General features: G+C 73.8%; 167 protein-coding genes and 3 pseudogenes (1 of these 170 running past the window's edge). 96 read left to right on the top strand and 74 right to left on the bottom strand.

Annotation, left to right across the window (positions count from 1 at the left end):
* The first annotated feature begins 176 nt into the window (after positions 1-176).
* Genes AB0D01_RS14040 through AB0D01_RS14025 form a run of 4 tightly spaced genes read left to right on the top strand, consistent with a single transcriptional unit; the run spans position 177 to position 6,406 of the window.
* Positions 177-1,562: a nitrate/nitrite transporter gene (locus AB0D01_RS14040; protein ID WP_363055387.1), complete on the top strand. Its 1,386-nt coding sequence runs from the start codon at positions 177-179 to the stop codon at positions 1,560-1,562.
* On the top strand, positions 1,552-3,693 hold the full coding sequence (locus AB0D01_RS14035) for a molybdopterin oxidoreductase family protein (protein WP_363055386.1): 2,142 nt from the start codon (positions 1,552-1,554) through the stop codon (positions 3,691-3,693). The genes AB0D01_RS14040 and AB0D01_RS14035 overlap by 11 nt, the downstream gene beginning before the upstream one ends.
* Positions 3,690-5,204, top strand: a complete 1,515-nt coding sequence (locus tag AB0D01_RS14030; protein ID WP_363055385.1) for an FAD-dependent oxidoreductase — start codon at positions 3,690-3,692, stop codon at positions 5,202-5,204. The genes AB0D01_RS14035 and AB0D01_RS14030 overlap by 4 nt, the downstream gene beginning before the upstream one ends.
* Positions 5,201-6,406 carry an FAD-dependent oxidoreductase gene (locus AB0D01_RS14025; RefSeq protein WP_363055384.1) on the top strand — a complete coding sequence of 402 codons (1,206 nt, stop codon included), beginning with the start codon at positions 5,201-5,203 and terminating at the stop codon, positions 6,404-6,406. The genes AB0D01_RS14030 and AB0D01_RS14025 overlap by 4 nt, the downstream gene beginning before the upstream one ends.
* 114 nt (positions 6,407-6,520) lie before the next feature.
* Here AB0D01_RS14025 and AB0D01_RS14020 read toward each other — a convergent pair whose 3' ends face one another.
* The 3 genes from AB0D01_RS14020 to AB0D01_RS14010 form a co-directional block, all read right to left on the bottom strand.
* Positions 6,521-7,279 carry a class I SAM-dependent methyltransferase gene (locus tag AB0D01_RS14020; RefSeq protein ID WP_363055383.1) on the bottom strand — a complete coding sequence of 253 codons (759 nt, stop codon included), beginning with the start codon at positions 7,277-7,279 and terminating at the stop codon, positions 6,521-6,523.
* Positions 7,280-7,453: 174 nt separating this feature from the next.
* Positions 7,454-8,689: an MFS transporter gene (locus tag AB0D01_RS14015; RefSeq protein WP_363055382.1), complete on the bottom strand. Its 1,236-nt coding sequence runs from the start codon at positions 8,687-8,689 to the stop codon at positions 7,454-7,456.
* Between the two features lie 271 nt (positions 8,690-8,960).
* Positions 8,961-9,386, bottom strand: coding sequence for a carboxymuconolactone decarboxylase family protein (locus AB0D01_RS14010; protein ID WP_363055381.1), 426 nt, complete (start codon positions 9,384-9,386; stop codon positions 8,961-8,963).
* A gap of 73 nt (positions 9,387-9,459) precedes the next feature.
* On the opposite strand from AB0D01_RS14010, the gene AB0D01_RS14005 reads away from it, so the two are divergent.
* A complete protein-coding gene (locus AB0D01_RS14005; RefSeq protein ID WP_363055380.1) occupies positions 9,460-11,013 on the top strand; it encodes a PLP-dependent aminotransferase family protein in 1,554 nt (517 codons plus the stop codon).
* Positions 11,014-11,302: 289 nt separating this feature from the next.
* Here AB0D01_RS14005 and AB0D01_RS14000 read toward each other — a convergent pair whose 3' ends face one another.
* From AB0D01_RS14000 to AB0D01_RS13955, 10 genes are all read right to left on the bottom strand, one after another.
* Positions 11,303-12,865, bottom strand: a complete 1,563-nt coding sequence (locus AB0D01_RS14000; RefSeq protein ID WP_363055379.1) for an FAD-dependent monooxygenase — start codon at positions 12,863-12,865, stop codon at positions 11,303-11,305.
* A complete protein-coding gene (locus tag AB0D01_RS13995; RefSeq protein ID WP_363055378.1) occupies positions 12,862-14,430 on the bottom strand; it encodes a class I adenylate-forming enzyme family protein in 1,569 nt (522 codons plus the stop codon). The genes AB0D01_RS14000 and AB0D01_RS13995 overlap by 4 nt, the downstream gene beginning before the upstream one ends.
* A gap of 70 nt (positions 14,431-14,500) precedes the next feature.
* Positions 14,501-16,381, bottom strand: coding sequence for an anthranilate synthase family protein (locus AB0D01_RS13990; RefSeq protein ID WP_363055377.1), 1,881 nt, complete (start codon positions 16,379-16,381; stop codon positions 14,501-14,503).
* Positions 16,378-17,001, bottom strand: coding sequence for an isochorismatase family protein (locus AB0D01_RS13985; RefSeq protein ID WP_363055376.1), 624 nt, complete (start codon positions 16,999-17,001; stop codon positions 16,378-16,380). The genes AB0D01_RS13990 and AB0D01_RS13985 overlap by 4 nt, the downstream gene beginning before the upstream one ends.
* A gap of 48 nt (positions 17,002-17,049) precedes the next feature.
* A complete protein-coding gene (locus tag AB0D01_RS13980; RefSeq protein ID WP_363055403.1) occupies positions 17,050-17,820 on the bottom strand; it encodes a 2,3-dihydro-2,3-dihydroxybenzoate dehydrogenase in 771 nt (256 codons plus the stop codon).
* A gap of 8 nt (positions 17,821-17,828) precedes the next feature.
* On the bottom strand, positions 17,829-19,001 hold the full coding sequence (locus AB0D01_RS13975) for a 3-deoxy-7-phosphoheptulonate synthase (protein ID WP_363055375.1): 1,173 nt from the start codon (positions 18,999-19,001) through the stop codon (positions 17,829-17,831).
* A 354-nt stretch (positions 19,002-19,355) separates the two neighbouring features.
* The gene (locus tag AB0D01_RS13970; RefSeq protein ID WP_363055374.1) at positions 19,356-19,985 is read right to left on the bottom strand and encodes an NAD(P)H-dependent oxidoreductase; all 630 of its coding nucleotides are present in this window, start codon (positions 19,983-19,985) and stop codon (positions 19,356-19,358) included.
* 96 nt (positions 19,986-20,081) lie between these two features.
* Positions 20,082-21,578, bottom strand: a complete 1,497-nt coding sequence (locus tag AB0D01_RS13965) for a transposase (protein WP_363055373.1) — start codon at positions 21,576-21,578, stop codon at positions 20,082-20,084.
* 147 nt (positions 21,579-21,725) lie between these two features.
* Complete coding sequence (locus AB0D01_RS13960) at positions 21,726-23,927, bottom strand: AfsR/SARP family transcriptional regulator (protein WP_363055372.1); 2,202 nt, start codon at positions 23,925-23,927, stop codon at positions 21,726-21,728.
* Between the two features lie 153 nt (positions 23,928-24,080).
* Positions 24,081-24,674, bottom strand: coding sequence for a histidine phosphatase family protein (locus tag AB0D01_RS13955; RefSeq protein ID WP_363055371.1), 594 nt, complete (start codon positions 24,672-24,674; stop codon positions 24,081-24,083).
* 82 nt (positions 24,675-24,756) lie between these two features.
* Between AB0D01_RS13955 and AB0D01_RS13950 the strand changes: the two genes are divergently transcribed.
* Together AB0D01_RS13950 and AB0D01_RS13945 are read left to right on the top strand one after the other, a co-directional pair.
* Positions 24,757-25,488, top strand: a complete 732-nt coding sequence (locus tag AB0D01_RS13950; protein WP_363055370.1) for a YoaK family protein — start codon at positions 24,757-24,759, stop codon at positions 25,486-25,488.
* A gap of 99 nt (positions 25,489-25,587) precedes the next feature.
* A complete protein-coding gene (locus AB0D01_RS13945; protein WP_363055369.1) occupies positions 25,588-26,238 on the top strand; it encodes a sigma-70 family RNA polymerase sigma factor in 651 nt (216 codons plus the stop codon).
* On the opposite strand, the gene AB0D01_RS13940 is transcribed toward AB0D01_RS13945, so the two are convergent.
* From AB0D01_RS13940 to AB0D01_RS13930, 3 genes are all read right to left on the bottom strand, one after another.
* Positions 26,126-27,130: a MerR family transcriptional regulator gene (locus tag AB0D01_RS13940; RefSeq protein WP_363055402.1), complete on the bottom strand. Its 1,005-nt coding sequence runs from the start codon at positions 27,128-27,130 to the stop codon at positions 26,126-26,128. The genes AB0D01_RS13945 and AB0D01_RS13940 overlap by 113 nt on opposite strands.
* A 124-nt stretch (positions 27,131-27,254) precedes the next feature.
* A complete protein-coding gene (locus tag AB0D01_RS13935; protein WP_363055368.1) occupies positions 27,255-28,640 on the bottom strand; it encodes a deoxyribodipyrimidine photo-lyase in 1,386 nt (461 codons plus the stop codon).
* 16 nt (positions 28,641-28,656) lie between these two features.
* On the bottom strand, positions 28,657-30,348 hold the full coding sequence (locus tag AB0D01_RS13930; RefSeq protein ID WP_363055367.1) for an SDR family oxidoreductase: 1,692 nt from the start codon (positions 30,346-30,348) through the stop codon (positions 28,657-28,659).
* Positions 30,349-30,661: 313 nt separating this feature from the next.
* Between AB0D01_RS13930 and AB0D01_RS13925 the strand changes: the two genes are divergently transcribed.
* The 3 genes from AB0D01_RS13925 (at position 30,662) to AB0D01_RS13915 (ending at position 33,043) form a co-directional block, all read left to right on the top strand.
* Positions 30,662-31,141, top strand: coding sequence for an Lrp/AsnC family transcriptional regulator (locus tag AB0D01_RS13925; protein ID WP_363055366.1), 480 nt, complete (start codon positions 30,662-30,664; stop codon positions 31,139-31,141).
* A 46-nt stretch (positions 31,142-31,187) separates the two neighbouring features.
* Entirely contained in the window at positions 31,188-31,865 is a 678-nt protein-coding gene (locus AB0D01_RS13920; RefSeq protein ID WP_363055365.1) for an HAD family phosphatase, read from the top strand.
* A 65-nt stretch (positions 31,866-31,930) separates the two neighbouring features.
* A complete protein-coding gene (locus AB0D01_RS13915; RefSeq protein ID WP_363055401.1) occupies positions 31,931-33,043 on the top strand; it encodes an FAD-dependent oxidoreductase in 1,113 nt (370 codons plus the stop codon).
* A gap of 103 nt (positions 33,044-33,146) precedes the next feature.
* On the opposite strand, the gene mltG is transcribed toward AB0D01_RS13915, so the two are convergent.
* Together mltG and AB0D01_RS13905 are read right to left on the bottom strand one after the other, a co-directional pair.
* Complete coding sequence (mltG, locus tag AB0D01_RS13910; protein WP_363055364.1) at positions 33,147-34,031, bottom strand: endolytic transglycosylase MltG; 885 nt, start codon at positions 34,029-34,031, stop codon at positions 33,147-33,149.
* Between the two features lie 63 nt (positions 34,032-34,094).
* Positions 34,095-35,987 (bottom strand): ABC transporter ATP-binding protein, encoded by a 1,893-nt coding sequence (locus tag AB0D01_RS13905; protein ID WP_363055363.1) that lies wholly within the window; start codon positions 35,985-35,987, stop codon positions 34,095-34,097.
* A gap of 85 nt (positions 35,988-36,072) precedes the next feature.
* On the opposite strand from AB0D01_RS13905, the gene AB0D01_RS13900 reads away from it, so the two are divergent.
* From AB0D01_RS13900 to AB0D01_RS13885, 4 genes are all read left to right on the top strand, one after another.
* Positions 36,073-36,558, top strand: coding sequence for a MarR family transcriptional regulator (locus AB0D01_RS13900; RefSeq protein WP_363055362.1), 486 nt, complete (start codon positions 36,073-36,075; stop codon positions 36,556-36,558).
* A gap of 81 nt (positions 36,559-36,639) precedes the next feature.
* On the top strand, positions 36,640-39,576 hold the full coding sequence (locus AB0D01_RS13895; RefSeq protein ID WP_363055361.1) for an FAD-binding and (Fe-S)-binding domain-containing protein: 2,937 nt from the start codon (positions 36,640-36,642) through the stop codon (positions 39,574-39,576).
* Between the two features lie 168 nt (positions 39,577-39,744).
* Positions 39,745-41,610 (top strand): ABC transporter ATP-binding protein, encoded by a 1,866-nt coding sequence (locus tag AB0D01_RS13890; protein WP_363055360.1) that lies wholly within the window; start codon positions 39,745-39,747, stop codon positions 41,608-41,610.
* Positions 41,607-43,388: an ABC transporter ATP-binding protein gene (locus AB0D01_RS13885; protein WP_363055359.1), complete on the top strand. Its 1,782-nt coding sequence runs from the start codon at positions 41,607-41,609 to the stop codon at positions 43,386-43,388. Before AB0D01_RS13890 ends, AB0D01_RS13885 begins: the two co-directional genes overlap by 4 nt.
* 107 nt (positions 43,389-43,495) lie before the next feature.
* On the opposite strand, the gene AB0D01_RS13880 is transcribed toward AB0D01_RS13885, so the two are convergent.
* Complete coding sequence (locus tag AB0D01_RS13880; RefSeq protein WP_363055358.1) at positions 43,496-44,287, bottom strand: metal-dependent hydrolase; 792 nt, start codon at positions 44,285-44,287, stop codon at positions 43,496-43,498.
* 145 nt (positions 44,288-44,432) lie between these two features.
* Here AB0D01_RS13880 and AB0D01_RS13875 point away from each other — a divergent pair, with 145 nt between their 5' ends.
* The 3 genes from AB0D01_RS13875 (at position 44,433) to AB0D01_RS13865 (ending at position 48,452) form a co-directional block, all read left to right on the top strand.
* Positions 44,433-46,955 (top strand): DUF3516 domain-containing protein, encoded by a 2,523-nt coding sequence (locus AB0D01_RS13875; RefSeq protein WP_363055357.1) that lies wholly within the window; start codon positions 44,433-44,435, stop codon positions 46,953-46,955.
* Positions 46,956-47,079: 124 nt separating this feature from the next.
* On the top strand, positions 47,080-47,979 hold the full coding sequence (locus AB0D01_RS13870) for an acyl-CoA thioesterase II (RefSeq protein ID WP_363055356.1): 900 nt from the start codon (positions 47,080-47,082) through the stop codon (positions 47,977-47,979).
* 71 nt (positions 47,980-48,050) lie between these two features.
* Positions 48,051-48,452 (top strand): YchJ family metal-binding protein, encoded by a 402-nt coding sequence (locus tag AB0D01_RS13865; protein ID WP_363055355.1) that lies wholly within the window; start codon positions 48,051-48,053, stop codon positions 48,450-48,452.
* Here AB0D01_RS13865 and AB0D01_RS13860 read toward each other — a convergent pair.
* On the bottom strand, positions 48,416-49,330 hold the full coding sequence (locus tag AB0D01_RS13860) for a DUF6397 family protein (protein ID WP_363055354.1): 915 nt from the start codon (positions 49,328-49,330) through the stop codon (positions 48,416-48,418). The genes AB0D01_RS13865 and AB0D01_RS13860 overlap by 37 nt on opposite strands.
* A 194-nt stretch (positions 49,331-49,524) precedes the next feature.
* On the bottom strand, positions 49,525-49,923 hold the full coding sequence (locus AB0D01_RS13855; protein WP_042800536.1) for a roadblock/LC7 domain-containing protein: 399 nt from the start codon (positions 49,921-49,923) through the stop codon (positions 49,525-49,527).
* Positions 49,924-50,029: 106 nt separating this feature from the next.
* Between AB0D01_RS13855 and AB0D01_RS13850 the strand changes: the two genes are divergently transcribed.
* A complete protein-coding gene (locus AB0D01_RS13850; RefSeq protein WP_363055353.1) occupies positions 50,030-50,467 on the top strand; it encodes a PPOX class F420-dependent oxidoreductase in 438 nt (145 codons plus the stop codon).
* A 27-nt stretch (positions 50,468-50,494) separates the two neighbouring features.
* On the opposite strand, the gene AB0D01_RS13845 is transcribed toward AB0D01_RS13850, so the two are convergent.
* From AB0D01_RS13845 to AB0D01_RS13825, 5 genes are all read right to left on the bottom strand, one after another.
* Positions 50,495-51,142, bottom strand: coding sequence for an ATP/GTP-binding protein (locus AB0D01_RS13845; protein WP_363055352.1), 648 nt, complete (start codon positions 51,140-51,142; stop codon positions 50,495-50,497).
* Positions 51,142-51,543, bottom strand: coding sequence for a DUF742 domain-containing protein (locus AB0D01_RS13840; RefSeq protein WP_363055351.1), 402 nt, complete (start codon positions 51,541-51,543; stop codon positions 51,142-51,144). Before AB0D01_RS13840 ends, AB0D01_RS13845 begins: the two co-directional genes overlap by 1 nt.
* Positions 51,540-51,983 carry a roadblock/LC7 domain-containing protein gene (locus AB0D01_RS13835; RefSeq protein WP_363055350.1) on the bottom strand — a complete coding sequence of 148 codons (444 nt, stop codon included), beginning with the start codon at positions 51,981-51,983 and terminating at the stop codon, positions 51,540-51,542. Before AB0D01_RS13835 ends, AB0D01_RS13840 begins: the two co-directional genes overlap by 4 nt.
* Positions 51,983-54,658 (bottom strand): nitrate- and nitrite sensing domain-containing protein, encoded by a 2,676-nt coding sequence (locus AB0D01_RS13830; RefSeq protein WP_363055349.1) that lies wholly within the window; start codon positions 54,656-54,658, stop codon positions 51,983-51,985. Before AB0D01_RS13830 ends, AB0D01_RS13835 begins: the two co-directional genes overlap by 1 nt.
* A gap of 140 nt (positions 54,659-54,798) precedes the next feature.
* Positions 54,799-55,587, bottom strand: a complete 789-nt coding sequence (locus AB0D01_RS13825; protein ID WP_363055348.1) for an MHYT domain-containing protein — start codon at positions 55,585-55,587, stop codon at positions 54,799-54,801.
* A 167-nt stretch (positions 55,588-55,754) separates the two neighbouring features.
* Here AB0D01_RS13825 and AB0D01_RS13820 point away from each other — a divergent pair, with 167 nt between their 5' ends.
* On the top strand, positions 55,755-56,372 hold the full coding sequence (locus tag AB0D01_RS13820; RefSeq protein ID WP_363055347.1) for a methyltransferase domain-containing protein: 618 nt from the start codon (positions 55,755-55,757) through the stop codon (positions 56,370-56,372).
* Positions 56,373-56,424: 52 nt separating this feature from the next.
* Here the strand turns inward: AB0D01_RS13820 and AB0D01_RS13815 are convergent, their stop codons facing one another.
* Complete coding sequence (locus AB0D01_RS13815; protein ID WP_363055346.1) at positions 56,425-57,339, bottom strand: oxygenase MpaB family protein; 915 nt, start codon at positions 57,337-57,339, stop codon at positions 56,425-56,427.
* Positions 57,340-57,509: 170 nt separating this feature from the next.
* Between AB0D01_RS13815 and AB0D01_RS13810 the strand changes: the two genes are divergently transcribed.
* Positions 57,510-58,319 carry a hypothetical protein gene (locus AB0D01_RS13810; protein ID WP_363055345.1) on the top strand — a complete coding sequence of 270 codons (810 nt, stop codon included), beginning with the start codon at positions 57,510-57,512 and terminating at the stop codon, positions 58,317-58,319.
* A gap of 60 nt (positions 58,320-58,379) precedes the next feature.
* On the opposite strand, the gene AB0D01_RS13805 is transcribed toward AB0D01_RS13810, so the two are convergent.
* Both AB0D01_RS13805 and AB0D01_RS13800 read right to left on the bottom strand, forming a co-directional pair.
* Entirely contained in the window at positions 58,380-58,931 is a 552-nt protein-coding gene (locus AB0D01_RS13805) for an MOSC domain-containing protein (protein ID WP_363055344.1), read from the bottom strand.
* 23 nt (positions 58,932-58,954) lie between these two features.
* Positions 58,955-59,137: a hypothetical protein gene (locus AB0D01_RS13800; protein ID WP_363055343.1), complete on the bottom strand. Its 183-nt coding sequence runs from the start codon at positions 59,135-59,137 to the stop codon at positions 58,955-58,957.
* 250 nt (positions 59,138-59,387) lie between these two features.
* Between AB0D01_RS13800 and AB0D01_RS13795 the strand changes: the two genes are divergently transcribed.
* Both AB0D01_RS13795 and AB0D01_RS13790 read left to right on the top strand, forming a co-directional pair.
* On the top strand, positions 59,388-60,752 hold the full coding sequence (locus AB0D01_RS13795) for a GAF domain-containing protein (RefSeq protein WP_363055342.1): 1,365 nt from the start codon (positions 59,388-59,390) through the stop codon (positions 60,750-60,752).
* A 54-nt stretch (positions 60,753-60,806) separates the two neighbouring features.
* On the top strand, positions 60,807-62,330 hold the full coding sequence (locus AB0D01_RS13790; RefSeq protein WP_363055341.1) for an aldehyde dehydrogenase family protein: 1,524 nt from the start codon (positions 60,807-60,809) through the stop codon (positions 62,328-62,330).
* Here AB0D01_RS13790 and AB0D01_RS13785 read toward each other — a convergent pair.
* A complete protein-coding gene (locus AB0D01_RS13785) occupies positions 62,327-63,460 on the bottom strand; it encodes a helix-turn-helix domain-containing protein (protein WP_363055340.1) in 1,134 nt (377 codons plus the stop codon). The two genes, AB0D01_RS13790 and AB0D01_RS13785, sit on opposite strands and share 4 nt — an antisense overlap.
* Positions 63,461-63,546: 86 nt before the next feature.
* Here AB0D01_RS13785 and AB0D01_RS13780 point away from each other — a divergent pair, with 86 nt between their 5' ends.
* The 6 genes and pseudogenes from AB0D01_RS13780 (at position 63,547) to AB0D01_RS13755 (ending at position 74,798) form a co-directional block, all read left to right on the top strand.
* Complete coding sequence (locus AB0D01_RS13780; RefSeq protein ID WP_363055339.1) at positions 63,547-64,605, top strand: ferredoxin reductase; 1,059 nt, start codon at positions 63,547-63,549, stop codon at positions 64,603-64,605.
* Positions 64,606-64,612: 7 nt separating this feature from the next.
* Positions 64,613-65,713: pseudogene (locus tag AB0D01_RS13775) on the top strand (acyl-CoA desaturase); the annotation flags it as partial.
* Between the two features lie 119 nt (positions 65,714-65,832).
* Entirely contained in the window at positions 65,833-66,777 is a 945-nt protein-coding gene (locus tag AB0D01_RS13770) for a 5'-nucleotidase (protein WP_363055338.1), read from the top strand.
* A gap of 147 nt (positions 66,778-66,924) precedes the next feature.
* Positions 66,925-67,302 carry an FKBP-type peptidyl-prolyl cis-trans isomerase gene (locus tag AB0D01_RS13765; RefSeq protein WP_363055337.1) on the top strand — a complete coding sequence of 126 codons (378 nt, stop codon included), beginning with the start codon at positions 66,925-66,927 and terminating at the stop codon, positions 67,300-67,302.
* Between the two features lie 66 nt (positions 67,303-67,368).
* Positions 67,369-73,263: a hypothetical protein gene (locus AB0D01_RS13760; RefSeq protein ID WP_363055336.1), complete on the top strand. Its 5,895-nt coding sequence runs from the start codon at positions 67,369-67,371 to the stop codon at positions 73,261-73,263.
* Complete coding sequence (locus AB0D01_RS13755) at positions 73,260-74,798, top strand: hypothetical protein (protein WP_363055335.1); 1,539 nt, start codon at positions 73,260-73,262, stop codon at positions 74,796-74,798. The genes AB0D01_RS13760 and AB0D01_RS13755 overlap by 4 nt, the downstream gene beginning before the upstream one ends.
* Before the next feature lie 28 nt (positions 74,799-74,826).
* Here the strand turns inward: AB0D01_RS13755 and AB0D01_RS13750 are convergent, their stop codons facing one another.
* Positions 74,827-76,011, bottom strand: coding sequence for a PP2C family protein-serine/threonine phosphatase (locus AB0D01_RS13750; RefSeq protein WP_363055334.1), 1,185 nt, complete (start codon positions 76,009-76,011; stop codon positions 74,827-74,829).
* A 147-nt stretch (positions 76,012-76,158) separates the two neighbouring features.
* Between AB0D01_RS13750 and AB0D01_RS13745 the strand changes: the two genes are divergently transcribed.
* From AB0D01_RS13745 to AB0D01_RS13720, 6 genes are all read left to right on the top strand, one after another.
* Complete coding sequence (locus AB0D01_RS13745) at positions 76,159-77,100, top strand: cyclase family protein (RefSeq protein WP_363055333.1); 942 nt, start codon at positions 76,159-76,161, stop codon at positions 77,098-77,100.
* Between the two features lie 146 nt (positions 77,101-77,246).
* Positions 77,247-80,093 (top strand): SpoIIE family protein phosphatase, encoded by a 2,847-nt coding sequence (locus AB0D01_RS13740; RefSeq protein ID WP_363055400.1) that lies wholly within the window; start codon positions 77,247-77,249, stop codon positions 80,091-80,093.
* A 167-nt stretch (positions 80,094-80,260) separates the two neighbouring features.
* Entirely contained in the window at positions 80,261-81,808 is a 1,548-nt protein-coding gene (locus AB0D01_RS13735) for a sugar ABC transporter ATP-binding protein (RefSeq protein ID WP_363055399.1), read from the top strand.
* Positions 81,805-82,869 (top strand): ABC transporter permease, encoded by a 1,065-nt coding sequence (locus AB0D01_RS13730; protein ID WP_363055332.1) that lies wholly within the window; start codon positions 81,805-81,807, stop codon positions 82,867-82,869. Before AB0D01_RS13735 ends, AB0D01_RS13730 begins: the two co-directional genes overlap by 4 nt.
* A 51-nt stretch (positions 82,870-82,920) precedes the next feature.
* The gene (locus AB0D01_RS13725; RefSeq protein ID WP_363055331.1) at positions 82,921-84,078 is read left to right on the top strand and encodes a substrate-binding domain-containing protein; all 1,158 of its coding nucleotides are present in this window, start codon (positions 82,921-82,923) and stop codon (positions 84,076-84,078) included.
* Positions 84,079-84,170: 92 nt separating this feature from the next.
* A complete protein-coding gene (locus AB0D01_RS13720) occupies positions 84,171-84,983 on the top strand; it encodes a VOC family protein (protein WP_363055330.1) in 813 nt (270 codons plus the stop codon).
* Between the two features lie 190 nt (positions 84,984-85,173).
* Here AB0D01_RS13720 and AB0D01_RS13715 read toward each other — a convergent pair whose 3' ends face one another.
* Positions 85,174-85,959: an AfsR/SARP family transcriptional regulator gene (locus AB0D01_RS13715; protein WP_363055329.1), complete on the bottom strand. Its 786-nt coding sequence runs from the start codon at positions 85,957-85,959 to the stop codon at positions 85,174-85,176.
* Positions 85,960-86,137: 178 nt separating this feature from the next.
* On the opposite strand from AB0D01_RS13715, the gene AB0D01_RS13710 reads away from it, so the two are divergent.
* The 6 genes from AB0D01_RS13710 (at position 86,138) to AB0D01_RS13685 (ending at position 92,713) form a co-directional block, all read left to right on the top strand.
* Positions 86,138-88,306: an MMPL family transporter gene (locus AB0D01_RS13710; RefSeq protein ID WP_363055328.1), complete on the top strand. Its 2,169-nt coding sequence runs from the start codon at positions 86,138-86,140 to the stop codon at positions 88,304-88,306.
* Positions 88,307-88,554: 248 nt separating this feature from the next.
* Positions 88,555-89,649 carry a DUF6235 family protein gene (locus AB0D01_RS13705; protein ID WP_363055327.1) on the top strand — a complete coding sequence of 365 codons (1,095 nt, stop codon included), beginning with the start codon at positions 88,555-88,557 and terminating at the stop codon, positions 89,647-89,649.
* 222 nt (positions 89,650-89,871) lie between these two features.
* On the top strand, positions 89,872-90,357 hold the full coding sequence (locus tag AB0D01_RS13700; protein WP_363055326.1) for a DUF6423 family protein: 486 nt from the start codon (positions 89,872-89,874) through the stop codon (positions 90,355-90,357).
* On the top strand, positions 90,354-91,694 hold the full coding sequence (locus AB0D01_RS13695; RefSeq protein ID WP_363055325.1) for an FAD-dependent oxidoreductase: 1,341 nt from the start codon (positions 90,354-90,356) through the stop codon (positions 91,692-91,694). The genes AB0D01_RS13700 and AB0D01_RS13695 overlap by 4 nt, the downstream gene beginning before the upstream one ends.
* Entirely contained in the window at positions 91,687-92,160 is a 474-nt protein-coding gene (locus AB0D01_RS13690; protein ID WP_363055324.1) for a DUF6187 family protein, read from the top strand. Before AB0D01_RS13695 ends, AB0D01_RS13690 begins: the two co-directional genes overlap by 8 nt.
* Positions 92,161-92,167: 7 nt before the next feature.
* On the top strand, positions 92,168-92,713 hold the full coding sequence (locus AB0D01_RS13685; protein ID WP_363055323.1) for a carboxymuconolactone decarboxylase family protein: 546 nt from the start codon (positions 92,168-92,170) through the stop codon (positions 92,711-92,713).
* A gap of 118 nt (positions 92,714-92,831) precedes the next feature.
* On the opposite strand, the gene AB0D01_RS13680 is transcribed toward AB0D01_RS13685, so the two are convergent.
* Positions 92,832-94,001 (bottom strand): agmatine deiminase family protein, encoded by a 1,170-nt coding sequence (locus AB0D01_RS13680; protein WP_363055322.1) that lies wholly within the window; start codon positions 93,999-94,001, stop codon positions 92,832-92,834.
* A gap of 156 nt (positions 94,002-94,157) precedes the next feature.
* On the opposite strand from AB0D01_RS13680, the gene AB0D01_RS13675 reads away from it, so the two are divergent.
* Positions 94,158-94,733, top strand: coding sequence for a TetR/AcrR family transcriptional regulator (locus AB0D01_RS13675; RefSeq protein ID WP_363055321.1), 576 nt, complete (start codon positions 94,158-94,160; stop codon positions 94,731-94,733).
* A gap of 17 nt (positions 94,734-94,750) precedes the next feature.
* On the opposite strand, the gene AB0D01_RS13670 is transcribed toward AB0D01_RS13675, so the two are convergent.
* The 9 genes from AB0D01_RS13670 to AB0D01_RS13630 form a co-directional block, all read right to left on the bottom strand.
* Positions 94,751-95,548, bottom strand: a complete 798-nt coding sequence (locus AB0D01_RS13670) for an ABC transporter ATP-binding protein (protein ID WP_363055320.1) — start codon at positions 95,546-95,548, stop codon at positions 94,751-94,753.
* Positions 95,538-96,518 carry an ABC transporter ATP-binding protein gene (locus AB0D01_RS13665; protein WP_363055319.1) on the bottom strand — a complete coding sequence of 327 codons (981 nt, stop codon included), beginning with the start codon at positions 96,516-96,518 and terminating at the stop codon, positions 95,538-95,540. Before AB0D01_RS13665 ends, AB0D01_RS13670 begins: the two co-directional genes overlap by 11 nt.
* Positions 96,515-97,369: an ABC transporter permease gene (locus AB0D01_RS13660; RefSeq protein ID WP_363055318.1), complete on the bottom strand. Its 855-nt coding sequence runs from the start codon at positions 97,367-97,369 to the stop codon at positions 96,515-96,517. Before AB0D01_RS13660 ends, AB0D01_RS13665 begins: the two co-directional genes overlap by 4 nt.
* Positions 97,366-98,328, bottom strand: coding sequence for an ABC transporter permease (locus AB0D01_RS13655; protein ID WP_363055317.1), 963 nt, complete (start codon positions 98,326-98,328; stop codon positions 97,366-97,368). Before AB0D01_RS13655 ends, AB0D01_RS13660 begins: the two co-directional genes overlap by 4 nt.
* Positions 98,325-99,998, bottom strand: coding sequence for an ABC transporter substrate-binding protein (locus AB0D01_RS13650; RefSeq protein WP_363055316.1), 1,674 nt, complete (start codon positions 99,996-99,998; stop codon positions 98,325-98,327). Before AB0D01_RS13650 ends, AB0D01_RS13655 begins: the two co-directional genes overlap by 4 nt.
* A gap of 208 nt (positions 99,999-100,206) precedes the next feature.
* Complete coding sequence (locus AB0D01_RS13645; protein ID WP_363055315.1) at positions 100,207-101,238, bottom strand: agmatine deiminase family protein; 1,032 nt, start codon at positions 101,236-101,238, stop codon at positions 100,207-100,209.
* A gap of 297 nt (positions 101,239-101,535) precedes the next feature.
* Positions 101,536-102,117, bottom strand: a complete 582-nt coding sequence (locus AB0D01_RS13640; protein WP_363055314.1) for a TetR/AcrR family transcriptional regulator — start codon at positions 102,115-102,117, stop codon at positions 101,536-101,538.
* A gap of 182 nt (positions 102,118-102,299) precedes the next feature.
* Complete coding sequence (locus AB0D01_RS13635) at positions 102,300-103,469, bottom strand: agmatine deiminase family protein (RefSeq protein ID WP_363055313.1); 1,170 nt, start codon at positions 103,467-103,469, stop codon at positions 102,300-102,302.
* A 116-nt stretch (positions 103,470-103,585) separates the two neighbouring features.
* A complete protein-coding gene (locus AB0D01_RS13630) occupies positions 103,586-105,412 on the bottom strand; it encodes a serine/threonine-protein kinase (RefSeq protein WP_363055312.1) in 1,827 nt (608 codons plus the stop codon).
* Between the two features lie 134 nt (positions 105,413-105,546).
* Between AB0D01_RS13630 and AB0D01_RS13625 the strand changes: the two genes are divergently transcribed.
* From AB0D01_RS13625 to AB0D01_RS13590, 8 genes are all read left to right on the top strand, one after another.
* On the top strand, positions 105,547-106,164 hold the full coding sequence (locus AB0D01_RS13625; RefSeq protein WP_363055311.1) for a helix-turn-helix domain-containing protein: 618 nt from the start codon (positions 105,547-105,549) through the stop codon (positions 106,162-106,164).
* 178 nt (positions 106,165-106,342) lie between these two features.
* Positions 106,343-107,506: an agmatine deiminase family protein gene (locus AB0D01_RS13620; protein ID WP_363055310.1), complete on the top strand. Its 1,164-nt coding sequence runs from the start codon at positions 106,343-106,345 to the stop codon at positions 107,504-107,506.
* Between the two features lie 38 nt (positions 107,507-107,544).
* Positions 107,545-108,483: a DUF4436 domain-containing protein gene (locus AB0D01_RS13615; protein WP_363055309.1), complete on the top strand. Its 939-nt coding sequence runs from the start codon at positions 107,545-107,547 to the stop codon at positions 108,481-108,483.
* Positions 108,484-108,541: 58 nt separating this feature from the next.
* Positions 108,542-108,955 carry a hypothetical protein gene (locus AB0D01_RS13610; protein WP_363055308.1) on the top strand — a complete coding sequence of 138 codons (414 nt, stop codon included), beginning with the start codon at positions 108,542-108,544 and terminating at the stop codon, positions 108,953-108,955.
* A 143-nt stretch (positions 108,956-109,098) separates the two neighbouring features.
* Entirely contained in the window at positions 109,099-109,827 is a 729-nt protein-coding gene (locus AB0D01_RS13605; protein WP_363055307.1) for a WHG domain-containing protein, read from the top strand.
* Between the two features lie 65 nt (positions 109,828-109,892).
* Entirely contained in the window at positions 109,893-111,047 is a 1,155-nt protein-coding gene (locus AB0D01_RS13600; protein ID WP_363055306.1) for an MAB_1171c family putative transporter, read from the top strand.
* Between the two features lie 415 nt (positions 111,048-111,462).
* Positions 111,463-111,969 (top strand): helix-turn-helix domain-containing protein, encoded by a 507-nt coding sequence (locus tag AB0D01_RS13595; protein ID WP_363055305.1) that lies wholly within the window; start codon positions 111,463-111,465, stop codon positions 111,967-111,969.
* Entirely contained in the window at positions 111,966-112,547 is a 582-nt protein-coding gene (locus tag AB0D01_RS13590) for a toxin (protein WP_363055304.1), read from the top strand. Before AB0D01_RS13595 ends, AB0D01_RS13590 begins: the two co-directional genes overlap by 4 nt.
* An 84-nt stretch (positions 112,548-112,631) precedes the next feature.
* On the opposite strand, the gene AB0D01_RS13585 is transcribed toward AB0D01_RS13590, so the two are convergent.
* The gene (locus AB0D01_RS13585) at positions 112,632-116,246 is read right to left on the bottom strand and encodes an aminotransferase class I/II-fold pyridoxal phosphate-dependent enzyme (RefSeq protein WP_363055398.1); all 3,615 of its coding nucleotides are present in this window, start codon (positions 116,244-116,246) and stop codon (positions 112,632-112,634) included.
* A 20-nt stretch (positions 116,247-116,266) separates the two neighbouring features.
* Complete coding sequence (locus AB0D01_RS13580) at positions 116,267-117,208, bottom strand: NAD-dependent epimerase/dehydratase family protein (protein ID WP_363055303.1); 942 nt, start codon at positions 117,206-117,208, stop codon at positions 116,267-116,269.
* 539 nt (positions 117,209-117,747) lie between these two features.
* Between AB0D01_RS13580 and AB0D01_RS13575 the strand changes: the two genes are divergently transcribed.
* Positions 117,748-118,701 (top strand): alpha/beta hydrolase, encoded by a 954-nt coding sequence (locus AB0D01_RS13575; protein WP_363055302.1) that lies wholly within the window; start codon positions 117,748-117,750, stop codon positions 118,699-118,701.
* Between the two features lie 445 nt (positions 118,702-119,146).
* Here AB0D01_RS13575 and AB0D01_RS13570 read toward each other — a convergent pair whose 3' ends face one another.
* Positions 119,147-120,154 carry a LacI family DNA-binding transcriptional regulator gene (locus AB0D01_RS13570; protein ID WP_363055301.1) on the bottom strand — a complete coding sequence of 336 codons (1,008 nt, stop codon included), beginning with the start codon at positions 120,152-120,154 and terminating at the stop codon, positions 119,147-119,149.
* 595 nt (positions 120,155-120,749) lie between these two features.
* Between AB0D01_RS13570 and AB0D01_RS13565 the strand changes: the two genes are divergently transcribed.
* The 3 genes from AB0D01_RS13565 to AB0D01_RS13555 all read left to right on the top strand — a co-directional run bounded on the left by AB0D01_RS13565 (position 120,750) and on the right by AB0D01_RS13555 (position 122,978).
* Entirely contained in the window at positions 120,750-122,231 is a 1,482-nt protein-coding gene (locus AB0D01_RS13565; protein WP_363055300.1) for an amino acid permease, read from the top strand.
* A gap of 206 nt (positions 122,232-122,437) precedes the next feature.
* Positions 122,438-122,689, top strand: coding sequence for an EF-hand domain-containing protein (locus AB0D01_RS13560; RefSeq protein ID WP_363055299.1), 252 nt, complete (start codon positions 122,438-122,440; stop codon positions 122,687-122,689).
* Between the two features lie 115 nt (positions 122,690-122,804).
* Entirely contained in the window at positions 122,805-122,978 is a 174-nt protein-coding gene (locus AB0D01_RS13555) for a CsbD family protein (RefSeq protein ID WP_363055397.1), read from the top strand.
* A 159-nt stretch (positions 122,979-123,137) separates the two neighbouring features.
* Here AB0D01_RS13555 and AB0D01_RS13550 read toward each other — a convergent pair whose 3' ends face one another.
* Positions 123,138-123,656 carry a DUF6328 family protein gene (locus AB0D01_RS13550; protein ID WP_363055298.1) on the bottom strand — a complete coding sequence of 173 codons (519 nt, stop codon included), beginning with the start codon at positions 123,654-123,656 and terminating at the stop codon, positions 123,138-123,140.
* Positions 123,657-123,923: 267 nt separating this feature from the next.
* Between AB0D01_RS13550 and AB0D01_RS13545 the strand changes: the two genes are divergently transcribed.
* Positions 123,924-124,322: an STAS domain-containing protein gene (locus AB0D01_RS13545; protein WP_363055297.1), complete on the top strand. Its 399-nt coding sequence runs from the start codon at positions 123,924-123,926 to the stop codon at positions 124,320-124,322.
* A gap of 58 nt (positions 124,323-124,380) precedes the next feature.
* Positions 124,381-124,839, top strand: coding sequence for an ATP-binding protein (locus tag AB0D01_RS13540; protein ID WP_363055296.1), 459 nt, complete (start codon positions 124,381-124,383; stop codon positions 124,837-124,839).
* Between the two features lie 72 nt (positions 124,840-124,911).
* Here AB0D01_RS13540 and AB0D01_RS13535 read toward each other — a convergent pair whose 3' ends face one another.
* From AB0D01_RS13535 to AB0D01_RS13500, 8 genes are all read right to left on the bottom strand, one after another.
* On the bottom strand, positions 124,912-125,781 hold the full coding sequence (locus AB0D01_RS13535) for a SigB/SigF/SigG family RNA polymerase sigma factor (RefSeq protein WP_363055295.1): 870 nt from the start codon (positions 125,779-125,781) through the stop codon (positions 124,912-124,914).
* Positions 125,782-126,267: 486 nt separating this feature from the next.
* On the bottom strand, positions 126,268-128,064 hold the full coding sequence (locus AB0D01_RS13530; protein WP_363055294.1) for a thiopeptide-type bacteriocin biosynthesis protein: 1,797 nt from the start codon (positions 128,062-128,064) through the stop codon (positions 126,268-126,270).
* Positions 128,065-128,108: 44 nt separating this feature from the next.
* On the bottom strand, positions 128,109-130,214 hold the full coding sequence (locus AB0D01_RS13525) for a TOMM precursor leader peptide-binding protein (RefSeq protein ID WP_363055293.1): 2,106 nt from the start codon (positions 130,212-130,214) through the stop codon (positions 128,109-128,111).
* On the bottom strand, positions 130,211-132,019 hold the full coding sequence (locus AB0D01_RS13520; RefSeq protein ID WP_363055292.1) for a hypothetical protein: 1,809 nt from the start codon (positions 132,017-132,019) through the stop codon (positions 130,211-130,213). The genes AB0D01_RS13525 and AB0D01_RS13520 overlap by 4 nt, the downstream gene beginning before the upstream one ends.
* On the bottom strand, positions 132,016-133,242 hold the full coding sequence (locus tag AB0D01_RS13515; RefSeq protein WP_363055291.1) for a lantibiotic dehydratase C-terminal domain-containing protein: 1,227 nt from the start codon (positions 133,240-133,242) through the stop codon (positions 132,016-132,018). Before AB0D01_RS13515 ends, AB0D01_RS13520 begins: the two co-directional genes overlap by 4 nt.
* A gap of 74 nt (positions 133,243-133,316) precedes the next feature.
* Complete coding sequence (locus tag AB0D01_RS13510; RefSeq protein WP_363055290.1) at positions 133,317-136,079, bottom strand: lantibiotic dehydratase; 2,763 nt, start codon at positions 136,077-136,079, stop codon at positions 133,317-133,319.
* A 91-nt stretch (positions 136,080-136,170) separates the two neighbouring features.
* Positions 136,171-136,356: a thiazolylpeptide-type bacteriocin gene (locus tag AB0D01_RS13505; RefSeq protein ID WP_363055289.1), complete on the bottom strand. Its 186-nt coding sequence runs from the start codon at positions 136,354-136,356 to the stop codon at positions 136,171-136,173.
* 71 nt (positions 136,357-136,427) lie between these two features.
* Entirely contained in the window at positions 136,428-136,613 is a 186-nt protein-coding gene (locus AB0D01_RS13500; protein ID WP_363055288.1) for a thiazolylpeptide-type bacteriocin, read from the bottom strand.
* A 637-nt stretch (positions 136,614-137,250) separates the two neighbouring features.
* Here AB0D01_RS13500 and AB0D01_RS13495 point away from each other — a divergent pair.
* From AB0D01_RS13495 to AB0D01_RS13410, 18 genes and pseudogenes are all read left to right on the top strand, one after another.
* On the top strand, positions 137,251-139,077 hold the full coding sequence (locus AB0D01_RS13495; protein ID WP_363055287.1) for a hydrogenase maturation protein: 1,827 nt from the start codon (positions 137,251-137,253) through the stop codon (positions 139,075-139,077).
* Between the two features lie 82 nt (positions 139,078-139,159).
* Positions 139,160-140,215: a hydrogenase expression protein HypE gene (locus AB0D01_RS13490; protein ID WP_363055286.1), complete on the top strand. Its 1,056-nt coding sequence runs from the start codon at positions 139,160-139,162 to the stop codon at positions 140,213-140,215.
* 152 nt (positions 140,216-140,367) lie between these two features.
* On the top strand, positions 140,368-142,152 hold the full coding sequence (locus tag AB0D01_RS13485; RefSeq protein WP_363055285.1) for a nickel-dependent hydrogenase large subunit: 1,785 nt from the start codon (positions 140,368-140,370) through the stop codon (positions 142,150-142,152).
* Positions 142,149-142,679: a hypothetical protein gene (locus tag AB0D01_RS13480; RefSeq protein WP_363055284.1), complete on the top strand. Its 531-nt coding sequence runs from the start codon at positions 142,149-142,151 to the stop codon at positions 142,677-142,679. The genes AB0D01_RS13485 and AB0D01_RS13480 overlap by 4 nt, the downstream gene beginning before the upstream one ends.
* A 224-nt stretch (positions 142,680-142,903) precedes the next feature.
* Positions 142,904-143,518, top strand: a complete 615-nt coding sequence (locus AB0D01_RS13475; RefSeq protein WP_363055396.1) for a DUF5947 family protein — start codon at positions 142,904-142,906, stop codon at positions 143,516-143,518.
* Positions 143,515-144,228 carry a DUF6084 family protein gene (locus AB0D01_RS13470; protein ID WP_363055283.1) on the top strand — a complete coding sequence of 238 codons (714 nt, stop codon included), beginning with the start codon at positions 143,515-143,517 and terminating at the stop codon, positions 144,226-144,228. The genes AB0D01_RS13475 and AB0D01_RS13470 overlap by 4 nt, the downstream gene beginning before the upstream one ends.
* On the top strand, positions 144,225-145,829 hold the full coding sequence (locus AB0D01_RS13465) for a hypothetical protein (protein ID WP_363055282.1): 1,605 nt from the start codon (positions 144,225-144,227) through the stop codon (positions 145,827-145,829). The genes AB0D01_RS13470 and AB0D01_RS13465 overlap by 4 nt, the downstream gene beginning before the upstream one ends.
* Entirely contained in the window at positions 145,826-146,479 is a 654-nt protein-coding gene (locus AB0D01_RS13460; RefSeq protein WP_363055281.1) for a hydrogenase maturation protease, read from the top strand. Before AB0D01_RS13465 ends, AB0D01_RS13460 begins: the two co-directional genes overlap by 4 nt.
* A gap of 147 nt (positions 146,480-146,626) precedes the next feature.
* Complete coding sequence (locus AB0D01_RS13455) at positions 146,627-146,764, top strand: hypothetical protein (protein WP_363055280.1); 138 nt, start codon at positions 146,627-146,629, stop codon at positions 146,762-146,764.
* 24 nt (positions 146,765-146,788) lie between these two features.
* Positions 146,789-147,187, top strand: a complete 399-nt coding sequence (locus AB0D01_RS13450; protein ID WP_363055279.1) for a hydrogenase maturation nickel metallochaperone HypA — start codon at positions 146,789-146,791, stop codon at positions 147,185-147,187.
* A gap of 3 nt (positions 147,188-147,190) precedes the next feature.
* Positions 147,191-148,018, top strand: a complete 828-nt coding sequence (gene hypB, locus AB0D01_RS13445; protein ID WP_363055278.1) for a hydrogenase nickel incorporation protein HypB — start codon at positions 147,191-147,193, stop codon at positions 148,016-148,018.
* A complete protein-coding gene (locus tag AB0D01_RS13440; protein WP_363055277.1) occupies positions 148,018-150,477 on the top strand; it encodes a carbamoyltransferase HypF in 2,460 nt (819 codons plus the stop codon). Before hypB ends, AB0D01_RS13440 begins: the two co-directional genes overlap by 1 nt.
* A pseudogene (locus AB0D01_RS13435) lies at positions 150,446-150,706 on the top strand (HypC/HybG/HupF family hydrogenase formation chaperone); the annotation flags it as partial. The gene AB0D01_RS13440 and the pseudogene AB0D01_RS13435, both read left to right, overlap by 32 nt.
* A 209-nt stretch (positions 150,707-150,915) precedes the next feature.
* Positions 150,916-152,052: a hydrogenase formation protein HypD gene (gene hypD, locus AB0D01_RS13430; RefSeq protein WP_363055276.1), complete on the top strand. Its 1,137-nt coding sequence runs from the start codon at positions 150,916-150,918 to the stop codon at positions 152,050-152,052.
* A 16-nt stretch (positions 152,053-152,068) separates the two neighbouring features.
* Positions 152,069-153,136 (top strand): hydrogenase expression/formation protein HypE, encoded by a 1,068-nt coding sequence (gene hypE / locus AB0D01_RS13425; RefSeq protein ID WP_363055395.1) that lies wholly within the window; start codon positions 152,069-152,071, stop codon positions 153,134-153,136.
* A 505-nt stretch (positions 153,137-153,641) separates the two neighbouring features.
* Positions 153,642-154,097, top strand: coding sequence for a GNAT family N-acetyltransferase (locus AB0D01_RS13420; protein ID WP_363055275.1), 456 nt, complete (start codon positions 153,642-153,644; stop codon positions 154,095-154,097).
* A 408-nt stretch (positions 154,098-154,505) separates the two neighbouring features.
* Positions 154,506-156,662, top strand: coding sequence for a discoidin domain-containing protein (locus AB0D01_RS13415; RefSeq protein WP_363055274.1), 2,157 nt, complete (start codon positions 154,506-154,508; stop codon positions 156,660-156,662).
* A gap of 156 nt (positions 156,663-156,818) precedes the next feature.
* Positions 156,819-157,403 (top strand): annotated as a pseudogene (locus AB0D01_RS13410) (TetR/AcrR family transcriptional regulator); the annotation flags it as partial.
* Between the two features lie 103 nt (positions 157,404-157,506).
* On the opposite strand, the gene AB0D01_RS13405 reads toward AB0D01_RS13410, so the two are convergent.
* Both AB0D01_RS13405 and AB0D01_RS13400 read right to left on the bottom strand, forming a co-directional pair.
* Positions 157,507-158,907, bottom strand: a complete 1,401-nt coding sequence (locus AB0D01_RS13405) for an NADP-dependent succinic semialdehyde dehydrogenase (protein WP_363055273.1) — start codon at positions 158,905-158,907, stop codon at positions 157,507-157,509.
* A 100-nt stretch (positions 158,908-159,007) separates the two neighbouring features.
* On the bottom strand, positions 159,008-159,847 hold the full coding sequence (locus AB0D01_RS13400; protein WP_363055272.1) for a LysR family substrate-binding domain-containing protein: 840 nt from the start codon (positions 159,845-159,847) through the stop codon (positions 159,008-159,010).
* A gap of 58 nt (positions 159,848-159,905) precedes the next feature.
* On the opposite strand from AB0D01_RS13400, the gene AB0D01_RS13395 reads away from it, so the two are divergent.
* The 3 genes from AB0D01_RS13395 (at position 159,906) to AB0D01_RS13385 (ending at position 162,294) form a co-directional block, all read left to right on the top strand.
* Positions 159,906-160,316 (top strand): DUF5997 family protein, encoded by a 411-nt coding sequence (locus tag AB0D01_RS13395; RefSeq protein WP_363055271.1) that lies wholly within the window; start codon positions 159,906-159,908, stop codon positions 160,314-160,316.
* Between the two features lie 333 nt (positions 160,317-160,649).
* Positions 160,650-161,102 carry a DoxX family protein gene (locus AB0D01_RS13390; RefSeq protein ID WP_363055270.1) on the top strand — a complete coding sequence of 151 codons (453 nt, stop codon included), beginning with the start codon at positions 160,650-160,652 and terminating at the stop codon, positions 161,100-161,102.
* Positions 161,103-161,355: 253 nt separating this feature from the next.
* A complete protein-coding gene (locus AB0D01_RS13385) occupies positions 161,356-162,294 on the top strand; it encodes an ion transporter (RefSeq protein ID WP_363055269.1) in 939 nt (312 codons plus the stop codon).
* Between the two features lie 128 nt (positions 162,295-162,422).
* On the opposite strand, the gene AB0D01_RS13380 is transcribed toward AB0D01_RS13385, so the two are convergent.
* From AB0D01_RS13380 to AB0D01_RS13355, 6 genes are all read right to left on the bottom strand, one after another.
* A complete protein-coding gene (locus AB0D01_RS13380; RefSeq protein ID WP_363055268.1) occupies positions 162,423-163,982 on the bottom strand; it encodes a hypothetical protein in 1,560 nt (519 codons plus the stop codon).
* A gap of 284 nt (positions 163,983-164,266) precedes the next feature.
* Positions 164,267-164,926: an ATP-binding cassette domain-containing protein gene (locus AB0D01_RS13375; RefSeq protein WP_363055267.1), complete on the bottom strand. Its 660-nt coding sequence runs from the start codon at positions 164,924-164,926 to the stop codon at positions 164,267-164,269.
* The gene (locus AB0D01_RS13370; RefSeq protein WP_363055394.1) at positions 164,919-165,809 is read right to left on the bottom strand and encodes an ABC transporter ATP-binding protein; all 891 of its coding nucleotides are present in this window, start codon (positions 165,807-165,809) and stop codon (positions 164,919-164,921) included. Before AB0D01_RS13370 ends, AB0D01_RS13375 begins: the two co-directional genes overlap by 8 nt.
* A 104-nt stretch (positions 165,810-165,913) precedes the next feature.
* Entirely contained in the window at positions 165,914-166,897 is a 984-nt protein-coding gene (locus tag AB0D01_RS13365) for an ABC transporter permease (protein ID WP_363055266.1), read from the bottom strand.
* Positions 166,890-167,855, bottom strand: a complete 966-nt coding sequence (locus AB0D01_RS13360) for an ABC transporter permease (protein ID WP_363055265.1) — start codon at positions 167,853-167,855, stop codon at positions 166,890-166,892. Before AB0D01_RS13360 ends, AB0D01_RS13365 begins: the two co-directional genes overlap by 8 nt.
* 23 nt (positions 167,856-167,878) lie before the next feature.
* Positions 167,879-169,471 (bottom strand): ABC transporter substrate-binding protein, encoded by a 1,593-nt coding sequence (locus AB0D01_RS13355; RefSeq protein WP_363055264.1) that lies wholly within the window; start codon positions 169,469-169,471, stop codon positions 167,879-167,881.
* A gap of 239 nt (positions 169,472-169,710) precedes the next feature.
* Between AB0D01_RS13355 and AB0D01_RS13350 the strand changes: the two genes are divergently transcribed.
* Together AB0D01_RS13350 and AB0D01_RS13345 are read left to right on the top strand one after the other, a co-directional pair.
* Positions 169,711-170,685, top strand: a complete 975-nt coding sequence (locus AB0D01_RS13350) for a fibronectin type III domain-containing protein (RefSeq protein WP_363055263.1) — start codon at positions 169,711-169,713, stop codon at positions 170,683-170,685.
* A gap of 185 nt (positions 170,686-170,870) precedes the next feature.
* Positions 170,871-172,892 (top strand): NB-ARC domain-containing protein, encoded by a 2,022-nt coding sequence (locus AB0D01_RS13345; protein WP_363055262.1) that lies wholly within the window; start codon positions 170,871-170,873, stop codon positions 172,890-172,892.
* Between the two features lie 143 nt (positions 172,893-173,035).
* Here AB0D01_RS13345 and AB0D01_RS13340 read toward each other — a convergent pair whose 3' ends face one another.
* Entirely contained in the window at positions 173,036-173,221 is a 186-nt protein-coding gene (locus AB0D01_RS13340) for a DUF5999 family protein (RefSeq protein WP_363055261.1), read from the bottom strand.
* A gap of 320 nt (positions 173,222-173,541) precedes the next feature.
* On the opposite strand from AB0D01_RS13340, the gene AB0D01_RS13335 reads away from it, so the two are divergent.
* Positions 173,542-173,799 (top strand): hypothetical protein, encoded by a 258-nt coding sequence (locus tag AB0D01_RS13335; protein ID WP_363055260.1) that lies wholly within the window; start codon positions 173,542-173,544, stop codon positions 173,797-173,799.
* A gap of 43 nt (positions 173,800-173,842) precedes the next feature.
* Here AB0D01_RS13335 and AB0D01_RS13330 read toward each other — a convergent pair whose 3' ends face one another.
* A complete protein-coding gene (locus tag AB0D01_RS13330) occupies positions 173,843-175,072 on the bottom strand; it encodes an acyl-CoA dehydrogenase family protein (protein ID WP_363055259.1) in 1,230 nt (409 codons plus the stop codon).
* Between the two features lie 179 nt (positions 175,073-175,251).
* Here AB0D01_RS13330 and AB0D01_RS13325 point away from each other — a divergent pair, with 179 nt between their 5' ends.
* Positions 175,252-175,896 carry a TetR family transcriptional regulator gene (locus AB0D01_RS13325; RefSeq protein ID WP_363055258.1) on the top strand — a complete coding sequence of 215 codons (645 nt, stop codon included), beginning with the start codon at positions 175,252-175,254 and terminating at the stop codon, positions 175,894-175,896.
* A 102-nt stretch (positions 175,897-175,998) separates the two neighbouring features.
* On the opposite strand, the gene def is transcribed toward AB0D01_RS13325, so the two are convergent.
* A complete protein-coding gene (gene def / locus AB0D01_RS13320) occupies positions 175,999-176,553 on the bottom strand; it encodes a peptide deformylase (RefSeq protein WP_363055257.1) in 555 nt (184 codons plus the stop codon).
* Positions 176,554-176,676: 123 nt separating this feature from the next.
* On the opposite strand from def, the gene AB0D01_RS13315 reads away from it, so the two are divergent.
* From AB0D01_RS13315 to AB0D01_RS13290, 6 genes are all read left to right on the top strand, one after another.
* Positions 176,677-177,915 (top strand): MurT ligase domain-containing protein, encoded by a 1,239-nt coding sequence (locus AB0D01_RS13315; RefSeq protein WP_363055256.1) that lies wholly within the window; start codon positions 176,677-176,679, stop codon positions 177,913-177,915.
* A gap of 30 nt (positions 177,916-177,945) precedes the next feature.
* Positions 177,946-178,674, top strand: coding sequence for a glutamine amidotransferase (locus AB0D01_RS13310; RefSeq protein ID WP_363055255.1), 729 nt, complete (start codon positions 177,946-177,948; stop codon positions 178,672-178,674).
* 245 nt (positions 178,675-178,919) lie between these two features.
* The gene (locus AB0D01_RS13305; RefSeq protein ID WP_363055254.1) at positions 178,920-179,945 is read left to right on the top strand and encodes a 6-phosphofructokinase; all 1,026 of its coding nucleotides are present in this window, start codon (positions 178,920-178,922) and stop codon (positions 179,943-179,945) included.
* A gap of 97 nt (positions 179,946-180,042) precedes the next feature.
* Positions 180,043-180,999 carry a cytochrome c oxidase assembly protein gene (locus AB0D01_RS13300; protein ID WP_363055253.1) on the top strand — a complete coding sequence of 319 codons (957 nt, stop codon included), beginning with the start codon at positions 180,043-180,045 and terminating at the stop codon, positions 180,997-180,999.
* A gap of 32 nt (positions 181,000-181,031) precedes the next feature.
* Positions 181,032-181,190 carry a hypothetical protein gene (locus AB0D01_RS13295; protein WP_363055252.1) on the top strand — a complete coding sequence of 53 codons (159 nt, stop codon included), beginning with the start codon at positions 181,032-181,034 and terminating at the stop codon, positions 181,188-181,190.
* A gap of 188 nt (positions 181,191-181,378) precedes the next feature.
* A complete protein-coding gene (locus AB0D01_RS13290; RefSeq protein ID WP_363055251.1) occupies positions 181,379-182,092 on the top strand; it encodes a lysophospholipid acyltransferase family protein in 714 nt (237 codons plus the stop codon).
* 32 nt (positions 182,093-182,124) lie between these two features.
* On the opposite strand, the gene AB0D01_RS13285 is transcribed toward AB0D01_RS13290, so the two are convergent.
* The 8 genes from AB0D01_RS13285 to AB0D01_RS13250 form a co-directional block, all read right to left on the bottom strand.
* Entirely contained in the window at positions 182,125-183,789 is a 1,665-nt protein-coding gene (locus tag AB0D01_RS13285; protein ID WP_363055250.1) for an alpha/beta hydrolase, read from the bottom strand.
* A gap of 252 nt (positions 183,790-184,041) precedes the next feature.
* Complete coding sequence (locus tag AB0D01_RS13280; protein ID WP_363055249.1) at positions 184,042-184,830, bottom strand: urease accessory protein UreD; 789 nt, start codon at positions 184,828-184,830, stop codon at positions 184,042-184,044.
* Positions 184,827-185,516, bottom strand: coding sequence for an urease accessory protein UreG (ureG, locus tag AB0D01_RS13275; RefSeq protein WP_363055248.1), 690 nt, complete (start codon positions 185,514-185,516; stop codon positions 184,827-184,829). The genes AB0D01_RS13280 and ureG overlap by 4 nt, the downstream gene beginning before the upstream one ends.
* A gap of 39 nt (positions 185,517-185,555) precedes the next feature.
* Positions 185,556-186,230: an urease accessory UreF family protein gene (locus AB0D01_RS13270; protein WP_363055247.1), complete on the bottom strand. Its 675-nt coding sequence runs from the start codon at positions 186,228-186,230 to the stop codon at positions 185,556-185,558.
* Between the two features lie 55 nt (positions 186,231-186,285).
* A complete protein-coding gene (locus AB0D01_RS13265) occupies positions 186,286-188,007 on the bottom strand; it encodes an urease subunit alpha (RefSeq protein ID WP_363055246.1) in 1,722 nt (573 codons plus the stop codon).
* A complete protein-coding gene (locus AB0D01_RS13260) occupies positions 188,000-188,311 on the bottom strand; it encodes an urease subunit beta (RefSeq protein WP_363055245.1) in 312 nt (103 codons plus the stop codon). The genes AB0D01_RS13265 and AB0D01_RS13260 overlap by 8 nt, the downstream gene beginning before the upstream one ends.
* 14 nt (positions 188,312-188,325) lie before the next feature.
* A complete protein-coding gene (locus AB0D01_RS13255) occupies positions 188,326-188,628 on the bottom strand; it encodes an urease subunit gamma (protein WP_042802987.1) in 303 nt (100 codons plus the stop codon).
* A 369-nt stretch (positions 188,629-188,997) separates the two neighbouring features.
* The gene (locus AB0D01_RS13250; protein ID WP_363055244.1) at positions 188,998-189,453 is read right to left on the bottom strand and encodes an ATP-binding protein; all 456 of its coding nucleotides are present in this window, start codon (positions 189,451-189,453) and stop codon (positions 188,998-189,000) included.
* Between the two features lie 197 nt (positions 189,454-189,650).
* Between AB0D01_RS13250 and AB0D01_RS13245 the strand changes: the two genes are divergently transcribed.
* Both AB0D01_RS13245 and AB0D01_RS13240 read left to right on the top strand, forming a co-directional pair.
* Positions 189,651-190,535, top strand: a complete 885-nt coding sequence (locus AB0D01_RS13245) for a helix-turn-helix transcriptional regulator (protein ID WP_363055243.1) — start codon at positions 189,651-189,653, stop codon at positions 190,533-190,535.
* A gap of 13 nt (positions 190,536-190,548) precedes the next feature.
* Positions 190,549-190,770, top strand: coding sequence for a DUF397 domain-containing protein (locus AB0D01_RS13240; protein ID WP_363055242.1), 222 nt, complete (start codon positions 190,549-190,551; stop codon positions 190,768-190,770).
* A gap of 41 nt (positions 190,771-190,811) precedes the next feature.
* Here AB0D01_RS13240 and AB0D01_RS13235 read toward each other — a convergent pair whose 3' ends face one another.
* The gene (locus AB0D01_RS13235) at positions 190,812-191,999 is read right to left on the bottom strand and encodes an 8-amino-7-oxononanoate synthase (protein ID WP_363055241.1); all 1,188 of its coding nucleotides are present in this window, start codon (positions 191,997-191,999) and stop codon (positions 190,812-190,814) included.
* A gap of 155 nt (positions 192,000-192,154) precedes the next feature.
* Between AB0D01_RS13235 and bioB the strand changes: the two genes are divergently transcribed.
* The 8 genes from bioB to purB all read left to right on the top strand — a co-directional run.
* On the top strand, positions 192,155-193,438 hold the full coding sequence (bioB, locus tag AB0D01_RS13230) for a biotin synthase BioB (protein ID WP_363055240.1): 1,284 nt from the start codon (positions 192,155-192,157) through the stop codon (positions 193,436-193,438).
* Positions 193,431-194,765, top strand: a complete 1,335-nt coding sequence (locus AB0D01_RS13225) for an adenosylmethionine--8-amino-7-oxononanoate transaminase (RefSeq protein WP_363055239.1) — start codon at positions 193,431-193,433, stop codon at positions 194,763-194,765. The genes bioB and AB0D01_RS13225 overlap by 8 nt, the downstream gene beginning before the upstream one ends.
* 1 nt (position 194,766) lies before the next feature.
* Positions 194,767-195,486 (top strand): dethiobiotin synthase, encoded by a 720-nt coding sequence (bioD, locus tag AB0D01_RS13220; protein WP_363055238.1) that lies wholly within the window; start codon positions 194,767-194,769, stop codon positions 195,484-195,486.
* A gap of 297 nt (positions 195,487-195,783) precedes the next feature.
* Positions 195,784-196,443: a methyltransferase domain-containing protein gene (locus AB0D01_RS13215; protein WP_363055237.1), complete on the top strand. Its 660-nt coding sequence runs from the start codon at positions 195,784-195,786 to the stop codon at positions 196,441-196,443.
* Positions 196,444-196,730: 287 nt separating this feature from the next.
* Complete coding sequence (locus AB0D01_RS13210; protein ID WP_363055236.1) at positions 196,731-198,080, top strand: hemolysin family protein; 1,350 nt, start codon at positions 196,731-196,733, stop codon at positions 198,078-198,080.
* Entirely contained in the window at positions 198,077-199,096 is a 1,020-nt protein-coding gene (locus AB0D01_RS13205) for a hemolysin family protein (protein WP_363055235.1), read from the top strand. Before AB0D01_RS13210 ends, AB0D01_RS13205 begins: the two co-directional genes overlap by 4 nt.
* 116 nt (positions 199,097-199,212) lie before the next feature.
* A complete protein-coding gene (locus AB0D01_RS13200) occupies positions 199,213-199,995 on the top strand; it encodes an SGNH/GDSL hydrolase family protein (protein WP_363055234.1) in 783 nt (260 codons plus the stop codon).
* 71 nt (positions 199,996-200,066) lie between these two features.
* Positions 200,067-200,262 carry the beginning of an adenylosuccinate lyase gene (gene purB, locus AB0D01_RS13195; protein ID WP_363055233.1) on the top strand. The gene runs 1,238 nt beyond the window's last position, so 196 of the gene's 1,434 nt are visible here — the first part of the coding sequence; it begins with the start codon at positions 200,067-200,069; the stop codon falls past the right edge of the window.

Genomic DNA, 200,262 nt, shown 5'->3' with positions numbered 1-200,262 from the left:
GGACCGGGCGCTCGGGGCGCTCCGGTCGTACGGGCCGTGCCGGTCGGTCCGGTCGGGGCGGGTCCACGGCACGCCCGTGCCGTCCCCCCTTTCGCCGCGCCCTTCGCCATCCCCCCTTTTGCCATCACCCCTTTTGCCATCACCCCTTTGAGCGAGCCGAGGAGACCGAGGAGACCATGAAGACCCGACGACCCGCTTCCGGGCGGTGGATCGAAGGCTGGGACCCGGAGAACGAGGAGCAGTGGGAACGCTCCGGTCGCCGGATCGCCCGCCGCAACCTGGTGCTGTCGGTGCTCTCCGAGCACATCGGTTTCTCGGTGTGGAGCATGTGGTCGGTCCTGGTGCTGTTCATGTCACCGGAGATCGGCCTCGGGTTCACCCCCGGGGAGAAGTTCCTCCTGGTGGTCGTGCCCACCCTGGTGGGGGCGGTGCTGCGGCTGCCCTACAGCTACGCGGTGACCCGCTTCGGGGGCCGCAACTGGACGGTGTTCGCCTCGACCGTCCTGCTCGTGCCGGCCGTCCTCGCCTTCGTGTTCGTCCAGCGCCCCGGCACCCCGCTGTGGGTGTTCCTGCTGATCGGCGCCACGGCCGGGGCGGGCGGGGCCAACTTCGCCTCCTCGATGACGAACATCACCACCTTCTTCCCGCAGCGCCGGCAGGGTTGGGCCCTCGGCGTCAACGCGGGCGGCGGGAACCTCGGGGTCGCGGTGGTGCAACTGCTGGGCCTGCTGGTCATCTCCACCGTCGGCGACACCCACCCCGCCTACGTGGCGGCCGTCTACCTCCCGCTGATCGCGATCTCGGCGCTGCTGTCGGCCCTGCTGATGGACAACGTCGACGCGGTCCGCGCCGAGCCCGGCGCCCTGCGGGAGGCCGCCGCCAACCGGCACACCTGGTGGATCTCCTTCCTCTACATCGGCACCTTCGGCTCCTTCATCGGCTACGGCTTCGCCTTCGGCCTGGTGCTCCGCTACGAGTTCGGCTCGACCCCGCTGGAAGCGGCCTCGTACACCTTCATCGGCCCCCTCCTCGGCTCGGTCTCCCGCCCGCTGGGCGGCAAACTGGCCGACCGGTGGGGCGGCGCCCGCGTCACCCTGTGGTCCTTCGTCGCCCTGGCCCTCGGCACCGCCGGACTGCTGCTGGCCTCGTGGGCGCAGTCCTTCGGGGCGTTCGTCGCCGCGTTCACGGTGCTGTTCGTGCTCAGCGGCCTCGGCAACGGCTCGACGTACAAGCTGATCCCGGCCGCGGCGGCCGCCGAGGCCGAGGCCACCATCACCTCGGGCGGCGAGGCCACGGCGGCGTTCGCCCGCGCCCGCCGGATCTCCGGCGCCACCATCGGCATCGCCGGAGCGGTCGGCGCCCTCGGCGGCGTCGCCATCAACCTGGCCTTCCGTTCCGCCTACGAGGGCGAGGGCGGCAGCGGCACGGTCGCCTTCGCCTGCTTCCTCGGCTACTACGCCCTGTGCATGGCCGTCACCTGGTACGTGTACCTGCGCCCCGCGCGGCGCACGCCCGGCGTCCCGGCGCCGGCGCGGGAACCGAGGCCGGCCCATGTCCGTTGACCTGACAGCCTCCGTCCCCGTCCCCGCTCCCGCCGCCGGTACCACCGTCGGGCCCGACACCGCCGGCACCGCGACGCACTGCGCGTACTGCGCGCTCCAGTGCGCGACCGTCCTCGCCCGCGAGGGCGACGGGGTCACCGTGCGGCCCGCCGACCCCGCCGAGGGCGGCCTGTGCCGCAAGGGCTGGACGGCCCCCGAGGTGCTGCGCGCCCCGGACCGCCTGCGCACCCCGCTGCTGCGCGGCCCCGACGGGGAACTGGCCCCCACCGACTGGGACACCGCGCTGGACTTCGTCGCGGACCGGCTGCGCGCGCTGCGCGCCGGGCACGGCGCCGACGCCGTGGCCGTGTTCGGCAGCGGCGGCCTGACCAACGAGAAGGCGTACCAGCTGGGCAAGTTCGCCCGGGTCGCCCTGGGCACCAGCCGGATCGACTACAACGGACGCTTCTGCATGTCCTCGGCCGCGGCGGCCGGGAACGCCGCCTTCGGGCTCGACCGGGGCCTGCCGTTCCCCACCGCCGACCTCGGCCGGGCCGACGTGATCATGTTGGCGGGCGCCAACCCCGCCGAGACGATGCCGCCGTTGATGCGGCACCTGACGCGCGCCGACCTCATCGTCATCGACCCGCGCCGCACCCGTACCGCCGAACTGGCCGCACTGCACCTCCAGCCGGTGCCCGGCACCGACCTGGCCCTGGCCCTGGGCCTGTTCCACCTCGCCGTCACCGAGGGCCTGCTCGACCGGGCCTACCTCGACGAGCGCACCTCCGGCTTCGACGCGGCCTGGCAACGCGCCCTGCCCTGGTGGCCCGAACGCGTCGAGGCCGTCACCGGGGTCCCCGTCGCCGACATGCGGCGGGCCGTCACCATGCTGGCCGGGGCCGGACGCCGCTACGTGCTCACCGGGCGCGGCGCCGAACAGCACAGCCGGGGCACCGACACCGTCGCCGCCTTCGTCAACCTGTCGCTGGCCCTGGGCCTGCCCGGCCGCGAGGGCAGCGGCTACGGCTGCCTGACCGGCCAGGGCAACGGGCAGGGCGGCCGCGAGCACGGGCAGAAGGCCGACCAGCTGCCCGGCTACCGGATGATCACCGACCCCGCCGCGCGGGCCCACGTCGCCGGCGTGTGGGGCGTGGACCCCGATTCGCTGCCCGGACCGGGACTCGACGCCTACCGGCTCCTCGACTCCCTCGGCACCCCCGGCGGACCGAGGGCCCTCCTGGTCTTCGGCTCCAACCCCGCCGTGTCCGCCCCCCGCGCCGGCCACGTCGGCGAGCGGCTGGCCGCCCTGGACCTGCTCGTCGTCGCCGACTTCGTCCCCTCCGAGACGGCCCTCCTGGCCGACGTGGTCCTCCCCGTGACCCAGTGGGCCGAGGAGGAGGGCACCCTGACCAACATGGAGGGCCGGGTCCTGCGCCGCCGCCCCGTCCTGCCCCCGCCGCCGGGGGTGCGCACCGACCTGGAGGTGCTGCGCGCACTGGCGGTGCGCCTCGGGCAGGATCCCGCGCGCTTCCCCGCCGCCCCGCGCCTCGTCTTCGAGGAGCTGCGCCGGGCGTCGGCCGGGGGCCGCGCCGACTACGCGGGCGTCAGCTGGGAACGGCTGGACGCGGGCGAGGAGTTGCACTGGCCCTGCCCCGCCCCCGACGCCTCCGGCACCCCGCACCCGGGCACGCCCCGGATGTTCCTGGACCGCTTCGCGCACCCCGACGGACGGGCCCGCTTCGCGCCCGTCGAGTACCGGGGGTCCGCCGAGGAACCCAACGCCGAGCTGCCGCTGTACGCGACGACGGGCCGCGTGCTCGCCCACTACCAGTCCGGGGCCCAGACCCGCCGGGTGCCCGAACTGGCCGCCGCCGCACCGGAGGCCTTCGTCGAGGTGCACCCCGACACGGCCGGCCGCCACGGGCTCGCCGAGGGCGCCCTCGCCCGGGTCGTCTCGGCGCACGGGGCCGTCGTCGCCCGCGTCCGGCACGCCCCCGACCTGCGCACCGACACCGTCTTCGTGCCGTTCCACTTCCCCGGCGAGGGTCGGGCCAACCTGGTGACCGGGGCCGCGCTGGACCCCGTGAGCGCCATGCCCGAGTTCAAGCTCGCCGCCGTGCGCGTCGAACCGCTGCGGGGGGCGTCGTGAGCACCGCCGCCGCCGTGCCGACGGCCGGAGCGGGGACCGGGGTCGGGGCCGGGGCCGTGGTGGTCGTCGGCAACGGGCCCGCCGCGCACCGGTTCGTGGAGGCCCTGCGCCGCCGCGGCCACCGGGGGCCGGTGACCGTGCTCGGGGCCGAGCCCACCCCCGCCTACCACCGGCCCCTGCTGCTCTCGGTCCTCGACGGCACGCTGTCGGCGGGGGCCCTGGCCCTCGCGCCGCCCCCGAGCGGCGTGAGCGTGCGCACCTCGACCGCCGTGACCGGCGTCGACCGGCGCCGCCGCCTGGTGCGCACCGCCGACGGCGCCGACCACCCCTACGACACGCTGGTGTTGGCCACCGGCTCCCGGCCCCGGTCGCCCGGCTTCGAGGGCCCCGACGTGCGCGTCGCGCGCACCCTCGACGGGGCCGCGCCGCCCGCCGAGGGCCCCGTGGTGATCGCCGGCGGCGGCCTGCGCGGCATCGCGACCGCCGCCGCCCTGCGGCGCGCCGGGCACGAGGTCACCCTCGTCCACCCCGACCCGCGCCTCGCCCACCGCGACCTGGACGCGACCGCCTCCGCCGTCGTCGCCGCGGCCCTGGAACGGGCCGGGGTGGTGCTCGAAACGGGGCGGCGGGTCGTCGGCCGGGAGGAGGGCAAGGCCCTCCTGGACGACGGCCGGCTGTCCGCCGCGTCGACCCTGCTGGTGTGCGCCGGCGAGGTCCCCGAGACGGGGCCCGCCCGGGCCGCGGGCCTGCCGGTGCGCCGGGGCGTCCTGGTGGACGAACGGCTGCGCACCGCGGACCCGTACGTCCGCGCCATCGGCGACTGCGCCGAGCCCGCCGGACCGTACCCGGACGCGGCCGACGGGCCCTCCCTGGCTTCCGCGTGGGAGCAGGCCGAGGCCCTCGCGACGCTCCTCACCGGCGGCGACGCCGCCCACCGGCCGGCCCGCCGCGTGCTGCGCCCGGACATCGCGGGCCTGGACCTGACGGTGGTCGGGCCGCGCGGCGCCCTGCTCGCCGAACCGGAGCCGGGCGAGGAGAGCGTGACCCTGTCCGACCCGGCCCGCGGCCGCTACGCCCGCCTGCTGCTGCGCGGGGAGCGGATCCACGCCGGGATCGTCGTCGGCCTCCCGCGCGCCGGCGCCGCCGTGGGGCGGCTGTACGCCGAGGACCGCCCCGTACAGAGCGACCGACTGGCGCTGCTCCTCGGCACCGCCGGGGGCTACGCCGCGTCCGGGGAGCTTCCGGACACGGCCGTGGTCTGCCAGTGCAACGGCGTGACCGTGGGCACCCTGAAGCTCGCCTGGCGCGAGGGCGCGCGCGAGCCGGCCGACCTGGCCGCGGCCACCCGCGCCACCACCGGCTGCGGCACCTGCGGCCCGGCGGTGGGCCGGCTGTGCGAGCGACTCGCCCGCACCCCCGCCGAAGCCGGGGCCGCCGAAGCCGAGGCCGGCGACGCCCCCGACGCCGGCGCGGACCCCGCACACCCCACGGAAGGACGCGCGAGCGCATGAAACGCACCCTGGTCGTCGTCGGGTACGGGATGACGGCGCACCGGCTCGTCGAACACCTGCGGGCCGGTGACCGCTCCGCCCGGTGGCGGGTCGTCGTGGCCGCCGAGGAATCGCGGCCCGCGTACGACCGCGTGGCGCTGTCCTCGTACCTGGACGGCAAGAGCGCCGAGGACCTCACCCTGGCCGGCCCGGACGTGGGCCTCGACCCGCGGATCGACGTCCGGCTGTCCTCCCCCGTCGTCTCCGTGGACCGGGGGGCCCGTACGGTGACCTTCGCCGACGGCTCCCTCGTCCGCTACGACGCCCTCGTCCTGGCCACCGGATCGCGGCCCTTCGTCCCGCCGGTGCCGGGCCACGACCTGCCCGGCACGTTCACGTACCGCACCTTCGACGACCTCGACGCCCTGCGGGAGGCCTCCGCGCCCGGTGAGGCCGGGGTGGTCATCGGCGGCGGACTCCTCGGGCTGGAGGCGGCCCAGGCGCTGCGCTCCCTGGGCATGCGCCCGCATGTGGTGGAGCTGTCCCCGCACCTGATGCCCCTCCAGATCGACGAGGGCGGCGGCGCGGTGCTGGCCCGGCTCGTCGGGGAGCTGGGCATGCGGGTGCACTGCGGGGTGAGCGTCGCCTCCGTGGACGCCGGCGCGGACGGCCGGGTGCGCGGGGTGACCCTTTCCGACGGCAGGGTCCTGGAGGCCCGGGCCGTGGTGTTCTCGGCGGGGGTGCGCCCCCGCGACGAACTCGCGGAGCCGGCCGCTCTGGAGCGCGGCGAGCGCGGGGGCTTCCTGGTGGACGCCTTCTGCCGCACCGCCGACGCCCGCGTCTGGGCGATCGGCGAGTGCGCGGCCGTCCTGGGGCGCTGCCACGGGCTGGTGGCCCCCGGCTACCTGATGGCCGAGAGCGTGGCCCGTCAGCTCCTGGCGGGGCCGCCCGCGGCGCCGTTCCCGGGCGCGGACACCTCGGCGAAGCTGAAGGTGTTCGGGGTGGAGGTGGCCGGTTTCGGCGACGTCCACGGCCGTACGGAGGGCGCGTTGTCCTTCGTACGGGAGGACCGGGCGGCGGCCACGTACGCCAAGCTGGTCCTCTCCCCCGACGGCCGTACCCTGCTCGGCGGCGTCCTGGCCGGTGACGCGCACGCCTACGGCGAGCTGCGCGCGATGCTGGGCCACGAGCTCACCGGCCCGCCGGAACTGTTGCTGGCCTGACCCGACCGCCCCGAAGCGGCGCCCCCCTTGTGCGACGGGGGCGCCGCTTCGGCATGTCCGGACCCGTTCCGCGGGCGGCGAACCGCCCGCCGGGGAAGGCCCGGGAAGGCCTCACTACGCGCCGGCGACCACCAGGCGGTAGCCGTAGTCGACGGCCTCGCGGTCGAGGAGCCCGGCGTGCCGACGGTGCCACAGACCCGAATCGAGGTCCGCGCGCAGCCGGTCCATCGCCGGTTCCACGACGGACGGCGGCAGTTGGGCGAAGGTGGAGCTCGCCAGGCGGATCGCGGGGTCGAGGTAGGACTCGGGCCGGCGCCAGTGGGCGGTCTGGAAGGCGTCGGTGAAGTCGTGCGGGATCGGGAAGGGCAGCACGGTGTGCGCGTCGAGCGCGTCGACGATCTCGGCCAGGGGCGTACAGCGGGCCTCGTCGAGCGCGCCGATCTCCGGTAGGTACTCCTCCAGCCACAGCCGCGGCCGGTGGGCGGGGTCCCAGGTGAAGACGACCTGTTTGCGGGCCACCCGCCGCAACTCGGCGAGCCCGCGGTGCGGATCGGTCCAGTGGTGGACGGTCAGGACGGCCATGGCCGCGTCGAAGGCACCGTCGGTGAAGGGCAGTCGTTCCGCCCGCGCCTTGATCCTCGCCGGCCCGGGGTGCTGGTCGAGCATGACCTCGGAGGGGTCGACGGCAGTGACGTCGATGCCCTCGGGTTCGTAGGAACCGGCGCCCGCGCCGACGTTCAGGATGCGGCGGGCCCCCTCCAACGCCCCACCTATCAGGGCGTGCAGGCGGGGGTCGGGGCGCCGGACCCGGCTGTAGCCGGTCCCGATGCGGTCGTAGACGGCCCGCGTCGGGCCGGGTGTGGTGGTGTCCATGGGGCAAGCCCATCACGGCGGCCCCGCCGGGCGGCGGGCCTGTGACGCGAACCTCACGACCCGCGGCGCGACCGGGGCCCGGACACGCGAAAGGGCCGGACGCGACTTCGGTGTCGAAGTCGCGTCCGGCTGTCCGCCCCGCCCGCGGGGGACGGTGGTGTACGGGGCGGACGATCAGTGGGCGGCCGCGGTCTCGCGCTCCGCGGCCTGGTCGGTGGCGGCGGGGGTTCCGCCGCGGCGACCGACGAACAGGAGGGTGACGAGGGCCAGACCGGCGCCGATGTACAGGACGCTCACGGTGGCCAGGTTGTCCACCGCGAAGCCGCCGAAGAGGGCGCCGAGGGCGATGGAGAGGTTGAAGGTGGAGACGTAGAGGGAGGACGCGGCCTCGGTCGCCTCGGGGGCGGCGTCGAGGATCCAGGTCTGGAAGGTCACCGGCACGGCGCCGTAGCCCAGGCCCCACAGGACCAGGATGATCGCGGCCGTCAGGGTGGTGTTGCCGACGAAGGCGAGGAGCAGCATGGCCACGGTGAGGACCACCGCGATGCCGACGACCGTCTGGCGCAGCCGCTTGGCGATCAGGGCGCCGGCGATGAAGTTGCCCGTGATGCCGGCGATGCCGAAGACCAGGAGCAGGACGCCGATCATGCTGTCGCTGACGCCGTCGTCCTGGAGGAGCGGACGGACGAAGGTGTAGGCAAGGAAGTGGCCGGTGATGACGAGGAAGGTGATGGCGATGCCGATGCGGACACCGGCGTTGGACTTCCAGACCTTGGGCAGGTCGCCGAAGGTGATGGTGCGCTCGGCGGGGACCTTCGGCATCAGGAACAGCATGGCGACGAGGGCGACCAGGCCCAGTCCGCCGACGGCGGCGAAGGCGGTGCGCCAGCCGGAGAGGTCGCCGAGGAAGGTGCCGGTGGGCACGCCGAGGACGGACGCGGTCTCGACGCCGCCGAAGATGACGGCGGTGGCGCGGGCCACGTGTCGTTCGGGCACGAGGCGCAGGGCGATGCCGCCGGCGATGGACCAGAAGCCACCGACGCTGATGCCGATGAGGAAGCGGGCGACGAGGACGACGGCGAAGCTGGTCGCGAAGGCGGAGGCGAGGTTCGCCAGGCCCACGATGGCGATCAGGATGACCAGGACGAGCCTTCGGTCGAACTTGCCGGTGGCGACGGTCACCAGGGGGGCCGAGATCGCGGCGACCAGACCGGGGATGGTCACCATGAGGGCCGCGGTGCCCTCGGAGACGTCGAGGGCGGAGCCGACCGGCGTGAGCAGGCCCACGGGCAGCAGCTCGGAGGTCATCAGGGAGAAGATGCCGAGGGTCACCGCCAGGACGGCGAGCCAGCCGCGGAGCGCGGACGGCTCCTTCTGGGGGGTGTTCGGTACGGATTCGAGCGTGGTCACGGTGTCATTCCTTCGTCGGCGGTCCCCCTCAGGTGCCGGGAGACGGAATTCGGGGTGGTGCGCGGGGACGGGTGGTGCGGGGGTGCGTGGAGCGGGGGTGGGTCGTACGGGGGTGGGTCGCGCGGAGGCGTTCCGTTCGGCGGTCCGCGGTGGGTGGTCGCGTCCCGCGGGGGTGTGCGGGCATGACGGGGGCGGTGGCCTGGCCGATCAGGCGGAGGCCACCGCCCTGGTGCGTCGTTATGGGGTCTGGAAGGGTCGTGGACCGGGTGGCCTACTCGGTTCCGGGGGTCTTGCGGGTGGTGGCGTTCATCCGGTTCCACACGTTGGTGGTGAAGATGAGGGCGATGATGTGGGCCAGCTCCTCCTCGCCGAAGTGGCGGGCGGCCTCGTCGTAGACGGAGTCCGGGACACCGTGGGGCAGGAGGGTGACGGCCTCGGTCAGGGCGAGGGCCGCGCGCTCCTTGACGGTGAAGAGGCTCGACTCCTCCCACGCGCTGAGCTGGTAGATCCGCTCCTCGGACTCGCCGCCCTTGCGGGCGTCGCCCGTGTGGTAGTCGATGCAGTACGCACAGCGGTTGATCTGCGAGGCGCGGATCTGGATGAGCTCCAGGAGGACCGGGTCGATGCCCTGGCGGGAGGCCCCGTCGAGGGCCAGGACGGCCTTGAAGATCTTGGGGGCGACGGCGGAGAAGTTCATTCGCTCAGGAACCTGAAAAGTTGTCATGTGAAGAATCTAAGGGCCCAATCGGCCCCGAGTAGGGTTCATTCCCATGCAGAGATCATGGGTCAATTCCCCTTCCGACGAACCCTCCGAACAGCCCGCCGAGGACCCCGCAGAAACGGCCTCCGCCCCGCTGACCCGGGCCGCCGCGCAGGCCCTTCCGGAGCCCCCCGGCACCGGCAGTGACCTGCACCTGGAGCTGACCGGCGAGGGCAGTCTGCGCAACCGGCTGATGCACGCGTTACGCGAGGCCATCCACTCGGGCCGGCTGGCCCCCGGCACCCGGTTGCCGCCCTACCGGGCCCTGGCCGTCGACCTCGGGATCGCCCGCAACACCGTCGCCGACGCCTACGCCGAGCTGGTCGAGGAGGGCTGGCTGTCCGCCCGCCAGGGCTCCGGGACCCGGGTCGCCAAGCGGGCGACGCCGCTGCGGGGCGACACCGCGCGCGGCCCGGCCCGGCCCACCCACCGGCGTACCGTCCACGACCTGATGCCCAGCTCGCCCGACGCCTCCGCCTTCCCCCGCACCGCGTGGATCGGGGCCGCCCGCAGGGCCCTGGCCGCCGCCCCGCACGACGCCTTCGGGGTCGGCGACCCGCGCGGCCGGATCGAGCTGCGCCGCACGCTGACGGAGTACCTCGCGCGGGTCAGGGGCGTACGGACCTCCGCGGACCGGATCGTGCTGTGCGCCGGGTTCGCGCACGGACTGGGGCTGCTCGGGCGGGTGTTGGAAGGGCCGATCGCCGTGGAGTCGTACGGGCTGGGCTTCCACCGGGAGGTGCTGGAGGGGGTCGGGCTGGAGACCGTGCCCCTGACCGTGGACGGCAGCGGGGCGTGCGTCGAGGAACTCCCGGGGACGAAGGCCCGCGCGGTGCTCCTGACCCCGGCCCACCAGTTCCCCACCGGCGGGCCGCTGCACCCCGAGCGCAGGGCGGCGGTGGTGGACTGGGCGCGGGCGAGCGGTGGAGTGGTGGTCGAGGACGACTACGACGGCGAGTTCCGCTACGACCGCCAGCCGGTCGGCGCCGTCCAGGGCCTGGACCCGGACCGGATCGTGTACATCGGCTCCGTCAGCAAGAGCCTGTCGCCGGCGCTGCGGCTGGGCTGGATGGTGCTGCCGGGGTGGCTCGTGGACGACGTGCTGGCCGTCAAGGGCTCTCGCGAGATGTGGTCCGGGGTGACGGACCAGCTCACCCTCGCGGAGTTCATCTCCTCGGGCGGCTACGACCGCCACCTGCGCCGGATGCGGCAGATCTACCGGCGCCGGCGCGACCTGCTGGCGGCCCGGCTCGCGGCGGAGGCGCCGCACGTCAACGTGAGCGGGGTCGCGGCCGGGCTGCACGCCGTGCTGGAGCTTCCGCCGGACACCGAGGAGGCCGCCCTGCGCGCGGCCCGCAGGCAGGGCCTGGCCCTGGACGGGCTGAAGCCCTACCTGCACCCGGACAGCTCGATGACCCCGCGCGACGGGTTGGTCATCGGCTACGGCACCCCGCCCGACCACGCCTTCGCCGCGGCCCTGGACGCGCTGTGCCTGGCCCTGCCCGATCCGCCGCAGGGGCCGGAGGAGCCCGACGAGCCGGTGCCGGTGCGCCGGCGGGGCTGAGGGACCGTACGCGGGTGGCCCGGCGGGGAGCCCGCCCCCGGGGCCGCCGGAAGGCCGTCAGGAGGCGCCGGGAGGCTGCCGGAGGGCGCCGCTGGGCGCCCAGAGGCTCGCCGAGAGGCCCGGGGCCGCCGCGAGGCGCCCAGAGGCTTGCCGCGAGGCGCAGCGAGCCGCCGGAGCGCGTTCGAGGGGCCCCTGAACGCGCGAGCGCCGCCTCCCGGTGTTCGGGGAGGCGGCGCTCGGGGCGGTGCGGTCGTGCGGCGGTACGGCGGAGCGGCGGTGCGCGCGGGGCTCAGGCCTTCAGGAGTGCCTGGCCCAGTTCCGCGTCGAGGCGGTCGAGGTCCTCGGTGTGCCCGTGGGCCGCGATGTGGCCGTCGGGGCGGATCAGGAGGTAGCCCGGGTGGTCGCACAGGGCTCCCGCGCCGGGCAGGGCCGGGGTGGCCCGCAGGATCCGCAGGCCCGGCCAGGGCGCCGCGGCCGCCTCCGCGGTGGCCGCCCAGGCGGTGTCACGGGCGGGCGGGCGCAGCAACAGCGTCCAGCCGGCGGGTTCCGTGCCCGGCCCGGCGAGGCCCAGGGCGAGGGCGGCCGGGCGGGGGAAGACGGAGCCCGCTCCGAGCCCGCCGGGCAGGCGGTCGCGTACCCGACAGGCACCGGTCGAGGGCCCCTGTGTGGGGCGGACCGGGGTGTAGGCCAGCCGCCGCCCGGCCATGACCGGGGCGTAGAGGCGGGCCGCGGCCCCCGAGTGGTCGAGCAGCCGCATGGCTGCGTCGCGCAGGACGACGCGGCGGCGGGTGCGGGCGGTGAGGGCCCGCGTGTGCAGGTCGGTGTCGCGGACGATGCGGCCGGTGGCCTCGATCCGCTCCCGGCCGTAGCTCTCCAGGAGGCTCGCGGGGGCTTCCCCGGCGAGGACGGCGGCGAGCTTCCAGGCCAGGTTGTGCGCGTCCTGGAGGCCGTTGTTCATGCCCTGCCCGCCGGCCGGGCTGTGCACGTGGGCGGAGTCCCCGGCCAGGAAGACCCGGCCGCGCTGGAACTCGGTGGCCCGCCTGGCGTGCACCCGGAAGACGGTCTCCCACACCGGTTCGGTGATCCGTACCCCGTGCGGGCCCCGGGTGTCGATCAGGGCCTGCATGTCGGCGCGGGTCAGGCGGGTGCCCTCGGGCATGACGGACAGGAACCGGAAGACGCCGTCGGGCTGCGGGACGACGACCAGGGTGCCGGAGGTGCTCTGGTAGTAGGAGATCTCGTCCGGCGGCAGGTACCCGTCGATGCGGGTGTCCAGCAGCGCGAAGGCCATCTCGTACGTGGACCCCTCGAAGCCGATGCCCAACTGCCGGCGGACGTCGCTGCCGGCGCCGTCGGCGCCGATGACGAACGGGGCGGCGAACCGTTCGACGAGGCCGTCGCCGTGTTCCAGGACGGCCGTCACGGTGCCCCCGGGCTCGATCCGCCCGGAGTAGTCGACGTCCTCCAGGCACAGCAGGCGCACGCCGCGTTCGATCTTCCCGCCGAGGGAGTGCAGCCGCTCGGTGAGGATGCGCTCGGTCTCGGGCTGCGGGAGTTGGCGGGCGGCCAGCGCGTCGGTGAAGGTCAGCGAGGCGACGGGCTGCCGGTCGGAGAAGTAGCGGAACGCCCGGACGGGGACGGAGGCCGCCTCGACGGCCTCACCGACGCCGAGGTCGGTGAGGATGTCGCGGACCCGGGGCCACAGGGACAGGGCCTTGGGGACGGAGGCCGCCTCCGCGGCCCGGTCGACGATGCGGACCCGTACGCCGCGCCGCAGCAGTTCGCAGGCGGCCAGCAGACCGGTGGGGCCGGCTCCGACGACCAGGACGTCCACGTCGGCGGGGGTGCTCACCGGGCGACCTGTCGCTTGAGGCGCGCGCTCAGCTCGATGCGCTGGACCTTCATGGTGGCGGTGCGGGGCAGCTCGGAGAGCTTCATCTGGACGGGGGCGGCGAGCTGGGGCCATTCGGCGACGGCGGTGCGCCAGCGGTCCAGGTCGAGCGGCAGGTCGTCGCGGGTGCTGACGACGGGGACGCCGATCTCCCCCGGGCCGGGGACGACGACGAGTTCGGTGATCTCGTCGAGGCGGCCGATGACGGTGTCCTCGATCTCCAGGGTGGAGGCGATGCCGGGGATGGAGTCGACCTCGCGGTCCAGCAGGTGCAGGCAGCCCTCGTCGGTGCGGTAGCCGAGGTCCATGCCGCGCCACCAACCGCCGTGCACCTGGGTGTCGTAGCGCTCGCGCTCGCCGAAGTAGCCGAGGGCCCGGCCGGCGGCCTGGACGTCGATGTAGCCGGGGTTCTCGCGGGTGACGGGCTGTCCGTTGCGGCTGACGAGACGGAACTTGGTGTCGGAGGGGAAGGAGTGGCCCTGGCAGCGGCCGTCGGCGCCGAGGGCGGTGGCGCGGGTGAAGCCGCGGCCGACGAGCGGGCCCGTCTCGCTCTGCCCGTAGATCTGGTAGAAGAGCGGCGAGCTGCGGTCGGTGGCGTGCAGCAGCTTGTGCATGGTGCTGGGGTGGATGGCGTCGAAGGTGGTGCTGAAGTACTTGACGTTGGCCAGGGGGCGCAGCGGGTGGTCGGTGAGGACCTCCCACTCCATGAAGGAGTTGGGGTGCGACTCGATGAAGCCGGGGCGGGTCTCGGCCCACAGCTTCGCGGCGTGCTCGGGCTCGGCGTCGTTCATGATGACCATCGGGTTGCCGCGGGGCAGCAGCACGGCGAGGGCCAGCGGCATGCGGGAGTGGACGTAGCTGACGTGCAGCGCGACCGTCTCGTGCTCGCGGATCATGTCGAAGAGCTTGGCCTGGGGGCGGTAGCGGCCGTGCAGGGTGCGGGCGGAGTGGACGACGAGCTTGGGCAGGCCGGTGGTGCCCGAGGTGTGCGTCATCAGCGCCGGCAGGTCGAGGTGCGGGACGACGGGGGCCTGGCGCGGGGAGCCCGCGAGGTCGGCGAGGGAGACGGTGCCGGGGCGCGAGCCCGCGACGATGATCACCTGGGCGGTGATCTCGGCCAGGGGGGCGTCGGCGAAGGAGCCGTCCAGCTTGTCGGTGTCGGTGACCAGGAAGGGGGCGCCGAGGCGGCGCAGCAGGGCGAGCACGCTGTCGGCGTCGAGGTAGGGCGAGAGCTGGACCGGCACCGCGCCGAGGCGGGCCACGGCGGAGGAGACGATGTTGATGTCGAAGCCGTTGGACTTGTGGATGGCGACGTGCTCGCCGCGGCGCACGCCCGCCGCGTACAGCCGGGCGGCGGTGTCGTCGATGTGCTCGGCGAGTTCGGCGAAGGTCATGCGGCGGCCGGCGTCGGGGAGCAGGTCCAGGTCGTGGTCGAGGATGATCAGCTGGTCGCCGTGGTCCTCGGCGGCGCGCTCGGCCACGAGTCCCATGTAGAGGCCCTTGTCACTGCCGTTGACGGGAAGCATTGCGGAGCTCCTTCTGTGCGGGGTGCGCGGTGGAATGGGTGGGGTGCACGGGGTGCACGGGGTGTACGGGTCAGACGAGGTCGTTGAGCAGGGACTCGACGATGCGGACGCCGTCCCGCGTGAGTACGGACTCGGGGTGGAACTGGACGGAGGCGAAGTGCGGTCCGCGCAGGGCGTGGACCTCGTCGGTGGCGGGGTCGCGGCTGACCTCGACGACGCCGACGCCCTCGCACTCGACCTTCTCCTCGGCGCTGCGGGCGGCGAAGGTGTTGTAGAAGCCGACGTGCTCGGTGTGGCCGAACAGCTTGATCTGTCGCTGGACGCCCTGGTTGGGGGTGTCGCGGCGGGCGAGTTCGAGGCCCAGTCGGCGGGAGAGGACCTGGTGGCTGAGGCAGACGGCGAGGAAGGGCCGCTGTGCGGCGAGGAGCCGGTGGATGTCGCCGGTCAGCCGGTCGATCTTGGGGTGGGCGGTGTCGCGGGGGTCGCCGGGGCCGGGGCCCATGACGACGAGGTCGTGCGCCTCCAGCTCGTAGGGCTCGTCGAACCGGCTGACCGTCACCTTCAGCCCCATGGAGCGCAGTTGGTGGGCGATCATCGAGGTGAAGGTGTCCTCGGCGTCCACGACGAGCACGGACCGGCCGGCCAGTCGGGCCCGGGGCAGGGCCCGGTCGGCCTCCCCGGCGAGCCAGTAGCCGGCGATGGAGTCGTTGCGGCGGGCGAGGGCGGCCCGTACGTCGGGGTGGGCGGAGAACCCGCCGACGCGGTCGGCCTCCAGGGCGGCGAGCAGGCCGGCCGCCTTGGCCTTGGTCTCGGCGACCTCGGACTCGGGGTCGGAGTGGCGCACGAGGGTGGCGCCGACGCCGATCCGGACCCGGCCGGAGTCGTCGATGTCGGCGGTGCGGATGAGGATGGCCGAGTCGAGCGCGGGCTCGCCGTCGTCGTCGCGGCCGATGAGGGCGGCGACGCCGCTGTAGTAGCCGCGGCCCTGGGGCTCGTAGCGGCTGATGACCCGGGAGGCGCTCTCCAGGGGGCTGCCGGTGACGGTGGGGGCGAACATGGTCTCGCGGAGGATCTCGCGCGGGTCCCGGGTGGTGTGGCCCTCGATCAGGTACTCGGTGTGCGCGAGGCGGGCCATCTCCTTGAGGTAGGGGCCGACGACGCGGCCGCCCCCCTCGCAGATGCGGGCCATCATCTTCAGTTCCTCGTCGACGACCATGTACAGCTCGTCGGTCTCCTTGCGGTCCGCGAGGAAGTCCATGACCTGCGGCAGCGTGGGGCCGGTGGCGGGGTAGCGGTAGGTGCCGCTGATGGGGTTCATGACGGCGGTGCCGGCGTGGACGCTGATGTGCCGTTCGGGGGTGGCACCGACGAAGGTGCGGCCCCCGGTGTGGGCGACGAAGGTCCAGTAGCCGCCGGATTCCCGTTCGAGCAGCCGGCGGAAGAGGGTGAGCGCGTCGTGCGGGGTGTAGCCGTCGATCTCGGTGGTGAAGGAGCGCTTGATGACGAAGTTGGCGCCCTCGCCGGTGCCGATCTCGTCCGCGATGACGCGGCGCACGATGTCGGCGTACTCGGCGTCGTCGATGTCGAAGCCGCCTCCGGAGAGCCGGATGGGCCGGTCCTCGATGCGGGCGATGGCCTCGGCGAGCGGGAGGCGTTCCTGGGCGGTGACGGTCAGGGCGATCAGCGGGGAGCCGTCGTCGGGGGCCTCGAAGCCGCGTTCGGTGATCTGTCGGAACGGTACGAGGACCAGTGCCTCGTGCCGGCCGCCGGAACCGGGGGCGGGCGGGGTCTCGTCCAGCGGGACGGCGGCCAGGGTCTCGGGGTGGGACACCTCGCCCACCAGGATCTCCAGGACCCCGGGCCCGGTGGTCTCGGGGCGGTGCAGCAGGGCGAACGGAGGTGGCTCGGGGGCCAGGATCCGGGCGAGGAGGTCCTGCCGGTCGGCGCTCACGCGAGGACCTCCTTGGCGGTGGTGACCACGGCGCAGCGCTGGGCGGCGTAGGTGAGGGTCCGGTGGTGGTCCTCCTCGGTGAAGTCGGCGAGGGCGTCGGCGACGAGGAAGGTCTCGATGTCGTGGCTGAAGGATTCGACGGCGGTGGCCAGCACCCCGACGTGGGCGTACACCCCGCACACCACCAGCTGGTCGCGGCCCGAGTCGCGCATGCGGGCCAGCAGGTCGGTGTGGTGGAAGGCGCTGTAGCGCCACTTGGTGAGCATCCAGTCGTCGGGGCGGGGGGCGAGGGGGTCGACGATCTCGCGGTCGGACCGCGAGGTGCGCATCCCCGGTCCCCAGAAGTCCTTGAGCAGTCCGCGCTGTCGGTCGGTCATCCCGCCCGGCTGGGCGGTGTAGGCGACGGGGACGCCGAGTGCGGCGCAACGCTCGCGCAGCAGGGTGGCGTTGTCGACGAGCTCGGTGCGCAGGGGCTCGGGCAGGGGGGCCAGGAAGTAGCGCTGCATGTCGTGGACCAGCAACACGGCGCGGTCCGGGTCCACGGACCAGGTGGCGGTGTTGAGGGGCAGGTCCCCCGATGTCGGCATCGGGTAGGCCTCGATGGTCGGGATGCCGGCCATGGCCGTCCTCTCGTTGTCTCGTGAAGAACGCGGAAGGGAAGGGGGCGGTCAGGCGCCGAGGGTGGCGCCGCCGTCGACGGTGAGCGTGTGCAGGGTGATGTGCGAGGCCTCGTCGGACAGCAGGAAGACGACGGCGTCGGCGATGTGCCAGGGCTGGGCGAGGCGGCCGAGCGGGATGCCCACGCGGAACGTCTCGCCGTTGCCCTGGATGGAGGCCGTGGGTCCGGACTCGTCGTGCCACATCGAGCGGAGCATCGGGGTGTCGGTGGAGCCGGGGGCGACCACGTTGCAGCGGATGCCGTGGCGGGCGACCTCCAGGCCGAGGCTCTTGGTGAACATGGTGGCCGCGGCCTTGGAGGCGGCGTAGGCGGACATGTCGCTGCGCGGGGTGCCGGCCGCGTTGGAGGCCACGGTGACGAGGGAGCCCCCGCCGCGTTCGGCCATGCGGTTGACGACGGCGCGCGAGACGTGGAAGACGCCGGTCGCGTTGACGGCGAAGGTGGCGTTCCAGTCCTCGTCGGTGAACTCGCGCGCCTGGCCGAGGCGCAGGACGCCGGCGGCGTTGACGAGGTGGCCGATGGGGCCGAGTTCGCGTTCGACGGTCTCGACGGTGCGCTCGACGTCGGCGCTGTCGGTGACGTCGGTGGGGTAGGCGGTGGCCTTGACGCCCTGGGCGTTCAGTTCCTCGACGGCCCGGGCGAGCTGCTCGGGGTCGCGGTCGACGGCGGCGACGAGGACCCCGCGCCGGCCGAGTGCCTGGGCCACGGCGCTGCCGATGCCGCCGGCGGCCCCGGTGACCAGGGCGATGGTGCCGTCCATGCCGTCCATCAGTAGCTCCAGCTGGACACGACCGAGATGGCCTGTCCGGGGTTGAGGCGCGGGTCGCAGTGACTGGTGTAGAACTCGCCGACGCGGTCGATGGCGCTGGGGTCGGAGACGCATTCGGTGACGGCGTCCGGCGTGGTCTCCAGGTGGAAGCCGCCGGCGACGCCGCCGGCCTCGGTGACCGCGAAGTGGAAGGCGACCGCCTCGCGTTCGACGGTGGCGACGTAGCGGGTCTTGTAGCCGTCGGGGGTGCTGACGGTGTTGCCGTGCATCGGGTCGGTCAGCCAGATCACCGGGTGGCCGGCCTCGCGGACGGCGGTGACCAGGGGCGGCAGGGCGTCGGGGAGCGCGTCGGCGCCCATGCGGGAGATGAGGGTGAGGCGGCCGGGCTCGCGGTGGGGGTCGAGGCGTTCGCACAGGGCGAGCAGCTCGGCCGGGGTCATGTTGGGGCCGACCTTGCAGGCGACCGGGTTGCTGACGCGGGAGAGCAGTTCGACGTGCGCGCCGTCGACCTGACGGGTGCGTTCGCCGATCCAGGGCCAGTGGGTGGAGGCCAGCATGGTGCCACCCGCGTCGTCGGGGCGCAGCATGGAGACCTCGTAGTCGAGGAGCAGGGCCTCGTGACTGGTCCACACCCTGGCGTCGATGCCGGCGCCCGCGGCGCCGGCGCGCCAGCCGAGGTTGCGGATGACGTCGTCGGCGGCCATGTAGCCGGTGAGCAGGCGCAGCGGGTCGGGGCGGCGGCTGTCGGGGTCGGCCTCGGGTCCGTTGACCATGTGGCCGCGGAAGACGGGCAGTTCGACGCCGTCGACGTCCTCGGTGGGCTTGGAGCGGGGCTTGGCGTACTGGCCGGCGATCCGGCCGACGCGCAGGACGGGCTTGCCGGTGATCAGGCGCAGGGAGCCGGCGAGGAGGTCGAGGACGGCGGCCTTGCGGGAGACGTGGTCCGGGGTGCATTCGGCGGGGTCCTCCGCGCAGTCGCCGACCTGGACCACGTGGGCCTGGCCCGCGGCGACGCGTGCGAGGAGGCCGCGCAGGGTGCGGACGTCCTCGCCGTCGACGAGGGGGGGCCGGACCAGGAGTTCCTCTCGCACCCGGCGCAGTTGTGCGGGGTCGTCCCAGTCCGGCTGCTGTAGCGCGGGTTTCAGCCGGATGCCGATGTCGGCGTTGTCCACGGAGTTCCTCCGAGTAGATGGGCGGGGCGGCGCTCGCGCGGACGGTGCGCGCGGCGGCGGAGTGAAGGAGAGGGGGAGCGCGAGGAGCGGAGCGGTACGGAGCCGTGCGGAGCGCGAGGGGGCTCCGGGACCCGGCGGCGCGAAGGGGCCGGGTGCCTCGTGGTGCGAAGGGGGCGCCTGCCGGGGCGGCCGGGTGGGGGCCGTGCGGCGGCGCCGGCGCCTGCCGTGGGGGAACGGCGGCGGGGCGGGGCGACGGGCGCCGGGAGGGAGGTTCCCGGCGCCCCGTGGTGCGGGGCGGGGCCGAGCCGGCGGGGACGGCGCCGGCGTGGACGTCGGCGTCCCGGCCCCGCCGGGTCAGGAGGCCGCGAGGCCCGCGCGGAGCGCGGTGGTGATCTCGACGGTGCGACGCGCCTGGTACTCGATGGCGGCCAGGTTGTCCTCGGTGACGTTGCCCGCCTCGTTGCGCGAGACGCTGCTGACGCCGTACGGGTTCCCGTTGGTCGGCGCGAGCTGGATCGGGTCGGCGACGCCGGGCGGGACGATGATGGCGCCCCAGTGGTAGAAGGCGTTGTTCAGCGCGAGCAGGGTGCTCTCCTGGCCGCCGTGGAGGGTGGCGGTGGAGGTGAACGAGGACATCACCTTGTTCAGCAGCCCGCGCTTGGAGTGCAGCGGGAGGGTCTGGTCGATGAACTGCTTGAGGGAGGCGGCGGGCAGGCCGTAGCGGCCCGGGGTGCCCCACAGCACGGCGTCGGCCCATTCGAGGTCGTCGAGCGTGGCCTCGGGGATGTCGGCGACGGCGTCCAGGTGCTGGGCCCAGTTCGCGTTCCAGGTGTCGTTGCCCGGGACGACCGTCTCGGTGGTGAGTTCGGCGGTGCGGCGCAGCCGCACCTCCGCGCCCGCCTTCTCGGCCGCGGCCGCGGCGGCCACGGCGAGCTGGTGGACGTTCCCCTGCGAGGAGTAGTAGATGACGGCGACCTTGGTCATATCCGGGGTTCCCTCGGTTTCGTTCGGCTGGAATGCACCGATCCTGTGCGAGGAGGCGGGCGCGGCCAACGGCCCGCCGGACTTTCCGTCAACTGCTCAGCTCGCTAGGTCAGGTCGGTCACCGAGGTCCGTCAGGTACCCGTGGCCGAGCCCCTCGTGCCGGCCCGAATCGGTCAGGTCCACGATGTCGCCGTCGGCTCCGCGACGGGCCTGCGGTCGGCCGCTGAGCAGGGCGATGGCGTGCGCGGCGGAGGCCAGGGTGGCGTGCCGGTGCCAGCCGTTGAAGGAGCGTCCGGAGAAGTCGCGGATGCCGACCTGGTCGGCGACCTCGGTCAGGTCGCGGTCGACGCGGTGGGTGAGGCGGATCAACTGGGTCAGCTCGGCCGGGCGCAGTGCCGTCAGGTCGGTGAGCCACAGCTCGGCCGGCCACTGTCCGGTGTCGGTGACGCCGAGCAGCAGGAGTTCCTCGGGACGGCCGCCGGGGCGGCCCACGGGGGTGCGGGTGTCGGCGGTGAGGGTGGCGGAGACGGAGACCAGGGAGCCGGGCCGGCGGACGGCCCGCAGGTGCGGCGCCTGGCCCGGCGGCCCGGCCTGGCCGGCCGTGCCGGCGCCCTGCCGGCGGGGATCGGGGCGGCGCATGTGCCAGGCGGTGGACATGATCTGCTGGGCGGTCATGCTGGCGCCGCGTCTGGGGAACGTCGGCTCCAGTACGGTCAGGCGCACGGAGGGGTCGACGCGCAGCAGCCAGGGCGTGCCGGCGGCCCGGAGCCGGTGGACGGTGGTGAGGACGTCGGCGTTGCGGGCGTCCATCACCAGGGGGCGGATGGGCAGGCCCGATCCGCGGATCATCCCGAGGTAGGCCTCGACCGAGCACTGGGCGAGGCTTTCCTGCACGGTGGTCTCGGGAATGGAGGCCTGGCTGCGCCGGTTGTGGTCCTCCAGCCAGCGGGACGTCAGGTGCAGCCGCCAGTGCAGGGGCGAGCTCCAGTCCTCGGCGGCGGCCCAGACGCCCACCGCCTGCTGCGCGTTGATGACCTGACCCAGTTCCGGCACGAAGCGGCGTTCGACGCCCACGGAGGTCTCCCCCGCCTTCGGGATGATCATCGGCCGTACGACGTAGGCCTGGGGCGGCGCCATGCGTTCGATGTGCTGGGCCAGGGCCCGGCGGACCGGCGTCCAGTCCCAGGTGGAGCTGGAGATGAAGTGGTGCAGGCTCTGTTCGGCGGCGTCGCCGCCGAGCAGGGTCGCGATGTTGCGGATGGACTTGCGGCCCTCGGCGCCGAGCAGGCCCCGGACGTAGTGGATGGCCTTCACGCGCTGGTCGGTGCGCGGCATGGACGCGAAGAGGCCCGAGCACAGCTCGAACACCACCGCGTCCTGACCGTCGGCGCGTCGGGTGGTGCGCGGTCCGGCGCACTCGACGGCCCCGTGGTCGTCGCCGTCGTGCTCCGCCGGCCGGATCTCGCCGCCGGTGACGGCCCCGCCGGTGGTGCGGTCGGGCGTCCTCGTGCCGGCCCCGGCGACGCTGCCGGCTGCCCCGTTGACGCCGGTCGAACCGGTCGTGTCGTCGTGCCGCAGGATCGTGCTCCTCATGGAAGTCTCCCCTCCGGCCGGGGGTCCGCCCCGGCCAGCCCGCCTGCCTGTGTCTGCTGGGCGACTGCCGTGTCGGGGCACGACGGTCGCAAGGACGCAGCCTCATGCCAGGCGACCAAGCGGAGGCAAAGGAACGGAAAATCCGGACTACGTGAGGGGGCGCCCGGCGTACGCCGCCTCCCGTCCCGGCACCGGCAGGGGTGCCTGCTCCCGACCCGTCTGCTCCGCGCCGCCCATGAGCGCGAGCCGGATCAGTTCCGGGATCCGGAAGGTCGGTACGGCCGCTTCCGGGGAGGCGGTGTAGGTCAACGGCCCCAGTTCCACCGCGTGGTGGTCGAGCAGGATGCCCAGCACCTGCTCGGCGGCGTCGGAGGGGACGCCCAGCAGTTGCGCCGCGTCACGGACGCCGAACGTGCCGACGACCGCGCGGCTGAGCACGGTCAGCGCCTCGCGCGCGCGGCCGGGGAGCCGGGCGCAGGACTGTTCCACCCGGGCGAGGACGTCCCAGGTGCCTGCGCGCAGTTCTACCCGCCTTTGGCTCTCGTTCGCCAGTCGTTCGGCGAAATCGGTCGCCGACCACATGGGGCGGGCGTCGAGGGTCTCGCCCATCGCCCGGATGCCGAGCGGGACGTGACCCATGAGGCGCACGATGCTCCGCACGGCGGCGGGGTGGCCCGAGGCCCGCTCGGGGCCGATCACCGAGGAGAACAGGGCGGCCCCGTCGTCGGTGCTCATCGGCCCCACCGTCAGGTGCGCGGCGCCGGGCAGTCCGGGCAGCCGCACCCGTGAGGTGGCGATGACCGTGCTGCGGTCGCCGCCGGGCAGCAGTGGCAGGATCTGCCGGGCGGACGCGGCGTCCTCCAGGAGCAGCAGCAGGGCCCGGCCCGCCGTGTGGTCGCGGAACCGGCGGGCGAGTTCGTCCTCGGCCCAGCCGCCGGGGTCCCCGTCCGAGGTCGGTACGGAGTCCAGGTGCAGGTCGCGCAGGAACGAGCGCAGGATCAGCGTCGGGTTGAGCGGGGTCTCCCGGTCGCTGTGCAGGCGCGCGTAGAGCTGCCCGTCGGGGAACCGGCCGCTGAGCAGGTGCGCGGCCCGTACCGCGAGGACGCTCTTGCCGGCGCCGATGCCGCCGAGGACGGTCACGATGCGCGGGGCGGTGCGCCGCTGCGCGTCCTCCCCGGGGGCGGCGAGCGCCAGCAGCCGGTCGAGCTCCTGGCGGCGGCCGGTGAAGTCGGGCGTGTCGGAGGGGAGCTGGGACAGTCGGGGCAGGGCGGCGGCCGGCCGCGCGGACACGGTGAGGGGCGCGGGCGCCCCCGGCGACGCCTGCGCGAGGGGGACCGCGAGCGGCGGCGCGAGCGGGTCGGGGACCGCCTGAGCCTGCGGCGCCGCCATGGCGGGGGGAGCCGCCGGCGCCGTACCGGCCGGCGGCGCGCCCCCGGCCGCGAGCGCCCCCGTGAGCGCGCCCGGGTCCGTCGGGAGGGGCTGCCCCGGCCGGGCGCCGGGGTCGCCCGCGCGCACGAGGTGGGCGGGGGTGGCCACGCCGAGCGAGGGCGCGGCGCTGAGCACCTCCTGCTGGAGCTTGCGCACCCAGTCGGAGGGCTCGATGCCGAGCTCCCGCACGAGGTTGCGGCGCAGCCGGGTGAAGGCGTCGAGGGCCGTGGCGCGCTGTCCGGAGCGGTGCGCGGCGAGCACCAGGTCGGCGGCGAGCCGCTCGTTGAGCGGGTGTTCGGCGGTGAGCTGACGCAGTTCGTCGAGGAGCGCGCCGTGCCGGCCGAGCTGGAGGTCGGCCTGGATCCGCATCTCCAGGGCACTGATCCTCGTCGCCTCGATCCGGGTGATCCGGGCGGCCAGTTCGGGCCCCGCGGGGACGTCGGCGAAGGCGTCTCCGCGCCACAGGGCGAGGGCGCCGCGCAAGGTGGCGGCCGCCTCGTCCGCGCGACCCGCGTCAAGGGCGGTTCGGGCCGTTCCCACCCGGCGTTCGAAGTCCCAGAGGTCGACCTCCTCCGGGCGCAGTCGCAGCAGGTAGCCGTTGCTGCGGGTCTCCAGGCGTTCCGGATCCTGCCGGCCGAGGGGTCGGTCGAGGGCCCGGCGCAGTTGGTAGACGTACGTCTGGACGGTCTTGCGGGCCAGCCGCGGCGGGTCCGCCTCCCAGAGTTCCTCGATCAGCGCGGTGAGCGGGACCGGTCGGCCGGCGCGCAGCAGGAGGACCGCGAGGACCCGCCTGACCTGCGGGGCCGTGGGGGTGCGGGACGCTCCGTCCAGGCTCACTTCGAGGGGTCCCAGCACACCGATGCGCAGCGCCGGCTCCCCGGGTGCGGCGGGTTCCCGCGAGACCAGCGCGATGGACTCCATGGACGGCTCCTCTCTGCACGGTGCGCCCTACCGGCCCGCCGCTTCGAAAACATACGCGAGCGGCGGTATACGGCCGGTCACTCCTCGCTATGGTCCGGCTCGCGTTCCTCGAAGCGCCCCGGCGGGCCCGGTCGCAGGGGCGGATCGGCGGTTTCAGGGGCGCGTGTTCCAGCCGGCCACCACCGGAAGTCCGTGCTCCGTGGACAGCACGCCGACCGTGCCGGTGCGCAGCAGGAACAGCCCTCCGCCCGTGGGGGGCAGGCCGAGGTAGCGGGCCGTCAGCACGCGCAGGAAGTGGCCGTGGGCGACGAGCACGACCTCGCCCCCGTCGGCGGCCAGGACCGGGGCGACCCGGGCCAGGACCCGGTCCGCCCGGGCGCCGACCTGCTCGGCGCTCTCGCCCGGGTGGTCGGCGTCGCCCGGGGGCACCCCGTCGCTCCACAGGGACCAGTCGGGGTGGGTGCGTCGGATCTCGGCGGTGGTGACGCCCTCGTAGCCGCCGTAGTCCCATTCGTGGAGGTCGGGGTCGGGGACGCTGCCGCTCAGCCCGGCGAGTTGCGCCGTGGCCACGGCCCGGCTGAGGGGGCTGGTGAGCACCAGGGCGGGGTGGCGGTCGCGGAAGTACGGGGCCAGGGAGAGGGCCTCGTCGACCCCGCGCGCGGTCAGCGGGACGTCCGTCAACCCGGTGTGGCGTCCCGTGGCGCTCCAGTCCGTCTCACCGTGTCGTACCAGCAGCAGATCACTCATGGTGGGGACCCTAGGTCGTGACGGGGTCGGGTCCGGCATGTCGGCGGGGGCGGGGCTGGTGGGCGTGTCACGCTCGGGCGTCATGAACGGTGCGCAATCCCCGGCGCCCTGCGACCCGCGCCCGTCCCCGGTGCGGCTGACGTGGCCGCTGCTGGCGCTGACCTGGGTGACGGGGGTCGTCGAGGCCGTCAGCCTGCTCGCGCTGGGGCCGGTCTTCACCGCGATGCAGACCGGGAGCGTGCTCTTCCTGGCCTTCGGCGCGGCCCACGTGGGCGACCTCCCCGCCCTGGCGCCGGCCCTGTCGCTGCTCGCGTTCGCCGTGGGCGCCGTGTGCGCCGCGCGCCTGGAGGCGGCGGCGGAGTCCCGGGGCGCGCACTGGTTCGTGAGGGGGCCGGCCGTCGAGGGGACGCTGCTCCTGGGCGCGGCGGCCGTCGCCTGGGGACTCGAACCGCGCTACGGGGCGCCGGCCGCCCGGCACCTGGCGGCGGCGGCCCTCCTCGCGCCGGCCATGGGGTTCCGCAACGTCACGAGCATGCGGGTGAACCTGCCCGGGGTGCCGACCACGCTGGTCACCCGCTCGATGACCGCCTTCCTGGGCGGCTCGGCCCTCGGCCGCGACAGCGCCTTCGGCTACGGCACGGGCGCGTGGGGGCGACGGGCCCGGTCGATCGCGGCGATGTTCACGGGCGGGCTCACCGGTGGCCTGCTGATCCGCGCGGGCCGGACGGTGAACCGGCTGCTGCTCGCCGCCGTCCTGGTCCTGGGCGTGGCGCTGACCCACCGGCGCGGGCCCGCCCTGCGCAGCGCGCGCTGATCCCCGCTCCCCCGCGCGCGGGCCGGGCGCGGCGCTCGGGATTCGCTGCGAAAACGATGCGAGTTGGGTGGGGGCGCCCCTCCTCGCGACGCTCGTGTCATGGACGACGATCCCTCCGAGGACCGGGGCACCGCCCTCGCCGACACCGTCCTCGCCACCGGCTTCGCGGCGGGGGACGAGGAGTGCGTGGCGGCCGCCTACCGGCGCTGGCGGCCCCTGGTGCTCTCCCTGGCCCGGCGCGCGCTCGGCGACGAGGGCGAGGCCGAGGACGTGACCCAGCAGGTGTTCCTGGCGGCCTGGCGCGGCCGGGGCGGCTACCGTCCCTCGCCGGGCGGGCTCGGGGCCTGGCTCACCGGCATCACCCGGCACAAGATCGCCGACGCCCTGGAGGCGCGGACCCGTCGGGCCCGCGCGGCGGCGGCCGCGGCGGCCACGCACGGGGTGCCCGCGCTCCGGGACGGCCCCGCCGCCGTCACCGACCGGTCCCGCGACCCGGAACGGGCGCTGGACCGGGTCCTGGTCCTCGGGGAGTTGGCCCGGCTGCCGTCGGCGCAGCGGCGCGTCCTGTGCCTGGCCTTCTACGCCGACCTGACCCAGAGCCAGATCGCCGACCGGACCGGGATCCCGCTGGGCACCGTCAAGAGCCACATGCGGCGGGCTCTGGGGGTCCTGCGCCTGTCCCTGGGGCCGGTCCCGGAACCGGCGGGGGCGCTGTCGGGTCCGCCGGCGGCGACACCAGTGCCGAGATGACCTCCAGCCCCGAGCGCAGCCCGAACAGCCGTTCCGTGCGCGGCGCCCGCGTCCGAGGGTCCCAGCCCGGCCCCGCCAGCAGCAGCGCCGAGTGGCCGCGCGCCCCGCGCAGCCCCCATTCGATGCCGGCCACCGACCGGGCGAGGGCCCCGTCGGCGGTGGTCCGCGACTGCGACCAGAGCACGGCGGCCCGCGGCCCCGTACGCCGCACCGCGTCGCGCAGCGCCTCGGCGGGCAGCGCGGCGCCGAACATCCGTACCGGCAGGCCCCGTTCGCCGAGGGCCGCGGCCAACGCCTCGATGGGCAGGCTGTGCAGCTCCCCGGGCACGCACGCGAGGAGCACCGGCGCCACGTCGGGCCGTCGCGGGGCGGGCCTGATCCGGTGCAGGGCGGCCGAGACGTGCCAGGACAGCAGGTGTTCCACCTCGACGTAACGCTCCCCCGCCGAGGCCCACTTGCGGCCCACCGCGTGCAGGGTCGGGGTGATGACCTCCTCCCACGTGGTGACCAGCCCGAACTCGGCCAGGGCGGCTTCGAGAAGGTCGGCCACGGCCTGCGCGTCCAGGCGTACGGCGGCCCGTGCGAGCCCCCGCGCCTCCGGCCGGACCTCCCCGAGCGGGAGGGTGCCGGGCCCGCCCGGGGTCACCCTCGCGCCGGGGGTCGCGGGGAGGGGGGCGGGGGCGGCGCCGAGCGCGGCCCGGGCCGCCTCGGACGGGGGGACGCCGCGCGCGGTGAGGCGGCACATCTCCTCCAGCCGGGCGATGTCGGCCGGGGTCCACCGCCGGTGGCGGCCGTCCTCGCGCAGGGCGGGGCCGATGGCGTAGCGGCGTTCCCAGGAACGCAGCGTGGTCGGGGACACCCCCAGGCGGCGGGCGACGGCCCCGGTGCTCAGCGCGGCCCCGCCGGGCCCGTGCGCGGCGGCCTCGGCCTCGGCGGCGCCGGCGAGGGCCGGTTCGACGGAGGGCGGTCCGGCGAGGGGCGGTCGGGTGGAGGGCGGCGGTGCGGGGTCCACCCGGTCACGATACGTCGCCGGAGCGCCCCCGGCGGAACCGGTCGAGGCCGTCGGCGAGGTCGACCAACGGCGGCGGGTAGTCGTAGGCCGCCCGCTCGGCCTCGGGCAGCCGCCACGGCTCGTGCACGCCCGGGGCCGCGAGTCCCGCCAACTCCGGTACCCAGCGGTGCACGTAGCGGCCCTCGGGGTCGTAGCGCAGGCCCTGGCGGACGGGGTTGAGGACCCGGTTGGGGCGGGTGTCGGTGCCGGTGCCGGCCACCCACTGCCAGTTGAGCTGGTTGTTGGCCACGTCGCCGTCCACGAGGAGGTCCAGGAAGTGGCGGGCCCCGACGCGCCAGTCCACGTAGAGGGTCTTGGTCAGGAAGCTCGCGGCCAGCAGGCGGGCCCGGTTGTGCATCCAGCCCTCGTGGCGCAGTTGACGCATGGCGGCGTCGACCACCGGGTAGCCGGTGCGGCCCTCCTTCCAGGCCCGGATCTCCTCCTCGGCGGCCGGTCCGGTGCGCCAGGCGTCCCGGCGCGGCCGGTAGTCCAGGCGGGCCGCGCCGGGACGGGCGGCGAGCACCTGGTGGTGGAAGTCGCGCCAGCACAGTTGACGGACGAAGGCGTCGGCCCCGGGGCCCGGTGCGCCGGCGCAGCGGTGGACGACCTCGGTGGGCGAGAGGGTGCCGAAGTGCAGGTGCGGGGAGAAGCGGGAGGTGGCGTCGGCGGCGAGGTCGTCGTGGATCTCCTCGTAGGAACGGACCCCGGAGCGCAGCCAGTTGGTCAGCAGCCGGCGGGCGAGCGTCTCGCCTCCCCGCGCGAGGCCCGGGGAGGTTCCGCTCACGTCCGAGCGCCGGGGCACCTCCTCGGAGCGGACGTCCTCGGGGACGCGGACGAGGCGCGGGGCGGCGGCCACGGCCCGCGGCGGCAGTTCCGTCCAGCGGCGCAGGTAGGGCGTGAACACGGCGAAGTGGTCGGCCCCGGAGCTGCTGGGGAGCACCGCCCCGGGCGCGACGGCCGTGACGACCGTGTCGTGGACGTACAGCCGCCGGCCGCGCGCCTCCAGGGCGGTGCGCATGCGTTCCTCCCGGGCGTGGGCGTAGGCGCTGACGCCGGCGGCCATGTGGACCTCGTCGGCGTCGGCCTCCTCCACGAGGGCCGTGACCTCGTCGACCACGTCCCCGGAGCGGATGACGAGGCGGCCGCCGCGTTCGCGCAGGCCCGCGTCGAGGTCGGCGAGGCAGTCGGCGAGGAAGGCGAGCCGGTTGGGCGCGGCGAACCCGGCGGCGTCGACGGCCCGGTCGCGGACGAAGAGGGGGACGACGCGGTCGCTGGAGGACTGTGCGGCGCGCAGCGGCGGGTGGTCGTGCAGGCGCAGGTCCGAGGTGTACAGGACCACGGCGGTGTTCATGGGGCTCGGCTCCGGGTCAGGGGCGGGGGCGGCTGTCGCCCGGTACTTCCCGGGCGGGGGCGCCGGCGGATGCGCCGGCGGCGGACGCGTCACGGTCGGACGCGTCGCCTTCGGCGGCCTCCCTCGCGGCCCGTTCCGCGCGCTCGGCGGCGCCCGCGATGTTGCGGGCCATTCCGCCGAAGACGACGGCGTGGAAGGGCGACACGCTCCACCAGTACAGGTGCCCGAGGAGTCCGTGGGGGTGGAACAGGGCCCGCTGCCGGTAACGCGAGCCCGCGCCCGGTCCGCCGACGGCCCCCGCGCCGGCCTTGCCCCCGGCGCCGCCGTCGCCACCTCCGTTCCCGCCGCCGTCGCCGTCGGACCCGTCGCCCTCGTCGCCGGTCTCGTCCGCCGCGTACAGCTCCAGCCAGGCCAGACCGGGCAGCCGCATTTCGGCGCGCAGCCGCAGCAGGCGGCCCGGCTCGATCTCCTCCACCCGCCAGAAGTCGAGCGAGTCGCCGACCCGCAGCCGGGCGGCGTCACGCCGTCCGCGCCGGATGCCGACGCCGCCGAAGAGGCGGTCCAGCCAGCCCCGTACGGCCCAGGCGAGCGGGAAGGAGTACCAGCCGTTCTCCCCGCCGATGCCCTCGACGACCTGCCACAGGGCGGCCCGCGAGGCCTCGACGTCCCGCTCCCGCTCGTCCTCGTAGAGGCTGCCGCCCGCCCAGTCGGGGTCGGTGGGCAGCGGGTCGCTGGGCGCGCCGGGCAGCGAGGCGGAGGACCAGCGGGTGGTGACGCGCGCCTCCCGCACCCGTTGGAGGGCGAGGTCGAGGGCCAGGTCGAAGCCGATCGGGGTGCCGGGCGGGTCGGGGACCCACCGGGCGATGTCGTGCTCGTCGCAGACCACCTCGTGGCGCAGCGATTCGGCGAGGGGGCGGGCGAGCCCCCTCGGGACGGGGGTGACCAGGCCGATCCAGTGGCTGGACAGGCGCGGGGTGAGCATGGGGACGCGCAGGATGAGCCGCTTGGGCAGCCCCGCGACGACGGCGTAGCGGCGCATCATCTCCTCGTACGTGACCACGTCCGGGCCGCCGATGTCGAAGGCCCGGCTGACCTCCGGCGGCATGGTGGCGCTGCCGACGAGGTAGCGCAGCACGTCGCGGACGGCGATGGGCTGGATCCGGGTCCCGACCCAGCTGGGGGTGACCATGACGGGCAGCCGTTCGGTGAGGTAGCGCAGCATCTCGAAGGAGGCGGAGCCCGAGCCGATGATGACGGCGGCGCGCAGGGCGGTGGTGGGGACGCCGGAGCCGAGGAGGATGTCGGCGACCTCGGCGCGCGAGCGCAGGTGCGGGGAGAGGTCCCGGGCGGGCACGTCCGAGGGGGTGAGGCCGCCGAGGTAGACGATGCGGCGGACCCCGGCGGCGCGGGCCTGCTCGGCGAAGATCCGGGCGGCGGCCCGGTCGCGCTCCTCGAAGCGGGGGCCGGTGCCGAGGGAGTGCACGAGGTAGTAGGCGACGTCGATGCCCTCCAGGGCCGCCGCGACGGATGCCGCGTCGGTGACGTCGCCCCGGACCACCTCGGCGCGCCCCGCCCAGGGGTGGTCGCGCAGCTTCTCCGGGGTGCGGGCCAGGCACCTCACGCGGTGTCCGACGTCGAGGAGTTCGGGCACCAGACGGCCGCCGATGTAGCCGGTGGCCCCGGTGACCAGGCAGTGCAGGCCGGTCATGGACGTCTCCGCTCCTCGTGGGCCGCCGGCCCGTCCGCCGCCGGCCCCGCCGATGCCGTTCCCTCCCCGGGACATTTCCGTTCGCGGGTCGTGGTCGGATGCGCCGTACGCGCGGAAGGCCGCGTCCGCCCCCCCCCCAGGAGCGGCGCCGGATGTTGGCCGACGGCGCACGACGACCGTAACCGGCGCGGGCCGCCCCGGCCCCTCGGGCCGCCGGGCCCTCGCGCAGCCGCCCCCCGACCCCCCGACCCCCGCCCACCGGCCGGCCGGCTCCTGGACGGCCCCGCGAGGGGGCCATTGGTACAGTCCAGGCATGGCGGTGGACGAGCTCGACACCCGAATCCTGCGCCTGCTGATCGAGCAGCCGCGCACCAGCGTCCGCGAGTACGCCCGGATCCTCGGCGTGGCGCGCGGCACCCTCCAGGCCCGACTGGACCGGCTGGAACGCACCGGGGTGATCACCGGCACCGGCCCCGTCCTCTCCCCCGCCGCGCTGGGCCACCCGGTGCTGGCCTTCGTGCACATCGAGGTCACCCAGGGCCGGCTGGACGAGGTGGGCGACGCGCTGGCCTCCGTACCCGAGATCATCGAGGCGTTCTCGATCACCGGCGGCGGGGACCTCCTCACCCGGGTGGCGGCCCGCGACAACGCCCACCTGGAGGACGTGATCCAGCGCCTGATCCGACTGCCCGGCGTGGTCCGCACCCGAACCGAGGTCGCCCTGCGCGAACGGGTGGCGCACCGGCTGCTGCCGCTGGTCGAATCCGTGGGACGGGCCGCCCGCAAACCCTGACAGGATGGTCGGGACAGGCATACGACCGGCAGGACGGGCACAACGGATGATTTCCGTCATATTCGATCTCGACGGCACCCTCGTGGACAGCGAGCCCAACTACTACGCGTCGGGCCGCCTCACCCTGGAGCGGCACGGGGTCCCCGATTTCACCTGGGAGCAGCACTCCCGGTTCATCGGCATCGGCACCCTGGAGACGCTGGAGATCCTCAAGGAGCGCTACGGCCTGTCGGCCCCGGTGGAACAGCTGCTGGCGGAACAGAACGCCGCCTACCTGGAACTGGCCCGCACCGCCACGCCGGCCTTCCCCCGGATGCGCGCCTTCGTGGAGCGGCTGCACGCCGAGGGGATCCCCATGGCGGTGGCGTCCGGGTCCTCGCGCGAGGCGATCGACGCCGTCCTGGCGGGCACCGGCCTGGACGCACTGCTGACCACGGTGGTCTCCGCCGAGGAGGTCGAACACGGCAAGCCGGCCCCGGACGTGTTCCTGGAGGCGGCCCGCCGGCTGGGCGCGGCGCCCGCGGACTGCGTGGTCGTCGAGGACGCGGCGCCCGGCGCCCTGGCCGCCCGGGCCGCGGGGATGGCCTGCGTGGCGGTCCCCTACGTGGCGGAGACCGCGGGGGACCCGGCCTTCGCCGGCGCCGGGCTGCTGTTCGCGGGCGGTCAGGCGGAGTTCAGCGCGGACGCGGCGTACGACTGGCTGAGCGCGCGGGCCGTCGGCTGATCCGCCCGGTCCGCCCGACCGGGAAGATCCGGACGCTCCCGCCAGTTGGTAGAACCGTGAACGATATGGCGCGGGGCGCGACGGACGCGGAAGCGACGGATGTCGACGTGGTGGTCATCGGCGCCGGGCAGGCGGGCCTGTCCGGGGCCTACCACCTGGCACGGGCGGGGATCGAGCACGTGGTCCTGGACCACGCGCCGCGCCCCGGCGGGGCCTGGCAGTTCCGCTGGCCCTCGCTGACCTACGGCAAGGTGCACGGCATGCACGCGCTGCCGGGCATGGAACTCGTCGGAGCCGACCCGCTGCGGCCCTCCTCCGAGGTCATCGGCGCGTACTTCGCGGCCTACGAGGAGCGCTTCGACCTTCGCGTACGCCGCCCCGTGGACGTGAGCGCGGTGCGCGACGCGGGGGGCCGGCTGCTGGTGGAGTCCTCGGGCGGCCTCTGGTCGGCGCGGGCCCTGATCAACGCCACCGGCACCTGGGACAGGCCGTTCTGGCCCCGCTACCCGGGGCAGGAGCTCTTCCGGGGGCGGCAGCTGCACACGGCGAACTATCCGGGTCCCGAGGAGTTCGCGGGCGCCCGGGTCCTGGTCGTGGGCGGTGGCACCTCGGCCGTGCAGCACCTGCTGGAGATCTCCGAGGGGGCGGCGCGGACGACCTGGGTGACCCGCAGGCCGCCGGTGTTCCGCGAGGGGCCGTTCGGCGAGGCCGACGGACGCGCGGCGGTCGCCCTGGTGGAGGAGCGGGTGCGGCGGGGCCTGCCGCCGCGCAGCGTGGTCAGCGTGACCGGACTCGCCCTGACCGAGGCCGTGCGCGCCGGGCGGGAATCGGGCGTGCTGGACCGGCTCCCGGTGTTCGACCGCATCACCCCGACCGGGGTGGCCTGGGCGGACGGGCGGAGCCTGGACGTCGACGTCATCCTGTGGGCCACCGGGTTCCGGGCAGCCGTCGACCACCTGGCGCCGCTGCGGCTGCGCGAGAGCGGGGGCGGCATCCGCGTCGAGGGCACCCGGGCGGTCCGCGACGAGCGGGTCCACCTGGTCGGTTACGGCCCCTCGGCCTCCACCATCGGCGCCAACCGCGCGGGCGGCGCCGCCGTCCGCGAGATCCGCCGCCTCCTGGCGGCACCGGCCGGGGCCCCGGCTCCGGGGGGTGCGCAGGCGCCGGCGGCGGTCTGAGCCGTCCGAGCCGGCGGCGCCTCGACCGCCGGCGGGAGCGGGACCCGGAGCGGGTCGGCGGCCACGGCCGCCGATGGCGGGGCCGGGCCTGGGCGCCGCCGGATCACCGCCCGGGGGCGGCGCCGGCGGCGGGCGGACCCGCCGGGGCGCGTGGCGGCGTACCGGCCGCGGCCCGGAGCCGGTTGAACTCCGCGACGTGCTTCCTGTGCTCGTCGTACGTGGCGGAGAACCGGGTGTCGCCGGGCTTGACGGTGACGAAGAACAGCCAGTCGCCGGGGGTCGGGGCGACCGCCGCCGCCATCGCCCGCAGCCCGGGGCTGTCGATGGGGGTGGGGGGCAGGCCCTGGCGTGCGTAGGTGTTGAAGGGGTGGTCGATGCGGGTGTCGGCGATCGTGGTGTCCACGGTGCTGCGCCCCAGGGCGTAGTTGAGCGTGGAGTCCATCTGGAGCGGCATCGACCTGGCCAGCCGGTTGTGCACCACCCGCGCGACCTTGCCCATGTCGGCCGGGGAATCGACCTCCGCCTCGATGACGCTGGCGAGGGTGGCCGTCTGGTACGGGGTCATGCCGTGCGCCTTGCCGCCGTCCGCGACGGCCCGGGTGGCGAGGTTCCGGTTGGCGGTCCGCACCATGTCGGCGAGCAGCGAGGCCGGGGTGGACTTCGAGGTCACCGGGTACGTCGCCGGGAAGAGGTAGCCCTCCGGGTTGCCCTTCGCCTCGGCGGGCAGGGCCAGTGCGGCCGTGGTCGCGGCGGCCTTGGTGGACCCGGCGGGGAGCTTCAGCTCGCGGTCGACGGCGGCGTACACCTGTGGGGCGCGCCAGCCCTCGGGGATCACCATCCGGCGCGGCTTCTCCGGCGCCTCCTCGTGGTGCAGGAGCGGGACCAGGGTGATGACCCCGAGCCCGAGCAGCGTACCGAGGAAGAGCGCCAGGCGGCCTCGGCGGGTCAGCCGGGAGCGGCTCTGTGGCGGCAGGTGCTCATGAGGCATACGGGCAAGCTAACCCCCGTATCGCCACATTCGGGTCAGAACACCCTCCAACCTGTCATACGATCACACGTTCACCGGAGTGGGTACGGGCCCCTGCGCCTCGTCCCGCCCGGACGGCCGACCCTCCGACCCGGCGGAGGTCCGCGCGGCGTCCCGGTCCCGGCGCACGAGGGCGGCGTACCGGCCGCCGGCACCGATCAGCTCCTCGTGCGTACCGCGCTCGGCGATCCGGCCCGCGTCGAGGACCACGATCTGATCGGCGTCGCGGATCGTGGAGAGGCGGTGCGCGATCGTGATGGTGGTCCGCCCCTGCGAGAGGTTGTCGATGGCGCGCTGCACGGCGTGCTCGGTGCGGGTGTCGAGGGCGCTGGTGGCCTCGTCGAGGATGAGCACCGGCGGGTCGCGCAGGATGGTGCGGGCGATCGCGAGGCGCTGCTTCTCGCCGCCGGAGAAGCGGTAGCCGCGCTCGCCGACGAGGGTGTCGTAGCCGTCCGGCAGCGAGGCGATGTGGTCGTGGATCTGGGCCGCGCGGGCCGCCTCGACGATCTCCTCGTCGGTGGCGTCGGGCTTGGCGAAGCGCAGGTTGTCGCCGACCGAGGCGTGGAAGAGGTAGGTCTCCTGGGAGACCACGCCGATGGAGCGGGCCAGGGAGTCGAAGTCGAGGTCGCGCACGTCCACCCCGTCGAGGGCGACCCGGCCGCCGGTCACGTCGTAGAGGCGCGGCACGAGGTAGCTGAGGGTGCTCTTGCCTGATCCGGTCGGGCCGACCACGGCCAGGGAGCCGCCGGCGGGGACGGTGATGTCGATGCCGCTGAGGGTGGGACCGCCCTTGGCCTCGTAGGCGAAGTGCACGTCCTCCAGGCGGACCTCCCCCTTGGCCCGGTCCAGGCGCACCGGCTCGGCGCGCTCGGTGATGTCCACGGGCAGGTCGAGGTACTCGAAGATGCGGGCGAACAGGGCGAGCGAGGTCTGGATCTGCACGCCGGTCGACAGCAGGCTGACGGTGGGGCGGAAGAGGCCCTGCTGGAGGGTGACGAAGGCGACGAGGGTGCCGACGGAGAGCGAGGGCGCGCCCGTCTGGAGGGCCAGGCCGGCGGCCCAGTAGATCAGCGCGGGCATGGCGGCCATGACGATGCCGATGGTGGACATCCGCCACCGGCCGGCCATGCTGGAGCGCACCTCCAGCCCGACGAGCTTCTCGGACTCCTCGGCGAAGGCGTCGGTCAGGGACGCGGAGCGGCCCATGGTGCGGCCGAGCAGGATGCCGCTGACCGAGAGGGACTCGGTGACGGTGGCGGCCATCGCCGCCATCTGGCGCTGGCGCTGCATGGTGATCCGCTTGCGCTCGCGGCCGACCCGGCGGCTGATCCACACGAACAGCGGCAGCAGGAGCAGCGAGACGACGGTCAGGCGCCAGTCGAGCGCGAGCATCGCGACGACGGAGGCGATGACGGCGGTCAGGTTCGAGACGAGGGAGGTCGCGGTCGAGGTGACCGTGGCCTGCATGCCCCCGATGTCGTTGGCGATGCGGGACTGCACCTCACCGGTACGGGTGCGGGTGAAGAAGGCCAGCGGCATGCGCTGGAGCTGCGCGTACACGGCGGTCCGCAGGTCGTGCATGACGCGCTGACCGACCGTGGTGGAGATCAGGGTCTGGAGCACGCCGAAGACGCTGGTGACGACGGCGGTCAGGATCATGCCGAGCGCGAGCAGGCTGAGCAGGCCCGTGCGCCCCTGGGGTATCGCGACGTCCAGGATCTCCTTGAGCAGGAACGGCGACGCCACGCCGACCAGCGAGGAGGCGGCCACGAGGGCGCCGACGAGCGCCAGCCGGCCGCGGTAGGGGCGGAACAGGGCGACGATGCGGCGCAGTTCGCGCGGGCGGTCCGACGGAGCCGGACGGGAGGGGTCGAGGGCTTCGTTCGATGGTGTCCAAGTCGGTTCTTCGGGGCGCATGGGCCTCCTTCTGACGAGACTCCGATGAGCTTAGCTCATTGTTACCTATGCTCACAATGAATCCGGTCCTGGTACTGTTCCCAGTATGAGCACCGGTTCCCAGACCGACACCCGCGAGAGCGACACCCGCGACACCACCGACGGGGTCCTCGCGGAGCAGCTGCTGCGCCTCACGCGCAGGCTCCACCGCATCCAGAAGCGGTACATGGAACCCCTCGGGATCACCCCGGCCCAGGGCAGGCTGTTGCGCCTCGTCTCGCACCACGGCGGCGACCGGCCGCCCCGGATGGCCGATCTGGCCGCCCGCCTGGAGGTCGTGCCGCGCGCCGTGACCACGCTGGTCGACGGCCTGGAGGCGGCCGACTGCGTGCGCCGCGTGCCCGACCCGGCGAACCGCCGCGTCATCCGGATCGAGCTCACCGAGACCGGCCGCGCCACGCTACGCCGTCTGCGCAACGCGCGGACCGACGCGGCAGAGGAGATCCTGGCTCCATTGACCGCCGAACAGCGCGAGGTGCTCGGCGGCCTGCTGAACGCGCTGACGGACGCCCCGGCGGAACGTCACTGCTGAGCGGGCCGTCCCCGCCCCCGCGCCGACGGACCGCGCCGGCGCCCGGTCGCGCCGTGCGCGCCGTACGAGGGGATGCCGCCCATGCCGCTCCTGGAACCGAAGCCGGGCGCGCTGCGCCCGCGCACCCCCCGCGGCCCCGCTCCCGACCGCGTCCCCGACCGGCTGGCGGCCGGCACCCCCGAGACCCTGCGCACCGAGCTGGCCGAGCTGCTGGGGCCGGAGAAGGTGCTGTGGAAGGTCTCCGACCTGGTCCGCTACGCCACCGACGCCTCCCCGTACCGCTTCGTGCCCCAGGTCGTGGTGGTCGCCGAGGACATCGACGACGTCTCCGCGGTGCTGTCGTACGCCCACGGCAGGCAGCGCGAGGTCGTCTTCCGGGCCGCCGGGACCTCCCTGAACGGGCAGTCCCAGGGCGAGGACATCCTGGTCGACGTACGCCGCCACTGGGTCGGCGTCGAGGTCCTCGACGAGGGCCGGCGCGCCCGGATCCGCCCCGGCACGACCGTGGCGCGGGCCAACGTCGCGCTCGCCCGGCACGGCCGGGTCCTGGGGCCCGACCCGGCCAGCGCCCTCGCCTGCACCCTCGGCGGCGTCGTCGCGAACAACGCCTCGGGCATGACGGCGGGCACCACCCGGAACTCGTACCGCACCCTGTCCTCGCTGACCCTCGTCCTGCCGACCGGCACCGTCGTCGACACCGCCGACCCGCTGGCCGACGAGGAGCTGGCCCGCGCGGAACCCGCGCTGTGCCGCGGACTGCTGGAGATCAAACGGGAGATCGAGGCCGATGCCGCGCTGACGGCCCGGATCCGCGCCAAGTACGAGATCAAGAACACCACCGGCTACCGGCTGGACGCCTACCTCGACGGCACGACGCCGGTGGAGATCCTGCGGGGCCTCATGGTCGGCTCCGAAGGCACCCTCGGCTTCATCTCCGAGGTCGTCTTCGACACCCTGCCCCTGGACCGCGAGACCACGAGCGGCCTGCTGTTCTTCCCCTCCCTGCCGGCGGCGGCCGCGGCCGTGCCGCTGTTCAACGAGGCGGGCGCGCTCGCCGTCGAGCTGATGGACGGGAACACCCTGCGCGCCTGCGTCGGCGTCCCGGGGGTGCCCGCCGACTGGGCGGAGCTGCCCCGGGACACCACGGCGCTGCTGGTCGAGTTCCGGGCCGCGGACCGGGCGGGCCGCGAGGCCCACGAGCGGCGGGCGGCGCGGGTGCTGGAGCGGCTCGCCCCCGTGGCGCCGGTCGCCTCGATCACCAACGCCTTCACCCACGACCCCGCCGTCGTCTCCGGCTACTGGAAGGCCCGCAAGGCCTTCGTGACCGCCGTCGGCGGCGCCCGCCCCCCGGGCACCACCCTGATCACGGAGGACTTCGCCGTCCCCCCGTCCCGGCTCGCCGAGGCCTGCGAGGCCCTCCTCGCGCTCCAGGAACGGCACGGGTTCGACGCGGCCGTCGCCGGCCACGCCGCCCACGGCAACCTGCACTTCCTGCTCGCCTTCGACGCCTCCGACCCGGCCGACGTGGCCCGCTACGGGGCCTTCATGGAGGACTTCTGCCGGACGACGGTCGAGCGGTTCGACGGCTCGCTGAAGGCCGAGCACTCCACCGGCCGCAACATGGCCCCCTTCCTGGAACTGGAGTGGGGTCCGCTCGCCACCGGGCTGATGTGGCGCACCAAGCGGCTCGTCGACCCGGAGTGCGTCCTCGCCCCGCGCGTCCTGCTCGACCGCGACCCCCGCGCCCACCTGCGGGGCCTGAAGACGATCCCGCGGGTGGAGGCCGTCGTCGATCCCTGCATCGAGTGCGGGTTCTGCGAACCGACCTGCCCCAGCGAGGACCTGACCACCACTCCCCGCCAACGGATCGCGCTGCGCCGCGAGATGATGCGCCAGACCTCGGGCTCGCCCGTCCTCGACGGGCTGCTGGACGCCTACGGCTACGACGCCGTCGACACCTGCGCGGGCGATTCCACCTGCCGGCTCGCCTGCCCGGTCGGGATCGACACCGGCGCGCTGATGAAGGACTTCCGTCACCGGCGCCACTCCGCCCGCGAGGAGCGGGTCGCCGCCCTGGCCGCCCGGCGCTTCGGGGCCGTGGAGGCCGCCGCGCGCCTCGCCGTCGGCGCCGCCGCCACGATCACCGCCCGGGTCGGGGACCGGCCCCTGACCGCCGTGACCGACGCCGCGCGCAGGATCGTACGCCCCGACCTGGTCCCCCGGTGGCTGCCGCAGGTGCCCGGCGCCGCCGCCGGCGCGCTGCCGCCGACCCGGCGCGCGGGCGCGTCCGCCGTCTACTACCCGGCCTGCGTGAACCGCATTTTCGGCGGCCCCGAGGGCGATCCGGGCCCCTCCCTGCCCGAGGCGGTGGTCGCCGTGTCGGAGCGGGCCGGCAGACCGGTGTGGATCCCGGACGACGTGGGCGGGACCTGCTGCGCGACGATCTGGCACTCCAAGGGCTACGAGGAGGGCGCCCGCCTGATGGCCAACCGGATCGTGGACGCCGCCTGGGGTTGGACGGCCGGGGGTCGGCTGCCGCTCGTGGTCGACGCCTCCTCCTGCACGCTGGGCATCGCCCACGAGGTGCTCCCGTACCTGACCGAGGAGAACCTCGCCCTCCACCGCGAGCTGCGGATCGTGGACTCGGTGGTGTGGGCGGCGGAGGAGCTGCTGCCGCGCCTGGAGGTCCTGCGCACGGTCGGGTCGGCCGTCCTGCACCCCACCTGCTCCATGCACCACCTGGGCGACGAGGCGCAGCTGCGCGCGGTCGCCGCGGCCTGCTCCGAGGAGGTGGTGGTCCCGGACGACGCCGGCTGCTGCGCCTTCGCCGGGGACCGGGGGATGCTGCACCCGGAGCTGACGGCCTCGGCGACGGCCCGCGAGGCGGCGGAGGTGACGGCCCGGACCTACGACGCCCACCTGTCCGCGAACCGGATGTGCGAGGTCGGGATGGAGGGGGCGACCGGGCACGCGTACCGGTCGGTGCTCCTCGAACTGGAGCGCGCCACGCGCCCCTGATCCCGGACGCGCCCCCGCGTACGCCCTCCCCGACCTGCCCGGCCGGGGAGCGGGCGTACCGCGAACCCCGTCGCGCGAGGCCCTGGCCAACGCAAAATCGATTGCCCGACGCCCGCCCGGAAGGCGAACCTTGCTCGGTTTGGACCACTCGACCAGTCATGGGGCGTCATGCAGATCAGCGATCTTCCGTATCCGGATCCCGGGGTACCCGACGCCCGCTCCGGCCCCCGCCTGTTGCTGTGGCTCGGCCGGGGACAGCTCGGCGGACAGGCCAAGAGCCTGGCGTGGGGAGTGCTGCACTTCTGCGGGGTCACGGCCCTGCCCTACGCGGTGGGCCTGGGCGTCGAGGCGGTCGTACGGCGCGACGGGCGGGGGTTGTTGCTCGTCGGCGCCCTGATGGTCGCCCTCGGGATCGCGATCTCCGTCGGCGACGCCATGCTGCACCGCACGGCCGTCACGAACTGGATCACCGCCGCCGCGCGGGTGCAGCAGTTGCTCGCCCGCAAGACCGCCGAGCTGGGCTCCGCCCTGACCCGACGCGTCGCGGCCGGCGAGGTGGTCGCGGTGTCCACGGCCGACGTCGAGAAGATCGGCTGGTTCGTCGAGGCGGTCTCCCGCTTCCTCGCCGCCGTGGTCGCCGTCGTCGCCATCTGCGTCGGCCTGCTCTTCTACGCGCCCGCCATCGGCGTGGTCGTCGCCGTCGGGGTTCCGGTGCTGGCCCTGTCCGTCCTGCCGCTGCTGCCGCGCGCCACGCGACGCGCCGACGTGCAGCGCGAGAAGGCCGGCAAGGCCACCGAGCTGGCCTCCGACACCGTGGCGGGCCTGCGGGTGCTGCGGGGCATCGGCGGCGAGGAGCTGTTCCTGGGCCGCTACCGCGAGGCCTCGCAGCAGGTCCGCGAGGCCGCCGTGCGCAGTGCCCGGATGTGGGCCCTGATCGCGGCGATCCAGGTGATGCTGCCGGGCGTCCTGCTGATCGTGGTCGTCTGGTACGGCGCGGGGCTCGTCCTGGACGGGCGGCTGGAGGTGGGCGAACTCGTCGCCGCCTTCAGCGCGGTGGCCACCCTGCTGTACCCGCTGCGGCACTTCCAGGAGATCGCCATGGCGTACTCCTTCTCTCGGCCGTCCGCCGCGCGCGCGGCCCGCGTCCTGGCGCTGACGCGCACCGAGACCGACGCCGGGACCGACGCCGGGGCCGCTTCCGGGACCGCTGCCGGCGCCGGGGACACCGCGCCCCCGGCGCCGGGCGGGGACCTGTACGACCCCGTGACGGGGCTGGTGGCCCCGGCCGGACGGTTCACCGCCGTGGTGTGCGGGGACCCGGACCTGGCTGGCCGACTCGCCGAGCGCCTGGGCGGGCACCCGCTGGAGGGGCCGGCGGGGCCCGCGGGCGCCGTCGCCGCCGAGGAGCCCTCGGTGCTGCTCGGCGGGGTCGCGCTGGACGCCCTCGCGCTGGACACGGCGCGCGGGCTGGTCCTCGTACAGGACAAGGAGCCGGTGCTGCTGTCCGGGACCCTGCGCGAGCTGCTCGACGTACCGGCCTCGGGGGCGGTGGAGCCCGGGCGGGCCCTGACGGCGGCGCAGTGCGGCGACGTCCTGGACGCCCTGCTGCAGTCCGCGCCCGACGGGGTGGACGACCCGATGGACGCCCGGATCACCGAACGCGGCCGGTCCCTGTCCGGCGGGCAGCGCCAACGCCTCGCCCTGGCCCGGTCCCTGGTCACCGACCCGGAGGTGCTGGTGCTGGACGAGCCGACCTCCGCGGTCGACTCCCACACCGAGGCCCGGATCGCCGACGGGATCGGCTCCCTGCGCGCCGGACGCACCACCGTGGTCCTGGCCTCGTCCCCGCTGCTGCTGGACCGCGCCGATCGGGTCGTCCTCGTCCACGAGGGCCGGGCCGCGGCCACCGGCACGCACCGCGAACTGCTGCGCACCGAGCCGCGCTACCGGGCCGTCGTCACCCGCAAGACCGACGAGGAACAGCGGCTGGCGGAGATGGAAGAAGCACTCACAGAGATCGAGGAATCCGCATGATCGGCGTGGCACCGCCGCAATACGATCCGGCGGCCCCCGAGACCGCCGCCACCCTGCCCGTGGGCACGTCGGCGACGGTACGGGGCTACGTGCGCGGCCTGTTCCTGCGCCACCGGCGGGCCTTCGTGGCGCTGGTGACCGTCAACGCGGTCGCCGTGGTCGCCTCCATGGTCGGCCCGTACCTGCTGGGACGGGTCGTGGACGAGCTCGCGCGCGGCGCGCGGGACCTCCACCTCGGGTGGGTGGCGCTCGCGTTCACCGCGGCCCTGACCGTGCAGACCGTGTTCACCCGCATGGTGCGGCTGCGCGGGGCGATGCTCGGCGAGGAGATGCTCGCCGATCTGCGCGAGGACTTCCTGGTGCGTTCCGTGGGCCTGCCGCCGGGGGTGCTGGAGCGCGCCGGCACCGGCGACCTGCTGTCGCGGATCACGACCGACATCGACCGGCTGGCCAACGCGATGCGCGAGGCCGTGCCGCAGCTGGCCATCGGCGTGGTCTGGGCGGGGCTGCTCTTCGGGGCGCTCGCGCTGACCGCCCCGCCCCTGGCCCTGGCCGCGCTGCTGTCGCTGCCGGTCCTGGTGATCGGCTGCCGGTGGTACTTCCGGCGGGCGCCCTCCGCGTACCGTTCGGAGGCGGCCGGGTACGCGGCCGTCGCCGCGGCGCTCACCGAGACGGTGGACGCGGGCCGCACGGTGGAGGCGCACCGCCTGGGCGGGCGCCGGATCGAGCTGTCGGAGCGGCGGATCAAGGAGTGGACGGCCTGGGAGCGGTACACGCTGTTCCTGCGCACGGTCCTCTTCCCGGTCGTCAACGTCACCTACGTGACCATCCTCGGCGCGGTGCTGCTGATCGGCGGCTACTGCGTGCTGCGGGGCTGGATGTCGGTGGGGCAGCTGACGACGGGGGCGCTGCTGGCGCAGATGATGGTCGACCCGATCGGGCTGATCCTGCGCTGGTACGACGAACTGCAGATCGCGCAGGTCTCGCTGGGCCGGCTCGTGGGGGTCCACGAGATCGAACCGGACGCCGGTGACGAGACCGTCGCCCCGCAGGGGCGCGGGGTGCGCGCGGACGAGGTGCGCTTCGGGTACCGCGAGGGCGTGGACGTCCTGCACCGGGTGTCGATGTCCGTGCCGCCGGGCACCCGGATGGCGCTGGTCGGGCCCTCCGGGGCGGGCAAGTCCACCCTCGGCCGGCTGTTGGCAGGCATCTACGCGCCGCGGACCGGCGAGGTCACCCTCGGTGGCGCGCGGCTGTCGCGGATGCCGGCGGAACGGGTCCGTGAGCACGTGGCCCTGGTCAACCAGGAGCACCACGTCTTCGTCGGCTCCCTGCGCGACAACCTGCGCCTGGCGCGGGCCGGCGCGGCGGACACCGAGCTGTGGGCGGCGCTGACCGCGGTGGACGCGGACGGCTGGGCGCGCGCCCTGGAGGCCGGTCTGGACACCGAGGTCGGTTCCGGCGGGAGCGCGCTGACGCCGGCGCAGGCGCAGCAGGTGGCCCTGGCCCGGCTGGTCCTGGCGGATCCGCACACGCTGGTGCTGGACGAGGCGACGTCGCTGCTGGATCCGAGGGCGGCCCGGCACCTGGAGCGTTCCCTGGCCCGGGTGCTGGACGGCCGGACGGTCATCGCCATCGCCCACCGCCTGCACACCGCGCACGACGCGGACGTGATCGCGGTCGTGGAGGAGGGCCGCATCAGCGAGCTGGGCTCCCACGACGAGCTGGTGGCCGCCGACGGCGCCTACGCGGCGCTGTGGCGCTCCTGGCACGGCTGAGCCCGTCACGGCCGAGGCCGTCCCCCAACGGATCCCGCCCGACCGGCGGGGTCCGGTGGGGGCGGCAGTCCGGGGGCGCCGGTCCGGGGAGCACGCCCGGGGACGGCTCAGATGAACCCGAGGGCCGAGGCGCCGCCCACACCGCCGAGCAGCATGAACGCCGGCATGAGGACCTTCAGCTCCACCCAGCTGCCCGCCCGGAACCGCATCCCCTTCGGGGGGCCCACCGGGTACCAGCGCTTGCCGGCGATCGGCAGGGGCCACAGGATCGGGCAGCCGGAGACCGTCAGCGCGTCGCCGATGTCGTGGACGAGGGCCCCGAGCAGGATCGGCAGGCCGAGCCAGAGGTACTCCTGGCCGGGGGCGGTGAACAGCCAACCGGCGCCGTTGCCCGGCTCGTCCAGGACCCCCGCGAGGATCCAGGCGCTGGTCGCGCCGAGGAGCCAGACGAGGATGTCGCTGGACATGCGGGCGGCCCGCCACAGCAGCCCCTCCACGGCCAGGACGAGGTGGACGAAGAGCAGGAGGAGCACGCCCCACCGGTCGATGCTCACCGCGAGGGCGGAGGAGCCGGCGCCGATCAGCACCGCCCAGAGCCAGGTGTGGGTCAGGGTGCGGTGGCCGCCGGTGCGGCGGGCGTCGCGCGGGGCGCGGGTGGCCTTGTAGACGGCGTAGGAGAGCTTGTCGACCACCTCGCACAGGCCCCGCGAGAGGGGGCCGAAGGCGCGGGAGATCGTCGCCGACTTGTGGTCGAGGTCGGGTGCGAGGGCGGCGCCCGCGCAGATCAGCGCGCCGACGACGAGGACGGGCCAGGGCATCGGGTGTCCCGCGGCGGCGGTCGCCGCGCCCACCCCCAGCCAGGCGGCCGCCCCGGACAGTGAGTGCGCCGGACCCATCATGCTCGTTTCCCGCCCCGGTCCCGTCGTGGTGGGGCCCCGTCGATGGTTTCGTTCGGGCCGCCTCGACGGCACAGAGTACCTGCGATGATCTTCGTTGCGTCCGCCGGTTCCCTCTTCCGGTGAGAAGCCAGGCAAGATGGGGGGCGTGACCCTCATTGATCAGCTCCCGCCGAACGCCGACCCCGACGCCCTCTTCGAGGCTTTCTCCTCGTGGGCGGAGGACCAGGGCATCACCCTGTACCCGGCGCAGGAGGAGGCGCTGATCGAGGTCGTCTCCGGGGCGAACGTGATCCTTTCCACCCCGACGGGCTCCGGCAAGAGCCTCGTCGCCGCCGGCGCGCACTTCACCGCGCTGGCCCAGGACAAGGTGACCTTCTACACGGCGCCGATCAAGGCCCTGGTGTCGGAGAAGTTCTTCGACCTGTGCAAGCTGTTCGGCACCGAGAACGTCGGCATGCTGACCGGCGACGCCTCCGTGAACGCCGACGCCCCCGTCATCTGCTGCACCGCCGAGGTGCTGGCCTCCATCGCGCTGCGGGACGGCAAGTACGCCGACATCGGCCAGGTCGTGATGGACGAGTTCCACTTCTACGCCGAGGCGGACCGCGGCTGGGCGTGGCAGATCCCGCTGCTGGAGCTGCCGCAGGCGCAGTTCGTCCTGATGTCGGCGACCCTCGGCGACGTGAAGCGGTTCGAGGAGGACCTGACCCGCCGCACGGGCCGGCCGACCTCGGTGGTCCGCTCCGCGACCCGGCCCGTTCCGCTGTCGTACGAGTACGTCACCACGCCGATCACCGACACCATCACCGAGCTGCTGGAGACCCGGCAGTCCCCGGTGTACATCGTGCACTTCACCCAGGCCCAGGCGGTCGAGCGGGCGCAGTCGTTGATGAGCATCAACATGTGCACCCGTGAGGAGAAGGACAAGATCGCCGACCTGATCGGCAACTTCCGCTTCACCACGAAGTTCGGCCAGAACCTGTCCCGGTACGTGCGGCACGGCATCGGCGTCCACCACGCGGGCATGCTGCCCAAGTACCGGCGGCTCGTGGAGAAGCTGGCGCAGGCCGGTCTGCTGAAGGTGATCTGCGGTACCGACACCCTGGGCGTGGGCGTCAACGTCCCCATCCGCACGGTGCTGTTCACGGCCCTCACCAAGTACGACGGCAACCGGGTCCGCACGCTGCGGGCCCGCGAGTTCCACCAGATCGCCGGCCGCGCCGGCCGCGCCGGTTTCGACACGGCGGGCTTCGTGGTGGCGCAGGCCCCCGAGCACGTCATCGAGAACGAGAAGGCCCTCGCCAAGGCGGGCGACGACCCGAAGAAGCGCCGCAAGGTGGTCCGCAAGAAGGCGCCCGAGGGGTTCGTGGCCTGGTCGGACACCACCTTCGAGAAGCTGATCGCGGCCGACCCGGAGCCGCTGACCTCGCGTTTCAAGGTCACGAACATCATGCTGCTGTCGGTCATCGCGCGGCCGGGCGACGCCTTCAAGGCGATGCGCCACCTGTTGGAGGACAACCACGAGCCCCGCAAGGCCCAGCTGCGGCACATCCGTCGGGCCATCGCGATCTACCGGTCCCTGCTGGACGGCGGCGTCGTGGAGAAGCTCGACACCCCGGACGCCGAGGGCCGCACGATCCGGCTCACCGTCGACCTCCAGCAGGACTTCGCGCTGAACCAGCCGCTGTCCACGTTCGCGCTGGCCTCCTTCGACCTGCTGGACCCCGAGTCCCCGTCCTACGCGCTGGACATGGTCTCCGTGGTCGAGTCCACCCTCGACGACCCGCGGCAGATCCTGGCCGCGCAGCAGAACAAGGAGCGCGGCATCGCCGTCGGGGCGATGAAGGCGGACGGGATCGAGTACGAGGAGCGCATGGAGCGCCTCCAGGAGGTCACCTACCCCAAGCCGCTCGAAGAGCTGCTGCTCCACGCGTACGACGTGTACAGCAAGAGCCACCCGTGGGTCCGCGACCACCCCGTCTCCCCGAAGTCGATCATCCGCGACATGTACGAGCGCGCGATGACCTTCAGCGAGTTCACCTCCTTCTACGAGCTGGCCCGCACCGAGGGCATCGTGCTGCGCTACCTGGCGAGCGCGTACAAGGCGCTCGACCACACCATCCCCGACGACCTGAAGTCCGAGGACCTCCAGGACCTCATCGCCTGGCTGGGCGAGCTGGTCCGCCAGGTCGACTCCAGCCTGCTCGACGAGTGGGAACAGCTGGCGAACCCGGAGGTGGAGACGGCGGAGCAGGCCCAGGAGAAGGCCGACCAGGTCAAGCCGGTCACGGCGAACGCCCGCGCCTTCCGCGTGCTGGTCCGCAACGCCATGTTCCGCCGGGTGGAGCTGGCCGCCCTGGACCACGTCGACCAGTTGGGCGAGCTGGACGCCGAGTCCGGCTGGGACGCCGACGCCTGGGGCGAGGCCATGGACGGCTACTGGGACGAGTACGACGACCTGGGCACCGGCCCCGACGCGCGCGGCCCGAAGCTCCTGCAGATCGAGGAGGACCCGGCGCACGGCCTGTGGCGCGTCCGCCAGACCTTCGCCGACCCGAACGGCGACCATGGCTGGGGCATCAGCGCCGAGGTCGACCTCACGGCCTCCGACGAGGAGGGCCGGGCCGTCCTGCGGGTCACCTCGGTGGGCGAGCTCGGCGCCCTCTGACCGCGACGGCCCCGCGGCCGGCCCTACGGGGCCGGCCCGGTCCGCCCGACCCGTCACCCCCACCCCTTCCCCGGCACGCGCGACACCCGCCGGACCCGACAGCGGAGAACGTGGAGAACCCGTGATGACGAACCCTGCCGAGAGACTGGTCGATCTGCTCGACCTGGAGCAGATCGAGGTCAACATCTTCCGGGGCGCCAGTCCCCAGGAGTCCCTCCAGCGCGTGTTCGGCGGACAGGTGGCCGGCCAGGCCCTGGTGGCCGCCGGCCGCACCACCGAGAGCGACCGCCCGGTCCATTCGCTGCACGCGTACTTCCTGCGCCCCGGCATTCCCGGGGTGCCGATCGTGTACCAGGTGGAACGGGTGCGCGACGGGCGTTCCTTCACCACGCGCCGCGTCACCGCGGTCCAGCAGGGCAAGACCATCTTCAACCTGACCGCCTCCTTCCATCACCCGGAGGAGGGCAGCATCGAGCACCAGCTGCCTCCCCGCCTCGACTTCCCGCACCCGGACACGCTCCCGAAGGTCGCCGACGAGATCCGCGAGCACCTCGGCGCCCTGCCCGAGGCCCTGGAGCGGATGGCCCGCCGGCAGCCCTTCGACATCCGGTACGTGGACCGGCTCCGCTGGACCCCGCAGGAGCTCAAGGACGCCGATCCGCGCAGCGCGGTGTGGATGCGGGCGGTCGGCCCCCTGGGCGACGACCCGCTCGTGCACACCTGCGCCCTCACCTACGCCAGTGACATGACCCTCCTCGACGCCGTGCGCATCCCCGTGGAACCGCTGTGGGGCATGCGCGGATTCGACATGGCCTCGCTGGACCACGCCATGTGGTTCCACCGGCCCTTCCGGGCGGACGAGTGGTTCCTCTACGACCAGGAGTCACCCATCGCGCACGGCGGGCGGGGCCTGGCCCGGGGCCGCATCTACGACCTGGAGGGCAGGCTGTTGGTCTCCGTGGTCCAGGAGGGACTCTTCCGCCCCTACTCCCCCAGGACGCACCCGGCCGGCCCGACCGTCTGAGTCCGCGGGCCCGCCCCGAGGCCGGCCCGCCCCCACCGTCACCGCCTTCCCTCCCGGAGAACCGAACCGCCATGTCCACCCCCGACCGTCCCTGCCCCTGCGGGCTGCCCGCCACCTACGCGGCGTGCTGCGGCCGTTTCCACTCGGGCGCCCAGGCGGCCCCCACGGCGGAGCTGCTGATGCGCTCGCGCTTCAGCGCCTTCGCCGTCGGCGACACCGCCTACCTGCTCCGCTCCTGGCACTCCACGACCCGGCCGCCCCGGCTGGAACTGGACCCCGGACAGCATTGGGAGCGGCTGGAGATCCTCGCCACCGAGCGCGGCGGGATGTTCGAGACCCGGGGGGCGGTGGAGTTCCGCGCCCACTACCGCGAGGGGCGGCACACGGGCTCCCTGCGCGAGCACAGCGACTTCTCCCGCGAGGACGGCGCCTGGGTCTACGTCGGCCCCCTCTCGCCCGTCGAGTTCGACTGAGCGCGCGCTCCCCGCAGCGCGAAGTCGAGGCTGGTGCGGTACCAGTCGACCTCCTCCGGGAGGTCGGCCGTCAACAGCGCCCGGGCCACCGCCTCGGCCGCCGGGACCCGCGGGTGGCCGTACGGCGGGGGCGGTGCGAGGGCGGCGAGCACGATGCGCTCGGCCGGATCGGGCACGGCCGCCCGTACCGCCTCCTCGGGCAGGACGCACGCGAGCACCGCGGCACGCTCCCAGGGGTCGGCGGTCGCTCTGAGCGACAGCCCCACGTGCCGGGCCCGCCACCGGCGCGGGCGCAGGTCCGCACGGGCCTCGACGAGCTCCCGGTCCCTCGGGGAGGCGACCCCCCGCAGCATCCCCGGCTCCCGGGCCGCGAACTCCCGCAACTCCGCGACCGGGTACGACCAGACGACGACCCGGTAGCGGTTGATCCGGTAGCCGAGCGGTGTGAGGTGCCCGCAGCGCGCGAGCCGGGTGAAGCGGCTCGGCCCGATCCCCAACACCTCCGCGCCCGCGTCGGCGCCGGCCACGGTCTCCAACCGGGCGCGCAGCGCCTGCGGGAACCCCTCCCGGGCCCGGACCCGCTCCACCTCGGCGCGCAGGAACCTCGCCGGTCCCGCCGGGGCGCGCGGGACGGGCCGTACCAACCCCAACTGCACGGCCCGGACGAACTCGCCCCGTCCCAGACCCAGTTCCCGGGCCGCCCGGACCCCACCGAGCAGCGGCTGCGGCCGCGGTCCTGCGGCTCCGCGCGGTCCCGGCCCCGCCCCCGGAGGCGTCCGGTCCTGTTCGGGGCACCGCTCGGCGACGCCCCGCACGCCTTCCCGATCGCCGTCCGCTCCCCCGCCCACGGACGTACACACCGGCGCTTCCACGTTCATCACGGTCCTCCCCCACGCGTGCCGATCACCCTGATGGCGATCACTCTGTGTGAAGACCGTAACTCCCCGCGACCGAACCGCGCGAGGCCTGTGGATAACCCTCACCCCGCCCCGCAACGCCCCGCCCCGCGACGCCCCGAATCCGGCTCGGATCCCGGCTCCTGCTCGGGGCCCGGCTCCGGCTCGGAGCCCGCTCAACCCCCGGTGATCCGCCGCTCCGCGACCCCCAGGTGCTCCCCGACCCGGTTGACCAGCAACGTCATCTCGTAGGCCACCTGCACGATGTCGGCCTCGGCGGCGCTGAGCGCGCACAGGCAACTGCCCGATCCGGCCGCCACGACGAAGAGGAAGCCCTCGTCGTACTCGACCATCGTCTGGCGCACCTCACCCGCCCGGAAGTGTCGTCCCGACCCCTTGGCCAGGCTCTGCAACCCGGCGGCGACGGCCGCCAGGTGCTCGGCGTCCTCCCGCGCGAGGCCCGCGCTCGCGGCCGTCACCAGCCCGTCGTTCGACAACACCACCGCGTGCCGGACCTGTTGGACCCTGCGCGTCAGATCGTCCAGAAGCCAGTCGAGCTGCTTGTCCAGTGCCATTTCCAGCCCCTCCCCGTCGACGCGGCCGACGTGGCCGCGCCCCACCCCGCGTAGTCGTGCCGCAAGCCTTCCCCACCAGCGGCTTTCCGGCAAGGAGGATGGACCCATGGCACAGAAGATGACTCAAGAGGAATGGCGGGCGTTCGTCTCGCACTCGACCCGCACCGGGAAGCTCTCCACGGTCCGCGCGGACGGGAGCCCGCACATCGCTCCCATCTGGTTCGTCCTCGACGGCGACTCCTTCGTGTTCAACACCGGTGCGGACACCGTCAAGGGGCGGAATCTGGCCCGGGACGGCCGGGTCGCCCTCTGCGTGGACGACGACCGCCCACCCTTCTCCTACGTCGTCCTCCAGGGCCGGGCCGAGATCAGCGGCCACGAGGACGACCCCGAGGGGCTGCTCCACTGGGCGACCCGGATCGGTGCCCGGTACATGGGCGAGGAGCGCGGCGAGGCCTTCGGTCGCCGCAACGGCGTCCCCGGCGAACTCCTCGTCCGGGTGCCGATCGACAAGGTGATCGCCATGGCCGGCATCGCCGACTGAGCGCTCGCCGAGCCGACCGGTTCCGCCTCACGCGGAACCGGCCCGGGGCGCCACCGAGTCGAGCAGCCGGGCGGTGTGCACCCGCCCGGCGTACTCGACCAGCCTGATCAGCACCTCCTTCCCCGAGTCCTTGTCCCGCGCGTCGCACAGCACCACCGGTGTCCCCTGTTCCAGGTCCAGTGCCCGCGCCACCTCGGTCGCCCCATAACGCCGCGCCTCGGAGAAGCAGTTGACGGCCACCACGAACGGGATCCGTCGGTGCTCGAAGTAGTCGACGGCCGGGAAGCAGTCCTCCAGCCGCCGGGTGTCGGCCAGCACCACCGCCCCGAGCGCGCCCTGCGAGAGTTCGTCCCACAGGAACCAGAACCGGTCCTGGCCGGGCGTCCCGAACAGGTACAGCGACAGGCCGGAGCGGATGGTGATCCGCCCGAAGTCCATCGCGACCGTGGTCGTGGTCTTCCGGTCGACGCCGGCCGTGTCGTCGATCAGTTCGCCCGCCTCGCTCAGCGCCTCCTCCGTGCGCAGCGGCCGGATCTCGCTGACCGCGCCGACGAGCGTGGTCTTGCCTACGCCGAACCCCCCGGCCACCAGGATCTTCAGCGCGAGCGCGGACGTCTCCTCCTCGTCCGCCTCCGAACCCGCCCGCCCCGCCGGTCCGTTGTCCCGCAGTCCCATCACAGTGCTCGCAATCCCTCGATGACTTCCCGCAGAATCCGCTCGTCGGGCAGCCGCGCGGGCGGCACCGGGCGGCTGACCTTGACGTGCCCCGCCTCCAGCAGGTCCCCCAGCAGGACCCGTACGACACCCACCGGAAGGTCCGCGTCCGCCGCGAGTTCGGCCACCGACTGGGTCTCGGCGCGGCAGAGCCCGAGCAGCGCGAGGTGTTCGGGGCCCAACAGCGACTCGTCCGCCCCGCCCGCCGCCGCCGGGTCCACCAAGACCAGCGCGATCAGGTCGAAGCGGACCCCGTGCGGTCCGGGCTTCGTCCGTCCGCCGGTCAGGGCGTACGGACGCACGAGCGGGCCCGCCTCGGCGTCGTACCACTGGTCCTCCACGACCCGGACCGCCGTGCTCACCCGGCGGCCGGCGGGCGGACCGCGAAGCGGGGCGGGGCGTAGAGGTGCTCGCCGACCCGCTTGACCAGGCGGGCCATCTCGTAGGCGATCAGGCCGATGTCGGCCCCGGCCGCGCTGAGGACGGCCAGGCAGGAACCGTCTCCGGCGGCGGCGACGAAGAGGAACCCCTCGTCCATCTCCACCATCGTCTGGCGCACGCCCCCGGCGTGGAAGTGGCGTCCCGCGCCCTTGGCGAGGCTGTGGAATCCCGAGGCCACCGCCGCCAGGTGCTCGGCGTCCTCCCGGCTCAGGGCGCTGGAGGAGCCGACCGCGAGGCCGTCGTTGGACAGGACGACCGCGTGCCGGACCTCGCGGACCCGCATCACCATGTCGTCCAGGAGCCAGTCCAGTTCGCCGGTGCGGCGCAACCCGTCGAGGTCGACCCTGTGGTGTTCGATCATCACACTTCTCCTTCGCTGCCTGCGTGGGGGGAGTTCTCCCGGGAGCCGCGCGCCCACCCGTCGCGGTAGGCGGCCATCCGGTCGCGGGCCTCTTCGGGGCTACGGGCCTTCGACGCCCCGGTGTGGCCCCCGCCGTCCGCGCCCCCGGCCCCGTGGGCCTCGCGCAGTTGCGGGACGAGGCTGGCCTGGCGCACCCGGCGCGGCAGTTCGGTCACCGAGGCCGCCCCGGCCGAGGCCCCACCCGAGGCCCCGGCCCGCGAGGCGGACTGCGCCGCGAAGGGCGCGGACGGGGACGCAGGCGTGGGCGTGGGCGCGGCCGTGGACGGGGACGGCGTACGGGGCTGCGTACGCGGCGGTGTGCCGCCGGGGCCGCGCGGGCGCAGCGCCGCCACCGGTGCGGGGCGCGGCTCCTCGACCTCGGGGTCCGGCCGGGGATCCGCGCCCGCCGGCCGGGGGCGCGGGCCCGCCGGGGGCTGCCGCGGGGGCGTCGGCCGTCCGGCCGGTTCGGCGTGCCGCTCCGGTCGTGCGGCGCCCGCGGGCGGGGGCTCGATGGCCGCCTGGAGCAGCACGCCGGGCAGCAGCACCACGGCGGTGGTGCCGCCGTAGGGTGAGGTCCGCAGGTGGACCCGTACCCCGTGGCGGGCCGCGAGGCGGCTCACCACGAAGAGGCCGAGTCGGTCGCTGTCGAAGAGGTCCAGGTCCTCGGACTGCTCGATGCGGCGGTTGGCGTCGGCCAGGGCCTCGCGGCCCATGCCGAGCCCCCGGTCCTCCACTTCCAGGACGTACCCGGCGCCGACGGTCTCCCCGCTGACGCGGACCTTGGTGTGCGGCGGGGAGAACTGCGCCGCGTTCTCGATCAGTTCCGCGAGGAGGTGGGTGAGGTCCGCGACGGCCGAGCCGACGACGGCGGCCTCGGCGAGACCGCGCACGTCGACGCGCGGGTAGTCCTCGATCTCGGAGACGGCCGCGCGGACCACGTTGGTCAGCGGCACCGGAGTCCGCCAGGCGCGGCCGGGGGCGGCTCCCGAGAGGATGATCAGGCTCTCCGCGTGGCGGCGCATCCGGGTGGTGAGGTGGTCGAGGCGGAAGAGGTCGCCGAGTTCGGCCGGATCGTCGGCGCGCCGTTCCATCGAGTCGAGCAGGTTGAGCTGCCGGTGGACGAGGACCTGACTGCGGCGGGCGAGGTTGACGAAGACGCCGCTGATCCCGTCGGCCAGTTCGGCGCGTTCGACGGCGGCGCTGAGGGCGGCCCGGTGGACGGTGTTCAGGGCCGCGCCGACCTGCGTGATCTCGTCGTCGGCGACCGCGCCGGTCGGCGCCTCGGCCGCCACGTCGATGTCCTGCCCGGAGCGCAACCGGTCCATGGCGTGCGGCAGCTTGCGGTGGGCGATCTCCAGGGCCGTGTTGCGCAGGGAGACCAGCTCGACGACCAACGCGCGGCCGATGCGGACGGAGATGACGAGCGAGGCGGCGACGGCGACGAGTCCCAGCAGCACGGCGGCGCCCGCCGGCCCCGTCGCGCCCTCGGTGAAGGGGTCGGCGTCCCCGACGAGGCGGGCGTGCGCGGCGCCGGCGATCTCGCGCATGGAGGAGCCGACGCTCGCGTGGGCGGCGTCCCAGCCGGCGGGGGTGCCGCGTACCTCCTCGGCCTTCTTCGGGTCCCGCGCGTCCTTCGGGTCCTTCGCGCCGTTGCCGGCCGCGCCCGGGCCCGAGCCCGCGGGCGTCGGGGCGTAAGCCGCCAGGGCCTTGTCCTCGGCGGTCGTGAGCTCCCCGTACGCCGCGCTCCTCACCACCGTCTCCCAGGCGGCGCGCGGGCCGGCGGGCAGGTCCCGGGCGGCGGCCCCGGACAGGGCGCGCCGGGTCTCGACGGCTCCGGCCAGGAGGCGGAGCGTTTCGGCGGAGCGCGGCGCGGCGGGGACGGCGAGGAGCGCGTCCTCCCGCGACAGCATCTCCCCGGCCCGGGCGAACTCCAGCAGGACGCGGGCCCCGGGGCCCAGCGCGGGGTGTTCGCCGCCGGAGAGGGCGCCTTCGGCGGCGAGGGCGGCCTCGGTGACGCGGGTGTACGTCTCGTACGCGGCGTCGGGGCCCATGCGGCGGGCGGCGATGTCCGTCCGGGCGCCGGCGAGCGCTTCGGCGGCGGTGACGAAGGCACCGAGTCGGGCGACGACCTCGGTGGGGTGGTCGCCGGTGTCGGCGACGGTGTGCCGGTCGCCGAGGCGCAGCCGCTTCACGGCGGCGTCGGTGCGGCGGGCCTGCTGCTCCAGGGCGGGTCCCTGGTCGGAGGCGGGGTCGGCCAGGAAGCGGACGGCGGCCCGGCGTTCGGCCTGGAGCTCGGTGAGGGCGGCCGCGAGGGGGGTGCGCAGGGTGGCGTCGACCTGGCGGACGTCGCCGAGCCTCGCGATCTCGCGGGCGGTGCTGACGGTGGCGAAGCCCCAGAGGGCGAGGAGGGAGACCACGGGGAGCATGAGCAGCGAGATGATCTTCGCGCGGACCGTCGCGGGCCGCAGCCGGACCCGTCGGCGGGCGGGCGCCGCCTCCGCGACCGGGTGGGTCGTACGGAGGGGATCCGGTGCGGCGGCCTCGTCGGCCGGCGGACCGGCGTGTGCCCGGCGGCCGCGCGGCGCGGGCTGTCGTGGTGGCGCGGCCGCCTCGGGTCTGGTGCGGGGTGTGCGCATGGACTCCTCGTTCCGGGCGGTGCACGGATGCGGTGGCGGGCTTCGGGGTCGACGGATCGCGGCGGGGGGGGGACCGGGCGACGCGGGTGGGGCGGTGTGGTCGGGGCGGATTCGGCGGGGGCGGCGGCGACTGCCCGGGGTCAGTGGGCGGGCGCGGTGCCGGCGCCGGGACCGCGCACGGTCGCGGCGGAGGCCGTGGCGGCCCGCTCGTCGGCCGTCGGGGAGAGCGCCACGAAGGCGGCGGTCAGGAAGAGGTAGGAGCCCAGTCCGACCGCGAGCGGGAAGATGAACTGCATGGCGGTGGCTCCGGGCAGGGCTTGGTCGGAGGGGGTGACGCGGACGGTGACGGCCAGCATCCCGGTGTAGTGCATGCTGCTGACGGCCAGCCCCATGACGAGCGAGGCGGCGGCGACGGCCACCGGGGCCTTGATGTTGAGCGCGGCCCACAGGGCGGCGGTGGCCGCGACGACGGCGATGGCGATCGAGAGCCCGACGGCGAGGGGATCGTAGGAGATCCGGCCGTGCAGTCGCAGGGCGGCCATGCCCAGGTAGTGCATGCTGGCGACGCCGAGCCCGGTGGTGAGCCCGCCGAGCACGAGCGCCCGGCCGCGGTTCCTGCCGTAGCCGACGGCGAACACCCCCGCGCCGACGACGAGCATGGCGACGAACAGGCTCAGGAGCGTGAGCGGCACGTCGTAGTGGATCTCGGTGCCGGTGACGTGGAAGCCGAGCACGGCGACGAAGTGCATCGTCCAGATGCCGGTGCCGATGGCGGAGGCCGCGGTGAGGAGCCAGTTGCGGCGGGTGGCTCCGGTGGCCGCGAGCGCGCGAACGGTGCAGCGCAGGCCGAGGGCGGCGCCGATCGACGCCATCACGTATGACAGCACGGGCGTAAGCCACCCGTAGGCTGCGTGGTCCAGGTGTCCCATGGCCACGGGACGCTAGTCCGGGTGAGGGCACGAACAAGGGGAGCATTCCGAAAGCCGCTGCAACTGCTGGAATATGACAGAGATACGTTCGTCTTCGATCACACGGCGCGCCACCTTGCGCACGGTCCGCAGCCGACCCCGGGAGGGGAGTGCGGGATCATGACCGCATGAGCCGTAATGACCGAAAGAGCGAGGACCCCGCACGCGTGCAGGAGTTCTTCGGGATGCGCGCCGACGACTGGGACCGCAAGTTCCCCGACGACGGGCCCGCCTTCACGACCGCCGTCACCGAGTTCGGCCTCGCCCCGGGCGACCGGGTGCTGGACGCGGGGTGCGGCACCGGCCGGGCGCTGCCCGCGCTGCGCGCCGCGGTCGGACCCGGGGGAACCGTGCTCGGCGTCGACATCACCGCTCCGATGCTGGCCGCCGCCGCGCGGGCCGGCCGGGCCGGGGCCGGCGCCCTGCTGCGTGCGGACGTGGCCCGGCTCCCGCTGCGCGACGGCGCCCTCGACGCGGTGTTCGCCGCCGGACTGATCGCGCACCTGCCCGACCCCGGGGCGAACCTCGGTGAACTCGCCCGCGTGGTGCGCCCCGGAGGCCGGCTCGCGCTGTTCCACCCGATCGGGCGGGCGGCGCTCGCGGCGCGCCACGGCCGCGCACTCACCCCGGACGACCTGCGCGCCGAGCCCAACCTCCGCCCCCTGCTGTCCGCCTCGGGCTGGGAGCTGACCTCGTACGCCGACGAGGACTCCCGCTTCCTGGTCCAGGCGACCCGCCGGGACTGACGCCGCAGGGACTGACGCCGCCGGCGCCGGGACCGGTACGTACCGATCGCGGCTACGCGGGCGGCTGCGCCTCGGCTCCGGCGGGGCGGCGCGGAGGGGGCACGGGGCAGCCGCCCGCGCCGGGGACGGGGAAGGTGCCGAGCCCGCCCACGTCGTAGCCGTCGCGGTAGCCCTTGATCTCCGGGTTCTGGCGGGCGTAGTGCGGGGCGCGGCGCGGGGGCATCAGGCGCACCGCCCGACCGCGCAGCCGCAGGGCTCCCCGGACCAGCCGACGGACGCGGGGGTGCGGGGCCTCGTAGCGGAAGGCGTCGATCAGGGAGTCGTCGAGCAGGGCGAGGCCGCCGCCGCGCACCGCCGGGGCGAGCGGGCTCGGGTACCAGGAGGCCATCAGGTCGAGGGTGGCGTCGGCGACCTCGCGGCCGCCCTCGGAGGGGCCGAAGTGGGCCTTCTCGTAGGCGTCGAGGGTCTCCTCGAACTCCTCGTAGGAGCCGGGGACCTCCTTGACGCCCAGGTGACGGCCGAGGGTGGCGCAGTAGTTGGCGCAGGCCCGGCGTTCGTGGTGGGTGAGGGGGCGCCAGCCGTAGGCGTCGATCCAGCGGGCGGGGATCACCACGAAGGTGCACAGGACGTAGCGCATGTCGTCGTCGGAGATGTCGTAGCCGCGGTGCATCCGGTTGACGCGCCGGATCGCGGTGCGGGCCGTGTCGCTGTCGAAGCCGTGCTCGACGACCGCGTCGAGGAGCAGGGCCGTGTCGTCGTAGCGCTTCTGCGTGCGTTCGGTGAACTCGGCGGTCTCCGCGAGCAGGCCCCCGATGGCGGGGACGGCGTAGGTCCGGAAGAGGGCCAGTTCGAGGGCCCGGGTGAAGTCCCAGGGGAACTCGTAGGTGGCGGTGAGCCGGTAGATGGTCAGGAAGTCCTTGTCGGGGTCGAGACGGAGGATCTCCCTCAGCCGATCGTAACGACGCACCGGTCTCCCTTTCTGTCGCGGGGCACCGACTCTACGTGCGGGTGGTGATCGTGGGCGTGCGGGCCTGACCGGCACGGATGGACGCGGATCGGCGTGCGGAAACCCTCGACGGCTCCGCCGGTCGCTGGTTAAGGTGCGCCGACGAGACGGCGTCGGAATCGGGAGGGCACGTGTCCGACGAGGAGGACGGGGGCTCGCTGTACGTGCTGACCGCCGTACTGCTGACCCCCACGCGGTTCCCGACGATGCTCGGTGACGACTTCCCGGAGGCCTGCGCGCTGCTGGGGATCCCGCCGGCCCCCGACGGGTACGGGCTGGTGCTCGGGCAGGACCAGGAGGGGGCCCGCTGGACGGTCGTCGTGGACGACGTGGCGCTGGTGGCCTCCGCCGTCGCCGCCTGGGACTGCGGGATCGACCACGAGCTGTCGCCCGACGAGCGGAGCATCGTGGTGTCGCTGGCGGGTTGGCCGCTGGACCTGACCGTGGCGGCGCCCGGGATACCGGAACCGCACGACCCGGAACAGGGCGCGGACGGTACCGGTCGGGTGCCGTTGGCGCCGCCCTCGGCGGACGCGTGGGGCCCGGTGCAGCGGCGTCTCGGCGCGGACCAGATCGCCCGGGAGTGGGCGGACTGGGGCGGGCGGGAGGCGGAGGACGGCGGGGCGGCCTCGGCGGCGCACCCCGGTCTGGCGCGGGCGCTGCGCGAGGCCGTGGCCTACGCACGGGAGGCACCGCCCCCGGGCCGGGTGCGGTCCTCCTTCGCCGGCGAGGGCACGCGGACGCTGCGCGCGGACGGGCCCGGCTGGTCGCTGGTGGCCCGGACCGACGGCGCGGCCTTCGTCCTGCTGGACGAGCTGCCGGGCGAGGTGTTGAGCGTCCCGCGTACGGGCGCGCCGGCGCTGCGCGAGGGCCCCGCCGACCTGCCCGCGCTGGCGGACCTGCTGACGGCACTGGACCGGGTCGCCCTCCGGCCGGCGTGAGCCCGGCCGCCCGGCGACGGGAGCGCGGGTGTCCCCGGGCGCCCACCGGGGCCGGACGCGTCAGACCCGTTCGAGCGGGACGTGCGGGAGCGGCGGGAGGGTGACCGTGATGGCGTCCCCCGGGCGGATCGTGCCGCCCCGGCGGACGACGCCCATGATCCCGGCCCTGCGGACGAGACGACCCTCCTCGTCCCGTCCGACGACCTGCTTGAGCAGTCCGCCGCGGAAGTCGTCGATCTGCCGGCAGGGGTTGCGCAGGCCGGTCACCTCCACCACGGCTTCCCCGCCGAGGCCCAGCAGCGCGCCGGTCGGCAGGGAGAGCAGGTCCAGGCCCTGCGTGGTCACGTTCTCCCCGAGGCCGCCCGGTCCGACGTCGAAGCCGGCCGCGGCCACCTCGTCGAACAGCTCGCGGTGGATCAGGTGTACCTGGCGCAGGTTCGGCAGGGTCGGGTCCTGGGCCACGCGCGAGCGGTGCCGGACGGTGACCCCGGCGTGCACGTCCCCCTCCACGCCCAGTCCGGTGAGCAGGGTGATGCTCTCCCGGACGGGCTTGGTGAAGGAGTACACGCCGTTGCTGCTGACCGCCGCCACCCGTGCGGTGTCGGTGTCCATCGAAGATTCCCCCCTGGTCGGCCTCAGCGGCCGAGTTGCCTTCTGGAACCGCCCCGCAGTCGACGCCGCTGGGAGGGGTCCAGCAGGAGGTAGGCGACGGCCGGAACCCCGATGAGGACCACCAGTCCCGCCCAGAATCCGACCAACCAGAACAGCACGACGGCCGCCGCGACTCCGGCGACCGCGACCTTCCCGTTCCTCGACACCCTCGAACACCTCCTCCGGACCCTTCCCGCCCGCTCGGGCGGCTGTCCGGTGAACGCCCGGGCCCTCCCGTACGTTCCCGCCCGACGACGCCCACGGACGGGGACGGAACACCGCCGGGCCCCGTCCGAGCCCGGCCGGGTTTCGGCGCGGACTGGCCGACGCGGCGCTTGTCGGGCTCGCGGGGCGGCACGACGATGAGGGCGCCCACGCCCGCCCACCGCCCGCCCACCACCGTCCCCGGGAGGACGCATGGCCGATCCGTCGTTGGCACTGCCGGGCGGGGCCGATCCCGCCGAACGCGGTCGCGTCCTGCGGCGGGCCCACACCGCCTTCACCCGGGACGGGCGCGTCGAGCCGCCGGTGCGGTCGGTGATCGCCACGTCCTGGCGGCGGTGCGCGCGGGCGCGCGTCAGTCCCGAGTGCGCTCCCCGGCTGGAACTGGCGGAGCCGGACCTGCGGGCCTACCGGGACGAGCATCCGCTGGCCCGGGTGATGCCCCTGTTCCGCGACCTCGTCGGGGCGTTCGCCGCGCACGGCGCGCACCTGCTGGCGGTGTGCGACGCGCGGGGCGGGCTGCTGTGGGTGGAGGGCGAACCGGCCACCCTGCGCAGGGCCGAGCGCCTGGGCTTCGTTCCGGGCTCGCGCTGGGCGGAGGCGACGATGGGCACCAACGCGCCCGGTACGGCGGTCGCCGTCGGCCGGCCCGTGCAGGTCTTCGGGGCGGAGCACTTCAGCCGCCGCGTCCACCCCTGGACCTGCGCCGCGGCGCCGGTGCGGGACCCGGCGACCGGTCTGGTGCTGGGCGCGGTGGACATCACGGGCGGCGACGGGCTGGCCCACCCCCATTCGCTGGCCTTCGTCCAGGCGGTGGCGCGGGCCGCCGAGGGGCAGTTGGCGCTGCTCGCCCCGCCGCCGACCGGCGACCGCGACACCCTGGCCGCGCTCGGGCGGGACGAGGCGCTGCTGGTGCTCGGCGGCCGGCGGATCCCGCTGGGGCGGCGGCACAGCGAGATCCTGACGCTGCTCGCGCACCATCCGGAGGGCCTGTCCGGGGAGGAACTGGCCCACGCCCTGTACGAGGAGGAGGAGTCGGTGTCCGCGGTGACGGTGCGCGCGGAGCTGTCACGGTTGCGGGCCCTGCTCGGCGCCGGCGCGCTGTCGAGCCGCCCGTACCGGACCACGGTGCCGCTGGAGGCCGACTTCACGGCCGTGACCCGGCACCTGGCGGCGGGCGCCGTCTCGGCGGCCCTCACCCGCTACCCGGGACCGCTGCTGCCCGCCTCCCGCGCGCCCGGCGTCGTACGGCTGCGGCGGCGCATCGAGGACCAGGCGAGGGCGGCGGTGATCGCGCGGGCGGACGCGGGGCTGCTGGCCGACTGGGTGTGCCGGCCGTGGGGCGCGGAGGACCGCGACGTGTGGCGGGCGCTGGCGGACGCCGCGCCCGCAGCCGGTCGGCCCGCGGCCCTGGCCCGCGTACGGGCGCTCGACGCGGAGCTGGGCGCGGAACCGGGCGCGGACCCGCTCCGGCCGGCGCCGCGGCAGCCGGCGCCGGTTTCGCTGCCCGCCCGCCCCTCCACCGGGCGTGCAACGTCCCCGCAACCCCGGCGCCCCTAGCCTGCCCGCGAGCGGCGCCCGACGGCGGGCGGCGCCCGGCCAGGGGAGGACACCATGACCCGCTACGCCGCGCCCGGTACCGAGGGCGCCCTGATGTCGTACGCGTCCCGCTACGACCACTACATCGGCGGCGCGTACGTGGAACCCGCGCGCGGCCGCTACTTCGAGAACCGCTCCCCCGTCACCGGGCTGCCCTTCACCGAGGTCGCGCGCGGTACGGCCGAGGACGTGGAGCGCGCCCTGGACGCGGCGCACGCGGCGGCTCCCGCCTGGGGGCGCACCTCGGCGACCGAGCGCTCGGCGATCCTGCTGCGCGTCGCGGACCGCATGGAGCGGAACCTGGAGGCGCTGGCCGTCGCGGAGAGCTGGGAGAACGGCAAGCCGATCCGCGAGACCCTGGCCGCCGACATGCCGCTGGCCATCGACCAGTTCCGGTACTTCGCGGGCGCGCTGCGCGCCCAGGAGGGCGCGCTCAGCCAGCTCGACGAGGACACCGTCGCCTACCACTTCCACGAGCCGTTGGGCGTGGTCGGGCAGATCATCCCGTGGAACTTCCCGATCCTGATGGCGGTGTGGAAGCTCGCCCCGGCGTTGGCGGCCGGCAACACGGTCGTCCTCAAGCCGGCCGAGCAGACCCCGGTCTCGGTGCACTACTGGCTCGGTCTGGTGGCGGACCTGCTGCCGCCGGGCGTGGTGAACATCGTCAACGGCTTCGGCGAGGAGGCCGGCAAGCCGCTGGCGTCGAGTCCGCGCGTGGCGAAGGTGGCCTTCACCGGGGAGACCTCCACCGGCCGGCTGATCATGCGGTACGCGGCCGAGCACCTGGTCCCGGTCACCCTGGAACTCGGCGGCAAGAGCCCGAACCTCTTCTTCGACGACATCTGGACCACCGACGACGACCTGCGCGACAAGGCCCTGGAGGGCTTCACGATGTTCGCGCTGAACCAGGGCGAGGTCTGTACGAGCCCGTCGCGCGCGCTGATCGAACGGGGCCGGTACGCCGACTTCCTGGACGCGGCCGTGGCGCGCACCGAGCTGATCGTGCCGGGGCACCCGCTGGACACGGACACCATGATCGGCGCGCAGGCCTCCGAGGAGCAGCTGAGGAAGGTCCTCTCGTACGTGGAGATCGGGCAGCGGGAGGGCGCGAAGATCCTCACGGGCGGCGAGCGGATCGAGCACGGCGGCGAGTTGGCGGGGGGCTTCTACGTCCGGCCGACCATCTTCGAGGGCGACAACCGGATGCGGATCTTCCAGGAGGAGATCTTCGGCCCGGTGGTGTCGGTGACCTCCTTCCAGGACTTCGACGACGCGATCCGCATCGCGAACGACACCTCGTACGGCCTGGGCGCGGGAGTGTGGACCCGCGACGTCAACACGGCCTACCGCGCGGGCCGCTCGATCCAGGCCGGCCGCGTCTGGACGAACTGCTACCACGCCTACCCGGCGCACGCCGCCTTCGGCGGCTACAAGCAGTCGGGCATCGGCCGCGAGACCCACAAGATGATGCTGGAGCACTACCAGCAGACCAAGAACCTGCTGGTCAGCTACTCCCCCAAGAAGATCGGGTTCTTCTAGGGGAGGCCGACCGCCAGGGTGAGTTCGAGGACCCGGTGGGGCGAGGCGAGGTCCGGGAACAGGTCCCGCAGCTGGGCCATCCGGTAGCGGACCGTCTGGGGGTGGACGAACAGCGCCGCCGCCACCTCGTCCCGCCTGCCCTGGTGCAGCAGCCACGCCCGCAGCGTCTCCTCCAGCCGCCGCGCGGTCGCGACGGGCAGGGTCCGCAGCGGGGCGAGGGCCCGGGCGCGCAGGTCCGCGAACGCGTCCGCGTCGGCGCTCAGCACCAGCTCGGGCAGGTGTTCCTCGGTGTCGCGGATGGCGGAGGACAGGGAGCGCGCGCGTGCGGCTCGTGCGTACGAGGCGGACGCGCGGGTCCACGGCCGGGCCGGGCCGACCACGGCGGTGCGGTCGGTCAGCTGCCGCAGGAGGTGGGGCCGGTCGGCGTCGGGGACGAGCAGCACGCCGAAGGCGTCCGGCAGGTCGTCCAGGACGAGGGTGCTCGGGTCGAGCGTGCGGTAGGCGGGCCGGGCCTGGGCGGCGGGCAGCAGGACGGCGGTCAACGAGACCGGGGCCTGCCACCCGGCCCGCTGGACGGAGGCCAGCAGGACGTCCGGGCTCGCGCCGGCGAGGAGGTCGCGGGCCAGGTGTTCCAGGTGGCGCTCGTGCTCCCGGCCCCGGGCGGCCAGCTCGTCGGCGTGGCCGGCGGCGCTCGCGGCGGAGAGCTCGTCGATGTAGGCGAAGGTCAGCTCGGCGAACCTGGCGACCTCGGCGGCGGGCAGACCCGCCGGTACGGCGCCCGCCGCCAGGCACCGCCAGGCCACGCGGGCGCCGACGCGGTAGGCGCTGAGCAGGGCGTCCATCGAGCGCCCGTCGCGCACCTCGCCGCGGCCGAGCTCGTAGGCCGCGTCACCGGCGTCGCCGCCCGTGGCGTTCCCGCTCGCGAGGTCCAGGTAGTGCCCCAGGGCGGTGCGGACGGCGCGGCGGATGGTGACGCCCATGCGGCCCGACAGGGCGTTCGCGTAGGGAGGGACCTCGTCGATGATCGCCTGGACGACCTCGTCCGCCGTGGTCCTCAGCGCGGCCCGAAGTGCGGTGACGGTTGTCCGATCCAGGGCCGGTTCGGTGACCATCCGGATGGGGTGACTCATGTTTTATTCCCTGCGAACAATTCAGCCGACGAAATTTACGTCTTGTGGTCAGGACTTTACGCCTCGCGGCGCATCAAGCTGGAGTCATGACGAGTACAACCCTCCGCAGCAGGGCGTGGAAGCTGCTGGAGATGATCACGACGCCGCTGCTGCCGTCGGACTACCTCGACCTGGTCAGCCCCCTGCGGGCGGGCGGCGACCTGCGCGGGCGCATCGAGGCCGTGCACCCCGAGACGGGTGACGCCGCGACCGTCGTGATCAGGCCGGGCAAGGGCTGGCGCGGCCACACGGCCGGCCAGTACGTGCGGATCGGGGTCGACGTCGACGGCAGGCGCCTGTGGCGCGCCTACTCCCTCACCTCGCCGACGAACCGCCGCGACGGCCGCGTCACGATCACCGTGAAGGCGATCCCGGACGGCAAGGTGAGCAACCACCTGGTCCGCAGGGCGAAACCGGGCACGCTGATCCAGCTCGACCAGCCGACCGGTGACTTCGTCCTGCCGGAGGCCAAGCCCGCCAAGGTGCTCTACCTGACGGCCGGCAGCGGCATCACGCCCGTAATGGGCATGCTGCGCGACACCGGGTTCGACGACGTCGTCATGGTCCACTGCGCGCCGCGGCCGCAGGACGTGATCTTCCGCGGCGAGCTGCACGACCTGGTCGCGGAGGGCAGGCTGCGGCTCACCGAGGTGCACACCGACACGGAGGGCGTGCTCGACATCGCCCGTCTCGACGCACTGGTACCCGACTGGGCCGAGCGCGAGACCTGGGCCTGCGGGCCCGCGGGCCTGCTCGACGCCGCCGAGGGGTTGTGGCGCGAGCGCGGCGTCGAGGAGCGCCTGCACACCGAACGCTTCCGCGCCGGCGTCGGCGTCGTCGCCGGTGACGGCGGCGAGGTCACGTTCAGCGCCACCGGCAGGACCGTCGACGCGGACGGCGCCACGCCGTTGTTGGACGTCGGCGAGGAGGCCGGCGTGCTCATGCCGTCCGGATGCCGCATGGGCATCTGCTTCGGCTGCGTCACGCCGCTCAAGGCGGGCGCCGTCCGCGACCTGCGCACCGGCGAGATCACCGAGGCCGAACCGGGCGTCCTCATCCAGACCTGCGTGTCCGCCGCGGCGGGCCCCTGCGACATCGAACGGTAGGAGCACCTTGACCGCCATCGACCCCACCGCCCACCTCACCGCGGAGCAGATCGAGGAGCTCGGCCGCGAGCTGGACGCGATCCGCGACGCGGTGATCGCCGACCGCGGCGAGAAGGACGCCGCCTACATCCGGAAGGTCATCTCGGCGCAGCGCAAGCTGGAGCTGGTCAGCAGGGGCGTGCTGCTGTTCTCGTTCTTCCCGCCCGCCTGGCTGGTCGGCACCGCCGGGCTCTCCGTGGCGAAGATCATGGACAACATGGAGATCGGCCACAACGTCCTGCACGGCCAGTGGGACTGGATGCGGGACCCGAAGATCCATTCCACCACCTGGGAGTGGGACCACGTCTCGCCGTCCGATCAGTGGCGGCACTCGCACAACGAGCTGCACCACACGTACACCAACGTGATCGGCAAGGACAACGACCTCGGCTACGGCATCATGCGCGTCGACGAGGACCAGAAGTGGCACCCGTTCCACCTCGGCCAGCCGCTGTGGAACTTCATCAACGCCTGCTTCTTCGAGTACGGCATCGCGGCCTACGACCTGGAGCTCGGCAAGAACCTGCACAAGCGCCGCCGCAAGAACCCGGAGTTCCGCGCGCGGGCCCGGGCCGTCGGCCGCAAGATCCGCAAGCAGGTGCTCAAGGACTACGTGATCCACCCGCTGCTGTCGGGCCCGTCCTTCCTCACCACGCTCGCCGCCACCTTCACCGCGAACCTGGTCCGCAACCTCTGGTCCCACTCGGTGATCATGTGCGGGCACTTCCCCGAGGGCGTGCAGGTCTTCGAGCGCCGGTCGATCAAGGGCGAGACGCGCGGCCAGTGGTACCTGCGCCAGATGATGGGCTCGGCGAACATCAGCGGCAGCAAGGCCATGCACTTCATGACGGGCAACCTGTCGCACCAGATCGAGCACCACCTCTTCCCGGACCTGCCGAGCAACCGGTACGCCGAGGTCGCGGTCGAGGTGCGCGCGCTGTTCGAGAAGTACGAGCTGGAGTACGTCACCGGGCCGCTGCCCAAGCAGGTGTTCTCCGCGTGGCGCAAGGTCTTCCGGCTCTCCCTGCCGAACAGGAAGCCCAAGGTCGACGCCCCGGACCGCGAAGAAGGAGCTCGTCGCCGCCTGATGTCCGACATCGGTACCGAGCGGGGTGCGCACATGTTTTCGGCATACCCGAACGGGCGATAACCGTCTCGATGGTGCCCGTGTGTCGGCAGGGGGGTGAGATGAAGTACGACCTGTCCCACCGCGTCGTCATCGGGATCGCCTCCAGCGCCCTGTTCGACCTCGCCGAGTGCGACGCGGTGTTCCGGCAGCAGGGCGAGGACGCGTACCGGAGGTACCAGGAGACCCACGTGGACGACGTCCTGGACAAGGGGGTGGCCTTCCCCTTCGTCCGGCGTCTGCTGTCGCTGAACGACCTCGCGGATCCCCTCGATCCGCTGGTCGAGGTCATCATCCTGTCGCGCAACGACCCGGACACGGGCCTGCGCGTCATGCGTTCCATCGCCGCGCACGGGCTGCACATCAGTCGGGCCGTGTTCCGGCCGGGCCGGTCGTCGCACCGCTTCATACCCGCCCTGAACATGTCCCTGTTCCTGTCGGCCAACGGCTCCGACGTTCGGGAGGCGGTGGCCGACGGCCTGCCGGCGGGGCACGTGCTCCAAACCGAGCGGGTCGACGACGACACCGACCGGGAACTGCGCATCGCCTTCGACTTCGACGGCGTGCTGGCGGGCGACTCCTCGGAGCGGATCTACCGCACCGCCGGCATCGACGGGTTCCGCGCGCACGAGGTCCGCAACGCGGCCACCCCTCACGACCCGGGCCCCCTGAAGGACTTCCTCGCGGGCATCAACCGCATCCAGCTCCGCGAGGAGGAGGAACGCCGCGCGGACCCGGCCTATCGGCCCCGCCTGCGCGTGTCCCTGGTCACCGCCCGGGACGCCCCCGCGCACGAACGTGCCCTGCACAGCCTCAAGCAGTGGGGGCTGCGCGTCGACGACGCCTTCTTCCTCGGCGGCATCGACAAGGCCGCCGTGATGCGCGCCCTCGACCCGCACATCTTCTTCGACGACCAGGTCGCCCACCTCGCCGGCACCGCGCCCGCCACCCCGAGCGTCCACGTACCGTTCGGGGTCGTCAACGCACCCCTTCCGGGGCCTGAATGAGTGGCGTGCCCGCGGCCGCGCCATGTGCGCCGACGCACCGCACCGGAGGTCGATCGGCCCACTCGGTAGCGTGATCGTCCACCGCGTGGAGCGACCACGCGACCGGCCGGTCCCCGCGAGGGGGCCGGCGGAGAGGAGCGAGCCGCGATGAGCGAACCGACCAAGCCGGAGATCGAACTCCCCGAGGGCGAGGCACCCGAGGAGTTGACCGTCCGCGACCTCGTCGTCGGGGACGGGCCGGAGGCGAAGCCGGGCCGGGTGGTCCGGGTCCACTACGTCGGGGTCACCTTCGCCACGGGCAGGGAATTCGACTCCTCCTGGGAGCGGGACCAGCCGTTCAAGTTCGCCGTGGGCGGCGGCCGGGTCATCAAGGGCTGGGACCGGGGCATCAGGGGGATGAAGGTCGGCGGCCGGCGCGAGATCATCGTTCCGCCGCGCCTCGGCTACGGCAGGCAGTCCCCCTCCCCGCTGATCCCGGCGGGCTCCACGCTCGTCTTCGTGGTGGACCTGCTCTCGGTGGTCTGAGGACGTGAGCGGTGGGATCCGCCGAAAGCCGCGTGCGGGCGCACGTGCTTCTGGCACGATCCGTCCATGCACACCAAGGGGGAGGGGCTCCGCGCCTGGGTGACCGGGCTGGACGACCGCGCGCTGCGGGAACTCCTCACGATTCCGGGCATGTTGGCGCAGATACCGGGGATCGCCGGCACCGGGAACGGGCCGGCGCCGCGCCTGCGGCGCCGTGAGGTCCTCGCCGCCCGTACGTGGCTCAGCCGTACGAGCGCGGCCGGCCTCACGGCGATCGCGCACTACGCGTCCGGTTGGACGATGTACCGCCTGGAGCGGTGCTACGGACATCCGCCCGCGCGGTTGGCGAAGCCGGAGGCGGAACAGCTGCGGCGGATGCTCCGGGAGATCGATCCGGTGCTCGCGCAGATCACCCTGTACGGCCTCGCCGACGACCGGCTCGCCGAGGGCGGATCGGTCGAGGAGCGGTGGGAGGACCTGTGGGAGGCCGCCACGGCCCCCGGGACCCCGTGCGGGTGCGAACCGGGCGGCGGACCCTGCCGCCCGGCCGGCGCGAGCGCCGAGGACGGATCGGACGCCGACGAGGAAGCCGTCGGGACGGACGACGTACAGGAGGAGGGCGGCCCGTTGGCCGTGGAGATCAGCGAGGACCGACTGCGCGCGTCGCGGCGGATGCTGGGCGAGCGATCGGCAGAGCTCGACCGCGTGTTGGAGGAGACGCTCGGGCGGGTGCGGGCCGGACGGGCCGTGCCGGACCTCCTGGCCGTCCGGTTGGAGGAATGGCGGCGCGAACGCGCCCTGATCGTGGAGCTGCTGGCCGCCGACGGCCGTACGTGGCCCGGGGAGGCGGGTTTCGCCGAACTCGACGCGCTCGCGCGGGAGCTCCGGGACGCGGCCGCGCGGCGCGCCGAGGAGCTGCTCCGGCTGGACGAGGACCGCGCGGACATCCTCGTCCTCCTGGACAAGACGGCGCCCGACGCCCCGCACCACGTCCTGTTGCAGCAGTCGCTGACCGCGCTGGAGACCCGCATCGGCGAGCTCCTGGCGGCCGGAGCACCCGTCGCGCTCCCGGACGGCGCCCCGACTCCGTCGGCGTCCGTGCCCGCACAGGGTCGGGCGCCCGACGCGGCGGCGCCGCCGTCCGGGCCGACCACGGAAACGGAAGCACAGCCGGAGGCAGAACCGGAGCCGCTGCCGGAACCCGAGCCCGGGCCGGAGGCGGACCCCTCGGCGGAACGGAGCGGCACGTCCGCCGTGACGCCCGAACCGGTGGCCGGGACGGCCCCGACCGAGGCGCCGAACGAGGTGCCGAACGAGGCGCCGACCGCGCCCTCGGAGCCGGAACCGCTGTCGGAGCCGGAGCCCGAACCGCTTCCGGAACCGCTGTCGGAGCCGGAAGCGGAACTCCGGACGGCCCGGGACGCTCAGGTGCCCGCCCCGCCCCCGGAAGCGGTCGCGGAGCCCGTCTCCGCACCGGAGCCGCAGCCCGCCCCCGCCCCCGCCCCGGCCCCCGAGGCGGCGCCGGCGGCCGAACGCTCCGGCGCGGACGCGTCCGGCGCCCCGCGGGACACGGCGGCCCCGAACACCGGCCCCAGGGCCCCGGAGCAGTCGCGCTTCACGCCCTGGACGCCGCCGGAGGCACCCGACGGCGCGGAGGCCGCGGTGGCCCGGCTGATCGCCCAGGGCCGGTTCCAGGAGGCCTACTGGACGACGGTCGGCTCGGCGGAGCCCCCGCACCGCGCCGAGACCCTCGCCTTCGCCGAGGCCGCCTTCGCCTGCGGCGACGAGGGAGAGGCCGCGGCGGTGATGACCGGCTTCGCCCTGGAGATCGAGGCGCTCCAGGCCGACCGCCCCGCCCTGGTGCTCGCCGCCGTGTCCTCGCTGCGGGCCGGCCTGTTGGTGGGGTGGCCCAACGACCTCCTGATCCAGGCCGAACTCTCCTCCAGCGTGCCCGGGAACTGGGGCAAGCTCCTCGAACGGGCCGTCGACGCGCTGCGCCGCTACCACCGGCTCGACCTCAGCGCGACCCGCCTGGCCACCGACACCGTGGTCGGGCTCACGCCGGAGCAGCTCTCCTCCGAGGCCGACGAACTGCGCGACGCCCTGCGGCGCCAGCGCATCGGCTACACCCGCGCGACCCAGGTCAGGACCCGTCTGATCGACTCGGACCAGCCCCTGGGGAAGGCGCTGGAAGCGGTCGGCCACTGGGCCGCCGGCACGGCCGGGCCGGCCGAGCTAGACCGGGCGTGGGAGCTCTTCCGCAAGCGGGGCTCCGCCGAGCGCATGATCGAGGAGGCCGACGCCGAGATCCGTACGCCGAAACAGGCGAAGGAGCACATCGAGGCCGCCGCCAAACGGGCCCTGCTGCGCAGCATCGAGCAGGTCTGCGACCTGCTGTCGCGCGCCCGGGCGCTGGCCGCGCCCGTCGTCGACGAGCGCGCGGACGGTGCCGCCACCACCCTGCGCCACGCCCTCGAACAGGTACGCGACGAGACGCCCCCGCCGGGCGTCGAGGGGGCCGCCCTGCTGCGGCTGCGCACGTGGCTCCTCGAAGGCGACCGTTCGCCCGGCACCGCCGTCCCGGCGCAGGACCCCGACGCCGTACGGGTGATGGACCAGCCCCGGACCGAGGCCCTCCTCGCCGCACCGGGACTCCCCCGGTCGCCCGAGGGGGCGCCGCTGCCCGCCGAGGCGGGGTTCGAGGAGGCGGTCCTCACGCTGCTGGACCCCGTCGACGCCCGTGCGGTGCTCCGGCACTACTTCGAGCAGGGCGACCTGCACCTCGCCGACGCCCTGGTCGCGGCGCTGGAACAGGACCTCGTTCCGGCGCTCCCCGCGGGGCCCGACGCCGTGCCCCGCGACTGGCGGCAACTGCGCGACCCCGAGTGGACGCGCTGGAGCGCCGTCCACCGCAAGGCCCACGCCGCCGCGAGCGGTCTCCTCGCCGAACTGCGCACCCAGCAGCTCGACATGCAGACGGAACGCGAAGTCGTCGGCCGGCTCGAAGAGCTGCGCCGGCCCGCCCCCGAGGGCGCGTTCGGTCGGGCCTGCGCCGGCATCACCGCCCTGGAGGGCGAGATGCGGGCGGCGGTCCGGGCCTACGTGGAGCGCCTCCACGAGAGCGTGACGGCGCTGAACCCGTCGGACGAGGAGCTGCGTCGGCTCACCTCGCTGCTGGACCTCGGGGACACGGTCACCGCCGAGGAGTGTCTGGCGCTGCTGCGCGAGGGCAAGCCCCTGCCCGACTGGAGCACCACGGACTCGGGCGCGGAGCTGGAGCGCTTCACCGCCGGGATCGAGCTGGCCGGGGTGCGCAGGACATCCGGCGCCCAGGGCTACTCCGCCCGCCCGTGGGCCGAGTCCTATCTGGACGGCAACCCCCTGACCGAGGGGGCCCGCAGCGGGCTGGACTCGTGGGACGCGCTGTGCCGGCCCTCGACCCGGGGCTCGGAGTGGCAGCGGCACATCCCCTCGGTCCTGCGCGTGCTGGGGCTGGAGTGCCCGCACACACCGGTCCGCGACCAGCAGGGCCAGGTGCGCGGGGTGCTGCGGCTGACCGCCCGGGCGCGGGCGAGCGAGACGGCTCCCGGGTACGTGGCCGCCCTGGGGTCGGCCGCGTCCTCGTACACCATCCTCGTGGTCTCCGACGAGCAGCGCGGTCGCAGCCCGCTGGAGCTGCTGGACAGCAGCGACTCCGGGGCCTGCCTGATCCTCTACCTGTACCCGCTCGGGCTCGGCGGGCGGCGGGAGATGGCGGGGCGGGCGCGTACCGCCGCCTCCCAGCAGGCGCTGGTGGTGGACCCCGCCGTGTTCGGCTGGGTGGCCGCGCGCTCCCCGCGGTCCTTCCGGGCCACCCAGCGGGTCACCCTTCCCTGGACGGCGTACAACCCGTACACGCCCTTCGTGGCCGGGCTCGTGCCCCCGGAGGTGTTCTACGGGCGGCAGGAGGAGATCGCCGCCGTGACGGACCCGCTCGGCGCGCTGTTCCTCTACGGCGGGCGCCAGTTGGGCAAGTCCGCCCTGCTGCGCAAGGTCCAGGCGTCCTTCCCCGGCACGCCCGGCCACAAGGCCATCTACGTCGACCTCAAGGCGCGCGGGGTGGGTGAGGCCGAGCCGGCCGAACGCGTCTGGGCCGTGCTGGAGGACGAGCTGCGGCGCGTGGGCGTGCTGGACGCGTCGGCGCGCTCGGACGACACGCCGGACGCCATGCTCGCCCGGGTGGAGCGGTGGTTGGAGGAGGGGCACGACCGGCGGGTGCTGGTGCTGGCGGACGAGGCCGACGCCTTCCTGACGGCGGATTCCAAGGCGGTGCGCGGGCGGGGCGGGGAGGCCACCTTCGCCAACGTGCTGCGGCTCAAGGGTCTGATGGACCGCACCGACCGCCGGTTCAAGATCGTTTTCGCGGGTCTGCACCAGGTGCAGCGCTTCGGCCACCTGTCCAACGTGCCCCTGACGCACGGCGGTCCGGACGTGTTGATCAGTACGCTGAAGCCGGCCGAGGCGCAGCGTCTGGTCGTCGAGCCGATGGCGGCCTTCGGATACCGCTTCGAGCGGCCCGAGCTGGTCTGGCGGGTGCTCGCCGCGACGAACTACCAGGCGTGTCTGGTCCAGATCTTCTGCGAGCGGCTCGTGGCGACCCTGCGGACCAAGTCGGTGGCGTCGGCGAACTGGCCGATCACGGTGACGGACGAGGACGTCCGGTCCGTGACCGGGTCCGCCCAGGTCCACCGGCACATCGCGGAGCGGCACCGCATCACGATCAACCTGGAGGACCGCTACCGGGTGCTCGCCCTGGTGATCGCGTTGCGCAGCCAGGAGGACCTCTACCGGTACGGCTACGACGCCGACGAGCTGTTGAGGGCGGCCAAGGAGCGCTGGCGGGAGGGGTTCGGTTCGCTCACCGCGACCGACGTACGGATCTACCTGGACGAGATGGTCGGCCTGGGCCTGCTCATCCAGCTGGCGGACGGGCGCAGCTACGCCGTGCGCAGCCCCAACGTCGTCAGCATGCTCGGCACCCGCGAGGACCTCGAACTCGAACTGCGTCAGACGGAGTTCGGGCTTCCGTACGACTACAACCCGCGCTTCTCGCGGCGGTTCGTCGGCACGGACCGCGCGAACATCGCCCGCTACAGTCCGCTGACGGAGCACCAGCTCCACACGGTGACGGCCCCGGGCGTGGCCGCGGTGTGCCTGACCGAGGCCCACGGACCGGCGCTCGTGAAGGCCGCGGTGAAGTCGTACTCCACCGCGCGCGGGCTGGAGTTCCGGGAGGCGCCCGCCGACGCCCCGCCGCGGGCCGCGGGACGGGACGCGGACGACCGACCGCTTCTGATCCTGGCCGACGTCCGGGGCCGGGGCCCCGCCGAGGTCGCGGACTGGACGAAGGCACTGCACGCCCGCACCTCCCCGTCCGAGGGCGGGATGCCCCACCGGACGGCCGTCCTTCTGGTGGGTCCGTCCGAGTGGGGCCGCAAGGACGAGGTCATCACCGGTGTCGTGCGTCCCGAGCGGTGGACGACGGACAGCCTCCGCGCCTGGCCGGAGTGTCCGTTCGACACCCCGGACAAGCGGCGCAGGGTCATCGAACTCACCGGCGGCTGGCCGCACCTGCTGGAGCGGACGGTGCACCGCATCACCCGTGAGGGCTCCCCGCTCGAAGCGGCCCTGGAGGACGCCGGGGACTTCGCGGGCCGGGTGGACTTCGCCCGTTCGCACCTGGAGCGGGTCGGGCTCGACAGCGGGCTGACGGCGGTGCTGACCGACTGGATCCAGTACGTGGAGCCGGGCGAGGCGTGCGCGTACGCCGACATCGCGGCGGTCACCGGGCTGCGGATCGAGGAGGTCGGACCGCTCGTGGGCCGGCTGCTCGACCACGGCGTACTGGACGACGGACCGGACGGCTGCTCGCTCGACCGGATCACCTTCCGGGCGCTCCAGGTCCTGTCGGAACCGACGTGACCCCCGAGCCGCCCGGGGCCGCCGAGCCGCCCGCGCCCCACGGGCCGCCCGTGACCCCCGAGCCGCCCGCGCCCCACGGGCCGCCCGTGACCCCCGAGCCGCCCGGGGCCCTCGGGACCCCGTTGGCCACGCTGCCCGGGGCTCGGTTGTGGACGCGCCGACTGCTGGAGGACCTGCGGTCGGGCCGGAGCTGCGTGTGCCTGTTCCCCCAGGGCCGGTCGTCCGGGGTGCCGACCGTCGCCGGCGCCCTGCTGGACGAGCTGCTCCACGAGCTGGCGGACTTCGTCCTCGTCCCCGCGCCCGGCGACGGCGCACGGGCCGAAGTCCGCGCCCCCGCCCCGTCGGTGCGGGTGGCGGCGACCGCCTGGGGAGACGGCGACCCGGTCCTGGACTACGACGACGGACTGTCCGCCTTCTCGACCGCGCGGACGCCGACCGCGGCGCTCCCCGCACCCCGCGCGCCCTCGGTACCGGCCGTCCGCCACGAGGAGCCGGGCTACGGCTCCCTGGCCGACCGGATCGTGAAGGAACTGGGCGATCCGGCCTTCGACCGGGGCGGGCACACCGGGATAGAGGGGCTCCTCGCCCTCCTCACCGACGCCACGGAGCGCCCCGGGGAGAACCGGGTGATCGTGGTGCGGGGTTGGCTGGAGGCGGCGCCGGTCGCCGCGACCGACCTGCTGCGGCGGCTGGCCGCCACGGTCAAGGCGGCCGGCATGCCCCCGGAGCGGCGGCCGCGGCTGCTGGTGCTGGCCACGGCGACGGAACTGCCCGTGGAGCTGCCGGAGGAGATCGCGCGCGAGGACGTCGGCGTGCACTGGTGGTGGGGCGCCCTCGGCCGGCTGGACACCGCGACGGTGGTGGCCATGTCCCGGCCCCGCCCGCCCGGTCCGGCCGCCCGCCACCAGCTCCTCGAAGCGGTGGCCCAGGCCACCGTCGTCGAGGTGTGCGGGCCCTTCCTCGATCTGGCGGAGCGGCTGGCGGTCGAGTGGGACGGGCTCCCGGACGGCCTCCCGGAGCGGTTGCGCCGGCTCGTGGCGCCGGCCGCTCCGGTGTCCGGGACGGCCTCCGTGCCCGGCCCGCGCGAGGCGGAGCCCGCCGCCGCCCTCCATCCGAACGCCGCCCTGCGCCCCGCGTGGAACCTGGGCGCGCTCGACCGGTGGGACGGGCGCCTGCGCCGCCGCCCGGACGCCCCGGACGGGCACGAGGACGGTGCGGACGGTGTGCGCACCGGCATCTGGCTGGCCCAGAACCACGCCCTGTTGCCCCTGCTCGACACCGCCCGCGAGCGGTTCACCCACGTGATCGTGGTCCGGTCGCGCCTTCGCGGGGCCGAACTCGTCGCGCTCTACGGCCGGTCCGCCGACATGGAGCTCGGCGCGATGTGGGGCGCACACCTCCAGGGCCACGTACGGCTCACCCGACCCGAGGCGGACCGGCTGCGCACCCTGTGGAGTTCCCGCAACAAGCTCGCCCACCGGACCCCGCTGGACAACCGGGCGCTGGCGGCCCTGGTGGACGTCCTGTGCTCCTGAGGCTGCTCCTGAGGCGGCGCGGGCGCCGTCACGCGTACGGGCCCGGGAGGTCGGCGGGGGCCGCGGGCGGGTGGGGGTGGTCGTCCTCGACTCGGTCGACGAGGATGACCGCCACGTCGTCCGCCAGCCGGCCCCGGGTGTGCCGCGTCAGGGCCTGCCGCAGGCCCTCCAGGAAGGCCTTGCGGCTGTGGCCGCGCATCGCCTCCATTTCCCGCGGCAGGTCGAAGAAGGCGTCGTCCTCGTCGCGGGCCTCGATGACCCCGTCGGTGTGCAGCAGCAGCCGGTCCCCCACCCCGAACGGGTAGCGGTCGGTCCGTCCGGCGGGGCCGGTCATGAACTCCTCCAGACCGAGCGGTGGCAGGGGGGCGGCCGGCTCCAGGGGCCGGACCGTCCCGTCGCGCAGCAGGAGCGGCGGCGGGTGGCCCCGGTTGACGACCTCGACGTCGGGGGTGCGCGGGATCTGGGCCACGAGCACGGTGACGAACCCCTCCAGGAGGACGTCCCCGTCGGCCAGGCCCGCGCCGGGGACGGCGGCGTCCCGCCTCAGGGCCGCTCCGCAGTGGTTGACGACCTCCACCAGGTCGTCCTCGTAGTGCACGGCCTCGCGGAACGCGCCGAGGACGACCGCCGCGGCCCGTACGGCGGGCAGCCCCTTGCCGCGGACGTCACCGATGATCATCCGTACCCCGTAGCGGGTCTGGACGGCCTCGTAGAGGTCCCCGCCGATCTGGGCGCCCGTCTCGGCCGCCAGGTACATGCTGGCCGCCCGTACGGGACCCAGTCGGGCGGCGACGGGGCGCAGGAGGACGTCCTGGGCGGCGGCGGCGATCCGGCGGACCTGGTTGAGCTCGTTGTCGTGGCGCGTGCGTACGGCGCGGCTGGTCATGAAGCTCGCCACCGACACCAGGGTCAGCGCGAAGAGGTTCGTGTAGACCTGCTGGCCGCCCCAGGCCCGGTTGTGGGTGGCGGTGACCACGCTGACGGCCACGGCGAGGGCCGTCGCCGCGAGGGTGCCCCGGGGGCCCATCGTGACGGCCGCGAGCGCGGGGGTGGCCACGAGGAGGGGGCCCGTGTAGACGAAGTGCGCCGGGGTGAGTTCCACGAGGAGCACCAGCAGGGCGAGCGCGAAGGGCAGGCACTCCGCGAGCGCGTAGAGGGCCTGGTGGTGGTGGCCTGCTCCCGGTCCCGGGGGCGAGCGCGGGGGCGCTCTCATGACTACAGCCTGCCCCTGACGGGCGTACGGCCGCCACTCATGGGTCCATCGGCGGGTACGGGCGGCCGGCCCGGGCCGCGGGCGGGTAGGGATGCGCGGTGCGGGGCGCCGGCCCCGCCCCGCCACCCCTTCGAGTCGGGAGCCCCCATGTCGACGAGCAGCGGTCCCGCGGAGGTCCCCGAGGTCTCGCGGCGGGAGTTCGACGCCCTCTTCGCCGCGGTCCGTACGTGGGGCCGCTGGGTCCCCGCCGATCGGGGCGCCTGGAACCGGGTCACCGCGGAGCACGTCCGGCGGGCCGCGGCCCTGGTCCGCGACGGTAGGACGGTGCCCCTGGGATTGCCCTGGAACACCCGTCCCGGCCCCGACAACGCCCGGCCCGCGCTGCACCACATGTCCGACCTGGGCGACGTGGAGCCCCCGGAGCCGACCGCGCACAAGGACTTCCTGGCCGTCGACTACCACGGCAAGGCCGTCAGCCACCTGGACGCGCTGTCCCACATCGCCTACCGGGGGCGGCTCTACGAGGGGTACCCGGCCCGCGAGGCGATCGGTTCGGACGGCGCCCGTTTCGGCGCGGTGGCGGCGCTCGGCCCCCTCGTCGCCAAGGGCGTGCTGCTGGACCTGCCCGCGGTCCTCGGCGTGGACTGGCTGGAGCCCGGGCACGCGGTGCGGGCCCGTGACGTGGTCGCCGCCGAGCGGGCCCTCGGGATCCGGATCGACGACGGGTGCGCGGTGCTGCTGCGCACCGGCCGGTTCCGGCGGCGCCGCGAGCGGGGCCCCTGGGACGTCGACGCGGCGAGCGCGGGCCTCCACGTGGACGCGGTGCCCCTGCTGGCCGAGCGGGGGATCTGCCTGCTCGGCGCCGACGGGGACAGCGACGTACGCCCCTCCCCGGTCGAGGGGCTGCACTCCCCGGTGCACGCCCTGGCGATCGCCGCCATGGGGGTGCCCCTGCTGGACAACCTGGACCTGGAGGCGCTGTCGGCCGCCTGCGCCGGGGCGGGACGCCACGAGTTCATGATCGTGGTGAGCCCGCTCGACGTTCCCGGCGGGACGGGCTCTCCGGTCAATCCCGTCGCCGTCCTGTGAAGGGAGAAATGACCGGGAATATACTCAAAAAGCACTGTTCGCCTTCACCTCACGGAGTACGCGCACCACGCGGCACGGACCACAGCGAACGAACGTCCCGCCACGGCCGAGGGCCGGGGGCAGCCGGGCAAGGGGAAGTGATGCAGATGGGGGTCACGGGAGACGAAATCGGCCCCGCGCGCTCCCGTGAGCGCTTCCTGGTGGGCGAAACCGTCGAGGCCGGGGAGCGCGGCGTGCGCGGTCCGATCCTGAACTCGTGGCTGCGCTGCCGGCTGCTGGGCCTGTCCCCGGACCAGACCGAGCTGCCGTACCGGGACGACTTCGAACCGGACAGCCGGCTCGTGCGCGCGGCCTCGCCCGTGCTCGACCGGCTGCGGACCCGCTTCTCGGGCGGCCTGGTCAACATCTCGCTCGCCGACGCCGACGGCACGGTGGTGCAACGGCGCTTCGGCGAACCCTCCATGGTCCGGAGCCTGCCCCCCATCCAGAGCCTGCCCGGCTTCGTCTTCGCCGAGCGGGTCGCGGGGACCAACGGCATCGGTCTCGCGTTGGCCGAGCGGCACCTGATCCAGGTCTACGGCGCCGAGCACTTCGCCGAACGCTCCCAGGCGAGCGCCTGCTCCGCCGTGCCCATCCGCGACCAGCTCAGCGGGCACATCGTGGGCGTGCTCTGCCTCGGGTACCCGCACGCCTACCAGGACCCCTCCCTGGCCGTCCTGGTCTCCCGGGCCGCCGAGTCGATCGAGCGGCGGCTGATGGAGCAGAGCTCGGCGCGCGAGCGCGGGCTGTTGCGCGCCTACCTCGACGCCGAGCGGCGGGCCGGTGCGGGCGCCGGCAACGGGCGCCCCGTCGAACCCGCCCGGCTCGTCCAGCTGACCTGGCCGCCCGGGCCCGCCAGAGCCGAGCGCGATGACGGCGACCCGGTCGGCCTCGAACCCGTCGACGCCGGACTCGTCGAGAACGTCGAGCTGGACCCGCAGGACCGGACGATCCTCAAGGAGAGGGCCACCGAGCTGATCTCCTCCTCCCGCCGGGCCGCCGTCGAGGTGGCCCTCACCCACGGCAGGGGGGCCACCCTGCTGAGCCGGCCGGTCACGAGCGCCTCCGGGGTGGAGGGCATGGTCGTCGAGGCCGTTCTCGGCGGCGACTCCCCACCGGTCCACCACCTCTCCGTCGCCCCCCGCGCGGGACCGCACCCCGCCGGACCACACCCCGTCGGGCCGGCCCCCGGTCCCGCGGGGCACGGCCGCGGCCCGGTCCGCGGCCTGGTGCTGGTGGGCGAGCCCGAGGTCGGCAAGTACGCCATCGCGGCGAGGCGCCGCCTGGAGCTGCTGGCCGAGGCCAGCACCCGCATCGGCACCACCCTGGACGTGGAACGCACCGCCCGGGAGCTCGCCGAGACGGCCGTCCCGAGCCTGGCGGACTACGTCACCATCGACCTGCCCGAGGCGGTGCTGCGCGGCGACGAGTCCACCGACCCCGGCACCGACCTGCACCGCGTCGTGGTGCACGGCATCCGCGACGACTGCCCCTTCTACCCGGCCGGCGGGCGCGTGGAGCTGCTGCCCGGGACCCCCCACATGCGGTGCCTGGCCAACGGGCACCCGATCCTGGAACCCGAACTGGGCGCCGCGGCCGGCTTCGTCGCCCAGAACCCCGAGCGCGCCCGCCGGCTGCTGGAGTACGGGGTGCACTCCCTGATCGTCGTCCCCCTCCTGGCCCGCGGGGTCCTGCTGGGCATCGCGGCCTTCTACCGCTCGCGGGACCCGGCCCCCTTCGGCGACGACGACCTGCGCCTGGCCCAGGAACTCGCCGCCCGCGCCGCCCTGTGCGTCGACAACGCCCGCCGCTACACCCGCGAACACACCCTCGCGCTGGCCCTGCAACGCAGCCTGCTGCCGCGCGGGCTGCCCGAACAGGGCGCCGTCGAGGTCGCCCACCGCTACCTGCCCGCCGAATCCGGCGTGGGCGGCGACTGGTTCGACGTCATCCCCCTGTCCGGCACCCGCGTCGCCCTCCTCGTCGGCGACGTCGTCGGCCACGGCCTGCACGCCGCCGCCACCATGGGCCGACTGCGCACCGCCGCCCGCAACTTCGCCGAGCTGGAAATGGCCCCCGACGAGCTCCTCACCCACCTCGACAACCTCCTGGTGCGCCTGGACCGCGAGGAGGGCGACGGCAGCGCCACGGGCAGCACCGGGATCGTCGGCGCCACCTGCCTGTACGTCGTCTACGACCCCACCTCGCGCCGCGCCGCCATGGCCCGGGCCGGCCACCTCCCCCCGGCCCTGGTGCGCCCCGACGGCAGCGTGACCTTCCCCGACCTGCCCGCCGGGCCACCGCTCGGCCTGGGCGGCCTGCCCTTCGAGACGGCCGAGATCGAGCTGCCCGAGGACAGCACGCTGGTCCTCTACACCGACGGCCTCGTCGCGGACCGCCACCGCCCCGTCGACATCGACGTCGCCCTCGACCGGCTGAGTCGGGCCCTGGCCCACCGCGACCGCAGCCCCGAGGACACCTGTCAGGCCGTCATGGAGGCCATGGCGCCCGAACACCCCGGCGACGACATCGCCCTGCTCGTCGCCCGCACGCACACCCTGCCGGCGGACCGGATCGCGACCTGGGACCTGCCCGCCGATCCCGCTCGGGTCTCCGACGTCCGCAACGCCGCCACCCGACGGCTGGTCGACTGGGGACTGGAGGAGCTCTCCTTCGCGGTGGAACTGCTGCTGAGCGAACTGGTCACCAACGCGCTGCGCTACGGCAGCGAGCCGATCCAGGTCCGCCTGATCCACGACCGCTCCCACGACCACGCGCTGATCTGCGAGGTCTCCGACGGCAGCAGCACCGCCCCGCACCTGAGGCGGGCCGCCAACACGGACGAGGGCGGGCGCGGCCTGTTCCTCGTCGCGCAACTCGCCCAGGCGTGGGGCACCCGCTACACCCCACGGGGAAAGGTCATCTGGGCCGAATGCGCCGTGAACGCGGCGTAACCGGCCGCATGCCGCGAAATGCCGCATACCTGCACGTAGCATCCTCCTGACCCACCTCCCGTGGGCCAGACCCGAGGCCGGCCCCGGAGACGTCCGTGCACGATCCCCATGGCACCCCCGACACCCCGACGGACCGCCCGCCCCGGCCCCTCGCGGGGGAGCCCCTCGTGCGGATACGGGGTCTGGGCAAACGGTTCGGCGGCACCGTGGCGCTGGACTCCGTCAGCCTCGACCTGCACCGCGGCAGCGTCCTCGCCCTCCTGGGACCCAACGGCGCGGGGAAGTCCACGATCGTCAGGGTGCTCGCCGGGGTGCTGCGGCCCGACGAGGGCGAGGTGACGGTGGCCGGGCACCCGATCGGGTCGCAGGCCGCGTCCGCGCGGACGGCCTTCATCCACCAGGACCTCGGACTCGTCGAGTGGATGACGGTGGCCGAGAACATCGCGCTGGTGACCGGCTACCCGCGGCGCCACGGCCTGATCTCCTGGAGGCGCACCCGCGCGCGCTGCGCCGAGGCCCTCGACACCCTCGCCGGGCACCTGGACGCCGACGCCCGGATCGCGGACCTCGCGCCCGCCGAGCGGTCCCTGGTCGCCATCGCCCGGGCCCTGGCCCGACGGGCCGAGCTCCTCGTCCTCGACGAGCCGACGGCCACGCTCCCCGCAGCCGACTGCGCCCGCCTCTTCGACGTCCTGCACGCGCTGCGCGACCGGGGCCACGGCATCCTCTACGTCAGCCACCGCCTCGACGAGGTCTACCGGGTGGCCGACGCCTTCGCCGTCCTGCGCGACGGCCGCCTGGTCAGCCGGGGGCCGCTCGCCGGATACGGTCCCGACCACCTGATCCGCGACATCACCGGCGGCGCGCCGGTGCGCCGCGCGCCCGCGACCACCACCGCCACCGCGACCACCACCGCCACCGCGGCCTCCGCCGGAGCCGCCGGCGTCCGGGCCGACGACCGGCCGACCGTCCTGCGCCTGGAATCCGTGACCACCGAGCGCACCGGGCCCGTGAGCCTGGAACTGCGCGCCGGGGAGATCCTCGGCATGGTGGGGCTGACCGGCGCCGGCCACATGCACCTGGGCCGCGCCCTGGCCGGCGCGCTGCCCCTGCTCGGCGGACGGGCGCTGCTCGACGGCCGCCCGTACCGCCCGCGCACCGTGGCCGCCGCCCTCGGCCGGGGGGTCGGCTTCGTCGCCGCCAACCGGCAGGAGGAGGGCTGCGCCCCCGATCTGACGGTCCGGGAGAACTTCCTGGCCAACCCCCGGGCGGCCGGGGTGCCGGCCTGGCGGCCGCTGCTGCCGCGGCGCGAGCGGCGCGAGGCCGCGGGCCTCGTCGAACGGTTCTCGGTGCGCCCGCCCGACAGCGAGGTGCCCATCGCCACCCTCTCCGGCGGCAACCAGCAGAAGGTGGTCCTCGGCCGGTGGCTGCGCGGCCGGCTGCGGGTGCTGGTCCTGGAGGAGCCCACGGCGAGCGTGGACGTCGGCGCGAAGGCGGCGATCCACCGGCTGCTGGACGAGGCGGCCGCGGAGGGCCTGGCGGTCCTGCTCGTGTCGACCGACTTCGAGGAGGTCGCCGACCTGTGCGGGCGGGCCCTGGTCTTCGTGCGCGGAGCGGTGACCGCCGAACCGGCGGGGGCCGACCTGACGCCCGCCGAGCTCACCCGCGCCGCCTCCGCCATGCCCGCCGTCACCGGAAGCGCGACGGCCCCGTGACCCGCCGGCCCTCGCGCGGGCACCTCATCGGGAGCTACGGCCTGCCGGCCCTGGCCGTCCTGCTCTTCCTCGTCTTCTCCCTCGCCCTTCCGGACACCTTCCCGACCCGGGACAACGTCACCTCGATCCTCTCCAACCAGTCGATCCCCGCCCTCCTCGCGCTCGGCGCGACCCTCCCGATCGCCACCGGCAAGTTCGACCTGTCGATCGGCTACGGACTGGGGCTCGCCCACGTCGTGGTGATGCACCTGATCGTCGAGGAGGGCACGCCCTGGCCACTGGCCTGCCTCGCGGTCGTCCTCGGGGGGACGCTGGTCGGGGCCCTGAACGGCGTCATCGTCGAGTTCGCCCGGATCGACTCCCTCATCGCCACCCTCGGCACGGGCAGCATCATGTACGCCGTCACCGGATGGCTCACCGACGGCGGCCGGATCGTGCCCGGCCCCGACGGCCTGCCCGCCGCCTTCACCGGCCTCTACGACGCCCGCTTCCTCGGGCTTCCGCTGCCCGCCTGGTACGTCCTGGCCGTCGCCGCCGCCCTGTGGGTCGTGTTGGAGCGGCTGCCGCTCGGACGGTACCTGTACGTCATCGGCTCCAACCCCCGTACCGCCGCCGTGATCGGCATCCCCACCCACCGCTACTCGGTCTACGCCTTCGCCGGCTCGGGCACGGTCGTGGGCCTCGCCGGGGTCCTGCTCGCCGCGCAGCAGCAGATCGGCAATCCGAGCGTCGGCCTCGACTACCTGCTGCCCGCGTTCGTCGGCGCGCTGCTCGGCTCGACGACGATCAGGCCCGGCCGCGCCAACGCGGTGGGGACCCTGGTGGCCGTCGGCGTGCTCGCCATCGGGCTCGCCGGGATCGGCCAGCTCGGCGCCCAGTTCTGGGCCACTCCCCTGTTCAACGGCGGCACGCTGCTGCTGGCGGTCGGCCTGGCCGGCTGGGCCGCCCGCCGGCGCCTGCGGACACGGGCCGCCGCGCAGGGGCACCACCCGCCCGCGGACCGCCCGCCGCCGGACCGCCCGCCGCCCGAACCGGCGCGGACGGACGGGGGCGCCCCCTGACCGTCCCGCTCGCCGTCGCCGTCCCCGTAGCCGCCCCCGGTCAGGAGCACCGTGTACCCGTACCGCCCGAACCTCCTCGCGGTCGCGGCCCTCGCGGCCGCCGCCGCCCTCGTCGCGGGTTGCGCCGGCGGCCCGTCGCGGTCCCCGGCGGCGGAGGGGCGCTCACCGGAGGCCTCGGCCGACGGGTGCCCGGCCGTGGTGGCGAGGGCGAGGGAGGCGGTCGGGCGGGCCGAGCGCACCGACACGGCCTGGAGCGGTCCCACGACCGGCCCGCGCGCCGTTCCCGGCAAGAACCTCGTCTACGTCGCGCAGACCATGACCAACCCCGGTGTCGCCGCCGTGGCCAAGGGCGTCCAGGAGGCCGCGGCGGCCATCGGCTGGCGGGTCCGGGTGATCGACGGGGACGGCACGCCGGCGGGCATCCAGGCCGCGCTCAGCCAGGCCGTCACCCTGAGGCCGTCGGGCATCGTGATCGGCGGCTTCGACCCGCGGATCACCGCGCAGCAGACGGCGCGGGCCGCCGCCGCCGGGATCCCGCTGATCGGCTGGCACGCGGTCGCCTCCCCCGGCCCGAGCAGCAGTCCCCCGCTGTTCACGAACGTCACCACGAGGGTGGAGGAGGTCGCGGGCATCAGCGCGGACTGGGTGATCGCCGGCTCCGACGGCCGGGCGGGGGTGGTCGTCTTCACCGACGACTCGATCCCCTTCGCCCGCAACAAGTCCGAGCTGATCAAGCGGCGGCTCGACGACTGCCCGGGGGTGCGCCTGCTGGCGACGGCGAACATCCCCATCCCGGACGCCAGTCAGCGCACCCCCCAGCAGGTGTCGTCCCTGCTGTCGCGCTTCCGGGACCGTTGGACCCATTCCGTCGCGATCAACGACCTCTACTTCGCCGACGCCGCACCCGCGTTGCGGGCCGCCGGACGCCCGGGCGGGGGCCCGCCGCTGAACATCGGGGCGGGCGACGGGGACCCCTCGGCCTTCCGGCGGATCAACAGTCGGCGGTTCCAGGCCGCCACCGTCCCCGAACCCCTGGACCAGCAGGGGTGGCAGATCGTCGACGAGTTCAACCGCGCGTTCGCCGGCCGGCCGGCCAGCGGCTACGTCGCCCCCGTGCACGTGGTGACGGCCGGGAACAGCGGCGGGGCCGACTCCTGGAACCCGCCGGGCTACCGGGAGGCGTACGAAAGGATCTGGCGCGGAGAGTGAGGACGCCCCCCGCCTCCTCCCCTCCCGACGGGCGTCGTTCGGATTCCGGTGCCAGGCTGGGGGGCGTACAGGACCCGTGAAAGGCCATCGCCATGATCACCACCGACTTCGTCCCCGGTTCCCCCTGTTGGCTCGACCTCGGAGCCCCCGACGTCCCGGCCGCGGCGGCCTTCTACGGCGCCGTCCTCGGGTGGGAGTACGAGGCCATGCGCGTCGAGGAGGAGGACGTGGAGGGCGGGATGTTCCGCAGGGACGGGAAGATCGTCGCCGGGCTCGGGAAGCTCACCGAGGAGGGCGCCCGCCCGGCCTGGATGATCTACCACAGCGTCACCGACGCGGACGCCACCACGCGGGCGGTGGAACGCGCGGGCGGCACCGTCCGGGTGGCTCCGCGCGATCTCGACGAGTGGGGTCGGATGGCCCAGTACAGCGACCCCCTCGGCGGCCAGTTCGCCGTCTGGCAGCCCGGTACGGACCGGGGCGTCGAGCTGGTGGACGAGCCGGGCTCGCTGTGCTGGACCGAGCTGTACACGACCGACGCCGCCGCCGCGAAGGAGTTCTACGGCGGCGTCCTCGGCTGGCGGTTCGGTGACATGCCGATGCCCGGCGGCGGCGAGGGCGGGGGCACGTACACCCTCATCACTCCCGAGGGGCTTCCCGACGAGCGCATGCACGGGGGGCTCATGCAGCTGCCGGCGGAGCAGCTCGACCTCACGGGCGGGCGCCCCTACTGGCACCCCGTCTTCGCCGTCGCCGACTGCGACGCGGCGGTCGCGAAGGTCCGGGAGAACGGCGGCTCCGTACAGATGGGCCCCGACGACGCCGAGGGCGTGGGACGCCTCGCCGTCTGCCTCGACCCCGCGAACGCCGACTTCGTCCTCCTCGCCCCGGCCGGCGGTCGGTAGGGCCTGTCGTCGAACTCCCGTCGTCGCCCGGAGGGCGGCCCCGCGGCGTCCGGTGCGTGCTCTCGGCGTGCCGGGCGGAAGCCCTTGTACTGGACGTACTCGGTCTTCCGCCCGGTGCGGCGAGAGCGCGTGCCGGGCGTCGCGGGGCAGGCGGGAGTTCGACGACAGGCCCTGCGCCCGGCCGCCGGGTTCAGGCGGCCGCGCCGTCCGGAAGCAGTGCCGGATCCTGGCGCAGCATCCGTTGGTGCAGCTCCCGCAGGCCGGGGGCGGGGTCCGCGCCCATCGCCTCGGCGAGACGCGTCCGGGCCTCCTCGTAGGCCAGCAGCGCCTCGCAGGAGCGCCCGGTCCGGTACAGCGCCAGCATCAGCAGGGCGACGAGCCGTTCGCGCAGCGGGTGGGCGGCGACCTGCCGGATCAGCTCGTGGACGCACTCGTACGCGCGACCGCCCTCGATGTCGGACTCCAGCCTCGCCTCCAGGAGCAGCAGCCGCTTCTCCGCCCAGCGCCGCCGCTCGGCCTCCAGGTAGGGCCCCGTCAGTCCCTCGGCGTACTCGCCGCGCCATAACCGTTCGGCCCGGTCGGCCAGTTCGCCGGCGCGCGGGCGGTCGCCGGCCTCCCGCGCGGCGAGGGCGGCGTCCACGAGCGCCCGCCGTTCCGCGAGGTCGGCGATTCGCGCGCCGGTGAGCCGGTAGCCGCTCCCGGTCCAGGTCAGCTCGGGGGCGCCGGGCACGGCGGCGAAGGCGCGGCGCAGTCCCGAGACGTACTTCTGCACCAGGTTGCGGACGTGTGCGGGGGCGGCGGCCTCGCCCCACACGGCGTCGACGAGCGAGCCGAACGACATCGACCGGCCGTCCTGGTGGAGCAGCACGGCCAGCACGGTCCGCTGCCTCGGCGGGCCCAACGGGACCTCGACGCCCCCGGACAGCGCCCTCAGCGGCCCGAGCAGCTCGAACCGGATCCCCTCGTCCTCACCCATGCGGGCGAGCCTATCCCGGGGCCGGCGGGGGCCGACGGGCGGTCCCGCGGCGGACACCGGGCGGTCGTCGGGCGGCCGGGCCGGCGGGCGTTCCAGCGGGTGTTCCAGTGGACGTTCCAGTGGGCGTGCCGGCGGGTGTGCCGGCCTCCGGTCCAGCCGGGCCCGGCATCGTCGCACCGTGAAGAGACAACCGCCCTCCCGTACCGCCCCGTTGACCCGCCTCGGCCGGCTCGCCGTACGCCGGCCCCGCGCCGTGCTGATCACCGCCCTGCTGCTGTTCCTCGCCCTCTCGGCCTACGGCGCGGGCGCCCAGAAGGACCTCCTCCTGGCCCGCTGGGACGCCCCCGGCACCGAGTCGGTCGCCGCCGCCGAGGTGCTGCGCGAGGAGTTCGCCTCCGGCAACCCGAACCTCGCCCTCCTGGTCACCGCGCGCGGTGGCGACGTGGACGCCGCCGAGGTGGCCGCCGCCGGCCGGGACCTGGCGGCGGAACTGGCCCGCCATCCGATGGTCACCGACGTCGACTCGTACTGGTCGGGCGGCGGCCCGGCCCTGCGCTCCGAGGACGGGCGCCGCGCCCTGGTCCTCGCCCGCCTGGAGGGGACCGCCACCGAGACCCGCGCCGAACTCGCCACGCTGTCGCCGCGGCTGACCCGCACCACGCCCGTCGTGGACGTCCGGGTCGGCGGCCAGGAGGAGGTCTCCCGGCAGGTGGGCGAGCAGGCCCGGCAGGACTTCCTGACCGCCGAGGTCCTCGTCCTGCCGGCCGTCCTGCTGCTCCTGATCCTGTTCTACCGCCGCACGGCCGCCGCCCTCGTCACGATCGGGGTCGGGCTGTTCTCGGTCGTCGGCACGCTCGCCGGACTGCGCGCGCTCGCGCAGTTCACGCCCGTCTCGACGTTCGCCGCCAACATCGCCCTGGTCCTCGGTCTGGGACTGGGCGTCGACTACAGCCTCTTCGTGATCAACCGCTACCGCGAGGAGCGGGCGACCGGGCACGACCAGCCGAACGCCGTGGTCCGGGCGACGGCCGCCGCCGGCCGGACCGTCGTCTTCAGCGGGGTCACGGTGGCCGCCTCCCTGTCGGCGCTGCTCGCCTTCCCCTTCTTCTTCCTCGCTTCGTTCGGGTACGCGGGCGTCCTGGTCGTCCTCACGGCGGTGGCCGGGGCGGTCGTGTTCCTGCCCGCCGCCCTGGCCCGCTGGGGCCACCGCATGGAACGCACGCCCCCGCGCCGGGAGGGGCTCTGGCACCGGGTGGCCGTGCGCGCCCTGCGCAGGCCCGCCCTGAGCGGCGCCGCCGTCCTCGGCGTCCTGCTGATCGCCGCCTCCCCCGTGCTCGGGCTGCGCTTCGGCCTGCCCGACGAGCGCGCCCTGCCCGAGGGCACGGCCTCGCGCACGACGTCCGAGACGATCCGCCGCGAGTTCGCCGCCGAGCCGACCGACACGCTCCAGGTGGCCCTCCCCGCCTCGGCCGCTCCCGCGCGGCCGGCGGACCTGGCCGCGTACGCCGCCGAACTCGCGCGCGTCCCCGGCGTCTTCCGGGTCGAGGGCCCCGAGCGGGCGGCCGGCGGGGCGGTGCGGATCGGCGTCGTACCGACCCAGGAGGCCATGAACGGCGACGTGCCCGCGCTGGTCGAGCGGGTGCGGGCGACGCCGGGCCCCCCGGGCCTCCTGATCGGGGGCTATCCGGCGGAGACCGCGGACTTCCGCGAGGCCCTGCTGGACCGGCTGCCCGTCGTCGTCGCCCTGATCCTCACGGCCACCCTCGTCATCCTCTTCCTCATGACCGGCAGCGTGCTGCTGCCGATCAAGGCCACCGTGTTGAACCTGCTCAGCCTGGCCGTGATGTTCGGCTGCCTGGTGTTCGTCTTCCAGGACGGCCACTTCGCCGACGTGCTCGGCTTCACCCCGACCGGATCGATCGAGCCCAGCGTCCCGGTCCTCATGTTCTGCGTCGTGTACGGACTGTCCATGGACTACGAGGTGTTCATGCTGGCCCGGATCAAGGAGGAGTACGAGCGCACGGGCGACACCGGGCGCGCGGTGATCGCCGGCATCCGGCGCGGCGCCCCGCTGATCACGGCCGCCGCGGGCATCCTCGCGCTGACCTTCGCCGCGTACGCGACCGGCGGGGTGGTGTTCCTGAAGGAGTTGGGCGTGGGCACGGCGTCGGCCGTCCTGGTGGACGCGACCCTCATCCGGGTGGTGTTGCTCCCGGTGTCGATGCGGATCGCGGGGCGCGCCAACTGGTGGGCGCCCGCGCCGCTGCGCCGGCTGCACGCGCGGTTCGGGATGGGCGAGGCGGCTCCGGTGCCGGTCGCCCGCGCGTCCGCCCGAACGCTCGCTTGAACACCCGCTTGAACACCCGCTTGAACACGCCCGCGGTCCTGCGCGGCGGTGGGCGGCGAAGCCGGCCGAAGGCGCGCACGCCACCCCCCGTTTTGGCAAGGGGTGACTTGCCGATGTGCGCGGGAGTCCCTGAACAGCGCAGGTACGAGAGCAATCTGGAAGATGTCGCACCCCGGAGACGTGGCTACTTTCCTAAGTACCGGGCCGCGCGGAGGCACGGTCCGGCCGACGGAATACCGGAGTTGGGGATGCGTACATTCGCTGTGCGGGCACAGAACGGAGTGGTCTGTTTCTCACCGGTGCGGGCGCTGATAGGCACCGGTGTCACGGAGGCGTGGCCGATGCCGGCCCGGGTCGCGCTGAGGTTGGTCGCGCCCGACGATCCGGCGTGCGTCGCGGACGGGGAGAGGGCGGAGGGGAGCCGGGCCGGCCCGGGAGGGCCCTCGCACTCCGCGTGGGCGGTCCGTGCCCTGGGCGCGGTCGGCCGGGCCTGGATCGATCAGGTCGGCCCGTGTCGGATCGACGTGATCGACGTGGAACTCCTCGACGACGGGAGCCGGTTGTTCTTCTCGGCGCTGGCCGACGTGTCGGGGGGTCGGGTCACGATCCGCTGCCGGGCGCGGTCCTCCGACGGTCCGGCGCCGCTGGCCCCGAGGGCGAGCGCGCGGGAGCGGCGGATCGAGGACCTGGCGTCCTCGTCCGGCAGGCTCGACGGGGAGGAGGTCGACTTCCTGTACCGGCAGGCCCTCGGCTACCTCCGCGACGGGGACGGCTGGACTGCGGAGCGGCTGCTGCGCGCGGTGTTGCCGCGGCGTCCGACGCCCGCCGTCCGGCGGGGGCTCCTCGCCGCCGGGGAGCTGCTGGGACGCCCGCCGGGCGCCGGCCCGGACCCCGGTGACCGGGCGCGCGGGGGCGCGGGTGGCGGCGGTCCGGACCTCGGCCGTCCGGGGCCGGCTCGTCCGGGGCCGAGCCGGCCGGCTCCCGACGGGCAGGCCCCCGTACGCCCGGAGCCCGACCGGCCCGCGGGCCGGACCGGGGACCGGCGCGGCGGAGCGCTGCGGCTGGGAGCGGGTTGGGAGCGGCTGGAGCGGTGGTCCGAAACGGCGGGCCAGATCGAGCGGAACGCCGTGCACAAGGCGCTGTTCGCCGTCGCCGACCGATCGGTGTTCCGGTCGTACGAGACGTACGACGATGCCGTCGAGCCGCTGGACCTTTTCGTGCGCGTCAGGGAGGGGCTCGTGCTGAAGGTCCGCATCCGCGATCTCGACACGTTCGACATCGCTCATGTGGGTCCGGTCGGGGAGGCTCCCGGCCTCGATGCGGAAACCGGCCGATTGGCCTGAATCAGTTCCCCGGCGGGCCGGTGGGTGACGCTCAACACCGGCCCGCACCAACGTGGTTGAGTCGTTCAAGTGTCCTTGACAGGGTCCATGACCTGTGGAAATGTCGGCTGCGCTCGTGATACCTGGGCTTTCTCTTTCATGAACTCGGGGGGATTTCCGATGCCGCCTCTGGATGTTTCCGGAATAGACGTCTCATCGCGGGTCCGGGCCCGCGACATTCAAATGGCGGGTGTCGCGGACATTCGCCGCCGGGTTCTGATGATCTCCGGCGCCATCGACACCGTCGACCACGACGTCTCGGTCTGCGTCAACCTTCCCGAGCCGGGGCGCTGGCAGATCATCAAGTCCGAGACGAACCTCACGGACCGCACGTGGGTGGCCATGCAGGCCGCCACCGACGAGGACTCCGTCTTCGTCAACGACGCCGAGACCCTCGTGATGTCACGACAGTTCTCCAAGTCCTTCATCACCCCCGACCAGCGCCGCCTGACCTTCTTCGGCGGCGAGGTGCGCCCCGGCGAGGCCGTGGTGAAGATGTACTCGCTGGAGACCACCGGCCGTAAGCCCACCTACGCCTACTCCCGGTACAGTCCGATCGCCACGGACAGCCCCGAGGTCACCGCCAAGACCGTCGAGCGGTTGGTCGCCGAGGGCCTGCCGCAGCGCCCGGTCATCGAGGTCATCGTCCCGGTGACGGTCATCGGGTGATCACCTTCGTTCCACCGCCGCACCTGCTGGACTCGCCCCGGGGCCGCCACTGGCCGCCCTCGCCCACGGCCGGCCCGCCGTCCGCCCCGCCGCCCACCGGGGTGGACGTGGCCATCGTCGGGGCCGGCCCCGCCGGACTCGCGGTGGCCTCCGCCCTGTGGCACCTCGGCGTGCGCGACGTGGCCCTCCTGGACCGCGACGGGCGGCCCTGCGGCCGGTTCTTCGACCGCGTCGACACCCTCCGCCAGCGCGTGCTGCGCTCCCCCTACGAGCACCACCCCGGGGTCGAGGGCTACCGCGACTGCGAGCTGCTCGACTTCGCGCGCCTGCACTGGTCGCTGCTCACCCCCGTCGAGCGCCGCGAGATACGCATGGCCCAGTCCGGGCACCGCTCCGTCGTGCCCGTCGACGTCTTCGAGGCCTACTGCCGGCACGTCGCCACCCTCCACCACGTGGAGGAGCGGACCTGGAAGGCCGACGTCGGCGAGGTCCGCCCGGCGGACGACGGGGTCACCGTCCTCGGCGACGGGTTCGCGCTGCACGCCCCGTACGTCGTCCTGTGCCTCGGCGAGGAGCGCCGCGAGGCGCCCGCCGACTGGTGGGACGGCGCGGGCACGCCCCCCGGGGTGAGCCACTGGGACCGGCCGGTGCCCTCCGACGCCCGGCGCGTGGTCGTCGTCGGCGCCGGTCTGAGCGCGGCGCACCTCGTCGCCAACGCCCTGGGCGAGGGCAAGGAGGTGCACTGGGTGGTGCGCGCCGCCGAGGAGCGCTACCAGTGCGCGGACGTCAACGCCTCCTTCTTCCGCGCCGAGGGCAGGGCCCGTTTCGACGGGACGGACTGGCAGGACCGGCTGGCGTTGATGGGCGGGCACCGTCGGGCGTCGGTCATGTTCGAGTTCCGTCCGCTGTTGGAGCGCGCCGAGGCGGAGGGACGGCTGACCGTGCACCGGGGCCGCGCCGTGACCGCCGTGGCCCCCGGGCGGGCCGGCAGCCGCGCCGTCGTGCTGGAGGACGGCGAGCGGGTCGTCGGCGATCACGTGGTCCTGGCGCTGGGCACGTCCGTCTCCAACGGCGAGGGGTTGCTGCCCGCGGAGGTCGTCGGGGCCCGTGACGGCTGGCCCGACCTCGACGAGCGGACCCTCGCCTACCGGAACTCGCCCCGGGTGTTCGCCGTCGGCGCGGCGGCCTGCATGGTGCTGGGCCCCGCCGCGCGCAACATCGACGGCCACCGGGTGGCCACGGCGCGGGTGGCCGGCGCGATCGCCGCCCGCCTGGAGGGGACCTTCGAGGCCCGTCCCGTCGGGGACCTCGCGGACAGGGAGATCGCCCGTGTCTGACCCCCTGTACGAGGCCGCCCTCGAACTCGACGCGTACGACCCGCGGTTCTCCTTCACCCCGATCGACGAGCCCGCGTTCACCGAGATCGGCGTGATGCTGATGGGGCTGGACGCGGACCGTCTGCTGGCCGGGCTCGGCATGGCGGCCCTCGCCGACGATCCGGCGCAGGTGGCCCTGGCCGTGGACCGCGTCCGGCACGGGGTGACGGCCGTCCTCGGCTTCGACGCCCTCGTCGAGGCGGGCCTGCACCGCTGGCGCTCGGCCCGCGGGGCGATCGAGGCCGCGGGAGCGCAGGGGCCTGCCCCGGTGTCGCTGCGCCGGGCCTGGGACCAGGCCATGCGCCTGCTGGCCTACTGCGACCTCGGCGACGTGGGCCCCGCCACGCTGGCGCACCTGGCGGCCTGCCGGCTGCGTCAGGACGAGATCGACCGGTACGACCGAAGCCCCCTCACCTCAGGGATCTGACACCGCGATGTCCTATCTGAACTCCCGACCCGACGGCGCGACGCTCCTCGACGTGTTCCGGAGCTTCCCGGAGACCTCGGGCCCGCTGCTCGAACTCCACGAGCGCCTGCTGCGCGGCCCGTCCCCGTTCACCGTCGCCGAGCGCGAGCTCATGGCGGCCTACGTGTCGGGGCTGAACGACTGCGCCTACTGCCACGGCATCCACACCGCGACCGCCGAGGCCTTCGGCGTACCCGAGGGCCTCCTCGCCGCCGCTCTGGAGGACCTCGACGGCTCCCCCGTCGAGGAGCGGCTCAAGCCGGTGCTGCGCTACCTCGCCGTGTTGACCCGCACCCCGGCCGCGCTGACGGAGAAGGACGCCGAGGCCGTCCGCGCGGCGGGGTGGGACGACCGCGCCCTGCACGACGCGGTGCTGGTCGCGGCCCTGTTCAACTTCATGAACCGGATGGTGGAGGGCCTCGGGATCGCGGCGGACCCGGCCTACGTGCCGATCTCCGCGGCCCGTCTCCACGAGCACGGTTACGCCGCCCTGACCAAAACCCCCACCACCTGACGCGAAGGCGCGGGAACGGCCGCCCGGCACGGAGGGATCGTGCCGGGCGGCCGTCGCGATGCGGGACGGGCCCTCGCGGGCACGCCGTCGGGAGCGGGCGCGCCCTGGGGACGGGCCGTTACGGCACGGGCTGCTGCTGGGTGACGCAGTGGATGCCGCCGCCGCCCGTGCCGAGCCGGTCGATGTTCAGCTGCTCGACGACGCGGCCGGGGTAGAGGCGGGCCAGGGTGGCCCTGGCATCCGTGTCGGCGCGGGTGTCGCCGAAGTGCGCGCTGATGACGGCCCCGTTGCAGACGTAGTAGTTGGCGTAGGAGGCGAGGAAGTCGGGGTTCGACGAGCGGATCTTGTAGTAGTCGGGGCCCTGGATCCGATCGACGCTCATGCGCGCGCCGCCGGCGGAGGTGGCCGCGGACAGGATCTGGTACTGCTGTCGGGCGTCCTTGGCGTAGACGTCGTTGTCGCTCGCCAGGGGCATCTGGACGGTGGCCCGGCCCGGGGCGAGGAAGCGGGAGGTCGCGTCGACGTGGTCGTCGGTGATGTCCTGGCCGACCACGCCGTCGAACCAGATGACCTTGGTGGCGCCGTAGGCGGCGAGCATGGCCGCCTCGATCTGTGCCTGTGACCGGTTGGGGTTGCGGTTGCGGTTCACCAGGCTGCTGCGGGTGGCCATCAGGGTGCCGGCGCCGTCCTGTTCGATGGCCCCGCCCTCCCCGACGAGACCGGCCGAGGTGAACGGCACCCCGACGTGGGAGGCGATCCGGCCGGCGACCAGGGCGTCCCGCGCATGGGTCTGCTTGTTGCCCCAGCCGTTGAAGTTCAGGCCGACGGCGTCGAGACGACCGGTCCCGTCGGTGCGGAAGACCGGCCCGCTGTCGCGCATCCAGCAGTCGTCGACGGGGATGGTGGTGAGGACGGTGACGGTGGAGCCGCACTGGGAGCGGGCCTTGGCCGCGCTCGCGGGGTTGGCGCACAGGTAGACCGGCTCGTACTTGGCGATGGTGCGGGCGATGAGCGCGATGTCCGACTGGACACCGGCCAGTTTGCCGCCCCAGATGGAGGAACTGTCCGGCCAGGCCATCCAGGTGCGGGTGTGGCGGACGTCCTCGATCGGTACGCGGAACGCCCCTGCGGCCGTCGGACGGAGGGCGGAGGCGGCCCGGGCCCGTCCTTCGGTCGCCGCCAGCGCGGCGGCGGCGGCGGTCAGTCCCGCGGCCGTCAGGAAGCGGCGCCTTCCCATGCCCCCGCCTGCGGGCCCCGCGGGCGTCCGGTTCACCACGTGATCGTTCATGAGGGGTTCCTCCGATGGTCAACTCCCCGCTCTGGCAACGGGGTTGGCCGGAAAGCTAAAACTGACCAAGCGCTCGGTCAATAGTTTGGACGGGGTCTTTCCGGAAGATCGGGGAAAGCCGCAGGTGAAGCCGGTCGGGCTCGTTAGGGTGACGCCATGGCAGCCACCACGAAGGGCGAACAGACCCGGGCGCGACTGATCGCCGCCGCGCGGACCCTCCTCGCGGGCGGGATGAGCGAACGCTTCACCACCCGCAACGTGGCGGCGCTGTGCGGCGTTTCGCACGGGATGTGCCACTACCACTTCCAGGACCGGACCGATCTCGTCCTGGCCGTCATCGCGGACATCCGCCCCGAGTGGGTCCTCCCCCTGGAGGAGGCCGTGGCGGGGCCGGGGTCGTTCGAGGAGCGGGCGGAACGGGTCGTCGGACTGCTGTCCCGTTCCGAGGGCGCGGAACTCGCCCACCTCCATTCCGCGTTGCACTGGCACGCCCTGAACGACCCCCGGGTCCGGGAGTGCCTGGAGGCCGAGTACCGGCGCTGGCGCGCCTGCTTCGTCGCGCTGTTCGGGGCCCTGGCCGAGGAGCGGGGCGGGGACCTCGACCCCCGCCCGTTGGGGGAGGCCGTGGCCGCCGCCGTGGACGGTCTGGCCGCCGTGGAGTCCCTGGGCGCCGAGGTCGACCCGGGCCCCGTCCTGCGCACGTTGATCCGTACGCTCGCCGCCGGGGCCTGAGCCCGCCCCGGCCCGCGCTACAGCGCCCTGCGGTGCGCCGCGATGGCCTCCGGGTCCCAGCCCGGACGGGGCACCGACTCCAGCAGCAGCCGGGTGTAGGCGTGCCGGGGAGCGGCGAGCACCTCGGCCGTGGGCCCCGCCTCGACGATGCGGCCGTGGCGCATCACGACGATCTCGTCGGTCACGCACCGGACGACCCCGAGGTCGTGGGTGATGAACAGGTAGCCGATCCCGGTCTGTTCCCGGATGTCGGCGAGCAGGTTGAGGATCTGCGCCTGGACGGACACGTCGAGCGCGGCGACCGCCTCGTCGAGGACGAGGACGGCCGGTTCGACGGCGAGGGCCCGGGCGATGGCCACTCGCTGGCGCTGGCCGCCCGACAGCTGTCGGGGCAGCGCGTCGGCGGCCCGGGTGCCGAGACCCACCTGGTCGAGCAGCTCGCGGACCCGCTTCGTGTGGTCGCGGTCCGGGAAGTGCAGGCGCAGGGTCTCGCGCAGCGCGGCCTCGACGCCCGTGCGCGGGTCGAGGGAGAGGTAGGGGTCCTGGAAGACCATCTGGACCTGACGGGCCCGGGCCAGTCGCGCCGCCCGGCCCCGGGTGCGGCCGGTGCGGGGCAGGCCGCCGACCAGCACCTCGCCCTCGTCGGCCCGTTCGAGACCGACGACGATCCGGGCCGTGGTGGTCTTGCCGGAGCCGGACTCCCCCACGATCCCCAGGGATCCCCCCTCGGGAAGCGTGAAGGACACGTCGTCCACGGCGCGTACGGATCCGTAGGACCGGTGCAGGCCCTTGACCTGCAGTGCGTCAACGGGCATCGACGGTGCTCCCTTCGAGCCGGTCTCCGTGGTGGCAGGCGGCCACGTGTCCGGGCGCGCCGGGGGCGGCCACCGGGGCCGGCACGCGCTGGTCGCAGACCTCCGTGGCGAGCGGACAGCGGGCGGCGAAGGCGCAGCCGTGCAGCTCCTGGCGCAGGTCCGGTGGCTGTCCCTCGATGGCGGTGAGCCGGCCGCGCGGGCCGTCCATGCGGGGCGTGGAGGCGAGGAGCGCGGCCGTGTACGGGTGCCTCGGGCGGGCGAAGAGGCGCTCGGCGGGGCCGCTCTCGGCGATCCGTCCGGCGTACATGACGTAGACGCGGTCGCTGATGGCGGCGGCGAGGTCGAGGTCGTGGGTGACGAACAGCAGGCCGGTGCCGAAGCGGGCGCGCAGTCCGGCCAGCAGGGCGATGACCTCGGCCTGGCTGGTGACGTCGAGGGCCGTGGTGGGTTCGTCGGCGAGCAGGAGCGCCGGGTCTCCCATGAGGGCGGCGGCGATCACGACGCGTTGCAGCATGCCGCCGGAGACCTGGCCGGGGTACCGGTCCACGACGGACGCGTCCAGGCCGACCGCGCCGAGGAGTTCGACGGCCCGCGCGGCGGCGTCCGTACGGTTCATCACGCCGGTGAGCGTGACGCTCTCGGTGAGGAAGTCCCCGATGCGGCGCAGGGGGTTGACGGCGGCCCGGGGGTCCTGGAAGACCATGGCGACCGCGCCGGCGCGCACCGCGCGCAGGCGGTCGGCGCTCATGGTGAGCACGTCCTCGCCGGCGACGCGCACGCTCCCCTCGACGACGGCCTTCGGGGGCAGCAGGCGCAGCGCGCTGCGCGAGGTGATGCTCTTGCCGGAGCCGGACTCGCCGACGAGGGCGACGGTCTCGCCGGGGGCGACGGTGAGGTCGACGCCGTCGAGGACGGGCCGGGCGGTGCCGGGGAGGGTGATCCGCAGCCCTTGGATGTCGAGGGTGTTCATCTGTCTCTCCTGGCGACGCGGTCGGCCCAGCGTTCCCCGACCACGTTGAAGGCGACGACGGTCAGCACGATGAAGGCGCAGGGCAGGATCGCGGACAGCGGGTAGCCGTGCTGGATGGCGGTCTGGCCGTCGAAGACCATGCGGCCCCAGTCGGGGGTGAGGGCGGGGATGCCGAGTCCGAGGAACGAGAGTCCCGCGAGGTCCATCAGGGCGTAGCCGAAGTTGATGGTGGACTGGGCGAGGACGACGGGGGCGATGTTGGGCAGGATGTGGCGCAGGCAGATCTGGAGCGCCGAATGGCCCTGGACGCGGTAGGCGCTGACGTAGGGGCGCTCCCGTTCGGCGAGGACGAGGGACCGGGTGAGGCGGCTGACGTAGGGCGTGTAGGCCACGGCGAGGGCGATGACCGGGGCGATCAGCCCTTCGCCGTATATGGAGATGATCAGGATGGCGAGCAGCATGCCGGGGAAGGCGAAGACCAGCTCGGTGCCGCGGGACAGGACGGAGTCGAGCCAACCGCCGCGCCAGGCGGCGGTGGTGCCGATGGCGATGCCGGCGAGGGTGGAGAAGACGACGACCCCGAGCGGTCCCAGCAGGGAGGTCCGCGCGCCGAGCAGCAGTCGGGAGAGGGTGTCGCGGCCGGCGGCGTCGACACCGAGCGGGTGTGCGGCGGAGGGGGCGGCGAGGGCGTTGCCGAGGTCGACGGCGTTCGGGTCGTGGGGGACGATCCAGGGCGCGAGGAGCGCGGCGAGGACGACCAGCGCGACGAGCGCGAGGCAGACCAGGTGGAGCGGGGAGCCCGCGGCGCGGATCCGGGAGAGGCCGGGCCGGCGGGTCAGGACGGCGGTCATGCGGTGGTCCTCCTGGATCCGAGGGTGACCCGGGGGTCGACCAGGGGCAGCAGCAGGTCCACGATCAGGTTCACGGTCATGAAGAGGGCGACGATGATCAGGGAGATCGCCTGGACGGTCGGGAAGTCCTTGGTGGTGGTGGACAGTTCGAGGAGCTGGCCGATGCCGCCGATGCTGAAGGCGGTCTCGACGAGGATGGTGCACACCAGCAGGGTGGAGACGATCAGTCCGCCGGTGGTCAGGACGGTGCCGAGCGAGTTGCGGAAGACGTGGCGGCGGATGACCTGGCGTTCGGGGACGCCGCGGCTGCGGGCGACGGTGACGTGTTCGCTGTCGAGGGCTTCGAGCATGGCGGCGCGGGTGACGCGGGCGAGCATGCCGATCAGGTAGAGCGCGAGGGCGATCGAGGGCAGCGTCAGGTGCCACAGCAGGTCGCCGAGGCCGCCGTCACCCGCGCCGCTGCTGGGGAACCAGCCGAGGTTGACGGCGAAGAGCCCCTGGAGGAGGACCGCCGCGACGAACGACGGGGTGCCGACGGCGAAGGTGGTGGTGACGAGGATGGCGGAGTCGGTGGCCCCGCCCCGGACGGCGGCGATCCGGCCGAGGAGCAGGCCGACCGCGACGACCACGACGAGCGACATGGCGATCAGCATCAGGGTGGTGGGCAGGCGGTCCGCGAGCAGGCGCGAGACGTCGGTGCGGTAGGTGATCGAGCGACCGAAGTCGCCCTGGAGCACGTCGCCCAGCCAGCGCAGGTAGCGGACGAGGAAGGGGTCGTCCAGGTGGTACTGGGCGTTGATCGCGGCGAGGGCCTCCGGGGAGGCCGACCGGCCGGCGAGCAGGAAGCTCGCCGGGTTGCCCGGCGCCAGGTACAGGGCCCCGAAGACCACGAACGAGGCGATCAGCAGGGTGGCGGCCATCTCCGCCACCCGTCGTACGGCGAACCTGACGAAGCTCACTGCGCCGCTCCCACGGCGGCGGCCCACGGGTGGTACATGTAGGAGATCGTGGTGGGGGCGCCGGTGATCCGCTTGTTCATGAACAGGGCGGTGGGCCACTCGGCGACGGGGATCCACAGCAGGCGTTCCGAGGCGTGGTGCTGGAGCTTCGCCTCGATGTCCATCCGCTGTTCGGTCGGGTAGACGGCGGCGGCCTCTTCGAAGAGCCGGTCGTACTCGGGGTCGCTGTAGCCGGCGAAGTTCATGTAGGCGCCGGTCTTGAAGTTCTGCAGCAGGTCGAGCGGGTCGGTGATGGAGTCGTAGTAGGTGAGCGGGAACATGTCGATGCCCTCGCGCGCCTGGGGGTCGGTGAACAGGGCCGTGAAGGCGTTGGGCGCGATGGTCTTGAGCTGGATGTCGAGGCCGATGCTCGTGCCGGCGGCCTGGACGGCGGTGGCGAGGAGGGACACGTCCTGGCCGATGGAGCTGGTGGCCACGGTCAGGGTCTTGCCGCTCGCACCCGCCTCCTTGATCAGGGACTTGGCCTGTTCGAGGTCCTGGCCGGTGGGCGGCAGGCTGTCGAAGGCGGTCTTCAGGGTGCGTTCGGGGGCGGCGGCCCAGGCGGCCCGGGTGGTGAGGGAGTTGGTGACGGTGCCGGCGCCGCCGAGTCCGGCCTTCACGAAGCCGGAGCGGTCCAGCGCCAGGGACAGGGCGCGGCGGACGCGGACGTCACCGAGGGGGCCCTTCATGTTGGTGATGTTGACGTTGACGGTGCTGAGGCCCTCGCCGAAGAAGAGGGTGCCGGTCCCGCTGCCGCGCAGGCGGGCGTAGCTCTCGGTCGGGATCAGGTAGCCGCCGTCGGCCTCCCCGCTGAGCAGGGCGTTGGTGCGGGCGGAGGGGTCGGTCAGGACGCGGAAGACGGCCTTCTTCGCCTTGGCCTTGGTGCCCCAGTAGCCGTCGAAGCGGTCCAGTTCGATCGACTGGCCCTTGTTCCAGGTGCCGAGGGCGAAGGGTCCGGTGCAGGCGAGGCCGCCGGAGGTGCCGTAGTCCTTGCCCGCCGCCTCGATCCCGGCCTTGGAGGCGACGACTCCGGCGGCGGTGGCCATGTACTGCGGGAACTGGGAGTCGGGCTTCTTGAGCTTCACGGCGACCTGGAGCGGGCCGGTCTTCTCGATGGAGGTGACGTTCTGGAACACCTGGGCCCAGGCGGCGGCGTTGTCCGGGTCCATCTGGCGGCGGAGGCTGAAGACCACGTCGTCGGCGGTCATCTCGTTGCCGTCGTGGAAGCGCACGCCGGACCGCAGGTCGTAGACCCAGGTGGTGGGGTCCGGGTTGGTCGCCTGGCGGGCGAGGCCGGGCTCGGTGGTGAGGCCCGGCGTCCAGCGCATCAGGCTCTCGCACACGTTGGACAGGACGGTGTTCTGCGGGTAGTCGAACGCCATCGTGTAGTCGAGGGTGGGCGGTTCGGCGTAGACGGCCCAGGTGAAGGAGTCGATCTCGCCGCGGGCCTCGGGGGTGCCGGCGGACAGTTTGACGTCGCCGAGACCGCCGGCCTTGTCCTTCGGCGGGCCGGAGCAGGCCGTGACCAGGGCGAGGGAGGTCAGGGCGGCGCCGGCCGCGAGGGCGAGGGGGTGGAGCCGGCCGCGCCGGCCGCGGGGGCGTCTGCTGGTGCGGGGCGGGGAAGTGGTCATCGTCGCGCTCTCTGTTCCGTGAGGGATGCGGGGGGAGGAGCGGGCGGAGCGCCGCGGCGGACCGCCGGGGTGGAGGCCCGGTCGGTCCGCGGACGATCCGCGGGGGCGGTCTGCGGGGGCGGTCCGCTGGAAGTGGTCCGCGGGGGCGGTCCGCTGGGGGCGGCCGGTTTCCCGGCTCAGCGGTTCGCGGGAGCGGCCGGTTTCCGGGTCAGGCGGCGGGCGCGGCGCCGGCCCCGGCCCGTGCCGCCGGGACCTGCTGGGTGATGCAGTGGACGCCGCCCCCACCGAAGGCGACGGCGAGCGCCCGTACGCCGACGACCTTGCGGCCCGGGTAGGCGGTGGCGATCACGGCGAGGGCCGCCTCGTCCTGCGGCACGCCGGCCACGGGGACGACGACGCCGCCGTTGGCGACGTAGTAGTTCAGGTACGACACCTCGATCCGGCCGTCGGCGATGTCCGCGAACGCCGTCTGCGGCACGTCGATGATCTCCAGGCGTCGCCCGCGCGCGTCGGTGGTGGCCTCCAGCACGGCCCGGTTGGCGCGCATCCGGGCGTAGTCGGGGTGCGCGGGGTCGTCGGGCAGGGAGACGACGACGGTACCGGGGGCGGCGAAGGCGCAGACACCGTCGACGTGACCGTCGGTCTCGGTGTCGAGGAGGCCGCCGTAGGGCAGCCAGACCACCTTGGTGACCCCGAGCCGGGACTTCAGTTCCGCCTCGATCCCCTCGCGCGTCATGCCGGGGTTGCGGTTGGGGTGCAGGAGGCACTGCTCGGTGGTGATCAGGGTGCCCTCGCCGTCGACGGTGATCGCCCCGCCTTCGAGGATCATGTCGGAGGCGACGCGATCGACGCCGAGGTGGTCCAGCAGCAGACCGCTGATCCGGTCGTCGGCGTCGAACGGGTGGTGCTTGCCGCCCCAGGCGTTGAAGCGGAAGTCCACGCCGGCGCGGTTGCCGTCCCCGTCGAGCACGAAGAGCGGGGCGGAGTCGCGGAACCAGGAGTCGTCGAGCGGCAGCTCGATCACAGTGACGCCCTCGCCGCACTGCGTACGGGCGTCCTCGCCGGCGCCGGGCGGGGCGACCATGGTCACGGGCTCGAAGGCGGCGATGGCCCGGGCGACGTTGGCGTACTCCTCCTTGACCTCGGCCAGCACGCTGCCCCACAGGTCCTCGCGGGTGGGCCAGGCCATCAGGCAACCCTCGTGCTCGGACCACTCGGCGGGCATACGGAATTCAGTCATGGTGTCTCATTTCTTGCGTTGGTGAAGTCTTCCACTCGACTGAAAATTCGGTCAAGAGGGTGGAGGGTCGGATGCGCCGGACGCTCTCTCCGGGGGTGGGCGACGCCCCGTACGCGCCGCCCACCGGATCGCGGGGAGGGGTGGTTCGGGGGGATGGGCGAGGAACCCTACGAGCGACTCTGGCATTGACTGAAAATTCAGTCAAGAGATGGGGTGTGGAAAGACCCCGTTTCCGGGGAGGGGCCCGTCGTACGGGGAGGGACCCGTCGTACGGGCGCCCGCGCCCGTACGACGGGGTCAGTTCTGCCGGAGTCCCGCCAGCTCGGCGTCGATGGCGCCGCGCATCAGCCCGCGCGCGTGCTCGATGCGGATGCCGCCGCTGAGCCAGCGCATGCTCAGCCCCTCCAGCAGGGCGGTGAGCCGCTCGGCCGCACCGGCGAGCGAGGAGGCCGGCGCCATCGGCTGGACCTGCCCGAGCAGCGCGGCGACCTCCTGGACCCACACCAGCGTGGCCCGGGCGAGGTCCTCGCGCAGCACCTCGTCGAAGACGGCGCTCGCCCGCAGCTCGCCCCAGGCGGAGCTGTTCTCCCGCACCTCGACGGTGTCCTGGAGTTCGAGCAGGAGGGTCTCCTCCAGCTCCTCGCGGGGCGTGAGCGGCGCTTCGTCCGGGTCGCGCTCGGTGGTGTAGCGCTCGGCGCGGTCGTTGATGAACTCCAGGGTGTGGCGCAGGACCCCGGTGCGGTCCTTGAAGTGGTAGTAGATCAGGGCGGTGGACACGCCGGCCTCGGCCGCGAGTTCCTCCACGCGCAGCCCGCGGACCCCGCGCCGGGCGATCACCCGGGCGGCCGCTTCGAGGATCTGAGTACTACGAGACGCCATGGTCCGCACCCTACCGGGGTGTTCCGGCGCACGTGTACACGGCCCGTCACCAGGGCGGACCGGGGCGGAGGAGCGGTCGGTCACCCCGGAGGCGCGCGCCGACCGGGGGGCGCCGGCCGCGCCGGACGCGTTCGCCGCCCCGCGGGAGGGGCCCGCGCGCGCCCGCCGGGGTGACGCGGCCATCAGAGGGCGGGCGGGACGGCGGGGTGCGACTGGGTGGCGCAGTGGATCCCGCCACCGCCGGAGGCGATGCCGTTGATCGTCACCTGCACGACCTGGTGGCCGGGGTAGGCGCCCTGGAGGATCGCGTAGGCCACGCCGTCCGCGTAGCCGTCGCCGAAGCGGGGGACGAGGACGGCGCCGTTCGCCGTGTAGTAATTCGTGTAACTGGACAGGAACTCCTTGCCCCCGCCCACGATCTCGCGGCGGTCGGGGCCGGGCAGTTCGGTGATGACCAGGCTCCGGCCGCGGGCGTCCGTGGCGCTGAGCAGCGCCCGCCTGGTCTCCTCGTAGACCGCCACCCACTTCGGGTCGGCGCCGGGGCCGGGCTTGTCCAGCATGACCTTGCCGGGGGCGATGAAACGTGCCAGGCAGTCGATGTGACAGTCGGTGATGTCCTGTCCGGCGAGGCCCGGCACCCAGATGAGCTTGTCGATGCCGAGCGCCGTCTTCATGGCCTGTTCGACCTGGCCCTGGCTCATGCCCGGATTGCGGTTGGCGTTCACCATCGAGCTGACCGTGGCCAGCAGGGTTCCCTCGCCGTCGGTCTCCAGGGAACCGCCCTCGCCGACGAAGCCGGCCCGGATCCGGTCCACCCCGTACTCGGCGAGCAGCGTGCGGGCCGCGGCGGCGTCGTTGGCGAAGGGTTGGGCGTACGGGGTGCCGGTCTTGCCCCAGCCGTTGAAGTTGGTGTCGACGCCGGCGACGGCGCCGGGGCCGACCACGAAGGTCGGGCCGAAGTCGCGGATCCAGAGGTCGTCGTTGGGGATGTCGACGACCTCGATGCCGTGGTAGGCGCCCGGGCCGCACTCGTAGCGGGCCTCGGCGACCTGGCCGGGGCGGGCCAGCATCACGACCGGCTCGAAGCGCGAGATCGTGTGCGCGACCTCGGCGATGTCCCGGCGGACCGCGGCGAGGTTGTTCTCCCACACCGAGGCGAGGGCGGGCCAGGCCATGTACGTACGGACGTGCCGGTCGGTCTCGGCCGGCATCCGCAGGCCGCCGGCGGCGCCCTCGGCGGCCGACGCGGTCGACGCGAGGGAGGGGAGGGCGGTGCCGAGGGCCGCGAGCGGCACGGCCGCCGCGCCGAACCGGAGCACTCCGCGACGTGACATGCGGGGGGTCGTGTCCATGGGGACTCCCTGAGGGAAGGAGGCGGGATGAACGGCATCCTTGCGTTAACTGAAAATTCAGTCAACCCTCTCCCGCTGCCGGACCCCTCGATCCGCGCCCGTTCCGCTTGCCGGCCTCAGCTCCGCCGGAACTGGTCGACGGAGATCGTCACGGACCCTCCGGGCGCCGCCTCGACCAACCGCACGATCACGATTTCCCGCTGGTCAGGGCTCCGTACGCAGAACGGACGCTCCTTGGCGAGCGCCTTGAAGGGCAGGGTGGTCACGGGCCGGGTCTCGAAGCCCCGCGCGCACTCCTCCGGGGTCGGCTCTCCGCTTCCGTCGATCACGAAGGCGTCGGACTCCTCGGACAGCAGGAAGGCGTCCGCACCCCGTGCGAGGTACCAGGCGCCGGTGTCGGTCGGCACCACCTTCCCGGCCCGCAGGTCGAACTCGTAACCGGAGTCCGGAGCGGTGAGCTCGCGCCCCGCATAGCCGGGCAGGTAGGAGGCCCCGCTGGGCTTCGGCGGGCGGGCGGACTCCGACGCGGACGGGGCCGGCGCGGCGGGAACCCGTGCGCCCGGCTCCTCGCCCTCCTCCTCCGGGATGCCGAAGTACCAGGCCCCGGCGGCGCAGACCAGCAGGACGGCGCCGGCGGCGAGGGCCGTCGCCACCGGCCGGCGCCCACCGCGACGCCGATCCCGACGCCCCGGCTCCGGGGCGGACGTTCCGTACGGGGCGGAGGAGGCGTACGGGGTCGGCGGGGCGGAGTGCGCGCCCCGGTCGGCCGCGGCGTGTCCCCCCTGCGCCACGAGCCCCGGGTGACCCGCGTACCCGGCGGGCGGCACCGGGCCGGGGACCACCGGACCGGCACCGGAGCCGGGGCCGGAGCCGGGGCCGGGGCCGACGTACGCGTGCGGCGCCGCACCGGCGGGAGCCGCCGCGGCCGTGGCGAGCGCCGTCGGCCGCAGGTGCCCGGGCAGGGCCGAGCCCCCCGACCGGTCCCCCTCCGACCGACCCTCCTCCGACCAGCCGCCCTCCGACCGACCGCCCTCGACCGGCGCCCCGACCTCCTCCAGGACCGGCCGCGGCAGCCAGCCGTCCGTGAACTCCGGACGCGGGCCCACCCCCGGGTGCGCCCGGACGGCGGCGATCAGCTCGGTGGTGGTCGGGCGGCCCTGCGGGCTCTTGGCCAGGCACCACGACAGCAGGTCGTGCAGCTCGACCGGGACCGGCCCGAGGTCCGGGTTCTCGTGCACCACCCGGTACAGGGCGCCCGACTCGGGCCCGTTCCCGAAGGGCGGCGCCCCGCTCGCCACGAAGGCGGCGAGCGCCCCGAGCGCGAAGACGTCGGTCGCGGGGGTCACGCGGTGGCCCAGCGCCTGCTCCGGGGCCATGAACGCGGCGGTGCCGATCCGCAGGCCGGTGCCGGTGAGGGCGGCGGCGTCGGCCGCCCGCGCGATGCCGAAGTCGATCACCCGGGGCCCGTCCCCGGCGATCAGCACGTTGGCCGGCTTGAGGTCCCTGTGGACGACGCCCGCCGCGTGGATCGCCTGGAGCGCCTCGGCGATGCCCGCGACGAGCAGCAGCACCGAGCGCACCGGCAGCGGGCCGTGCCGCTGGACGACCTGCTGCAACGAGGGGCCGGGCACGTAGGCCGTGGCCAGCCACGGCGTGTGGTCGTCCTCCCCGGAGTCGACCACCTGCGCCGTGAACAGGCCGTGGATGCGGCGCGCGCTGGCCACCTCCTGGGCGAAGCGCTCGCGGAACTCGGGGTCCGCCGCCAGTTCCCTGCGGACGGCCTTCAGCGCGATGGGGCGGCCCCCGGGCGTGTAGGCCAGGTAGACCACCCCCATTCCGCCGGCGCCGAGCCGGGCGTGGAGGCGGTAGCCACCGATCTCGTGGGGGTCGTCGGCGCACAGGGCCGTACGGGCGGACGGTGCGCCGGGAAGCTGAGCGGACATGCGGTGGCTCTTTCGACGATGCGACGGGAATCGGTGCGGAAGGGACCGACGACCTGGCCCGCATCGTGCCGCTAACTAAAGTTTCAGTCAATGTGTGACAATGCGAGACGCACACCGCCAGGAGGGATCACACAGTGACGGACCGGAGAACGGCAATCCTGGAAGGCGCGGCCCGGGTCATCGCCCGCCGCGGGGTCCGGGGGCTGAGGGTCGGGGAACTCGCGGCCGAGGCCGGCGTGTCCACCGCCCTGGTCTACTACCACTTCAAGGACCGTACGGGCATCCTGCGCCACGCCCTCGCGTTCATCACCGACCGGGCCGACCGCTACACCGGCCCCGACCCGGACTCCGACTCCGACTCCGAGCCTGATTCCGGGCCCGCGGACCCCCGCCGGGTCCTGGAGCGCACCCTGCTGCTCGAATTCCAGGACCTGCCCGAGGTCCGCGAGAACAGCACGGCCTGGGGAGAGCTGCGGGCCCACACGATTTTCGATCCGGAACTGCGCGGCGAACTCGCCGCGGCCGGCGCCGCCTGGGTGGAGGAGGTGGCGGGCCTGCTCGGCGCCCTGTGCCCGACGGCCCCGGCCGACGCCGTCACCGCCGCCGCGGAGCGCCTCACCGCGCTGTTGGAGGGGCTCAGCGCCCGTTGGCTGAGCGGCCTGGTCCCGCTCGGGCACGCCCGCGAGCTCATGCGCGGGGCGATCGGAGTGGAGATCGGCCGACTTGGTTCCCGCGAATCGCAAATTGACTGAATTTCCAGTCAGTGCGACAGTGGCGACACGTGGCCGTACCACTTTCCCGTGCGTACCGACCCATATCGGCATGAAGCGCGCACCCTGGTTCATAGGGACCGGCCTGCCGACCGTGCCACGCCTCCCGTGCCCGACCTGGCCGGACTCCCCCTCCGCCAGCACACGATCGGAGTCTCCCGTGTCGTTCACTCCCCCCACCCGCCGGACCGTCCTGCGCACCCTCGCCGGCCTCGGAGCCGTCGTCTTCGGCGCCTCGGCCTGCGGCCCCTCCGAGGCCGGGGCGCGGCAGCCCGGCGCCACCGGTTCCCCGCAGACCGCGACCCCCGGAGAGCGGCGCCGGCTCGGAGCCGAGTGGGAGAGCCACACCCGCACCTTCATGTCCTGGCCGGCCCTGGCCTCCGTATGGGAGCAGGACCTGCCCTACGTGCGTGAGGACATCGCGCGGATCGCGCGGGCCGTCGGCGACTACGAAGAAGTGATCATGATGGCGCGGCCCGAGCAGGTGGCCGCCGCCCAGCGGGCCTGCGGCAAGCAGGTCGAGGTCATCCCGCTCGCCGTCGACGACCTCTGGGCCCGCGACACCGTCCCCGTCTTCGTCGAGGAGGGCGGCAAGGTCCTCGGTGTCGACTTCAACTTCAACGGTTGGGGCAACAAGCAGGAGCACGGCAACGACGGCAAGGTCGGCCGGGCCGTGCTCCAGAAGTACGGGATCCCGCGGATCCAGGCCCCGCTGGTCGCCGAGGGCGGTTCCTTCGAGACCGACGGCGAGGGCACCCTGCTGATCACCGAGAGCTCGATCGTCAACGACAACCGCAACCGCGGGAAGTCCCGGGACACCATCGAGGCCGAGCTCAAGCGGACGCTGGGCGTGGCGAAGGTCGTGTGGCTGGCCGGCGTGCGCGGCGAGGACATCACCGACGCCCACGTGGACAGCCTCGTACGCTTCACCGCGCCCGGAGTCGTGCTCCTGGACCGGGCGCACCCCACCACCCCGGCGGACTCCTGGTCGCGCTCCGCCGACCAGGCGAAGTCCGTCCTGTCGAAGACGACGGACGCCCGCGGCCGCCGCTTCGAGGTCATCGACCTCCCGCAGCCCGACCTGGACAGGATCACGGGGCGCGGCGACGACTTCGTGTCGACGTACGCCAATTTCTACGTCGCCAACGACGCGGTGTTCATGCCCAAGTTCGGTGACCGGCAGGCCGACGACCGCGCCCGCGGCATCCTGCGGGAGCACTTCCCCAAGCGGGACGTCGTACCGGTATCGATCGACACGATCGCCTCGGGCGGCGGCGGCATCCACTGCTCGACGCACGACCAGCCCGGCAAGCCCGCCGCCTGACGACCCCGCGCGCACGCACACCACCACCGGAGTCACCCGTGTCATCGTCCAGGCGCCTCTCCCCCACCCGTCGCATCCCCCTGTTGCCCGGGTTGGTCGCGATCGCCATCGTGGCGGCGGTCACCGTGGGGGCGTGGCTCCAGTTCGGCGAGCGTCAGGCCCTCGACACCGTGTACACGGCGGGTCGCTCCGAGCCCGACCGCGTGGACGTCGACGCGACGATCCAGCGGGTCGACGCCGCCGGCCGGGAAATGGTGCTGCGGGTCCTGGTCACGCCCCGGGGGGCCCTGGCCGAGGCGGGCGGGATCTCCCCCGTGGAGGACCTCGTCCTCCAGACCTCGACGGCCACCCGGGGCGACCTGACCTTCAAGGCGCACCAGCGCATCGCGACCATGGACGTCCCGGTCGCGCTGACGGGCGGCTCGATCACGGACTACCCCTTCGACGCCTACGAGGCGGCCGTCGAGTTCGGCGCGGTCCTCGGCGGCGAGAAGGTCCCGGTCCGGGTCGCCCTCTCCAACAACGACGTGCTCTTCGCCGCCACCGTGGAGCCCTCGACGGCGCAGGGCGTCGCCGTCGTGGACATCGGGCTGGCCCGCTCCAACAGCGTGCTCGTCTTCGCGGTGTTCATGATGCTCGCCATGTGGGCGCTGGCCGTCTCCGTGCTGATCGGCGGTTGGTACCTGGTCACCCGCCGCAAGGGGCTGACCTGGCCCGCCCTCGGCTGGATGGCGGCGACCCTGTTCGCCCTGGCGGCCTTCCGCAACACCGCCCCCGGCGCCCCGCCCATCGGATGCCTGCTCGACTACATCGCCTTCCTCTGGGCGGAGACCGTCATCGCGTTCTGCCTGATCACGGTGGTCATCTGCGGCATCCGCGCCGAGCCGCCGGCCGAGGAGCCCACCGAACCGGCCGAGCCCACCGAGCCCACCGGATCGGCCGAGCCCACCGGGTCGGCCGGGTCGGCCGGGCGGTGACGGCCGACCGGCGGCGGACAATGGTCGCGGCGATCACGACCGGAGAGACGAAGGACCGATGACACTGAACGAGGGCCGGCGGGTCAAGCTCGCGACGGAACTGAGACTGACGGGCACGGTGACCTCGGCCGAGGAGGTCCCGGCCGAGGAGGTCCCGAGCGGCGAGGAGCCGCCCGTCGTCGGGATCCTGTCCCTGGCGGCCGGCACCGGGGGCACCGTCGAGCGGGTGCGCACGCACCACCGGCCGCCGAGCGCGGAGGTCCTGGAGTACGAGCGGCTCAAGTCGCTCCTGGACGACTTCGGCCACCAGATGCCCCCGGTCAGCAGGGGGCAACTGGAGGAGCGGGTCGGGGCCCTGGAGCCGGAGTGGATCGCCCACCGGGAGCGGGGGGCCCGCGTGACCCTCCGCGTCCGCCTCGACAACGGCTTCGTCCTCGACGAGGCCCGCGAGGACCTCTTCGTCCCCGCCTGACCGGCTCCGGCCACGGATACGGCCCACGGCCACGGCCACGGCTCCGGAACCCGCTCGCCGCGCCGGCGGGATCCGGCCGGCGCCGAGGGCCGGCGCGCAAACCCGTACCCGCGACCGCAGTTGGTGGCGGGTACGGTTCCGACATGGACGTTTCCGAAACGAATTCGACGAACGACGACTCGACCCGGGCGGCGGCGGTCAAGGACACCGCGCGGCAGCAGTTGGTGAAGCTGGGCGCCGCGGGCCTGACCCTGGAGGGCGTGGCCCGCGACGGCGGACTGGCCGTCGCCGAGGTGGAGGCCGTCTTCCCGCACCGCGACGACCTGTTGACCGCGCTGGTCATCGACGCCTACGACGCCTCCGGCGCCGCCATGGAGCGGGCCGACCGGGAGGCGACCGACGCGGGCGCGTCGGCGGGCGCCCGACTGCTCGCGGTCACGCGCGCGCTGCGCCAGTGGTCCTTCGACCACTCCGCCGAGTTCACGCTCGTCTACGGCTCGCCCGTGCCCGGCTACCACGCCCCGCAGGAGACGGTGCCGCCCGCCTCGCGCACCCCCGCCGTCCTCGCCGGCATCGTGCGGTCGGCCCTGATCGGCGGCGAACTCACCCCGCCGCGACGCGCGGTGCCCGGTCCCCCGCTGCTCCTGCCCGCGGCCGTGGAGGCCTTCGGCGGACTGCCGGAGGCACCGTTCTCGGACATCATCGAGCGCGGCATCGTGCTGTGGAGCAACCTCATCGGCCTCCTGGTGTTCCAGGTCTTCAGCCGTACCCACGACAGCGTCAGCGACGAGGCGGCGTTCTTCGACTACGCCATCGCCGTGGCGGCCGAGGGCATCGGGCTCGACGTCCCGCTCGGCGACACCACCGACTGAACCGTCCGCCGCACCCGCCGGAACCCCGACACCCCGGAACTCCGGCACCCGTAGGAAATCAGGCCGTGAACACCATCAGAACCCTCTGCTTCGTCATAGCGGCGCTCTCGTCGTACGCCGCGCTGGTCTACCGGTTGTCCCAGGTGCGGCGCAGTTGGCGGGACAGCGCCTACCGCACGCTGATCACCACGCTGCTGCTCCAGTGCCTCACCTTCACGATGGGCGCCGTCGCGATGGGGGGCCCGACCTTCCTGGGCGTCCCCAACCTCGCCATCCTCTGCATGCACCTGTCGGCGGTGGCGTTCTGCGTCGCCGCGCAGATCATCCTGTTGCGCTGGGCGGCGGCGGACGAGGAGGCGGCCCGCAAGGCGCGCTGGTGGCTGATCACCGGCATCGCCCTGAACGTGCTGTTGACGGCGCTGTTCCTGCTCGCCGACGGATCCGGAAGGCCGTCCTCCGACTTCGACACCGGCAGCGGCCGGCCGCTGGTCCTCACGTACCTCCTGGTGTTCATCGTCTCCCAGGCGATCCCGTGCGTGACGATCTTCCGCCAGTGCGGTCCCTACGCGCGGATGACCGACAACGCCTCGCTGCGGCAGGCGCTGCGGATGCTGTCCGTGGCCGCGGTCGTCCTCTTCCTGTACTGCGTGGCGCGGACGGTCAACATCCTGACCGCGGCGGCCGGGGTCGACATCGGCGCCTGGAAGCTCGCGTCCAACGTGTTCAGCGCGACGGGGATCGTCATCCTGTCGCTGAGCCTGACCAACTCCTCCTGGGGCCCGGCGGCCGGCAGGCTGCTGGAGTGGAGCCGCACGTACCGCGCGTACCGCGCGCTGTACCCGCTGTGGCGGGACCTGTACGAGTCCTCCCCGGACATCGCCCTGGAGCCGCCGGGCGCCTCGGTGTCGGACCTGGACTACCGCCTGCACCGGCGGGTGGTCGAGATACGCGACGGCTGGCGGGACCTGCGCCCGTACATCGACCGCACCGGTCCGGGGGCGGGTGGTCCGGACCAAGGGGCGAGCGAGGAACTGCGGCAGGCCTTCACCGAGGCGTCGCAGATCAAGCAGGCCCTGGCGGCCAAACGGAGCGGCACGATCCCCCGGGACAACAAGGACGCCGGCGACTTCGATGACCGCGATACGAACAACTTTGTCGCGGAAGTCGCCTGGCTCACCCAAGTGGCGGCCGCCTACAGTAAACTCGGCAAGGCGAGTTGAGAGCTCCCGCCCGGTTTGCATCCCCCGTCGAACCGGGCGGGCATCTCTCGTCTCCGCCGATTCCCCCGTCCCCTCGCTCCGCGCGAGGACCGACGGGGGTTTTTCGTGCCGGTCTCGCGTATGCCGGTCGCCCGTGCGCCGGACTCGCGTATGCCGGGTCTCGCGTGCGCCGGACTCGTGCGGCCCGTCCTCGCGTACCGGCCCCGTGCACTGGCCCGGCCCATCCCCCGAGGGCCGGGCCAGACCGACATCACCGACAGCCCACTTGGCGACCCCCGTGAGCCAAGTTAGCTGGCAGCTATTCGGTGCGCTCAACGGTGGCGGAGTCCCGGCCAATTGTCAACTGTCCGCTAATCTGTGAAACTGACGTATAGCCAACAGCTATGCCCGCGGGGTGACGGGAGGGAGACCCAGCATGACCGGAACGGACGACCGGCCGCTGCTCGCGGTACGTCTCGACGACCTCTTCAAGACGGTCCGCCCCAAGGGCAGGCACTGGACCAACGCCGAGGTCGCGGAGGAGCTCAAACGGGCCAACCCCGAACTCAAGGTCGGTGGCGTGTACCTGTCGCAGTTGCGGACGGGCAAGCGCTCCAACCCCTCGCCCGACCTGCTGGCCGCCCTGGCACGGTTCTTCGGGGTGTCGGTCGCGTACTTCTTCGATGACGCCGTCGCCGAATCGGTGCTCAGCGAACTCGCCGCGGTCGAGGCGCTGCGCCAGTCCGGGGTCCGCGCCATCGCCATGCGAGCGGCGGGGATGAAGAAGGAGAACCTCCAGGCCATCACGGCCATCATGGACCAGTACCGGCAGTTGCAGGGTCTCCCGCCCGTGACCGATCCGGCCGCGGGTCCCGATGCCGGACCTGGCGCCGGGCCCGATACCGGAACCGATCCCGCCTCCGGCCCCTCCGCTTCCCGATGAGGGGCATGAGGAGGGAGCGTTCGGCCGATCACGACCGCCGCAGCCGACTCAAGAAGCTCCGCAAGGCCGGGGCCCAGCGGATCGCCGCGCTCGACCTGCCGGAAGTGACCGACCTCGCCGAGTTGTGCCGCCACCTCGGCGAGGTGCGCGGCCGGCCGATCATCCTGGTCCCGATGCAGATGCCCTCGTCGCATCCGTGCGGCATGTGGGTCGCCGCCCGCGACGAGGACCTGATCTTCTACGACGCCAACACCACCAGCGCGCATCAGGAGCACATCATCTTGCACGAGCTGGGACACATCATCTGCTGCCACCGGGGCGCCGGCGGGCTCGACGAGGCGACCGCCCGCCTCCTCTTCCCGAACCTCGACCCCGACATCGTCCGCGACATGCTCCTGCGCGCGACGTACGACGACGTCCAGGAGCAGGAGGCCGAGATCATCGCCTACCTGCTCTCGCAGGCGGTGGGCCACCCCGAGCCGGAACCGGACGAACCACCGGCCGCACCGAAGGACGGAGCGGGCGGCGACGCGGGCAAGAACGCCCTGCTCAGCCGCATCGAACGCACGCTGATCTGAGGTGCGGCGGCGGGGCGGGGGCGACCGTCGGGGCGGGTCATCCGTGGAGGCGGGACCGCCCGTCTCTGAGGGGTCGACGCTCGCCTACCGCCCCGCCGCCGCAACCTCCTGCGCCAGGATCGACACCGCGCGGCGGACGTCCTCCTCGCGGTGGTCGCTGGTGAGGAAGAAGCGTAGCCTCGACTGCCCTTCCTCGACGGCCGGATGGAAGATCGGATCGGCGACGACGCCCCGCCGGAAGAGTCCGTCCGCGACGCGCAGCGTCCTCGCCGAGTCGCCGAGCAGGCACGGCACGATCGGGGAGTCGGCGCTGGACCCCGTCGCCAGGCCGGCCGAGGCGGCCAGGTCGCGGAAGAGCCGGGCGTTGCGGGCGAGCGTCCGTACCCGCTGCGGCTCCGCGACGATCAGCTCGGTGGCGGCGAGCGCCGCTGCCGCGTTGGCCGGGGTCAGACCGACGCTGTACACGAAGCCGGGCAGGGTGTGCCTCAGCCAGCGCACCATGCGGGGTGAGCCGGCGAGGTAGCCGCCGCAGCCGGCGAAGGCCTTGGAGAGGGTGCCCATCCACACGTCCACGTCGCGCCGGTCGACCCCGAAGAACTCCCCGACGCCCCGACCGGTCGCGCCGACGGTGCCGATGCTGTGCGCCTCGTCGACCATCAGCAGGGCGCCGTATCGTTTCTTCAGGTCGATCACGGCGGGCAGGTCCACCAGGTCGCCGTCCATGCTGTACGCGCCCTCGACGGCGATCAGGACCCGTCGGAACCGGGAACGGTTCAGCCTGAGCAGATGTTCCAGCCGCCCCGGGTCGTTGTGCGGGAACGGTCGGCGCGCGGCTCCGGACAGGGCGCAGCCCTGGAGGATGCTGTCGTGCGCGAGCGAATCGTGCAGGACCAGGTCGCCCGCGCCGACGAGGTGGCCGATCGCGGTGACGTTGGTGGCGTGCCCGCTCACCAGCGTCAGGCAGTCCCCGACGCCGAGGAAGTCGGCGAGCGCCCGCTCCAGACGGACCGTCAGGTCACGTTCCCCCGACAGCGCCCGGCTCGCGGAGACGGAGGTGCCGTACCGGTCCACCGCCCGGTGGACGGCCTCGTTGACCGCCGGGTGGCCGGAGAGGCCGAGGTAGTTGTAGCTCCCGAAGGACAGGTACGTACGTCCGCCGATCACCGTGGTGTCGCGGACGGTGCCCTCGTGGACACGGAAGTACGGGAAGTCCGCGCCGCTCTCGACGATGGCGCCCAACCGCCCCTCGAATCGCGCGACTTCGGGGAAGTCGTCGACGTGCGCGGTGTCGGCCGTCCACTCGGCCGGCGCGTCCGGACGCGGGGGTTCGGCGGCGGGGGGCGTGGGCGATGGGGGTGGTGGGGGTAGTGGGGCGTGGTCCGGGTCGACAAGTGTGATCAGCCGGCCGACGGTGAGGGCTGGCGCGTACAGCTCGTCGGTCCGGAAGCCGGGGACCCGTCGGGCGATGTTGACCTCCAACTCCTGCAACATCAGCGAGTCGAAGCCCAGGTCACCCACCAGCGTCATCCGCCCGCTCACCTCGGGGAGCGGGAAGACGCCGACCCGCGAGACCTCCTCGCGCACGACGGACGCGGCCGAGGTCGGGGGCGCCGTGGCCTCGGCTGCGGGCTCGGCTTGGGGTTCGGCCTCGGGTTCGGCCTCGGGTTCGTGGTCGCTGTCGTGGGGCGCGACCGGGGGGTCCGGCTCGGCCGGCGCGCGGGCCGCCTCGTCCACGATCCAGTGGCGGCGCGGGGCCAGCGGACTCGGCGGCAGGGTGCACGGCGGCGTACGCCCGGCCATCAGCCGGACGTCCGGCTCGGTCACGGCGCGCCGCGCGAGGTCGGCCAGGACGGCGGTGTGCTCCGGTTCCGGCAGCGACCCGGGCGCCGGGAGGACGAGCTCCACCGGCCGGGCGCGCCGGCCGCCGGTCGACGTACGGGCGCGCTCCGTGCCTGCGGTGCCCGCGGTGCCTGCCGTGCCCGCAGTGCCTGCCGTCAGCCCCGGGCCGAGGTCTCCCGTACCGCCCGCCGCCAGGGCTTCGGCCGCTTCGGTCAGCCCGGCGACGGCGTCGGCGGTGTCGCGTACGACCACGGCGAGGCGCTCGGGGAGCGGCTCCCGACGGGCCAGGGTGCTCGCCACGACGTCCGGCGCGAGCCGCTCGTCGGCGATGGTCCGGGCGACCGCGCGGGCGTGCCGGGCCAGACCGGCCCGGTCGCGGGCGGTCAGCAGGAGGAGCCGCGGCCCCGCTTCGGGGGCGGGGGCGTCGGCCGTGGGGGCGGCCGGCCGCGCGGCGTGCTCCTCCAGCACCAGGTGGACCCCCGTACCGCCGAACCCGAACGCGCTGACTCCCGCCCGGCGGGGCCGCCCGTCGCCGGACCACGGTGTCGGCGTCGTGGCGACGGTCAGCCGCGCGGCGTCGAGGCCTCGGCGGTCCAGCGGTTCGAACCCCGGTTGCGGTGGGATCACCCCGCGCTGCACGGCCAGCACGGACTTGATGAGCCCGGCGATGCCGGCGGAGTTGAGGGAGTGCCCGACCACGGCCTTGACGGCGCCGAGGTGGGCGGGGGCGGGATCCTCGCCGCGCAGTTCGCGCAGCACGTCGAGCTCGACGGGATCGCCGACCGTCGTCCCGGTTCCGTGCGCCTCCAGGTAGCCGACGGCGCCCGGGGGCAGGTCGGCGTCCCGGTAGGCCCGGCGCAGGGCGCGCAGTTGGCCGGACGCTTGGGGGTGCATGCCGCCCTGGACGGTTCCGTCGTTGGCCGTGCCCACGCCCCGGATCACCGCGTGGACGCGATCGCCCGCCGCCACCGCGTCCGCGAGGGGCCGCAGCACCAGTACGCCGGCGCCCTCTCCGAGGACGAAGCCGTCGGCCCCGGCGCCGAAGGGCAGGCACCTGCCGCTGCGCGATATGGCACCGATCCGACACAGGCCCACCAACAGGTCGGGGGTGAGGACCAGTTGGGCGCCGCCGGCGAGCACGATGCGCGAACGGCCGGAGCGCAGGGCGTACACGGCGTTCGCCACGGCCATGAGTCCGCCGGAGCAGGCGGAGTCCAGCGCGTAGCTCTCACCGTGCAGGTCGAAGACCGAACTGATCGTGTTCGGGCCCATGTTGAGGAGGAGGCCCGCGACGGAGGTGCCGTTCATGCCGTCGACCGAGCGGATCGCCTCGGCCCAGGCGGGGGTGGGGGTGGGGGTGTGGGTGGGGGTGGCCGGTGAGCCGAACTCGCCACCGGACAGCTGCCGCATCCGTATCCGCAGGGTGCTGAGTTCGCGGTAGCCGCTCTCGGTCAGCGCGGTGATGACCGAGGTCTCCTCACGGTCGAAGCCGTCCGCCTCCCACCCCGCGTCCTGGACGGCCTCCCGGGCGAGGTCGATCAGGAGCCGGTGCTGCGGATCCATCGCCTTGGCCCGCCGGGGCGGGATGCCATAGTGCGCGGCGTCGAACCGGTCCACGTCCGGCAGCAGCGCCATGGTGTCCGTGTACGTCGACTCCGTGTCGCGGAAGTCGTCGCGCAGGAAGGCCGCCGAACGCCAGCGCGCGTCCGGGACGGCGCCGAACTGGGGCCGCGGATCCAACAGGAGCCGCCAGTACTCGTTCACGTCCCGGGCCCCGGGAAAGCGGCAGGCCACGCCGACGATCGCGATGTCGTCGCGGCGCGCTCCCGGCGAGCCGCGGTGGGGGCGCGCGTCGCTCACCTCCGATCCGGTCACCGGTGTCACCCCGCTGTTGCCGCTCGCTCGCGCCACCAGTCCACGGTCACCTTGACCTGCTCGTCGAGGGGCGTGGCGCGTACGGCGAACGTCGCCTCGTAGGCGCTCGCGTCGACGATGAAGGGCCGGTCGAACTGGTAGCGGACCTCATTGAGTTCGCGGAGCATCGGCGTGAACAGGGCCGCCACCGCGAACACGGCCGGCGGGATCCGGCGCACCGCGACCGGGCCCGAACCGGCCTGCGCGGCGAGGAGGTCGACCATCTCCCGGACGGAACGCGCCGGCTCCGTCGGCACGTGCCACGCACGCCCCCAGGCCCGCTCGTCACCCGCGACCTCGACCAGTGCGCGCGCCACGTCGGGGAGGTACGTCCAACTGTGCGGGGCGTCCGGGTTCCCGAGCGTGGCGACCGGCTTGCCGCGCAGCAGCGGGGGCATGACCCGGCCCGCCAGGTGGCCGCCGTCGGTGACGCCCGGCCCGAAGAAGTCGGAGGCCCGCACCTCGACCGCCTTGATGCGGCCCTGCTCGTGGAGGGCGCGCGCCTGCTCCCAAACGGCGGCGCGGACGCGTCCCTTGGGGCCGGCCGCGGCGAGCGGGAGGTCCTCGGTGAGGGGGCGGGCCACGGGGCCGTAGCCGTAGAGGTTGCCGAGCAGGACCAGCACGGCACCGGTCTCCTCGGCCGCCGCGCACAGCGAAGCGGCCAGCGGGGGCCAGTCGTTCGCCCAACGGGGGTAGGGCGGGGCGGCGCAGCTGTGGAGGGCGACCGCGCCGCGCGTGGCCTCGATCAGCGCCTCGCGGTTCGACGCGTCGAGCGCGACGTGCTCGATCCCAGGCTCCGGGGGGCGGCCCGAGGCGGTGATGACGCGTACGGAATGGCCTTGTTCGGTCAACAGCCGGGCGGTGGCGGCACCGGCGGGTCCGAACCCAATGACGACGTGGAAGCTCACGTACGCACACTAGCGCGGACCCTCGTCGCCCCCGTGGGGCGTATGGCCGATCACCGTATGCCCGCACAGGGGTGGGGCGGGGCAAGTGGGGCCGGGCGGAGGGGAGTCGGGTGGCGCGTGTGCGAAGGGACCGCCGCCGATTCGGCTCCTTTCCGGTGCTGCCGGGCCGCCGGTGGCACGCTCGGGGTGCCCGCCGCCCGCCACCCTCGACATCCCGGCCCGGACTGCCGTCGGATCCCGCACGGGGCGGGGTAGGGGCCGGACGCGGGCGTGCGCGGGCGTGCGCGGGCGTGCGCGGGCGGGGCATCGAAGCAGGGGCACGAAGCGAAGGCACGAAGCTACGGGGCAGACCCTAGGTATCACGTGTAACGAACACACGGCCGTATCGCACATCCCTCTTGCCCGCTCGGGATGGCGGTCACTACAGTTGTTGTTACACGTGTAACTAACGCATGACACGCTGCCGGACGCGAGTGCTCCCGACCCGAATCACAAGACTCGGAGCACCCGCCGATCCGCTCCCCCGCGAAAGGGCCGCAATGACGTCATCGCCCCCGGTCGAGCTCGACCCGACCTGGCCGCCGCCCCCCTTCCAGGCTCCCGTGGCACCCGTGGTGACCGACAGCGGGATCCGCCGCTTCGACGGCGTCACCTACGCGACCCGACCCGGCTACCGCCCCCGACTCCTGGACGTCCAGGTGCCGGCCGGCCCCGGCCCGTGGCCGGTCGTCGTCTGGATCCACGGGGGCGGCTGGCTGGAGGGCGACCGCCGCTACCCGCCGCCGACCGTCCCCGCCGAGCTGCTGCACGGCACCGTCCTCACCGCCGGACTGGCGCTCGTCTCCATCGACTACCGCCACAGCCTCGAAGCCCCTTTCCCCGCCCAGCTGCACGACGTGAAGGCGGCCATCCGCTACGTCCGCAGGTTCGCCGGGGCCTTCGACATCGACCCGGACCGGATCGCCGTCTGGGGCGAGTCCGCGGGGGGCCACCTGGCGGCGCTGGCCGGCCTGACCGGCCCGCACACGCCGGACGCCGCCGAGCTGGAGGGGGCCGAGGGCGTCGGCGGGGGCGACACCTCGGTCCGGGCGGTCGTCGACTGGTACGGCGTCTCGGACCTGGTCGCCCTCCGCGACCACCCCATGCCGCTGATGCCCCCGGGCGTCGAGTTCCCCGACCCGTACGAGGCCCTCCTCGGCGGCACCCCCGAGGAACGCCCGGCGCTGGCCCGGGCGGCGAGCCCGGTCACGTACGCCGCCGCCGGGGGCGCGACTCCCCCGCCGTTCCTCCTGGTCCACGGGCGGCAGGACGGACTGGTGCCCTACAGCCAGAGCGAGGCGCTCGACGCGGCCCTGACGGCCGCCGGTGGCACGTGTTACCTCCAGCCGGTGGAGAACGCCGACCACATCTTCCTCGGCGCCGGGGACGTCGCCTCGATCGTCGCGGACAGCGTGGAGTTCCTCGCCCGCCACCTGGTGGTCGGGACGCCGTGAGCAAGGCCCACCGCGCACGCGTGTAACCCACGGCACGCCACTCGCGGCCCGGCCTCCGGTCCCGGCGGCGGCCGCTTCTGCGACGGCCGTTCGTCCGGCCCCCGCGGACCCGGTGTTCAGGGCGTCGACGAACGGCGACCGCACCGGTCCGCCGGGCCGCACGCCATGCCACCCGCCGCCGTCACCTCGTCCCTCGACCGGTTCGCCGGCCCACAGGGCACGGTCGTGCCCTGGGCACCCCGCTCCCGCTGCTTACACGTGAACAAGGGGGCGGTGCGCAGCTCCCCGGTCACCGACTACGGCGTGAACCCGCCGGTCGTGCAGTTACCGAAGCATCCGGTGGACCGGCCGCGCCCGGTCGATCCCTTGGTCCAGGTCGACCACAGCCCTTCCCGCCGCGCACGCGCCGGGTGCGGCCGGCTCGCGGGTCATCGCGTCGGCGGGGTCAGGAGGACTCCCGCTGGAGGAGGGCCGGCCAGATGCCGCGCACCTCGGCCGTGCGTCCGGACTCGATCAACTCGTGCAACGCGTCCGCGACGATGGCCGCCGACGGCAGGTCCAGGGTGATCGTGCTCAGCGGGGGCTCCTGGAGTGCGGACAGCAGCAGGTCGTCGCAGCCGACGATGGCGGCGTCGCGCGGAATGACGTAGCCCTCCGTGCGCAGCGCGTGCATCAGCAGGGTCGCGTACTCGTCGTTGTAGGCGAAGACGGAGTCCAGGCCCATGCGCGCCCAGTTCCGGGCGAATCCCGTGGCGGACTCGCGGGTGTACACGACCTCCACCGGGGTGATCTTGGCCATGTGCCGCGCGGCGGCCCATTCGGCGCCGGCGAGACGGGGCGCGGCGAAGGCGTTCAGCCCGCGCTCCACGGGCATCACGACGCCGATCCTGGTGCGGCCCTGGCGGATGAGGTGTTCGACGGCGACCGAGCCGATGTCCGAGTGGTCGAAGCGGACGGTGTGGAAGCCGTCGACCGGCTGGGAGGCGAAGGCGAGCAGGCCGCGCACACCGGCCCTGCGCAGCACCTGCGCGGCCTGGGCCGTGACGCGGTCGCCGTCGAGGGCGAGTACGGCGACGGGGCGCAGTTCGGCCCATGCACGGGCGGCCTCGACGGGGTCGGTGAAGCGTCCGGCATGCATGACCGTGGTGTACCCGTGCCGCTCCAGCGCGCTCTGGACTTCGTCCACCCAGTCGCTGACCAGCCGACCGAGCGCCGAGACGGAAGCGGGCATGAGGACGAGGTTGCTGCGACCGGCGCGAAGGGATCGGGCGGTGGCGTTCGGTACGTAGCCGAGCTGGTCGGCGGCGGCCAGGACGCGCGCCCGCGTGGACTCGCTCACCCGATGACCCTGGGTGTCGTTGAGCACGAAGGAAACGGTCGCGCGCGATACCCCGGCCAGCCGCGCGACGTCCGCGCTGGTGATCGACGCGGCGGGTGAGGTGTCTTTGGCCATGGCACGCTTCATCGCTCTCGGTAGCCCCGTGTGTACGCTGCCGGCGAGGTTACACGAGTTAGGAATGGGATCGGGAGGCCGTTCACCCCTCCGAACGGCGACCACCGCCGTCTGTTGACGCGACACCTCTAGACCCGCGCCACGGGCCGACGCAATCACAGAAGGCTCCGTCTCCGACACCCACCCGAAGCCCCCGCCCGGAGGCCACCACCCGGCGCCACGACTCACCCTATCGCCACCCTGAGTAATCTCGACCTCCACTGAGCGTACGCACGGTGACACGCGTTGCCTCGACGTCACTTCGTGTTCGCTCAGCGGATGCTCAGATCCGGATAACGATCCCATCACCGCACAAGGGCCTTTGGACCTGGTCACAGCCGAATAGGCGAAATGCCCGTGATGTTCACCACGGACGGCCGTCCGACCGCGTGGTAAATCTTCACGACCGCCTGCCGGACACCACCCAAGTCCACGCAGGGGCGCTGGAGCCGGCCGACCGCCGGCATGCAACTCCATCACCATCCGGGGGATCGGAATCCGTCCGCGGCCGAGCAAGGCGCGCGGCACGGCATGGAGCGGAAAGGCGCACCACAGCATGACCTCTACGCAGGTCGAAAAGAACTTCGGCGACGACGACGCGACCGGGGCCGGCAACACGCCGAACGCTCCCGAGGAGGGCTACGAGCGCGGGCTCGGCAGCCGTCAGGTCCAGATGATCGCCATCGGCGGCGCCATCGGCGTCGGCCTCTTCCTGGGCGCGGGCGCGAACATCGCGAAGGCCGGCCCCAGCCTCATCCTCATGTACGCCCTCGCCGGCGTCATCGTCTTCTTCATCATGCGGGCGCTCGGCGAACTGCTGCTGTACCGCCCCGTCTCGGGCTCGTTCGCGGAGTACGCACGCGAGTTCCTCGGCCCGTTCTTCGGGTTCGTGACCGGCTGGACGTACTGGCTCATGTGGGTGGTCACCGGCATGGCCGAGCTGACCGCCGCGGCCATCTACGTGCACTACTGGTTCCCAGACGTGCCCCAATGGGTCACCGCCCTGGTCTTCCTGGTGGTGCTGTTCGTCGCCAACCTCATCTCGGTGAAGATCTTCGGCGAGATCGAGTTCTGGTTCTCGATGGTCAAGGTCACGGCCCTGATCGGCATGATCGTCATCGGTATCGGCGTCGTCACCTTCGGCTTCAGCGCGGCCGGTGACACCGCCGCCGTCTCCAACCTCTGGGCCTTCGACGGCATCTTCCCCAAGGGCGTCGGCTCCAGCCTCATGACCCTCCAGGGCGTCATGTTCGCCTACCTGGCCGTCGAGCTCGTCGGCGTCACCGCGGGCGAGTCCGAGAACCCGGAGAAGACCCTCCCCAAGGCGATCAACACCCTGCCGTGGCGCATCATCGTCTTCTACGTCGGCGCGCTCAGCGTGATCCTCATGGTCGTGAAGTGGACCGAGTTCCAGCCCGGTGTCAGCCCGTTCGTGGCGGCCTTCGCCAAGATCGGCATCCCGGCGGGTGCGGCCATCGTGAACTTCGTGGTCCTCACCGCGGCACTTTCCTCGTGTAACTCCGGCATGTACTCCACCGGCCGCATGCTGCGCGACCTGGCCGCCAACTCCGAGGCCCCCAAGGCCCTCGGCCGGCTGAGCTCCACGAAGACCCCGGCCCTCGGCATCACCCTGTCCGCCGCCCTCATGGGCATCGGCGTGGTCCTGAACTACGTGGTGCCGGAGAAGGCGTTCGGCTACGTGACCTCCGTCGCGACCGCGGCGGGCATCTGGACCTGGATGATGATCCTCGTCAGCCACATCCTCTACCGCCGCGCGGTCGTCGCGGGCAAGCTGCCCGCGTCCTCCTTCCCCGCGCCCGGCGGCACGGTGTGCAGCTGGATCGCCCTGGCCTTCCTGCTGATGGTCACCGTCCTGATCGCGATCGACCCCGACAGCCGCATCTCCCTGTACGTGGGCGCCGGCTGGGCCGTCTGCCTGGCGGTCGGCTGGGCCGTGCTGAAGTCCCGCAACCCGCAGATCGCGGCGCGCGCGGCGGCGGCCGGCCAGAACGACCTGGAGCCCGCGGGTCGTTCCTGACCCGCCGTACCGCCCGGACATCGTCCGTCCGCGTGCTCCCCGAGGGGCGCGCCCCGGCCCACCACGGCCGGGGCGCGCCCCTCGGCGCGTTCCCGTACGTGCGGGGGACGCGGACGCGCAACCCGACGCGGAAGCCCGGCGTCTTCCCCCGCAGGACGGCGCGTCGACCGACGCGACACGTGCCACCCACGGAACAGGACAACGTGATGAGCGAGAAGGCCCGCAAGCTGTTCGACGCGCTCGACCTCGACCACGACGGCACGCTTACACGTGTTGAGGTCATCGAGGCCCTCCGCGCCAAGGGCCCCACCCTGGCCGCGCAGGGCATCATCCCGGCCTGGGGCGTCGGGGACGTCGAGGCGTCGTCGGCGCTGTTCGACGCCGCCGATCAGAACGGGGACCGCCTGCTGACCCTGGAGGAGTTCACCGCCGTCGTGGACCGCCGCTTCGGCTGGTAGGAGCCGCCGACGTGCAGTCGAGCCGTACGCTCACCCGGTTCCGGGCGTTTGAGGACGCCCGGAGCGGTAAGGCGCGCATCGAAGGAAGCGATTCCGAGTGACGGGAGTGATGGCCGTGTCGGGTGAGCAGAAGATGCGCGCGAAGAAGGAACAGGTCAAGGGCAAGGCCAAGGAGGCCATGGGCCGCACCGTGGGCAACGAACGCCTCACGGCCGAAGGCCGCGCCGAGCAGGCCAAGGGCGATGCCCGCCAGGCCAAGGAGAAGATCAAGGACGTCCTGAAGGACTAGCGAGGGCGAGCCGGCTCGTCGCGTCGATGGCATCGACGGCGTTGATGGTGCTGTCGTCCCGGGCGGGGGTACCGGATGGATCCGGTACCCCCGCCCCTCTTTGCGACGGCACCTCTTTGCGACGCCTTGCGATTCGCGCCGCCGCGCCGCTCAGGACCCTCAGGACGGGTCCTGCCCATGTGGGTCGGCGGTGTAGCGGATGCGGGCCCACACGGGGAGGACGAACCAGCACAGCAGGTACCAGGCGAACACTCCCCCGACCAGCCAGGGAACCAGGCTGTTGTGGGTCGCGACACGCAGGACGAGGAACAGGGCCGAGGTACACGTGGCCAGTAGCAGGATCAACCCGACGAAGGTGAGCCGGGAGGCCCACGCGACCGCCTCCGGTTTGATCCGGCGCCCCGAGACGATGCGATGGAAGGCCACCGGCCCGATGAGCGCGCCCGTGGCCAGCGAACCCAGCACCACGGTGATGACGTAGATCGTCTTGTCCGTCTGCGAGAGACCGACGAACGTCGGGGCGAAGACCACGGTGAGCAGGAACCCGAAGAGGATCTGGACGCCCGTCTGAGCGACGCGGATCTCCTGGATCAGCTCCTGCCACTGCCGGTCTGCCCGTTCCTGGGGGGACTCGTCCCGTCCGTCCCCCGGTATGTCCTGCCTGGGTTCGGTCACCATGAAGGGCACCTTGCCGCATCCGGGCCGGTGAAACCCGCGAACCCGGGTAGGCGCGCTCCACGGGATGCGGCTCGGCCACCGAGGCTGCGACGGGGCCGCATCCCGGCGGGTCGGGGCGCGGCGCCCTGATCAGTGCGATCCTGGTGTCCTTCTCGTGTCCGTTCCGCTCGGGAAAAGGTGTGGGTCCGGTGGCATCCGGAATGAGCCGCCCGCGTACGGGTAGGCGCCGTACGGAGCCGTTCACCGGACATGGAGAGGTGGTTCCCGATGGCTTCGGCAGCTGGCGGAGACCGGTTCACCGTCGAGGTACGGCACGAAGGGGGTGCGGTCGTCCTCGCGTTGGCCGGCGAGCTGGACCACGATACGGCCGAGCCGTTGCGCGAGGCGCTGGAAGCGGCGCTCGAAGCGGACGGGGCGCGGCTGCTCATCGACTTCTCGGGCGTGAGCTTCTGTGATTCCACGGGGCTCAACGCCGTCCTGCACGGACGCCTCACCGCACGGGAGAACGGCGGCGCCGTCGCCCTGGTCGGACTCCGGCGCCCGGTGGAGCGGATGTTCCGGATCACGGGGGCGGACACGGTCTTCGACGTGTACCCGGACGTCGCGCACGCGCTGGCCGGGCAGGCGGAGGTCGGTCGCGACGATCGCAGCGGTCCGCATGGCTAACGCGGCACGGTAGGACGAGCGGGCAGTCGGGGCATCGGAGTCGGACGGAGGAGTCGCGATGGAGGAGCGCCGGTCACCCGAGGGGAGCCGGCACCTGCTGCTGAACGACACGAAGGACGTCGTCAGCCACTGCCGCGACTTCACCAGGCGGGCACTCGTCGCCTGGGAGTGGCCCGCCCCGCCACCGGACGCCGCCGAATCCGAAGCCGACACCGCCGAGGCCGAGGACGTACTCCTCCTCGTGTCCGAGGTGGTGGCCAACGCCCGCCTGCACGGTGGAGGGCCCCGGTCGCTCCGATTGCGGCGCACCCCGGACGGCCTGCGCATCGAGGTCACCGATCACAGCCCGCATCCCCCCGTGCCCAAGCCCTGGCCCGATCCGGCGCGGCCGGGTGGGCATGGACTCGTCATCGTGCAGCGGCTGGCACACAGCTGGGGCTCGGAGCCCATGGGCGACGACGGGAAATGCGTCTGGCTGGAGGTGCTCGCTCCGCGACCCCAGCGAGGGAGCCGGTAGAACGCACTCGCGCTCTACCGGCTCCCTCGTATGCGTCACGGGTGGGGGGCCGCCGCCGTGTGGTTACTCGCGTTATCGGCGGCCTTCGCGGCGCGACGCGGCGGGAGCGTTGCGCCCGCACCCCGGCGCAGCCTGGTCCTCGTCGACGTTGCCGCCCTCCGCCGGGTCGTCGGGGTCAGGGTCCTCCAGCAGGCCGGCGCGCAGGGTCTCCATGATGCGGGCGAGCAGACGGGACACGTGCATCTGTGAGATGCCGAGCCGGCTGCCGATCTCGCCCTGGGTGAGTTCGTCGCCGAAGCGCAGGGAGAGGATCCGCCGGTCGCGCCCGCCGAGGCCCGCGATCAGCGGCTTCAGCGCCTCCATGCACTCGATCCGGTCGTACGCCGTCTCCTCGACGCCGAGCGAGCGCATCAACGTCGTCCCCTCGGACTCCTCGCCGGCCGGCGCGTCCAGGGATCCGGCCGTGTAGCCGTTGGCGGCGCGGCGGCCTTCGTTCACCTCGCCCTCGGTGATGCCGAGGTGTTCGGCGAGTTCCAGGTCGGTGGGGTGGCGGCCGAGGCGTTGCTCCAGGACGTCGTGGGCCTTCGCGATGTCGAGGCGCAGTTCCTGGAGGCGCCGGGGCACCTTCACCGACCAGGTGCTGTCACGGAAGAATCGTTTGATCTCGCCGGTGACCGTGGGCAACGCGAAGGTCGCGAATTCCACTCCGCGCTCGACGTCGTAACGGTTGATGGCCTTGATGAGGCCGATCGTGCCCACCTGGATGATGTCCTCCAGCGGATCGCTGCGATTGCGGAACCGGTGGGCCGCGTACTTCACCAGGCTGAGATTCAGTTCCACGAGCGTATTGCGCACGTACGAGTATTCGGGCGTGCCCTCGGTGAGTTCGTTCAGCCGCCGGAACAGGGCGACGGAGAGGGTCCGCGCGCTCGCGGTGCTCACACCGAGCGGGTCCTCCGGGATATCCAGGCCGTCCGCGAAACCTACCGTGCGTACGGGCGCTGCGGTTTCTCGGGACATAGACGTCAACCCCATCCTCCGACGGGTGGTCCGGCGCTTTACGCTTCCGACACGGCCGAACCGCCGTGGCTGTCGACCTGGATATACCCGGAACAGGGCGCTTCGACTCACTTAAGGCCTTTTCGCCCTTTTGATGCGCCGTAGTCGACCCATCCAGGTCGCGTGCGGACACGCATGGACGTCGGTCCCGACCGCGTTCAGCGCCGCGACGGCGACCGGCGCGGCCCTGGCGTCCGCCGTCGGTCATGACGTACGCGCGCGCTTACGCTCCGGTACGCCGCCGGCCCGGCCCGTTACACGTGTTCGTCCGGCATGACGCCGCCTCCCGGCCTGGGGCCCCGCCCGGGCCTTCGACCGATCGCCTTCCCGTACCCGGGTTGGGGCTTACCGCCGCCTACAGGTGCGCGTTCAGGAGGCCGTACGGCGCCCCAGCGGCAGCACGTACTGGAGGGGCTGTTCGACGTCGTCCAGCCCGAGCAGCTCGTGGGCCAGGTCGTCGTGGAACCCGCCCAACGGGGTGCCGGCCAGCCCCAGCGCGGCGGCCGTCAGCAGCACGGTCTGCGCGAGGTGACCGGTCTCCAGCAGGGCCATGCGCAGCGCGCGCAGACCGTAACGGCTGCGCAGGCGGCCGAGGTCCGCGTAGAGGCACAGGAACACCGGGGCGTCGTCGACGCCGACCCAGTCGGGGTCGGTGTCCGGCCGGGTGAAGTACGTGGACAGCGCCTTGACCTCCAGGAGGGAGGGCGCCGGGCCGACGTAACGCAGCGTGCGGTTCTCCGGCACGCAGTCGTACGTCCCCTCCGGGACCCCCGCCACGTCCCGGACCAGCAGTCGCACCCGGGCCGTGTACAGGGCGCCCGCGCTCGGGTACGGGCGGTGGACCAGGGTGCGCCGCGAACCGTCCGCGAGGCCCTGTTCGGTGCGGCCGCTCTCGGACAGGGAGTGCCACAGCAAGGAGCCCAGGGTGCCCGCGTCCAGGGGGCCGCCGAGCGGGCCGCGCACCGAGGCGCGGGCGGCGAGCGCGGCGCGCAGCGACACCTCCGGGAGGGCGTCCGCCGGCAGCGGCAGCTCCGGGCGGGCGGTGCGCGGCGGGTGTACCGGGTTCGCCACGGGGCGCACCGCGGTGTCCTCGTTGCGGCCGGTCTGGAACTTGCTGCGCTCCAGGTACTGGACGTCCGCGGAGGTGTGCCCGGTCGGGAAGAAGCCGGGCGGCTCCTCCGTCTCCAGCAGGGTCCGGGCGGCGAGTCGACAGACGGCGCGCTCCTCGTCGGGGCCCACGCCGAACCGGTTGAACAGCATGTGGAGCTGCGAGGCCCAGATCCAGGCCGTCGACGCGGGCGGGGCCTCGGCGGCATCCGCGGTGGCGGCGGCCGTGCCCCGGCCGCGCAGGCGCGCGTCCGCGGCTCGGACCACCTCCGCCCAGCGGGCCAGCCAAGGGGCGGCGGTGCCGTCGGCGAGGCGCTCGCGGACATCGGCGGCGCGTGCGGTGAGAGCCGTGCGCTGGGCGGCGTAGACGACGTTGACGCGGGCGTGGACGGCGGCGCTCGGCAGCAGGGGCACTTCGGTGACCCAGCGCCAGCCGGCGGCGTGTCCCCGCAGCCAGCGCGCGGCCGTGAGCCGGTCCATGCCGAGGCCGTCGACGGTGGCGTGGGCGAGGTCGGCGGCGAGGGTCAGGCGCGCGGAGCCGCCGGCGCCCTCGGGCAGGGCGCGCAGGGCGTCGAGGACGACCCGGCTGGAGGCGGCGAAGACCTCCTCGGCGACGGGGAGGGCGACGGGGCCGCCGTAGCGGTCCGTCTCGGGTTCGTAGGGAACGACGCGGACCTCGCCGTGGCGGGTGGGCCACGGGCCGGATACGGAGGGCACGTCCTCGGCCGCGCGGGAGAGGAGCGCCGGGAGTTCCCCGGCGGCGCGCGGGCTCAGCCCGCGCACCCGGATCCGTACGTGGGGGCCGTCCTCTCCGTAGCGGATGAAGAACCAGTCGGACGCCTCGCCGGCGGCGACCAGGCCATCGAGGAGCGGTGCGGCGCCGCGCAGCAGGAAGGCGTCGGTGTCCTCGGTGGCGCTGTGCAGGAAGAGGTGGAGGCTGTGCCAGGCGTCGGCTTCGGTGGTGGCCCCGGTGGTGGTGGCGCCGGCTGTGGTGCTGGGGCCGGTGGGGCCGGACGCGGCGGCGGGCGCGGCGTCGGTAGCGGCGTTGGTCGTCGTCACGTGCGGTCCTCGATGCGTCGGGGGAACGTCCGGAAGGGGAAGCGTCAGGGGAACGGGTGCGGGTCCAGGGCCAGGTCCTCGTGGCGCAGGGGCCGCTCCACACGGCCGAGGCGGTGGGGCACCTCCAGCAGCCGGGGCAGGCCCCGGGTGCGACGGTTGACGTGCCCGAACGTCATCGGGAGCGATCCCGGCACGATCACCTTCACACAGTGCAGGCCCAGAGCGGCCGCCACTCCAGGCTCGCTCTGGTCGACGGTGACCACTTCCAGGCCGGCCCCGGACAGGCGCTCCACGGTCGCCGCGAGGAGTTCGGTGAGATCGGCCACCGGAGCGGGCGCCGACGGCCAGGCCTCCTCCGGGGTCAGCAGCGGGGTGTCGGCGAAGAGGAACTCCAGGCGCGGTGCGGCCTCGGGGAGGGTGTTCACCCCGACGTGGTCGTCCAGGGAGGTCACGGACTCGGGCCGCTCCAGCATCGGGCGCAGCCGCTCCGGGTCGCGCGGACCGCCGTCGGCGAGTGAACGGTGCGCGGATTCCAGCACGTTGGTGACGACCTCGGCGACGGCGGAGCGGATCGCGGCGCGCGGGTCGTGGTGGGCTCCGGCGGCCAGGAACATGCGGGGGGCGTCCGGGTGGGTGCCCTCGTAGCGGCAGACCGCGAGGACCGCCGGGATGCCGAGGTCGTTCGTCGCGTCGAGGAGCAGGAGGCGGTAGCCGGCGAGGGCGGCCCGGTCCGCGAGCAGGACGGTGTCGAGGTCGTCCGCGGGAAGGACGATGCGGGGCAGGGGGGTGGCGGCGTACCAGGCCATCAGGAAGGCGTCGCGTTCGGCGACCTCGAACAGGCCGTAGAGCGCGGCCTCTTCGGGGCTGTTGCCGAGGCCGCAGCCGTTGGAGGACTCGTAGACCACGCGCGGACGGTCGCTGCCCGCCACGTCCCAGTACGCGACGTGTTCGGGGACGGCGACGGGGCGCCGGTGGGTCAGCGACCAGCCGCGGACCCAGTCCAGCTCGAGGTCGGGGCTGTACGGGACGGTCGTGGAGGAGGGGTGGCCGTGGTGGGCGGGATCGGGCAGTCCGAGCCGTTCCGGGTCCACCGCGCGGTCGGGGCCGAGAGCGGCGAAGGAGGCGCGCAGGTCGGTGCGGCGGGCGCTGGGGCGCATGCCCGCGTAGCGCTCGACGGCCTCGAAGAGGGCGATGCGTTCGCTGGAGGTGAAGTCGCGGGCGCGGCCGTATCCGCCGTCGTCGATGTTCCGGCCGTCGGTGACGAAGGCGCTGGTCAGGCAGAAGGCGGAGCCTTCGGTGCGGAAGAGGCGGCGGACGGGGCCGAAGCGCTCGTCGTGCAGGGTGTCGCGCAACCGGTCGGGGGTGGTGAGGGGGTTGGGCTCGCGCAGGACGTACGGGTCGGGGAGGGGGCGGGGGGTGGAGAAGGGCGCCACGGGCGGGGTCGGGAGCGGGGTCGCTGCCTTGGCCGCTGCCGCGGCGGCGGACGGGGCCGCGACTTCGGTGGCGGAGTCGGCGGAACCGGAGAGGTCGGCGGAGTCGGCGGGCAGCGGGTGGCAGACGGCGCAGCCGCCGACGGGGCGGACTCGGTGGGTGCTCCAGGTGCCCCGGCCCTGGTGCACGACGTGGACTACGGACGTACGGGGCTCGGTGGTTGCGGCGGCGGGGTCGGCATGGGCCGCGGTGCGGGGTGGGTTACTCGTGTTGCCGGCGGGCTCCTCGTCCAGCAGTTCCCGGACCAGGGCCCCGACGGACGCCATCAGCGCCGGGGACGGGACCCCGCCGAGCGCGAGCCCCGGGCTCTGCCACGGTACGCGCCCACCGGCCGTGGCCAGCCGCTGGTACTCGGTGCAGGACAGGCAGGCCGCGGCGCCCGGCCGCAGTACGGGGCCGATCACGGCAAGAGCTCCGTCGAAGCGCACCGGAACCAGGGTCACCGGGTGCGCGAGCGCGTGCCGACTCAACTCCTCCGCCACGCCGAGGGTCCAGTCCGTCAGCAGGACGACGGCCACGCCGTCCGTGGTCGCGGTCGCGGTCGCGGCGTCGACGACCGGCACGCCGAGGGGGCCGAGGACGTCGCCGACCGCCGGTGCGACTGCCCCGGCGGTACCGGGAGTCGCGGGGGCGGGGGCGGTGACGGTGGGCGTGCTCATCGGGTCTCCTGCGGGGTGTGCAGCACGGTGAATCCGAAAGCCCTTACGAGGGAGAGGAGTTGGTGGTCGTCGGCGTGGGTCGCCTCCTCGGTCGGGGGCAGCTTGGGCAGCCGGCTCAGGGCGTCCAGCAGGGCCTCCTCGCGCTCGGCGAGAGCGGCGAGCCAGCCGTCGGTCCAGCCGTCGTCCTCCCAGGCGGCCGTGCGAACCTCGGCGGAGGCCAGCGGGGCGACGGCTCCACCGGAGGCACGCACCGAAGCAACACGTGTAACGCCCAACGCGGGCGCGGCCGACGTGTCCGAGGCGGCGGCGACGGCCGCGAGGGCCGCGAACGCCGCCGCGTCGCCGGGGGTCGCCTCGACCGCGCGGCCGAGAACGGGCTCGGCGCCCCCGTCGGGCATGCGGCGGTGCACCACCGCGAGGTACGCCTCCCGGTCCGGGGCGAGTCGGCGGACCTCCAGCCGGGCGGGCACGGCGAGGCGGGCCGTGAGGGTGGTCCACCAGTGGCGCAGCTGCGGATGCCGCTCCCAGGGGCCGCTGGGCAACGGGGGCGCCGTGATGGCGCTCGGGAGGTGCCGGGCGGCCGCTTCGCGCAGGGCACGGCCCCGGGCGTGGCCGGGCGTGGCTCCGACGCTCAACCCCTCCGGGCCGAGGAGCGATTCCGCCACCCGGCAGAACGCCTCCAGGCGGGCCAGATCCAGTCGGGGCGCACCGGCGACCACGGTGACCCCGGGGGGCGTGGCGCCGGGCAGCTCGCAGGAGGCGAGCGGGACCGGCATCTGACGCAGGTCCTCCGGCAGCGGCGCGGGCAGCGCCCCGCAGCGTTCGTCCCCGAGCGCGGCCAGTCGGCGCAGTGCGTCGGCGAGGGTGTCGGCCGGGCCGAGTTCGGCACGCCGGTCCGCGTCGATCCGCTCCGGGCCGAGCCAGGTCACGTAGTCGGACCGGGCCGGTCGGGCCTCGGCGAGGAGCACGGCGGGCAAGCCGGGCAGGAGCCGTTCGTCGCCGCCCTCGAACGCCGGGTCCGGGAGCCGGGCGGCGGCGCACAGCAGCCGGTGGGCGGCGGCGCTCCCGAGCAGGGCGGCGGACGCGGGCGTGGCACCGGGCCCGCCGGGGGCGAGGCGCGCCTCCAGGGCGGCGGCGTCGGATCGCGCCTGGGCGGCGCTGCCCGGGGCGGTGACCCAGCCGGTGCCGCCGCACAGTCCGGCGGCGACGGCCACCGGGGCGGTACGCGGCTCCGCACTCGTTACACGTGTGCGGAGCAGGATCCGGTCCGCCGGCAGGAGCGGGTCGGCGGTGTACGTCACGGTCGGCCCGCCGAGTTCCAGGGCCCGGCCGGCGGCTCGGGCGAGTTCCCCGTCCGGGGCGCCGGCGACGACCTCGAACCGCGTCGAGGCGAGGGCGGCCGCAGCCGCTCCGGGCCGTTCCGAGGTGGCGGCCGTCCACCGCTCCACTGGATTCGCGACGGTGTCGTGGGCGTCGGCGGGCCGCGCCACGAGCAGATCGTGCTCCTCGAGTTGACCGATCAAAGTCTCCACCGCCCGGCGGGTGGAGGAACCCGGTTCGAGGCTCGCCACCGCGTCGTCGAGGCGACCGGCCCGCAGGGGGCCTTCCAGTGATCGCCACAGCACCGGAAGGGCGGCGCTGCCCTCCAGGGTGACGCTGCCGCGCCGGCCGCGCAGGTGCAGGCCGGCCCGTAGCGGCGTCACCGCCACGCCCGGGCGCAGCACGCGCACGGTGCGGGGCGCCCCGGCCGCACCCGACTCGGGCGTGACGTGCGGGGTGGTGACGGTCCGGGTGGTCGCGGTCATGCGCGGGCCTCCACTGCTTCGATGGCGGCGTCGATCTCCGTGCGCCAGTCGACCCCGGTCACGGCGGGAACGGCGCGGACGACCAGATGGGCGGCCAGGTAGCGTTCCAGCGGGCGGACGTCGCAGATGGCGAGGAGGCGGTACAGGGCGTTGGTGCAGGAGCGGTAGATCAGGTAGTCCGGGTGGCTCCACATCCGGCCCTGCGGGTCGGAGCGGCTCAGCAGGCGGTGGAACTCGCTGAAGCGGGTGCGGGTTTCCGGGTTCCAGCGCTGGGCGGCGGCCGCGTCCCCGGTGGCTGCGGCGCGCTCGCGGTAGGCGGCCGGTGAACCGTGTAACTCGGCGCCCTTCTCGTGGCGGGCGCGCACCCGCTGCCAGGCGTCGGCGGAGAAGTCCACCCAGGCCCGCTCCCAACCCCGGGCTCCGTCGCCGGCGATCCGGGTGACGAGGTCGGTCACCGTCTCCGCCGCGCGCTCCCAGCGGCGCTCGAACCCCGCGCGGAGGCGGCCGTCCGGGTCGTCGTGGACGAGGAAGTCCTCCAGGTGGGACACGTAGGAGTAGTGGCCGCCCGCGAGCCCGCCCGGATGGGCGCGGGCGTGCGCGACGAGGGCGGTCACGGCGAGCGCGAGCCGGGCCCGCGCGCCCTGACCGGGGTCGTGTTCGTGGGCTGCGAGGAAGCCGGCGCCGGCGCGCAGTGCGGGGAGTCCGGCACGCAGCAACTCGTCGCGCAGGTCGGATCCTTCGTCGCCGAGGAGGGAGCGCAGGGAGGATCCGTCGACAGGCTCGATCCGCACCGTGTTCTCCGCGACGATCGGCCCGTAGGGCGGGGGGATCAGCTCGGCGCGCCCGGCCTCGGCCGCTTGGCGCAGGAGCTCGTCGTCGGTGAGGTCACCGCGCGAGGGGTTGAGGTGGATCCACTCGCGGATCCGGTCGGCGGCGATGGTGGCTGCGGCTTCCCGGTGGGCGCGCGGGCCGTGCAGGCGCAGTCGTAGGTGGGGGCCGTGGAGCCAGTGGCGTTCGACGTGGGCGTTGAGGCCCTCGGCCTCGTGGGCGGCTGCGAGCGGGAGGAGTAACTCGTGTAACAGCCGGGCCTTGACGGGCTGGTGGTAGTAGGCGACCACGTCGAGGGCGTCGTCACCGGCAAGGCCGCGGTCCCGGTCGGAGTTCCGGGCGAGGGCGACGCCGTTCGAGGCGTCGTCGGCGGGGTGCTGCGCTGCTCCCGGCACGTTCTCTTCCTCCGTCGTCTGGGGGCGGGGCGGGTGGGACGGGTAGGACGGGTGGTTCTCGCGGCTTCGGCGTGTCATCTTGACCGGCGTCCGGCCCGGTAGACCTCCAGGACCAGTTCGGTCGCGCGCGTGGGCTCGGTCAGGCCGCCGGGAGCCGGCAGGGCCTCTTCGAACACGGCGCCATCGCCGTGGCGGGCCAGCCATTTATGCAGGCAACGCAGGTGCAACGCGTTGCCGAGGTCGACGAAGTGAGGTTTCGGGCGGTCGATCGACCGCAGGAAGTCCTCGGCGGGACGGCCGACGGACGTGGCGGCGACGGGGTGCAGGAACAGCTGCTCGGGAAGGTCCAGCAACGCACGCCAGCGGGCCACCGCCTCGGCTGGTACGGGGCCACCGGTCGCGAGGTCCGCACGCAGGCGCGCCACCACGCCGGGTGACAGCGTCCAGCGCCGGCGGCGCAGCACCACGTGCCGGTGGCTGAGTCGGGGGGCGATCAGCACCCGGCCCCCGGGGGCGTCGAGGGCGCGCCTGGGGACGAGCGGCAGGAAGTCGACGACCCCGTGGGGGTGGTCGGCCAGGTGGGCCCCGATACGGCGGGGCAGCAGGACGGGGGCGAGGAAGCCCGCGTAGAGGACGTCGAGGAGTTCCCCGGTGGAACGCAGGCTCAGGCGGACCTGGTCGGTGGCCTCGTCGTGGACGAGGTCGAGGTCTCCCTCGCCGATGGAGGCCCACCGCCGGTCGGGGCCGATCTCGTCGGGCACGAACAGGGGGTGGAGATTGGCGTTGAAGCCGCCCACGGGGCGGATCTGCGCGGCCCGTGCTCCGGGCCCGAGCCCTTGGCGGATCTGCTCGGACACCCCGGCGCCGGCGCGTGGGTCGAGGGTGTCGAGGAAGCGGCTGCTGAAGCGGCCCCAGCCGCCGTACACGTGGTTCACGCACAGCAGGTCGCGTCCGGGGGTCGGGGCCTTCTGGAGGAAATACGAGTAACTGAGTGGGCGCTCGAGGGCCCAGCCGGGCAGGCGCGGGCCGAGGGAACGGACGAGTTCCGGCGGGAGGACCACCTCGGTGGCACCGCGCTGGTCGTCTGCGGCGGCCTGGGCGGCGCGCGCGAACTCTTGCCGCAGCAATGCCAGTTCCTCGGTGCCGGTGGGGAGGTCGGCACGGTCGGAGGGGTTGAGGTCGGCGAGGCTGCCGGCGGTCTGCCACGCCTCCACGACCTCCGCGCCGAACTCCCACGGGTGACCGGTGCGTCCGCCGTGCCCGTACCGGGCCACGAAGCGGTCGCGCAGGATGCGGCGGACGAGGTGGCCGAGGTCGAAGAGTTCCGCCAGGGCGGTGACTTCGCCGAGGGCCTCGCGGTCGGCGCTGTCGAGGAAGCCGTCGAGGTGCAGCGGGTGGGGGGTGACGACGTCCTCGGAGAGCACGGTGAGGGGGGCCGCGGTTTCGGGGACGGGGCGTCCGGCGTCCGCCAGGGTCTCCTTCCAGCTCCGGGAGAGGCCGGCGAGCAGGGCGGGGCGGTTCGCGGCGGGCGCGTCGGCGAACGTCGCGGTCAGCCGTCCGAGTTCGGCGATCCTCTCGGCGCGCGCCGCGTCGGCAACACGTGTTACCTCGTCGGCGCGCGTCGCGACCACGCCGGTGATGTGTACCGGCACCGCCTCTTCGGGGCGCGGTGCGGCGATCCGCCGCAGCCATGCCGCGATGCCGCCGACGGGGTCGCTCGCGAGGGGCGGGAGTGGATCGCCCGGCACGAGCAGTCCCGCCTCGCGGAGACGGTCGAGAAAGGCTTCGGCCGCGTCGTGGGCGCCGTGACCGGCGGCGCTCAGGGCGGCGGTGAGCAGTCCGGTCAGCTCGGGGAGGTGCAGGGGGGTGTCGGCGAGGTGTTCGGTGAGGAGGCGCAGGGGGCCGCCGTACGGCAGGGCCACCTCGTCCTCGTCGGCGACGAGGTAGCGCCCGCCGGAGAAGGAGGTCCGGTCCCGCGAGTACGTCGCGCGCCCGTCGGCGATGCGGGCGGTGCTGGTGATGCGGTGAGGGGTCGTAGCCAGGCGGTGGGGGGCGTCGCGCAGGGCGAGGACGAGGGCGGTGGTGAGGGTGCGGTTGACCTTCACGATGGAGCGCAGGGGGCCGTCGTGGAGCTCGGGGGCGCCCCACGAGGGCACGGGCGCGGCCGGTTCCCGGGTCAGCGTGCCCCATCCGACGGCGGTGAACCAGGACAGGGGGCTGGTCTTGGTGCTGGCACGCAGGGCGTAGCGCAGCACGGTCGGCTCCTCCTTGCGGGTGCGGCGGTCGACGGGGCCCGTGGCGGCCCGCTCGACGGCACGCAGCAGGTCGCCGCTGGTGAGGGCGACGGCCTTGCCGAGGGCCGGGTCTCGGCACAGGGCGGCCAGGGCGTCGCGTTCGTCGGCCAGCGCGGCCTCGGCCGCGTCCGGGAGGCGCGCGAGGAGTGCCGAGCGCCGCGTGCGCAGGGCCAGCCAGGAGGCGAGGAGGGGGATCCGGTCCGGGAGGTCGTCGAGGCGTTCCAGGAGGGCGGGTCGGGGTTCGCGGCCGTTGTGCAGTGCGCGGCGCAGCGGCAGCACCACGTCACGGTGGTAGGTCTCCGGGTGGCCGGCGTAACTGTCGTGGAGGTGGTCGCCGAGGGGGCCGGTGATCCTGGCGAGTGCGGTGTCGAGCCCGCTCAGGCGGGTGAGGAGGGTGCGGAAGTCCGCCGCCGCCCGCCCCTGCGCGGGGTGGGCGAGCACGGTGAAGCGAATCAGAGCGTGGGGGGCGGAACGTACGTGGTACCCGTCGACGGCGGCGACGGTGTCGACGTCGGCGACCGTGGAGGGCTGCGGCTGCGGCATGGCGGTCCCCGTCCTGTCGGTGGTTTCGCGCGGTCTCCCGCCGCACGAGCGGGGTGCGGCGGGAGACGCGCTGCGTACGGATTGCCGAGTGTCAGAGGGTCGGCGTGTCCGTGGTCGGCTGGGCGCAGGACGAGGAGCCCTGGCAGGAGCTGCTGCCCCAGGACGCTCCGCCTTCCGGCAGCGCGGCGGTGTCACGCAGGGAGGTGACGGTCAGGTCGCCGAGGTCGAGCTCCAGGTCCTGGAGGTCGAAGCCGTCGGCCGGGGTCGCGTGGTTCATGGTCTCTCCTCTTGTCGTGGGACGTTCGGTGTTCGGTGTGGTGACGCGTGTTATCCGAAGCGCGGCGACGACTACTCGACCGGACGGTCGCCCATCGTCTGGTTGCAGGACGAGGAGCCCTGGCAGGAGCTGCTGCCCCAGGACGCTCCGCCTTCCGGCAGCGCGGCGGTGTCACGCAGGGAGGTGATGGACAGGTCGCCGAGGTCGAGCTCCAGGTCCTGGAGGTCGAACTCGGAGTTGCGCGCAATGTCAGACATATGCTTCTCCCTTGGGTGAGGTGAATTCAGGATTCACTCCGCGCAATCGACCGCAATCCACGGAGCCGAATTTTCCGGCGCCCGAGGAATGCATTGAATCGACGATATCGCAGAGAAATCCATGAGCCGTCTATGATGTGCAATTTCCTTACGACCTGGCCAACTCGGTAACTATTCGGCCTGCCATCACCGGCCGGGCAAGGGGATCCGACCCCCAAGTGGGTCGATTCCCGCCTTTCCTGCGGCGATTGGCACAAGGTTCCCGCCAGTCCCCACAGGATCGCTTGAGGCGCGATTGAGGAGTTTTTGAAAGTCCCTCCAAGGTCATTTAAAAGCGATTGGAACAGTTTTTCCGTCCTGATTCCGTTTCGCTTCCGCTTGCCTCAGGCCCGGATTACGGCAGGTCGGGGGCCGTGAGGAGGGTGGTCGTCCCGACCGCCTCCGCGCGCATGCGGCTGAAGGTGAGGCCGGGTGGCGGCCCGCGGCTGCGCTTTCGGGTGACACGCCGGCACCGCTTCGGGCGTGGTGGCGCGCTGATGGCTCACGATCGCTCGCGGCCGGTCATGCTCCGGTCACGAGTAACCGATCAAGCCGGCCGTCGCACCGTCGTGGCACCGAACCGCCGCTGGGAGATCACGTGTACGTCCTGCTCGTCGCGAGCGCGTTCAACAGCCTCACGCAGCGAGTCCACGCCGAACTGCGCGACCGCGGGCACCGGGTGGCGGTCGAACTGGCCCTGCCGGGCGTCGACCTGACGGACGTCGTAGCCCGTCACGGGCCCGACCTCCTCCTCGCCCCGATGCTGACGACGGCGCTCCCCGAGACGGTGTGGGCCCGTTACACGTGTCTGATCGTGCACCCGGGACCGGTCGGCGACCGGGGGCCGTCCTCCCTCGACCGCGCCGTCCAGGAGCAGGTCGACCGATGGGGCGTCACCGTGCTCCAGGCCACCGCCGAGATGGACGCCGGCGACGTCTGGGCCTGCGTCGAGTGTCCGGTGCCCCCGATCTCCAAGAGCGACCTCTACCGGGGTGAGATCGCCGACGCCGCCCTGGAGGCCGTCCTCCTGGCCGTCGAACGGTTCACCTCCCGTGCCTTCACCCCCCTCCCGCAGGACGCCGCCACCGCCCGCACCCGTCCGTACCTGCGCCAGGAAGCCCGCCGCATCGACTGGCAGTCCGACTCCACCGACCGGGTCCTGCGCACGCTGCGGGCCGCGGACTCCCGGCCGGGCGTCCTCGACGAACTGATGGGCACCGAGTGGTACCTGCACGGCGGTCACCCCGAACACCGGCTGCGCGGGCGCCCGGGCGACCTGCTCGCCACGCGCGCGGGCGCCGTCTGCCGGGCGACCGTCGACGGCGCCGTCTGGATTCCGGAGCTGCGGGCCCGCCGATCCCCGGGGGCGCCGGCGCCCGTCAAGCTGCCCGCCACCATCGCGCTGGGCGCACGGCTGCCCGTACTGCGCGAACATCCGGCGCCGCCGCGCACCGGGCTGCACGGCCGCACCTGGTCCGACATCCGCTACCGCGAGGAGGGCCAGGTCGGCCTGCTGTCCTTCACCTTCCCCGGCGGCGCGATGAGCACCCCACACTGCCAGCGGCTGCTGGAGGCCTACCGGGCGGCCTGCGCGCGCCCCACCTCCGTCCTCGTCCTCGGCGGCGACCGGGACTTCTTCTCCAACGGCATCCACCTCGGTGTCATCGAGGCCGCCGCCGACCCGGCCGAGGAGTCCTGGGCCAACATCAACGCGATGGACGACCTGGTCGAGGCGGTCCTGACCACCACCGACCGGCTCGTCGTCGCCGCCCTCGGCGGCAACGCGGCCGCCGGCGGGGCCATGCTCGCGCTCGCCGCCGACGAGGTCTGGTGCCGCTCCGGGGTGGTGCTGAACCCGCACTACCGGCTGATGGGCCTGTCCGGCTCCGAGTACTGGACGTACACGCTCCCGCGCCGCGTCGGCGCCGCGGTGGCCGAGCGGCTCACCACCGAGGCGCTGCCGCTGAGCGCCGCGTCCGCGCGGCGGCTCGGGCTGGTCGACCGTACGGTGACGTGCACCCCCCAGGCCTTCGCGGGCGAGAGCGCGCGGCTGGCGGCGCACCTGGCGGCGCTGCCGGGGGCGCAGTCCCGGATCGCGGAGAAGAAGGCGCTGCGCGAGCGCGACGAGGCCGCCCGGCCGCTGGCCTCGTACCGGGAGGCGGAGCTGGCACTGATGCGCCGCACGTTCTTCGACCCGGCCGCCCCGTACCACGCGCTGCGCCGGGCCTTCGTACGCAAGGAAACGCCGACGGCCACGCCACCCCATTTGACACGTGTTACCCCGAACCACCCCGCATCCGCCCGCACCGCCCCCTCCACGCCCACCGACGCCATGCTCGCCGCCCCCGCCGGCTCGACCCCTGCCGTTACCGCCGTCACTGGACTGGCCGCACATGACGAAGCGCCCGGGGCCGTCGGCTGTTAGCAAGAAAGGTGAGGCCGGATCGGCCCGACCGCCGCGCACCGCGCCCCTCCCCTCCCCGTTCCCTCCCCAAGGAGGCATCCTCATGGATGCAGCACCGTCCGCCCCCGCCGAAGACCCCCCGATCCACATCCTCTGGATCAACGCGGGCCTGAGCTGCGACGGCGACTCCGTCTCCCTGACGGCGGCGATGCAGCCGAGCATCGAGGAGATCGTGACGGGCGTCCTGCCCGGCCTGCCCAAGATCGCCGTGCACTGGCCACTGATCGACTTCGAGTGCGGCCCGGTGGGTGGCGCGGACACGTTCATCGAGTGGTTCTTCAAGGGCGAGCGCGGCGAGATCGACCCGTTCGTGCTGGTGGTGGAGGGATCCATCCCCAACGAGCGGATCAAGCCGGAAGGCTACTGGTGCGGCTTCGGCGACGACCCCGCCACCGGACAACCCATCACCACCAGCGAGTGGATCGACCGGCTGGCCCCGAAGGCCCTCGCCGTCGTGGCGATCGGCACCTGCGCCACGTACGGCGGCATCCACGCCATGGAGGGCAACCCCACGGGTGCCATGGGCGTGCCCGACTACCTGGGCTGGGACTGGAAGTCGAAGGCCGGGATCCCGATCGTGTGCGTGCCGGGCTGCCCCATCCAGCCCGACAACTTCTCGGAGACGCTGACCTACCTCCTGTACCAGGCGGCGGGCTCCGCGCCGATGATCCCCCTCGACGACAAGCTGCGCCCGACGTGGCTGTTCGGCAACACCGTCCACGAGGGGTGCGACCGGGCCGGCTACTACGAGCAGGGCCAGTTCGCGGCGACGTACGACTCCCCCAAGTGCCTGGTCAAGCTGGGCTGTTGGGGCCCCGTGGTCAAGTGCAACGTGCCGAAGCGCGGCTGGATGAACGGCATCGGCGGCTGCCCGAACGTCGGCGGGATCTGCATCGCCTGCACCATGCCCGGCTTCCCCGACAAGTTCATGCCGTTCATGGACGAACCCCCGGGCGCGAAGGTGTCCGCCACCGCCAGCTCGGCCTACGGGAAGCTCATCCGCAAGCTGCGCGCGGTCACGGCGCACACCGTGGACCAGGAGCCGAAGTGGCGCCACACCGGGGACCGCCTGGCGACGGGGTACCGCCCGCCCTGGTGAGGCCGGACACCCGGGGGCGGCCGGTCCCCCGCCGCTCCCGCCCCGCCGCGCGGGCGTCCCCGTACCGCGTCTCAACGCACCACACCGCCCGCATCGCCCAGCACCGCACCGCACCGCACCGCACGCATCGAAGAAGGGCAACGGCAGACACGATGACACCGAACACGAAGGCGGCCGGCGACGGCAGCGGACTGGTGGAGATGGCCTGGGATCCGATCACCCGGATCGTGGGCAGCCTGGGCATCCACACGAAGATCGACTTCAAGCAGCGGCGCGTGGCGGAGTGTTACAGCACCTCGTCGGTGTTTCGCGGCTACAGCGTCTTCATGCGCGGCAAGGACCCGCGTGACGCGCACTTCATCACCAGTCGCATCTGCGGCATCTGCGGGGACAACCACGCCACGTGTTCCGTCTACGCGCAGAACATGGCCTACGGGGTCAAGCCACCCCACCTCGCCGAGTGGATCATCAACCTCGGCGAGTCCGCCGAGTACATGTTCGACCACAACATCTTCCAGGAGAACCTGGTCGGGGTCGACTACTGCGAGAAGATGGTCCGCGAGACCAACCCGGGCGTCCTGGAGAAGGCCGAGCGGACCCCAGCCCCGCACGCCGGCGAGCACGGCTACAAGACCATTGCCGACATCATGCGCTCCCTCAACCCCATCGAGGGCGAGTTCTACCGCGAGGCCCTCCAGGTCAGCCGTTACACGCGTGAGATGTTCTGTCTGATGGAGGGCCGCCACGTGCACCCCTCCACCCTCTATCCGGGTGGCGTCGGCACGATCGCCTCCGTCCAGCTGTTCACCGACTACATGAGCCGCCTCATGCGGTACTGCGAGTTCATGAAGCGGGTCGTCCCGCTCCACGACGACCTGTTCGACTTCTTCTACGAGGCCCTGCCCGGCTACGAGGAGGTCGGCCGCCGCCGCGTGCTGCTCGGCTGCTGGGGCGCCCTCAACGACCCCGAGTACTGCGACTTCACGTACGCCAACATGACCGACTGGGGACGGAAGATGCTCGTCACCCCGGGCGTGGTCGTCGACGGCAAGCTGGTCACCAACGACCTCACGAAGATCAACCTCGGCATCCGGATCCTGCTGGGCAGTTCGTACTACGACGACTGGGACGGCAAGGAGCAGTTCGTCACCCACGACCCGCTCGGCAACCCCGTCGACCCGCGCCACCCCTGGAACCAGCACACCATCCCGGCCCCGCAGAAGCGGAACTTCGACGACAAGTACAGCTGGGTGATGTCGCCCCGCTGGTTCGACGGCAAGGACCACCTCGCCCTCGACACCGGTGGCGGCCCGATCGCCCGCCTGTGGTCCACCGCCCTGTCGGGGCTCGTGAACACCGACTACGTGCAGGCGACCGGCCACAGCGTCGTGATCACCCTGCCCCGCACCATGACGAAGCCCGAGACCCGCTTCGAGTGGAAGATCCCCAAGTGGAGCAACGCCCTGGAGCGCAACCGCGCCCGGACGTACTTCCAGGCCTACGCGGCGGCCATCGCGCTGCACTGCGCCGAGAAGGGGCTCGCCGAGGTGCGCGCCGGTCGCACCCAGACCTGGGAGAAGTTCGAGGTGCCCGACGAGGCCCTCGGGGTCGGCTTCACCGAGGCCGTGCGCGGCGTCCTGTCGCACCACATGGTGATCCGCGACGGGAAGATCGCGAACTACCACCCGTACCCGCCGACTCCGTGGAACGCCAGCGTCCGCGACAGCTACGGCACACCGGGTCCGTACGAGGACGCCGTCCAGAACACCCCGATCTTCGAGGAGAACTCCCCGGAGAACTTCAAGGGAATCGACATCATGCGCGCCGTGCGCAGCTTCGACCCGTGCCTGCCCTGCGGGGTCCACATGTACGTGGGCGGCGGCAAGACGGTGAAGACGATGCACGTGCCCACCGGACTGAGCGGACTGGGCGGATGAGCGCCGCCACCGACGCCCGGGAGGCGGGCGTACGCGTCGAGGAGGTCCTCGACCGGCTGGCCGACACCGGGGACCGGCGGGCGTGCGCGGCGGCCGAGGAGCTGGTGCGCGTCCTCATGGACTTCTACGGGGCGGGCCTCGCCCGGATCGTGGAGCGCGTCGGCGCGGGGCCACTGGAGCCGGTGCTGGGCGACGAGCTCGTGGCGAGCCTGCTCTCGCTGCACGGGCTGCACCCCGAGGACGTGGCGATGCGGATCGGGCGTGCCCTGGTCGCGGCCGGGGACGCCGTCGAGGCCGTCGGGTTCGACGCGGCCACGGGGGTGTTGCGGGTACGCCCCCGGGCGGCGGCCGGGGGCTGCGGCTGTGGCGGCGGAAGCGACCCGGACGCCGTCGCGCGGGCGTTGGAGGACACCCTGGCCTGCTTCGCCCCCGAGGTGACGGAGGTGCTGGTGGAGCCCGCGCCGGCGCCGGACGCGCCGCTGCTCCAGATCGGCGTCCGCCCGCACTCCCCCGTGCGGGTGCCGTGAAGGGCCCGGTGGCGGGGGCAGCGGCGAGTGGGGCGGGGGCGGAGGTGCGCGGCGACCTGGCGCACGGTGCCGTTACACGCGACACCGACGGCGCGGGCTCCGGCGTGCCAGGGACCGGCCGGCGTGCGGCCGGTGGTCCCGGTGGCCCCGATAGCCCTCACCTTCCCGGACTCTCCGGGCCGGGCCAGTCGGCGGCGGCCCGGACGGCGGGCGGGCCGCGTGGCCTGCGGCGGTTCGCGGGGCCCCGTAAGCCCCGGGCCGAGGCCTGCGAACTGTGCGGGGTGGTGGTGCCCGAGGAGGGCCACCGCCACCTCGTGGAGACCCAACGCCGCTCCCTCGTCTGCGCCTGCACCGCCTGCGCCCTGCTGTTCGACCGGGCGGACGCCCGGACCGGGCGCTACCGAGCCGTCCCGGACCGCTACCTCGCCGACCCCGGTCACCGGATCGACGAGAGCGCCTGGGAGGCGTTGCGGATCCCCGTCGGTGTCGCGTTCTTCTTCCGCAACGCCGCGCTCGACCGGCTGGTCGCCCTCTACCCCAGCCCGGCGGGGGCCACCGAGAGCGAACTCGACCCACGGACCTGGGAGAGCGTGCTGGGCGCCACCCGGCTGGCCGTACTGCTCGAACCGGACGTGGAGGCGTTGCTGTTGCGCCGCGCCCCCGCGGGCGGTAACACGTGCCATCTGGTGCCGATCGACATCTGCTACGAGCTGGTGGGGCGAATGCGCATGCTGTGGCAGGGCTTCGATGGCGGGGCCGAGGCTCGGGCCGCCCTCGACGCCTTCTTCGAGCAGGTCGGGCGCAGGGCCCGCATCCTGGAGGAGGGAATGGCGTCATGACCCCGACCCCGACCGAGCTGGGTTTCACGTGTAACGCAGTCCGCGCCGACCCCTACGCCGCCGGCCCCACCCTCGTCTTCCGGCTCCGCGTCACCGCCGGCGCCGACGTCCGGGTTCACGCCCTCGCCCTGCGCTGCCAGCTGCGCATCGAGCCCGCCCGACGCGACTACTCGGGCACCGAGGCCCAAGGCCTCGCGGACCTGTTCGGGGAACGTTCCCGTTGGGGCAACACGCTCCAGCCGGTGCAGTTCGCCCAGGTCTCGGTCATGGTGCCCAGCTTCACCGGGGAGACCGAGATCGACCTCGTCGTCCCCTGCACCTACGACATGGACATCGCCTCCACCCGCTACTTCAACGCGCTGGAGGACGGCGAGGCCCCCTTGCTGATGCTGTTCTCCGGCACGGCCTTCACCGGCGCCGGCGGCTTCCGCGTCGAGCCGGTGCCCTGGGACCGCGAGGCCTCGTACCGGCTGCCGGCCACCGTCTGGCGCGAGATGGTCGAGCAGCACTTCCCGGGGTGCGGCTGGCTGCGGCTGCCCCGCGACACGATGGCGGAGCTGCTCGCGTTCCGCTCGCGTCACTCCCTCGCCTCCTGGGAGGCCACGGTGCGGGCCCTGCTCGACGCCGCCGCCCCCGAGCCCCCGTCGGAGCCCCTGCGACTGGGGACCGTACTGCCTCGGGTCACCGTCTCCGAGAGGACGGCCCCGTGACCGCCACCTCGCACCCCACGACGGCCGACCGGCCCGCAGACCGGCCCGCCGCCACGCAGCCCGCCGACCGACCCCCCGCCCCGCAGCCCGCCGAGGACGCCCAGCAGCCCGACCGGCCCGACCGGCCCGCGGGCGAGGATCCGTTCGCCACCGCCCGGCAGGTCGCCGACGCCGTCCTCTTCGAGGGGTACGTCCTCTACCCCTACCGCGCCTCGGCGGCCAAGAACCGGATGCGCTGGCAGTTCGGCGTACTGGTCCCGCCCGCCTGGGCCCCCGAGCAGCAGGAGCCGACGTTCCAGCGGACCGAGGTCCTGATGGAGCCCCGGGGCGCGGCGACGCTCCGGGTCGAGCTGCGCTTCCTGCACGCGCAGCGCCGTACGGTCCACGAGGCCCGGGCCGACGGCTCGTTCGCCGAGGTTCCCGAACTACACCTGCCCGACCGGGTGTTGGTCCCGTGGGACGAGGGGACGGAGGAGCGCGTCGAAGTGTCCGTCGGCGTGGCGGAGTTGCTCGACGGCGGCGACGTCCTCCTGCCGTTCGCCCGGCCCGCCCGCGAGGAGGTCGAGCCGGTGTCGGACGGCGCCGGCCGGACCGTCGGCCGGCTGGTGCGGCGTACGGGACGCCTCGACGGCGTGCTGCGCCTGTCCGCCGCCGAACTCGACGGCCCGTACCGGGTCGTGAAGCTCACGGCGGTGGTGGAGAACACCAGTGCCTGGGCCCCCGACCCGCTCGGGGCGGGCGGCCGCGAGGCGGCTTTGCCCCACTCGCTGGTCGCCGCCCACCTGATGCTGGGGCTGAGCGCCGGATCGTTCCTGTCGATGACCGACCCGCCCGAATGGGCCCGGGGGGCGGTCGCCGGCTGCGAGAACCGGCACGCCTGGCCGGTGCCGGCGGGCGCTGCGGGCCGCGCGGACGTGGTCCTCTCCTCCCCCATCATCCTGGAGGACCACCCGTCCATCGCCCCGGAGAGCGCGGGCGCCATGTACGACGCCCTGGAGATCGACGAGATCCTCGCCCTGCGCACCGCGACCCTCACGGAGCAGGAGAAGCGCGAGGCGCGCGGGACGGATCCCCGTGCCGCCGCCGTGATCGACATGGCCGACTCGATGCCGCCCGAGGTGTGGGAACGCCTCCACGGCGCGGTACGCGGTCTGCGGGCGATCACCGGGCCTCCAGAACCGTCGCCGTCGCCCGCCGCGTCGCCGGCCCCGTCTCCGGCCCCGACGCCCTCCCCGTCGCTCGGCGTGGAGCCCGCCGACGGGAACGACGCGGTGTTCCGCCCGGACACGCCCTGGTGGGACCCCGCCCACGCGGAACGGACCGCCCCCGCCGCCCCGGACAGCGACCGGATCCTCGTCGACGGCACCCCGGTCGGCGTGGGCAGCCGCGTGCGGCTGCGGCCCGGCCTGCGGCGCACCGACGCCCAGGACCTGTTCCTCCAGGGCCGGGCCGCGCTGGTCGAGGCCGTCCTGCACGACGTGGACGGCGGGGTGCACCTCGCCGTCACCGTGGAGGGCGATCCGGGGGCGGACATCCGTCGGGAGCAGGGACGGTTCCTGTACTTCCAGCCCGACGAGATCACTCCGTTGGAGGGCCCGTGAACGGTACGACGCACGGCCGGGTGCTGGTCGCCGGCATCGGCAACTTCTTCCTCGGCGACGACGGGTTCGGCGTCGAGGCGGTGCGGGCGCTGTCCGCGCGGCCCCTGCCGGCGCACGTCGAGGTCGTGGACTTCGGGGTGCGCGGGGTGCACCTGGCGTACCAGCTCCTGGACGGGTACGACACGCTCGTCCTGGTCGACGCCACCGCCCGCGGAGGCCCGCCCGGAACCCTGTACCTGATCGAGGCCGAGCCGTCGGGCGCGGGCGGGGCGGGGCGCGTGGAGCCCGGCGCGGCCGTCCTGGACGGGCACCACATGTCCCCCGACGCCGTCCTCGCCCTGCTGGGCACCCTGTGCGCGGGAACGGACTCCACGCCGCCCCGGCGCACCCTGGTCGTGGGCTGCGAGCCCGCCTGCGTCGAGGAGGGCATCGGACTGAGCCCGGCGGTGGCCGAGGCCGTACCGGGCGCGGTCCGGATGGTCCTGGACCTCTTGGCCGACGGCACCGGCGCCCACCCCGTCTCCGAAGCCGGAACCGACGCCGAAGCCCGCGCGGCCGACCCGGCGCCCGGCGCCGGATCCGCAGCGCGACCTCCCGCCCCGGCCGTGGCCGCGGCCGGGGGCCGTCCAGACCCGAGGAGTGCCCCGTGAGGCGATCAGCGTGCGGTAGTCACCACGAGGAGAATACCGTGAAGAAGTGCGTCATCGGTACGGCCGCGGCCCTGGTCGTGGCCGTCGTGCTCACCCAGGTCCTCCCGGACCTCAAGCGCTACCTGCGGATCAGCCGCATGTGAGCCCGTGCCCCCCGGCACCGTCCGCACTCCCACGTACGCCACGTACGCCCCGCACGCCCCGCACGCCCCGCGCCCGAATGGCGTACGGGGCGTGCGGGGCGTCGGCGTGCCCGACCGCACCGGCCCCGTCCTGCCGCTGTAATGAGCGGCGGCAGGACGGAGTCCGATGCACGAGATGTCGATCGCCATGGCCGTCGTGGGCCAGGTGGAAGAAGCGGCGGGGGCCGGCGGCGCCCGCAGGGTGGACCGTGTCGAGCTCCAGGTCGGCGAACTGGCCGGAGTGGTACCGGATTCGCTCGCGTTCTGCTTCGAACTGGCCTGCGCCGGAACGGTCCTGGAGGGCGCGGTACTCGTCACCCGCCCCGTGCCCGCCCGCGCCCGGTGCGGCGGCTGCGCGCACGAGTGGGCGGTCGGCATGCCCCCCGACCTGTGCTGTCCCGGCTGCGGGCGGGCTTCGGACGTCGAGCTGATCTCGGGCCGCGAGCTACGGATCCTCAGCGTGACCTGGGAAGACGACCCCGACTGCGCCGGCCCCGCCCGTGAACCCATCTCCGAGGAGGCCTGAACCATGTGTCGAGTGGTCGATCTGAGGCAGGCGGTACTCGCCAAGAACGACGTGGCGGCGCACGCGCTGCGCGCCGAACTGACCGAACGGGGCACCGCGGTCGTCAACCTGCTGTCCAGTCCGGGCAGCGGCAAGACGGCGTTGCTGGAGCGCGAACTGCTCCTGGCCCGGGAGCGGGAGGTCACGGTCGCCGCGCTCACCGCCGACCTCGCGACCGAGAACGACGCGGTCCGGTTGGCGCGTTCGGGCGTACCGGTCAAGCAGGTGCTCACGGACGGACTGTGCCATCTGGAGGCCTCGATGCTGGGCCGCCACCTGGACGGATGGCTGCCCGTCGACACGCGACTGCTGTTCGTGGAGAACGTCGGCAACCTCGTCTGTCCCGCCTCGTACGACCTCGGGGAATCCCTGCGGGTGGTGCTCGCCTCGGTCACGGAGGGCGAGGACAAGCCGCTGAAGTACCCGACGGCGTTCGGACTCGCCCAGCTGGTGGTGGTCACCAAGACGGACATCGCCGACGCCGTCGACTTCGACGAGGCCGGCTTCCGGGCGAACGTCCAGCGGGTCAACCCCGGCGTGGAGGTGCTGCTGACCTCGGCCCGTACGGGTGAGGGGGTCGGGCTGCTCCTGGAGCGGGCCCTGTCCGTCGGTACGGGTACGGGTGCGGCCGCGCACGTACCGGTGATGGCCGCGGAGGCGGCGCGCGCGGACGGACACGCCCAGGACGGGCACGCCCACGACGGCCACACGCACTCGCACTCGCACTCGCACGACCACGACCACGACCACGACACGAGTTGCTCCCCCCTGCCCGTGGCGCAGACCCGCTGATGGAAGCCGTGCAGCGCCGCCGGGTCACCGTCCGGGGCGTGGTGCAGGGCGTCGGATTCCGCCCCTACGTGTACGTACGGGCCACCGGGCTCGGCCTCGCGGGGCACGTCACCAACACCCCCGAGGGGGTCGTCGCCGAGGTGGAGGGATCTGCGGCGGCGGTGCGGGAGTTCTGCGAACGGCTCGCCGCGGAAGCCCCGCCGCTGGCCGTCGTGGACGCCGTCGACCACTGCGAGGTCCCCCTCGCGGGCGGGTCCGGCTTCAGCATCGTCGCCTCGCGGGCCGGTGGTCCGGCCCGGACGCTCGTCTCCCCGGACACGGCCACCTGCGCGGACTGCCTCGCGGAGTTGCGGGACCCGGCCGACCGGCGCCATCGGCATCCGTTCATCACCTGCACGCACTGCGGACCGCGTTTCACCATCGTCACCGGTCTGCCGTACGACCGCGCGCACACCACGATGGCCCGCTTCCCGATGTGCCCGGACTGCGCCCACGAGTACGAGGACCCCGCCGACCGGCGGTTTCACGCGCAACCCGTCGCCTGCCCGGCCTGCGGACCCCGGCTGCGCCTGCTCGCCGGACGGCCGCCGCGCGAGGTGGCGGGGGTCGACCCGGTGGCCGGGGCCCGCCGGGTGCTGGCCGAGGGCGGGATCCTGGCGGTGAAGGGGCTCGGGGGCTACCACCTGGCCTGCGACGCCTCGAACCCGGTGGCGGTGGCGGAGTTGCGGCGCCGCAAGGGGCGCGGGGACAAGCCGTTCGCGTTGATGGCCCGGGAGGTCGCGGACGTCGAGCGTCTCGTGCCCGTCGGGCCCGCGGAACGGGAGCTGCTCACCGGCGGGGCCCGGCCCATCGTCCTGCTGCGGCGCGCGGGCGCGGAGCGGCACGGGGCGCGGGACGGGGGGCGGGACGGGGTTGCCGAGGGCCCCGGGGAGACCGCCGGGCGGGACGAACGGTTCGACGCCGTCGCCCCGGGCAGTCCCGATCTGGGGATGATGCTCCCCTACACGCCCGTGCACCATCTGCTGCTGGGGCTGCCGGGGGACCCGGAGGGGCCGCGGTTGCTCGTGATGACCAGCGGGAACCTCTCGGGCGAGCCCATCGTCACCGTCGAGGCCGAGGCCCTGGAGCGGCTCGGGGGCATCGCGGACGCCTGGCTGACGCACGACCGGCCGATCCACGTGCCCTGCGACGATTCCGTCGTACGGGTCTGCGACGGCGCACCGTTGGTCCTGCGGCGGGCCCGGGGATACGCGCCGCTGCCGCTGACCCTGCCGGTGCCGGTGCCGGCCGCGCTCGCGGTGGGCGGGGACCTGAAGAACGCGTTCTGCCTCGGGGAGGGGCGCAGGGCCTGGCTGTCCGCGCACATCGGGGACATGGACGACCTGGCGACGCTGCGCGCCTTCGATGGCGCCGAACGGCAGTTGGAGTCGATCACGGGGGTCGGTCCGGTCATGCTCGCCGCGGACCGGCACCCGGGTTACCGCTCCGGCCGGTGGGCCCGCGAACACGCCGGCCCGCGTCCGGTGACACGTGTTCAGCACCATCACGCGCACGTGGCGTCCGCGATGGCCGAGCACGGTCTCGACGGGGCCCGCCCGGTGATCGGGGTCGCCTTCGACGGCACCGGGTACGGGGACGACGGGGCGGTGTGGGGCGGGGAGTTCCTGATCGCCGACTACGCGGGTTACACGCGTTATGCGCACCTGGCGTACGCATCGCTGCCGGGTGGCGACGCGGCCGTGCGGCGCCCTTACCGGATGGCGCTGTCCCTGCTGCGGGCGGCGGGGCTGCCGTGGAGCGCGGACCTGCCGTGCGTGGCGGCCTGCCCACCCACCGAGTTGCACGTGTTGGCAACCCAGTTGGAGCGCGGCCTGAACTGCGTGCTTACTTCCAGCATGGGGAGGCTCTTCGACGCCGTCTCCTCTCTCGCGGGCGTGTGCCACGAGGCCGGGTACGAGGCTCAGGCGGCGATCGAGCTGGAGGCGGCGGCATGCCTGGCGCCGGCGGGGGCGACAGAGGCGGCGCGGGCGGGTTACACGTTTGACCTCCGGCTCTCGGCCGCGGACGCCGGGGGTTGCCTCGTCGCGGACCCCGCGCCGGTGCTGGCGGCCGTGGTGGCCGACGTACGGGCCGGCACGTCCCCCTCGGTGATCGCCGCCCGGTTCCACGCGGGCGTGGCGGCGCTCGTCGGTGAGGTGTGCGCGCACGCGCGGGACCGGCACGGCCCGGAGACCGTGGCCCTGACCGGTGGGGTCTTCGCCAACGTCCTGCTGTCCGGCGCCTGCGCGCGGGAGCTGCGCGGGCGGGGCTTCACCGTGCTCCGGCACTCCCTGGTACCTCCGGGCGACGGCGGTCTGGCGCTCGGCCAGCTCATGGTGGCGGCGGCGGTTACACGCGTTACGGATCATCCACAGCGAGGAGAAGCCCATGTGCCTGGCGGTACCCGGCAGAGTGCTTGAGATCGGGGAGAAGGACGGCACCCGCATGGCCACCGTCGATTTCGGCGGCGTGCAGAAGGAAGTGTGCCTGGAGTACCTCCCGGACCTCCGGGTCGGTGAGTACGCCATCGTCCACGTGGGCTTCGCCCTCCAGCGGCTCGACGAGGAGTCGGCCCTGAAGACCCTCGAACTGTTCGCGGAACTCGGCATGCTCCAGGAGGAGTTCGGTGATCCGTGGGAGGCGGCGGCCGGGGCGGGAGGCGTCCCCTGGCCCGAGAGCGAGACCTCCCCCGCCCCCGAAGCCTCCCCCACCCCCGAGACCTCCCGCGAGCCCGAGGCCCCGCACTCCTTGGACGGCGCCTCGCACCCACCGGGCGCCTCACCCGTTCCGAACGCGCCGGGCGCCTTCGCATCCCCGGCGACACCCCACGGCGAGAGCCGGCAGGAGGAAGCGCAGCGGTGAAGTACATCGACGAGTTCCAGGATCCCGAGCTCGCCCGCAGGCTCCTCGACGACATCCACGCCACGGTGACCCGCCCGTGGGCCCTGATGGAGGTGTGCGGTGGCCAAACCCACACCATCATCCGGCACGGCATCGATCAACTCCTCCCCGATGAGGTTGAGTTGATTCACGGGCCCGGCTGCCCGGTGTGCGTCACGCCGCTGGAGGTCATCGACAAGGCGCTGGAGATCGCCTCGCGCCCCGAGGTGATCTTCTGCTCCTTCGGGGACATGCTCCGGGTGCCCGGAACCGGCCGCGACCTGTTCCAGGTGCGCAGCGAGGGCGGCGACGTACGGGTGGTGTACTCCCCGCTGGACGCCCTGAAGATCGCGCGGCAGAACCCCGAGCGCCAGGTCGTGTTCTTCGGCATCGGCTTCGAGACCACCGCCCCGCCCAACGCCATGACGGTGTACCAGGCCAGGAAGCTCGGCATCACGAACTTCAGCCTGCTCGTGTCCCACGTGCGCGTCCCCCCGGCGATCGAGGCGATCATGCGTTCGCCGAGTTGTCGGGTGCAGGGATTCCTGGCGGCCGGACACGTGTGCAGCGTCATGGGCATGGCCGAGTACCCGGATCTGGCGGCCCGCCACCGCGTGCCGATCGTCGTGACGGGATTCGAGCCGCTGGACATCCTGGAGGGCGTACGCCGCACCGTGCGGCAGTTGGAACGCGGCGAGCACACCGTCGAGAACGCCTACGCCCGCGCCGTCCGCCCGGAGGGCAATCCCGCCGCGCTGGCCATGCTGGAGGACGTGTTCGAGGTCACCGACCGGGCGTGGCGGGGCATCGGCGTCATCCCGGACAGCGGTTGGCGGCTGTCGGCGCGCTATCGGGAGTACGACGCCGAGCACCGCTTCTCCGTCACCGGCATCACCACGCGGGAGCCTGCCGCCTGCCGAAGCGGCGAGGTGCTCCAGGGGCTGCTGAAGCCGCACGAGTGCGAGGCCTTCGGCGGACTGTGCACTCCGCGCAATCCGCTCGGCGCCACGATGGTCTCCAGCGAGGGCGCGTGCGCCGCCTACTACCTCTACCGGCGCCTGGACCTCCAGGCCGCCGCTCCGGCCACTTCTCGGGAGGCGAGCCCCGTTGCCTGACATCGCACCGTCCCGGATCGCGCAGCCCCGGGCCCTTCTCGACGTGACCGATTGGACCTGTCCGGCGCCCCTGCGCGACCGCCCCCGAATCGTGATGGGCCACGGAGGCGGTGGCGCGTTGTCGGCCGAACTGGTGGAGCACCTGTTCGCTCCTGCGTTCGGGGGTGAGGTGCTCGCCGGGCTCGGGGACTCGGCGGCCGTCCGGTTGGGCGGAGTACGGCTCGCCTTCTCCACGGACTCCTACGTGGTGCGGCCGTTGTTCTTCCCCGGCGGCTGCATCGGGGACCTGGCGGTCAACGGGACCGTGAACGACCTGGCCATGAGCGGGGCCCGGCCCGCGTACCTGTCGTGCGGGTTCATCCTCGAAGAGGGGGTGGAGCTGGCCGTGGTGGCACGTGTCGCCGAGGCGATGGGCGCCGCCGCGCGTGCTGCCGGCGTCGAGGTGGTGACCGGGGACACCAAGGTCGTCGAGGCGGGTCACGGTGACGGGATCTACGTGAACACCTCGGGCATCGGCATCATCCCGGCCGGGGTCGACCTTCGCCCGCAGCGGGTGGTCCCGGGCGACGTCGTCATCGTCAGCGGCGCGATCGGCGTCCACGGAATGGCGATCATGAGCGTCCGCGAGGGCCTGGAGTTCGGTGTGGACGTGGAGAGCGACTGTGCGGCGCTGGGCGAGCTCGTCGAGGCCATGCTCGCGGTCACTCCCGAGCTACACGTGTTGCGTGACCCGACCCGGGGCGGCCTGGCCGCCTCGTTGAACGAGATCGCGGCCGCCTCCGGCACCGGTGTCGTCCTCCACGAGGGTCGGGTCCCGGTCCCGGAGCCCGTGGCGAACGCGTGCGCGATCCTCGGCCTGGACCCGTTGTACGTGGCCAACGAGGGCAAGCTGGTGGCGTTCGTCCCGCGCGAGCACGCCGATGCCGTCCTCGCCGCGATGCGCGCCCACCCGCTGGGCCGGGAGGCGGCGGTGATCGGCGAGGCCGTCGCCGAGCACCCGGGCATGGTGGTGGCCCGTACCGGTCTCGGCGGCACTCGGGTGGTGGACCTGCCGATCGGCGAGCAGCTTCCGCGCATCTGCTGATCCGTACGTCCGCCGCACAGCGGGCACCGACACCCCGATCGGCAAGGCACCGGGGCGTCGGGACGCGGGTGCCCGCCGCACGGCATCCGGCGCCGCCGGCCCCAGGAGCGAGCGGGGCCACGGCACGGGCCGACCGCCGGGTCCCGACCTGGCCCCGGGCCCCGGCCCTGGCCCCGCGCCACCGCCTCGCGCCTCCTACCCCACTCCACCGCACCCGCCTCGGGCCCGGCCCCGGGCCCCCGCCTCCGCCGCCCGTCCAGGGCGGCGGAGGCCGTCGCGGGGCGGGAGTGGTGGGTGGGGGGCACGCCGCCTGCCGGGCCGCGCACCACGTTGCGGTGTCCGGCGGCCTTGTCCACGGCGGCGATGCGCCGTCCGCGCTTTCGACACGGCGGCCTTTTGCCACCCGCCGCGCGGCCGACCATGATCGGTGGCCTGCACCACGAGGGGCTGCGGGCCCCGGGGCCTGCGGCCCCCGTAACCGTTTCGACCGCCGGGAGCACCCCACATGTCCGACATCCAGGTCCGCGCCGCACAGCCCGAGGACTTCGACCGGTGGCGGGTCCTCTACCGCGGGTACGCCGACTTCTACCGGGTGGAGCAGACCGAGGAGGCGGCGGCGACGGTCTGGGGTTGGATCAACGACCCCTCCCACGAGGTGGGCGCCCTGGTCGCGCAGGACACCGGGGGCAGGCTGCTCGGCCTGGCCCACTACCGCCCCTTCGCCCGGCCGCTGTCGGCGACGACCGGCTGCTTCCTGGACGACCTGTTCGTGGCCCCGGAGGACCGGGGTTCGGGTGCGGCCGACGCGCTGCTCGCCGCCCTGCGCGAACTGGCCGCCGAGCGCGGGTGGAGCGTGGTGCGGTGGATCACCGCCGACGACAACCACCGGGCCCGGTCGAAGTACGACCAGGTGGCGACCCGCACGATGTGGGTCACCTACGACATGACCCCGGGCCGCTGACCAGGGATAACACGAGTAACCCCTGCCCTGGGCAGCCCCGCCCGACAGCCCCCGCCCGGAGCCCGGTGCGGGGGCTCGGCCGTCGCCGCTCGCCTCGCCGCCCCCTCACCCTCACGCCCCCACTCCCACCCCGCGGCCCCTCACCCCACACCCCCTCACCGCACCGATCGCGCCGGCCGCGCCCGCGCCCGCGCCGCCCCCTGGGCCCCCTCCTCGGCCCCCTCCCCGCGCCCCATCCGCCTCCCACCTCGCACCGGCCTCGAACGATCCGACGATTCATCAGGTCATCCGTCCCGGACCCTTGACTCCGTTCGCGCCAGTCGCGATTCTCGTCGCACCCTTTGTGCGGGGCATGACAAGTCATGCCTGTTTCGACCGCGCCCCCAACGCCGAGCGAAGACACGAGTGATGACCTTGACCCCACACCCTCACCCCCCGTCCCGCCCTCACCCACGCCCCGGCCCACGGCGCCGCCGCGCGTTCCGGCGGCGTCGCCCCGCCGCCGTCCTGTCGCTGCTCCTCGCGGTCCTGGCGATCCTGCTCGGCCCCGTGCCCAGCTCCTCCGCCGACCCCGACGCCGAAGCAGGCGCCGATGCCGGCGCCGTCGCCGACGCGGGCTGGTGGAACCCGACGGCGCGCCCCGGCCCCGACTCGCAGATCAACGTCACCGGCGAACCCTTCAAGGGCACCGACGCCCAGGGACGCGTACGCGGCTTCGTGGACGCGCACGACCACCTGATGTCCAACGAGGGCTTCGGCGGCCGGCTCATCTGCGGCAAGCCCTTCTCGGAGCTCGGTGTCGCCGACGCCCTGAAGGACTGTCCCGAGCACTACCCCGACGGCACCCTCGCCGTCTTCGACTTCATCACCAAGGGCGGCGACGGCAAGCACGACCCCGACGGCTGGCCCACCTTCAAGGACTGGCCCGCCCACGACTCCCTGACCCACCAGCAGAACTACTACGCCTGGGTCGAACGCGCCTGGCGCGGCGGCCAGCGGGTCCTCGTCAACGACCTCGTCACCAACGGGGTGATCTGCTCGGTCTACTTCTTCAAGGACCGCGGCTGCGACGAGATGACCGCCATCCGCCTGGAGGCGCAGAAGACGTACGACATGCAGGCCTACATCGACAAGATGTACGGCGGCCCCGGCAAGGGCTGGTTCCGCATCGTCACCGACTCCGCCCAGGCCCGCGAGGTGATCAAGCAGGGCAAGCTGGCCGTCGTGCTGGGGGTCGAGACCTCCGAGCCCTTCGGCTGCAAGCAGATCCTGGACATCTCCCAGTGTTCCCGGCAGGACATCGACCGGGGCCTCGACGAGCTGCACAGGATCGGCGTCCGCAGCATGTTCCTGTGCCACAAGTTCGACAACGCCCTGTGCGGCGTCCGGTTCGACGGCGGAGCCCTCGGCACCGCGATCAACGTGGGCCAGTTCCTGTCCACCGGCACCTTCTGGCAGACCGAGAAGTGCACGGGCCCGCAGAAGGACAACCCCATCGGCCTCGCGCCGGCCCCGAACGCCCAGAAGGAGCTCCCGGCCGGGGTGAGCGTGCCCGGGTACGCGGCCGACGCCCAGTGCAACACGCGCGGCCTGACCGACCTCGGCGAGTACGCCGTGCGCGGCATGATGAAGCGCAAGATGATGCTGGAGATCGACCACATGAGCGTCAAGGCCGCCGGGCGGGCCTTCGACATCCTGGAGTCGGAGTCGTACCCCGGCATCATCTCCTCGCACAGCTGGATGGACCTCGGCTGGACCGAGCGCCTGTACAAGCTCGGCGGGTTCGCCACCCAGTACATGAACGGCTCCGAGGGCTTCATCGCTGAGGCCGCGCGGACCAAGGCGCTGCGCGACAAGTACGGCGTCGGGTACGGCTACGGCACCGACATGAACGGGGTCGGCGGTTGGCCGGGCCCGCGCGGCGCCGACACCTCGAACCCGGTGCGCTACCCGTTCCGCAGCGTCGACGGCGGCTCCGTCATCGACCGGCAGACCACCGGGCAGCGCACGTGGGACCTCAACACCGACGGCGCCTCGCACTACGGGCTCGTCCCGGACTGGATCGAGGACATCCGGCAGGTCGGCGGCCAGGAGGTGGTGGACGACCTGTTCCGGGGCGCCGAGTCCTACCTCGGCACCTGGGGGGCTTCCGAGCGGCACAAGGCGGGCGTGAACCTCGCGGCCGGCGCCGCCGGCGCGGCCAGCTCCTCCGAGTGGAACCCGTTCGTCAGCTACGCGCCCGACCGGGCCGTGGACGGCAACCGGGGCACCCGCTGGGCCAGCGACTGGAGCGACGACCAGTGGCTGCGGATCGACCTCGGCGCCCCGAGCCTGGTGAGCCGGGTCACCCTCGACTGGGAGCGCGCGTACGGCAGGTCCTACCGGATCGAGCTGTCCTCCGACGGGACGAACTGGCAGACGGCCTGGTCCACGACCGCCGGCGACGGCGGCCTCGACACGGCACGGTTCGCCGGCACCACCGCCCGCTACGTACGGATCCACGGGCTGGGCCGCGGCACCCAGTGGGGGTACTCCCTCCATGAGGTCGGCGTCTACAGCGGCTGACGCCGTCCGCCGTCCGGGCCGGTCGGATCGACGGAACCGATCCGACCGGCCCCGGGCCGCCCCCGGCCCGGCCCCGGTCCAGCCCCGACCCGCCCGCCAAGCGCACCCCCACCGCCCCACCCCCACCGCCCCACCCGCACCACGCGAAAGGACCCCATGGCACGGATGCCGTCGGCCGAACGACGCCGGCAGCTGACCGAGGCGGCGATCCGCGCGATGACCCGGGACGGCGTCGCGCGCACCACGACCCGCTCCATCGCCGCCGAGGCGGGCGTGTCACTGAGCGTGTTCCACTACTGCTTCGATTCCAAGCAGGAGCTGCTCGAATCGGTCATCGAGGCGATCACCGCGCACTACATCTCGGTGGTGCGGGAGGCGATCCGCCCCAAGCCCACCCTCCGCGAGACCGTCCGTTCCGGCTTCCAGGCCTACTGGGACCACGTCAGCGCGCAGCCCGGCGAGCACATGCTCACCTACGAGCTGACCCAGTACGCGCTGCGCCGCCCCGGATTCGAACACCTCGCCCGCCGGCAGTACGAGCTGTACGGGGAGACGTACGCGGAACTGCTGCGGCGACTGCGCGACACCATGGACCTGAGGCTGCGCGTCCCGGTCCCGGTGCTGGCCCGCTACCTGGCGGCGATGACCGACGGGCTGACCCTGAACGTCCTCGTGCTCGGGGACCGGGCGGCCGCCTCCGACCTGCTGGACCTGGTCACCGAGCACGTGCTCGCCCTCGTGGACGCCCCGGACGGGGTGGCCGAGGGAGCCCGGGCGGCCGAGGGGGCCGCGACAGCCGAGGGGGCCGTGACAGCCGAGAAGGCAGCGGCGGCCGAGGTCGCGGTCAGTCCGGGTCCGCCGCCCGCCAGACCGTGGTGATGTTGCAGAACTCGCGGATGCCGTGGCCCGACAGTTCGCGCCCGTACCCGGAGCGTTTGACCCCGCCGAAGGGCAGGGCGGGGTGGGAGGCCGTCATGCCGTTGACGAAGACCCCGCCCGCCTGGAGGTCCCGGACGAAGCGTTCCAGGTCGGCCTCGTCGCGGGTCCAGACGTTCGAGCTGAGTCCGAAGGGCGTGTGGTTGGCCCGCTCGACGGCCTCGTCCAGGCTCCCCACCCGGTACAGGGTGGCGACGGGTCCGAAGGTCTCCTCCAGGTCGACGCGCATGTCGGCGGTGACGTCCGCCAGCACCGTCGGCTCGTAGAACCAGCCGTCCGGGAACTCCGGCGGGCGCCGGCCGCCGCAGAGCACGGTGGCGCCCCGCCGTACGGCGTCGTCCACGAGCTCCTCGACGTCCGCGCGGCCCGCCTCGGTGGCCAGGGGGCCGACGTCGGTGCCGGCCAGCATCGGGTCGCCGACGGTCAGCGCCCTCATCCCCTCGGTGAAGAGGCGGGCGAACTCCTCGTAGACCTCCTCGTGGACGATGAACCGTTTCGCGGCGATGCAGGACTGGCCGTTGTTCTGCACCCGGGCGGTCACGGCGGTACGGGCGGCGCGGGCGACGTCGGCCGACGGCATGACGACGTAGGGGTCGCTGCCGCCGAGCTCCAGCACGGTCTTCTTGATCTCGTCACCCGCGACGGAGGCCACCGCCCGCCCCGCCGGCTCGCTGCCCGTCAGGGTGGCCGCGGCCACCCTGGGGTCGCGCAGCACTCCCTCCACGGCGGCGGAGCCGATGAGCAGGGTCTGGAAGCAGCCGCGGGGGAATCCGGCCCGTTCGAAGAGGTCTCCCAGGTAAAGGGCCGTCTGGGGGACGTTCGAGGAGTGCTTGAGCAGGCCGACGTTCCCGGCCATCAGGGCGGGGGCGGCGAAGCGCACGACCTGCCAGAGGGGGAAGTTCCAGGGCATCACGGCGAGGACCACGCCGATGGGCCGGTAGAGCACGCGTACGGCGGAGGCGCCGGCGTCGCGCACGTCTGGGTCGGCGGGGCGTTCGTCGGCGAGGAGGGACTCGGCGTGGGCCGCGTACCAGCGCATGGCCTTGACGCACTTGGCGGCCTCGGCGCGGGCCGCGCCGAGCGGTTTGCCCATCTCGATGGTCATCGTGCGGGCGATGTCCTCCGCCTCCGCCTCCAGGAGGTCGGCGGCGCGCTCCAGGAGCGCGGCCCGCTCGGCGAAGCCGGTGCGCCGGTAGTCGGCGGCGGTCCGTGCCGCCTCCGCGAGGCAGGCCTCGATGCCGTCGGCGTCGAGCGCGTCGAAGGTGCGCAGCGTCCGGCCTGTCGTGGGGTTGACGGTGGCGATGGGCATGGTCCGACCTTCCTGCGGGGGAGTCGCGCCTTCGACCCTGCCCGCAGGCCCCCGCCCCCGCAACGCGAGAGCGGGCGCCGGACCGTCCTACCGGACGGTCCTACCGTCGGCCGCGGGGCTTGCCGCGCTTGGCCGCCTTGGGGGCCCCGGACGCGCCGCGGGCGGGCTTCCCGGTCGACTTCCCGGTCGGCTTCGCGCCCGACTTGGCACCCGGCTTGCCCCCGGTCTTCGCGCCCGTCTTCCCGGTCGGCTTCGCCCCGCCCTTCGCGCCCGCCTTGCCGCCGGCCGCGTCGGCGCGCCCCCGCTGCTTGGGCTGGGGCGGGGTCGGCGTGCGTCCCCGGGTGCTGTTGACCGTCCGGCCCCGGACGATGCCGATGAACTCCTCCACCAGGTCGGTGGTCTTCTCCTCCGGCCAGGACAGCGCGACCCGCGACTCGGGGGCGTCCGAGACGGTGCGGTAGGTGAGGTCCTTGCGGTGGTGGAGGCGGGCCAGCGACTGAGGGACGACGAGGACGCCGATCCCGGCCGCGACCAGCTCGATCGCGTCGGCGGTGGTCTCGGGACGCTCGAAGGCGGGCCGTCCGGGCAGGGTCTCCCAGCCGAGGACGTCGTCGAGGGGGTGCAGCACGATCTCGTCGGCGAGGTCCTCGATCGACACCTCTTCCACGGCGGCCACGACGTGGTCCTTCGGGATCACGACCACGGTCGTCTCGGTGTAGAGCGGGATCGCACTGAGATCGGTCCGGTCCACGGGGAGGCGTACGAATCCGGCGTCGGCGCCGCTGCCGCGCAGCAGGTCGAACGCCTCCGCGGAGGGGACCTGTACGAGGGTCAACGAAACGTCGGGCAGCCGCTCGTTCCAGATCCGCACCCACTTCGTGGGCGTCACTCCAGGGACGTAGGCGAGCCTGAACGAAGGGGATGCATCCGAGCCTGTCACCCCGCCAGGTTACCGGTCGTGGTCGGAGGTAGCGCACACGCTCGATACCCTTGACCCCATGACGTCGCACCAGAGCACCCAGACGATGAAGCCCGCGACCGCGGCGAAGAAGCTGGGTGTGTACCTCGAGGCCACCCCCGCAGAGTTCCAGGAGGGTGTCGTCTCGCGCACCGAGCTGAACGCCCTCCAGTCCGACCCGCCCGCGTGGCTGGTGGAGCTGCGGCGCAACGGCCCGCACCCCCGGCCGGTGGTCGCGGCCAAGCTGGGCGTCTCCATCGCCGGTCTCGCCCGTGGCGGGGTCACCGAGGCGCTCACCACCGAGCAGATCGAGGCCCTGAAGCAGGACAACCCCGAGTGGCTCCAGAAGGAGCGCGCCACCCAGGCCGAGGTCCGCAAGGAAGCCGTGCGGATCAAGGAGATGCAGGCCGAGAAGGCCGAGAAGGCCGCCCGGCGCGACGACGCAGGCTGACGCGCCCGCCCCACCCGGCGCCCGGCGCCACCCCCGCGGTACCGCAGTACCGCACCACCGCTGTACCCGCGCCGATGGCCGGGCCGGTCCCTCCGGCCCGGCCATCGGTCGTTTCCCCGCCCCCACCGCTCCCCCGCTCCCCCGGCCCGCGCGGGGGTGCGGGGGCGGGACGCGACGCGACCGTCCCGCACGGCTCCGCCGGGCGGCCCGGAGGCCGCCGCGCCGGCCGAAAACCGCGCTTGCCGACCCCCTTAGGCCTACCTAACCTATGGCTCGCCCGGCCGTCGGCCTCGGCACACACTTCGGCACCCGTCCCCAACCGAAGGAGCCCCCATGCCCGGAAGTCTGCAGTCCGCCCAGCCGTACGCCCTCGCGCTCTTCCGGATCGTCACCGGGCTCCTCTTCGCCTGTCACGGCGCCGCCTCGCTCTTCGGGGTCCTCGGTGGCGCGCACGGTGGCGGCACCGTCGCCGCCGGTACCTGGCCCGGTTGGTACGCCGCCGTCATCCAGCTCGTCGCCGGGATCCTGGTGCTGGTGGGCCTGGGCACCCGGTCGGCGGCCTTCGTGGCCTCCGGCTCCATGGCGTACGCGTACTTCTCGGTGCACCAGCCGGAGTCGCTGTGGCCGTTGCAGAACGGCGGCGAGGCCTCCGCGATGTTCTGCTGGGCCTTCCTGCTGCTGGTGTTCACCGGCCCCGGCGCCCTGGCCCTCGACGGGCTGTTCGCCGGCCGCGCCGGCAGAGCCCCCGCCGAGCGCCGTCCGGAGGCCGCCGCCGCCCGCGCCTGAGGAATCGTTTCGCCACCGCGGTTCGCCACCGCGGTTCGTCACCGCCGTCTCGCCACGACCGTGCCCGCCCCGCTTCCGGGGGCGGGCACGCGTGCGTTTCCGGTCCGGCACGCCGACGTTCCGGGGGCGGGTCGTCCGAGACCGGTTGAAACCCGTCCGGCTGTACCGCGTTAGCAGGGCGGACCGGCGTGCGCGCCCCGCGCGCGCCGGCGTCCGCCCCCACACGGACGCCCGAGCGAGTACGAGGAGCGAGATGACCGACCCGACCCCGGCCGGACCCGGCCGCAGGAGACTGGCAGCCGGCTGCCGGCGGATCACCGAGGCGCCGTCGTTCGGGATGGTGGTCTTCGGCGTGATCCTCTTCAACGCGGGGCTGATGGGGGCCGAGACGTACAGCGGTCTGGCCGAGGCCTACCACCGGGTGCTCCTGCTCGCCGAACAGGTCTGCCTCACCCTGTTCACGCTGGAGATGCTGCTGCGCGTGGGCTCGTACGCGGACCGGCCGAAAGCATTCTTCCGGGACCCCTGGAACATCTTCGACCTGCTGATCGTGACCTCCGCGTTCCTGCCGGTGCTCCGCGAGAACACGACCGTCCTGCGGCTGCTGCGCCTGGCGCGGGTCCTGCGTACCGCCCGCTTCCTGCCCCACCTGCGGATCCTGCTGCTCGCGGTCGGCCGCAGCCTGCCGGGGACCGCCAGCTTCCTGTTCGTCGGCGCGCTCGTCCTGTACGTGTACGCCATGGTCGGCTGGGTCTGCTTCGCCGGGTCCGACCCGGGGCACTACGGCTCGATCGGCCGGGCCATGCTCACCCTGTTCCTGCTCACCACCCTGGACGGGCTCACCGACGCGGTCCGGGCCGGGCTGGAGATCTCCCGGTTCAGCATCGTCTACTACGCCTCCTACGCGCTGCTCGCCTCCTTCGTCCTCGTCAACGTGCTGATCGGCGTCGTCCTCAACTCCCTGGACGAGGCGCGGGAGATGGAGGAGGCCGACGCCCGCGCCCGGGAGCGCGCCGCGAAGGACGTCGACCCCGCCGAGGAGGTCCGGCAGCGGATCGTCGCCGCCCGGCTGGCCCTCGACGACCTGGAGGCGAGTCTGGCGGACGTCCCGGGTCCGCCGGGTGCGGACGGGGCGCGGCCGGCGACGGGTGCGGGGGCGGAGAGGGAGCGGCAACTCGAATCGGCGGTCTGAGGAGGCCCGGCCGCGCGGCGCGCGGCCGGGTTTCGGCCATCCGGGAAGTTCACGCCTCGTTCACGGTTCCCGGCTCTGCTTCGACTCACTTGCACGGCAGGCGAGTTGGGGCCGCGTGCCGGATGGGGTCAGTCGCCGTCGCGGACCGCGACGATGCCGTTGAAGACGCCCACGTACGCCGTTCCGTCGGGGCCGAGGGTGATCGGCGCCCAGTTGTTGTCGTAGAGGGGTCCGGTACCGGTGAGCCGGCGCCAGCGGCGCTCTCCGGTGCGGAAGTCGACGGCGGTCAGGTACCAGGCGTCGACGCCCCAGAAGTTGGGCTCCTTCTCGTAGAAGTAGAGCAGGCCGTTGCCGGTGGAGAGCTTGGGCACGGTCGAGGGCGAGCGGACGTCGCTCTCCCAGACCGTGTCGCAGCCGCTGCCGTCGGCGCGGACGTCGATGCGGGTGGCCCCGCCGACGACGGACCTGCCGAGGAGCAGCGAGGTGGGGTTCTCGTAGCCGAAGTTGTTCTCGACGACGATGCTGTTGCCCCAGGTGATCAGGGAGTTGTCGGTGGTCGAGGCGCCGGGGCGGAAGACGGGCACCCGGCACACCAGCCGGCGGTCGGCGGGTACGTCCGCGCCGCGCCGGTAGACGAGGACGTTCATGCGGTCGTCGGCGTTGTCGGTGATCGCGACGTAGCCGTCGCCGAAGAGGTCGGGGGTGGTGCCCGACCCCTGGTTCACGGAGCCGGGTTTGGTCGCGGTGCCCCGGTCGTAGGTCTCGCGCCACTGCGCCTCGGGGGTTCCGTCGGCGGTGGCGCGGAAGCCGTAGAGGGCGTGGTCGGTGACGATGGAGACGCCGTCCTCGGCGACCGAGAAGGAGTTCTGGATCTCCTCGCCCTCCAGTCGTACGGAGCGGATCCGTGAGGTGGCGGGGTCCACGGTGCCGACGCGCCCCTGTCGGGTGACCCACCAGATGCGGCCGTCCCAGTCGGGCATCACGGAGGTCACGGGGTCGCAGGTGCCGCTGGGCCGTGGGTCGGTCCAGTCGGCGCAGTCGTGGGGGACGTGTCCGGTGAGGTCCCAGTCGTCCTCGACGGTGAACTTCCAGACGCCGTCGGGGTCCTGGGAATGGGCCAGGCGCAGGACGTGCTGACGGGAGTCTGCGAGGACGGCCCGGTCCCGGTCGTCGAGGTAGAAGTAGGCGCCGCCCGAGGTGTCCTTGAAGATCTTCGAGAAGTCGAGCGAGGTGATCGCCTCGACCGTCGAGGAGCGTTGCGGAAGCCGGTACTCCGCGAGCGTGGCGAGCGTACGGGGCTCCAGGAGCTTGACCTTGAAGCCGGAGAAGGTCCCGCAGACGGTGACGAGCCGGCCGCCGGAGTCGAAGGTGGCGGTGGCGCACTCGCCGCCGAGGGCGGCCACCCTCTCGCTGGTGACCCGGGGGTTCCTGCCGAGGGGGCCCGACCAGGGGGTCGTGGCGCTGCCGGCGGCGTCCGCGTGCATGCCGCTGCGGCCGTTGGGCGCGAGGAAGGGGTGCTGCGGCGGGGCCTGGCCGGGCAGGGGCAGGGCGGTGGCGGGGGCTCCGTCGTAGTGGCTGACGAGCCGGTGGCCCGGGGCCTTGGGGATCTCCTCGGCGTGTGCGGTCGCGGCGGGCCCGTACAGCAGCGCCAGGGCGGCGAGGGCGGGGACGACGGCGCAGTTCGGCATCCTTCCGGGCCGGAGCCGGAGCCGGAGCCGGAGCCGGGGTCGGGGTCGCCGTCCGCGTCGGGGCGGAGGTTCGCGTCGTGGTCCGTGTCGGAGTCGGATGAGAGGCATCCGGTCAACCCCCTTCTTCCCGCGTCGTGTTGACAGCGCGTCTGAGATCGAGCCGCCGCCAGACGGTAGATCGCGCGCCCCGAGGAGTCCATGGAGGAGCGGGAGGATTCACGAACGCGCAACGCGCGACGCGCGACGGACGGCGGCCGACGGACGACCGACCCCGCCGGGGGCGGTCAGCCGCGCGCGACCTCATCCCAGCGGGTCGTACGGTCGCACCAGCGGCCGAGGAGGACCGGATCGTGCCCCACGGCGAGCAGCCCGGCGCCGGTCTCGGCGCGGTACCGCTCGACCACGGCGACGAGGGCCGCCGTCGTGGAGGCGTCGAGCATCGCGGTCATCTCGTCGCAGACCAGCCAGCGGGGGCGCAGCACCAGAGCCCGGGCGAGGCAGGCGCGTTGCAGTTGGCCGTCGCTGACTTCGTGGGGGCGTCGGGCGAGCAGGTCCGCGCCCAGGCCCACCCGCTCGGCGAGGTCGGCGACGGCGGCGGCCGCCTCCGCGCGCCGCCCGGTGGCCCGGAGCGGTTCCGCGACGAGGTCGTGGAGGCGCAGGCGGGGGTCGGCGGACAGGCGGGGCTGTTGGAAGACGACTCCGACGGCGGTGCGCAGGGCGCGCGGGGCGCGGTGGCGGAATCCGGTGACGGTGGCTCCGTCGAGGGTGACCGTGCCCGCGTCGGGCCGGTGCAGGAGGGCGGCGACCCGGGCGAGGGTGGACTTGCCGCAGCCGCTGGGCCCGAGCAGGCCGATCGCCTCGCCGGGCTCCAGGGTCAGGTGGGCGTCGCGTACGACGGGCCGGCGGCGGTCGTAGCCGGCGGTGACGCCCTTGAGCTCAAGCACGGTGGCAGGCCACTCCTTCGGTGAGGGCCGGGCGGGTGGCGCGGCAGTCGGCGTCGGCGAGGGCGCAGCGGGCGGCGAAGGCGCAGCCGGGCGGGAGCGCGCCGAGCTCGGGCGGGGCGCCGGGGATCGGGGTGAAGGCGCGTTCGGGCAGGGCGTCGAGCAGTCCCCGGGCGTAGGGGTGGCGGGGGCCGGGGGTGCGGAAGAAGGTGTCGGCGGGGGCGATTTCCGCGATGCGGCCCGCGTACATGACGGCGACGGTGTCGGCGATCCGCTCGGCGGCGGCCAGGTCGTGGGTGATCATCAGCAGGGCGCGGCCGGTGTCGCGCGTGTGGGCGCGCAGTTCGTCGACGGTGCGGTGGACGAGGTCCCGGTCGAGGCCGGTGGTCGGCTCGTCGGCGAGGAGCAGGGGGGCGTCCCCGATGAGGGCGAGGGCGGTGGCGGCCCGTTGGGCGAGGCCGCCGGAGAGTTCGTGGGGGTGGCGGTCGAGGTGGCTCGCGGGGAACGCGGCCCGTTCGGCGGCGGCCTCGGCGGCGGCCCGCCGGCCGGCCGGCCCGGGGTCGGCGAGTTCCCGGACGGTCTCCTCCAGGTGGGAGCGGACGGTGCGGACCGGGGTGAGGTGGGCGGCGGGGCTCTGCGGGACCAGGCCGACCCGTCGGCCCCGTACGCGACGGGCGAGGGTGGCCTCGTCGGCGGCGAGGAGGTCGAGACCGTCGGCGAGGCGGGCGTGGCCCGCGGTCTCGGCGTTGCCGGGGAGCAGTCCGAGGAGGGCGGAGGCCAGGACGGACTTGCCGCAGCCGCTCTCGCCGACGAGGGCCAGGCATTCCCCGGGGCGCAGCCGGAAGGTGGCGTCGGTGACGGCCTCCACGTGGCGCCCGCCCGGCATCCGGAACCGCACCGAGAGGCCTTCCGCGGTGAGCACGGGGGTGTCGGGATCGCCTGGCGCGGGGGACGCGGCGGTGGCCGGCGGCGGGTCGGGGTGGCGGGCGGTCACAGCGTCAGCTCCGAGCGGCGGCGGGGGTTGAGGCGGTCGCGCCAGGCGCCGGCGAGCCCGGCGATGGCGAGGGTCGGGACGATGAGCAGCAGGCCCGGGAAGAGGGTGGGCCACCAGTCGCCGGCGAGGAGCGAGCCGCGGGCGCCCTGCACGAGGGTGCCCAGGCTGGCCTGGTGGGAGGGCAGGCCCAGGCCGAGGAAGGACAGGGCCGACTCGTGCCACATGGCGTGGGGGACCATCAGGACGGCGGCCAGCCCGGCCTGCGGCAGGACGCCCGGGATCAGGTGGCGCAGGGTGACGCGCAGCCGTGAGGCGCCGCCCGAGACGGCGGCGTCCACGTAGGGCCGGGCGCGCAGGGAGAGGACCTCGGCGCGCACGATGCGGGCCGTGGACAGCCAGTGGGTCAGGGCCACGGAGACGACCACGGGCCAGACGCCGGGCCGGAACATGGCCACGACGAAGATGCCGAGCAGCAGGTGCGGGATGGCGGACAGGGTGTCGACGGCGCGCATGAGGAGCCGGTCGACGCGTCCGCCGAGGGCGCCGGCGGTGGCGCCGACGGCGGTGCCGATCACGGTGGCGACGAGGGCGGCCACCAGTCCGACGAGGAGGGAGACGCGCAGGCCGTAGACGCAGCGCAGCAGCAGGTCGCGGCCCACGTCGTCGGTGCCGAAGGGGTGGGCCGGGGACGGCGGGAGGAGTTTCGCGGCGAGGTCGACGGCCTGTTGGTCGAGGCGGACCAGGGGCGGTACGAGCAGCACGGCGAGGACGAGGACCGTCATCACGGTCGCCGAGGCGCCCAGGCGCAGTGCGCGGGTGGAGCGGCGGGAGCCGCCGCGGGCGCGCCAACGGCGCTCGGGGGCGCCGGGGCCCTCGGAAGCGCCGGGGTCCGCGGGGGCCGGGCGGGGGGCGGGGAGGGCGCGGCGGGCGGCGCGGGCCCGGCGGGCGGCGCGGGCCTCGCGGTCGTGGAGGTCAGCCATCGAAGCCCACCCTCGGGTCGGCGAGTCCGTAGAGCAGGTCGGACAGCAGGTTGCCGACGAGGACGGCGGCCGTGGCCAGCACCGTCAGGGCGGCGAGCAGCGGGAAGTCCACGGAGGTGGCGGCCTGGACGGTGGCGGCGGCGATGCCGGGCCAGCTGAACACGGTCTCGACCAGGAGGGCGCCGGTGATCAGTTCGGGCACCCGCGATCCGACGAGGGTCAGCACGGGGAGCATGCCGGAGCGCAGCCCGTGTCCGAGCAGGACGCGGCGTCCGGACAGGCCCCGGGCGCGGGCGCCGCGTACGGGGTCCTCCTCCAGGGCGTCGGCGACGCCCTGGCGTACGTAGAGGAAGAACCAGGGCAGTTGGGACAGGCCCAGGACGAGCGCGGGGAGCAGGAGGTGCGAGGCGACCTGGCCGGCGGTGACGGTGTCGCTCGCGGCGTCGGTGAGTCCGCCGGAGGGCAGGACGCCCAGGCGGACGGAGAAGAACCAGATGCCGAGGAGTCCGAGCCAGTAGGCGGGGGCGGCCTCCAGGGTGTACGCGAGGGCGGACACGGTCCGGTCGAGGGGGCCGCCCTGGCGGCGGGCGGCGAGGACGCCGAGGCCGGTGCCGAGGAGGACGGCGAGGGCGAAGGCGCAGCCGGCGAGCAGCGCGGACCAGCCGAGGCGGGCGGTGATGACGTCGGCGACGGGTTGGCGCATGACGGAGGAGGTTCCGAGGTCGCCGGTGAGCGCGGAGGTCAGCCAGTCCCACCAGCGGGTGACGAAGGGCCGGTCGACGCCGAGGTTGGCCCGCAGCTGGTCGAGTTCGGCCTGCGAGGCGGTCAGTCCCGCGGTGCCGGCGTAGGCCTTGACGGGGTCGAAGGGGGACAGCGCGGCGACGGCGAAGACGCCGAAGGTGACGGCGAGCAGGACCGGGGCGGCGGCGAGGAGCCGCCGCCCGGTCATGCGTGCCATCGGCCCCCAGGGGAGGCGGGGGGTCACTTCTGCTTCGGCTTCCACTTCTCGACGTTCCACCAGGGGCCGGAGCCGAGGCCGTGGTCGTGGGGTTCGACCTGGGTGCTCGGGCCCTCCCACTTGTCGTTGACGACGTAGAGGTGGTCGATGTGGGTGAGGAAGACGTAGCCGGGGTTGTTGACCAGTTCGCGCTGCACCGTGTCGTAGGCGGCCTTGCGGGCGGCCGGGTCGCCGCTGCGGCGGCCGTCGAGGAGGGCCTGGTCGACGGTGGGGTTGGCGTACTGGCCCATGTTGTTGAAGCCGTCGCCCGCGAGGGAGGAGGTCAGCAGCAGGTACTGGTCGAAGTCCGGGTCGGCCGGGGAGCCGCCGCCGGCGAGGACGGCGTCCGTCTTCATCCGGGGTTCGATGACCTCCCAGGTGCCCGCCTCGGTCTTGACCTCGATGCCGGCCTTGCGGGCGTCGGAGGCGAAGGCGAGCGCGTGGTCCTGGCGGATCTTGTCCCCGGAGGTGTACCAGAGCGGGAAGGAGGCGCGGACGCCGTCCTTGGCGCGGACGCCGTCGTCGCCCGTCTTCCAGCCGGCGTCGTCGAGGATCTTCTTCGCGTGTTCGAGGTCGTACGGGCGCTCGGTGCCGGCGGTGAACCAGCGGCTGTCGGTCGGGACGGGGCCGTAGGCGGCCTTGCCGGCGTCCTCCAGGAGCTTGTCGACCATGGCCTGGCGGTCCACGGCGATGTCCAGGGCCTGCCGGACCGCGGTGTCGCCGGTGACCGGGTGGTGCGTGGGGAGGGTGACGTTGCGGTAGTCGAACGTCTTGGCCGCGTAGGTGCGGCGGGCGGTGTCCTTCGCGAAGCCCTTGGCGAGGTTCGGGGGCAGGATCGCCGCGTCGAGTTCGCCGGAGCGCAGGCGGGTGGCGCGGACGTCGTCGTCCTTCACGACGGCCATGGTGAACTTCTTCACGGCCGGCTCGCCGCCCCAGTAGTGGGGGTTGGCCTTGAAGGAGATCTTCTCGCCCTTGGACCAGGCGGTGAGCACGTACGGGCCGGTGCCGACGGGCTTGGTCGTGAAGTCGCCGCTGTTGACGTCCTGGCGGCCCGCGACGTGTTCGGGGGCGATGGGCAGGACGGTGCGCTCGGCGAAGGGCGCGTAGGGGTACTTGAGCGTGAAGACGACCCGGTCCTCGCCCTGGGCGGTGACGCTCTCGACGGCGTCCAGCTCGGTCTTCGAGGCGTTGTTCGTCTTGGGGTCGAGGATCGTCCGGTAGGTGAACTCGACGTCCTTGGCGGTGAAGGGCTCGCCGTCGCTGAACTTCACGCCGTGGCGCAGCCGGAAGGTGTAGGTGCGGCCGTCGGCGGAGACCTCGGGGAGGGCCTCGGCGAGCGCGGGCTGGAGCTTCATGTCCGCGTCGTGGGTGAGGAGCCCGTCGAAGATCTTGGAGTTGCCGTCCTTGCCGTAGCCCAGCAGCGGGCTGAGGGTTTCGGGTTCGGTCGCGATGCCGACCACGGCGGAGTCCGCGGGGGCGGATCCGGTGGGGTTCGAGCAGGCCGCCACGCCCGTGATGAGTGCGGTGGCGAGGGTCGCGCGGACCGCTCCCCGTGCGCGGACTGTCCGGGCCGTCATGGTGTGCACATCCCTGTTTGTGATCATGTGTTATTGCAAAGAGATGGCAATAATGCCAGAGGGGTACAGAAGAAGACGAACCAGGTCACGACGGGACCCCGGGGTTTGATTCGAAGCCGCCCCCGAGCCGTCCCCGACAGGACCCGGTGTCGGCCGGGGTCTTGCCGGGGCGACCTCCCGCGTGCCATATATGTCTAGACCAATCGCGATCATCCGCCGGACGCGCAGGAAGGCACCCCGTGCGACGCACCCCTCCCCCGCGCCCCCTGCGCGCCGCGCTCGGCGCCACCCTGACCCTCGCCGCCCTCGCCGCCCTCACGGCCTGCGCCGCGGACGGCCCCGACGGCCCGCACGCGCCCGTCGGACTGACCGCCCAGGCCGGCAGCGCCACGTCGGTCCACGTCATGTGGAACTCGGCGCCCGTCGCCGACCGGGTCAGCGGCTGGCAGGTCTTCCAGTCCGGCCGCCTGGTGCGCGAACTGCCCGCCGACAAGACCATGGTGGACATCACCGACCTCGCCCCGCAGACCGCCTACGCCTTCACCGTCCGCGCCAAGGACGCCGACGGCAGGCGCTCCGCCCCGAGCGCGACCGTCGACGTGACCACCCCGGTCGCCCGGGCCGAGGACCGCCGGGCGCCCACGGCCCCGCCCACCACCACCGGCCGCGCCGAGGGCCCCCGTACGGTCCGACTCGACTGGGGCCCGGCGAGCGACGACACCGGCGTGACGGCCTACGACGTCTACCAGGGCGGCGTACGGATCCACACCTCCGGCGGCGCCGAGCGGGGCACCAGCCTCGGCGGACTCCAGCCAGGCACCGCGTACGCGTTCACGGTCCGGGCCCGCGACGGCGCCGACAACTCCTCCCCCGACGGCCCCGCCGTGGCCGTGACCACCCCGGCCGACCCCGGGCAGGGCCCGGGCACCGCACCCGGCGCCTTCACGGCGACGGCCGTGCCCGGGGCGGTCGAGCTGGGCTGGACCGCCCCCGACACCGGACGCGCGACCAGCGAGTACGAGCTCTACGTCGACGACCGGCCCGTCACCGTCATCCAGTTCGGCACCGGGGCGGTGCCCTCCGGGCGGGCCGCGTACCGGCTCACGGCGAGCGAGCCGGCCGGGACGGTCTGGGCCCTGAAACTGCGCGCCCGGCTCCCCGACGGGAACTGGGGCGCCTTCTCCGAGGAACGCCGCATCACCCTCACCGGCTGAGCCGCGCGGTCGGCCACGCCGCATCCGAACACACGGCGTACGCACACCGATCGGGCGGCGATACCCGCCGAACGCCATTGCCGCGAACAAAGATCGCGCACAATACATCCGTGTTCGGTGAGTACTCGGTCAACGACCATCAGGCGGACTCCGCGAGCGGGAACCCTGCGCCAGAATCTGTCGCCGTGCCGGGAAACCTGCCGCCGGAGACGGCGAGCTTCGTCGGCCGGGACGGCGAACTGGCCCGCCTGGCGAGCCTGTTGCGCGACCGCCGACTGGTGACCCTGACCGGGGTCGGCGGCGTCGGCAAGTCCCGGCTCGCCCTGCGGGCCGCCGCCGACCGCCTCCAGGCCCGCCCCGACGGGGTGTGGTGGGTCGAACTGTCGCCCCTGCGCGACCCGGACCTGCTCACCGCGACCGTCGCCCACGCCGTCGGCCTCGCCGACCACTCCCCGCACCCCCTCGACGAGGAACTGTGCGCGTGGATGGCCGACAAGGAACTGCTGCTCGTCCTCGACACCTGCGAGCACCTGGTCCCCGAGGTCCGCCACCTCGTGGGCGAGCTCCTCCAGTCGGCCCCCGGCCTGACGGTGCTGGCGACCTCCCGGGAGCGCCTGGGCACCCCCGGCGAGCTGGTCTTCGAGGTCCGCCCCCTGCCCACCGACGGCCCCGACAGCGAGGCCCTGGCCCTCTTCCGGACCCGCGCCCTGGCAGCCGCCCCGGACAGCGCCGCCGCCTTCGCCGACCCGGACCGCGCCCGGATCGCCGCCGAGGTGTGCCGCCGCCTGGACGGCATCCCGCTCGCCCTGGAGCTGGCCGGGGCCCGCATGCGCCGGTGGACGCTGGAACAGATGGCCCGCCGGCTCGACGCCCGCTTCGAGGTCCTCACCGACGGCCGACCCGCCGCGGGGCACCGCCACCGCACCCTGCGGACCGCCATCGGCTGGAGCCACGAGCTGTGCGAGCCGCTGGAACGGCTCCTGTGGGCCCGACTGTCCGTGTTCAGCGGGGACTTCGACGTGGCCGCGGCCCGCGCGGTGTGCTCCGGCGGGCCGCTGCCGGCGGCGAGGGTGGAACGGGTGCTGGAGGGGCTCGTCGCGAAGTCCGTCGTACGCCGCTCCGAGGAGCGGGGCGCGGGCGCCCGCTACCGGATCCTCGACACCATCCGCGAGTTCGGCCACGACTGGCTGACGGAGCTGGGCGAGGTGCGCGGCGTCGCCGACCGGCACGCCCACTGGTACGCGGCCCTGGCCGGGGCCGCCGACCAGGGCTGGCTGGGCCCGGCCCAGGTGGACTGGTACCGCAGGATGAGCGCCGAGCACGCGCAGGTGCGCACCGCCCTGGAACACCTGCTGGGCACCGACCCGGCGGCGGCCCTGGAGATGGCCGGGGCCCTGTGGTTCCTCTGGTTCGCGTGCGGGCACGTCCACGAGGGCCGCGCCTTCCTGGAACGGGCCCTGGCCGGCGCCCCCTCCCCCGGCCCCGCGCACACCCAGGGCCTGTGGGCCCTGGGGCTGACGCTGCTGCTCCAGGGGGAGATGGACACCGCCGGGAAGGTCGGCGCCGAGTGCACCCGGGCGGCGGCCGCCCTCGCCGACCCCGAACGGGAACTGCGCGCCGCCTACCTGCGGGCCGTGTCGGTGATGATGCCGGGCGATCCGGCCCGGGCGCTGTCGCTGGCGGGGCCCCGGGCGCGGGCGGGCCACGGCGGGCGGCCGAGCGGGGCGGGGTGGCTGCTGTGCCGGCTGGCCGGCGCGTACGCGCTGTGCGACCTGGGCCGCTTCGAGGAGGCCGCGCGGGAGGCGGAGGCACTGCGCGCGGCGTGCGCGGAGCTGGGCGAGCGGTGGCTGCGGGCCTACGCGGACTACGTGCTGGCCGTGTCCGCGCTCGGGCTGGGCCGCAACGACGAGGCGGCCCGGCACGTGCGGGCCATGCTCTCGGGCAAGCGGCTGCTGGGCGACCGCTTCGGCATCGCGCTGGGCCTGGACCTGCTGGCGGCCGCGGTGGCGGCCCTGGGCGACGGGGAACTGGCGGCGCGGCTGCTGGGCACCGGACACGCCTGGTGGCGCACGGTGGGACGGCCGCAGATGGGCTCGCCGTCGCTGACGGCCTTACGGGACCGGGGCGAACGGCAGGCGAGGGCGGCGATCGGGGACGCGGCGTACGAGAGCGCGTTCCTGGGCGGCGCGGCGGCGTCCACCGGCTGACTTCGGGCCGGTGGACGCCGTGGGTCGGGGGCTCCCGTCAGTACGGGAGGGGTCTGCCCGACGGTGTGCGCAGGTCCAGGTCTCGGGGGGCGGGCTTGGGGACGGGCTTGCGGATCAGCTGCTGGCGCATGCTGCCTCCTCGCTCAGACCAGTGCCGGACGGCGGGGTTCCACCGTCCTGCCTTCGGGGAGCAGTTCACCGGTGTCGTCGAAGACCACGACGCCGTTGCAGAGCAGACTCCATCCCTGTTCGGGATGGGAGGCCACGACGCGGGCGGCGTCGTGGTCCGCGCTGTCGGCGGACGGACAGGGGGGCTGGTGGGAGCACATGGCGCACCTCCTCGCAGAGTGGGGCGGGAGGGCCGGTGGTCACCCGGTCGAATCCGCGATCCACGGTGGCGGCGAGTATTGCCGACCGCCACCCCCGGACGGAACCCATATTCGAGGTCCAGTTCAGGGTGTGTATGCCCGCTTACCATGCGCTCATGCCCGTTATCCGGATCATTCGCCGTACTTCCCTCGCCCCCGAAGAGGCGTGGCGACGCGTGACGGCCTGGGAATCACACGGCGCACACGTCCCGCTCACCCGGACGATCATCGAGACGCCGCCTCCGACGTGCGCCGGAACGCGCTTCACGGCGCGCACGGGAGTGGGCCGGATCACATTCGACGACCCGATGGAGGTCGTCGTCTGGGAGCCCCCGCTCAGGGTGCGGCTGGAGAAGCGGGGGCGGGTGGTGACGGGGTGGGCCGAGATCGAGCTCCAGCCGTGCTCGTCCGGGGGTACGGAGGTCCGCTGGCGGGAGTCCATCCGCGTGCGCGGCGTTCCCCGCTTCCTGGACCCCCTGACGGCCGGCGCGGCCCGCCTCCTGTTCGGCCACACGCTGACGGGCCTCCTGCGCCCCTGAAGACGCCCGGACGCCCGCCCACGGCCGCCCGCCCCGGCCCCGCCTAGCGGATCGGCATTCCCGACAGGGTCCGCGCGATCACCAGGCGCTGGATCTCGCTGGTGCCTTCGAAGATCGTGTAGATGGCGGCGTCCCGGTGCATCCGCTCCACCGGGTACTCCCGGGTGAACCCGTTGCCGCCGAGGATCTGCACCGCCTGGGCGGTGACCTTCTTGGCCACCTCGCTCGCGAACAGCTTCGACATCGAGCCCTCCGCCGAGGTGAAGGGCTTGCCGGCGATGGCCATCCAGGACGCCCGCCACACCAGCAGCCGCGCCGCGTCGATCTGCGTGCGCATGTCGGCGAGCTGGAAGGCGACGCCCTGGTTGTCGATGATCGGACGGCCGAACTGGGTGCGGGTCTTCGCGTAGTCGAGGGCGACCTCGTAGGCCGCGCGCGCGGTGCCGACGGCCATCGCCCCGACGGCCGGGCGCGAGGCCTCGAAGGTGGCCATCGCGGCGTTCTTCACCCGCTCGCCGCCCCCGGCCGCGGCCCGCTCGCGGGCCCGCGCGAGCCGCTCGTCGAGCTTTTCCTTGCCGCCCAGCAGGCAGGATCCGGGGACGCGCACGTCCTCCAGCACCACCTCCGCCGTGTGCGAGGCGCGGATGCCGTGCTTCTTGAACTTCTGCCCCTGCGAGAGTCCGGGGGTGCCGGGCGGGACGATGAAGGAGGCGTGGCCCTTGGTGCCGAGCTCCGGGTCGACGACGGCGACGACGATGTGGACGTTGGCGATGCCGCCGTTGGTCGCCCAGGTCTTGGTGCCGTTCAGCACCCACTCGTCCTTGGCCCCGTCGTAGACGGCCCGGGTGCGCATGGCGCCCACGTCGGAGCCGGCGTCCGGCTCGGAGGAGCAGAAGGCGGCGACCTTGACGTCGTCCGGGGTGCCGTACATCTGCGGGATCCAGGTGCCGATCTGCTCCTCGGTGCCGTTCGCGACGACCCCGATGGCGGCGAGTCCGGTGCCGACGATCGACAGGGCGATGCCGGCGTCGCCCCAGAACAGCTCCTCCATGGCCATCGGGATGCCGAGGCCGGTGGGGTCGAAGAACTGCTGGGCGTAGAAGTCGAGGGAGTAGATGCCGACCTTCGCGGCCTCCTGGATGACGGGCCACGGGGTTTCCTCCCGCTCGTCCCATTCGGCGGCGGCGGGCCTGATCACATCGGCGGCGAAGCCGTGGATCCAGTCCCGCACCTGCTTCTGGTCCTCGTTCAGCTCCATGGTGAACTCCGCCACGACCCCTCCAGCGCTCACGTACCGCCGGCAGAGTTACTGCCGGTAACCCAGATGACGGCCACAGTCTGTTACCGGCCGGTAAGCACTGTCAAGCACCGCCGGTTCGCCGGTAGGGGTGCACGGGGTGTTACGTTGCGTGGGCGTCACGCACATCGCAAGGGCGGGGAGAAGAAAACGTCATGCAGACCAACCGGCAGTCCGGCGAGTCAGGTGCGGCCGAAGGCCGCCGCCGGGAGCTGCTGGAGGCCGCCGACCGCGTCGTCCTGAGGGACGGCCCCAAGGCCTCCATGAACGCCATCGCGGCGGAGGCCGGCATCACCAAGCCGATCCTCTACCGCCACTTCGGGGACAAGGCGGGCCTCTACCAGGCCCTCGCCGCACGCCACACCGACGCCCTGCTCGACTCGCTGCGGGCCGCCCTCGACGCGCCCGCCGAACGCCGCAGCCGCGTCGAGTCGACGCTCGACACCTACCTCGCCGCCATCGAGGCCCGCCCGCAGGTGTACCGCTTCCTGATGCACCCGGCCGAGGACTCCCACAGCTCCGAGCGGGGGTTCGACGTCGGCGTGCACTCCGTCCCGCTGCTGCGCCGCCTCGGCGAGGAGCTCGCGAAGGTGGTCGGCGAGCGCGTCGACCTCGGGCCGGACGGGGACCGACTGGCCCGCATCTGGGGCCACGGCATCGTCGGCATGATGCACGCGGCCGGCGACTGGTGGCTGGCCGAGCGCCCCTGCGGGCGCGCCGAACTGGTGGCCGGCCTCACCGACCTGCTGTGGGGCCGCCTGGCCACCGCGGGCAACCGCGAGGGCGGCCCCGGCTTCTGACCGCCGCCGCGACCCCACGGCCCTCGGGGCGCCGGGTCCTGTCGTCGAACGGGCGCCGGTCGGGCCGCTCGGCCGCGCCTCCCGCCCCGCGCCCCCGCCCGTTCAGTCGCGCGCCGCCCGGGCGCCCCACGGCGTCCTGCGGATCGCCCGGCGCAGTCGGCGGGCCCGCAGCCCGGTGACCCGGTCCGCGTAGACCGTGCCGTCGAGGTGGTCGCACTCGTGCTGGAGGCAGCGGGCGAAGAACCCGGTGCCCTCGATCCGCACCGGGGCGCCGTCGGAGGTGAACCCCTCGACGACCGCACGGTCGAAGCGGGCGGTGCCCGCCTCCAGGCCGGGCAGCGAAAGACAGCCCTCCGGACCGAGGAACTCGTCGCCGTCGGCCGTCACCAGCCGCGGGTTGACGACGTGACCCAGGTGGCGGACGTCCTCGTCGTCGGGGCAGTCGTAGACGAAGACCCGTTGCCCGACCCCGATCTGGTTCGCGGCGAGGCCGACGCCCTGGGCGGCGTACATCGTCGCGAACATGTCCTCGACGAGGCGGCCGAGTTCGGGGCCGAAGTCGGTGACCTCGGCGCAGGGCGAATGGAGCACCGGATCACCCAGCAGGCTCATGGTGCGGACGAGTCCGGTGGTACCGGGGATGGGGCGCTGTCGCATGGCCGTAAGGGTACGACGGGCGAATATATGAGGAGATCCGCGGCGACCTGGGGGCGCCGCGGTCAAGGCCCGCGCCGGCACTGGATAGGCTGGGGCCGACCGACGCTAGGAGGACAAGGGACGATGGCAGGCAACACGGAGCCGCTTTCGCCGCGGGCCAAGCTGGCCGTGACGGCGGGCAAGGCCGCGGCGGCGGTGTCGCGGGCCGCGGGACGCGGAAGCGGATCGGTGATCGGTGGCAAGGTCGCACTCAGGCTGGACCCCGATCTTCTCGGCGCGCTGGCGCAGCATCTCGATGTCGTCCTCGTCTCCGCGACGAACGGCAAGACCACGACGACCCGACTGATCGCCGAGGCCCTGCGGGCCAGCGGTCCGGTCGTCTCGAACGCGCTGGGCGCGAACATGCCGGCGGGCATCACCTCCGCCCTGGCCGGCGGATCGGACGCCAAGTACGGCGTCATCGAAGTCGACGAGAAGTACCTGGCCGGGGTGGCCCGGGACGTCACCCCCAAGGTGATCGCCCTGCTGAACCTCTCCCGCGACCAGCTGGACCGCGCGGCGGAGACCCGCATGCTCGCGGAGAAGTGGCGGGAGGGGCTCCAGGGCTCCAAGGCCGTCGTCGTCGCGAACTGCGACGACCCGCTGATCGTGTGGTCGGCGTCCTCGTCGCAGAACGTCGTGTGGGTCGCCGCCGGCCAGGAGTGGAAGGACGACGCCTGGTCGTGCCCCTCCTGCGGTGGCGTCATGCAGCGCCCCGGCGACGACTGGTTCTGCGCCGAGTGCGGTTTCCGGCGCCCCACCCCGAGCTGGGTGCTCTCCGGCGACCACGTGCTGGACCCGCACGGCAGCGCCTGGCCGATCCACCTCCAGCTCCCGGGCCGCGCCAACAAGGCGAACGCCGCCACCTCGGCCGCCGTCGCCGCCGTGTTCGGCGTCCCGCCGCAGGTCGCGCTGGAGCGCATGTACCAGGTCCAGGCCGTCGCCGGCCGCTACGACGTGGTCAACTTCATGGGCCGTGAGCTGCGCCTGCTGCTCGCGAAGAACCCGGCCGGCTGGCTCGAAACGTTTTCGCTGATCGACCCGCCGCCCGCGCCGGTGATCCTCTCGGTCAACGCCCGCGGCGCCGACGGTACCGACACCTCCTGGCTGTGGGACGTGGACTACCCGCGTCTGGCCGGCCACCCGATCTTCGTGATCGGCGACCGCAAGCTGGACCTCGCGGTCCGCCTGGAGGTCGCGGGGCTGGACTTCCGGGTCTGCGAGACGCTCGACGAGGCCGTGCAGCTGGCGCCGCCCGGTCAGATCGAGCTGATCGCCAACTACACCGCCTTCCAGGACGTGCGCCGCCGCGTCGGCAACTAGAGCCCCGTCAGAACCGCAGAGGACAAGAGCATGAGCGACAACAGCCTGCGTCTGGTGTGGGTCTACCCCGACCTGCTCAGCACGTACGGAGACCAGGGCAACGCCCTCGTGGTGGAGCGCCGGGCGCGCCAGCGCGGCCTGGACGTGCAGCGCGTGGACGTGCGCAGCGACCAGCCCATCCCCACCTCGGGTGACATCTACCTGATCGGGGGCGGTGAGGACCGCCCGCAGCGCCTGGCGGCGGAGCGCCTGCTGCGCGACGGCGGCCTGGAGCGCGCCGTCTCCAACGGGGCGATCGTCTTCTCCGTGTGCGCCGGGTACCAGATCCTCGGCAAGGAGTTCGTCAACGACATGGGCCAGCGCCAGGAGGGGCTGGGCCTGCTGGACGTCGTGACGGTGCGCGGCGAGGGCGAGCGGTGCGTCGGCGACGTGCTGGCCGACATCGACCCGCGCCTGAACCTGCCGCCGCTGACGGGCTTCGAGAACCACCAGGGCGTCACGCACCTGGGCCCGACGGCCCGCCCGTTCGCCCGCACCCGCCTGGGTCGGGGCAACGGCACCGGCGACGGCACCGAGGGCGCGTACAACGACACCGTGTTCGGCACGTACATGCACGGCCCCGTCATGGCCCGCAACCCGCTGATCGCGGACCTGCTGCTGAAGCTGGCCCTCGACGTGAACGCGCTGCCGGCCATAGACGACCGCTGGTACGAGGCCCTGCGCGCCGAGCGCATCGCCGCGGCCACCGAGCCCGCGTAGCGGCCCGGGTCCTCCCGACGCCCGTGCTTCGCCCGCCCGTCGCCCCGTCGACGTGCGGTGTTCGGCCCGGATCCCCTTCGTGGGGGTCCGGGCCGTTCTCGTATACACGTGTCTTCGCACGATTGGCCCGACCAGCATGTGGAGGATGGTTCAGTCCAGTGGGGATCCGCTTGTAGGGTGACGGGTAGTTCCAACCGGACGACGTGGTCCGGTCGTCGGCCCACGTTGCAAAGGTTCTTCCTGCCATGCGCATTGGTGTGCTCACTTCCGGCGGCGACTGCCCCGGCCTCAATGCCGTCATCCGTTCCGTCGTACACCGCGCCGTCGTCGACCACGGCGACGAGGTGATCGGTTTCCGCGACGGCTGGCGCGGCCTGCTGGAGGGCGACTACCGCAAGCTCGACCTGGACGCCGTCGGTGGCATCCTGGCCCTCGGCGGCACGATCCTCGGCTCCTCCCGGGTCCAGCCCGCGCACCTGCGCGACGGGGTGGAGCGGGCCCGCGGGCACGTCGCCGACCTGGGTCTGGACGCGATCATCCCGATCGGCGGCGAGGGCACCCTCAAGGCCGCCAACCTGCTGTCGCAGGCCGGTCTGCCGATCGTCGGCGTCCCGAAGACCATCGACAACGACATCGCCTCGACCGACGTGACCTTCGGCTTCGACACGGCCGTGGGCGTCGCCACCGAGGCCCTGGACCGGCTGAAGACCACCGCCGAGTCCCACCAGCGCGTCATGGTCGTGGAGGTCATGGGCCGCCACACCGGCTGGATCGCGCTGCACTCGGGCATGGCGGCCGGCGCGCACGCGATCGTGGTGCCCGAGCGCCCCTTCGACATCGACGAGCTGACGAGGATCGTCGGCGAGCGGTTCTCGGCGGGCAAGCGGTTCGCGATCGTCGTCGTCGCGGAGGGCGCGAAGCCGGCCGAGGGCTCGATGGCCTTCGAGGAGGGCGGTACGGACATGTACGGCCACGAGCGCTTCGCCGGCATCGGCAACCGCCTCGCCGTCGAGCTGGAGGCGCGGCTCGGCAAGGAGGCCCGCCCCGTGATCCTGGGCCACGTGCAGCGCGGCGGCACGCCGACCGCCTACGACCGGGTCCTGGCGACGCGCTTCGGCTGGCACGCGGTGGAGGCCGCGCACCGGGGCGAATTCGGGATGCTGACGGCCCTGCGCGGCACCGACATCGTCATGGTCCCGCTGGCCGAGGCCACCTCGACGCTCAAGACGGTGCCGGGCGACCGGTACGCCGAGGCCCAGACGGTGCTGTGATGTTTGCCCCGTTCTGACGCCCTGACCGCCCCCGGACGCGATCACGTCCGGGGGCGGCACTACTGTGGTGGAGCGCCACAGTCAAGGGAGTCAACAGATGGATCACAGCGGGCACGGCATGGACATGCCCATGGACCTGCCGCCGTTCACCCTCGGGCGTGGTCTGGAGTTCTCCTTCGACGCCTTCTTCCTCTTCGGGTCGCTGCTGGCGCTCGCCCTCTACGGGTGGGGCGTGCTGAGGCTGCGCCGTCGCGGGGACTCCTGGTCGGCGGGTCGGACCACGGCCTTCACCATCGGCGTGCTGACGGTGATCCTGGTGATGTGCACCAAGCTGAACGACTACGGCATGGTCATGTTCAGCGTGCACATGGTCCAGCACATGGTGATCAGCATGATCACACCGATCCTGCTGCTGCTCGGGGCGCCGATGACGCTGGCCCTGCGCGCGCTGCCGCCGGCCGGACGCGGCCGCAAGGGTCCGCGCGAGCTGCTGCTGGCGCTGCTGCACAGCCGGTACATGCGGATCATCACGCACCCGGCCTTCACGATCCCGATGTTCATCGCCAGCCTGTACGCGCTGTACTTCACCCCGCTCTTCGACTTCCTGATGGAGAGCCGGACCGGCCACATCGCGATGATGCTCCACTTCCTCGCGGTCGGCGTGATCTTCTTCTGGCCGATCATGGGCGTGGACCCGGGCCCTCACCGCCCCGGCTACGTGATGCGGATGCTGGAGTTGTTCGCGGGCATGCCCTTCCACGCCTTCTTCGGCATCGCGCTGATGATGGCGAGCGAGCCGATGATCAAGACGTACGCGAACCCGCCGGCCTCCCTCGGCATCGATCCCCTGCTCGACCAGCAGTGGGGCGGCGGCATCGCCTGGGCGTTCAGCGAGATCCCCTCGGTCCTCGTGCTGATCGCCCTGATGTACCAGTGGTACCACTCCGAGCAGCGGGCCGCGAAGCGGGCGGACCGGGCCGCCGAGCGCAACGGCGATCAGGAGCTGGAGGCGTACAACGCGTATCTCGCCTCGCTGCAAGGGCGCGGCCGGTAGCGCGGGAGGCGTCGCGCGCGTCACCATGGAGCATGACCGGATCCGTGAAGGCGATGGCCGTGACGACCTTCGCCGCCCTGGTGGCCGTGTCCACGTACTCCGTGGCCCTCGGCAGCAACGGTTGGCTGTGGTTCGGGTGGATCGTGCTGGGGCTGCTGACCGCCGGCCTGGCCGCCTCCCGCACCACCTGACCGCACCCACCCGGGCCCACCGCGCGGCCTCGTGCGTGTGGTCCCGTACGCGTGGCCCCGTACGTGTGGGCCCCGTACGTGTGGGCCCCGTAAGTGTGAGCGCAGACGCGTGATCGCACGCACCTGCCGCCGTCCGCCTGACCGTCCGTAAGATGGCCGTAACCTAGGGCATCGACGGGAGCGGCCTGGTGTTCTACCACTTGCTCAAGCACGTGCTGCTCGGTCCGCTGTTGCGGCTGCTGTTCCGGCCGCGGATCGAGGGGCTCGAGAACATCCCGGCGGAGGGTGCCGCGATCGTCGCGGGCAACCACCTGTCGTTCTCGGACCACTTCCTGATGCCCGCGATCCTGCGGCGCCGGATCACCTTCCTCGCGAAGGCCGAGTACTTCACCGGCCCCGGGGTCAAGGGACGGCTCACCGCCACGTTCTTCCGCAGCGCCGGGCAGATCCCCGTGGACCGCTCCGGCAAGGACGCCGGGCAGGCCGCGCTGCGGGAGGGGCTGGGCGTGCTGGCCAAGGGCGAGCTGCTGGGCATCTACCCCGAGGGCACCCGCTCGCACGACGGCCGGCTGTACAAGGGCAAGGTCGGCGTCGCCGCGATGGCCCTGGGAGCCGGCGTACCGGTGATCCCCTGCGCGATGGTCGGCACCTTCGAGATCCAGCCGCCCGGGCAGAAGCTCCCGAAGATCCGGCGCGTGACGATCCGCTTCGGTGAGCCGCTGGACTTCTCCCGCTACGCCGGGATGGAGCGCGAGCGGGCCGTGCTGCGGGCCGTCACCGACGAGATCATGTACGCGATCCTGGGCCTGTCCGGTCAGGAGTACGTCGACCGGTACGCGGCCGAGGTGAAGGCCGAGGAGGAGGAGAGGAAGCGGAAGAAGGCCCGGCGCCTGTCGCGCTGAGCCTTCTCCCTCACCTCACCCCGCCGGGGGTCCTAGCGGACGACCGGCAGCTCCTCGTGCGCCGGGAGAGCGGCGGACGGGGCCTGGGCGAGCGACTTGGCGGCGGCCGGGGCCGGCGCGACCGGGGTGGCGTGCGGGCCGCACTTGACGTCCTGCGCGTCGACCTTGCCGGTGAGCAGGTAGGCGTCCACCCGGGTGTTGATGCAGGGGTTCACCAGGCTGGTCACGCCGTGCGAGCCGGCGTTCTGCTCGGTGATCAGGCGCGAGCCCGCCAGTCGCCGGTGCAGCTCGACGGCGCCCTCGTACGGGGTGGCGGCGTCACGCTCGGACTGGACGATGAGCACGGGCGCCAGGCCGCGCTTGGCACCGACCTCGATCGGGGTGCTCTGCTTCGACTTCCACGTCGCGCAGGGCAGGTTCATCCAGGCGTTCGACCAGGTCAGGAACGGGTACTTCTGGTGCAGCCTGCTGTTGTCACGGTCCCACCTGGACCAGCTGGTGGGCCACTTGGCGTCGGCGCACTCGACGGCGGTGTAGACGGCGTTGCCGTTCTCCGAGGTCGCGTTGCCCGCGAGGTCGGACATGTCCGGGGCGACGGCGTCGATCAGCGGCTTCTCGTCACCCGCGGCCCAGGCGCTGAAGGCCTTGGCGACCGGGACCCACGAGGAGTCGTAGTACGGGGCGCCCTGGAAGAAGGAGATCAGCTCGGCCGGACCGGCGACGCCGCCGAGCGGGTTGGCCTTGGCCTGGGCGCGCAGCTGCTGCCACTTGGCCTCGACCTTGGCGCGGGTGTCGCCGAGGTGGAAGGAGGCGTCGTTCTTCGCGACCCAGTCCTGCCAGTCGTTCCAGCGCATCTGGAAGGCGACGTCCTGGTCGAGGTTGGCCTGGTACCAGATCTTGTCCTGGTCCGGGTTGACCACGCTGTCGACGATCATGCGGCGCACGTGGGTCGGGAAGAGGGTCGCGTAGACCCCGCCCAGGTAGGTGCCGTAGGACACGCCGAGGAAGTTCAGCTTCTGCTCGCCGAGGGCGGCGCGGATGACGTCCAGGTCGCGCGCGGTGTTCGGCGTGGTCATGTGCGGCAGCATCTCGCCGCTGCGCTCCTTGCAGCCGTCCGCGTACTCGGCGGCGAGCTTGCGCTGGGCGCGCTTGTCGGCCTCGTTGGACGGGACCGGGTCGGCCTTGGGGGCCTTGACGAACTCCTGCGGGTCGATGCAGGAGATCGGCGCGGAGTGGCCGACGCCGCGGGGGTCGAAGCCCACGAAGTCGTACGCCTTGGAGGTGTTGACCCACAGCGGGCTCTTGTTGGTGATCCGCAGCGGGAAGCGCATGCCGGAACCACCCGGGCCGCCCGGGTTGTAGATGAGGGCGCCCTGGCGCTCCTCCTTGGTGCCCGTGCTGACGGCGCGGTCGACGGCGAGGTCGATGGTCTTGCCGAAGGGCTTGGCGTAGTCGAGCGGGACCTTCACCCAGCCGCACTGGACCGGCTTCGCGAAGCCCCAGTCGGCGGGACAGTCCTTCCAGTCGATGCCGGTGCGCGCGGCGCGCGCGGCGGCGATCTGGACGCCGATGGCCTCGGCGGTCCCGTTGTCCCGGCCGGTCGGCGCGGCCGCGGCGGGCGACGCCAGCAGCAGGCCGGCGGCCAGCGCGCCGGTGACGAGTGTGGCGGCGCTCCCCAGCGCCGCGGTGCGTATCACGTGTTGATCCCCCTGGTTCAGGTGCCGCCGTGTGCGGACCGCTTCGGTCTGCTCCGGTCGTCGGCGTGCAAGGGCGATCCTCGCGGCTGACCTGCACCGGACAACAGAGCGCGGTCCAGTTCTTTGCCAACCCGATAACCGGAAACACGTGTACCGCTGAGCGGTGCCCGCCCCGCGCGCCCTGCGGCGGCGCCCCGCCCGACGCCCCGTCATCCGATGCGGTGTCACCGGTGCCGTGTCAGAGGTGCCGTGTCAGAGGCCGTACGCGCGTGCCGCCCCGTCCAGCAGCTCCCGCAGCCGCAACGCGTCCGGGGCGAGCGCCGTGACCAGGGCCGCGGGCCCGGCCAGCGGGGTGAGCGCCGCGAACTCCCCCAGTACGGCGGCCTCCGGCGGCTCCGCCTCGAAGCGCGGGTCCACGACGAGGAGCTGGCCCAGCGCGCGGTGCCCGGCGAGTCCGGCCGGCCCGTCCCACCCTCCCGGGGCTCCGGGGCCGCAGGCCAGTTCCTGGTCCAGCAGCGGCCGTCCGCCCCGGGTGACGGTGAGTCGGCTCCACAGCAGGCCGGGGGCCTCGCCCGTACGGCCGAGCACCTGCTCCTCGCGCAGCAGCAGCCGGGCGGTGGGCGCCACGTCGACCCGGGTGCGGACCCGCAGGTCGCTGCCCCGGACGGAGACCAGCGGTTCGGGCAGCCAGCGCACCTCGGCGTCCCCGGCCAGGGTCAGTCGTACGTCGTAGCGCGCCGGCTCGCCGCCGCGGCCCGGCAGGGCCAGGGTGGCCGCCGCCGAGCCCAGGGCGAGGCGCGCGCCGGGCCCCGCCTCGGCCTCGATCGTGAGGTGGTCGCCGCCGAGGGGGGCGCTCATCGCCCCGACCAGCGTGACGTGGGCCGCGCCCTCCTCGCCCCGGGTGCGGCGCAGCGCGAGCGGCCCCTCCCCGGCCAGCAGGGGCAGCGAGGTGCCGCCGCGCCCGTCGGAGACGGCCCGGACGCGGGCGGTGGCGCGCAGGCCGCCGGCCGGGGCGCGGGGGGCGGGGGGCGCGCTGGTCACCGTACGACCGTCCAGGCGGCGATCCGTTCGCGCACCCACGCGGCGACGGGGGCCACGCCCTCGGCGCCGCGCAGCGACTGGAAGGCGACGGGCAGGTCGCCGCGCTGCTCGGCGGCGTCGCGGGCCATCCGTTCGAGGTCGGAGCCGACGTGGGGGGCGAGGTCGGTCTTGTTGACGACGAGGAGGTCGGCGGTGGTGACGCCGGGGCCGCCCTTGCGGGGGATGTCGTCGCCGCCGGCCACGTCGATGACGAAGATCTGGGCGTCGACCAGGCCCCGGGAGAAGGTGGCGGTCAGGTTGTCGCCGCCGGACTCGACGAGGATGAGGTCCAGGGGGCCGACGCGTTCCTCCAGTTCCTCGACGGCCTCCAGGTTGGCGGAGATGTCGTCGCGGATGGCGGTGTGCGGGCAGGCCCCGGTCTCGACGGCGCTGATCCGCTCGGGCGGCAGGACGGCTTCGCGGAGCAGGAACTCGGCGTCCTCGCGGGTGTAGATGTCGTTGGTGACGACGGCCATGGACAACTCCGCGCGCAGGGCGCGGCACAGGGCCGCGACGGTGGCCGTCTTGCCGGATCCGACGGGCCCGCCGAGACCCACGCGCAGGGCGCGCCGGCTGCCGTCGGCGCGGACGGGCTCGGCGGCGTACGTGTGCCGGTGGGGGTAGGTGACGCCGTGGTCGAGGTGCATGGGGTCTCCTTCGAAGGGACCGGGCAGGGGCGGATGGGGTCAGGAGGCGAAGAGCCGGACCGGCCAGTCGGCATGGACCTGGGCGGCGATCTCCAGCAGGGGCGAGGAGGCGGCGGGCAGGGCCCGCGTCCCCTCGGTGCGGGCCCGCGCGGCGGCCTCGGCGGCCCGCGCGGCCACCGCGTCCAGCTCGGGGGCGAGGCCCGCCAGGACCGCGCCGGCCTCGAAGGGGTCGAGGCCGAGGAGCCGTACGGTCGCCGAGGTCGGGCCGCTGACGCTCTCGTACGCCGCCACGTGCGCGGCGTCGAGCGGCCCGAGCCCGGCCGCCCGGGCGGTGACGCCGAGCACCACGGGCTGGTGCGCCCCGCGCGGGAACGCAGCCGCCAGGGCGTCCAGTTCGGCGGCGGGCCAGACGGCCCGGGCGGCCCTCAGGAGCTGGCGTCCGAGCCTGCGCGCGGCGGCGCGCAGCGCGGGCGAGGGGGTGCGGGCGTCGGCGGCGTCGTCGAGCTCCGCGGGGTCGAGGCCGAGGGCGGCGGCCGCGGCGAGGGCCGCGGCGGTGAGTCCGGCGGTGTGGAGCCGGCCCCGGCAGAAATCCCCCAGGGTCGCGGCGTCGTGGATCCGGCCCGCCTTGCAGGCGGCCTCCGCCCCGCCGGAGTGGGCGTGCCCGCCGGCGGGGAAGCGGCCGTCCGCGAGGACGAGGAGGGTGGCGAGGCTCATCAAGGCCCGCCCGAGGGAACGCCGGGGGCCGGGCGCGTACGGATCACCGGGCCCATCAGAAGAGGAAGTATCTCTGGGCCATGGGCAGTTCCACCGCGGGGGCGCCCTCCACCGGCTCCCCGTCGATGGTGACGGTGAAGGTGTCGGCGTCTACCTCCACCCGGGGCATGGCGTCGTTGCCCCGCATGTCGGACTTGCTGACCTTGCGGGTGTTCTCGATGGCGACGAACCGCTTGCCGAGACCGAGTCGGTCGGGGAGGCCGTCGTCGAGCGCCGCCTGCGCGGTGAAGTTGAGCGAGTTGAGGGTGGGCGCGGAGCCCCGGGCGCCGAACATCGGTCGGGGCAGGACCGGCTGGGGGGTGGGGATGGAGGCGTTGGCGTCCCCCATCTGCGCGAGGGCGATCTGGCCGCCCTTGACGACCAGTTCGGGTTTGACCCCGAAGAAGGCCGGGTTCCACAGGACGAGGTCGGCGAGCTTGCCCGTCTCGACGGAGCCGATCTCCCGGGCCAGGCCCTGGGCGACGGCGGGGTTGATCGTGTACTTGGCGACGTAGCGGCGGGCCCGGTGGTTGTCGGCGGGGCCGTCGCCGGGCAGGAACCCGCGCCGCTTCTTCATCACGTGGGCGGTCTGCCAGGTGCGCAGCACGACCTCGCCGACGCGGCCCATGGCCTGGGCGTCGGAGGAGATGATGGAGATCGCCCCCAGGTCGTGCAGGACGTCCTCGGCGGCGATGGTCGAGGGGCGGATCCGGGACTCCGCGAAGGCGAGGTCCTCGGGGACGGCCGGGTTGAGGTGGTGGCAGACCATCAGCATGTCGAGGTGTTCCTCGACGGTGTTGAGGGTGTGGGGCCGGGTGGGGTTGGTCGAGCTGGGCAGTATGTGCGGCTCGGACACCACGGTGATGATGTCGGGGGCGTGCCCGCCGCCCGCGCCCTCGGTGTGGTACGAGTGGATGGTCCGCCCGGCGATGGCCGCGAGGGTGTCGCCCACGAAGCCGGCCTCGTTGAGGGTGTCGGTGTGGATGGCGACCTGGGCTCCGGTCTCGTCGGCGACGCTCAGGCAGGCGTCGATGACGGCGGGGGTGGCCCCCCAGTCCTCGTGGATCTTGAATCCGAGGGCGCCGCCGCGCAGTTGGGAGTGCATGGCCTCGCGGGACATGGTGTTGCCCTTGCCGAGGAGGCCGATGTTGACGGGGCTGGCGTCCAGGGCGGCGAACATCCGGGCAAGGTGCCAGGGTCCGGGGGTGACGGTGGTGGCCTTGGTCCCCTCGGCGGGCCCGGTGCCGCCGCCGACGAGGGTGGTGATGCCGGAGGCGAGGGCCTCGTCGATCACGGTCGGCGAGATGAAGTGGACGTGGGTGTCGACGGCTCCGGCGGTGACGATCTTCCCGTTGCCCGCGATGATCTCGGTTTCGGGTCCGATGACGAGCGTCGGGTCCACCCCGTCCATCGTGTCGGGGTTCCCGGCCTTGCCGATGCCGCAGATGCGGCCGTCGCGGATGCCGATGTCGGCCTTGACGACGCCCCAGTGGTCCAGGATCACCGCACCGGTGATCACCGTGTCGGGGGCGCCCTCGGCGCGGGTGGTGCGGGCCTGGCCCATGGACTCGCGGATGACCTTGCCGCCGCCGAAGACCGCCTCGTCCCCGGCGTTTCCGGGGCCGCCGCTGAGGTCGCGTTCGATCTCGACGAAGAGGTCGGTGTCGGCGAGGCGGATGCGGTCCCCGGCCGTCGGGCCGAAGAGGTCGGCGTAGGCCCGGCGCGTGATCTCAGCCATCGAGCGGCCCTCCGGTCTCCCCGCGCAGTCCCGGCACGCGGCGCAGGCCGGCCAGGGGTACGAGCTCCACGGCGACGGGGATGCCCGGCTCGAAGCGGACGGCGGTCCCGGCGGCGATGTTCAGGCGCAACCCCCGGGCGGCCCGACGGTCGAAGTCGAGGCCGGGGTTGGCCTCGGCGAAGTGGTAGTGGGAGCCGACCTGGACGGGCCGGTCGGCGGCGTTGAGGACGGTCAGGCGGGTGACGGGGCGGCCTTCGTTGAGGCGCACCGGGCCGTCCCCGTAGGCGATCTCGCCGGGGATCACGGTGGTGTGGCCCTTCAGACGATCGGGTCGTGGACGGTGACGAGCTTGGTGCCGTCGGGGAAGGTCGCCTCCACCTGGACGTCGTGGATCATCTCGGGGATGCCCTCCATGACCTCCGCCCGGGTGAGCACCGTACGGCCCGAGGCCATCAGCTCGGCCACGGTCCGCCCGTCGCGGGCCCCTTCGAGGAGGTGCGAGGTGATCAGGGCGACGGCTTCCGGGTGGTTGAGCCGGACCCCGCGCGCCCTGCGCCTCTCGGCCACGTCGGCCGCGACGTGGATCAGGAGTCTCTCTTGCTCATGGGGTGTCAGTTGCACCTGTATCACCAAGCTTCCGGGACGTGGATCTGCGTCGCGCCGCAGCGAAGGTAACCGTCTTCAACACTCTGTTGACCAGGGCATATCCGGGCCAAGCATGTCTTGCCCAACGGCAGGGAGAGGCTTTCCGACACGATCGCCGTCGCTTTGCCGTCCCATGGGCGACCGTTGGGTGAAGGCGCTTCGGGTCCCACGCTAGGGTCGGCAGTTTTCGGCTGGGTTAACCCACGTTTCGGGCGGGCGCACGCTTCGACCGCGCGACGGCACCCGGCCGTTCGCCGTATACGACGCGAACGCGGGCGGGCGGGGTCGGCGGCCCTTCGCCGGGGTCAGTCGTCCGTCGCCGGGGTCGGCGGCCCTTCGCCGGGGTCAGCGGCCCGTCGCGGTACTGGCGGTGCGCGCGTCGACGGGACGCCAGGGCAGGGCGATCCACACGGTCTTGCCGCCGTCCTCGGTGGGGGTGACGGACAGCCGGCCACCGGCCTCGGCCGCCAGCCAGCGGATGATGACCATCCCCCGGCCGTTGTCCTGCTGGACGGCGGCGGGCAGGCGTTGGGGCCGACGCGGATGACTGTCGGTGACGCCGATGCGCAGCCATTCCTCGCGTTCGAGGCGGAGGTCCACGGTGAAGGTGGGCGACTGGCCGAAGGTGTGCTGGACGGAGTTGGTGGCGAGTTCCGAGACGATGAGGCGGACGGCGTCGGCGGCTTCGGTGTCGTCGGGCATTCCCCATTCGCCCAGGACCCGGGCGACGTACCGGCGGGCGGCGGCGACCGAGACCGGGTCGCTGGGGAGGGTGACGGATGCTTCCTGCTGATCTGCCATGGCGACGTCCCTTTCCCACCGGGACGGAGCCGCCCCGGACCTACGCTGAGCGCCAGAGTGCCACCCATCGTGCCGCCGTTTCCGCCGATCCCCCAAGATATGCATATATCTGTCGCTCAATGCGGTGAACTCTGCTACGGAAGAGCGTATTTGGACGGCAGACTGGTGCGAGCTGTGCCGGTGGAAGGAGAGCGGGTATGCAGCACGGTCCCGCCGTACGTCGACGCAAGCTCGGCGAGGAACTGCGCGCCCTGCGCGACCGTTCGGGACTCACCAGTGGTGAGGTCGCCCGGATCGTCGGGTGGCACCAGTCGAAAGTCAGCCGCATCGAGACCGGGCGCAGTGGCGTGAAATCGGAGGACATCCGGCTGCTGCTCGACGCCTACGGGGACGTCGTCGGCCCCCAGCAGCGCGCGCTGTTGGAGGCGCTCGGGGCCTCGGCGGCGGGTCCGGGCGCGAACGGCGACGCGGCGCGGGGGCGGCAGTGGTGGCACGACTACCGGGGGCTGCTCCCGCAGGAGTACCGCGACTTCATCAGCCTGGAGGCGGGGGCCCGGGCGGCCCGGACGGTGGAACTCTCGGTGGTCCCGGGGCTGTTGCAGACCCCGGACTACGCGCGGGCGGTGACCCGGGCGGCGCTGGGCGGGCTGCCGGAGCCGAAGGTGGACGCGCTGGTCGACGTACGCCTGGCACGGCAGTCGGTGCTGCGGGCCGATCCGCCGCTGGAGTTGAGCGCCGTGCTCGACGAGGCGGTGCTGCGCCGGCAGATCGGCGGGCCGGAGGTGATGCGTGAGCAGCTGCGACGCCTGGTGGAGGTGGCGCGGTTGCCGCAAGTGCGGCTCCAGGTGCTGCCGTTCACCGTGGGGGGTCATCTCGGCCTGACAGGACCGTTCGTTATCTTCTCATTTCCGAACATCGCCGATCTGGATGTGGTGGTACTCGACCATTTGACGAGTAGCCTCTATCTGGAGCGGAAGGAAGACCTTGAGGCGTACAGCGCCGCGTTCCGCACCATCCAGGCGCACGCCCTCCCGCCCCGTGACTCGTCGGACCTCATCAGCAAACTCGCTGACGACACGTAAGGAGGCACCCCCCGTGTCCGCAACCCCCTTATCCACCGGCGGACTTCCAAGCAGCGCGCGGTGGCGGCGCAGCAGCCGCAGTACCGGAATGAACAACTGTGTGGAAGCGGCCGTCCTCTCCGGCGGACTGCTCGCCGTCCGCGACTCCAAGCGGACGGACGGCCCGGCCGTGCTCTTCACCGGGCCGGCCTGGGACGGCTTCCTCGCCTCCGTACGGGCGGACCTGCCCGCGTGACGTGAACCGTCACGTCCGCGCGGGGCGGCGCCCTCGGATCCTCACGCCGTGGCGTCCCGCATCCGCGTGGCTCCGGCCGGCGCGGTCCGCAGGACCGTCCCGACCGCCCTGACGATCTCGTCCCCCGTGAGATCGGCACGGGCGGTCAGCCGCAGCCGGGAGATGCCGTCCGGCACCGACGGCGGACGGAAGCAGCCCACGGACAGTCCCGCCTCGCGGCAGTCGGCGGCCCAGCGCAGTGCCGCCGACGCCGACGGGGCCCGGACCGACACCACGGCCGCGTCCGGCCGTGCCGCGGTCAGGCCGGCGGCGGTGAGCCGGTCGTACAGTTCGACGGCCACCTCCCGGACCCGGTCGGCGCGCTGCGGCTCCGCGCGCAGCAGCCGCAGGCTCGCCAGCGCCGCCCCGGCGGCGGCGGGCGCCAGGCCGGTGTCGAAGATGAAGGTCCGGGCGGTGTTGATCAGGTGCCGGATCACCTTGGCGGGCCCGAGCACCGCGCCGCCCTGGCTGCCGAGCGACTTGGACAGGGTCATCGTCGCGACCACCCCCGGGGCCCCCGCGAGTCCGGCCGCGTACAGCGCGCCCCGGCCGCCCTCCCCCAGCACCCCGAGGCCGTGGGCGTCGTCCACGACCAGGGCGGCCCCCTCGGCGCGGCAGGCGTCGGCGTAGGCGGCGAGCGGGGCGGCGTCGCCGTCGACGGAGAACACCGAGTCGGTGACCAGCAGGGACCTGCCCTCGTGGGCGGCGAGGGTCTTGCGCGCCGTCTCCGGGTCGCTGTGCGGGGTGACGGCGACCTCCGCGCGCGAGAGCCGGCAGCCGTCGACGATGGAGGCGTGGTTGCCCGCGTCGGAGACCACCAGCGTGTCGCGGTCGCCGAGCGCGGTGACGGCGGCGAGGTTGGCCGCGTAGCCGGAGGACAGGACGAGCGCCGCCTCGAATCCGGCGAAGGCCGCGAGCTCCCGCTCGAGCTCGGCATGAAGCTCGGTCGTCCCTGTGACCAGGCGGGATCCAGTGGCCCCGGCCCCCCACCGCTCCGCCGCCTCGCGGGCTCCGCGCACGGTCAGCGGATGCCGCGTCAGGCCCAGGTAGTCGTTGCTCGCCAGGTCCAGGAGCGGCGAGTGCGCGGGGCGCGGGCGCAGGGCGCGTACCAGTCCTGCCTGTTCACGGGCCCGCTCCGCGCCGTCGATCCAGGCGAAGACGTCCTCGGGGTCCGGAGTGTGCTGGGTCATCGGCGGTCCTCGCGTTTTGTCGGCAGTCGACAGATCTGCTCGACCCTAGCCGCCGGGACTCGCGGGGCGGATGTGGCGATCCACACACTCCCTTCAGGCCATGTTGTCCGATCTCTCCTTGGCCGGGAGTGGTCGCGTGGTCCAGGATCGGGCCCATGGACCTGCTGAACACCCTGGTGGAAAAGGGACTGCGGCGCGAGCTGCCGACCCGTGAAGAGGCACTCGCCGTACTCGCGACCTCTGACGACGAACTGCTCGACGTGGTGGCCGCGGCCGGCAAGGTGCGCCGCCAGTGGTTCGGGCGCCGCGTCAAGCTGAACTACCTGGTCAACCTCAAGTCGGGGCTCTGCCCCGAGGACTGCTCGTACTGCTCCCAGCGCCTGGGGTCGAAGGCCGAGATCCTCAAGTACACGTGGCTGAAGCCGGAGGAGGCCTCCCAGGCCGCCGCCGCCGGCGTCGCCGGCGGCGCCAAGCGGGTCTGCCTCGTGGCGAGCGGACGCGGTCCGACGGACCGGGACGTGGACCGCGTCGGCAAGACGATCGCGGCCATCAAGGAGCAGAACGAGGGCATCGAGGTCTGCGCCTGCCTGGGTCTGCTCTCCGACGGTCAGGCCGAGAAACTGCGCGACGCGGGTGCGGATGCCTACAACCACAACCTGAACACGTCCGAGGCGACGTACGGTCAGATCACCAAGACGCACACCTACGCGGACCGGGTCGATACGGTACAGAAGGCGCACGCCGCCGGTCTGTCGGCCTGCTCCGGCCTGATCGCCGGCATGGGCGAGAGCGACGAGGACCTGGTCGACGTCGTCTACTCGCTGCGCGAGCTCGACTCGGACTCGGTGCCGGTCAACTTCCTGATCCCCTTCGAGGGCACCCCCCTCGCCAAGGAGTGGAACCTCACCCCGCAGCGCTGCCTGCGCATCCTCGCGATGGTCCGCTTCGTCTGCCCCGACGTGGAGGTCCGGATCGCGGGCGGCCGCGAGGTGCACCTGCGCTCGATGCAGCCCCTCGCGCTGAACATCGCGAACTCGATCTTCCTCGGTGACTACCTCACCAGCGAGGGCCAGGCCGGCCAGGCCGACCTCGACATGATCGCGGACGCCGGTTTCGAGGTGGAGGGCGCCGGTACGACGACCCTGCCCGCGCACCGCGCCGACATCGCGGCCGCGGCCGCCGCCTCGCACGGGGGCGGCATGTGCGGCTCCTCCGCGGGCTCCGCCGCCGGCGCTTCGGCCGGGGGTTGCGGTTCCGCCTGCGGCGGTTGCTCCGGGCACGGCGAGGCGCCGGCCGCGGAGCGGACCCCGGTCGCGGAGCGGACCCCGGCCGCCGACGGGGCCGCGGCTCCCGCCCAGGCCCCGGCCGGCGAGGTGCGTTCCGAACTGGTGGCCGTACGCCGCCGCGGCGCGGGAACGGACGTCGCCCCGAATGCGTGACCTGTTCCCCCTGCACGACCCGCTCGACGGGGCCTCGGACACCGCCGGTCTGATCGACCTGGACCGGCGGCACGTCTGGCACCCCTACGGCCCGATGCCCGGGCGGCAGGAGAACCTCGTGGTCTCCTCCGCCTCGGGCGTGCGGCTGCGGCTCGCCGCGCCCGCCCAGGGCCGGGACGAACTGATCGACGGCATGTCCTCCTGGTGGTCGGCCATCCACGGCTACAACCACCCCGTGTTGAACGAGGCCGCGACCGCGCAGCTCGGCCGGATGTCGCACGTGATGTTCGGCGGGCTCACGCACGAGCCCGCCGTCCGGCTGGCGGCCAGGCTCGTCGAGATCACCCCGGTCGGGCTGGAGCACGTCTTCCTGTGCGACTCGGGGTCGGTGTCCGTCGAGGTCGCCGTCAAGATGGCCCTGCAGTACTGGCGTTCCCTGGGTCACTCGGGCAAGACCCGGCTGATGACCTGGCGCGGCGGCTACCACGGCGACACCTGGCAGCCGATGGCCGTCTGCGACCCCGACGGCGGCATGCACGACCTGTGGCAGGGCCACCTGCCCCGGCAGGTCTTCGCGGACGCCCCGCCGGACGGCTTCGACGCCCCCGTCGACCCGGCGTACGTCGACCACCTGCGCGCGCTGGTCTCGGCGCACGCCGCCGAACTGGCCGCGGTCATCGTGGAGCCGGTCGTCCAGGGCGCGGGCGGGATGCGCTTCCACAACCCGGGCTACCTGCGGGTGCTGCGCGAACTGTGCGACGAGTACGGGGTCCTGCTGATCCTCGACGAGATCGCCACCGGCTTCGGAAGGACCGGCGCGCTGTTCGCCGCCGACCACGCGGGGATCACCCCGGACGTGCTGTGCCTGGGCAAGGCCGTGACCGGCGGGTACCTGACGCTGGCCGCGACCCTGTGCACGGAGCGGGTGGCCGACGGGATCTCGCGGGGCGAGGTGCCGGTGCTCGCGCACGGGCCGACGTTCATGGGCAACCCGCTCGCCACGGCGGTGGCGCTGGCCTCCATCGACCTGCTGCTCGGCCAGGACTGGGCGGGCGAGGTCAAGCGGATCGAGGCGGGCCTGCGCGAGGGGCTCGCGGCGGCCTCCTCGGTCCCCGGGGTCCGCGACGTCCGCGTGCTCGGCGCGCTCGGCGTCGTCCAGCTCGACCGTCCGGTCGACGTGTGGGAGGCGACCCGGGCGGCGGTGCGGGAGGGCGTGTGGGTGCGCCCGTTCCGCGACCTGATCTACACGATGCCGCCGTTCGTCACGTCGGACGCCGACGTGGCCCGTATCTGCCGTGCGGTGGTCGCCGCGGCCCAGGAGGGTTGAGATGTCCGTCGTCGTCGTGTCCGGTACGGGCACCGAGATCGGCAAGACCGTCGTCACCTCCGCGATCGCCGCCGCCGCCCTGGCCGCCGGCCGGTCTGTGGCGGTGCTCAAGCCCGCGCAGACGGGCCTGGGCCCGGACGAGCCCGGGGACGTCGCCGAGGTCGTCCGCCTCGCCGGCACGTCCGTGACCGGCGTCGAGCTGGTCCGCTACCCCGAACCGCTGGCCCCGGACACCGCCGCGCGGCGTTCCGGGTTGGCGACGCTCGCCCCCGCCCGGATCGCCGAGGAGGCGGCCCGGCTCGACGCCACGCACGATCTGGTGCTGGTGGAGGGCGCGGGCGGGCTGCTCGTCCGCTTCGACGAGGCCGGCAACACCCTGGCCGACGCGGCGCGGCTCATGGCGGCTCCGGTGCTGGTGGTGGCCCCCGCCGGGCTGGGCACCCTGAACTCCGCCGCGCTGACGGCGGAGGCCCTGCGCGCCCGTGACCTGACCCCGCTCGGGCTGGTCGTCGGCAGCTGGCCCGCGGATCCCGACCTGGCCTCCCGGTGCAACCTCGCGGACCTCCCCGAGGTGTCGGGCACGCCGCTGCTGGGAGCCGTCCCGCAGGGCGCGGCGGCCCTGGCCCCGGAGGCCTTCCGCGCGGCGGCGGCGAGCTGGCTCGCCCCCGCCCTGGACGGAACCTGGTCGGCGCAGTCCTTCCTGCGCGCCTGGCCCGCCTGACCGACCGCCGCGGCCCCCTGCGCACCCGTGCCGAGCGCCGGGTCGCGTCGGGTGGGCGCGGCGGGGGTGCGCCGGCGGGCACGGGCCCGGCGGGTCCGGCGGGCCCGCGTGGTGCCGCCGTCCGGGCGCCGCCCCGAGCCGGTGCGCCCCGCCGGGATCCGCCGCGCAGGGGCGGCCGGGCCCCGCGCGGCCGGCCGGATTCCGCGCGGTCCGGTTTCGGGGTGCGCCCCGACGGGGAACAGCCGGGCAGGGCACGTCCGTCCGTGTAAGCCCCCGAACCGCGCCCGGAGGCCCGTCATGCCCTCAGCTCCTCCCGATCCGGTCCACCATCCGTGCTTCGCCCGCTTCTACGCCCGGGCCAGCACCGCCGCCGAGACCCACGCCGGGATGGCCTCCCTGCGCCGGGAACTGCTGCACGGCGTCTCCGGCCGGGTCATCGAGATCGGCGCGGGCAACGGCCTGAACTTCGCGCACTACCCCCGCGCCGTCTCCGAGGTCGTCGCCGTCGAACCGGAGCGCACCCTGCGCCGGCTGGCGGCCTCCGCCGCTCTGCGCGCCGAGGTGCCGGTGGACCTCGTACCGGGCGTGGCCGAGGCGCTCCCCGTCAAGAGCGAGGCCTTCGACGTGGCCGTGGCCTCGCTGGTGCTGTGCACCGTACGCAGCCTGCCGCGCACCCTCTCCGAGCTGCACCGGGTGCTGCGCCCCGGCGCCGAGCTGCGGTTCATGGAGCACGCCCTGGCGCCCGGCCCCGGCATGGCGGCCGTCCAGCGCGCCCTCGACCGGACGATCTGGCCCCGCCTGTTCGGCGGCTGCCACACCGCCCGCGATCCGCTGGCCTCGATCGAGGCGGCCGGGTTCCGGATCGTCACGCAGCGCGCGTTCCGCCTGCCGGAGCGCGGCCCGGCGCTGCCCACGTCGTACTGCGTGATCGGCTCGGCCCGCCGCTCCCCCACCTGAGCGTCGCCGGCGGGTCTCCGCTCACCCGTCCGGCGCCGGCGCGGCGGTGGATCGGGCGGTCGGCGGCTCGACCCGGCGGTCCGGATCTCCTCGGGCCGGCAGCCGTACGCGTCCCACGTGCCGTACGCCTGTCCGTCTCCGCTCAGGGCCCTCACGTCCGCGCGGCGACCATCGAGGGCCTCGAACCGTTCCCCGGCCGTCCGACACACCGGTACGCGCCGTGCCGACACGCGACGCCGCGCGGCCCTCGCCCTCCTGACTGATCATGGGACGGAGGTGATCGATCGATGACCGAAGTGCTCCTGCTCCTCGTGGCGCTGCTGCTCTGCCTTGCCTGCGGTGTCTTCGTCGCGGCCGAGTTCTCCCTGACGACCGTCGAGCGCAGTGAGCTCGAAGGGGCCGTCGAACGCGGTGAGCGCGGCGCCGAGAGCGCCCTCGCCGCCGTGCGCGGCCTGACCTTCCAGCTCTCGGGCGCCCAGCTCGGCATCACCGTGACCGGCCTGGTCATCGGCATGATCTCCAAGCCGTCCATCGCCGCGCTGCTCCAGGGCCCCCTGAAGGCCATGGGGCTGTCCGCCGGGGCGGCCTCCTCCACGGCCCTGGTCCTGGGCACCGCGCTGTCGACCGTCGTCCTGATGGTCGTCGGCGAGCTGGTGCCGAAGAACTGGGCGATCTCCTCGCCGCTGGCCATCGCCAAGCGGGTGGCCACGATGCAGCGCGTGTTCAGCCGTGCCTTCAAACCGCTGATCAGCCATCTCAACACCACCGCGAACCACCTGGTCCGCCGGTTCGGGCTGGAGCCGACCGAGGAACTGGCCTCCGCGCGCAGCCCGCAGGAGTTGGTGGCCCTGGCCCGGCACTCCGCGAAGGCCGGCGCGCTGGAGAAGGACACGGCGGAGCTGTTCGTCCGCACCCTGAACCTGGCCGACCTGACCGCGGAGAACGTGATGACCCCGCGCGTGCAGGTCACCGCCCTCGACGTGCAGACCACCGCCGAGGACGTGGCGAACGCGACCATGGCCACCGGCCTGTCGCGCTTCCCCGTGTACCGGGGCAGCCTCGACACCGTCGTGGGCACCGTGCACATCAAGGACGTGCTCGCCCTGCCCGCGGAGGAACGCCACCGCCTGCCCGTGGCGCAGCTGCTGCGCCCGCCGCTGCTCGTGCCCGAGTCGCTGACCGTGGACCGGCTGCTGGACCGGCTGTCCGGCAGACAGACCATGGCCGTGGTGATCGACGAGTACGGCGGCACGGCCGGCGTCGCCACGCTGGAGGACATCGTCGAGGAGGTCGTCGGCGAGGTGCGGGACGAGCACGATCCGCACGAGACCTCCGACCTGGCCCCGGCCGGTACGGACGAGTCCGGGCGCGCGCTCTACTCGGCCGACGGCGCCGCGCGCACCGACCAGCTCCGCCGGATCGGCCTGCGGATCCCCGACGGCCCGTACGAGACCCTCGCCGGGCTGATGGCGACCGGGCTGGGGCGCATCCCCGAGGTCGGCGACCGTCTGGAACTGGACGGTTGGCGGCTGGACGTGGTGGACGCCTCCGGCCGCCGGGCCGCGCGCGTGCTGCTGCACATGCCGGCGGAGCCCGTCGACGGCGAGGGGCGCCCGGGGACGGAGGGGGTCCGATGACCGCGATCCAGCTGCTGATCGGTCTGGCGACGCTCGTCGTGAACGCGTTCTTCGTGGGCGCGGAGTTCGCCCTGATCTCGGTGCGGCGCAGCCAGATCGAGCCGTACGCCGAGCAGGGCGACCGGCGGGCCCGCGCCGTGCTGTGGGGCCTGGAGCACGTGTCGGCGATGATGGCGGCGGCGCAGTTGGGCATCACCCTGTGCACCCTGGTGCTGGGCGTGGTGGCCGAGCCGGCCATCGCCCACCTGCTGACGCCCCTGTTCGACCTCGTCGGGGTGCCGGCCGGTCTGACGCACGCGATCTCCTTCGTGATCGCGCTGGCGCTGGCGACGTACCTGCACATGCTGTTCGGGGAGATGCTGCCGAAGAACGTGGCCCTCGCGGAGCCGGTGCGCACGGCCCTGTTGCTGGGGCCGCCGCTGGTGACCCTGACCCGGGCGCTGAAGCCGGTGATCTTCACGATCAACGCCTTCGCCAACACCCTGCTGCGGCTGCTGCGGGTGGAGGTGAAGGACGAGGTGACGGCGACCTTCTCGGACGACGAGCTGGCCCGGATGGTCAAGGACTCCAGTGACGCCGGCCTCATCGACGACCGGGCGAGCGAGCGGCTGCACGACGCCCTCGAACTGGGGCGTCGGCCGGTCACGGACGTGGTGCTGACCGCGGACCGGGTGGTTCCGGCCCAGGAGGGCATCACCCCGGCCGGGCTGGAGCGGTTGTCGGCCGAGACGGGCTACTCCCGCTTCCCGGTGGTCGACGACCGGCACCGGATCCTCGGATACCTCCACGTCAAGGACGCGCTGGACATGACGGAGCGGGACGACGCGTTCCCGTTGTCGGCGCTGCGCGCGATCGCCCAGGTCCGGGCGGACACGCCGCTGGACGACGTGCTCACCGCCATGCGCCGCAGCCGTACGCACCTGGCGGCGGTCCTCGGGGCGGACGGGGCCATGACGGGTCTGGTGACGATGGAGGACGTCCTGCGCGAGCTGTTCGGCCGCTCGCCGACCGCGTAGCGGCCGCGCGGCGGCCCCGGGTGCCCACGCCCCGGGGCCGCCGGTACCCCGGGGCTCCCCGCGCCCCGGCCCTGCCTCCGCGCGGCCGGGGTACCGCGCGGTAGCATCGCTGCGCCATGGAGATGAATGCGTCCTACACCAGTTTCGTCGCGGTCGGCGACTCCTTCACCGAGGGCATGTCCGACCTGCTCCCGGACGGCTCGTACCGGGGCTGGGCCGATCTGCTCGCCGCCCGCCTCGCGGCGCGCGAGCCCGATTTCCGCTACGCGAACCTCGCGGTCCGCGGGAAGCTGATCGGGCAGATCGCCGGTGATCAGGTCCCCGTCGCGGCGGCGATGGGCGCGGACGTGGTCACCCTGGTGGGCGGCCTGAACGACACCCTGCGCCCCAAGGTCGACATGGGTCGGGTGCGGGCGCACCTGGAGGAATCGGTGGCGCTGCTGGCCCCCTCCTGCGGGCGGCTCGTGCTGATGCGCTCGCCGGGCCGAAACGGGCCGGTGATGGAACGTTTCCGTCCTCGCATGGAGGAGCTCTTCGCCTTCCTGGAGGAGCTCGCCGCCCGGCACGACGCCCTGCTGGTGGACCTCTACGGGGCTCCCGTGCTCGGCGACCCGCGCCTGTGGGACGTGGATCGGCTGCACCTCACGCCCGAGGGGCACCGCCGGGTCGCGGAGGCGGTGTGGCAGGCCCTGGGGCTGCCGCCGGAGGAGGACTGGCGGGCGCCGCTGCCGCCCCCGGTGGCCCCGGGCTGGACCGTGCGCCGGACCTCGGACCTGCGCTTCGCCCGCACCCACCTGCTGCCCTGGATCGGCCGTCGCCTGACGGGCCGGTCCTCGGGGGACGGCCGTCCCGCGAAGCGTCCGGAGCTGCTGCCGTACGAGCGGCCCCCGCTCTCGTAGCAATCCACAATCGCGGGTGGCGCCCCTACCTGCGTGAACGCACAGCCGGGGCCCAAGTAGAATCACTCCACGTGACAGCCAAGCCCCGCATCCCCAATGTCCTGGCCGGCCGCTACGCGTCTGCGGAGCTCGCCGTCCTGTGGTCCCCCGAGTACAAGGTGACGCTGGAGCGGCGGCTGTGGCTCGCCGTGCTGCGCGCCCAGAAGGACCTCGGCATCGAGGTCCCGGACGCCGCCCTCGCCGACTACGAGCGCGTCCTGGACACCG

This window comes from Streptomyces sp. NPDC048606, from assembly GCF_040650855.1.
Taxonomy (GTDB): Bacteria; Actinomycetota; Actinomycetes; order Streptomycetales; family Streptomycetaceae; genus Streptomyces.
Note: the sequence above shows the minus strand (reverse complement) of the source record. Positions and strands in the feature narration are given on the sequence as shown.

Excerpts from the sequence above, each read along its gene's own strand:
- AB0D01_RS14040 (WP_363055387.1), top strand. The coding sequence starts at position 177 with ATGAAGACCCGACGACCCGCTTCCGGGCGGTGGATCGAAGGCTGGGAC.
- AB0D01_RS14035 (WP_363055386.1), top strand. The coding sequence starts at position 1,552 with ATGTCCGTTGACCTGACAGCCTCCGTCCCCGTCCCCGCTCCCGCCGCC.
- AB0D01_RS14025 (WP_363055384.1), top strand. The coding sequence starts at position 5,201 with ATGAAACGCACCCTGGTCGTCGTCGGGTACGGGATGACGGCGCACCGG.
- AB0D01_RS14020 (WP_363055383.1), bottom strand. The coding sequence starts at position 7,279 with ATGGACACCACCACACCCGGCCCGACGCGGGCCGTCTACGACCGCATC.
- AB0D01_RS14010 (WP_363055381.1), bottom strand. The coding sequence starts at position 9,386 with ATGAACTTCTCCGCCGTCGCCCCCAAGATCTTCAAGGCCGTCCTGGCC.
- AB0D01_RS14005 (WP_363055380.1), top strand. The coding sequence starts at position 9,460 with ATGCAGAGATCATGGGTCAATTCCCCTTCCGACGAACCCTCCGAACAG.
- AB0D01_RS13995 (WP_363055378.1), bottom strand. The coding sequence starts at position 14,430 with ATGCTTCCCGTCAACGGCAGTGACAAGGGCCTCTACATGGGACTCGTG.
- AB0D01_RS13985 (WP_363055376.1), bottom strand. The coding sequence starts at position 17,001 with ATGGCCGGCATCCCGACCATCGAGGCCTACCCGATGCCGACATCGGGG.
- AB0D01_RS13980 (WP_363055403.1), bottom strand. The coding sequence starts at position 17,820 with ATGGACGGCACCATCGCCCTGGTCACCGGGGCCGCCGGCGGCATCGGC.
- AB0D01_RS13970 (WP_363055374.1), bottom strand. The coding sequence starts at position 19,985 with ATGACCAAGGTCGCCGTCATCTACTACTCCTCGCAGGGGAACGTCCAC.
- AB0D01_RS13965 (WP_363055373.1), bottom strand. The coding sequence starts at position 21,578 with ATGAGGAGCACGATCCTGCGGCACGACGACACGACCGGTTCGACCGGC.
- AB0D01_RS13960 (WP_363055372.1), bottom strand. The coding sequence starts at position 23,927 with ATGGAGTCCATCGCGCTGGTCTCGCGGGAACCCGCCGCACCCGGGGAG.
- AB0D01_RS13955 (WP_363055371.1), bottom strand. The coding sequence starts at position 24,674 with ATGAGTGATCTGCTGCTGGTACGACACGGTGAGACGGACTGGAGCGCC.
- AB0D01_RS13950 (WP_363055370.1), top strand. The coding sequence starts at position 24,757 with ATGAACGGTGCGCAATCCCCGGCGCCCTGCGACCCGCGCCCGTCCCCG.
- AB0D01_RS13945 (WP_363055369.1), top strand. The coding sequence starts at position 25,588 with ATGGACGACGATCCCTCCGAGGACCGGGGCACCGCCCTCGCCGACACC.
- AB0D01_RS13935 (WP_363055368.1), bottom strand. The coding sequence starts at position 28,640 with ATGAACACCGCCGTGGTCCTGTACACCTCGGACCTGCGCCTGCACGAC.
- AB0D01_RS13930 (WP_363055367.1), bottom strand. The coding sequence starts at position 30,348 with ATGACCGGCCTGCACTGCCTGGTCACCGGGGCCACCGGCTACATCGGC.
- AB0D01_RS13925 (WP_363055366.1), top strand. The coding sequence starts at position 30,662 with ATGGCGGTGGACGAGCTCGACACCCGAATCCTGCGCCTGCTGATCGAG.
- AB0D01_RS13920 (WP_363055365.1), top strand. The coding sequence starts at position 31,188 with ATGATTTCCGTCATATTCGATCTCGACGGCACCCTCGTGGACAGCGAG.
- AB0D01_RS13915 (WP_363055401.1), top strand. The coding sequence starts at position 31,931 with ATGGCGCGGGGCGCGACGGACGCGGAAGCGACGGATGTCGACGTGGTG.
- mltG (WP_363055364.1), bottom strand. The coding sequence starts at position 34,031 with ATGCCTCATGAGCACCTGCCGCCACAGAGCCGCTCCCGGCTGACCCGC.
- AB0D01_RS13905 (WP_363055363.1), bottom strand. The coding sequence starts at position 35,987 with ATGCGCCCCGAAGAACCGACTTGGACACCATCGAACGAAGCCCTCGAC.
- AB0D01_RS13900 (WP_363055362.1), top strand. The coding sequence starts at position 36,073 with ATGAGCACCGGTTCCCAGACCGACACCCGCGAGAGCGACACCCGCGAC.
- AB0D01_RS13895 (WP_363055361.1), top strand. The coding sequence starts at position 36,640 with ATGCCGCTCCTGGAACCGAAGCCGGGCGCGCTGCGCCCGCGCACCCCC.
- AB0D01_RS13890 (WP_363055360.1), top strand. The coding sequence starts at position 39,745 with ATGCAGATCAGCGATCTTCCGTATCCGGATCCCGGGGTACCCGACGCC.
- AB0D01_RS13885 (WP_363055359.1), top strand. The coding sequence starts at position 41,607 with ATGATCGGCGTGGCACCGCCGCAATACGATCCGGCGGCCCCCGAGACC.
- AB0D01_RS13880 (WP_363055358.1), bottom strand. The coding sequence starts at position 44,287 with ATGATGGGTCCGGCGCACTCACTGTCCGGGGCGGCCGCCTGGCTGGGG.
- AB0D01_RS13870 (WP_363055356.1), top strand. The coding sequence starts at position 47,080 with ATGACGAACCCTGCCGAGAGACTGGTCGATCTGCTCGACCTGGAGCAG.
- AB0D01_RS13865 (WP_363055355.1), top strand. The coding sequence starts at position 48,051 with ATGTCCACCCCCGACCGTCCCTGCCCCTGCGGGCTGCCCGCCACCTAC.
- AB0D01_RS13860 (WP_363055354.1), bottom strand. The coding sequence starts at position 49,330 with ATGAACGTGGAAGCGCCGGTGTGTACGTCCGTGGGCGGGGGAGCGGAC.
- AB0D01_RS13855 (WP_042800536.1), bottom strand. The coding sequence starts at position 49,923 with ATGGCACTGGACAAGCAGCTCGACTGGCTTCTGGACGATCTGACGCGC.
- AB0D01_RS13850 (WP_363055353.1), top strand. The coding sequence starts at position 50,030 with ATGGCACAGAAGATGACTCAAGAGGAATGGCGGGCGTTCGTCTCGCAC.
- AB0D01_RS13845 (WP_363055352.1), bottom strand. The coding sequence starts at position 51,142 with ATGGGACTGCGGGACAACGGACCGGCGGGGCGGGCGGGTTCGGAGGCG.
- AB0D01_RS13835 (WP_363055350.1), bottom strand. The coding sequence starts at position 51,983 with ATGATCGAACACCACAGGGTCGACCTCGACGGGTTGCGCCGCACCGGC.
- AB0D01_RS13830 (WP_363055349.1), bottom strand. The coding sequence starts at position 54,658 with ATGCGCACACCCCGCACCAGACCCGAGGCGGCCGCGCCACCACGACAG.
- AB0D01_RS13825 (WP_363055348.1), bottom strand. The coding sequence starts at position 55,587 with ATGGGACACCTGGACCACGCAGCCTACGGGTGGCTTACGCCCGTGCTG.
- AB0D01_RS13820 (WP_363055347.1), top strand. The coding sequence starts at position 55,755 with ATGAGCCGTAATGACCGAAAGAGCGAGGACCCCGCACGCGTGCAGGAG.
- AB0D01_RS13805 (WP_363055344.1), bottom strand. The coding sequence starts at position 58,931 with ATGGACACCGACACCGCACGGGTGGCGGCGGTCAGCAGCAACGGCGTG.
- AB0D01_RS13795 (WP_363055342.1), top strand. The coding sequence starts at position 59,388 with ATGGCCGATCCGTCGTTGGCACTGCCGGGCGGGGCCGATCCCGCCGAA.
- AB0D01_RS13790 (WP_363055341.1), top strand. The coding sequence starts at position 60,807 with ATGACCCGCTACGCCGCGCCCGGTACCGAGGGCGCCCTGATGTCGTAC.
- AB0D01_RS13785 (WP_363055340.1), bottom strand. The coding sequence starts at position 63,460 with ATGAGTCACCCCATCCGGATGGTCACCGAACCGGCCCTGGATCGGACA.
- AB0D01_RS13780 (WP_363055339.1), top strand. The coding sequence starts at position 63,547 with ATGACGAGTACAACCCTCCGCAGCAGGGCGTGGAAGCTGCTGGAGATG.
- AB0D01_RS13770 (WP_363055338.1), top strand. The coding sequence starts at position 65,833 with ATGAAGTACGACCTGTCCCACCGCGTCGTCATCGGGATCGCCTCCAGC.
- AB0D01_RS13765 (WP_363055337.1), top strand. The coding sequence starts at position 66,925 with ATGAGCGAACCGACCAAGCCGGAGATCGAACTCCCCGAGGGCGAGGCA.
- AB0D01_RS13760 (WP_363055336.1), top strand. The coding sequence starts at position 67,369 with ATGCACACCAAGGGGGAGGGGCTCCGCGCCTGGGTGACCGGGCTGGAC.
- AB0D01_RS13750 (WP_363055334.1), bottom strand. The coding sequence starts at position 76,011 with ATGAGAGCGCCCCCGCGCTCGCCCCCGGGACCGGGAGCAGGCCACCAC.
- AB0D01_RS13745 (WP_363055333.1), top strand. The coding sequence starts at position 76,159 with ATGTCGACGAGCAGCGGTCCCGCGGAGGTCCCCGAGGTCTCGCGGCGG.
- AB0D01_RS13740 (WP_363055400.1), top strand. The coding sequence starts at position 77,247 with ATGGGGGTCACGGGAGACGAAATCGGCCCCGCGCGCTCCCGTGAGCGC.
- AB0D01_RS13720 (WP_363055330.1), top strand. The coding sequence starts at position 84,171 with ATGATCACCACCGACTTCGTCCCCGGTTCCCCCTGTTGGCTCGACCTC.
- AB0D01_RS13715 (WP_363055329.1), bottom strand. The coding sequence starts at position 85,959 with ATGGGTGAGGACGAGGGGATCCGGTTCGAGCTGCTCGGGCCGCTGAGG.
- AB0D01_RS13705 (WP_363055327.1), top strand. The coding sequence starts at position 88,555 with ATGCGTACATTCGCTGTGCGGGCACAGAACGGAGTGGTCTGTTTCTCA.
- AB0D01_RS13700 (WP_363055326.1), top strand. The coding sequence starts at position 89,872 with ATGGCGGGTGTCGCGGACATTCGCCGCCGGGTTCTGATGATCTCCGGC.
- AB0D01_RS13685 (WP_363055323.1), top strand. The coding sequence starts at position 92,168 with ATGTCCTATCTGAACTCCCGACCCGACGGCGCGACGCTCCTCGACGTG.
- AB0D01_RS13680 (WP_363055322.1), bottom strand. The coding sequence starts at position 94,001 with ATGAACGATCACGTGGTGAACCGGACGCCCGCGGGGCCCGCAGGCGGG.
- AB0D01_RS13675 (WP_363055321.1), top strand. The coding sequence starts at position 94,158 with ATGGCAGCCACCACGAAGGGCGAACAGACCCGGGCGCGACTGATCGCC.
- AB0D01_RS13670 (WP_363055320.1), bottom strand. The coding sequence starts at position 95,548 with ATGCCCGTTGACGCACTGCAGGTCAAGGGCCTGCACCGGTCCTACGGA.
- AB0D01_RS13665 (WP_363055319.1), bottom strand. The coding sequence starts at position 96,518 with ATGAACACCCTCGACATCCAAGGGCTGCGGATCACCCTCCCCGGCACC.
- AB0D01_RS13660 (WP_363055318.1), bottom strand. The coding sequence starts at position 97,369 with ATGACCGCCGTCCTGACCCGCCGGCCCGGCCTCTCCCGGATCCGCGCC.
- AB0D01_RS13650 (WP_363055316.1), bottom strand. The coding sequence starts at position 99,998 with ATGACCACTTCCCCGCCCCGCACCAGCAGACGCCCCCGCGGCCGGCGC.
- AB0D01_RS13645 (WP_363055315.1), bottom strand. The coding sequence starts at position 101,238 with ATGACTGAATTCCGTATGCCCGCCGAGTGGTCCGAGCACGAGGGTTGC.
- AB0D01_RS13640 (WP_363055314.1), bottom strand. The coding sequence starts at position 102,117 with ATGGCGTCTCGTAGTACTCAGATCCTCGAAGCGGCCGCCCGGGTGATC.
- AB0D01_RS13635 (WP_363055313.1), bottom strand. The coding sequence starts at position 103,469 with ATGGACACGACCCCCCGCATGTCACGTCGCGGAGTGCTCCGGTTCGGC.
- AB0D01_RS13630 (WP_363055312.1), bottom strand. The coding sequence starts at position 105,412 with ATGTCCGCTCAGCTTCCCGGCGCACCGTCCGCCCGTACGGCCCTGTGC.
- AB0D01_RS13610 (WP_363055308.1), top strand. The coding sequence starts at position 108,542 with ATGACACTGAACGAGGGCCGGCGGGTCAAGCTCGCGACGGAACTGAGA.
- AB0D01_RS13605 (WP_363055307.1), top strand. The coding sequence starts at position 109,099 with ATGGACGTTTCCGAAACGAATTCGACGAACGACGACTCGACCCGGGCG.
- AB0D01_RS13595 (WP_363055305.1), top strand. The coding sequence starts at position 111,463 with ATGACCGGAACGGACGACCGGCCGCTGCTCGCGGTACGTCTCGACGAC.
- AB0D01_RS13590 (WP_363055304.1), top strand. The coding sequence starts at position 111,966 with ATGAGGGGCATGAGGAGGGAGCGTTCGGCCGATCACGACCGCCGCAGC.
- AB0D01_RS13575 (WP_363055302.1), top strand. The coding sequence starts at position 117,748 with ATGACGTCATCGCCCCCGGTCGAGCTCGACCCGACCTGGCCGCCGCCC.
- AB0D01_RS13570 (WP_363055301.1), bottom strand. The coding sequence starts at position 120,154 with ATGGCCAAAGACACCTCACCCGCCGCGTCGATCACCAGCGCGGACGTC.
- AB0D01_RS13565 (WP_363055300.1), top strand. The coding sequence starts at position 120,750 with ATGACCTCTACGCAGGTCGAAAAGAACTTCGGCGACGACGACGCGACC.
- AB0D01_RS13560 (WP_363055299.1), top strand. The coding sequence starts at position 122,438 with ATGAGCGAGAAGGCCCGCAAGCTGTTCGACGCGCTCGACCTCGACCAC.
- AB0D01_RS13550 (WP_363055298.1), bottom strand. The coding sequence starts at position 123,656 with ATGGTGACCGAACCCAGGCAGGACATACCGGGGGACGGACGGGACGAG.
- AB0D01_RS13545 (WP_363055297.1), top strand. The coding sequence starts at position 123,924 with ATGGCTTCGGCAGCTGGCGGAGACCGGTTCACCGTCGAGGTACGGCAC.
- AB0D01_RS13540 (WP_363055296.1), top strand. The coding sequence starts at position 124,381 with ATGGAGGAGCGCCGGTCACCCGAGGGGAGCCGGCACCTGCTGCTGAAC.
- AB0D01_RS13525 (WP_363055293.1), bottom strand. The coding sequence starts at position 130,214 with ATGAGCACGCCCACCGTCACCGCCCCCGCCCCCGCGACTCCCGGTACC.
- AB0D01_RS13520 (WP_363055292.1), bottom strand. The coding sequence starts at position 132,019 with ATGACCGCGACCACCCGGACCGTCACCACCCCGCACGTCACGCCCGAG.
- AB0D01_RS13510 (WP_363055290.1), bottom strand. The coding sequence starts at position 136,079 with ATGCCGCAGCCGCAGCCCTCCACGGTCGCCGACGTCGACACCGTCGCC.
- AB0D01_RS13505 (WP_363055289.1), bottom strand. The coding sequence starts at position 136,356 with ATGAACCACGCGACCCCGGCCGACGGCTTCGACCTCCAGGACCTGGAG.
- AB0D01_RS13500 (WP_363055288.1), bottom strand. The coding sequence starts at position 136,613 with ATGTCTGACATTGCGCGCAACTCCGAGTTCGACCTCCAGGACCTGGAG.
- AB0D01_RS13490 (WP_363055286.1), top strand. The coding sequence starts at position 139,160 with ATGGATGCAGCACCGTCCGCCCCCGCCGAAGACCCCCCGATCCACATC.
- AB0D01_RS13485 (WP_363055285.1), top strand. The coding sequence starts at position 140,368 with ATGACACCGAACACGAAGGCGGCCGGCGACGGCAGCGGACTGGTGGAG.
- AB0D01_RS13480 (WP_363055284.1), top strand. The coding sequence starts at position 142,149 with ATGAGCGCCGCCACCGACGCCCGGGAGGCGGGCGTACGCGTCGAGGAG.
- AB0D01_RS13470 (WP_363055283.1), top strand. The coding sequence starts at position 143,515 with ATGACCCCGACCCCGACCGAGCTGGGTTTCACGTGTAACGCAGTCCGC.
- AB0D01_RS13450 (WP_363055279.1), top strand. The coding sequence starts at position 146,789 with ATGCACGAGATGTCGATCGCCATGGCCGTCGTGGGCCAGGTGGAAGAA.
- hypB (WP_363055278.1), top strand. The coding sequence starts at position 147,191 with ATGTGTCGAGTGGTCGATCTGAGGCAGGCGGTACTCGCCAAGAACGAC.
- AB0D01_RS13440 (WP_363055277.1), top strand. The coding sequence starts at position 148,018 with ATGGAAGCCGTGCAGCGCCGCCGGGTCACCGTCCGGGGCGTGGTGCAG.
- AB0D01_RS13420 (WP_363055275.1), top strand. The coding sequence starts at position 153,642 with ATGTCCGACATCCAGGTCCGCGCCGCACAGCCCGAGGACTTCGACCGG.
- AB0D01_RS13415 (WP_363055274.1), top strand. The coding sequence starts at position 154,506 with ATGACCTTGACCCCACACCCTCACCCCCCGTCCCGCCCTCACCCACGC.
- AB0D01_RS13405 (WP_363055273.1), bottom strand. The coding sequence starts at position 158,907 with ATGCCCATCGCCACCGTCAACCCCACGACAGGCCGGACGCTGCGCACC.
- AB0D01_RS13395 (WP_363055271.1), top strand. The coding sequence starts at position 159,906 with ATGACGTCGCACCAGAGCACCCAGACGATGAAGCCCGCGACCGCGGCG.
- AB0D01_RS13390 (WP_363055270.1), top strand. The coding sequence starts at position 160,650 with ATGCCCGGAAGTCTGCAGTCCGCCCAGCCGTACGCCCTCGCGCTCTTC.
- AB0D01_RS13385 (WP_363055269.1), top strand. The coding sequence starts at position 161,356 with ATGACCGACCCGACCCCGGCCGGACCCGGCCGCAGGAGACTGGCAGCC.
- AB0D01_RS13380 (WP_363055268.1), bottom strand. The coding sequence starts at position 163,982 with ATGCCGAACTGCGCCGTCGTCCCCGCCCTCGCCGCCCTGGCGCTGCTG.
- AB0D01_RS13370 (WP_363055394.1), bottom strand. The coding sequence starts at position 165,809 with ATGCCGGGCGGGCGCCACGTGGAGGCCGTCACCGACGCCACCTTCCGG.
- AB0D01_RS13365 (WP_363055266.1), bottom strand. The coding sequence starts at position 166,897 with ATGGCTGACCTCCACGACCGCGAGGCCCGCGCCGCCCGCCGGGCCCGC.
- AB0D01_RS13360 (WP_363055265.1), bottom strand. The coding sequence starts at position 167,855 with ATGGCACGCATGACCGGGCGGCGGCTCCTCGCCGCCGCCCCGGTCCTG.
- AB0D01_RS13355 (WP_363055264.1), bottom strand. The coding sequence starts at position 169,471 with ATGACGGCCCGGACAGTCCGCGCACGGGGAGCGGTCCGCGCGACCCTC.
- AB0D01_RS13340 (WP_363055261.1), bottom strand. The coding sequence starts at position 173,221 with ATGTGCTCCCACCAGCCCCCCTGTCCGTCCGCCGACAGCGCGGACCAC.
- AB0D01_RS13325 (WP_363055258.1), top strand. The coding sequence starts at position 175,252 with ATGCAGACCAACCGGCAGTCCGGCGAGTCAGGTGCGGCCGAAGGCCGC.
- def (WP_363055257.1), bottom strand. The coding sequence starts at position 176,553 with ATGCGACAGCGCCCCATCCCCGGTACCACCGGACTCGTCCGCACCATG.
- AB0D01_RS13315 (WP_363055256.1), top strand. The coding sequence starts at position 176,677 with ATGGCAGGCAACACGGAGCCGCTTTCGCCGCGGGCCAAGCTGGCCGTG.
- AB0D01_RS13310 (WP_363055255.1), top strand. The coding sequence starts at position 177,946 with ATGAGCGACAACAGCCTGCGTCTGGTGTGGGTCTACCCCGACCTGCTC.
- AB0D01_RS13305 (WP_363055254.1), top strand. The coding sequence starts at position 178,920 with ATGCGCATTGGTGTGCTCACTTCCGGCGGCGACTGCCCCGGCCTCAAT.
- AB0D01_RS13300 (WP_363055253.1), top strand. The coding sequence starts at position 180,043 with ATGGATCACAGCGGGCACGGCATGGACATGCCCATGGACCTGCCGCCG.
- AB0D01_RS13295 (WP_363055252.1), top strand. The coding sequence starts at position 181,032 with ATGACCGGATCCGTGAAGGCGATGGCCGTGACGACCTTCGCCGCCCTG.
- ureG (WP_363055248.1), bottom strand. The coding sequence starts at position 185,516 with ATGCACCTCGACCACGGCGTCACCTACCCCCACCGGCACACGTACGCC.
- AB0D01_RS13270 (WP_363055247.1), bottom strand. The coding sequence starts at position 186,230 with ATGAGCCTCGCCACCCTCCTCGTCCTCGCGGACGGCCGCTTCCCCGCC.
- AB0D01_RS13265 (WP_363055246.1), bottom strand. The coding sequence starts at position 188,007 with ATGGCTGAGATCACGCGCCGGGCCTACGCCGACCTCTTCGGCCCGACG.
- AB0D01_RS13250 (WP_363055244.1), bottom strand. The coding sequence starts at position 189,453 with ATGGCAGATCAGCAGGAAGCATCCGTCACCCTCCCCAGCGACCCGGTC.
- AB0D01_RS13245 (WP_363055243.1), top strand. The coding sequence starts at position 189,651 with ATGCAGCACGGTCCCGCCGTACGTCGACGCAAGCTCGGCGAGGAACTG.
- AB0D01_RS13235 (WP_363055241.1), bottom strand. The coding sequence starts at position 191,999 with ATGACCCAGCACACTCCGGACCCCGAGGACGTCTTCGCCTGGATCGAC.
- bioB (WP_363055240.1), top strand. The coding sequence starts at position 192,155 with ATGGACCTGCTGAACACCCTGGTGGAAAAGGGACTGCGGCGCGAGCTG.
- AB0D01_RS13225 (WP_363055239.1), top strand. The coding sequence starts at position 193,431 with ATGCGTGACCTGTTCCCCCTGCACGACCCGCTCGACGGGGCCTCGGAC.
- bioD (WP_363055238.1), top strand. The coding sequence starts at position 194,767 with ATGTCCGTCGTCGTCGTGTCCGGTACGGGCACCGAGATCGGCAAGACC.
- AB0D01_RS13215 (WP_363055237.1), top strand. The coding sequence starts at position 195,784 with ATGCCCTCAGCTCCTCCCGATCCGGTCCACCATCCGTGCTTCGCCCGC.
- AB0D01_RS13210 (WP_363055236.1), top strand. The coding sequence starts at position 196,731 with ATGACCGAAGTGCTCCTGCTCCTCGTGGCGCTGCTGCTCTGCCTTGCC.
- AB0D01_RS13205 (WP_363055235.1), top strand. The coding sequence starts at position 198,077 with ATGACCGCGATCCAGCTGCTGATCGGTCTGGCGACGCTCGTCGTGAAC.
- AB0D01_RS13200 (WP_363055234.1), top strand. The coding sequence starts at position 199,213 with ATGGAGATGAATGCGTCCTACACCAGTTTCGTCGCGGTCGGCGACTCC.